At 43.6% G+C, this 230,686-nt stretch carries 220 protein-coding genes, 3 pseudogenes, 1 riboswitch and 1 other annotated feature (2 of these 225 cut by a window edge); of the genes and pseudogenes, 123 read left to right on the forward strand and 100 right to left on the reverse strand.

Annotated features, from left to right (window positions below):
* Both SNR28_RS14460 and cobO read right to left on the reverse strand, forming a co-directional pair.
* Nucleotides 1-13: the beginning of a hypothetical protein gene (locus SNR28_RS14460; RefSeq protein WP_375753341.1), read on the reverse strand. The gene continues 818 nt to the left of window position 1, outside the view; the window shows 13 of its 831 coding nt (coding positions 1-13); its start codon is at nt 11-13; the stop codon falls past the left edge of the window.
* 181 nt (nt 14-194) lie between these two features.
* Nucleotides 195-800, reverse strand: coding sequence for a cob(I)yrinic acid a,c-diamide adenosyltransferase (gene cobO, locus SNR28_RS14465; RefSeq protein ID WP_375753342.1), 606 nt, complete (start codon nt 798-800; stop codon nt 195-197).
* A 174-nt stretch (nt 801-974) separates the two neighbouring features.
* Between cobO and SNR28_RS14470 the strand changes: the two genes are divergently transcribed.
* Nucleotides 975-1,439: a low molecular weight protein-tyrosine-phosphatase gene (locus tag SNR28_RS14470; protein WP_375753343.1), complete on the forward strand. Its 465-nt coding sequence runs from the start codon at nt 975-977 to the stop codon at nt 1,437-1,439.
* Between the two features lie 76 nt (nt 1,440-1,515).
* Here the strand turns inward: SNR28_RS14470 and SNR28_RS14475 are convergent, their stop codons facing one another.
* The 7 genes from SNR28_RS14475 to SNR28_RS14505 all read right to left on the reverse strand — a co-directional run bounded on the left by SNR28_RS14475 (nt 1,516) and on the right by SNR28_RS14505 (nt 7,808).
* Nucleotides 1,516-3,075 (reverse strand): SulP family inorganic anion transporter, encoded by a 1,560-nt coding sequence (locus SNR28_RS14475; protein ID WP_375753344.1) that lies wholly within the window; start codon nt 3,073-3,075, stop codon nt 1,516-1,518.
* Nucleotides 3,076-3,291: 216 nt separating this feature from the next.
* Nucleotides 3,292-4,065 carry a heme ABC transporter ATP-binding protein gene (locus SNR28_RS14480; protein WP_375753345.1) on the reverse strand — a complete coding sequence of 258 codons (774 nt, stop codon included), beginning with the start codon at nt 4,063-4,065 and terminating at the stop codon, nt 3,292-3,294.
* On the reverse strand, nt 4,065-5,060 hold the full coding sequence (locus SNR28_RS14485) for a FecCD family ABC transporter permease (protein WP_375754087.1): 996 nt from the start codon (nt 5,058-5,060) through the stop codon (nt 4,065-4,067). The genes SNR28_RS14480 and SNR28_RS14485 overlap by 1 nt, the downstream gene beginning before the upstream one ends.
* A gap of 95 nt (nt 5,061-5,155) precedes the next feature.
* Nucleotides 5,156-6,001 (reverse strand): hemin ABC transporter substrate-binding protein, encoded by an 846-nt coding sequence (locus SNR28_RS14490; RefSeq protein ID WP_375753346.1) that lies wholly within the window; start codon nt 5,999-6,001, stop codon nt 5,156-5,158.
* The gene (locus tag SNR28_RS14495; protein WP_375753347.1) at nt 5,998-6,426 is read right to left on the reverse strand and encodes an ExbD/TolR family protein; all 429 of its coding nucleotides are present in this window, start codon (nt 6,424-6,426) and stop codon (nt 5,998-6,000) included. The genes SNR28_RS14490 and SNR28_RS14495 overlap by 4 nt, the downstream gene beginning before the upstream one ends.
* The gene (locus SNR28_RS14500; RefSeq protein WP_375753348.1) at nt 6,423-7,130 is read right to left on the reverse strand and encodes a MotA/TolQ/ExbB proton channel family protein; all 708 of its coding nucleotides are present in this window, start codon (nt 7,128-7,130) and stop codon (nt 6,423-6,425) included. Before SNR28_RS14500 ends, SNR28_RS14495 begins: the two co-directional genes overlap by 4 nt.
* A gap of 3 nt (nt 7,131-7,133) precedes the next feature.
* Nucleotides 7,134-7,808: a TonB family protein gene (locus SNR28_RS14505; RefSeq protein WP_375753349.1), complete on the reverse strand. Its 675-nt coding sequence runs from the start codon at nt 7,806-7,808 to the stop codon at nt 7,134-7,136.
* A gap of 305 nt (nt 7,809-8,113) precedes the next feature.
* On the opposite strand from SNR28_RS14505, the gene hutW reads away from it, so the two are divergent.
* The 5 genes from hutW to SNR28_RS14530 all read left to right on the forward strand — a co-directional run bounded on the left by hutW (nt 8,114) and on the right by SNR28_RS14530 (nt 14,629).
* Nucleotides 8,114-9,478, forward strand: coding sequence for a heme anaerobic degradation radical SAM methyltransferase ChuW/HutW (gene hutW, locus SNR28_RS14510; protein WP_375753351.1), 1,365 nt, complete (start codon nt 8,114-8,116; stop codon nt 9,476-9,478).
* 14 nt (nt 9,479-9,492) lie between these two features.
* On the forward strand, nt 9,493-10,014 hold the full coding sequence (gene hutX, locus SNR28_RS14515) for a heme utilization cystosolic carrier protein HutX (protein ID WP_375753352.1): 522 nt from the start codon (nt 9,493-9,495) through the stop codon (nt 10,012-10,014).
* The gene (hutZ, locus tag SNR28_RS14520; RefSeq protein ID WP_375753354.1) at nt 10,014-10,544 is read left to right on the forward strand and encodes a heme utilization protein HutZ; all 531 of its coding nucleotides are present in this window, start codon (nt 10,014-10,016) and stop codon (nt 10,542-10,544) included. Before hutX ends, hutZ begins: the two co-directional genes overlap by 1 nt.
* A gap of 83 nt (nt 10,545-10,627) precedes the next feature.
* Nucleotides 10,628-12,760, forward strand: a complete 2,133-nt coding sequence (locus SNR28_RS14525; protein ID WP_375754088.1) for a TonB-dependent hemoglobin/transferrin/lactoferrin family receptor — start codon at nt 10,628-10,630, stop codon at nt 12,758-12,760.
* Between the two features lie 75 nt (nt 12,761-12,835).
* Nucleotides 12,836-14,629 (forward strand): ABC transporter ATP-binding protein, encoded by a 1,794-nt coding sequence (locus SNR28_RS14530; RefSeq protein ID WP_375753355.1) that lies wholly within the window; start codon nt 12,836-12,838, stop codon nt 14,627-14,629.
* Between the two features lie 198 nt (nt 14,630-14,827).
* On the opposite strand, the gene rne is transcribed toward SNR28_RS14530, so the two are convergent.
* Nucleotides 14,828-17,773, reverse strand: a complete 2,946-nt coding sequence (gene rne, locus SNR28_RS14535) for a ribonuclease E (RefSeq protein ID WP_375753356.1) — start codon at nt 17,771-17,773, stop codon at nt 14,828-14,830.
* A gap of 639 nt (nt 17,774-18,412) precedes the next feature.
* Between rne and rluC the strand changes: the two genes are divergently transcribed.
* Entirely contained in the window at nt 18,413-19,360 is a 948-nt protein-coding gene (gene rluC / locus SNR28_RS14540; RefSeq protein ID WP_375754089.1) for a 23S rRNA pseudouridine(955/2504/2580) synthase RluC, read from the forward strand.
* 13 nt (nt 19,361-19,373) lie between these two features.
* Here the strand turns inward: rluC and SNR28_RS14545 are convergent, their stop codons facing one another.
* Nucleotides 19,374-19,955, reverse strand: a complete 582-nt coding sequence (locus tag SNR28_RS14545; RefSeq protein ID WP_375753358.1) for a Maf family protein — start codon at nt 19,953-19,955, stop codon at nt 19,374-19,376.
* Nucleotides 19,956-20,071: 116 nt separating this feature from the next.
* On the opposite strand from SNR28_RS14545, the gene yceD reads away from it, so the two are divergent.
* The 16 genes from yceD to SNR28_RS14625 all read left to right on the forward strand — a co-directional run bounded on the left by yceD (nt 20,072) and on the right by SNR28_RS14625 (nt 34,202).
* Nucleotides 20,072-20,596 carry a 23S rRNA accumulation protein YceD gene (gene yceD, locus SNR28_RS14550; protein ID WP_375753360.1) on the forward strand — a complete coding sequence of 175 codons (525 nt, stop codon included), beginning with the start codon at nt 20,072-20,074 and terminating at the stop codon, nt 20,594-20,596.
* 30 nt (nt 20,597-20,626) lie between these two features.
* On the forward strand, nt 20,627-20,797 hold the full coding sequence (gene rpmF, locus SNR28_RS14555; protein WP_375753362.1) for a 50S ribosomal protein L32: 171 nt from the start codon (nt 20,627-20,629) through the stop codon (nt 20,795-20,797).
* A 9-nt stretch (nt 20,798-20,806) separates the two neighbouring features.
* Nucleotides 20,807-21,832, forward strand: a complete 1,026-nt coding sequence (gene plsX, locus SNR28_RS14560) for a phosphate acyltransferase PlsX (RefSeq protein WP_375753364.1) — start codon at nt 20,807-20,809, stop codon at nt 21,830-21,832.
* 5 nt (nt 21,833-21,837) lie between these two features.
* The gene (locus SNR28_RS14565) at nt 21,838-22,818 is read left to right on the forward strand and encodes a beta-ketoacyl-ACP synthase III (RefSeq protein WP_375753366.1); all 981 of its coding nucleotides are present in this window, start codon (nt 21,838-21,840) and stop codon (nt 22,816-22,818) included.
* An 84-nt stretch (nt 22,819-22,902) separates the two neighbouring features.
* Nucleotides 22,903-23,826, forward strand: coding sequence for an ACP S-malonyltransferase (fabD, locus tag SNR28_RS14570; RefSeq protein ID WP_375753368.1), 924 nt, complete (start codon nt 22,903-22,905; stop codon nt 23,824-23,826).
* 15 nt (nt 23,827-23,841) lie between these two features.
* Nucleotides 23,842-24,576: a 3-oxoacyl-ACP reductase FabG gene (gene fabG, locus SNR28_RS14575; RefSeq protein ID WP_375753369.1), complete on the forward strand. Its 735-nt coding sequence runs from the start codon at nt 23,842-23,844 to the stop codon at nt 24,574-24,576.
* Nucleotides 24,577-24,741: 165 nt separating this feature from the next.
* Complete coding sequence (gene acpP / locus SNR28_RS14580) at nt 24,742-24,975, forward strand: acyl carrier protein (protein WP_004406112.1); 234 nt, start codon at nt 24,742-24,744, stop codon at nt 24,973-24,975.
* A 91-nt stretch (nt 24,976-25,066) separates the two neighbouring features.
* A complete protein-coding gene (gene fabF / locus SNR28_RS14585; protein WP_375753371.1) occupies nt 25,067-26,311 on the forward strand; it encodes a beta-ketoacyl-ACP synthase II in 1,245 nt (414 codons plus the stop codon).
* 377 nt (nt 26,312-26,688) lie between these two features.
* On the forward strand, nt 26,689-27,492 hold the full coding sequence (pabC, locus tag SNR28_RS14590; RefSeq protein ID WP_375753372.1) for an aminodeoxychorismate lyase: 804 nt from the start codon (nt 26,689-26,691) through the stop codon (nt 27,490-27,492).
* Nucleotides 27,489-28,508 carry an endolytic transglycosylase MltG gene (gene mltG / locus SNR28_RS14595; protein WP_375753373.1) on the forward strand — a complete coding sequence of 340 codons (1,020 nt, stop codon included), beginning with the start codon at nt 27,489-27,491 and terminating at the stop codon, nt 28,506-28,508. The genes pabC and mltG overlap by 4 nt, the downstream gene beginning before the upstream one ends.
* A complete protein-coding gene (gene tmk, locus SNR28_RS14600) occupies nt 28,505-29,149 on the forward strand; it encodes a dTMP kinase (protein WP_375753375.1) in 645 nt (214 codons plus the stop codon). Before mltG ends, tmk begins: the two co-directional genes overlap by 4 nt.
* A 9-nt stretch (nt 29,150-29,158) precedes the next feature.
* Nucleotides 29,159-30,124, forward strand: a complete 966-nt coding sequence (holB, locus tag SNR28_RS14605; RefSeq protein WP_375753377.1) for a DNA polymerase III subunit delta' — start codon at nt 29,159-29,161, stop codon at nt 30,122-30,124.
* The gene (locus SNR28_RS14610; RefSeq protein ID WP_375753379.1) at nt 30,115-30,882 is read left to right on the forward strand and encodes a TatD family hydrolase; all 768 of its coding nucleotides are present in this window, start codon (nt 30,115-30,117) and stop codon (nt 30,880-30,882) included. Before holB ends, SNR28_RS14610 begins: the two co-directional genes overlap by 10 nt.
* Before the next feature lie 454 nt (nt 30,883-31,336).
* Entirely contained in the window at nt 31,337-32,770 is a 1,434-nt protein-coding gene (ptsG, locus tag SNR28_RS14615) for a PTS glucose transporter subunit IIBC (RefSeq protein ID WP_375753380.1), read from the forward strand.
* A gap of 159 nt (nt 32,771-32,929) precedes the next feature.
* The gene (locus SNR28_RS14620; RefSeq protein ID WP_375753381.1) at nt 32,930-33,370 is read left to right on the forward strand and encodes a hypothetical protein; all 441 of its coding nucleotides are present in this window, start codon (nt 32,930-32,932) and stop codon (nt 33,368-33,370) included.
* Nucleotides 33,371-33,476: 106 nt separating this feature from the next.
* Nucleotides 33,477-34,202, forward strand: coding sequence for a hypothetical protein (locus SNR28_RS14625; protein WP_375753383.1), 726 nt, complete (start codon nt 33,477-33,479; stop codon nt 34,200-34,202).
* Nucleotides 34,203-34,280: 78 nt separating this feature from the next.
* Here SNR28_RS14625 and SNR28_RS14630 read toward each other — a convergent pair whose 3' ends face one another.
* From SNR28_RS14630 to SNR28_RS14640, 3 genes are all read right to left on the reverse strand, one after another.
* Nucleotides 34,281-34,376, reverse strand: coding sequence for a MetS family NSS transporter small subunit (locus SNR28_RS14630; protein ID WP_375753385.1), 96 nt, complete (start codon nt 34,374-34,376; stop codon nt 34,281-34,283).
* 2 nt (nt 34,377-34,378) lie between these two features.
* Nucleotides 34,379-35,848: a sodium-dependent transporter gene (locus SNR28_RS14635; RefSeq protein WP_375753386.1), complete on the reverse strand. Its 1,470-nt coding sequence runs from the start codon at nt 35,846-35,848 to the stop codon at nt 34,379-34,381.
* 490 nt (nt 35,849-36,338) lie between these two features.
* Nucleotides 36,339-36,929 carry an outer membrane beta-barrel protein gene (locus tag SNR28_RS14640; RefSeq protein ID WP_375753387.1) on the reverse strand — a complete coding sequence of 197 codons (591 nt, stop codon included), beginning with the start codon at nt 36,927-36,929 and terminating at the stop codon, nt 36,339-36,341.
* A 135-nt stretch (nt 36,930-37,064) separates the two neighbouring features.
* Here SNR28_RS14640 and SNR28_RS14645 point away from each other — a divergent pair, with 135 nt between their 5' ends.
* Both SNR28_RS14645 and SNR28_RS14650 read left to right on the forward strand, forming a co-directional pair.
* Entirely contained in the window at nt 37,065-37,154 is a 90-nt protein-coding gene (locus SNR28_RS14645) for a YnhF family membrane protein (protein ID WP_375753389.1), read from the forward strand.
* A gap of 12 nt (nt 37,155-37,166) precedes the next feature.
* Nucleotides 37,167-38,306: a patatin family protein gene (locus SNR28_RS14650; protein WP_375753390.1), complete on the forward strand. Its 1,140-nt coding sequence runs from the start codon at nt 37,167-37,169 to the stop codon at nt 38,304-38,306.
* A gap of 39 nt (nt 38,307-38,345) precedes the next feature.
* Here the strand turns inward: SNR28_RS14650 and pyk are convergent, their stop codons facing one another.
* A complete protein-coding gene (gene pyk, locus SNR28_RS14655; RefSeq protein ID WP_375753391.1) occupies nt 38,346-39,791 on the reverse strand; it encodes a pyruvate kinase in 1,446 nt (481 codons plus the stop codon).
* A 347-nt stretch (nt 39,792-40,138) separates the two neighbouring features.
* Between pyk and SNR28_RS14660 the strand changes: the two genes are divergently transcribed.
* Both SNR28_RS14660 and SNR28_RS14665 read left to right on the forward strand, forming a co-directional pair.
* Nucleotides 40,139-41,353 (forward strand): ROK family protein, encoded by a 1,215-nt coding sequence (locus SNR28_RS14660; protein WP_375753393.1) that lies wholly within the window; start codon nt 40,139-40,141, stop codon nt 41,351-41,353.
* 163 nt (nt 41,354-41,516) lie between these two features.
* Nucleotides 41,517-42,464, forward strand: a complete 948-nt coding sequence (locus tag SNR28_RS14665; RefSeq protein ID WP_375753395.1) for a chemotaxis protein CheV — start codon at nt 41,517-41,519, stop codon at nt 42,462-42,464.
* Between the two features lie 53 nt (nt 42,465-42,517).
* Here the strand turns inward: SNR28_RS14665 and SNR28_RS14670 are convergent, their stop codons facing one another.
* The 4 genes from SNR28_RS14670 to SNR28_RS14685 all read right to left on the reverse strand — a co-directional run bounded on the left by SNR28_RS14670 (nt 42,518) and on the right by SNR28_RS14685 (nt 48,771).
* Nucleotides 42,518-45,622 carry an error-prone DNA polymerase gene (locus SNR28_RS14670; RefSeq protein ID WP_375753396.1) on the reverse strand — a complete coding sequence of 1,035 codons (3,105 nt, stop codon included), beginning with the start codon at nt 45,620-45,622 and terminating at the stop codon, nt 42,518-42,520.
* A 136-nt stretch (nt 45,623-45,758) separates the two neighbouring features.
* Nucleotides 45,759-47,150: a DNA polymerase Y family protein gene (locus tag SNR28_RS14675; protein ID WP_375753398.1), complete on the reverse strand. Its 1,392-nt coding sequence runs from the start codon at nt 47,148-47,150 to the stop codon at nt 45,759-45,761.
* Entirely contained in the window at nt 47,150-47,833 is a 684-nt protein-coding gene (gene imuA / locus SNR28_RS14680) for a translesion DNA synthesis-associated protein ImuA (RefSeq protein ID WP_375753400.1), read from the reverse strand. Before imuA ends, SNR28_RS14675 begins: the two co-directional genes overlap by 1 nt.
* Before the next feature lie 197 nt (nt 47,834-48,030).
* The gene (locus SNR28_RS14685) at nt 48,031-48,771 is read right to left on the reverse strand and encodes a YciK family oxidoreductase (RefSeq protein WP_375754090.1); all 741 of its coding nucleotides are present in this window, start codon (nt 48,769-48,771) and stop codon (nt 48,031-48,033) included.
* A 123-nt stretch (nt 48,772-48,894) separates the two neighbouring features.
* On the opposite strand from SNR28_RS14685, the gene sohB reads away from it, so the two are divergent.
* The 7 genes from sohB (at nt 48,895) to pyrF (ending at nt 55,385) form a co-directional block, all read left to right on the forward strand.
* The gene (gene sohB / locus SNR28_RS14690; RefSeq protein ID WP_375753401.1) at nt 48,895-49,956 is read left to right on the forward strand and encodes a protease SohB; all 1,062 of its coding nucleotides are present in this window, start codon (nt 48,895-48,897) and stop codon (nt 49,954-49,956) included.
* Nucleotides 49,957-50,190: 234 nt separating this feature from the next.
* Nucleotides 50,191-50,871 (forward strand): (d)CMP kinase, encoded by a 681-nt coding sequence (gene cmk / locus SNR28_RS14695; RefSeq protein WP_375753402.1) that lies wholly within the window; start codon nt 50,191-50,193, stop codon nt 50,869-50,871.
* 98 nt (nt 50,872-50,969) lie between these two features.
* Complete coding sequence (gene rpsA, locus SNR28_RS14700) at nt 50,970-52,640, forward strand: 30S ribosomal protein S1 (RefSeq protein ID WP_375753404.1); 1,671 nt, start codon at nt 50,970-50,972, stop codon at nt 52,638-52,640.
* An 89-nt stretch (nt 52,641-52,729) separates the two neighbouring features.
* Nucleotides 52,730-53,014: an integration host factor subunit beta gene (ihfB, locus tag SNR28_RS14705; protein WP_277826563.1), complete on the forward strand. Its 285-nt coding sequence runs from the start codon at nt 52,730-52,732 to the stop codon at nt 53,012-53,014.
* A gap of 140 nt (nt 53,015-53,154) precedes the next feature.
* On the forward strand, nt 53,155-53,433 hold the full coding sequence (locus SNR28_RS14710; protein ID WP_375753405.1) for a LapA family protein: 279 nt from the start codon (nt 53,155-53,157) through the stop codon (nt 53,431-53,433).
* A 22-nt stretch (nt 53,434-53,455) separates the two neighbouring features.
* The gene (gene lapB / locus SNR28_RS14715; protein WP_375753406.1) at nt 53,456-54,625 is read left to right on the forward strand and encodes a lipopolysaccharide assembly protein LapB; all 1,170 of its coding nucleotides are present in this window, start codon (nt 53,456-53,458) and stop codon (nt 54,623-54,625) included.
* Between the two features lie 64 nt (nt 54,626-54,689).
* Nucleotides 54,690-55,385: an orotidine-5'-phosphate decarboxylase gene (gene pyrF, locus SNR28_RS14720; protein ID WP_375753407.1), complete on the forward strand. Its 696-nt coding sequence runs from the start codon at nt 54,690-54,692 to the stop codon at nt 55,383-55,385.
* Between the two features lie 58 nt (nt 55,386-55,443).
* Here pyrF and SNR28_RS14725 read toward each other — a convergent pair whose 3' ends face one another.
* Together SNR28_RS14725 and SNR28_RS14730 are read right to left on the reverse strand one after the other, a co-directional pair.
* Nucleotides 55,444-56,214, reverse strand: a complete 771-nt coding sequence (locus SNR28_RS14725; RefSeq protein ID WP_375753408.1) for a tRNA isopentenyl-2-thiomethyl-A-37 hydroxylase MiaE — start codon at nt 56,212-56,214, stop codon at nt 55,444-55,446.
* A gap of 72 nt (nt 56,215-56,286) precedes the next feature.
* Nucleotides 56,287-57,051: a DNA repair protein gene (locus SNR28_RS14730; protein ID WP_375753409.1), complete on the reverse strand. Its 765-nt coding sequence runs from the start codon at nt 57,049-57,051 to the stop codon at nt 56,287-56,289.
* Nucleotides 57,052-57,334: 283 nt separating this feature from the next.
* Between SNR28_RS14730 and cysB the strand changes: the two genes are divergently transcribed.
* The 7 genes from cysB (at nt 57,335) to SNR28_RS14765 (ending at nt 65,092) form a co-directional block, all read left to right on the forward strand.
* Entirely contained in the window at nt 57,335-58,309 is a 975-nt protein-coding gene (gene cysB / locus SNR28_RS14735) for an HTH-type transcriptional regulator CysB (protein WP_375753410.1), read from the forward strand.
* A 76-nt stretch (nt 58,310-58,385) separates the two neighbouring features.
* Nucleotides 58,386-58,784, forward strand: coding sequence for a hypothetical protein (locus SNR28_RS14740; protein ID WP_375753411.1), 399 nt, complete (start codon nt 58,386-58,388; stop codon nt 58,782-58,784).
* Nucleotides 58,785-58,921: 137 nt separating this feature from the next.
* Nucleotides 58,922-60,214: a site-specific integrase gene (locus tag SNR28_RS14745; protein ID WP_375753413.1), complete on the forward strand. Its 1,293-nt coding sequence runs from the start codon at nt 58,922-58,924 to the stop codon at nt 60,212-60,214.
* A 2-nt stretch (nt 60,215-60,216) separates the two neighbouring features.
* Complete coding sequence (locus tag SNR28_RS14750; protein WP_375753414.1) at nt 60,217-61,914, forward strand: hypothetical protein; 1,698 nt, start codon at nt 60,217-60,219, stop codon at nt 61,912-61,914.
* On the forward strand, nt 61,904-64,132 hold the full coding sequence (locus SNR28_RS14755) for a hypothetical protein (RefSeq protein WP_375753415.1): 2,229 nt from the start codon (nt 61,904-61,906) through the stop codon (nt 64,130-64,132). Before SNR28_RS14750 ends, SNR28_RS14755 begins: the two co-directional genes overlap by 11 nt.
* Nucleotides 64,129-64,539 (forward strand): hypothetical protein, encoded by a 411-nt coding sequence (locus SNR28_RS14760; RefSeq protein WP_375753416.1) that lies wholly within the window; start codon nt 64,129-64,131, stop codon nt 64,537-64,539. Before SNR28_RS14755 ends, SNR28_RS14760 begins: the two co-directional genes overlap by 4 nt.
* A gap of 1 nt (nt 64,540) precedes the next feature.
* Nucleotides 64,541-65,092, forward strand: a complete 552-nt coding sequence (locus SNR28_RS14765) for a hypothetical protein (RefSeq protein WP_375753418.1) — start codon at nt 64,541-64,543, stop codon at nt 65,090-65,092.
* On the opposite strand, the pseudogene SNR28_RS14770 reads toward SNR28_RS14765, so the two are convergent.
* The 3 genes and pseudogenes from SNR28_RS14770 to SNR28_RS14780 all read right to left on the reverse strand — a co-directional run.
* Nucleotides 65,089-65,214: pseudogene (locus tag SNR28_RS14770) on the reverse strand (IS3 family transposase); the annotation flags it as partial. The gene SNR28_RS14765 and the pseudogene SNR28_RS14770 overlap by 4 nt on opposite strands.
* 654 nt (nt 65,215-65,868) lie before the next feature.
* Nucleotides 65,869-67,254 carry a DEAD/DEAH box helicase gene (locus SNR28_RS14775; RefSeq protein ID WP_375753419.1) on the reverse strand — a complete coding sequence of 462 codons (1,386 nt, stop codon included), beginning with the start codon at nt 67,252-67,254 and terminating at the stop codon, nt 65,869-65,871.
* A complete protein-coding gene (locus tag SNR28_RS14780) occupies nt 67,248-67,694 on the reverse strand; it encodes a phage tail tape measure protein (protein WP_375753420.1) in 447 nt (148 codons plus the stop codon). The genes SNR28_RS14775 and SNR28_RS14780 overlap by 7 nt, the downstream gene beginning before the upstream one ends.
* Before the next feature lie 202 nt (nt 67,695-67,896).
* Between SNR28_RS14780 and SNR28_RS14785 the strand changes: the two genes are divergently transcribed.
* From SNR28_RS14785 to SNR28_RS14825, 9 genes are all read left to right on the forward strand, one after another.
* Nucleotides 67,897-68,220 carry a helix-turn-helix domain-containing protein gene (locus SNR28_RS14785; RefSeq protein WP_375753421.1) on the forward strand — a complete coding sequence of 108 codons (324 nt, stop codon included), beginning with the start codon at nt 67,897-67,899 and terminating at the stop codon, nt 68,218-68,220.
* A gap of 654 nt (nt 68,221-68,874) precedes the next feature.
* A complete protein-coding gene (locus tag SNR28_RS14790) occupies nt 68,875-69,255 on the forward strand; it encodes a hypothetical protein (RefSeq protein ID WP_375753422.1) in 381 nt (126 codons plus the stop codon).
* Between the two features lie 128 nt (nt 69,256-69,383).
* Nucleotides 69,384-70,718, forward strand: coding sequence for a TolC family protein (locus tag SNR28_RS14795; RefSeq protein ID WP_375754091.1), 1,335 nt, complete (start codon nt 69,384-69,386; stop codon nt 70,716-70,718).
* Nucleotides 70,715-72,418 carry an efflux RND transporter periplasmic adaptor subunit gene (locus SNR28_RS14800; RefSeq protein WP_375753424.1) on the forward strand — a complete coding sequence of 568 codons (1,704 nt, stop codon included), beginning with the start codon at nt 70,715-70,717 and terminating at the stop codon, nt 72,416-72,418. The genes SNR28_RS14795 and SNR28_RS14800 overlap by 4 nt, the downstream gene beginning before the upstream one ends.
* A complete protein-coding gene (locus tag SNR28_RS14805; protein WP_375753426.1) occupies nt 72,415-75,540 on the forward strand; it encodes an efflux RND transporter permease subunit in 3,126 nt (1,041 codons plus the stop codon). Before SNR28_RS14800 ends, SNR28_RS14805 begins: the two co-directional genes overlap by 4 nt.
* Nucleotides 75,541-75,599: 59 nt before the next feature.
* Complete coding sequence (locus tag SNR28_RS14810; protein WP_375753428.1) at nt 75,600-76,100, forward strand: cupredoxin family protein; 501 nt, start codon at nt 75,600-75,602, stop codon at nt 76,098-76,100.
* Nucleotides 76,101-76,154: 54 nt separating this feature from the next.
* Entirely contained in the window at nt 76,155-76,715 is a 561-nt protein-coding gene (locus SNR28_RS14815) for a hypothetical protein (RefSeq protein WP_375753430.1), read from the forward strand.
* Between the two features lie 44 nt (nt 76,716-76,759).
* Entirely contained in the window at nt 76,760-77,188 is a 429-nt protein-coding gene (locus SNR28_RS14820) for a DUF411 domain-containing protein (protein ID WP_375753432.1), read from the forward strand.
* Between the two features lie 162 nt (nt 77,189-77,350).
* A complete protein-coding gene (locus SNR28_RS14825; RefSeq protein WP_375753433.1) occupies nt 77,351-77,719 on the forward strand; it encodes a hypothetical protein in 369 nt (122 codons plus the stop codon).
* 154 nt (nt 77,720-77,873) lie between these two features.
* On the opposite strand, the gene SNR28_RS14830 is transcribed toward SNR28_RS14825, so the two are convergent.
* The 5 genes from SNR28_RS14830 to SNR28_RS14850 all read right to left on the reverse strand — a co-directional run bounded on the left by SNR28_RS14830 (nt 77,874) and on the right by SNR28_RS14850 (nt 81,407).
* Complete coding sequence (locus tag SNR28_RS14830; RefSeq protein ID WP_375754092.1) at nt 77,874-78,518, reverse strand: transglutaminase-like cysteine peptidase; 645 nt, start codon at nt 78,516-78,518, stop codon at nt 77,874-77,876.
* A gap of 61 nt (nt 78,519-78,579) precedes the next feature.
* The gene (locus tag SNR28_RS14835) at nt 78,580-79,920 is read right to left on the reverse strand and encodes a heavy metal sensor histidine kinase (protein ID WP_375753435.1); all 1,341 of its coding nucleotides are present in this window, start codon (nt 79,918-79,920) and stop codon (nt 78,580-78,582) included.
* Nucleotides 79,917-80,600 (reverse strand): heavy metal response regulator transcription factor, encoded by a 684-nt coding sequence (locus tag SNR28_RS14840; RefSeq protein WP_375753436.1) that lies wholly within the window; start codon nt 80,598-80,600, stop codon nt 79,917-79,919. The genes SNR28_RS14835 and SNR28_RS14840 overlap by 4 nt, the downstream gene beginning before the upstream one ends.
* A gap of 34 nt (nt 80,601-80,634) precedes the next feature.
* Nucleotides 80,635-80,970: a P-II family nitrogen regulator gene (locus tag SNR28_RS14845; protein ID WP_375753437.1), complete on the reverse strand. Its 336-nt coding sequence runs from the start codon at nt 80,968-80,970 to the stop codon at nt 80,635-80,637.
* A 56-nt stretch (nt 80,971-81,026) separates the two neighbouring features.
* The gene (locus SNR28_RS14850) at nt 81,027-81,407 is read right to left on the reverse strand and encodes a DUF3316 domain-containing protein (RefSeq protein ID WP_375753439.1); all 381 of its coding nucleotides are present in this window, start codon (nt 81,405-81,407) and stop codon (nt 81,027-81,029) included.
* Between the two features lie 188 nt (nt 81,408-81,595).
* Here SNR28_RS14850 and SNR28_RS14855 point away from each other — a divergent pair, with 188 nt between their 5' ends.
* Together SNR28_RS14855 and lamB are read left to right on the forward strand one after the other, a co-directional pair.
* Entirely contained in the window at nt 81,596-81,994 is a 399-nt protein-coding gene (locus SNR28_RS14855; RefSeq protein ID WP_375753440.1) for a DUF302 domain-containing protein, read from the forward strand.
* Nucleotides 81,995-82,614: 620 nt separating this feature from the next.
* Nucleotides 82,615-83,850, forward strand: a complete 1,236-nt coding sequence (lamB, locus tag SNR28_RS14860) for a maltoporin LamB (RefSeq protein ID WP_375753441.1) — start codon at nt 82,615-82,617, stop codon at nt 83,848-83,850.
* A 1,854-nt stretch (nt 83,851-85,704) separates the two neighbouring features.
* Here lamB and SNR28_RS14865 read toward each other — a convergent pair.
* The 17 genes from SNR28_RS14865 to SNR28_RS14945 all read right to left on the reverse strand — a co-directional run bounded on the left by SNR28_RS14865 (nt 85,705) and on the right by SNR28_RS14945 (nt 102,806).
* Nucleotides 85,705-86,082 (reverse strand): cation transporter, encoded by a 378-nt coding sequence (locus tag SNR28_RS14865; RefSeq protein WP_375753442.1) that lies wholly within the window; start codon nt 86,080-86,082, stop codon nt 85,705-85,707.
* Nucleotides 86,083-86,116: 34 nt separating this feature from the next.
* On the reverse strand, nt 86,117-86,761 hold the full coding sequence (locus SNR28_RS14870; RefSeq protein WP_375753443.1) for a methyltransferase family protein: 645 nt from the start codon (nt 86,759-86,761) through the stop codon (nt 86,117-86,119).
* A gap of 1 nt (nt 86,762) precedes the next feature.
* Nucleotides 86,763-87,020, reverse strand: coding sequence for a DUF2933 domain-containing protein (locus SNR28_RS14875; RefSeq protein ID WP_375753445.1), 258 nt, complete (start codon nt 87,018-87,020; stop codon nt 86,763-86,765).
* Nucleotides 87,017-87,382, reverse strand: coding sequence for a cupredoxin domain-containing protein (locus SNR28_RS14880; RefSeq protein WP_375753446.1), 366 nt, complete (start codon nt 87,380-87,382; stop codon nt 87,017-87,019). The genes SNR28_RS14875 and SNR28_RS14880 overlap by 4 nt, the downstream gene beginning before the upstream one ends.
* An 8-nt stretch (nt 87,383-87,390) precedes the next feature.
* The gene (locus SNR28_RS14885) at nt 87,391-89,670 is read right to left on the reverse strand and encodes a heavy metal translocating P-type ATPase (RefSeq protein WP_375753447.1); all 2,280 of its coding nucleotides are present in this window, start codon (nt 89,668-89,670) and stop codon (nt 87,391-87,393) included.
* Nucleotides 89,671-90,362: 692 nt separating this feature from the next.
* On the reverse strand, nt 90,363-91,724 hold the full coding sequence (locus tag SNR28_RS14890) for a hypothetical protein (protein WP_375753449.1): 1,362 nt from the start codon (nt 91,722-91,724) through the stop codon (nt 90,363-90,365).
* Between the two features lie 776 nt (nt 91,725-92,500).
* Nucleotides 92,501-93,184 carry a heavy metal response regulator transcription factor gene (locus SNR28_RS14895; protein WP_375753450.1) on the reverse strand — a complete coding sequence of 228 codons (684 nt, stop codon included), beginning with the start codon at nt 93,182-93,184 and terminating at the stop codon, nt 92,501-92,503.
* A 35-nt stretch (nt 93,185-93,219) separates the two neighbouring features.
* On the reverse strand, nt 93,220-93,555 hold the full coding sequence (locus SNR28_RS14900; RefSeq protein ID WP_375753452.1) for a P-II family nitrogen regulator: 336 nt from the start codon (nt 93,553-93,555) through the stop codon (nt 93,220-93,222).
* Nucleotides 93,556-93,616: 61 nt separating this feature from the next.
* A complete protein-coding gene (locus SNR28_RS14905; protein WP_375753453.1) occupies nt 93,617-93,997 on the reverse strand; it encodes a DUF3316 domain-containing protein in 381 nt (126 codons plus the stop codon).
* Nucleotides 93,998-94,703: 706 nt separating this feature from the next.
* Nucleotides 94,704-95,084, reverse strand: coding sequence for a DUF3316 domain-containing protein (locus SNR28_RS14910; RefSeq protein ID WP_375753454.1), 381 nt, complete (start codon nt 95,082-95,084; stop codon nt 94,704-94,706).
* A gap of 622 nt (nt 95,085-95,706) precedes the next feature.
* The gene (locus SNR28_RS14915) at nt 95,707-97,659 is read right to left on the reverse strand and encodes a methyl-accepting chemotaxis protein (RefSeq protein WP_375753456.1); all 1,953 of its coding nucleotides are present in this window, start codon (nt 97,657-97,659) and stop codon (nt 95,707-95,709) included.
* Between the two features lie 173 nt (nt 97,660-97,832).
* Nucleotides 97,833-98,114, reverse strand: a complete 282-nt coding sequence (locus SNR28_RS14920) for a hypothetical protein (RefSeq protein ID WP_375753457.1) — start codon at nt 98,112-98,114, stop codon at nt 97,833-97,835.
* Nucleotides 98,115-98,214: 100 nt separating this feature from the next.
* A complete protein-coding gene (locus SNR28_RS14925) occupies nt 98,215-98,541 on the reverse strand; it encodes a hypothetical protein (protein ID WP_375753459.1) in 327 nt (108 codons plus the stop codon).
* A gap of 176 nt (nt 98,542-98,717) precedes the next feature.
* Complete coding sequence (locus tag SNR28_RS14930; RefSeq protein WP_375753460.1) at nt 98,718-101,438, reverse strand: copper-translocating P-type ATPase; 2,721 nt, start codon at nt 101,436-101,438, stop codon at nt 98,718-98,720.
* Between the two features lie 2 nt (nt 101,439-101,440).
* On the reverse strand, nt 101,441-101,926 hold the full coding sequence (locus SNR28_RS14935; RefSeq protein ID WP_375753461.1) for a MerR family transcriptional regulator: 486 nt from the start codon (nt 101,924-101,926) through the stop codon (nt 101,441-101,443).
* A 329-nt stretch (nt 101,927-102,255) separates the two neighbouring features.
* Nucleotides 102,256-102,468, reverse strand: coding sequence for an SHOCT domain-containing protein (locus tag SNR28_RS14940; RefSeq protein WP_375753463.1), 213 nt, complete (start codon nt 102,466-102,468; stop codon nt 102,256-102,258).
* A gap of 14 nt (nt 102,469-102,482) precedes the next feature.
* On the reverse strand, nt 102,483-102,806 hold the full coding sequence (locus tag SNR28_RS14945; protein ID WP_375753465.1) for a hypothetical protein: 324 nt from the start codon (nt 102,804-102,806) through the stop codon (nt 102,483-102,485).
* Nucleotides 102,807-102,986: 180 nt separating this feature from the next.
* On the opposite strand from SNR28_RS14945, the gene SNR28_RS14950 reads away from it, so the two are divergent.
* The 3 genes from SNR28_RS14950 (at nt 102,987) to SNR28_RS14960 (ending at nt 105,714) form a co-directional block, all read left to right on the forward strand.
* On the forward strand, nt 102,987-103,712 hold the full coding sequence (locus tag SNR28_RS14950) for a response regulator (protein WP_375753466.1): 726 nt from the start codon (nt 102,987-102,989) through the stop codon (nt 103,710-103,712).
* Nucleotides 103,705-105,105, forward strand: a complete 1,401-nt coding sequence (locus SNR28_RS14955; RefSeq protein ID WP_375753468.1) for a sensor histidine kinase — start codon at nt 103,705-103,707, stop codon at nt 105,103-105,105. Before SNR28_RS14950 ends, SNR28_RS14955 begins: the two co-directional genes overlap by 8 nt.
* 279 nt (nt 105,106-105,384) lie before the next feature.
* Nucleotides 105,385-105,714, forward strand: a complete 330-nt coding sequence (locus SNR28_RS14960; protein ID WP_375753469.1) for a hypothetical protein — start codon at nt 105,385-105,387, stop codon at nt 105,712-105,714.
* 216 nt (nt 105,715-105,930) lie between these two features.
* Here the strand turns inward: SNR28_RS14960 and SNR28_RS14965 are convergent, their stop codons facing one another.
* Together SNR28_RS14965 and SNR28_RS14970 are read right to left on the reverse strand one after the other, a co-directional pair.
* Nucleotides 105,931-106,851, reverse strand: a complete 921-nt coding sequence (locus tag SNR28_RS14965; RefSeq protein WP_375753470.1) for an IS5 family transposase — start codon at nt 106,849-106,851, stop codon at nt 105,931-105,933.
* Between the two features lie 81 nt (nt 106,852-106,932).
* Nucleotides 106,933-107,546, reverse strand: a pseudogene (locus tag SNR28_RS14970) (IS110 family transposase); the annotation flags it as partial.
* A gap of 425 nt (nt 107,547-107,971) precedes the next feature.
* Here SNR28_RS14970 and SNR28_RS14975 point away from each other — a divergent pair.
* Nucleotides 107,972-108,778, forward strand: a pseudogene (locus SNR28_RS14975) (methyltransferase); the annotation flags it as partial.
* A 72-nt stretch (nt 108,779-108,850) separates the two neighbouring features.
* Here SNR28_RS14975 and ald read toward each other — a convergent pair.
* On the reverse strand, nt 108,851-109,975 hold the full coding sequence (gene ald, locus SNR28_RS14980) for an alanine dehydrogenase (protein WP_375753472.1): 1,125 nt from the start codon (nt 109,973-109,975) through the stop codon (nt 108,851-108,853).
* A 156-nt stretch (nt 109,976-110,131) separates the two neighbouring features.
* Here ald and lrp point away from each other — a divergent pair, with 156 nt between their 5' ends.
* The 6 genes from lrp (at nt 110,132) to SNR28_RS15010 (ending at nt 118,251) form a co-directional block, all read left to right on the forward strand.
* Nucleotides 110,132-110,626, forward strand: coding sequence for a leucine-responsive transcriptional regulator Lrp (gene lrp / locus SNR28_RS14985; protein WP_042474348.1), 495 nt, complete (start codon nt 110,132-110,134; stop codon nt 110,624-110,626).
* A 191-nt stretch (nt 110,627-110,817) separates the two neighbouring features.
* A complete protein-coding gene (locus tag SNR28_RS14990; protein ID WP_375754093.1) occupies nt 110,818-113,592 on the forward strand; it encodes a DNA translocase FtsK 4TM domain-containing protein in 2,775 nt (924 codons plus the stop codon).
* Nucleotides 113,593-113,652: 60 nt separating this feature from the next.
* Complete coding sequence (gene lolA / locus SNR28_RS14995; RefSeq protein ID WP_375753473.1) at nt 113,653-114,252, forward strand: outer membrane lipoprotein chaperone LolA; 600 nt, start codon at nt 113,653-113,655, stop codon at nt 114,250-114,252.
* Nucleotides 114,253-114,579: 327 nt separating this feature from the next.
* The gene (locus SNR28_RS15000; protein WP_375753474.1) at nt 114,580-115,929 is read left to right on the forward strand and encodes a replication-associated recombination protein A; all 1,350 of its coding nucleotides are present in this window, start codon (nt 114,580-114,582) and stop codon (nt 115,927-115,929) included.
* A 97-nt stretch (nt 115,930-116,026) separates the two neighbouring features.
* The gene (gene serS, locus SNR28_RS15005; RefSeq protein ID WP_375753475.1) at nt 116,027-117,334 is read left to right on the forward strand and encodes a serine--tRNA ligase; all 1,308 of its coding nucleotides are present in this window, start codon (nt 116,027-116,029) and stop codon (nt 117,332-117,334) included.
* A gap of 161 nt (nt 117,335-117,495) precedes the next feature.
* Nucleotides 117,496-118,251, forward strand: a complete 756-nt coding sequence (locus SNR28_RS15010) for a metalloregulator ArsR/SmtB family transcription factor (RefSeq protein WP_375754094.1) — start codon at nt 117,496-117,498, stop codon at nt 118,249-118,251.
* Nucleotides 118,252-118,367: 116 nt separating this feature from the next.
* Here SNR28_RS15010 and bioA read toward each other — a convergent pair whose 3' ends face one another.
* Nucleotides 118,368-119,657, reverse strand: a complete 1,290-nt coding sequence (bioA, locus tag SNR28_RS15015; RefSeq protein ID WP_375753476.1) for an adenosylmethionine--8-amino-7-oxononanoate transaminase — start codon at nt 119,655-119,657, stop codon at nt 118,368-118,370.
* A 124-nt stretch (nt 119,658-119,781) separates the two neighbouring features.
* Here bioA and bioB point away from each other — a divergent pair, with 124 nt between their 5' ends.
* The 4 genes from bioB to bioD are packed head-to-tail and all read left to right on the forward strand — an operon-like array spanning nt 119,782 to nt 123,444.
* Nucleotides 119,782-120,834: a biotin synthase BioB gene (bioB, locus tag SNR28_RS15020; RefSeq protein WP_375753477.1), complete on the forward strand. Its 1,053-nt coding sequence runs from the start codon at nt 119,782-119,784 to the stop codon at nt 120,832-120,834.
* A complete protein-coding gene (gene bioF / locus SNR28_RS15025; protein ID WP_375754095.1) occupies nt 120,821-121,972 on the forward strand; it encodes an 8-amino-7-oxononanoate synthase in 1,152 nt (383 codons plus the stop codon). Before bioB ends, bioF begins: the two co-directional genes overlap by 14 nt.
* A 6-nt stretch (nt 121,973-121,978) precedes the next feature.
* Nucleotides 121,979-122,764, forward strand: coding sequence for a malonyl-ACP O-methyltransferase BioC (bioC, locus tag SNR28_RS15030; RefSeq protein ID WP_375754096.1), 786 nt, complete (start codon nt 121,979-121,981; stop codon nt 122,762-122,764).
* Complete coding sequence (bioD, locus tag SNR28_RS15035; RefSeq protein WP_375753478.1) at nt 122,761-123,444, forward strand: dethiobiotin synthase; 684 nt, start codon at nt 122,761-122,763, stop codon at nt 123,442-123,444. The genes bioC and bioD overlap by 4 nt, the downstream gene beginning before the upstream one ends.
* A gap of 203 nt (nt 123,445-123,647) precedes the next feature.
* Here bioD and SNR28_RS15040 read toward each other — a convergent pair whose 3' ends face one another.
* On the reverse strand, nt 123,648-123,818 hold the full coding sequence (locus SNR28_RS15040; protein ID WP_375753479.1) for a hypothetical protein: 171 nt from the start codon (nt 123,816-123,818) through the stop codon (nt 123,648-123,650).
* A gap of 266 nt (nt 123,819-124,084) precedes the next feature.
* On the opposite strand from SNR28_RS15040, the gene htpX reads away from it, so the two are divergent.
* The 3 genes from htpX to SNR28_RS15055 all read left to right on the forward strand — a co-directional run bounded on the left by htpX (nt 124,085) and on the right by SNR28_RS15055 (nt 126,227).
* Nucleotides 124,085-124,948 (forward strand): protease HtpX, encoded by an 864-nt coding sequence (gene htpX / locus SNR28_RS15045; RefSeq protein ID WP_375753480.1) that lies wholly within the window; start codon nt 124,085-124,087, stop codon nt 124,946-124,948.
* Between the two features lie 181 nt (nt 124,949-125,129).
* On the forward strand, nt 125,130-125,513 hold the full coding sequence (locus SNR28_RS15050; RefSeq protein WP_375753481.1) for a nuclear transport factor 2 family protein: 384 nt from the start codon (nt 125,130-125,132) through the stop codon (nt 125,511-125,513).
* A 165-nt stretch (nt 125,514-125,678) separates the two neighbouring features.
* Nucleotides 125,679-126,227 carry a hypothetical protein gene (locus SNR28_RS15055; protein WP_375753482.1) on the forward strand — a complete coding sequence of 183 codons (549 nt, stop codon included), beginning with the start codon at nt 125,679-125,681 and terminating at the stop codon, nt 126,225-126,227.
* An 11-nt stretch (nt 126,228-126,238) separates the two neighbouring features.
* Here the strand turns inward: SNR28_RS15055 and rsmS are convergent, their stop codons facing one another.
* The 4 genes from rsmS to dinG are packed head-to-tail and all read right to left on the reverse strand — an operon-like array spanning nt 126,239 to nt 129,823.
* Complete coding sequence (gene rsmS, locus SNR28_RS15060; protein ID WP_375753483.1) at nt 126,239-126,403, reverse strand: pleiotropic regulatory protein RsmS; 165 nt, start codon at nt 126,401-126,403, stop codon at nt 126,239-126,241.
* Nucleotides 126,400-126,945, reverse strand: coding sequence for a primosomal replication protein (locus SNR28_RS15065; protein WP_375753484.1), 546 nt, complete (start codon nt 126,943-126,945; stop codon nt 126,400-126,402). Before SNR28_RS15065 ends, rsmS begins: the two co-directional genes overlap by 4 nt.
* Nucleotides 126,945-127,718: a TSUP family transporter gene (locus tag SNR28_RS15070; RefSeq protein ID WP_375753485.1), complete on the reverse strand. Its 774-nt coding sequence runs from the start codon at nt 127,716-127,718 to the stop codon at nt 126,945-126,947. The genes SNR28_RS15065 and SNR28_RS15070 overlap by 1 nt, the downstream gene beginning before the upstream one ends.
* Before the next feature lie 29 nt (nt 127,719-127,747).
* Complete coding sequence (gene dinG / locus SNR28_RS15075) at nt 127,748-129,823, reverse strand: ATP-dependent DNA helicase DinG (RefSeq protein WP_375753486.1); 2,076 nt, start codon at nt 129,821-129,823, stop codon at nt 127,748-127,750.
* Nucleotides 129,824-130,472: 649 nt separating this feature from the next.
* Between dinG and SNR28_RS15080 the strand changes: the two genes are divergently transcribed.
* From SNR28_RS15080 to SNR28_RS15090, 3 genes are all read left to right on the forward strand, one after another.
* On the forward strand, nt 130,473-131,420 hold the full coding sequence (locus SNR28_RS15080; protein ID WP_375753487.1) for a porin: 948 nt from the start codon (nt 130,473-130,475) through the stop codon (nt 131,418-131,420).
* 110 nt (nt 131,421-131,530) lie between these two features.
* Complete coding sequence (locus tag SNR28_RS15085; protein WP_375753488.1) at nt 131,531-132,178, forward strand: DUF2057 family protein; 648 nt, start codon at nt 131,531-131,533, stop codon at nt 132,176-132,178.
* 135 nt (nt 132,179-132,313) lie between these two features.
* Nucleotides 132,314-133,615, forward strand: coding sequence for an inosine/guanosine kinase (locus tag SNR28_RS15090; RefSeq protein WP_375753489.1), 1,302 nt, complete (start codon nt 132,314-132,316; stop codon nt 133,613-133,615).
* A gap of 94 nt (nt 133,616-133,709) precedes the next feature.
* Here the strand turns inward: SNR28_RS15090 and SNR28_RS15095 are convergent, their stop codons facing one another.
* Entirely contained in the window at nt 133,710-134,117 is a 408-nt protein-coding gene (locus tag SNR28_RS15095; protein WP_375753490.1) for an H-NS family nucleoid-associated regulatory protein, read from the reverse strand.
* Between the two features lie 389 nt (nt 134,118-134,506).
* Nucleotides 134,507-134,685, forward strand: a riboswitch (Lysine riboswitch).
* A 98-nt stretch (nt 134,686-134,783) separates the two neighbouring features.
* On the opposite strand from SNR28_RS15095, the gene SNR28_RS15100 reads away from it, so the two are divergent.
* The 11 genes from SNR28_RS15100 (at nt 134,784) to SNR28_RS15150 (ending at nt 144,857) form a co-directional block, all read left to right on the forward strand.
* A complete protein-coding gene (locus tag SNR28_RS15100; protein WP_375753491.1) occupies nt 134,784-136,370 on the forward strand; it encodes a Na+/H+ antiporter NhaC family protein in 1,587 nt (528 codons plus the stop codon).
* A gap of 170 nt (nt 136,371-136,540) precedes the next feature.
* Nucleotides 136,541-136,670: a sequence feature (His leader region), on the forward strand.
* A 52-nt stretch (nt 136,671-136,722) separates the two neighbouring features.
* A complete protein-coding gene (gene hisG / locus SNR28_RS15105) occupies nt 136,723-137,619 on the forward strand; it encodes an ATP phosphoribosyltransferase (protein WP_375753492.1) in 897 nt (298 codons plus the stop codon).
* Nucleotides 137,620-137,623: 4 nt separating this feature from the next.
* A complete protein-coding gene (gene hisD, locus SNR28_RS15110) occupies nt 137,624-138,931 on the forward strand; it encodes a histidinol dehydrogenase (protein WP_375753493.1) in 1,308 nt (435 codons plus the stop codon).
* A 5-nt stretch (nt 138,932-138,936) separates the two neighbouring features.
* On the forward strand, nt 138,937-139,977 hold the full coding sequence (gene hisC / locus SNR28_RS15115) for a histidinol-phosphate transaminase (RefSeq protein ID WP_375753494.1): 1,041 nt from the start codon (nt 138,937-138,939) through the stop codon (nt 139,975-139,977).
* 25 nt (nt 139,978-140,002) lie between these two features.
* Nucleotides 140,003-141,076: a bifunctional histidinol-phosphatase/imidazoleglycerol-phosphate dehydratase HisB gene (gene hisB, locus SNR28_RS15120; RefSeq protein ID WP_375753495.1), complete on the forward strand. Its 1,074-nt coding sequence runs from the start codon at nt 140,003-140,005 to the stop codon at nt 141,074-141,076.
* Nucleotides 141,077-141,694 (forward strand): imidazole glycerol phosphate synthase subunit HisH, encoded by a 618-nt coding sequence (hisH, locus tag SNR28_RS15125; RefSeq protein WP_375753496.1) that lies wholly within the window; start codon nt 141,077-141,079, stop codon nt 141,692-141,694.
* 141 nt (nt 141,695-141,835) lie between these two features.
* Complete coding sequence (hisA, locus tag SNR28_RS15130; RefSeq protein ID WP_375753497.1) at nt 141,836-142,573, forward strand: 1-(5-phosphoribosyl)-5-[(5-phosphoribosylamino)methylideneamino]imidazole-4-carboxamide isomerase; 738 nt, start codon at nt 141,836-141,838, stop codon at nt 142,571-142,573.
* Nucleotides 142,555-143,328: an imidazole glycerol phosphate synthase subunit HisF gene (gene hisF, locus SNR28_RS15135; protein WP_375753498.1), complete on the forward strand. Its 774-nt coding sequence runs from the start codon at nt 142,555-142,557 to the stop codon at nt 143,326-143,328. The genes hisA and hisF overlap by 19 nt, the downstream gene beginning before the upstream one ends.
* Complete coding sequence (gene hisIE, locus SNR28_RS15140) at nt 143,325-143,972, forward strand: bifunctional phosphoribosyl-AMP cyclohydrolase/phosphoribosyl-ATP diphosphatase HisIE (RefSeq protein WP_375753499.1); 648 nt, start codon at nt 143,325-143,327, stop codon at nt 143,970-143,972. Before hisF ends, hisIE begins: the two co-directional genes overlap by 4 nt.
* Nucleotides 143,973-144,142: 170 nt before the next feature.
* The gene (locus tag SNR28_RS15145) at nt 144,143-144,565 is read left to right on the forward strand and encodes a nucleotidyltransferase substrate binding protein (RefSeq protein WP_375753500.1); all 423 of its coding nucleotides are present in this window, start codon (nt 144,143-144,145) and stop codon (nt 144,563-144,565) included.
* Nucleotides 144,558-144,857, forward strand: coding sequence for a nucleotidyltransferase family protein (locus SNR28_RS15150; RefSeq protein WP_375753501.1), 300 nt, complete (start codon nt 144,558-144,560; stop codon nt 144,855-144,857). The genes SNR28_RS15145 and SNR28_RS15150 overlap by 8 nt, the downstream gene beginning before the upstream one ends.
* 56 nt (nt 144,858-144,913) lie before the next feature.
* On the opposite strand, the gene purB is transcribed toward SNR28_RS15150, so the two are convergent.
* The 3 genes from purB to mnmA are packed head-to-tail and all read right to left on the reverse strand — an operon-like array spanning nt 144,914 to nt 148,066.
* Nucleotides 144,914-146,284, reverse strand: coding sequence for an adenylosuccinate lyase (purB, locus tag SNR28_RS15155; RefSeq protein ID WP_375753502.1), 1,371 nt, complete (start codon nt 146,282-146,284; stop codon nt 144,914-144,916).
* A 37-nt stretch (nt 146,285-146,321) separates the two neighbouring features.
* Nucleotides 146,322-146,942 (reverse strand): high frequency lysogenization protein HflD, encoded by a 621-nt coding sequence (hflD, locus tag SNR28_RS15160; RefSeq protein ID WP_375753503.1) that lies wholly within the window; start codon nt 146,940-146,942, stop codon nt 146,322-146,324.
* 14 nt (nt 146,943-146,956) lie between these two features.
* Complete coding sequence (gene mnmA / locus SNR28_RS15165; RefSeq protein WP_375753504.1) at nt 146,957-148,066, reverse strand: tRNA 2-thiouridine(34) synthase MnmA; 1,110 nt, start codon at nt 148,064-148,066, stop codon at nt 146,957-146,959.
* A gap of 204 nt (nt 148,067-148,270) precedes the next feature.
* Here mnmA and SNR28_RS15170 point away from each other — a divergent pair, with 204 nt between their 5' ends.
* Complete coding sequence (locus tag SNR28_RS15170) at nt 148,271-148,540, forward strand: hypothetical protein (RefSeq protein ID WP_375753505.1); 270 nt, start codon at nt 148,271-148,273, stop codon at nt 148,538-148,540.
* Between the two features lie 36 nt (nt 148,541-148,576).
* Here the strand turns inward: SNR28_RS15170 and SNR28_RS15175 are convergent, their stop codons facing one another.
* The 4 genes from SNR28_RS15175 to SNR28_RS15190 form a co-directional block, all read right to left on the reverse strand.
* Nucleotides 148,577-149,086 (reverse strand): YchJ family metal-binding protein, encoded by a 510-nt coding sequence (locus tag SNR28_RS15175; RefSeq protein WP_375753506.1) that lies wholly within the window; start codon nt 149,084-149,086, stop codon nt 148,577-148,579.
* On the reverse strand, nt 149,079-150,287 hold the full coding sequence (locus tag SNR28_RS15180) for an EAL and HDOD domain-containing protein (protein ID WP_375753507.1): 1,209 nt from the start codon (nt 150,285-150,287) through the stop codon (nt 149,079-149,081). Before SNR28_RS15180 ends, SNR28_RS15175 begins: the two co-directional genes overlap by 8 nt.
* A gap of 90 nt (nt 150,288-150,377) precedes the next feature.
* Nucleotides 150,378-151,109 (reverse strand): UDP-2,3-diacylglucosamine diphosphatase, encoded by a 732-nt coding sequence (gene lpxH / locus SNR28_RS15185; RefSeq protein ID WP_375753508.1) that lies wholly within the window; start codon nt 151,107-151,109, stop codon nt 150,378-150,380.
* A 36-nt stretch (nt 151,110-151,145) separates the two neighbouring features.
* Nucleotides 151,146-151,640 (reverse strand): peptidylprolyl isomerase, encoded by a 495-nt coding sequence (locus SNR28_RS15190; protein ID WP_375753509.1) that lies wholly within the window; start codon nt 151,638-151,640, stop codon nt 151,146-151,148.
* Nucleotides 151,641-151,849: 209 nt separating this feature from the next.
* Here SNR28_RS15190 and cysS point away from each other — a divergent pair, with 209 nt between their 5' ends.
* Both cysS and SNR28_RS15200 read left to right on the forward strand, forming a co-directional pair.
* Nucleotides 151,850-153,232: a cysteine--tRNA ligase gene (cysS, locus tag SNR28_RS15195; protein WP_375753510.1), complete on the forward strand. Its 1,383-nt coding sequence runs from the start codon at nt 151,850-151,852 to the stop codon at nt 153,230-153,232.
* Nucleotides 153,233-153,341: 109 nt separating this feature from the next.
* Entirely contained in the window at nt 153,342-153,920 is a 579-nt protein-coding gene (locus SNR28_RS15200) for a thymidine kinase (RefSeq protein ID WP_375753511.1), read from the forward strand.
* Between the two features lie 142 nt (nt 153,921-154,062).
* On the opposite strand, the gene SNR28_RS15205 is transcribed toward SNR28_RS15200, so the two are convergent.
* The 6 genes from SNR28_RS15205 to SNR28_RS15230 all read right to left on the reverse strand — a co-directional run bounded on the left by SNR28_RS15205 (nt 154,063) and on the right by SNR28_RS15230 (nt 160,116).
* The gene (locus SNR28_RS15205) at nt 154,063-155,037 is read right to left on the reverse strand and encodes an alpha-L-glutamate ligase-like protein (protein ID WP_375753512.1); all 975 of its coding nucleotides are present in this window, start codon (nt 155,035-155,037) and stop codon (nt 154,063-154,065) included.
* Between the two features lie 4 nt (nt 155,038-155,041).
* Complete coding sequence (locus tag SNR28_RS15210) at nt 155,042-156,550, reverse strand: inactive transglutaminase family protein (RefSeq protein WP_375753513.1); 1,509 nt, start codon at nt 156,548-156,550, stop codon at nt 155,042-155,044.
* Nucleotides 156,551-156,558: 8 nt separating this feature from the next.
* Nucleotides 156,559-157,341 carry an ATP-dependent zinc protease gene (locus SNR28_RS15215; RefSeq protein WP_375753514.1) on the reverse strand — a complete coding sequence of 261 codons (783 nt, stop codon included), beginning with the start codon at nt 157,339-157,341 and terminating at the stop codon, nt 156,559-156,561.
* Nucleotides 157,342-157,467: 126 nt separating this feature from the next.
* The gene (gene cmoB / locus SNR28_RS15220; RefSeq protein ID WP_375753515.1) at nt 157,468-158,439 is read right to left on the reverse strand and encodes a tRNA 5-methoxyuridine(34)/uridine 5-oxyacetic acid(34) synthase CmoB; all 972 of its coding nucleotides are present in this window, start codon (nt 158,437-158,439) and stop codon (nt 157,468-157,470) included.
* 19 nt (nt 158,440-158,458) lie between these two features.
* The gene (gene cmoA, locus SNR28_RS15225) at nt 158,459-159,187 is read right to left on the reverse strand and encodes a carboxy-S-adenosyl-L-methionine synthase CmoA (RefSeq protein WP_375753516.1); all 729 of its coding nucleotides are present in this window, start codon (nt 159,185-159,187) and stop codon (nt 158,459-158,461) included.
* Nucleotides 159,188-159,249: 62 nt separating this feature from the next.
* Nucleotides 159,250-160,116 carry a DUF72 domain-containing protein gene (locus SNR28_RS15230; RefSeq protein WP_375753517.1) on the reverse strand — a complete coding sequence of 289 codons (867 nt, stop codon included), beginning with the start codon at nt 160,114-160,116 and terminating at the stop codon, nt 159,250-159,252.
* A 259-nt stretch (nt 160,117-160,375) separates the two neighbouring features.
* On the opposite strand from SNR28_RS15230, the gene aspS reads away from it, so the two are divergent.
* From aspS to nadA, 17 genes are all read left to right on the forward strand, one after another.
* Entirely contained in the window at nt 160,376-162,154 is a 1,779-nt protein-coding gene (gene aspS, locus SNR28_RS15235) for an aspartate--tRNA ligase (protein ID WP_375753518.1), read from the forward strand.
* A 129-nt stretch (nt 162,155-162,283) separates the two neighbouring features.
* Nucleotides 162,284-162,970, forward strand: a complete 687-nt coding sequence (locus SNR28_RS15240; RefSeq protein ID WP_375753519.1) for a hypothetical protein — start codon at nt 162,284-162,286, stop codon at nt 162,968-162,970.
* A gap of 39 nt (nt 162,971-163,009) precedes the next feature.
* Nucleotides 163,010-163,528: a crossover junction endodeoxyribonuclease RuvC gene (ruvC, locus tag SNR28_RS15245; protein ID WP_375753520.1), complete on the forward strand. Its 519-nt coding sequence runs from the start codon at nt 163,010-163,012 to the stop codon at nt 163,526-163,528.
* A 97-nt stretch (nt 163,529-163,625) separates the two neighbouring features.
* Nucleotides 163,626-164,252 (forward strand): Holliday junction branch migration protein RuvA, encoded by a 627-nt coding sequence (gene ruvA, locus SNR28_RS15250; RefSeq protein ID WP_375753521.1) that lies wholly within the window; start codon nt 163,626-163,628, stop codon nt 164,250-164,252.
* 26 nt (nt 164,253-164,278) lie between these two features.
* Nucleotides 164,279-165,289 (forward strand): Holliday junction branch migration DNA helicase RuvB, encoded by a 1,011-nt coding sequence (gene ruvB / locus SNR28_RS15255; RefSeq protein ID WP_375753522.1) that lies wholly within the window; start codon nt 164,279-164,281, stop codon nt 165,287-165,289.
* Between the two features lie 475 nt (nt 165,290-165,764).
* A complete protein-coding gene (gene cydA / locus SNR28_RS15260) occupies nt 165,765-167,357 on the forward strand; it encodes a cytochrome ubiquinol oxidase subunit I (protein ID WP_375753523.1) in 1,593 nt (530 codons plus the stop codon).
* Between the two features lie 15 nt (nt 167,358-167,372).
* The gene (gene cydB / locus SNR28_RS15265) at nt 167,373-168,509 is read left to right on the forward strand and encodes a cytochrome d ubiquinol oxidase subunit II (protein ID WP_375753524.1); all 1,137 of its coding nucleotides are present in this window, start codon (nt 167,373-167,375) and stop codon (nt 168,507-168,509) included.
* Nucleotides 168,510-168,521: 12 nt separating this feature from the next.
* On the forward strand, nt 168,522-168,629 hold the full coding sequence (cydX, locus tag SNR28_RS15270; RefSeq protein WP_000270284.1) for a cytochrome bd-I oxidase subunit CydX: 108 nt from the start codon (nt 168,522-168,524) through the stop codon (nt 168,627-168,629).
* A gap of 6 nt (nt 168,630-168,635) precedes the next feature.
* A complete protein-coding gene (gene ybgE, locus SNR28_RS15275) occupies nt 168,636-168,941 on the forward strand; it encodes a cyd operon protein YbgE (protein ID WP_375753525.1) in 306 nt (101 codons plus the stop codon).
* A gap of 137 nt (nt 168,942-169,078) precedes the next feature.
* On the forward strand, nt 169,079-169,501 hold the full coding sequence (gene ybgC, locus SNR28_RS15280; protein WP_375753526.1) for a tol-pal system-associated acyl-CoA thioesterase: 423 nt from the start codon (nt 169,079-169,081) through the stop codon (nt 169,499-169,501).
* On the forward strand, nt 169,491-170,174 hold the full coding sequence (gene tolQ / locus SNR28_RS15285) for a protein TolQ (protein ID WP_375753527.1): 684 nt from the start codon (nt 169,491-169,493) through the stop codon (nt 170,172-170,174). The genes ybgC and tolQ overlap by 11 nt, the downstream gene beginning before the upstream one ends.
* A gap of 2 nt (nt 170,175-170,176) precedes the next feature.
* Nucleotides 170,177-170,620, forward strand: coding sequence for a protein TolR (tolR, locus tag SNR28_RS15290; protein ID WP_375753528.1), 444 nt, complete (start codon nt 170,177-170,179; stop codon nt 170,618-170,620).
* A 12-nt stretch (nt 170,621-170,632) separates the two neighbouring features.
* The gene (tolA, locus tag SNR28_RS15295; RefSeq protein ID WP_375753529.1) at nt 170,633-171,709 is read left to right on the forward strand and encodes a cell envelope integrity protein TolA; all 1,077 of its coding nucleotides are present in this window, start codon (nt 170,633-170,635) and stop codon (nt 171,707-171,709) included.
* A gap of 15 nt (nt 171,710-171,724) precedes the next feature.
* Nucleotides 171,725-173,083 (forward strand): Tol-Pal system beta propeller repeat protein TolB, encoded by a 1,359-nt coding sequence (gene tolB, locus SNR28_RS15300; protein ID WP_375753530.1) that lies wholly within the window; start codon nt 171,725-171,727, stop codon nt 173,081-173,083.
* Nucleotides 173,084-173,118: 35 nt separating this feature from the next.
* Complete coding sequence (pal, locus tag SNR28_RS15305) at nt 173,119-173,661, forward strand: peptidoglycan-associated lipoprotein Pal (protein WP_375753531.1); 543 nt, start codon at nt 173,119-173,121, stop codon at nt 173,659-173,661.
* Between the two features lie 15 nt (nt 173,662-173,676).
* Entirely contained in the window at nt 173,677-174,459 is a 783-nt protein-coding gene (gene ybgF, locus SNR28_RS15310; protein ID WP_375753532.1) for a tol-pal system protein YbgF, read from the forward strand.
* A 199-nt stretch (nt 174,460-174,658) separates the two neighbouring features.
* The gene (gene nadA / locus SNR28_RS15315) at nt 174,659-175,723 is read left to right on the forward strand and encodes a quinolinate synthase NadA (RefSeq protein ID WP_375754097.1); all 1,065 of its coding nucleotides are present in this window, start codon (nt 174,659-174,661) and stop codon (nt 175,721-175,723) included.
* A gap of 76 nt (nt 175,724-175,799) precedes the next feature.
* Here nadA and SNR28_RS15320 read toward each other — a convergent pair whose 3' ends face one another.
* Nucleotides 175,800-176,369 carry a UPF0149 family protein gene (locus SNR28_RS15320; RefSeq protein ID WP_375753533.1) on the reverse strand — a complete coding sequence of 190 codons (570 nt, stop codon included), beginning with the start codon at nt 176,367-176,369 and terminating at the stop codon, nt 175,800-175,802.
* Nucleotides 176,370-176,662: 293 nt separating this feature from the next.
* Between SNR28_RS15320 and SNR28_RS15325 the strand changes: the two genes are divergently transcribed.
* The 3 genes from SNR28_RS15325 to SNR28_RS15335 all read left to right on the forward strand — a co-directional run bounded on the left by SNR28_RS15325 (nt 176,663) and on the right by SNR28_RS15335 (nt 179,595).
* Nucleotides 176,663-177,109, forward strand: coding sequence for an L-alanine exporter AlaE (locus SNR28_RS15325; RefSeq protein ID WP_375753534.1), 447 nt, complete (start codon nt 176,663-176,665; stop codon nt 177,107-177,109).
* Between the two features lie 359 nt (nt 177,110-177,468).
* Complete coding sequence (locus SNR28_RS15330) at nt 177,469-178,389, forward strand: helix-turn-helix domain-containing protein (RefSeq protein WP_375753535.1); 921 nt, start codon at nt 177,469-177,471, stop codon at nt 178,387-178,389.
* A gap of 186 nt (nt 178,390-178,575) precedes the next feature.
* Nucleotides 178,576-179,595 carry a porin gene (locus SNR28_RS15335; RefSeq protein ID WP_375753536.1) on the forward strand — a complete coding sequence of 340 codons (1,020 nt, stop codon included), beginning with the start codon at nt 178,576-178,578 and terminating at the stop codon, nt 179,593-179,595.
* Nucleotides 179,596-179,662: 67 nt separating this feature from the next.
* On the opposite strand, the gene SNR28_RS15340 is transcribed toward SNR28_RS15335, so the two are convergent.
* From SNR28_RS15340 to SNR28_RS15350, 3 genes are all read right to left on the reverse strand, one after another.
* A complete protein-coding gene (locus SNR28_RS15340; protein ID WP_375753537.1) occupies nt 179,663-180,463 on the reverse strand; it encodes a nucleotidyltransferase domain-containing protein in 801 nt (266 codons plus the stop codon).
* Nucleotides 180,464-180,641: 178 nt separating this feature from the next.
* Nucleotides 180,642-181,379: a DNA/RNA non-specific endonuclease gene (locus SNR28_RS15345; protein ID WP_375753538.1), complete on the reverse strand. Its 738-nt coding sequence runs from the start codon at nt 181,377-181,379 to the stop codon at nt 180,642-180,644.
* A gap of 95 nt (nt 181,380-181,474) precedes the next feature.
* Complete coding sequence (locus tag SNR28_RS15350) at nt 181,475-181,792, reverse strand: hypothetical protein (RefSeq protein WP_375753539.1); 318 nt, start codon at nt 181,790-181,792, stop codon at nt 181,475-181,477.
* Nucleotides 181,793-182,245: 453 nt separating this feature from the next.
* Here SNR28_RS15350 and SNR28_RS15355 point away from each other — a divergent pair, with 453 nt between their 5' ends.
* Complete coding sequence (locus SNR28_RS15355) at nt 182,246-183,463, forward strand: 4Fe-4S binding protein (RefSeq protein WP_375753540.1); 1,218 nt, start codon at nt 182,246-182,248, stop codon at nt 183,461-183,463.
* Here the strand turns inward: SNR28_RS15355 and SNR28_RS15360 are convergent.
* The 8 genes from SNR28_RS15360 to ppsA all read right to left on the reverse strand — a co-directional run bounded on the left by SNR28_RS15360 (nt 183,453) and on the right by ppsA (nt 191,003).
* Entirely contained in the window at nt 183,453-184,817 is a 1,365-nt protein-coding gene (locus SNR28_RS15360) for a sensor histidine kinase (protein WP_375753541.1), read from the reverse strand. The two genes, SNR28_RS15355 and SNR28_RS15360, sit on opposite strands and share 11 nt — an antisense overlap.
* Nucleotides 184,814-185,497: a response regulator transcription factor gene (locus SNR28_RS15365; protein ID WP_375753542.1), complete on the reverse strand. Its 684-nt coding sequence runs from the start codon at nt 185,495-185,497 to the stop codon at nt 184,814-184,816. Before SNR28_RS15365 ends, SNR28_RS15360 begins: the two co-directional genes overlap by 4 nt.
* Before the next feature lie 51 nt (nt 185,498-185,548).
* Nucleotides 185,549-186,160 (reverse strand): hypothetical protein, encoded by a 612-nt coding sequence (locus SNR28_RS15370; RefSeq protein ID WP_375753543.1) that lies wholly within the window; start codon nt 186,158-186,160, stop codon nt 185,549-185,551.
* Nucleotides 186,161-186,280: 120 nt separating this feature from the next.
* A complete protein-coding gene (locus SNR28_RS15375; protein ID WP_375753544.1) occupies nt 186,281-186,721 on the reverse strand; it encodes a DUF411 domain-containing protein in 441 nt (146 codons plus the stop codon).
* 25 nt (nt 186,722-186,746) lie between these two features.
* Nucleotides 186,747-187,301: a c-type cytochrome gene (locus tag SNR28_RS15380; protein ID WP_375753545.1), complete on the reverse strand. Its 555-nt coding sequence runs from the start codon at nt 187,299-187,301 to the stop codon at nt 186,747-186,749.
* Nucleotides 187,302-187,415: 114 nt separating this feature from the next.
* Nucleotides 187,416-187,811: a hypothetical protein gene (locus tag SNR28_RS15385; RefSeq protein ID WP_375753546.1), complete on the reverse strand. Its 396-nt coding sequence runs from the start codon at nt 187,809-187,811 to the stop codon at nt 187,416-187,418.
* Between the two features lie 168 nt (nt 187,812-187,979).
* Nucleotides 187,980-188,402 carry a universal stress protein gene (locus SNR28_RS15390; protein ID WP_375753547.1) on the reverse strand — a complete coding sequence of 141 codons (423 nt, stop codon included), beginning with the start codon at nt 188,400-188,402 and terminating at the stop codon, nt 187,980-187,982.
* A 240-nt stretch (nt 188,403-188,642) separates the two neighbouring features.
* Nucleotides 188,643-191,003, reverse strand: a complete 2,361-nt coding sequence (ppsA, locus tag SNR28_RS15395; protein WP_375753548.1) for a phosphoenolpyruvate synthase — start codon at nt 191,001-191,003, stop codon at nt 188,643-188,645.
* A 169-nt stretch (nt 191,004-191,172) separates the two neighbouring features.
* On the opposite strand from ppsA, the gene SNR28_RS15400 reads away from it, so the two are divergent.
* Nucleotides 191,173-192,006: a pyruvate, water dikinase regulatory protein gene (locus tag SNR28_RS15400; RefSeq protein ID WP_375753549.1), complete on the forward strand. Its 834-nt coding sequence runs from the start codon at nt 191,173-191,175 to the stop codon at nt 192,004-192,006.
* Here the strand turns inward: SNR28_RS15400 and SNR28_RS15405 are convergent.
* A complete protein-coding gene (locus SNR28_RS15405) occupies nt 192,003-192,893 on the reverse strand; it encodes an AraC family transcriptional regulator (protein WP_375753550.1) in 891 nt (296 codons plus the stop codon). The genes SNR28_RS15400 and SNR28_RS15405 overlap by 4 nt on opposite strands.
* A gap of 124 nt (nt 192,894-193,017) precedes the next feature.
* Between SNR28_RS15405 and SNR28_RS15410 the strand changes: the two genes are divergently transcribed.
* Nucleotides 193,018-193,236: a hypothetical protein gene (locus tag SNR28_RS15410; RefSeq protein ID WP_375753551.1), complete on the forward strand. Its 219-nt coding sequence runs from the start codon at nt 193,018-193,020 to the stop codon at nt 193,234-193,236.
* 97 nt (nt 193,237-193,333) lie between these two features.
* Here the strand turns inward: SNR28_RS15410 and SNR28_RS15415 are convergent, their stop codons facing one another.
* The 8 genes from SNR28_RS15415 to SNR28_RS15450 all read right to left on the reverse strand — a co-directional run bounded on the left by SNR28_RS15415 (nt 193,334) and on the right by SNR28_RS15450 (nt 203,744).
* Nucleotides 193,334-194,587, reverse strand: a complete 1,254-nt coding sequence (locus SNR28_RS15415; RefSeq protein ID WP_375753552.1) for an enolase C-terminal domain-like protein — start codon at nt 194,585-194,587, stop codon at nt 193,334-193,336.
* A 261-nt stretch (nt 194,588-194,848) separates the two neighbouring features.
* Complete coding sequence (locus tag SNR28_RS15420) at nt 194,849-197,041, reverse strand: hypothetical protein (protein ID WP_375753553.1); 2,193 nt, start codon at nt 197,039-197,041, stop codon at nt 194,849-194,851.
* The gene (locus SNR28_RS15425; protein WP_375753554.1) at nt 197,028-197,192 is read right to left on the reverse strand and encodes a hypothetical protein; all 165 of its coding nucleotides are present in this window, start codon (nt 197,190-197,192) and stop codon (nt 197,028-197,030) included. The genes SNR28_RS15420 and SNR28_RS15425 overlap by 14 nt, the downstream gene beginning before the upstream one ends.
* A gap of 414 nt (nt 197,193-197,606) precedes the next feature.
* On the reverse strand, nt 197,607-198,890 hold the full coding sequence (locus tag SNR28_RS15430) for a dicarboxylate/amino acid:cation symporter (RefSeq protein ID WP_375753555.1): 1,284 nt from the start codon (nt 198,888-198,890) through the stop codon (nt 197,607-197,609).
* A gap of 284 nt (nt 198,891-199,174) precedes the next feature.
* A complete protein-coding gene (locus SNR28_RS15435; RefSeq protein ID WP_375753556.1) occupies nt 199,175-200,587 on the reverse strand; it encodes a sigma-54-dependent transcriptional regulator in 1,413 nt (470 codons plus the stop codon).
* The gene (locus SNR28_RS15440) at nt 200,584-202,269 is read right to left on the reverse strand and encodes a transporter substrate-binding domain-containing protein (protein WP_375753557.1); all 1,686 of its coding nucleotides are present in this window, start codon (nt 202,267-202,269) and stop codon (nt 200,584-200,586) included. Before SNR28_RS15440 ends, SNR28_RS15435 begins: the two co-directional genes overlap by 4 nt.
* A 121-nt stretch (nt 202,270-202,390) precedes the next feature.
* A complete protein-coding gene (locus SNR28_RS15445; RefSeq protein WP_375753558.1) occupies nt 202,391-203,047 on the reverse strand; it encodes a DNA alkylation repair protein in 657 nt (218 codons plus the stop codon).
* A gap of 13 nt (nt 203,048-203,060) precedes the next feature.
* Nucleotides 203,061-203,744, reverse strand: coding sequence for a DUF3047 domain-containing protein (locus SNR28_RS15450; RefSeq protein WP_375753559.1), 684 nt, complete (start codon nt 203,742-203,744; stop codon nt 203,061-203,063).
* Nucleotides 203,745-204,226: 482 nt separating this feature from the next.
* Between SNR28_RS15450 and glpT the strand changes: the two genes are divergently transcribed.
* Nucleotides 204,227-205,591 (forward strand): glycerol-3-phosphate transporter, encoded by a 1,365-nt coding sequence (glpT, locus tag SNR28_RS15455; protein WP_375753560.1) that lies wholly within the window; start codon nt 204,227-204,229, stop codon nt 205,589-205,591.
* Nucleotides 205,592-205,678: 87 nt separating this feature from the next.
* Here the strand turns inward: glpT and SNR28_RS15460 are convergent, their stop codons facing one another.
* The 5 genes from SNR28_RS15460 to dctP all read right to left on the reverse strand — a co-directional run bounded on the left by SNR28_RS15460 (nt 205,679) and on the right by dctP (nt 211,169).
* Complete coding sequence (locus SNR28_RS15460) at nt 205,679-206,509, reverse strand: CPBP family intramembrane glutamic endopeptidase (RefSeq protein WP_375753561.1); 831 nt, start codon at nt 206,507-206,509, stop codon at nt 205,679-205,681.
* Nucleotides 206,509-207,900 carry an SLC13 family permease gene (locus SNR28_RS15465; protein ID WP_375753562.1) on the reverse strand — a complete coding sequence of 464 codons (1,392 nt, stop codon included), beginning with the start codon at nt 207,898-207,900 and terminating at the stop codon, nt 206,509-206,511. The genes SNR28_RS15460 and SNR28_RS15465 overlap by 1 nt, the downstream gene beginning before the upstream one ends.
* Nucleotides 207,901-208,043: 143 nt before the next feature.
* A complete protein-coding gene (locus SNR28_RS15470) occupies nt 208,044-209,453 on the reverse strand; it encodes a TRAP transporter large permease (RefSeq protein ID WP_375753563.1) in 1,410 nt (469 codons plus the stop codon).
* A gap of 10 nt (nt 209,454-209,463) precedes the next feature.
* The gene (locus SNR28_RS15475; RefSeq protein WP_375753564.1) at nt 209,464-210,078 is read right to left on the reverse strand and encodes a TRAP transporter small permease subunit; all 615 of its coding nucleotides are present in this window, start codon (nt 210,076-210,078) and stop codon (nt 209,464-209,466) included.
* An 83-nt stretch (nt 210,079-210,161) separates the two neighbouring features.
* A complete protein-coding gene (gene dctP, locus SNR28_RS15480) occupies nt 210,162-211,169 on the reverse strand; it encodes a TRAP transporter substrate-binding protein DctP (RefSeq protein WP_375753565.1) in 1,008 nt (335 codons plus the stop codon).
* 404 nt (nt 211,170-211,573) lie between these two features.
* Here dctP and SNR28_RS15485 point away from each other — a divergent pair, with 404 nt between their 5' ends.
* The 4 genes from SNR28_RS15485 to SNR28_RS15500 all read left to right on the forward strand — a co-directional run bounded on the left by SNR28_RS15485 (nt 211,574) and on the right by SNR28_RS15500 (nt 217,935).
* Nucleotides 211,574-213,439 carry an ATP-binding protein gene (locus SNR28_RS15485; protein WP_375753566.1) on the forward strand — a complete coding sequence of 622 codons (1,866 nt, stop codon included), beginning with the start codon at nt 211,574-211,576 and terminating at the stop codon, nt 213,437-213,439.
* Nucleotides 213,429-214,811: a sigma-54-dependent transcriptional regulator gene (locus SNR28_RS15490; protein ID WP_375753567.1), complete on the forward strand. Its 1,383-nt coding sequence runs from the start codon at nt 213,429-213,431 to the stop codon at nt 214,809-214,811. The genes SNR28_RS15485 and SNR28_RS15490 overlap by 11 nt, the downstream gene beginning before the upstream one ends.
* 119 nt (nt 214,812-214,930) lie before the next feature.
* Nucleotides 214,931-216,661, forward strand: coding sequence for an EAL domain-containing protein (locus SNR28_RS15495; RefSeq protein WP_375753568.1), 1,731 nt, complete (start codon nt 214,931-214,933; stop codon nt 216,659-216,661).
* A 125-nt stretch (nt 216,662-216,786) separates the two neighbouring features.
* Nucleotides 216,787-217,935 (forward strand): GGDEF domain-containing protein, encoded by a 1,149-nt coding sequence (locus SNR28_RS15500; RefSeq protein WP_375753569.1) that lies wholly within the window; start codon nt 216,787-216,789, stop codon nt 217,933-217,935.
* Here the strand turns inward: SNR28_RS15500 and SNR28_RS15505 are convergent, their stop codons facing one another.
* Both SNR28_RS15505 and SNR28_RS15510 read right to left on the reverse strand, forming a co-directional pair.
* On the reverse strand, nt 217,936-218,400 hold the full coding sequence (locus tag SNR28_RS15505) for a GNAT family N-acetyltransferase (protein ID WP_375754098.1): 465 nt from the start codon (nt 218,398-218,400) through the stop codon (nt 217,936-217,938).
* A 19-nt stretch (nt 218,401-218,419) separates the two neighbouring features.
* Nucleotides 218,420-219,334 (reverse strand): LysR family transcriptional regulator, encoded by a 915-nt coding sequence (locus SNR28_RS15510; RefSeq protein WP_375753570.1) that lies wholly within the window; start codon nt 219,332-219,334, stop codon nt 218,420-218,422.
* 112 nt (nt 219,335-219,446) lie between these two features.
* On the opposite strand from SNR28_RS15510, the gene SNR28_RS15515 reads away from it, so the two are divergent.
* From SNR28_RS15515 to SNR28_RS15550, 8 genes are all read left to right on the forward strand, one after another.
* On the forward strand, nt 219,447-219,905 hold the full coding sequence (locus tag SNR28_RS15515; RefSeq protein ID WP_375753571.1) for a DMT family transporter: 459 nt from the start codon (nt 219,447-219,449) through the stop codon (nt 219,903-219,905).
* A gap of 3 nt (nt 219,906-219,908) precedes the next feature.
* A complete protein-coding gene (locus SNR28_RS15520; protein WP_375753572.1) occupies nt 219,909-220,349 on the forward strand; it encodes a DMT family transporter in 441 nt (146 codons plus the stop codon).
* A 560-nt stretch (nt 220,350-220,909) separates the two neighbouring features.
* Nucleotides 220,910-221,638 (forward strand): (Fe-S)-binding protein, encoded by a 729-nt coding sequence (locus SNR28_RS15525; RefSeq protein ID WP_375753573.1) that lies wholly within the window; start codon nt 220,910-220,912, stop codon nt 221,636-221,638.
* A 1-nt stretch (nt 221,639) separates the two neighbouring features.
* Nucleotides 221,640-223,064, forward strand: a complete 1,425-nt coding sequence (locus tag SNR28_RS15530; protein WP_375753574.1) for a LutB/LldF family L-lactate oxidation iron-sulfur protein — start codon at nt 221,640-221,642, stop codon at nt 223,062-223,064.
* 2 nt (nt 223,065-223,066) lie between these two features.
* Complete coding sequence (locus SNR28_RS15535; protein ID WP_375753575.1) at nt 223,067-223,831, forward strand: lactate utilization protein C; 765 nt, start codon at nt 223,067-223,069, stop codon at nt 223,829-223,831.
* A gap of 18 nt (nt 223,832-223,849) precedes the next feature.
* The gene (locus SNR28_RS15540) at nt 223,850-224,755 is read left to right on the forward strand and encodes a LysR family transcriptional regulator (protein ID WP_375753576.1); all 906 of its coding nucleotides are present in this window, start codon (nt 223,850-223,852) and stop codon (nt 224,753-224,755) included.
* Nucleotides 224,756-224,897: 142 nt separating this feature from the next.
* Nucleotides 224,898-225,143, forward strand: a complete 246-nt coding sequence (hipB, locus tag SNR28_RS15545) for a type II toxin-antitoxin system antitoxin HipB (protein WP_375753577.1) — start codon at nt 224,898-224,900, stop codon at nt 225,141-225,143.
* Nucleotides 225,143-226,456, forward strand: coding sequence for a type II toxin-antitoxin system HipA family toxin (locus SNR28_RS15550; RefSeq protein ID WP_375753578.1), 1,314 nt, complete (start codon nt 225,143-225,145; stop codon nt 226,454-226,456). The genes hipB and SNR28_RS15550 overlap by 1 nt, the downstream gene beginning before the upstream one ends.
* A gap of 70 nt (nt 226,457-226,526) precedes the next feature.
* Here the strand turns inward: SNR28_RS15550 and SNR28_RS15555 are convergent, their stop codons facing one another.
* From SNR28_RS15555 to SNR28_RS15565, 3 genes are all read right to left on the reverse strand, one after another.
* The gene (locus SNR28_RS15555) at nt 226,527-227,927 is read right to left on the reverse strand and encodes a DUF1501 domain-containing protein (protein ID WP_375753579.1); all 1,401 of its coding nucleotides are present in this window, start codon (nt 227,925-227,927) and stop codon (nt 226,527-226,529) included.
* Nucleotides 227,928-227,931: 4 nt separating this feature from the next.
* A complete protein-coding gene (locus SNR28_RS15560; RefSeq protein WP_375753580.1) occupies nt 227,932-229,809 on the reverse strand; it encodes a DUF1800 family protein in 1,878 nt (625 codons plus the stop codon).
* A 122-nt stretch (nt 229,810-229,931) separates the two neighbouring features.
* Nucleotides 229,932-230,192, reverse strand: coding sequence for a hypothetical protein (locus SNR28_RS15565; protein WP_375753581.1), 261 nt, complete (start codon nt 230,190-230,192; stop codon nt 229,932-229,934).
* A gap of 238 nt (nt 230,193-230,430) precedes the next feature.
* Between SNR28_RS15565 and SNR28_RS15570 the strand changes: the two genes are divergently transcribed.
* Nucleotides 230,431-230,686, forward strand: the 5' end (the start) of a protein-coding gene (locus tag SNR28_RS15570; protein ID WP_375753582.1) for a CFI-box-CTERM domain-containing protein. It continues 809 nt past the right edge of the window; 256 of the gene's 1,065 nt are visible here — the first part of the coding sequence; its start codon is at nt 230,431-230,433; its stop codon lies off the right edge, out of view.

The raw sequence follows: 230,686 nt of genomic DNA on the forward strand, positions 1-230,686 counted from the left end.
TTGGTCTCTTCATTCTCATTATTTCTGGTAAAAATCAGGATGGAGAGACTAGTACTTTAGAATCCTCTAATTGTTAGCTTTAGGTGATTTTTTAGAATATATAGATTTTTATCTAAATCTCAGGCTATTAAAAAAGCATCGCCCCAAAGATAAGTGGACGATGCTTTTTAGGGTGTTTGATTCGTAAATTATTCCTACCAATCAATGCCTTTTCTTGCTTTTAAACCAGATTCAAAGGCGTGTTTTACATTCTTCACCTCTGAAACAGTATCAGCAAGATCGGTGATTGAACGGTGTGCACCACGACCTGTGATAATAACGGATTGCTCTGCAGGTCGATTCTGTAACGCTTCCAACACCTCGTCTAACTCAATGTATCCATAGCTCACCATGTAAGTGAGTTCATCAAAAAGCACAACCTCAATAGAATCGTCTTTGAGCATTCTTTGGCACTCTTTCCAGACTTCCTGCGCGGCAGCGGTATCTTTTGCTCGGTCCTGAGTTTCCCATGTAAAACCCGTTGCCATGACCTGAAACTCAACACCCAGTTTCTCAAGCAGATTCTTCTCACCGTTATCCCAGGTACCTTTAATAAACTGGGCAACGGCACACTTTTGGCCGTGACCAACTGCCCGGGTAATCATTCCAAATCCAGCGGTAGACTTTCCTTTACCGTTACCTGTGATAACAAGGAGTAACCCTCGCTCTTCTTGAGCGCTTTCTACCTTTTTATCGACTTTTTCTTTCACTTTCTGTTGACGAGCTTTATGTCTGTCATCATTTTTATCCGTTGCTGTCATTGTGTTAGCTCCATGTACTCAAGACCAAGTCTGTTTTTCTCATAATAGTTTAAATATGCTGAAGTAAAAACCATTTAATAATTATGGGGTTGAATAGGTTATTAGATTTGTCTTGCCCAACAAACAACGTCTTCCTATTATTAAGTTAACCACTTACTTCATGGTGTTATTTTCATGACTGACCAGATTAAAGCGAAGATTTTGATAGTCTGCATGGGCAATATCTGTCGATCGCCAACAGGTGAGGCAGTGTTGCGATCAACCGCTGAACGGATGAACATTCCTGTAGAGGTGGACTCTGCGGGTACGATCGATTTTCACACAGGCGATGCGCCGGATCCTAGAGCTCGTATGGCCGCAGAAAAACGAGGTTACTCTTTTGAAGGCATAAGAGCTCGTCAGGTTAAGGAACGGGACTTTGAGTATTTCGACCTGATATTGGCAGCAGACAGAGACAATCTGGATAAGCTTAGAGCTATGTGTCCGGTCGATCATGTGCATAAAGTGAAGTTGTTCTTAGGACGATATCATCCGGATTATGAAGAGATTCCAGATCCCTATTATGGTGGAGATGAAGGGTTTGAGTTGGTGTTGGATTTAGTTGAAGTGGCCAGCGAAGGTTTACTCAGAAAACTATAGTTCGCTATTCATAGTTCATATAAACGATAAAGGCTCTGCATTTGCAGAGCCTTTACTTATACGCGATTAAGAAAACTTAACCTGCAAGTACGTCAGTTGCGACTTTGTAGCTTGGGTCTTCTTTCACGTTGATTTCTACCAGGCTACCTGCTTTTTCAAGTAGCGTACGGCAATCTGGGCTCAGGTGGCGCAGGTGCAGAGTTTTCCCTTGAGCCGCATAACGCTCAGCCAGAGTCTCAATAGCTTCAATTGCAGAGTGGTCTGCTACGCGAGAGTTCGCGAAGTCTACGATAACATCCTGAGGGTCGTTTGGCGCATCAAACAGTTCAAGGAAGTTTGCTGCTGAACCAAAGAAGATAGGGCCATTAATCTTGTACTCTTTTGAGCCTTCTGCATTCAACTGGCTGCTTGCGTAGATGTGCTTAGCGTGTTGCCATGCAAACATCAGTGCTGATGCGATGACACCAACAACTACAGCGACAGCAAGGTCTGTCATCACAGTGACAACCGTTACCAGTACGATAACGAAAAAGTCTTGTTTTGGTACACGACGAGCCAGCTTAAAGGTTGCCCATTCGAATGTGCCGATAACTACCATGAACATAACGCCAACCAGTGCAGCCAGTGGGATCATTTCGATCAGGCTTGATGCGAACAGGATAAAGAATAGCAGCGCCAGCGCGGCTACAATGCCAGAAAGACGACCACGACCACCAGAGTTCACGTTGATCATCGACTGACCAATCATCGCACAACCACCCATTGCACCGAATACTGAACAGCTCAGGTTCGCGAAACCCTGACCAACACATTCACGGTTAGCTTGTCCGCGCGTATTTGTCATTTCATCAACAACAGTCAGAGTAAGAAGTGATTCGATTAGACCTACTGCAGCAAGGATGACTGCGTATGGAAGAATAATCTGAAGTGTTTCCAGGCTTAGCGGTACTGCAGGTAGTGCAAACGTAGGTAGGTTACCAGCTAACGTTGCCGCTTCGTCACCGGACATGGTACGAAGGAAGTCAACGACAGTACGAGTTTCCAAACCAAGTAGCTGAACTAAAAGTGTTACTGATACGATCGCAACAAGCGATGAAGGTACAGCTGTAGTGAACTTTGGAAGAAAATGAATGATTGCCATAGTCAGCAGGATTAGGCCACCCATGATAGCCATCTGATCCATTGGTAGCCAGGTTAGCACACCATTAATATCCGGAGCTTTGAACTGACCTAGCTGAGCAAGGAAGATAACAATAGCCAGACCATTCACAAATCCGATCATTACCGGGTGTGGCACCATACGAATGAACTTACCAAGTTTGAAGATACCAGCACTTACCTGAAGGATACCTGCTAGCATAACTGCAGCGAATAGGTATTGGACACCATGTTCCATCACAAGGCTAACCATCACAACAGCCATTGCACCTGTTGCACCAGAGATCATTCCTGGGCGACCACCAAAGATAGAGGTGATAAGGCCAACGATAAATGCTGCATATAGGCCAACCATTGGATCAACACCGGCTACAAAGGCAAAAGCAACTGCTTCAGGTACCAATGCTAGCGCAACGGTTAGACCGGATAGAATATCATTCTTGGCAGAATGATTAGAAAACTTAGGAAATTCAAACATTTCGGCTCATTAATTTACAAATAAAACGGGTATCCAATCTCTGTTTTCGTAAAGCCAAAAAGGGAATTAACAGGGCGCTTAAAAAACAATTGTGATCGGAAGCTCAGTAACGAGGCGCATGCTACAGAAAAGTGTGACTGAGTTCAATAATAAGCCGTTTTATTCGAGGCGAGAATTAAAAGAAGAAGGGCAGAAATTGAACTGCCCCTTATTGGATTAGCTCAAAATTACAGGATGAGATTCGCTTGGGTGCTTGATCACTTGAACTGACCACTTATACACCTGGTTAATGGTTTTTTCGGTGAGTGTCTCCCATGGAGTGCCATCTGCAACAAGTTTTCCTTCGTTCAGTATCAACACTCTATCTGCGTACTGAGCTGCCAGGTTCAGATCGTGGATTACTGCTATCACTGATGCGCCAGATTGCGTCAGTTGCTTTGCCAGAGCCAGAGTTCGATGCTGGTGGGACAGATCAAGAGCGGATGTTGGTTCGTCCAGAAGCAGTATTTTGTTTTCTCCGCTCTGCTCTATCTGTGTGAGCACTCTTGATAAATGAACTCGCTGCTTCTCACCACCGGAAAGGGTGGGGTATGACCTCTCTGCCAAATGTTCGATATCATTTGCTTGCATATACTTATCGGCGATCTTGCTAATATCAGAGTGCGAGGCATTCAAGGTTAATCCACCAAGCTCAACCACTTCTCTAACGGTAAAGTTGAAGCTTAGAGAGCTGGACTGCGGTAAGACGCCAAGGTGTTTCGCAATACTCTCAGGTTTCCATGATTCAGAAGGTTGACCAAAGTAATCGACAGCCCCATTTACCTTCCACTCTTTGGTTATCATTTTAAGTAGGCTACTTTTACCAGCACCATTCGGGCCAAGGAGTATCGCTAACTCACCCGCTTTGAACTCGACAGAGACATCGTCAAGAATGACCTTGTTACCCAGTGTTAGGTTCAGGTTTCTTAAAGAAATACTTGGAGGTGTCATTACAATCTCCCTCTCTGTTTTATCAGTAGCCAGATAAAGAATGGTGAACCAATAAGAGCGGTGACAATACCGACAGGCATATCCAACGGAGCGACAACTGTTCGGGCTATCATATCTGCTACCAGTAAAAGCAGAGCGCCGATGATCATTGAAAGAGGTAATAAGGTTCGGTGATTTGGACCACTTATCATACGTCCAAGGTGAGGGACAATCAGTCCAATAAATCCAATGATTCCTGCCAGAGAAACCGTGACACCAACCCCTGCGGCCGTTAGTAAAATCAACCTTCTTTTAAGAGACTGGACATTAATGCCCATATGTTTTGCTTCAGGCTCTCCCAATAACAGGGCGTTTAGTTTGTTGGCATCCCGGTAGAACAAAACAAAGAGAATGGTCAGGCAAACAAAAGCCATCAGAATACCTTGCCAATCACTGCCGGCTAATGAACCCATTGTCCAGAGTGAAAGATCGCGTAGTGCCTGATCGTCAGCGAAGTAATTCATTAACCCAAGACCTGCCCCGGACAGTGCGCCAATGGCAACACCGGCCAACAGCATCATGGAAACGGATGTCCCGGTTTCGGTAGTACCAAGTTTGTACACCAAAATGGTTGTGATGGTGCCCCCAAGAAAAGCGAACAGTGGAACCGTACCAAACAGAAGAAGTACTGGGTATTGCTGAGCCAGGTTGCCAAAAAGTACGATTGCTAATGCTGCTCCTAACGATGCACCAGCGGAAACACCGATGATGCCAGGATCAGCCAGAGGGTTTCTGAACAGGCCTTGCATAACTGCACCACATAGCGCCAAAATTGCACCAACCGCCACAGCAAGCAGTGTACGAGGCAACCGCACTTGCTGGATAATCAACTCGACATGCGGAGCTAATCCCTTATCTGAATAAAACAAATTTGGAATAACAGCTGTAAAGCTGTCTTTAAGTGATATGTCCATCGGCCCGATAGCGACTGAAGTAATGATCGCCAGATAAAGCATAGTAAGGCCAAAAGGTATCAGGAGTTTTACTGATACCCTTCCGGTCTTTTTAAAGTGAGTTGGTTTTGATTCCATTATTTTTGTTTTATACCCAATCAGTTAGCACTGAACTCTTCTGAAAATCTCTTATTTAGTGTGCCGGATAGCTTAATGCTTTCTAATCCAAATCCACCGATTAATGCGGTGCCCGGAACAGGAATGATTCGGCCATTATGACCTGCTGGCGTTTCCATTAGAAGAGGGTACTTCTCTAAAACGCCTTCCTTACCTCCCATTGCATCCCATGTTCTTTGTGCAATAAGCAGGTATTCAGGTTTCATTTCAAGGATAGACTCAACCGAGATAGCTTTGTACGAACTAAACTGTTTATGGGCAGGGTTGTTTCCGCCAGCCAGCTCAATGATTTTGTCTATCGAAGTCTCTGAACCTGCGACACTCATCGGTCTGCCACTATTGATTAGTAGGAACATAACACTAGGAGAAGAAGCCAGTTTTTGACTGTTTAGGCGGTCAATATCCTTTTTCGCTTTAGTTTTTATCTGTTCTGCTTTGTCTTCTGTGTTTGTTATCTTTGCCACTTTATCGATTCGCGCATACAGATCTTCTATATCGTCGCCCGACGAGGTTACTACCACATCAACTTCGCTATTTTTGAGTACAGAAAGAGTCGTATCGGGCCCCATTTCATCTGACCCAATTAAAACTGATGGTTCCAATGCTAACAGACCTTCCGGAGAAAGCTGACGGTGATAACCAACCAAGGGAATATCATCATTTGCAACGTAAGCACGGCTGGTACTGTCTGCTGCGACAAGTTGGTCTCTGGCACCTAAAGCGTAGATGAGCTCTGTGACACTAGAACCTGCGCTGATAATTCGTTCGGCAGCTTGAGCAGAGAAAGCGGAAAATATAAGTGATATTAATAGTGTCGTTTTTTTCATGAAGTGCTGTCTTCCATAATGATGTTAGTAGCGTTGATATTGTTGCTCTGTAAGAAGGCCAGGAGTTTGAGCATTGATTCCACGTTAGCCTCTTTATCTGCAGCAATAACGAGTATTTTCTTAGGGGAGGCCTTTACTTGTTCTAGCAGGGCAGATGAAAACTTGTCCCAGTTAGTAAAGGTGTTTCCTTCGATAGACCAATGAGGTTCGGTCGCCAGAATACCTACACTGATCACTGCTTTTTCTGGAGTAGATAAAACATCGCTCTCTTTAGTTTGAGGGATTTGAATATCCATGGTTTTCACACTGATGTTGGTGGTGAGCAGCAGAAAAACCATGACGATAAAAATCAAATCCAGAAGAGGAGTCAGATCCGGCATGATTGAGCCAGAGGAGCGACGAGCGCTTTGGCCGGAACGGATCATATCGCAGTTGCCTCTGAGCCATTGTCACAAACACCACTCGGTGCGCGTTTGCATTTCACCTGAGAAGGTTTGCTGTCAAAAGTGATACCTTCTAGATATAAGTTGCAGTGATTGAGTGCATGTTCAATTTTGCCGATAGAGCGGTCTGCCCAAATTTGCAAAATATGGGAACCAGAGATTGCGGGCAGGGCGATTATCAGTCCTGCCGCGGTAGTGGACATTGCAAGGCCAAGACCACTTGCGAGGTCTGATGGTGCAATAGCACCAGAAGTATGAGCCAGACCTTTAAACATTTCGATCAAGCCAAGTACCGTTCCCAACAATCCAACCAATGGGCTAATAACGCCAATAATGGTAAGAAACCTTAGTCCCGAGCTATATTGTTGACGCTTTTTTTCAAGCCATACGCTGACGGTGTCTTCTCTAAGGCTTTTTTCAAAATGGCGATGATTCAACAGCATGGTAACCCCTTGTGCCAGGGTGTTTTTTTGGCGGCTTTGTCGTTGAAGTAACTCATCAAACGCCTGTTTATTGTTTAGGTCGATACTATAGAGGTGGCTGATAAGCTTCCGGCTATTGGTCTTGGTATTGATTAGCAGATAGAAGCAGCGCTCTAAAATGATCAACATTGCCAAAAGCGACATGGTAGTAAGCGGCCAGGTCATAATGCCCAACTGAGAATGGATCACCGAAAAAGTTTGCATGTTTTAATCCAGTTTGAAATTTACAGGTATTCGTACTCGGTGACTCACAGTGTGGCCACCTTCTGTATAGGAATTGAATTTCCATTTGGCTACAGAGGCCAAAGCGGTTTTGTCCAACATTTCATGCCCTGATGAAGTGTGGATAATCTGTCGTGTCTGAAGTCCTGACTCATCTATCCAGACCTCTATAATTACCTTGCCTTCATATCCGCGTTTTTTTGCCATTCTTGGGTAGCGAATAGGAGTAGGTTTTGCTGTAAAGCTCGGCTTTTTGAGCAGCTTTGGCTGACTTGATTTTGCTTGCGCTACTTCAGGTTGTGTTGCCTTTTTTTGTGTTGTTTGTTGGGAAGTTGCCTGAACGACTTTTTCTTCGGTTTTTTTTTCGGTGGTTGTCTTAGGCTTTACCTTTGGTGGCTGTTTCATTTTTACCTGTTCCGGCTGCTTCGGTGCGCCTTGTTCAACGGGTTTTTTAGCTAGAGTATTTGTGGCTTTTTCTTTTTTGACCAACTTTTTAGGTGCTGGCTTTTTGATTGTTTTCTTAACTGGTTTTGGTGTTGCTTGCGGTTCTGGTTGAACTTCAGGTTGTGGTTTGGCCGTTTTTACCTGTTCGGGTTTTTTAGATGTTTTTTCTTTCTTAACAGGCTCAGGTTTAGAGGCCGAAACAAATTGAATATTCACGGATGACCCCGATCGTTCCGTACTGATACTAAGTGGTTTTTGCGCAGGCATAGCCGACACTACAAAGCCATGTAGTGCGATGGAAATGGCTGCAAATATGGTGTATCGCGTCGCGTTCAATGCCGTACCTCAAACTTTGATAAGAGACAGTTAATTCGTGTTTCTGTTTTTACTTTTTGCGGAATTTAGCATGAAAGATAATGCGAATACAAATGATAATGCATATCATTTGACATTAAATGTAATAAATGAGTAAACTCTCAAAACCTTAAATCATGGGGCCTGCAGAGCTATTGTTAACATTAATGAAAAATAAGCTAAATATAGATTGGAGTGATACGTCTGTGGTTGGTGTCTCTACACCGGATCCACTTCGGTACGCTTTTGACAGGAAAGGTTCGGCACATGCTGGGGGTATGAGTAGGCCGTTAGCAGCAGAAAACACGCAAGATGCTCTGTATGCCGTTTTAGGTGATAGTAATATCAATAGGGGGCCGAGATGTCTCTATGTACACATACCTTTTTGCCGTGTCAGATGTACTTATTGTAACTTTTTTCAGAATGCTTCAAGCAGCTCACTTATTGATGATTACTTTTCTGCTTTGATGGATGAAATTGAGTGGAAGTCCAAATTTAAATGGTCACAAGCAGCACCATTTCAGGCGGTTTATATTGGCGGAGGTACCCCGACCGATCTCTCTGCCACTCAGTTGAGAATATTGGGACAAAAATTAAGAGAGGCTTTCCCGCTAACGCCAGATTGTGAGATTACTCTGGAAGGTCGATTAAATCGTTTTGATGATGAGAAATTTGAAGGTGCTCTTGAAGGAGGGTTCAATCGCTTTTCATTTGGTGTTCAAAGTTTTGATACGAAAGTTCGCCGTGCAGCTAAACGTCTTGATGACAGAGAATATGTACAGGAAAGACTTTCGCGCCTTGTCAGCTATAACGCTGCTCCTATTGTTCTCGATCTGTTGTTTGGACTTCCGTACCAGACGCTTGAGGTATGGGAGGACGATTTGCAATGTTATCTGGAGTCAGGTGCTGACGGTGTGGACTTGTATCAGCTTATCGAGATGAAAGGTCTTCCGATGGAAACCATGGTCGAGCAGGGTAGATTACCTATGCCAGCGGACACGCAGATGAAGGCAGCCATGTATGAAATGGGCGTTAAGTTTATGGATACACACTTTCAGAGAAGGTTAAGTGTGAACCATTGGGCTTCAGGTAATAGAGAACGAAGTATTTATAACTCTTTAGCTAAAACCACAGCGGAGGTGTTGCCATTAGGCTCTGGAGCGGGTGGCAACGTCGGTGGTTTGCAGATGATGCACCATAGAAAGCTAGATACCTATATAGAATCAATCAAAAAGAGAGAGTTTCCCGTTGGGATGGTATTCAAGAGTGCGGCTTCTAAAGAGAGTAGCGCGGCTATTAAATGGAGTTTTGATAAGGGTGTTATTTCTAAGCGATATTTCCAACACAAGCTGGGCTACGACCTATTTTCAATCGCTATCCCCTTGTTTAAAGCCTGGCAGAAAAATGGGCTTGTCGAACTAGAACCGGACTATGCCAGCCTTACTTTAGCTGGTCAGTTCTGGGCGGTGAATCTTGCCCAGATTTTAATAAGACTAATTGAAGAACATAAAGAAAATATGCAAGCAGCATAAGGAGAAAATAAAGAATGTACTCAACTCGTTCTTTTGAAGAAACAGCAAAACTAGTAGAGAACTTTGTCGCTGGTGACCCGAATCAGGCACTTTCTGAAATGGCAAAGACGTTGGAAATGACTGAAGGTGAAGTGACGTTAGCATTACCAGAAACTATGGTTAAAAGAGTAGCTGGTGAAAATACTGAATCAATATTAACGCTACTTCCTGACTGGGGAAAGGTAACTACAATTATTAACTCATTTGGTTCGATTTTCGAAGCTAAGGCGCCATTCCCAAAAGGTAAGAACGCAAGAGGTTACTACAATCTCATGGGTGGAAAAGAGGGTGAACTTCATGGCCACCTAAAATTAGATTTGATTTCAGATATCGCATTTGTCAGTAAGCCATTTATGGGAATGGAAAGCTACTACATAGGTTTTTACGACAGTCGTGGTGGTTGTGTGTTTAAGGTTTACTTGGGAAGAGATAAAAAACGCCAGCTTTTGCCTGAACAGGTGGCGCGATTTAACGAATTAAAAGGATCTTTAGTTTGATGGATACTAAACAAGAAAGACTACAAAACCGTATTGGTCCAGAAGTGGCGGAGTTCAGAGAAACTCAGAAGACACTACAGCTGGCCACTATTACACCTTCTGGTGTTCCGCATGTCAGTTATAGTCCATTTGTTTACTTACCGGATGGCTACTACATATTGGTGAGCGATATTGCTCAGCATGGTCAGAATTTACATAACAACAAAAACATCTCAATTATGATGATTGAAGATGAACAAGATGCAAAAAGCATCTATGCACGGAAGAGATTGAGCTTTGACGCTCAGGCAAATCATATCGAAAGGGAGTCAGAGGTTTGGACCAATGCGGTTAAAGCCCTTGAAGGACGTTTTGGTGAGATTGTCAGCAATTTGAGTAATCTGGGAGATTTCAATCTATATCGCTTGGTCCCTGAACAAGGACGCTTTGTTAAAGGTTTTGGTAAAGCGTTTGAAGTGTCAGGTAGCGATATGGTTGATTTCGTACACCTGAATGAAGGCCATAAGAGCATTAATAAACAGGCCTCTTAAATAAACTCTATGTAATGCACATGCAACAGCAGGTGGCTTAGCTATCTGCTGAGGGCTTTGTGCGCCTAAAAAATGGAAAAATGATGTTTAAAGTAACAAAACTCGCAGCAGCAATAGGTGCTGCAATGGTACTTCCAGCAGTGGTTCAGGCGGAAGAATCTTATACTTTTGATGAAGTGGTTGTCTCTTCCACACGCTCTCAAAAAACCATAGAAGACACTGCAGCTTCGGTTCAGGTAGTGACCGATCAGGAGCTTGAAGAAAACCTTGCTCAGAATGTTAGTGATGTATTTGATTACATGCCAGGAGTGACCGTTCAAAGTGACTCAAGGCAAGGTATTCAGGGAATCAACATTCGAGGCATGGAAGGGAACCGAATTAAAATACTGGTAGACGGTGTTTCACAGCCAAATCAATTTGAAAACAATTACTCCTTTATTAATTCAGGCCGTGTGGATCTAGATGTTGATATGCTGAAATCAGTTGAGGTGGTGAAAGGTGCAGCCTCATCACTTCAGGGTAGTGATGCTGTCGGTGGGATTGTCGCGTTTCAAACCAAAGATCCGGCAGACTTTATCAAAGACGGTAAGACCTTTGGTGGTCATGTTAAGCTGGGTTACTCGTCTGCAGATAACTCTTTCAAAGAGTCCGTCGCCATTGCAAACCGTGTAGGAAAGTTAGAGACCTTGGTAGCCTATACGCGTCAGGATGGAGAGGAAGTAGATAATTTTGGTGAGCAATACGATCAGGATAGCTCAGCAGATAACATACTTGTGAAATTGCAGTATCAGGCGAATGAAGATCACCGTATTGAGTTTACGGGTGAGTACGTTACAAAAAACGTAGAGTCAGATCTGACAAACAGCCCGTCAAACTCTAGTAACTCTTATAATCCTTACCTGGGTGATGATACATCTGATAAAACTCGCCTGGGGATTAAGCATATCTGGTTTGCTGATACCACAGCGTTCGATACCTTGACCTGGCAGTTTGACTATCTTGCTAAGGAAGAAAACGGCATTACAAACCGCACAAAAATGTCTAACGGAAATGTTCAGAAGAAAGATTATATCTACGAAGATAAGGGCTATCAGGCTGACATTCAGCTCGAAAAGAATCTGACTATTGGTTCTGCTGATCACTTTATTGTGTATGGTGCATCTTTCTCTGCAAAGGATATCGAAAACGTCAACAAAGAGTACAACTCTGTCGGTAGCGACACTGTGGTGTTCTATATGCCGGACGCTTCAGAGCAGAGATACGGTGCGTTTGTTCAGGATGAAATAAGCTTTGGTCGCTGGATCGTTACCCCCGGCCTGAGATTTGACTCATATAAAACTGATCCTGGAAATCAGATCCCTTCAGGAAATACAGGTGGTTTCGATAAGGATTCATACTCTAAGTACTCAGACTCTGCGGTCACTGGTCGCTTGGGTACAATGTATGCAATCAATAACGAACACAAGATATTTGGACAGATCAGTCAGGGCTTCAGAGCACCTGATTTCCAGGAACTGTTCTACTCCTTTTCAAACCCTGGACACGGTTATACTTCAGTACCTAACGCGGATTTGAAAGCTGAAGAAAGTATTTCTTATGAACTTGGCTGGCGCCACAACACCGATACTTCATCAACGGAACTGGCGGTTTTCTATAGCGACTACGATAACTTTATTGATCGAGTTGGTAAGAGAAACTCTAATACAGGTCTTCTTGAGTACTCGTACCAAAACGTTGATGAGGCTGTTATTAAAGGTATTGAACTTGCCAACACCTATTACTGGGACAATATCGCAGAGGGTTTGAGTTCCAGAGTGGCGGCTGCTTACACCGAAGGTGAAGATGGTGATAACAAACCTCTTAACTCAGTGAATCCATGGAATGCTGTATTTGGTGTTTCTTACGATGCTCCCGTTGGGAACTGGGGTACATCGCTGAAAGTGGCTTATACCGCAGCTAAGAAAGAGAGCGATATTACACCGAGCCAGGATTTTTCAGGCAATGACAACCCGGTGTTTGCACCTGATAGCTCAACGGTTGTGGACTTGACGGCTTACTATATTCCGATGGAAGACCTGACATTGCGTGCAGGTGTCTTCAACCTGACGGATGAAGAGTACTACAACTGGAATGACGTAAGAAGCCTGCAAAAAGAAGATAAATTCTATACTCAGGCAGGACGAAATTTCGCAATTACCGCGAAATATGAGTTTTAATTAAATCAATTGATTAATTGATAAATGCGCCATAGCCTACTATTAGGTTATGGCGTTTATTTATGTGAGATATATGTGAACAACGATCAAATAAAAATAAATAAGAGTTGGCTTCTAAGGGAGGCCAAAAAACATAAAAGCAAACTGATTTTCGCGAATACAATCGCGGTCTTAGCGGCTGTTATAGCCGTACCCATTCCCTTACTTATGCCAGTGCTGGTGGATGAGGTGTTGTTAGGACAACCTGCTGGTGGTTTGGATATTCTTGGGCAATTACTCCCAGAGAGTTTACATACCAATCATGGCTATATTGGTTTGGTCCTGTTTTTGGTCATCTTCATGCGCCTTGCCAGTCAGGCATTAAATATATTGCAGACTCGGCAATTTACTCTGGTTTCTAAAACACTCACTTGTTTTCTTCGTAAACAGTTACTGGATAAGCTGGGAAGAATCAGTATGCGCCAATATGAAGAGCGCGGGAGTGGGGGATTAACATCTCATCTTGTTACCGACATTGAAACCATCGACAGTTTTATTGGCTCAACACTGAGCAAGTTCGTTGTCAGCTTGTTAAGTACTGTTGGTGTTGCGTTGGTTCTGTTTTGGCTCGATTGGCGTTTAGCCTTGTTTATTATCCTTTTAAACCCAGTCATTATTTATTTGTCCAGAAAAATGGGGCAGAAGGTAAAAGTACTTAAAAAGCATGAAAACCAGTCTTTTGAGCGTTTTCAGCAAAGATTGGTAGAGACTTTAGACGGGTTGTATCAGTTACGTGCCTCTAACCGGGAGCAAGAGTACTTAAAGCGACTTAAAAATGATGCTGACGCAATTAGAAAGGATGCTGATAGCTATGCATGGCAGTCAGATGCAGCGAATCGTCTCTCTTTTTCTCTGTTTCTTGTTGGCTTCGAAATTTTCCGAGCCGTTGCCATGGTAATGGTTCTTTGGGGCGATCTGACGGTAGGGCAGATAATCGCGGTATTCGGTTACCTGTGGTTTATGCTTGGTCCTATTCAGGAGCTGTTAAGTATTCAATATGCTTGGTTTAGTGCATCTGCTGCAATGACCCGTCTGAATAATATTTTGGCACTGGAAGAAGAGTACAGGCCAGTAGCTAAGGTTAATCCTTTCAATCAGGACGCTGCGATTGATGTCAGCTTTAGGGATGTTTCCTTTTCATATGACGATGAAAAACAGGTACTGGAAAACCTGAACCTGGAAATCCCGAAAGGCAAAAGAGTTGCACTGGTAGGCGCCTCCGGTGGAGGTAAGTCCACACTAATTCAGATATTGCTAGGTATTTACCAGAAGAACAGTGGCGATATCTTTATTAACGGCCACCCAATTGAACAGGTGAGTTATGAAGCGTTAAGAAAGCGGATGGCAGTGGTGCTTCAGCAGCCAATGATTTTTAACGACACATTGAGGCAGAACCTGACCTTAGGGGACGAAATTGATGATGTTCGATTGTGGCATGCTCTTGAAGTTGCTCAGCTCAAAACTTTTGTAGAAGAGCAACCGTCAGGTTTAGAAACAGAGCTAGGCAGGCAGGGCATCCGATTGTCTGGTGGTCAGCGACAAAGACTGGCAATAGCTAGAATGGTTTTGGCAAACCCTGAGCTGGTTATATTGGATGAGGCGACCTCAGCTTTGGATACATCAACAGAAGCGGCATTGCACTCGGCACTTACAGAGTTCTTAAAAGACAGAACAACCTTGATTGTGGCTCACCGTTTATCCGCAGTTAAACAAGCTGATCTGATTTATGTTCTTGAAGATGGCAAGGTGATTCAGACTGGGCAGCACCATGAGTTAGTCAATGCTCCAGGTTTGTATCAGACATTGTATGGGACTTTACAGGCAGGGTGATTGTACGCAAAGGCTAACAGGATATGGTTCCACAAACCGCTGAACACATCCCTGTTCGCTTAAACAAGGGCATCCATGCCCTTGTATGTTTGTTCCACCATAGCCAGTTAACCTTTAGGTGCAGTAAAAACAATAATATGAAGATAAAAAAGAGGCTGCCAAATGGCAGCCTCTTCATTTTTAGCTATTACGCTAGATTTAGTAACCTTCAGGTTTAGTCATTGCTGACGATGCCTGATTGGTTGCCACCTGGCTACCAGCACCTTTTGGCTGGTAACGCTCTTCTTTGAACGGAGCAGCAATAATCTCAATCTCTTTAGTTTCCTGTGGACCAGGAGCCTTAGACATTGGTGCAGATACCTGAGCAGTGTAAAGCTTCTTCTCAACGATTTCAGCTTTCACTGGCTCTACAGATTCAGCAACAACTTCTTCAGTAGCCACTTTCTCCGCTAGAAGTGCTTCGGTTGTTTCTGTAACTGCAGGTTCTGTTTCCTGAACGGTTGGTTTCTCAGTTACCGCCGGAGTTTCTACCACAGGTGCTTCTACAACATCCGCTACGACTGGAGCTTCGCTGATCACAGGTTCTACAACTGGCGCTGGTTCGACAACCGGATGGCTGATGATTACCTTACCCATCGCCATTTCAGGACAAGCGAACCCACCTAGTGCTACCGTTTCAACAACCTCTTTCTTGTTGCGACGTTCTTTGCGTTTTGGCTTCAGATCGTATCGTGGCATTACTTTACCCATTGCCATCTCAGGAGAGGCAACACCACCTTTACGTAGGCGGAACGGGTTAGGTCTGCGGTCACGACCGCGACGGCGGCGCTGACCATTCGCTCTCAAATGACGAGGTGAACGGCGGTTACGACGTTGCTTGCCTTCTTCGCGCTCTTCATTCTGCTGAGGTGCATTTTGCTTAGGCTTGTCTGCTTCAGATTTTGCAACCTTAGTTTCAACAGCTTTAGCTTCTACAGCAGCTTCTTGAGTCGCTACAGCCTGCTCAGTCGCTGCCTGATCTTTCACACGCACTTGCTTTTTCAGCTGGCGACGCTGGCGACGTTGTTTAACTTGAGCTGTTTTTTCTTCAGCACCTTTATCTGTGCTTGCTTCAGCAGCGAGTTTTTTGCCTTGCTCAGCAACTTTAGAAGGTTTTGTCTTCTTGTCTTGCTTAGGCTTACGGTTTTGCTGTTCTTTACGGCTGTCCGCTTTTTCCGCCTGCTGAGCTTCTTCACCCTTAGCCGGGCGACGCTTGCGTTTGTTTTGATCGCGGTTATCACGATTTCCACTGCGGCGACGGTTGTTTCTGTCGCGACGATTGCGGTTGTTATTGCGATCTTTCTTCTCTTGTTCTTGCTTCTGCTTTTCTTCCTCTTCTTTCTTCTTAGCTTCTGCATCAGAAGAGCCAAACAGGAAGCTGCCAAGAGCTTTAAATAGTCGACCAATTACGCCAGGTTTATTCTCTGTCTCTTCTGCTTTCTTTTCAGGCGCCGCAGCTGGCTGAGGAGCCGGTGCAGGAGTAGGAGCAGATTGAGCAGGAGCAGCAAAGCCTTTCAGTGCAGGCTCTTCAATCTTCTTAGGCTTAATATCAACTTCAGAAGGGTCTTTTTCTTCCGCTTCTTTCATTGCTTCCAGCTTCTTAGGAAGCAGGTAAGAAAGCAGATCCTGCTGTTCACCTTCACGAACACGGATAACCTCAAAGTGCGGTGTTTCCATGTCTGAGTTTGGAACAATAATGATCTTCACATCTTGATGCTTCTCGATGTGGTTTATCGAGCGACGTTTCTCGTTGAGTAGATATGAAGCGATAGCAACAGGAACAATGGCCAGTATCTGAGCACTATTTTCTTTTAGCGCTTCTTCTTCAATCAGACGAAGAACAGAAAGAGCCAGTGATTCGTTGTCACGTACAACACCAGTACCTGAACAGCGAGGACAGATATGGTGGCTTGCTTCTGCAAGAGACGGGCTTAGACGCTGACGCGACATTTCTAGCAGACCAAAGCGAGAAATACGACCAATCTGTACACGAGCACGATCCATTCGGACTGCTTCACGTAGACGGTTTTCAACTTCACGCTGGTGACGAACTGGTGTCATATCGATGAAGTCGATGACAACTAGACCGCCTAAATCACGAAGACGTAACTGACGAGCGATCTCATCTGCTGCTTCAAGGTTAGTATTCAGAGCGGTTTCTTCGATATCGCCACCCTTAGTTGCACGGGCTGAGTTGATATCGATAGAGGTCAGTGCTTCTGTTGGGTCGATAACGATAGAACCACCAGAAGGCAGGCGAACTTCGCGTTGGAAGGCGGATTCGATCTGACTTTCAATCTGGTAGTGACTGAACAATGGCACCTCACCATCGTACTTCTTAACTCGGTTAATGAAGTCTGGTCGAACAAGCTGAATATGCTGGCGAGCACGCTCGAAAATGGTGTTGCTGTCGATAAGGATTTCACCGATATCACGACGCAAGTAGTCGCGAATAGCACGAACAATTACGTTACTTTCCTGATGAATCAGGAAAGGTGCCGGGTTCGCTTCAGAAGCTTCTTTGATAGCATTCCAGTGGTTCAGAAGTACGTTTAAGTCCCACTCCAGCTCTTCTGCACTTTTGCCTACACCTGCAGTACGAACAATTAGACCCATACCCTGAGGTAGTTCCAGAGTGCTAAGTGCTGCTTTAAGTTGTGTACGCTCATCACCTTCAATACGACGGGAAATACCGCCAGCTCGAGGGTTGTTTGGCATTAGAACAAGATAACTACCGGCAAGAGAGATGAAGGTGGTGAGTGCAGCACCTTTGCTGCCACGTTCTTCTTTCTCTACCTGTACAATCACTTCCTGACCTTCAGTCAGAACTTCTTTGATACTAGGACGACCTTGGTAGGTATAACCTTCTGGGAAGTAATCGCGGGCAATTTCTTTGAGAGGGAGGAAACCGTGTCTTTCTGCGCCATAATCAACAAATGCTGCCTCAAGACTTGGTTCGATACGGGTGATACGGCCCTTATAAATATTGGCCTTCTTTGATTCATGACCCGGACTTTCGATATCAAGATCGAAAAGTCGCTGGCCGTCAACCAAAGCGACACGCAACTCTTCTTTTTGAGTTGCGTTAATTAACATTCTTTTCATTGTAGAAATTCTCGTTGTCTTTTCTTTATTTCAGCTGACTTGTCGCTTTGCTTCGATACTGATGGTGTCAGATCCCATGGTTTACAAGTGCAACCTCTCGGCTGGAAGGGATGCTCGGGGACACTCCAGTCATCAGATATACATTACAGTCTTGATACCTGATCCACGTCTCGGGTGGTAGTTAACTCAACATCAGTGAACGATGAGTAGAACGACAAGTACACCTCATCCCGAATGTCTTACGCCGCTGCTGCATCCGCAAAAATGAAGTAGTCTACTCATTTAGCATTATTTTTATGCTCTGGAATGGTGGAAAAGTGTAAAATATAACCTATCCGTCCATTACAAACGTGAACTATAGCAGTGTGAAGAAATCACGGCAATCTGCTTTGTTATAAACAGGGAAAAAAATTGAACTCGCTCTATTTGGAAAGATTTTATTTTATTGAAAAATAAGAAAAATGTGATGAGTGGTTTATTTTTGTCCAAATTGAATTCCGTAATTTATACACAGGTGGCCTCTGTTGAGGAAATTACAACTTAAGTTTCCCTTTCGGTCGGATATTTTTTAGAATGTCGCGCTTGGCGAAAAATGCCAAGGTATTTCCCGGATCACACAGAGTTTCTGAGCCAGAGCGAATGAACGAGATAAAAACTAAAGTCCAGTTTGTAGATATTGACGAAGATATGGCTGGTCAACGTATTGATAATTTTTTACGTAATCAGCTTAAAAATGTCCCCAAAAGCCTGATTTACAGAATTATTCGTAAAGGTGAGGTTCGGGTAAACAAAAAGCGCATCAAGGCGGAATATAAGCTTCGGGCAGGTGATCTTGTACGAGTACCACCAGTGAAACTCGAAGAAACAGCAAATACTGATGTACCTAATACTAAGCTAAACAAAGTCGCAGAACTAGAGCATTGCATCATCTATGAAGATGAACACATGCTAATTCTGAATAAACCTTCGGGTACTGCGGTTCATGGTGGTAGCGGGTTGTCTTTTGGTGCTATAGAGGCGCTTCGGGCACTAAGACCACAAGCGAGGTTTTTAGAGCTGGTTCATCGTATAGACAGAGATACATCCGGAATTTTGTTGGTAGCAAAAAAGCGATCAGCGCTTAGACACCTGCAGGCTCAGTTCAGAGAAAAGACAGTTCAGAAATACTACTTTGCTCTGGTAATGGGGGAGTGGAAGAATAGCTGTCAGGTGGTGAATGCACCGCTATTAAAAAATGAAGTGAATAGCATTGTTCGAGTTAATCCAAATGGTAAAGCATCGGAAACCCGATTCAAGATTCTAGAAAAATTCCGGGATGCAACTCTTGTTCAAGCCAGCCCGATTACAGGAAGAACACACCAGATTCGTGTTCATACCCAGTATACCGGCCATCCGATTGCTTGGGATGACCGATATGGTGACAGACGCTTTGACGCGTATACGGGGAAGTTTGGTTTAAACCGACTATTCCTGCATGCAGCGAACATTAAGTTTACCCACCCGGCGACAGAGAAGTTGATGGAGGTCTCTGCACCTATGGGTAAACAGTTAGAGAAGGTGTTAGAAGGATTAAGAAAGCAAGGATAAGAGATGAGACCTGTTAAATAACATCCAAGCCTTCCTTCGCCAACATGTCAATTAAACATATCAGGGGAAGACCAATAAGCGTATTTGGGTCTTTCCCTTCAAGTTTCTTAAATAGTGCAATACCAAGTCCTTCACTTTTAAAACTGCCTGCACAGTTTAAAGGTTGCTCACGATCTATATAGTTTTCAATTTGTGCTCGGGAGAGCTCGCGGAAATGCACAGTAAAGGTATCCAGTTCCACCAGTTCTTTACCTGTTTGAGTGTTGTATAGCGCGATCCCCGTATAGAAAACAATTTTCTTCCCGCTGGCACTAACGAGTTGTTTAATCGCTTTCTCTCGGGTTTTGGGTTTGCCTACTATTTCTCCATCAATAACACACACTTGATCGGAACCGATTATTAACGCGTCTTCACGAGTTGAGCAGCTTTTTGCTTTGCCTATAGCCAGCCGCTTGACCAACAATTCTGGTGATTCTCCTTTTATTGGCGTTTCATCAAAGTTCGGGGCTGTAGTGGTAAAATTAACACCTAACTTGTCCAGAATAGACTTTCTGAAAGGAGACGTTGACGCGAGAATAAGGTTTGGATTTGACATAGAAAAGTACTGCTTTAGGAAACTTAGTCCCCATATTACTGCGAGTAGAAAAAAAGCGTAAGTTTTTTGCCTTTTCCTTTGACTCGAAGTGAATAGAAGGCTAATATTCGCGCCCTATGCAAAAGGTAAAAATACCGCGAACGGTTGATCCAGCAAAGGCAGCTCAGAAGCGACTTGATTATAATGGTATTATTCAAGTTAGTCTGTTGAAGCGTGTAGCTGCATCGGTCGAAGGCGTAAAACGCGACGCAGAAGTCTCATTGTCATTTGAGCTTGATGAACAACGATTGGTCGTTATCTCTGGTAAAGCTAACGTCGAAGTCGATTTAGAGTGTCAGCGTTGTAACGAGATTTTCGCACATGAGTGCGAAGTTCAATTCACATATACTCCTTATTATAGTGAGAAGAGTGAAGAGGACGCACCGGAAGAGTACGATTTGGTAGATCTGAACGAGTACGGTGAAGTCGATCTCATACAACTAGTTGAAGACGAGTTCATTCTTGGATTACCTCAAGTAGCAATGCATGATGAAGCGGATTGTAGCGTTGATTCGAGTAACTTGGTGTTTGGTGACCTTCCAGAAGAAGTTGTGGAAGAGAAACCGAATCCGTTTGAAGTTTTAAAAAACTTAAAGCGATAAGCCTTTAAGAACAACATAGGAGTAGGGTCCATGGCCGTACAAAAGAGTAAAAAGTCACGCTCAATGCGTGGTATGCGTCGTTCACACGATGCACTAACTTCAGCTGCACTTTCTGTAGACGCAACTTCAGGTGAAACTCACCTGCGTCACAACATGACTGCTGACGGTTACTACCGTGGCAAAAAGGTAATCAACAAGTAAGGTTGCCTTTTGCAAAATATTACCGTTGCACTTGATGCAATGGGCGGGGATTTCGGTCCTCGCGTCACAGTGCCTGCCGCCGTGCAGGCATTGTCGCATTTCCCAGAGCTAAAAGTGATTCTTGTTGGTGATCAAAGTGAGATCACCGTCCAATTAGCACATCTAAAAGTTTTACCTAACGAGCGCTTATCTATTCAACATAGCGATCGTGTTATCTCTAATTCCGAAAAACCTTCTCTTGCTTTAAGAAACAGTGCGGGCAGTTCCATGCGTCAGGCGATCGATTCCGTTGCTTGTGGTGAAGCAGATGCTTGCCTGAGTGGTGGTAATACCGGTGCTTTGATGGCTTTGTCTCGCTTTAGGCTGAAGCTACTGCCGGGTATTGAAAGACCAGCGCTTGTTTCTGCTCTTCCAACAGCACAAAAGAATAAAACCTGGATGCTGGATCTTGGTGCGAATGTGTCGGTAGATGCGGACACTTTGTTCCAATTTGCAGTGATGGGGTGCGCTTTAGCACAAGAGCACTTGAATAGAGCTCCCAGGGTCGCCATCTTGAATGTTGGTGAAGAAGATATTAAAGGCAATGATTTAGTTAAGCGCTGCGCAGAAATGCTGAGTAAGACTAAATCTGTCAATTTCATCGGTTATATTGAAGGTGATCAGTTACTTCATGACGCAGCAGATGTGGTTGTGTGTGACGGCTTTGTAGGCAACGTTTGTCTGAAAACCTGTGAAGGTGTTGCGCATCTATTTATCGCAAAGTTAAAAGAACACATGATGGCATCGAGCTTAAAAGGTTGGATCGCAAGAAAATTGTTTTCAGAACTGTTTAATGAGTTAAAAACACTGAACCCCGACCAGTATAACGGCGCAAGTTTGTTAGGATTGCGCGGCATCGTGATAAAAAGTCATGGAAGCGCTGATATACCTGCTATTATCAATGCAATAGGTGAGGCGGTACACGAGGTCAAAAGACAGGTACCCAGCCAAATAAGCGATCGTTTAGAAGCGGTCTTACTCGAGAGGCATTATTAGTCTTCATGTTTAGCAAAATTCTAGGTACAGGCAGCTACCTGCCATCTCATGTGCGTTCAAACGCAGAACTAGAGAAAATGGTAGATACAAGTGATGAGTGGATCGTTACCAGAACAGGTATAAAAGAGCGCCGTATCACTGCAGAAAATGAAACTGTTGCAGATATGGCGACAGAGGCGGCTAAAAACGCTATCGATATGGCGGGAGTAGATAAAAACGATATCGATATGATTATCGTTGCAACCACCAGTGGTTCTCATGCATTCCCATCGGCAGCATGTCAGGTCCAGGCAAACCTTGGTATAAAACATTGTCCAGCTTTTGATATGGCTGCAGCGTGTTCTGGTTTTGTGTATGCACTTTCAGTCGCGGATCAATATATCAAAACCGGACACTGCAAAAATATCTTAGTAATCGGTTCTGATGCTCTGTCTAAAACTTGTGATCCGAATGACCGTTCAACCATCATTTTGTTCGGTGATGCTGCGGGTGCAGTAGTAGTTGGAGCAAGTGAAGAGCCAGGTATTCTATCAACGACCATCAATGCCGATGGCCGCTTTGGTGATCTTCTGAGCCTGAAATACCCTAATCGCCGTGAAGAGATCACGGGCGACTGGGAACACAAAGATGACATCAATAACTGGTTACATATGGCTGGTAATGAAGTATTCAAAGTTGCTGTAACTCAGTTATCACGTCTTGTTAAAGAGACGCTTAAAGAAAATGGTATGGATAAATCAGAGCTAGACTGGCTTGTTCCACATCAGGCGAACCTGAGAATCATTTCTGCTACAGCTAAGAAGCTCTCTATGTCGATGGATCAGGTCGTTGTCACTCTTGACCGTCATGGCAATACTTCAGCAGCGACAGTGCCTACTGCACTGGATGAAGCAGTCCGTGATGGCCGAATCAAGCGCGGTCAGACGTTACTTCTTGAGGCCTTTGGTGGAGGGTTCACCTGGGGCTCAGCGCTGGTTAAATTCTAATTAAAATCAAATAAATGGGTGGCGATAGCCATCCGTTTTCATTTCACATAAATTTATGTTGAGTTGCTTAAAGGAAAAATAACTATGAGCAAGTTTGCTATCGTATTTCCGGGTCAAGGCTCTCAGGCAGTTGGGATGCTGGCTGAGCTTGGCGAACAAAATGAAGTTGTAAAGAACACATTTTCTGAAGCGTCAGACGCATTAGGCTACGATCTATGGTCTCTAGTCCAAGATGGTCCTGCTGAAGATCTTAACCAGACATTTCGTACTCAGCCTGCACTGCTTGCATCTTCAGTTGCTATCTGGCGTGTATGGCAGGAGCTTGGCCTAGAACAGCCAGAGTGCTTAGCTGGTCACAGCCTTGGTGAGTATTCTGCGCTGGTTTGTGCAGGTGTTATCGATTTTAAAGACGCTATCAAGCTTGTAGAGCTTCGTGGCAAGGCGATGCAAGAAGCAGTACCAGCGGGTGTTGGTGCTATGTACGCGATTATTGGCCTTGCTGATGATGCTATCAAACAAGCATGTGAAGAAGCAGCTCAAGGCGAAGTTGTATCTCCAGTAAACTTTAACTCTCCCGGTCAGGTTGTTATCGCAGGTAACAAAGCGGCGGTTGAGCGCGCAGGTGCGCTATGTAAAGAAGCAGGCGCAAAGCGTGCACTACCACTGCCAGTATCTGTTCCTTCTCACTGTGCACTGATGAAGCCTGCTGCTGAGAAACTTGAAGCCGCATTGAACGATATTGAGTTCAAAGCACCAGTACTACCAGTAATCAACAATGTTGATGTTGTTGCTGAGACTGATCCTGCGAAAATTAAAGATGCTCTAGTTCGTCAACTATACAGCCCTGTTCGCTGGACTGAGGGCGTTCAGAAAATGAATGAAGACGGAGTTGAGAAACTTCTTGAGTTTGGTCCTGGTAAGGTCCTGACTGGTCTGACAAAACGTATTGTAAAAACACTTAGCGCAGCAGCGGTTAACGACGTTGCTTCCCTTGATGCTGCTAAGTAAGCTGAGGTAAAAACAATGACTCTAGAAGGCAAGATTGCGCTTGTTACAGGTGCAAGCCGTGGAATTGGCCGCTCAATCGCGGAACTTTTGGTTGAACGTGGTGCCACAGTAATTGGTACTGCTACAAGCGAAAATGGTGCTGCTGCAATCAGTGAATATCTTGGCGAAAATGGCAAAGGTATGGCGCTGAATGTGACTGAGCCAGAATCGATTGAATCGGTACTTAAGGCAATTAACACAGAATTTGGTGGTATCGATATTCTGGTGAATAATGCTGGTATCACACGTGATAACCTGTTGATGCGTATGAAAGATGACGAATGGACAGATATCATGGATACTAACCTTACGTCTATCTTCCGCCTTTCTAAGGCTGTATTGCGTGGAATGATGAAAAAACGTAATGGACGTATCATTAATGTTGGTTCAGTTGTTGGTACTATGGGCAACGCTGGACAAACTAACTACGCTGCAGCGAAAGCGGGTGTAATTGGTTTTACTAAGTCTATGGCACGTGAAGTCGCTTCACGTGGGGTAACTGTAAACACGGTTGCACCTGGTTTTATTGAAACTGACATGACAAAAGCGCTGAACGATGAGCAACGTGCTGCTACACTATCTCAAGTGCCTGCAGGTCGTTTAGGCGATCCTCGTGAAATTGCATCAGCAGTGGCATTTTTGGCATCTCCGGATGCGGCATATATCACTGGTGAAACACTTCACGTGAATGGTGGAATGTACATGATTTAAGTTTTGTGCGAAATTTGCGCATGATTTAAGTCAAAAATGTATGTAATTTCGGTTAAATTCGTAAAAATTGTGGTTTGACCAGCACGGTCACTCTTGCAACTTTGAAAAGTTTGAATAAACTACGGAAAACATCGCATTGAGCGAATCTGTAAAGGAAAAGAAAAAATGAGCAACATCGAAGAACGCGTAAAGAAAATCATTGTTGAACAACTAGGTGTAGACGAAGCAGAAGTTAAAAACGAAGCTTCATTTGTTGACGATCTAGGTGCTGATTCTCTAGACACTGTTGAGCTAGTAATGGCTCTAGAAGAGGAATTCGATACTGAGATTCCTGATGAAGAAGCTGAGAAAATCACTACTGTTCAAGCTGCAATCGACTACGTAAACAGCGCTCAGTAATATTCTCTTCCAGGCGGTCACCTTGACCGCCTGAGTTTTTCTTAATATCTTGTATTCCTCTCATTGTAAATCAATCCCGGAGAATAATATCGTGTCCAAGCGTCGCGTCGTTGTCACTGGCATGGGTATGTTGTCGCCGGTAGGCAACACAGTTGAATCTTCATGGAAAGCCCTGCTAGAAGGTCAAAGTGGTATCGTAGATATCGAGCACTTTGATACATCTGAATTTACTACTCGTTTCGCAGGTCTGGTTAAAGACTTTAATTGCGAAGAGTATATGTCTAAAAAAGATGCTCGTAAGATGGATCTATTCATCCAGTACGGCATCGCGGCTGGTGTTCAGGCACTAAATGACTCCGGCCTAGAGGTAACAGAAGAAAACGCAGCCCGTGTAGGTGTTGCTATCGGTTCTGGTATCGGTGGTCTTGACCTGATTGAAAAAGGTCATACTGCATTGACAACCAAAGGCCCTCGTAAGGTTAGCCCATTCTTTGTTCCATCAACCATTGTTAATATGATTGCTGGTAACCTATCAATTATGAAAGGCTTACGCGGTCCGAACATCGCAATTTCTACGGCTTGTACTACTGGCCTGCACAACATTGGTCATGCGGCACGTATGATTGCATACGGTGATGCGGAGGCGATGGTAGCGGGTGGTGCTGAGAAAGCATCTACACCACTTGGTATGGCTGGTTTCGGTGCAGCTAAGGCACTTTCTACTCGTAACGATGAACCTCAGAAGGCATCTCGTCCTTGGGATAAAGACCGTGATGGTTTTGTTCTTGGGGATGGTGCTGGTGTGATGGTACTAGAAGAGTACGAACATGCTAAAGCTCGTGGCGCTAAAATTTACTGTGAGCTGGTTGGCTTTGGCATGAGTGGTGACGCTTACCACATGACGGCTCCAAGCTCTGATGGCTCTGGCGGCGCTCTTGCAATGGAAGCTGCTATGCGTGATGCTGGTATTACTGGCGAGCAAGTTGGTTATGTGAATGCACACGGTACTTCTACACCTGCTGGTGATGTTGCTGAGCTGAAAGGCATTAAGCGCGCACTTGGTGAGGAAGGCTCTAAGCAAGTACTAGTTTCTTCAACTAAGTCTATGACAGGCCACCTATTGGGTGCTGCAGGCTCTGTAGAAGCAATCATCACGGCAATGTCTCTGGTTGACCAGATTGTTCCACCGACAATCAACCTGGATAACCCGGATGAAGGTTGTGATATGGACCTGGTTCCAAATACTGCCCGTAAAGTTGAGAACATGGAGTATGCTCTTTGTAACTCATTTGGCTTTGGTGGTACGAACGGTTCATTGATCTTCAAGAAGATTTGATGATTAAGATTGGAATCGGTTTCCGACTCTAATAAACTTGTTTTAAAGCGGCTTGATGCGTAGCATTGAGCCGTTTTTATTTTGTTTGGCAGTTGAAGCTATTTGCCGAATGTACTCGATTCCATCGAGCCGCTTTTACCTCACTACTGAGTTTGAATTAAGTTGATGCGAATAGCATGCTCATTACATCGAGCACACACGACAAACAGCGACTAAATAGGTCGCACTGAATTAAGAGGATGTCAGGCTGTTGCGTAGTAAAACCTATTTTTCATGGAAGAAAAATTGGAGCCTACATGGATGTACTTGCGGCGTTTTTACGTAGTAACAACCTGATGTCCTTAGCCCCGTGACGTTAGGAAAGGAAAAGACAAAAGATGATTTTGGTTAATGGAAAGCCGAAAGACTCAGTATCAATAACAGATCGTTCTTTTCAGTACGGTGACGGTTGCTTTACCACCATGCTTACGGTGGATGGTAAGATACAGAACTGGAGCTTGCATATTGAGCGAATGGAAGCTTGTTTGAATCTGCTCAGAATAGCTTTGCCTGACTGGAAGGAAGTAGGAAGCTGGTTGAGTGAAATTGTTTTGTCTGAAGGCAAGGCAGGGCTTAAGCTCCATATTTCCAGGGGAGAGGGTGGCAGAGGATACAGTTCAGTAGGTGCTGAGGCTCCTATAGTGACGGTGAGTGCTTTCTCGTTTCCCGGGCATTACCTGACTTGGCAAACAAGTGGTGTTGAACTGGGAGTCTGCAAACGTAGGCTAGGCCACACTCCAATGCTGGCCGGTCACAAGCACAACAATCGGCTTGAACAAGTATTGCTTAAGGCAGAAGCTGATGAGCTTGGTGTTGCCGATGCGGTGGTTCTTGATCTCAATGGCAATGTGGTTGAAACCACAATGGCGAATCTGTTTTGGGTAAAAGACAAAACACTCTATACACCTAGCATGGATAACTGTGGCGTTGCTGGCACCATACGCAGGTTGATTATTGAAGAAGCTCAGGCGAATGGTATTGAAACAGTCGTCGGAGCGTTTGGACTGGAGCATCTGAATGATGCTGAAGAAGTCTTTATGACAAACTCCATTTTAGGTGTTGCTCCGGTTATAAAAATTAGCGATAAGGTCTTTCCAATAGGGCCAATAACACGACGTTTTCAGGAGAGTCAGAGTTCGTGATTAAGAAGTTAGTATTTCTGGTAATTGTTGCGGCAGCCATCGCTGCGGGCGGTGTTTTTTATGGGATGGGGCAGGTTAACAAGTACCTTGAACAACCATTAGAGCTCGAAGAACCATCAATCATTACCATTAAGAGTGGAACCAGCTTTCAGGGAGTATTGAAGCAGCTAGAAGCAAATGGCTGGATTGTACCAAGTGATTTCTCCCGCTTTGTTCGCAGAGTGAAACCAGAAGTCGTTAAAGTTAAGGCGGGTACGTTCCAGCTTCAGCCGGATATGACACTGACCAGTGCGCTTTTATTTCTGGGTAAAGGCAAAGAGCACCAGTTTGCTATCACCTTTGTAGAAGGCAGTCGCTTTAGTGAGTGGCGCGAGATACTGAAAGAGTCTGATTCACTCGTTCATACTATCGATGAACTTTCTGAGAAAGAGATAGCAAAAAAACTGGGTATAGAGCGTGAGAAACTGGAAGGCTTGTTCCTCGCTGAAACGTATCACTACACCGCTGGCACTTCTGATCTTGATATCCTTAAACGCGCTCATAACAAGCTGGCGTCAGTGTTAAATTCTGCGTGGGAACAGCGTCAGGAAAAACTGCCTTTAAAAAATGAATACGAAGCTCTTATTCTTGCTTCTATCATCGAAAAAGAGACAGCAGTAGAGTCTGAGAGAAAGCAGGTTTCTTCTGTGTTTGTGAACCGTCTGAACCGTCGTATGCGACTCCAGACAGACCCTACAGTTATTTATGGTATGGGAGACAAATACAAAGGTAATATCAGGAAAAAAGATCTTCAGACACCGACACCCTATAACACATACACCATTAACGGTTTGCCACCAACACCGATTGCGATGGCAGGAGAAGCATCTATTGAAGCTGCAGTTAACCCGGACGAAACGAAGTATCTCTATTTTGTGGCCAGTGGCAAAGGCGGACATGTTTTCTCGAAAACATTAACAGAGCATAACCGGGCAGTGAGAGCCTATCTGAAACAACTAAGAAAAAACAAATTATGAGCAACGCAAAATTTATAGTAGTAGAAGGGCTTGAGGGCGCGGGCAAAAGTACCGCTATCGCGGCTGTAGAAGCGACCTTGAACAAACATGGTATTGAGGATATCGCGAAAACTCGTGAGCCGGGCGGGACTGTATTAGCTGAAAAGATGCGTGCTCTAATCAAGGAAGAACATGAAGGTGAAGAGCTAAAAGACATTAGCGAGCTACTGCTCCTTTATGCGGCGCGTGCTCAGTTAGTTGAGAATGTAATCAAACCAGCGCTTGAGAAAGAGCAATGGGTCGTTGGTGACAGACACGATATGTCATCTCAGGCGTATCAGGGCGGTGGCCGTCAGCTTGACCGTGATGTGATGGAGACGCTTAAGACAGTCACTCTGGGTGGATTTAAACCCGATCTCACTTTGTATCTCGATATTGATCCTAAGCAAGGCTTAGAAAGAGCAAGGGGCCGAGGCGAGCTCGATCGTATCGAAAAGATGGATATCAGCTTTTTTGAACGTACCCGCGAGAGATATCTTGAGTTAGCAAATAGCGACAGTTCTGTCATCACAGTGAATGCTGGGCAGTCTATTGAGAATGTGACTGCTGATATCGTAAAAGCGCTTGAAGGCTGGCTAAGCACTCAATCAAATGAAATCTAATAGAGACACATGACAGAAATTTATCCCTGGCTTTTGCCAGTGTGGAACAAATGGCAAACACTTTTAGCTTCAGATAGAGCGCCATCTGCCATGCTCTGCTCTTCAGCGCAGGGTATGGGAATCTCTGATTTGGTGCGAGTTTATACCAGAGCATTGGTATGTACAGAATCAGAGACAGAGCCCTGTGGTTTTTGCCACTCGTGCGCGTTGAGTGAATCAGACCATCACCCGGATATTCATTGGATTAGACCCGAGTCGAAAGGGAAAAATATCACGGTTGACCAGATCCGGTTGTGCAACCGCTGGGCTATGGAATCTTCACAACTTGGAGGTAAGCGAGTCATCGTTATACAGCCTGCTGAATCGATGAATGAGTCTGCTTCTAATGCACTGCTAAAGACACTGGAAGCCCCCCCGGAAAACTGTGTGTTCTTATTGCTTTCAAACAATCGGAATAAGCTACTGGCTACGATTATTAGCCGCTGTCAGATTTGGGATATTGCCGAGCCAGATATTGATGTAACTTACGACTGGCTAAAATCTAACTGTGATCAGCCAGTATCTTACAATGGAATACGGTTAAGCAGAGGCGCCCCTCTTGAAGCTCTGTCATTTTTTAAAGAGGGCGACAGTGACAAATATTTCGAGTTGGAAAAGTGTTTCACCGAAGAGATAGTCAAGCCTATTCCCGATACTCAAAAGCTTTTTAGATGTGTTAAAGATGCCCCCGGAAAGAGCTTATTCTGGTTGGCTCTAATGTTATCTGATATCCAGAAAGTTCACTTTGGAGTGGTGGAGACTGGGTTGTGCACCGCGAGCTCAACACTTGCTAACCATATTGATTATCAGAGTGCATATGATTTTAGTATTAAGCTAAACCGCCTCAGGGAGCAGCTGGCTACCTATACTGGTCTGAATACTGAGCTATTATTTACAAACTGGGTACTAGAACTGAACGAGGAAATATGTTCGTAGATTCTCACTGTCATCTCGACAAACTTGATTATGATGAACTACATCAAGACATTTCAGATGTAATAAAAAAAGCGAACGATGCAAAGGTGACAGAGATATTGTCTGTTGGTGTCACTTTGGACGCATTTCCAGCAATGATAGAGATGATCTCTCCATTTGAGAACGTTTATGCATCATGCGGTGTTCATCCGCTTGATGTTGAGAGCCCTTTTGCATTGGACGAACTCCATCATTTTGCTAAAAATCCAAAGGTAGTCGCTATTGGAGAGACTGGTCTGGACTTTCATTACAAGCCTGAAACGGCAGATCTGCAAAGGTTACGTTTTGAACAGCAGGTTTCTTTGGCTGTTGATGTTAACAAGCCGCTCATTATTCACACCCGTGAGGCGAGGGAAGATACTCTCGCTATTCTGCGAAATGGTCACGCTGAAAAGTGTGGTGGTGTGATTCATTGCTTTACTGAAGACATGGCGTTTGCAGAAAGTGCAATGGATCTCGGCTTTTACATTTCTATTTCGGGTATTGTTACTTTTCGACAGGCAACAGAGTTGAAAGAAGTGGTTAAGGCATTACCTCTGGATCGCTTATTGATCGAGACGGACTCTCCTTACCTTGCTCCCGTTCCCCACCGAGGAAAACAGAACCAGCCTGCTTATGTGGTTGAAGTGGCCAGTTATATTGCTCAGCTCAAAGGTGTATCTTTGACCGAGGTTGCAGAAACAACCAGCAAAAACTTCAGAGATCTATTTATAAAGTAGGAAGTTTTAAGTAGAAGAAAGAGAGCTACGGCTCTCTTTTTTTGTGTCTCAAAATGTAGATAACTAAAAATGTTGACAATTTTTTGAGATGTTGTGGGCAAGGTTTGCATTTGTTTTTTGAAAGATTAGTACAAAAAGTAACCAGAGGCTGTTCCGTTAATTCGAAATGGCTTCTATGAGGATTTAATGTAACTAACTAATAAAAAGAGAGATATTCTTAATTCTCTACAACTTTTAGTTAGAAAACCAAAATGAGGTCCGTTTGATTTTGGAAATAAATTTCAATTATTGCTGCTTTTGTCTGTCTTTGGCTAAGGTTTATGGCGTTTTCCGGTTCTGAGTGAAAGTGGTTAGATTTGATTGGAGTACTAGTATTAAGGCTACTAGGGGGCGGTTATCACCCCGAAGCGAAATTATTTCAGAACTGCTAATCACTTTATCAGGAGATTGAAATATGTTTAAAAACCTATTTGCTGAACTACAGAAGGTCGGTAAGGCATTAATGCTTCCAGTCTCGGTTCTGCCGGTTGCTGGTATTTTACTCGGAGTAGGTGCTGCTAACTTCAGCTGGTTACCAGATATAGTTTCCAACATTATGGCTCAGGCTGGTGGTTCCGTTTTTGGTCAAATGCCGGTGCTTTTTGCTGTAGGTGTTGCCCTTGGATTTACCAACAATGATGGTGTCGCTGGTCTGGCTGCTATCGTAGGTTACGGTATTATGGCTGCGACCTTAGGTGTAATGGCAGGTATCATGGGGGTAGACAAGATAGATACTGGTGTTTTGGGTGGTATTCTTGTTGGTAGTATTGCTGCATGGGCCTTTAATCGTTTCTTCCGAATTCAGCTACCTGACTATCTCGGATTCTTTGCAGGTAAAAGAGCAGTCCCAATTATTACCGGTTTTCTGGCGATTGCATTAGGTTTGGTACTGTCTATTGTATGGCCTCCAATCGGCTCTGGTATAGAGTCATTCTCGCATTGGGCTGCCAACCAAAATCCACAAGTTGCATTTGGTATCTATGGCATCGTAGAACGAGCATTGATTCCATTTGGTCTTCATCATATCTGGAACGTACCATTCTTCTTTGAGGCAGGTAGTTGTGTCAATGCGGCAGGTGAAGCTCGAACCGGTATACTAAACTGCTATCTTGAAGCGGATGCGGTATCTCGTGAAGCGGGTAACGGTTTTGGTCAGTTGGCGGGAGCATATATGTTCAAGATGTGGGGATTGCCTGCTGCTGCTATTGCGATTGCACATTCAGCTAAACCAGAAAACCGAGCGAAAATTATGGGTGTTATGGTTTCGGCTGCTTTGACTTCATTCCTGACTGGTATTACCGAACCTATCGAATTTTCATTCTTGTTTGTTGCACCAGTGCTTTATGCGATTCATGCGCTTCTTGCCGGTTCTGCATTCGTGCTTACTAACACGCTTGGTATGGTCCACGGTACATCGTTTTCACATGGTTTAATCGACTTTATCGTTCTCTCTGGTAACTCTCAGAAGATAATGATGTTTATAGTCTGTGGGCTTGTTTATGCCGCCATTTACTACACCATCTTCCGTACCGTTATCAAAGCGATGGATTTGAAAACACCTGGGCGTGAAGATGAATCAGATGACGCAGGCCCCGTTGCCAGTGAAAATGAAATGGCAGGAGAACTTGTCGCCGCATTTGGTGGTAAAGCAAACATCACTGGCCTTGATGCGTGTATTACCCGATTGCGTGTCGCAGTGGCAGATACGGATGCTGTGGATCAGGAGCGTCTAAAAAAACTTGGTGCTGCGGGTGTCGTTGTTGTTGCGGGCGGTGTACAGGCTATTTTTGGTACTAAGTCTGATAACCTCAAGACCGATATGGATGAGTGGATCAAGACGCACGGTTAATATTATCCAGTCATAATTAATTATGACGACTTCATAAACTAAGCCCCATATCGTATGGGGCTTATGTCATTTTTCTGTTTGTTTTTTCCTCGTATGTTGAATTTCTTTGTCGAAACTTAATACTAGAAACAATTATTCTAGAGGTACTATGAGGGCGCGATGTATAAGCGTATTTTATCTATTGGTTTGTTTGCGGTAAGCGTTTCTGGAGCAGCTTATAGCCAAGAGAATGCAGAGTCTTTGCAGAATGTGAAGTTTGGTTTTGGTGTTGATCCGGGCTTTAGTGTTTTGCTTCAGTTCGACGACAAGATCAACCTGGCGATTGGTAACGATGGCTTGACAGCGGATTATCTTTTAAAAAGCGGCTCGTTTGATGACCCTGATGTACCTTTTACCTGGTATGTTGGTGCTGGTGGCCGACTTGGTTGGGGGGACGACAAAAGGGAATATGGAGCTCGATTACCACTAGGGTTGGATTGGGATTTTGCGAGCAATTGGAATGGTTATGCGCAGATACATCCTGAGCTCGAATATAATGATAAGAAGAATGACCTGGAGCTGGGCTTAGGTGCTGCTGTCGGTATTAGGTATTCTTTTTAACGGGACTATTGAATAAAAGCAGGATAAATCGCTGCTATTTTAAACAAGTATCTTCAAGCTGAGTTATGCTTATTATATGTTGCTAATATAACAATAAGATGGCTGTATGTTTTATCGATACATTCTCAGCTTGCTTCTATACCTGTTTTCAACACTTCTTTACGCCGGTGAGAAGCTAACATTTTCTTATCCTGAGACGGCTGGTCCGGCTGAATCTGCGAAACTTATCATCCGCGAGGCATACAGCCGGATAGGAATAGAAATAGACACCATTGGATACCCGGGGCTTCGTGGACTTTATTACTCGAACAAAGGTGAGACTGATGGCGAGTTATTTCGTGCACCAGGCTTAAGTAAAAACTACCCTAATCTGGTCATGGTCAACGTACCGCTCAGACGTGGTTATCTCTATTTTTATGTAAAAAAAGGCAGAGAGTTTTCAGTCGATAATGGTTGGTTGAGCATCCCGGAAGGTTATTTGCTTGGTTATCGGAGAGGCGTGAAAGTAGCTGAGAGGGCTGTTAAGAAGTACAACTTGTATTCCCATGATGTCAAAGATTACGAACACTTACTCTTACAGTTGGAAGCAGGACATGTGGATGTTATATACATGGGAATTAACGTCGCAGAAAGAATAATGAACCAGCATGAGATAACAGACCTTGTGCGCTTGGAGCCTCCGGTATATATCTCTGAGGTTTATCACTATTTACATAAGAGGCATGTGGATCTGATTCCTAGAATAGAAAGTGAGTTGCACCAAATGAAAGAAAAGGGTGAATTGGATATCCTGAACAAAAAGGGAAACAAAATTATCCGTGCTGCTAAATAGTAAGCAAAAGAGTTTTTGGCAGAGGAAAAAGCAAAAACGCTGGCATATTCGCCAGCGTTTTTCTTAAAGGTATAACGATTACTGCTTGTCCATTGCACGCTTAATGCAAACCGCAGCACCGCCCCAGGTTACACCCAGGCCAATAATCATCATGATGATTGCACCGAAAGTCATAATTATGCCTCCACTTTCTGTTGTGGCTTGCTCATTACATTAACCACGATACCAATACCAAGTAGGATACCCATTAGAGCCCACCCTAGTCTCATGTCATAACCACCGTAACCTTCCTGAAGTAGGTGAAGGAGCTTCTGACCAACGATGATTGCAAGCATGATTGGTGTGATAAAGCGTAGACAAACTTCAAACCAGCCACCGATAGAGAAATCAGAGTACTTGTTCACGTATTCACGTACATCAGCTAGCTTAACAAACCAAGCCATAAGCACGATCTCAATCAAACAACTGCCCAGAATACCTACGTTGTTCACGAAGTGGTCTACTAGGTCTAGTAGCAGCAGGCCGCCATCTGTAGCAAATGCCATAGAAATAGCAAAGCCAATACCACACACGATAGTTGCCGCTTTCTTACGAGACCAGTTTAGTTTGTCGATGATCGCTGAAGTTACTGCCTCGATGATAGAGATCTGAGAACTTAGACCAGCAACAACCAGTGCAAGGAAGAATAGAGGACCAAGAATGTATGGAGCCGGAAGCAGGTTAATTGCCGCAGGTAGCGTTACAAACGCAAGACCAACACCAGCACTTACTACTTCTGTTAGCGGTTTACCTTGCTCTGCAGCCATGTAACCAAGCACAGAGAAGATCATGATACCAGCCATGATAGAGAAACCACAGTTGATCAATACCGTCATAAATGCGTTGTTATTGATATCCGATTTCTCAGGCAGGTAGCTTGAGTAAGCCAGCATGATTGCGAAACCGATACTTAGGGTAAAGAAGATTTGGCCGTAAGCTGCTGCCCATACGTTAAAGTCGAAGATCTTGCTGAAATCTGGCTGGAAAAGGTAGTTAACACCATCAATTGCACCAGGTAGCATGATCATGCGGATAATCAGCGCGAGTACCATGATAAATAGTACAGGCATCATTATCTTAGCGGCACGCTCGATACCTGCTTTAACACCGCCAGCGATAGCTGCGTAAGTGATACCCCATGCGATTAGCATTGCACCAGCGATCTTCCACTGCATACCACCAAGGTTGGTTGGTGAGTTGTCACCTAAACCCAGATACTCACTAAAGAAGAATGCGTTGGTGTCTGTACCCCATTCCTGAGTAAATGACATACCGAAGTATGAAATTGCCCAGCCAATTACAGCTACATAGTACACAGCGATAGTTGCTGCGACACCGATTTGGAACCAACCAAGCCACTCATATTTCGCATTAATACGACCCAAAGTGATTGGTGCTGAACCACGGTTACGTTGACCCATAGAAAATTCCAGGATCATAAATGGAATACCTGCGGTGAGCATGGCAAAAAGGTAAGGAATCAAAAATGCGCCACCACCGTTCTCGTACGCCATATATGGAAAACGCCAGATGTTTCCAAGGCCGATTGCAGATCCAACTGCGGCAAGAATAAATCCTGCGCGGGATCCCCATTGTTCTCGCTTCATAACTACTCCTTTACGGCAATTCTCTGAGACATGAAGCATTTACTCTACTCATGGAACGCTATTCTGTAAGTTTCCAACATAATCAAGCGTCAAAGACACTGTTACTTGGGTTCTTCTTGGAAATAACCTGTACAAAGTAGTTTTTAATTCCGAATGGAGGAGTAAAACTCAGAGTATTATTCTAATATTTGCAATGTGTGTTTGCGGAAACTGAAAGATTCAGCTGCGCGTGCCATGAAGGTTACAATTTAACTTAGACCAAAGCAATAGAAAGTATTTGTTAAAAAAATATTATTTGTACGTAAGTAATGTGTTGAATTGGTCAATAAAAAGTGATTTAAATTGCATTTAAGGTTTAAATTAGTTGATTAATCTTATTGATTTTTTATTGGCAGAGATTATATCTATTTGCTTTTTCAGCGTGTATGACTGAAAAATGTTCAAAAAACATAATTTTATTACAGGATTGGTGTCGCCATATGGTGAAAACTTAGAATTTTATAACCAGACCCATATTGGATTGCACCTGACCTAACCAGTCACTTTCAAATTTTATTAGGCATTTATTACTGTTTGTCGTATCAGGCGAAGTGCACACGGAATAGGTTTTGCTATCTGTAAGGATACCTAACCAGCGAAGCTGAGCTTGTAGCGCAAGGGTTTCACTGAATTTATATTCCAGGCCACCAAATACGGATGTCGAAAATTCGTATTCAGATTTCGTCCAGCTTGCATCCAAATAAGTGGTCCCAAGGCTCACTCCCAAATAAGGGAACAGTTTATCTGTAGTGGTGGTGTAATAGACAGCACTCTGAAAGTGGAAGTGTCGCGTCATTATTTTTAAAGGCTGGTTTTCTACATTTGTATCTTGTTGAGAATAGAATAACCCTAACCGCCCTTGGTCAACATTAGTTGTTAAACTCAAGTTATAATTTGCAGAAGACTCAATGTTAAAATGCTCACTGTTTTCGTTTTCGATTTTTCCGCCTGCGGTGTAACCGGCGCTCGGAGATAAGAACATTGCTGATTGAGCAATAGTGCTGGTAGTAATTAGTAGTATGATTAATAACAATTTATTCATTAATAAATCCGGCCTTTATCAATATCCCATACTATAATTGTGACTATAACTACATATTCAGAAAGGTTTGTTGCTGAGTTCTTGAGGGTGTCTCACACATCTGTTATTAAAATGTTAACCAAGGAGGAGCTCTTTATGGATCAAGACTTAAACTACGCTTTAGTCATTGTTGTTGCAGCCTTTGCAGTGATCATCGGATTAGGTGTCATTGCGATAGGTGCTTAAATTGAGGTAGGGATGTCCAATCGGGGCGTAGTCAGTGGCACCGAAACCCTAATCGATACCTCCAGATACACAAAATATCTGGAGGGTAGGACAGCGCTTGTTGCCCAAGGTGGTGGTCAGAGATCGATCTTTACCGCTGGGGTGCTCGATTCTTTTATCCTCTCCAACTTTGACCCTTTCGATATATTCTACGGCACCTCTGCCGGAGCATTAAATATTTGTGCATTCCTATGTCGCCAAAATGGTTTGGGCAAATCCTTTATTCTGGACTTAACAACGGACGATAACTTCTTCCACCTATTTAGCTATATAAGAAGAAAGCAGGGGCTTAATCTTGAATGGGCGCTTGAACGAATCTGCGATTACCCCTATAAACTTGATTTAGATATGGGAAGGCGTTCGCTGGGTGATCGAATCGCGTTAGCGTCACTTACGGATGCTAAACATCTAAATGATCACTATTTACCAATCTTAGATGATAATTGGTATGACGTTATGAGGGCGACATGTGCAATACCAGGAATCTATTCTGATGAAATCACCATTAACGGGTTCAACTACGTCGATGGAGGAGTATCCGCTGCGATTCCTGTTCAGGAAGCGTGGAGAAATGCCGCCAGAAATATTGTGGTGATTCGCACCGAATCTCTTGATGAGGAGAGTGAAGAAGAAGAGCCGGTCAGGCATAACGTATGGTATCGAGAACCTGTCATCACGATGCAGGAACGTTGGCAGAGTGTTTTTGAAGAATGGAAGAGTGAATGGAGTGGATTCTGGCAAGATCAGCTGAGTCGTTCAAAAGAGGCTAAACCCCATAAAAAACACCTCAATATGCTGAATGGTGGGCGTTGGTTATTTGGTGCGGAGGACATTTATCGTTTGAGTCATCTTTTTGGTGACAAATTTGACTCCGGAATTGCAGACTTGATGATGGTTCATTATCAGACATACTCTTTAACTCAAGAGTTCTTGCGCTATCCGCCAGATGACTGCTTTATCGTACAGATCACTCCTCATGAACCTTTGAGATCCTCGCCGCTACTCAGTAAAAAAGAAGATTTGCTTCATGATTATGAGTCAGGCCTGATGGCAGGGTATAACTATATTGAAAGTTATGTCGATGCTAAAAATCAGATTTGGAGAAACAAATAATCAGCCCCTTGTTTCTATAAAGGGGCTGATTCTATAAAGCTATTCTACAGTTAGAATCCTCATACAGTTTGTTGAACCTACAATATCCATAACATCACCTTGTGTGATGATTACACTATCTCCGGAGTCCAGTAACCCCTGTTCTTTTAACGTGTTCAGCGCGGAGTGGGCTGAAGGCAGTCCAGCATCAGCACTACTATCAAAGTAAACTGGTGTAACACCTCGGTATAGCGCAGATCGATTCAAGGTACTTTCATTTCGGGAAAGCGCAAAAATGGGCAGACCAGAACTCAATCGCGACATCATCAGAGGCGTTCGACCGGACTCTGTTAGGCTTACAACGCCCTTTATGCCATCCATATGGTTCGCTGAATACATGGTGGCCATTGCGATGGTTTCTTCCGGGGAGACAAAACGTCGTGTCATCCGGTGACTTGAGAAGTTAATTGAAGCCATTTTCTCTGCACCCAAACACACTTCTGCCATCGACTTAACCGTTTCTAGTGGATATTGGCCAGCCGCAGTTTCCCCTGAAAGCATCACGGCATCAGTGCCATCAAGCACGGCATTGGCGACATCCATTACTTCTGCGCGAGTTGGCATCGGTGCTGTCATCATAGACTCCATCATTTGAGTCGCGGTAATTACAGTCCGGTTCAGACTGCGTGCACTTCGAATCAGCTGCTTCTGAACGGCTATAAGTTCCGGGTCCCCAATCTCTACCCCAAGGTCGCCTCGTGCGACCATAATGACGTCTGAAGCCATAATGATATCGTCAATGCTTTCTTGATTATCGACTGTCTCTGCACGTTCTACCTTCGCAACAAGTTTTGCCTGAAGTCCCGCGTCTCTTGCCAGACGACGGGCATATTTCATGTCTTCTCCGTTTCTTGGAAACGAAACGGCAAGGTAATCGACTTTGATATCAGCGGCAGTAAGAATATCTTGCTTGTCTTTTTCTGTTAAGGCAGCCGCAGAAAGTCCTCCTCCTTTCTTGTTTATCCCTTTATTGTTGGACAAGGGCCCACCGATCGTCACATTGGTATGAACCTTATTACCTTCAACAGATACCACTTTGAGTTGTACGCGACCATCATCAAGAAGCAATGTATCTCCGATAGAAACATCATGTGGTAACTCTTTATAATCCAAGCCGACACCTTGCTGATCACCTTCCCCCGCAGCTAAATCGCTGTCCAGAGTAAATCGGTCACCTACTGCAAGTTGAACCTTGTCTTCTTTAAACGTTGATACACGTATTTTAGGCCCCTGTAGATCTCCGAGGATAGCAATGTGACGGTTATACTTTGCGGCTATTTCTCTAACTTGTTTTGCTCGTCTTATATGGTCTTCCGCACTTCCGTGCGAAAAGTTCATTCTTACGACATTTGCACCTGCTTTAATGATTGCTTCAAGGTTATCTCCCTTGTCAGTAGAAGGGCCAAGAGTTGTTACGATCTTTGTTCGTCTGAGTCTTTTGCTCATGAGATACTCCACTTCCTTTAGGCTGTTTTCGACCTCAAAAAGCAGTTCCCGGCTTGTTTATAAGCTCTGAAGTTTGCACTTGAGGTTCTTTAGGTATGTACCTATGAGTATATGACTAGATGGTTTATTTTGTGTTCTTATTGATGCTTTTATATGTAAGAAGTTTAAAAACTTATTAATGAAGCTCATAAAAAGAAACAAATATGCATAAACAAGACGGATATTCTGATATTTTACTCTGAATTGTGTTTAGTCCGTGATGCTTGTCACGGCAATATAGCAAGTGACTTCACAATTAGTTCGCAAAGTAAAAAAATTAGTCGGTTCATACTGTTTTGGAGTAAAAGATGTATTTGGCTCAACCCGGCCATATTGACCATATCAAACAGGTTAATGCTGGTCGCGTATATAAATTGATCGATCTGTATGGTCCTATATCCAGGATAGATCTATCAAAAATAAGTGAGCTTGCTCCTGCCAGCATAACTAAGATTACCCGCGAGCTCATTGAAGCAAATCTGGTTCATGAAACCGTCGTTCAAGAGGCGACCAGTCGTGGCCGTCCGGCAGTAGGATTGCAAACTGACAATGAAAGGTGGCAGTTCCTTTCTCTTCGTTTAGGTCGTGGTTATCTTTCGATTGCGTTACACAATCTTGGTGGTGATGTACTGGTTGATACAAAGATTGATGTACACGAAGATGATCAGGATGACTTGTTAGCCCGACTTTTACATGAGATAGACGAGTTTTTCCAAACCTATGCGGATCAGTTAGAGAAAGTGACCAGTATCGCGGTGACTATACCAGGCTTGGTGGATCCCTCTTCTGGTATGGTGCTCCAGATGCCGCACTACAATGTAAAAAATATGCCTCTCGGCGCAGCTATTTTTGAGGCTACCGGTCTTCCTGTCTTCATGGCAAATGATACTCACGCGTGGGCGCTTGCTGAAAAGCTTTTTGGTAACTCGCAGAAAAACGATAATTCGGTTCTTTTTTCTATTCACCATGGTTTAGTTGCCGGTATTATTCTTGACGGTCATTTACTGCAGGGAAGAAACGGGAATATAGGTGAGCTTGGCCATATCCAAATTGTTCCCGGTGGTGAGCTTTGCGACTGCGGTAACAGAGGTTGTCTGGATACTGTGGCTAGTTCTAAAGCAGTTAGGGAAGAGGTAGAGCGTCGTTTAGCCTCAGGAGAGTCTTCTTCACTCTCTTCTCAGAGCGTTACCATTGAAAATGTGTGTAGTGCCGCAGCTGAAGGCGACCCTTTAGCGGTTGAGGTTATTGAGAAACTAGGACACTACTTAGGTTCCGCAATTTCGATTGTAATTAACCTGTTTAACCCTGAAATTGTATTGATCGGTGGTGTTATCAATCAGGCGAAATCGGTGTTGTATCCTGCAATTAAAGCCAGTATCAAACAACAATGTTTACCTATCTACTATGAAGACTTAGAAATCGTTGAGAGTCGTTTCTACAAGCAAGCTACGATGCCGGGTGCTGCGTTAGTTAAACAGGCGATGTACGATGGTCAGCTTCTGATGAAAGTGGTTGAAGGATAGCTTCTCAATATATATTGTCTTTTCTGATATCCGCCTTATAAATGGTTATGAACTATAGTAGATATTGAGGAAAAGCATTATAGTGAAGCGCGCTAGTAACGAGGCAGGGTTATCGTAGCAATTGACGATAGCAAATTAGTTTATCAGTTTAGTGAGAAGTAGTATGTCTGGAGTTTTAAGTACGGTCGATCAAAGAACAAATCTGGTAGGTGAGAACCGTCTGGAGCTGTTGCTGTTTAAACTTAACAGTCGACAGTTATTTGCGATAAACGTATTTAAAGTAAAAGAAGTACTCAAAGTACCAACATTAACGAAAATGCCGGGTTCCCACCATCATGTAACCGGTGTTGCTTCGTTACGAGGAGAGTCGGTTCCAGTTATTGACCTTCGCGCGGCCATAGGTTTTCCTCCTGTCAGGGGTGAAGTAGAAGAAGAAAACCTGATCATTACCGAATATAACCGTTCGATTCAGGGATTCCGTGTAGGGAAGGTCCTGAATATCGTTAATACAGCGTGGACAGAGATCGAACCACCCCCAAAAACAGCCGGTCGTTCCAATTACCTTACGGCGATTACTCAGATAGAGCATGATGGAACGAATCAAATTGTCGAGATTATTGACGTCGAAAAAGTACTGGCTCAAATCGTAGATTACGATGTTTCTATTTCTGATGAGGTACTCGACACCAATCTTGTTGATCATATGGCAGGCAGAAATGTCCTGATTGCGGATGATTCTTCAACTGCTCGCGGTCAGATTCGTGGAACTTTAGAGCAGTTAGGCCTGAATATCATCGAATGTGGTGACGGTAAACAAGCTCACGATTTATTAAAAAGCTGGGCAGATGAGGGCAAAGACATCTATCAGGAAATCATGATGTTGATTACCGATGCAGAAATGCCTGAGATGGATGGTTATCGACTCACTTATGAAATCCGCAATGACGCTCGTATGAAAGATCTGTTTATTACCCTAAACACTTCGCTGAGTGGCAGCTTTAACGAAGCAATGGTTGAGAAAGTAGGCTGTAATCGGTTTATCTCGAAATTCCAGCCCGATTTGCTTGTAGATGTGGTGCAGGAGAGAATGCGTCAGATCCTTGGGCAATAGTGTTTAGCTGATTAGTTCATAATGAGAGGGTGGCGTAGCCACCCTTTTTGGTATTAGTGAAAATCTCGGGATTTGGTCGCCAGTTCACTTAGTTTATCGGTCATATCTATTAGCTTCCCTGCAATAACATGAATCACCTGCCCATCATGCTCAATCACACCTTTTACCTTGAGTATCTTTGATGAGATATAAGCCTGCTTCTGCGCTCTTGCCGTACCAGACCAAACAACCACATTGACATTCCCTGTGTCATCTTCCAGAGTGAAAAAAGTAACACCAGCTGCCGTTCCCGGTGATTGTCTTCCTGTTACAACACCGACAACAGTAACCAGAGATTTATGAGGTTTCCTGAGGAGATCTTTTTGTCGGGTGAAGTTACCCAACTGACCTGCCTGATCCAATAATGTGACAGGATGAGTTTGTAAAGAGAGTCCTGTTGAAGCGTAATCTTCAACCAGTGTGTCATAGTCATTGACCTGATGCTGGTAGTTACTGTTTGAAGCCTGGTATTTCTCAAACAGTGGCAGATCATTAATTGAATCCATCAAATCCCACCGTGCAGAGTATCGGTCTCCCGAGAGCTCTTTTAGTGCATTAGCAGAGGCGAGGGCTTCAATATCACCTTGAGTCAAACCGCTCCTTTTTATTTGAGATATATGACTATATAAAGCTTTTTTACGACTAAGTAGTAACTGTTTTGCTCCTTGCGTTGATAAGCTTTTGACGATTCGGAGCCCAAGCCGAATCGCGTACCGACTCTTATCGGAAGCGGAGGAGGGCAGCCTTACAATTTTGTGGTCATATTCAGAGTAGTTGACGGAGACAGGGAGAATTTCAATATTATGCCTTCTGGCATCCTGAATAAGTTGAGAGGCGCTATAAAAACCCATAGGCAAACTATTTAAAATGGATGTGTAAAACACTTCCGGATAATAATATTTAAGCCAGGCAGAGCAGTAAGCTAATACGGCAAACGAAGCAGAGTGACTCTCAGGGAATCCATACTCACCAAAACCACAGATTTGGTCAAAAATACGTTCAGCAAATTCAAGTTCATAGCCACGCTCCAGCATGCCATCAATCAATTTAGATTTGAATTTAAAGACATTGCCGTGCTTCTTCCATGCTGCCATTGCTCGCCTTAACTGATCAGCTTCTCCTCCTGAAAACCCAGCAGCCACCATTGCTAGTTTGATAACCTGTTCCTGAAAGATGGGTACACCAAGGGTTCTTTTCAGAACCTGCTCGACTTCTTTAGACGGGTAGCTCTCTTCTTCGACCTTATCTCGTCTTTTTAGATAAGGGTGAACCATATCTCCCTGAATAGGACCGGGACGAACAATTGCAATTTGAATAACCAGATCATAATAGTTAGCAGGCCTCAGGCGAGGCAACATACTCATCTGTGCTCGGGACTCAATTTGGAACACCCCAATGGTATCGGCTTTCTGAATCATGCTGTAAACATTTGGGTCGTCTTGCATTCGGGTGATATCAGCAATAGTGAGCTTTCGATGTTCATGCTTTTCAATCAGTTGGAAACATTTGCGTATTGCACTCAACATGCCTAATGCAAGGACATCAACTTTCATCAGTTTTAGTGTTTCTAGATCATCCTTGTCCCATTGAATGACGGTTCTGTCCGGCATGGAGGCATTTTCAACGGGCACCAGTTCATATAAAGGCCCGGCAGAAATAACAAAGCCACCAACATGCTGGGATAGGTGTCTTGGAAAGCCCATGATATCGTTGACTAACTGAATAAACTGCTCACCTTTTAATGAATCAGGGTTTAGTCCCAGCTCTGTTATCTGAGCCTGCCAGCCAAGAGAGCTATCCCGTCGGTTAATATTCTTAATAAAGTAATCAAGCTGAGATTCTGAGATTCCAAGAGCTTTGCCTACATCCCTTACCGCACTTTTAAAGCGATAGCTAATGACGGTTGCAGCGATAGCTGCCCGTTCCCGACCATATTTTTTGTAGATGTACTGGATGACTTCTTCTCTTCGCTCATGCTCAAAGTCAACATCAATATCAGGCGGCTCATCTCGCTCTTTGCTGATAAAACGTTCAAATAAGACGGATATTTGTCTTGGGTCGACAGAAGTGATTCCAAGGCAGTAGCAAACAACGGAGTTTGCAGCAGAGCCTCGTCCCTGATAAAGGATTCCCTGATTTTTAGCAAAAACAACCAGATCATGAATAGTCAGGAAATAGAACGGATAATCGACCTCTTCAATAAGGTCCAACTCTTTATCTATTGTTTGCTGAATTTCCTCGGTTATGCCTTCCGGAAATCGCTCTTGTTTCCCTTGCTCTACGAGCTCCCTTAAATATCCCATCGGTGTTTTACCATCCGGAACCAGCTCTGCTGGGTACTGGTACATAATTTCGTCCAGTTCAAACAGACAAAGATCGGCAATATGATGGCTCTCTTGTAGCCATTCCTTGCGAAATACCTTGTTAAGTTTCTCTCGGGGACGCAAGCTACGCTCGGTATTAGTTATCAGGTGTTTTTTAGCATTCGATACAGAAGTGTTTAATTGAATAGCTGTTAGTGTGTGTTGTAGTGGCAGTCGGGTTGCTGAGTGCATAAGCACACCACCACAAGCGGTAACGGGCAGATGAAACTGATGGGCAAGTATTTCACAGTGTCGTGTATAGCTCTTATCGTCATTTCCCAGGTGTCGTTGAGCACCAATCCACAGTCGGTCTTTGTGGTGTTTTGAAAGCCAGTCTCCCCATTGATAGTCAGCGTGCTTATGGCAGGGTAGCCATAGCACAAAGCAGTGTTGAAGAGACATAAGATCCCATTCAGAAAGATTGTACTCTCCTTTGTCTGCTCTTCTTCTTGCGTTGGTGATAACGCGGCAGAGCTCTTTGTATGCTTCTATGTTTGGGCAAAGTAATACGATTTGGCACTCAGAGTTTAGCCAGAACATACTGCCAATAATTAGTTTGATTTTTAGTTCGTGTTCTTTCTGGGCTGAGTAAGCTCGTACTACCCCTGCCACAGAGCACTCATCGGTAATTGCAATAGCAGAGTAGCGCAGGAAATCGGCCTGCAAAATTAACTCCTCAGGATGCGAAGCACCTGTGAGGAAGGTGAAATTGCTTTGACAGAAGAGTTCTGCGTATTGGGTTTGTGTATCTTTCATATCCTGTGAAAGCTATAAGGAGGAACCCATTACTCAGGACGCCGTGAATCCATCCATGGAGGCTTGGACGCAGCATCCATGCTGCGAACACCTGATTAACGGGTCTCCCCCTTACTGCTTAGCCCTTTCTAAATAACTAACTAAAAATGCCATGAATAAACCACTGCTTGTGTCTGTTTCTGAATATCCAAAGCCAACGACCAGTGTCTGTACGGGCAACGAAGTAATCCCGGATAATTTCTCCTGCGTCCCACCACCCGGTAGCCAGCCTTTCCGGGCCTTGCATAATAGAGACCTTTTCTTGTAGTGGTTCTGGTTTGGGAAGCAAAAAGCTAGGTCTGATTCGATGTGTTTTGTCCCCCTTGGATTCCGAGCTCAGAGGAGGGCAGAGCAGAGTGGTTTTTTCCGGACGGGGATCGTCGGTTAATGCAATACTATTGACTGCTTCTGAACCCAGTTTCGCCTGAAGAAGCGATATGAGCTCAAGTGCTGATCGGTTACCGCTTTGGCCATCAAAAATATCACTATGATCCGGTTGCAGCTGTTCGACTCTGTTAGCTTCAAGTGTTAAGCCGATGACAGGGGCTTCTAGCTGAATAGACTCCAGAGTCAGTTGACTGAGTCGCTGCCACTTGTTTGCAAGGTAATCCCCCTGAGCGGAACTGAAGGTGACAGTTTGGCTGGCTTTGTCGCGAAGGTGCAGATGCAAAGTAAGTTCATAGGCAACCTTATCTCTTATCTTTAAGAAGGACTCCAGTAAGACAAAGAGCTTATACAGAGGCTTTTCCAACCATTGTATATTTTCTATTTCATAAAGCAGCTCCAGATAACGCTTAAAAGATTCCGGAGGGTAGTAAAATTCAACAGGGTGCTTAAAACGACCGGTAAGGCGGCCAACATAGTTGACTAAATTAATATCGAACCGTTTGGCTACCTCAGAAATATCCAACTCCAACAGTTCGTTAAGTGTTCTTATTCCAACCCGATTCAGCTTTTCTATCGTTTTATTATCGAGATCTGTTGCTGCCAGAGGGTAAGTTCTTAACTGTTTTTCTAACAAGGCTTTATGGTCTGAAATTTTGCACCAATGCGCCTGAGCCATTAAACGTGCAGCCAAAGGTGAGTATGCTGAAGCGTAGTGGTACTCTAACCCGAGTCTATTTAAGTGCTTTTTCAATTCACTCCAGTAACTCTCCAGCCCGTCATACAAAGTCAGCATGTTACTTGCTTTCAGCAATAACCCTGATGGTGGAAAAAGAGCAATATCGGAAGTCAGAAGATAGAGCCAGTGTGCTATCTCTTTAAGCTTATCTTCTTCGATTTCTGGATTATAAGGATGAACTTGAAGGTTATGGCAGAGTGATGCTGCACTACCCAATCCCATGCCTAAACGCACACCTTGTTTTTCTGCTTCAGCATTAACCTGAACGATAGTGACTTTATCAATAATACATACGGGGCTTTCCGTAATATCTGAAAACAAGGTATCGAGCTGTAACTTAGGAAAGTGCAGATAAAGCCAGAGCATTAGGCGTGGCCCTTTTTAAGCTCAGGAAAGGCAAATACAGGTTGGTTTTCCGCTGGCTTTGTTAATGAAGGCCAGAGCTTTGACATATCTATCTGAAAAGTAGAGTTTAGCCAGCCACCTTTACGTTTGGTAACTGACACTTCCAGCCCTTGCTCTATCGCCTTAAGTGTCATGCTGAGAGAGATAGGCAGTGTTACCTGAATTTTCTGCTCTGTTCTGAAAAAAAAGTGCAGACAATTACCCGTCTCGCTAGCGACCTGTAATCTTCTTGCCTGATGAACTTCTAATGATGGATGCCATAAACAAACACTTCCGCAAGCACCACTTTTCAGGCTCTGCTCTGCTGCCCATAGCGCTTCTTTATCACCCTTAGGATGAATCATAATGACCCGGTTTAAGTCTATTTTTTGTTGCTCAAGGTACTCTGCGCAAAGGTAAGCCGGAGGGTTGATGAAAACGGATAATTTGCTCTGGCTATTTTCTCTTATATAAGGTGTAAGTAGACGTAGCTCGCCAATGCCCGTTTCTGACAACAGCTCAACCACACCATGTTTTGGAAAACCGCCTTGTAACTGACGGTCCATCTCTTTGTAACCGGACGAGGTCATCTCAGTTGTAGGCTTCTGTTCAGAGCCTTTCCAAAGTAGTTTCCGGTTATCGATAAGATCAGTAAGTACATTCATAATAAAACACCTGTATATATGTACAGTATATTTAATTATAAAGAAGGATCAAGGAGGATCAGAGAGAAAGGTTGGAAATCATTAACGGGAGTGTAGAAAGTGCGAAGGCAAGAGTTCTTGAAGGAGCGGTTTAAGTCCGGTATATGTTCCCACGAGGGGCCGTGGGAACAATGGGGAAGTTTGGTGAAGAGGCTGTGTTACTTAGGCTGAGCGTCAATACACTGGCCGTTTACATCTTTACCCTCTGGTGCCATCAGGTGAAGGTAGAGTGGCATGATATCCAGAGGTGTCTTTAGCAGGCTTGAATCTTCAGCCGGATAAGCTTTAGCACGCATTCCTGTACGAGTGCCACCTGGATTAATCGCATTGACTTTAATATTGCTATTACTCAACTCATCTGCAAGAACTTGCATCATACCTTCAGTAGCAAATTTAGAAATAGAATAGGTTCCCCAGAACGCTCGGCCAGAATGACCTACCGTAGAAGTAGTGAATACAATTCGGGCATCGTCTGCTTTATGAAGAACAGGCAGTAACGACTGGGTCATCAGGAATTGTGCCTTTACGTTAACCTGCATCACATCATCAAAGGTGTCTTCACCGATTTGATCAAATGGGCTGATCACACCCAAAAGGCCGGCGTTGTGCAGAACGCCATCAAGCTTGCCAAACTGCTGCTCAATGGTTTCTGCCATATCAATGTAGTTCTGCTTAGTCGCGCCTTTCATATCCAGAGGGATAATTGCTGGTTGAGCATAGCCAGCGGCTTCAATTTCATCGTAAGTTTTTTCGAGTTTTTTTACTGTGCGGCCCAGAAGAATAACCGTTGCGCCATACTCAGCGTAACTCAGAGCGGCTTGTTTACCAATGCCATCGCCTGCACCGGTAACCAGAATAACTTTGTCCTTTAATGCGTCTTTTGCTACAGAATATTCCACTTTCTCTATCTCTATTTTTATAAATTGTTGCAGGTACTTACTCATCTTTCCGTTGGAAAGAGAAACAAGCCCTTGTATCATTAAGGAATAATTACACAAATCTAATGTACTGAGGAAGCCAGATTGGAATTTTTATTAGATTATGGCCTGTTTTTAGCCAAGATCGTGACCTTTGTAGTGGCGATCGTAGCGGTATTGGTAGTAGCAAAAAGTGTATCAGGTAAGCCTGGTGGTGCAAAAGGTGAGTTAGAGATAACAAACCTGACTGAGCAGCATAAAAACACTGTGGAAGTGATGGAGCATCATCTTCACGATGGCACTTTTATCAAAGAGCGTGACAAGGTAGAAAAGAAAGCGGCGAAAGAGAAAGCAAAATCCCGTAGCAAAGAAGTGAAGAAGGCTGCGAAAGAAGGTGAGTTGGAAACAACTCGTGAACCACATCTGTTTGTTCTCGACTTTAATGGCAGTATTGATGCAAAAGAAGTGGTTTCTCTTCGTGAAGAGGTAACTGCTATTCTTTCTGTTGCAAGAGAAGGCGATGAAGTACTGCTTCGCCTGGAATCTGGCGGTGGTATGGTTCATGGGTATGGTTTGGCATCTTCTCAATTGGACAGGCTTAAAGCAGCGAACTTACCTCTGACTATTTCAGTTGATAAAGTTGCAGCAAGTGGCGGTTATATGATGGCATGTATTGCAGATAAAATTGTCTCAGCGCCATTTGCTATTGTTGGCTCTATTGGTGTTATTGCTCAGCTTCCTAACTTCAATAAACTGCTTAAGAAGCACGATATTGAATTTGAACAGCTTACTGCTGGTGAATATAAGCGTACGCTGACTATGTTTGGTGAGAACACAGATAAAGCTCGTGAGAAGTTTAAAGAAGAGCTTGAGGAGACTCATGTTCTGTTCAAAGACTTTATTCGTGAGCGTCGTCCTGAACTGGATCTGGAAAAAGTGGCAACGGGTGAGCACTGGTTTGGCACTACAGCAAAAGAACTTGGGCTGGTGGATGAAATCAGTACTTCTGACGACTTAGTGGTTGCAGCCTGCAAGGATAAAACTGTGCTTTCCATTCATTATGTACAGAAGAAAAAAATGTCAGACAGACTGGCGAAAATTGGCGGCGATGCAGCTGATAACCTCCTTATGAAGTGGATACAAAGAGGCCAGAGACCTATTGTTTAGGTTTAAGGTTACAGAACGAGCTTTGCTCTACAGGTAACAAGGTTAAGAATAAAAGCGCGAGTTGTTGAACTCGCGCTTTTGTTTCACTATCTGGTATAACCTGTAATCATAAATAATCCCTATTTTCTCCTCGCTCCTGACTTCAATTCCTCCTATAATATGCCGCCGTTAAAGTGAGCATTTCCTTTTCACATACATTTTATTAGCTTGCTACGAACAAAGTTGGAGAAACAAATGTCCTCAAATACACCGGTTATTACCGTTGATGGACCTAGTGGTGCTGGTAAAGGCACCTTATGCATGTTGTTGGCAGAAAAATTAGGCTTTCACTTGTTGGATTCAGGTGCGATTTACCGCGTACTGGCTCTTGCTGCTATTCACCATGGTGTTGATACTGAATCTGAAGAGGCATTAGTACCTCTGGCAACACATCTGGATGTTCAGTTTATTGCTGAAGGTGACCTGGTTAAGGTTATTCTGGAAGGCGAAGATGTTTCCGGTGAATTACGTAAAGAAGAAACGGGAATGGCGGCTTCTAAAGTCGCTGCTTTACCTAGAGTAAGAGAAGCACTACTGCGCAGACAGCGTGCTTTTGCGACGGAACCAGGCCTGGTTGCTGATGGCCGTGATATGGGTACAGTGGTATTTCCATCAGCAGAAGCTAAAATATTCTTAGATGCAAGTGCGGAAGAGCGTGCAAATAGACGTATGAAGCAGTTGCAAGACAAGGGGTTAAGTGTTAAATTTGACCACCTTTTGAGCGAGATCCAAGAACGCGATGACCGTGATCGTAACCGAGCGGTTGCACCTTTACGTCCTGCGGATGACGCTTTAGTGCTTGATTCTACATCACTTTCTATCGATAAAGTGGTAGAAGAAGCGCTTAAATTTATCGAATCTAAATTGTCTCAATAAGAGGCAATAGGAGGTCGGTCGCATGGAAGATGACTGGCTAATTTATCAACCCCACGCGGTAGGATGCCCGTGGAAGTTTAATATTGAAGATCAAATTAATGACTGAATCTTTCGCTCAACTCTTTGAAGAGTCTCTAAACGAACTAGAATTCCGCCAAGGTACTATTGTTAAAGGTACTGTAGTAGCAATCGAGAACGGTTTCGTTCTTGTTGATGCTGGCCTTAAGTCTGAGTCTGCTATCCCAGCAGAGCAATTCAAGAACGCTGCTGGCGAACTTGAAGTAGAAGTTGGTTCTGAAATCGACGTTGCTCTTGACGCTGTAGAAGATGGCTTTGGTGAAACTCAGCTTTCTCGTGAGAAAGCTAAGCGCCACGAAGCTTGGATCGTTCTTGAGAAAGCATACGAAGAAGCTGAAACTGTTGTTGGTATCATCAACGGTAAAGTTAAAGGTGGTTTCACTGTAGAACTAAACGGTATCCGTGCGTTCCTACCTGGTTCACTAGTAGATGTTCGCCCAATCCGCGACACTGCTCACCTAGAGAACAAAGAGCTAGAGTTCAAAGTAATTAAGCTAGATCAGAAGCGCAACAACGTTGTTGTTTCTCGCCGTGCTGTTATCGAATCTGAAAACAGTGTTGAGCGTGACGAGCTTCTTGAAACTCTACAAGAAGGCAGCGAAGTTAAAGGTATCGTTAAGAACCTTACTGACTACGGTGCATTCGTAGACCTAGGCGGTGTTGACGGCCTACTACACATCACTGATATGGCTTGGAAGCGTGTTAAGCACCCATCTGAGATCGTAAACGTAGGTGATGAGATCCTAGTTAAAGTTCTTAAGTTCGATCGTGAGCGTACTCGCGTATCACTAGGTCTTAAGCAGCTAGGTGAAGATCCATGGGTAGCAATCGCTAAGCGTTACCCAGAAGGTCACAAGCTAACTGGTCGTGTAACTAACCTAACTGACTACGGCTGCTTCGTTGAAATCGAAGAAGGCGTTGAAGGTCTAGTACACGTTTCAGAAATGGATTGGACGAACAAGAACATCCACCCATCTAAAGTGGTTAACGTTGGCGACGAAGCTGAAGTTATGGTTCTTGAAATCGACGAAGAACGTCGTCGTATCTCTCTAGGTCTGAAGCAGTGTAAAGCTAACCCATGGCAGTCTTTCGCTGAAGCTCAGGCTAAAGGCGATAAAGTAACTGGTAAGATCAAGTCTATCACTGACTTTGGTATCTTCATCGGTCTTGAAGGCGGCATCGACGGTCTTGTACACCTATCTGACATCTCTTGGAACGTTCCAGGTGAAGAAGCAGTACGTGAATACAAGAAAGGCGACGAGATCTCAGCAGTTGTTCTTGCAGTAGACGCAGAGCGTGAGCGTATTTCTCTTGGCGTTAAGCAAATGGAGAACGACCCGTTCAACGCATTTGTTGCTGACAACAAGAAAGGTGCTCTAGTTAACGGTACTGTAACTGCAGTTGACGCAAAAGGTGCTACAATTGAAATTGTAGAGGGCGTTGAAGGTTACATCCGTGCTTCTGAAGTATCACGTGACCGTGTTGAAGATGCATCTCTAATCCTAAGTGCTGGTGACAGCGTTGAAGCGAAGTTCACAGGTGTTGACCGTAAGAACCGCGTAATCAACCTATCTATCAAAGCTAAGGATGAAGCTGAAGAGCAAGAAGCAATGGCTTCACTGAACAAGTCTGACGAAGGCGCGTTCGGTAATGCTATGGCTGACGCATTCAAGGCTGCTAAAGGCGAGTAATCGTTCTGAGGGAGCCTAAAGGCTCCCTTTTTTCGATAATAACCTTTATGATACCCAGAGCGTTGGGACAACACAGTAATGAGGGATATATGACTAAATCTGAACTAATTGAAAGACTCTGTGCTGAACAAACTCATCTTTCTGCTAAAGAAATTGAGGATGCCGTTAAGGACATTCTAGAGCATATGGCTTCTACCTTAGAAAGCGGTGACAGAATTGAAATTCGTGGTTTTGGCAGCTTCTCATTGCATTACCGTGAGCCTCGTGTAGGGCGTAACCCTAAAACTGGTGAGAAGGTTGAACTAGAAGGTAAATACGTACCTCACTTCAAACCTGGTAAAGAATTACGTGAACGCGTAGATATTTACAGTTAACCTCATTGGTTAGAGTTATAAAAAAGCGGCATATCTCCATATGCCGCTTTTTTATATCATGAAATCGAAGATTAGCGTGGTTTGTAAAGGCGAATTGCTGCATAATCAGAGGTCAGCGAAGACCCTGGGAGTAATGAACTATGAAAATTATAAAAATCATTCTTGTTATCGCACTATTCTTAGTGGCACTAGCATTAGGTGCACAAAATCAAGAAGTTGTAACTTTTAATTACCTGTTGGCAAAAGGTGATTTCCACTTGTCTACCCTACTGGGTATTGTATTTGTTTCAGGATTTGCACTGGCATGGGTTATCTTTGGTAGCATGCAACTCAAATCTCAACTAACGATCAAAAAGCTAAATCGCCAGCTTAAGAAACACTCTTCTATTACTACACCTGCTGTAGAGAACAAAGCTTAGTTGTACAAGGTTTTATATATAGATGCTTGAGCTACTCTTCTTGTTGTTACCCATTGCAGCCGCTTATGGCTGGTACATGGGTAATCGCAGTGCGCGACAAGATAAGCAGGAGCAATCTCATCAGATATCCCGTCAGTACGTGACGGGCCTTAACCTCTTGCTCTCAGATCAGTCTGATAAAGCGGTAGATCACTTTATCGAACTGCTTCAGGTTGATAATGAGACGATCGACACCCATTTGGCATTGGGTAATTTGTTTCGATCCCGAGGAGAAGTGGATAGAGCCATCCGCATTCACCAAAACCTAATTTCCCGCTCGGGCTTAACCATTGATCAAAAGAACATTGCTCTACAGCAGTTAGCGAAAGACTATATGGTGTCGGGCTTTCTTGACCGAGCCGAAAAGATTTTTGAGCAACTCGTGGATGAGCCTTCTCACAAAGAGGCAGCTCTCACTCAACTGGTTGCTATTTATCAGCAGACTCGGGAATGGAGCAAAGCTATCTACTATGGCAATGCTTTAGTGAAGCTCGGACGCAAACGTATGCGAGCCAATATTGCTCATTTCTGGTGTGAAATGGCGATGCAAGAGCAGAGCGAGCAAAATGTCCCAAAAGCTATTCAGTATTTCAAGCGAGCACTGTCCGAAGATCCGAAATGTGTACGTGCCAGCATCTCATTAGGTAAGCTTTATCTTGAGAATGAAGATTACAAACGCACGATAAAGTATATGGAAATGGTGCTGGATCAGGATATTGATTTCGTTGCTGAAGTTCTTCCAACAATTGCAGAATGTTATCACCATCTTGGACAGGAACAAGAACTGGTAGAGTTCCTGAGAGCTTGTATCGCGAAAGATGCAGGTGTATCGGCAGAACTCATGTTGGCGCAAATGGTGGCACATCATGATGGTACTGCATCCGCTCAAACATTGTTAACGCGGCAACTCTTGAAAAACCCAACAATGAAAGGTTTCCACCGATTGATGGATTACCATTTGGCGGAAGCGGAAGAGGGCAGAGCGAAAGAGAGTCTGACGACGCTTCAGGCGTTGGTTGGAGAACAGATTAAAATCAAGCCCCATCACCGCTGTAGAAAATGTGGTTTTTCAACCCACTCACTCTACTGGCACTGCCCGTCCTGTAAAGGGTGGGGAACCATTAAGCCTATTCGAGGCCTGGATGGTGAATAATAAATAGCTAACATTTTAACCTCCTGAATTCAGGAGGTTTTTTTAAGTAAAATTAGGAGAGAAAATGCTGGATCAAAAAGTAATAGTTGCACTGGATTATGATAATCAAGCGGATGCGCTTGCGTTTGTTGACCGAATCGATCCTGCTTCTTGTCGCCTGAAAGTGGGTAAAGAGATGTTTACCTTGTTTGGTCCTGAGTTTGTGAAAGAGTTGCATAAACGTGGTTTCTCAGTATTTCTGGACCTGAAGTTTCACGATATTCCAAACACCTGCTCAAAAGCAGTGCGAGCTGCGGCTGAACTGGGTGTGTGGATGGTGAATGTACATGCTAGTGGTGGTGAGAAGATGATGCGTGCTTCTCGTGAGATTCTGGAACCGTATGGCAAAGATCGCCCACAACTGATTGGTGTAACAGTTCTGACGAGCATGGAGCAGAATGATCTTGCTGGAATTGGCCTTGATATGGCACCTCAGAAGCAGGTAATGCGTCTTGCTAGCCTGACGAAGAACAGTGGACTTGATGGCGTGGTATGTTCAGCTCAAGAGTCTTCAATGCTAAAGGCTGAGTTGGGTAAAGAGTTTAAGCTGGTTACTCCCGGTATTCGTCCGGCAGGCAGTGCAGTGGGTGATCAAAAACGCATTATGACACCTGTTGATGCCATTAGTGCAGGATCTGACTATCTGGTAATTGGGCGTCCTATTACTCAGGCTGCAGAACCGGCAGTTGTTCTGGCTGAGATTAATAAAACCCTAGCTTAGATAGCTACATTAAACTCGCTCCCATGCTTTGCGTGGGAGCGAGAGATATCGCCGTAGATTAGGCAGGTATCCCACTATGAAACTTAAAGTCACTATCAGGGGACGAAATAAGTTCCGCTTCTACTTTCCCAAGGTAAGCGACTCGTTCAGAAATATCTTTTCCAGCAATTTGTTCTGCCAATTCCAGGTAGTCTTGATAGTGCCTTGCTTCTGAACGAAGCAAAGAGACATAAAACTTAGCGATATCTTCATCCATATGAGGAGCAAGTTTAGCAAAACGTTCACATGAGCGAGCTTCGATATAAGCACCAATAATAAGCTTATCAATGAGTGCATCAGGCTCATAAGTCTTCATTTGGCTTATCATACCCTTAGCATAGCGGCCAGCGGTTATGTTTTCATATGGAATGCCCCTGGTATCCATAATTTCTAATACCTGATAGAAGTGGTGTAGCTCTTCTTTTATCAGCAGTACCATTTTATCGATTAAATCCTGACTATAAGGGGAATCAGATTTAGCCATAATGGATTTTGATATATTGCTTTTTCCTTTTAATGTCTCCAGCGAACCTGTCTGACGGTAAGCAAAATCTTCATAAGGCTTAAACCACTCTAGAAGTGTATTTGCACTTTCCGGTTCAACTACATATTTACGAATTAAATACATAGCGGATTGCCCTGCTTTTAATTCGCACATTAAATGATCGATTAAAATTATGGTTAGATTTTCTGGTTTTTTGGCTGTTTCAACCCATTCATCTGGAGTAGGACATTGTAAAAACAGATTTATAGGTTCGAGTAGGCTTTCAAATTCGGAAGGTATATTCATGCTGATTACTTTATTTTTATACAAAAAGGGCCGCAAGAAGCGACCCAAATAATTGATTGAGCAATATAAGGTTTACCACTTTTTCTTTTCGCCGAAAAGTGCTTCCATATCGTTGTTACGTTCTTTCTCTTCCATAGCCAGAAGATCATCTGCATTTTTGTCTTTCTTATTCTGATCTAGCTTATCGAGCATCTCCTGAAGCTTTTCACGAGCTTGGTTTGAATAAGCATCATTCTTTGGAGCAAGGGCATCAAGACCTTTTTTCAGAAGCTGACGAGCGGTACCAACCTGGTTGCGCATAACCGCTTCGTTAGAGCGTTTAATCACGTTTTCAATATTGATTCGGATCTGAATGGTTTCTAAGCGGGCATTTTCAGTAACGTACGATTGCGTATTAAAGCGACCTTTGTTGTGTTCACTACGGATAGTGTCACGCAGTCGTTTAACCAGTTTCAGCATGATGATGGCTTGCTTGTCACTGGTCGGTACTTTAAAAGAAGTACTTTCACCGCCACTATAATTATCTTTTAGTTGCTGAACCTGATTTTTCATATTTTCTTTACGCTGTGCTAGTTGGCGGTTTTTCGGATCCAGTTCGCACATCGCATCTAAAGCATCAAGAATACGTTGGTTCAGACATACTAGTAGCTCCTGACTAAAAGGCAGGTGGTGAGCATTACCAATCAAATCTTCCGTTGCATCGATAATTGCAATATAACGGGCTGACTCCTGCTTTTTAGCAGATTCAACTTTGGTACGATATTGCAGCGCCACGTTATAGCCAATTACCAGAACGAGGAGTACAGCAACAAGAATTATAATTAAACCAATATTCATAAATTTACATCTAAAAAAGTGTTGATAATTGGGCTGTTCGATAGAATACACGAATCTTCAAGCCAGCACATTATTATCTTTATTATCATTGCTGAAATTCGTATTGGTAACGAAAAACGCAGAATGGTTATGAATTCTGCGGGATTGATTACAAAATTGCCACAGAAAAGAAATCATCCACCAAATAATTCAAAGACTTTTTGCTTTTTACTACCAATTTGTAAGCAATAGCGTTATAACTATTCATTATATGTCTAGGCTGAAATGGAATACAGGTCAGAAAATGAAATTGCAGCAGTTGAAGTACATCGTTGAAGTCGTCAATCACAATCTAAATGTTTCGGCTACAGCAGAAAGTCTTTATACATCCCAACCGGGGATTAGTAAGCAAGTTCGATTACTGGAAGATGAACTGGGTATTCAGATTTTTGAACGAAGTGGCAAACATCTGACTCAAGTAACCACTGCAGGTGAAGACATTGTTCGTATTTCCCGAGAAATTCTATCACGAGTTGAAAGTATCAAAGCTGTAGCAGGAGAGCATACCCACCCAGAAATGGGCAGCCTGAATATCTCCACAACCCATACTCAGGCTCGTTACGCCTTACCTGAAGTGATTAAGGGTTTCACAGCAAGATATCCAAAGGTTTCGCTGCATATGCATCAGGGAACGCCGACGCAAATGTCCGAGGCTATTGCTAAAGGCACGGCGAATTTCGCTATAGCAACAGAAGCTCTGCACCTGTATCAGGATGCGATTATGCTCCCATGCTACCACTGGAATCGTTCTATTGTCGTAACACAGGATCACCCTCTGGCGAAGAAGCGTGACATTACCATTGAAGATTTGGCAGCGTACTCACTGGTTACCTATGTGTTTGGCTTTACAGGACGTTCAGAGTTAGACACGGCATTTAACGCTGCAGGCTTAACGCCAAGAATCGTATTTACTGCAACGGATGCTGACGTGATTAAAACTTATGTTCGTATGGGCATTGGCGTGGGTGTTATTGCCAGTATGGCAATTGATAAGCAACAAGATACGGATTTGGTGGTCATTGATGCGAGCCACATCTTCGGGTCGAGTACAACCAGTATTGGTTTCCGCCGCGGTACATTCCTTCGAACCTACATGTTCGACTTTATGGAACGATTTGCTCCGCATTTAACCCGACCTGTAGTAGAGCAGGCGATTTCTTTGCGTAATAACGCTGAAATTGAAGAGATGTTTAAAGATATCGAGCTCCCTGTTCGATAAAGCTGATGCCCTCAGATTAAATACTTCCTTTATATAAACCTTCTCCTTAGAATGAGCCTCAAACTAAGGGGAAGGCATGCAATCCAGATTCTCAACACTCAACACTCTGTTATTAAACCATCAGGAATATTGGCGAATCGAGCCTTTTAAGCTCAGTGCAGGTTCTGATATGCCATGGCACATTTCTAACCCTCAGCTGACAGAGTGGCTGGATACACTTTCCTTTGAAGATATTGCTCATTACAAGGCAAACACTTGCAATCTGGTCGAAGAAATCTCACAACATTTGCCAGCGACAAGAGATATGCATAGTTTGATTGCTTTACCGGAGGAGTCCGCAGAGCTGAAGTTGGCGAGAGGGTTAGATACTGGTATTCCAGGCAGGAAACTCACTCAAATAACCTCAATGGGGGCTTGTTCGCTGGAACATCATGTAGGCAATGAGTGGCTTGAATGGTGTTCTGGAGTATTCTGAATATTTTTTGTAAACCCATTTGTTTTGACGTTAAGTCGCCATTTTTATTGATTTTTTTCTGCTTTTTGCATGGACATAATTTCTTCGAGTGCTATTCTTTTTATTATTTTTGAAAAGAAAATTGTAAAGGCAGTTGCATGGCGAAGCCGCAGACAGAGCAAAGTGAGACTTTCGTCTATATCGGAAAGGACGCACGAAATGGTAATAGACCTTTCGTTGAAATTTGCACACCTAATCACATCCCCGTAAGTCCTTGGGTCAGCACCTATATTTCTATAGGCTTGTCTGGGAGTGCATTTAACACAAAGTTGGCTTACGTCCGTCAACTTAAATTTGCACTAGATCACTTTGCCAAGCATGGAATTGTTATTGAAAAGCGCGTTGCTTCAGGGCAGTTTTTCAGCTTAGCAGAGCTGAATCGTTACCGCTCTGCTTGTCTATTCAAGACGACAACAAAATATAGCAATATCATTTCTATAACACCTCATAGCGACAAAACAATCGAGAACGCAATGCACTCAGGGTTTGTTGCTGAGTCAACAGTTAAAAATTCTACTGCTCGTAAAAAGATAGACCGCTTAATTGAATTCATTGAATTTCTCTTCACCTATATGCACGCAGACAAGATTGTTCCAGCAGATGCACAGCAAAGGTATAACTTCACAAAGACCCATTTAAAAGGATTGACTAGAGATTTGAAAGACTACAATCAAGAATGCGTCAGCGAAGGAGAGTCAGCAATTCCAACGCATGCTTTTCTCCGATTGTTAGATATTATCAAACCAGAATCCCCAGATAATCCGTTTAAGAAGTCAAGGTTTAGGAACTATCTTATTGTTCAGTTATACATCGAGACAGGTAATCGCCGTGGAGACCATGCTGGTCTAAAGATCGAAGATATAAGATTTTATGGGGAAGGAAACGAAATTGAAATCGTACGTCGCTCAGATGATCCAACAGATACACGCAAATACATCCCATCTACTAAAACACAGAGCCACCTTTCTCATGTTCCAAGGGACTTATTGCGTAAAGTAAAGAAATACATTGATGAAGAACGTGGAAGCTATACAGCATCCAAAGACCATTCGTTTGTTTTTGTCAGTGAAAACAATACGAAAGGCACAGCAGGTCAACCGCTGTCGCTTTCATCAATAGACAAGATTTTTGAGACACTGTCCCTAGCAATTGGATTTAAAATTCATTGCCACTTACTGCGGCATAAGTTTAATGAGGTGCTAGATGATATAGCCACTGAAAATAAATTAACAGGCGAAGAGCTAGATAAAATGAGAAAGTACTTAATGGGTTGGTCTAGAGAGTCAAAAATGGTTGAAGTGTACAACCGTTACAAAATATATCAAAAATCTATCGCACTAAGTATTGAAAGACAGGAACAGATGAACCGCAACGGTAATGAAAGAAACTAAATATGGCAGCTAACTTCGAACAGGAAACATTAGCCAAATGGAAGAGTGAGTATGGCGAAGAAGCTCATTATCTTTCTAAAGATAATTTTCCATTTAATTGCTTTGATCCTATATGGACGCTTAACGCTGCGGGACCTAAAGGCACAACAGCAGATATCTCGTGTATTTTTGATAGTCAACTGACTAGTGAGGAGCAAAAAGAGTTGATATTTGCTCTTGCAAGATTAGCTAGCGAAAGCGCAGCAAGAAGTATGGACAATTACTTAAGAGCGATTAAATCTCTACTTATTCTTGAGGTTAAGGATTTAAGTGGGCATACGCTAAAAGGTGTATACCCTTTGCTTACAGATTTCACAAAAAAATCTTTTAAAACCATTCTGAATCAACTCGCTGAAACAAATGAAGAATACTATGCGACTGTCAATGATTGGTGGTATGAACAAAATAAGAATATCAAGAAAAGCTTTAACCCATATTGCATTGAAACTGGAGCACTTAGTGAGTTTGAGCAACAGTCATTAGAAGTGTTATTGAAAAAACGGGTTGAAATGGAGTTGAGTCATGCCGAAGATCTGTTTGATAAATGGAAATCAAGAGAGTACACCCAAGCACACCCATTAGCCCATTTGCATAAAACGATGGCGGCTAGACTTAATTACGCATTGGTGCGTAGAGGCGCTAACCTACAACAGTTGAAGTGGAACGATATTCAACCTGTCGGAGCAGAATTTATAAACGAAGATGGTGTTGTAGACGATAATATAAATGCTCTGAAGTTTTCTGATGAGAATGAACTGCAAGTACGAATATGGAAAGCCAAAACAGGGGCTGCTTATCGCAAACATGTGGAAAAGTATCCTAGACGACTAACTGCATCTAACTCTCTTGAGGTTCTCAGGTACTATCAAATCTATCGGAGTTATCTAGCGAATCGCCTCAATATTTTAAAAATAGAGGTTAGTGAAGAAGAGTTAGATAAGCTTATGTCACGCTCTCCTGTATTTTTTTCCAGAAGACTATTCATAGCAACGTTTGAAAATAAAGCAGAGTTATTTTCCTCCATCACACCTAACGGAGAAGGCTTCCATCAAGGCGGTAAGGATATGTACCAGGCCATAAGGCGCGGATATATGAAGCTAGGAATCAACAGTGACCGCTTACCTACCATCAACGTCAGCAATAACCGAGTTAGGCATACGGTTGGAACACGAGCGGCAATACAAGGACATCCCCTAGTCGTAATTGCAGATATGCTAGGAAATACCACAAGGTCTGCAAAGGATTACGTCGATCTAAGCGATGAGCAACGCGCCAATATAGATATAAAGTTTATTGGAAATAACCAACTAATAAAAATGTTTTCCTCAACAGTGCCCGACCTGAAGAAAGATCCGCGCTTCACAATTTGTGATGGATACCATAACGAAGCGGGGCAAAGCAAAAGCCTGGAAACATGCAATTCCTGCGATGAAATAAAGCGTCCGTTAGCGTGCTATGGCTGTGATAATTTTAGACCACTTGTTGATGGTGACCATGAGAACATCCTAGCCGACGCAAACCGCCTGTACGAGAGCCGAAAAAAACAAGGAACCCCTGAGCACACGTTGTCAAAGTTGCGCTATCAAATCAGATGGGTAGAGATAGCAATCATTCTTTGCAATGAGCATAAAATAAAAAAGGTAGAGAGTAATGTTGAATAGATATCGAAACGCAGCCTTAAAGCTTATTGAAGATAGAAAGCGAATACCTTTAGTCAACATCACTAATAAAAATGGTCAAGCAGCGAGCTGGAACGACGACTGGTGGAAGGTATTGAAATCTGATGGAAGTTCAATGTGTACCCCCCTTCATCGCATGTTGGAGCCTGGCCAATACTCAACAAAAGAACGTGCCCAAAATCTTGCTTTTCCAGATGAATATAGGCAGTTGATAATGTGCTGGATTTTAGAACTTCGCAATACAAGCAATAGTAATATTTACCATTCTGCAACGGCAATAAGGCAATTTTTAGGTAAAGTAGATTTGTTCGCTCTTTCACAGCAATCGCTGAATCAAGTAATAGAGAATAATAAAGGAAAGAGATGGGTTGCCCTAATACCCAAACTCCTCACTTGGTTATCATCACACAACATCGTTCCTTCGTCATTGAAAGGAAAAAATTGCACTACAGCAGGTCGAGATTCTCCCGACTATATCAAAGAAAAAGCAGCAAGCAAGATGCCCGATGAGAGAGCGCTATATGCATTTTGCGCAATCAAAAATGAGGTAATCCCAAGTGAAGCACCAAAAGCTACATATCTACCAGACCTATCTCAAGCACTAGTCGTTTCGAGTTGCGTCTTAGGCTTAAGTTCTCCACAAAGAGCAGCAATGGAACAATTCGTATTACCTAAATGTGAACTACAGTCTAAGACAGTCAAGAAAGAGGGTGAGAAGCGTAAAGTCTATTGGATAGACTGGCTAGGCTCGAAAGGATTTAAGGCTAACAGAAAGCATTTCTTCCAAGCAGCCGCCGAGCCAGTATGTGAAGTTCTAAACTTTTGGAATGAAGCCGGTGAACCAGCTCGTATCTTATGTCGCTTTTACGAGAACCCTAATGCACCCCTTAAAAAGTTATTGGGTAACTACAAACCTTTGAAGGTTGGGCAGTATAACCTGAATAAACCGATTAACAACATGTTCGTTTTGGGAGACCTCTTAGGCTTTTATAGCCAAGATAAAATGGTCACTATACACCCAGAAAATGTACATGAGAATAAGCCAAAAACACGAATAGCTATTAAAAATTTAACTTTAAATACTCGGCTTAGCTTCGGGGTCAATAGCCACTTAATTGGCGTGAATGGTGATAACAAGAATTTCAAAAAGCTCATGACCGTAGCTGAATTCCAAGAGTTATGGATAAAACACATTAAGAAAAATGTGCCTACATTTCCTTATCGCCTTGAAGGCGATAACCGTGTCCGATTGAGTGATGCTCTATTTATTGGGACTGGAGCGCAACTAACTTACAAAAAAGGCTATTACGACTTAGCCAAAAGCTTCTATGCGATTGAAACAGCAAATATGCCTAAGTATGTAAGGTCGCGCCTTAGCTCTTCCAGACACTTTAATATATTCAAACAACATGGCTTTGCCGACGATATCCGTTTAACACCTTACCAACTTAGGCATTGGGGCAATACGATGATGCAAAAATCTGACCTCTCTGATGTGGTGATTGCATTGGTTTCAGGCCGAAGAAATGCTAATCAAAATGCTGTTTATGACCATGAAACAGACGAAGAAAAAGTCACTAAGGTTCACCGCCTGTTTAGCGATGAGTTATCAGATGAAGAAATGAAAAACCAAATCCGCGTCATGGGCCATGAAGAATATAAACGAGTCACTGGTAAAGCGGCTACGATTATGCCTACAGGTGCTTGTACGCAGGAGCTATCGACTAGCCCGTGTATCTATCTTAACGACTTTGAAACACACTGCGCCCTTTGTTCATCGAGCTGCCACTTTGCACATGACTCTGAGGCAATCTCACTACTAAAGCATGACTTGTTAGTGCAGAAAACGCGACTAAACAGCGTCAAAGGAAATAGTCACTTACGAATTGATGTTCGGCTACAAAGTTGGTTCCTAAACCACCACAAAAGAACTAGTTACCTTGAGCAACTTATAGCACTAATGGAGCGTGAAGACTTAAAAATCGGCGTGGCAATTAAGTTTGTAAGTAATAAGAACGTTTTTACTTTAACCGATTTGCAATCGCGCACCGTAACTCATATGAAGGTGAGCCTTCCGAACTCTAAAGCTGCGTTAGACGGTATTCTGGAAAGCACTCAGCCCGAATCAACTAAAAGCGAGAACGCTGTTGAATTGACTAATTTACTATCATCTTTTGGAGTGGAGGTAACTGACCTATGACCTCTACAAAATACAAAAACAAAGCCCTTGAGCACAACCAAATAAATAAGATCAAAGTACTCATTAGAAGTTGGAACCACAAGCTTACTTGGGAAAAATTAATTGCATCCATTAATACCGATTTAGGAATAGAAATATCACGACAAGCGCTCAGTTCTTATGACGGTATTAAAAAAGAGTATAAGAACAGAAAGAACGTCCTTCGAGGTGCACCACTCAATCTAACTAGCAGCGCATCTAAGAGTGAAGTTGAATTACAAAAAAGGATAGAAAGGCTAGAGGCTGAGATAGAAGTAAAAAATGAGTGCATCGAAAAGCAGTTAGCGATGATTAAGGATATGCTCGCCAATGCACAAGAAATCCCTAATTACAACATTAACGACCTTGTTAGGCCAAGGAATGATTAATATGGAAGTCGCTGCAATCATAGAAGAGTTTAATGCGTGGAAAGACTCTGTTGCAGGTCGAAACGGACGATGCGCTATTGTCGATGACTGGCTTAAGCGTAGAAAGCTTAAACGTACAGCTATTGCCAATGTGATTGGTGTAGCTCCTGATACTTTTGAGCTGCTATGTTACCTAGACGAACCCACGAAAGACTATGATGAGTTTGCAAAGCTTTTGCGTCAACGAGAAGTGATCTCTAAAGACACAAATATATCTCGCTTTCATTGCATGGTTGAAAACTTCAAGGGTGAAGGCGGATCATACTCTAAAGCACATAGTTGGGTTAACGGGTCTAAACTTATCCGTAAGAAAATTATCGAACACTTTGGGATTGGCAAAAAAGCGATTACAGGTAAGCGTCCAGAGGATCCAGAGCTTGCGCGCATGTTCAACCGCTTTGAAAATGAACTTCGCAAACCTGAACAAGCAATATTGCCACCTATTGATGGTGACAGCAAAGCAAAGTCTGAGGATAAAAATCCTGTGAAATTTGAATCGAGACCGTCTCACTAGACGCTATTTATCTCTCTATCATATTGTTTTTCATACTCTACAGGCGATAGCCGATTATTGGAACCATGCCTGCTTTTTACTTTGTAGAACATCTCGATATATTCGAAGATACCCGAGCGGGCATTTTGACCTGACCCCGAGAACTAATACAGCACTCCCTTAGTAATGTCTATTAAAATCCCGTTGTTTGATTCTGTTCTTGTGGGGAATAATTTTGAAATGGTGTTACTAAACCTAAGACCAGAAAAGATGAATGGATACTGGCTACTTTACAGAGAGTTGGCTATAAAAAGACCTGTATTGCGCTCGCCAACAAAACCGTACGAACAGCCTGGGCTCTATTAAAACATAGCGCGAAGTATCAACCTGAATTTCTGACGGCTTAACAGCTAAAAATATTCTACGAAGATTAAAAATCTAAAAGGTAAGACCAACCAACTGGGAACCTGTTAAGAACCGAAGCCTTAAAGGCTATCGTACTGTTGAGGACAGTAGGTGCGGATACACCAAAGATCATAGGATAGCTTCCTTTAAAAAGATCGAATATACGTACGCATCTTAATTTATAGTAAATTTGTCTTTGTAAAATAGTGGATTCCTTATAGGTTCTTAGGAGGGCGGCACCTGGCAACAGGTGTCGCCTATCCGACAGAGGTGTAGTGTCAAAGCGGAAGGAGAACAAAAGTGAAAGGAGAACGTTTTGTCATCTAACTCGCTATCCGGTGACAGCAAGTTAGCTACAGTCTGGTCTTTCGTTCTGTTGCACAGGATTCAGCTCAGGTTACAAATGCTGCAATAACCCTTTCCTTGAACTGCCCTAAATTCAGTTCATTTAAGCTGGGTGGCAGGTTAGGAGCTATGCCTTGTCTGTCTGATGGTGATATCCCTTGCCAAAGCACTCTGGGTTTACTTTCCGTTTGTCTATCTGGCTTGTTCATTGACTTGTTCTGGTTCCCTAAAGGCTCGGGTGCTAATGACGAGCTCCGTTCTCCGGCTTTAATAAATAGGCATGAGTCCGGTATGTCTTTTTCTATCTCTTCAGCAAATGAAACCAAGTTTTCTTCTGCAAAGGTATACAACCATGCTTCCTGATTCTGAGCATCGTTAACCCGTAGCACTCTACCCAAGACTTGTCGGAAATAGAGCTCCGTCTTTATAGAACTGAGATGGCAACAGACTTGTAGACGTGGGATATCAGTCCCTTCACTAATCATACCGACACTAATGATCCATTGGGTTTGTCCAACTCGAAATTGTTCAATGGTTCCCAAAGGATTGTCGTGATGATAAGTCACTATTTGTGTAGTTTGGTGAAAAACTTCAGATAAAAGGGTTTGTATCTCAATAGCATGGCTAACAGATGCTGCAACCACAACACCTCCCGCATTGGGGTTCTCAGTTCTTATGCTTTCAAGTTTCTGGCACCCCAGCCCCAGCAGGTAAAGCATAGCTTCTTTGTTGTACAGGATGCTTTGATAAGATGTCGACGTCTGCTTAAGAAGCTCAAGGATTGAAGAAAAGCTTTTAGATTTTCCACCCTCTGAAATGGAAAGGTGCTCGTTATCGACTAACGCAATTTTCGGAGCTCGGCAAACTCGGTCTTCGATTGCCTGCTTAAGGCTATATTGATAATCACACTGGATGTACCCGTCTGGCCCAGAGTATTCTGCCAGGGTGATCGGCATGAAATCAGAGCGCCAGGGAGTGCCGGATAAGCCTAATGTAAACTTGGCTATGCCCTGTATGCGAGTCAATATCTGTTCACCCCAGACATTCGCATTGTGCACTTCATCGCCCGAGCAATGGTGTATTTCATCAAAGACAACCAGAACGCGATACTTTTTTATCGTATCCCAGAAACTATTTGGTAGATATTTGATCGATTGATAGGTGAAAGATGCCCCCAGTGCACCGAGCCCACCATTAAAAGAGCAGTCTAACTTCCACGAAAATGTTCCTTGTATACCTTGAGCAATAGTAAGAGAAGGGGAAAAACAAAGAACTAAATCGATTTCATCAGCTTGGAGAAGCTTTTTGGCGACCTCAGCCGCCATTACTGTTTTGCCCGCCCCAGGTGTAGCCTGAACCTGGAAGTGACGCTTTCCGGCTAAAAAGTTTTCAACAGCGAGGGACACGCTTTCAGCTTGCCAGTTCCTTAGCATGACGACTCCAAGCGTTGTATTAGGCTGATGGCGTGGTTTAGAGCATTGACTTTAGCCAAATATATAACAGATTGTTCTTGTGACTCCTCCGACTTAGCGAGCAGCTCTGTTTTAATGTCTGGTAGTCGTTTGGCAAGATGTCGATACTCATCGACTTCTGTCAATGCTATCTTCAGTTCAGCTTCAAAACGTAACTTTTCTTGCATAAGGTCATTTAATTTATTTTTCTCGGAGGTATCGGTAACCGCTATCACATCTGCAGTGGTCGTTCGGATGTTGGAAGAAAATTCAGTAGCATGAAATAACTCGGTTTTGTGGTAGGTCGTTTTTCTACCTTTACCTTTAGTGATAACCAAACCGAGTGTTTTTAGCTTCAGCATGTGCCTGTAAATGAACTTTCTCGCGTCACTTGCGCTAGTAAAATCTCTTGAGGATTTCATTAGCTCGTTTCTAAATCCAGGTATGGTTAAACCATCTAAATTCTTATCTATCAATAAGATGTAAATTTTATTATTAAGGTATGACTTACCACTCATCGCCATTTTAACTCGTTACAAAAAAACTAAGGATTGCTTAGTATACAGAAATAGGTAAAACTAAGAAAATCTTAGTTATGTAGAGGCTAATGATTATGAAAGATAAGTGTCGTCCAATAACCCAATCCCATTGCGGCTTAAAGAAGCACGAAAAAAAGCAAACATCTCCCAAAAAGAGCTTGGGATACGCATAGGCATGGATGAAAGCTCTGCGAGCCCGCGAATGAATCAATATGAAAAAGGCAAGCATACACCAGATGTGCAGACTCTTAAGCTGATAGCAAAGGAACTAGGGGTGCCTCTGAGCTACTTTTTTTGTGAGGATGATACTTCAGCCAAGTTGGTCGTTGCTATTTCGAAGTTGTCAGATGAGCAGCGCGATACTCTGCTAGAGTATCTCGATGGCCTTTTGCCGAAAGAACAGCAATAGCGAGGCTATAATACATTGGCGGTTTGAGTTTGTCCCAATTGAATCAATGATATCTTCGAGTATTGTGGATTGAAATAAGATGAATTAGTCTGGTCTCTACCTGTCGGATACCAAATTACTATGCAACATAATCGTACAGGTTCGCCTACCTTGTTAATGCCCCTTCGTGAGCCAGCGAGTTTTTCAATCGATGTATAGCATAACCGGCTTTCCATACTTTATTAAGCTTAAGCTACTGGACGGATTGAGCACACATACAACAAACATTGGAGCTTCTTTTGTTCTCTTTTCGTTTAAATGCGTTTACCACCGCGCACCTGCGCTTGAGTTCTAATAAATAATTTAACGGTATATCATTAGCTTGTGCCGTTTTATAGAGCTTAGATAGTTTTGCTTTGTATCTTCGACTGATATACCGCATAACCACTCCTATGTTTCTCATTGTTAAATAATAAAAAAATCAAGACCTTAAGTGAATTTATCTAAGAAAATACCGCAACTCTAATCTTGAAGATGAGTTTTTTCACAGTTGTATTACCAAGTAAAGTATTTGAATAAGCAGGCGTCAAAGCAAATTATTGGTAGCAATATCTTCTTGACATAATATCTGCCTTAATAGATATTTACCGTGTTTTCAGAATTTAAGAGTTTGTGATGCGACAAAAAATGCACACAATTTGGGTAACAGTACTGACGTTAGCGGCTATCATGCTCTCTAGCGTAGTAAGTAGTGCCCCTCTTATGCCTTTGCAAATGCTCGCTGACACTCAAATGAGTATGTCGACGAGTGAAGGTGACTCGCATTGCGCTTCGTCTCTTGACAATGTATCGAGCGAACAGCAAGAGTGTTGTGATGGAGACAGCATGACCTCCGAACATCAATGTTGTTACAGCAGTTGTGTTGGTAACTATTCTGTCATTACAACTCCGGTTTACGAGTTGTCACAAACCTCGGTTCTCATTCTTATCTCAAAAGAGTCCATAAATCGAGCCAGCTCTATCGCCAGCGCTCTGTTTCGCCCACCCATCGCTTAAATTCCATCGGATGACCTAAGGTCATCATTTTCGTTTCACGCGGTTTTTCCGTGTGACTTGTTCTATTTGCAAACTATTGGTTTCGGCTAACTGTTTGCATCAGTAAACGATTGGAATTCAAAGTGAACATTAAACCAATTGCGTTAGCACTGGCATTGAATGCCGTGCTGGCACCTTCCTATGCCAGTGAAGGTCAATTTACTCTAAGTAACATTATTGAGCTCGCGGTGGCCCGCGATCAGGGACTCGTTCAGCTCAACTCACAAGCCTTATCGCTCAAGGAAACCGGTGTTGCCAGCGCAACCTTGATGGACCCAAAGGTTAAATTTGGTGTAGGTGGCCTACCTGTCGACAGTTTTCAGTTCGATGACGATGCCATGACCAATATTTCTGTTGGGCTGTCTCAACAGTTCAGCCGTGGCGCAACGCTCGATTTATCCAAGAAACAATACGAACAGCAGGCTCAGGTTATCAATTATCAGGCCGAGCTGCGAAAACTTGATATCGCAAAAAGCATTACGCAACTGTGGATAGAGCTTAGATATCTGGTCCGGGCAAATGAGCTTACCGAAGAAATGCGTGAACTCATGCTGGAAATGACCCAGTTCATAGAGACCAACTACTCCCTCGGCAAAAGTGAAACGCAAGACTTGCTTTATGCAGAGCTTCAGGTTAGTCAACTCGACGAAAAGCTCCAGAAAAACCGACAAATGCAACAACGTGTTCGTGCACAACTCTCTGAGTGGGTAGAAGCCGAATATGTTCGTCAGATAGATGTGAGTACTGCTAAAAGCACTCAATGGAGCTCCCTCGTCGAACTGGACAAAACACTGCAGTCAGGTGGCACGGAATTTTACGATTTGCTGGTTTCCCACCCGAAAGTCAAAGCCGCAGAACAAAATATTCAACGTAAAGAAACTCAAGTGTCTATCGCTGAGCAATCTTACACGCCTCAATTCGGAGTTGAAGTGGCGTATGCCTACAGACAGGCGAACGGAATGAATGGTCAGCCAGCATCGGATTTAGTCAGCGCTTATCTGACCATGGACATTCCCCTGTTCACCGACAAAAAACAAGACCGAAAATACGCAGCGGCTCAACATCAGGTTGGCGCAGCTAAGTCTCAAAAAGATCTCCTTCTGGTTCAGATGAATGCCAGAGTCAACACCTTGATTTCCGAGAAACATAATCTGGAAGAGCGGATTCAGCGCTACCAAAAAGTACTGGTCAAGCAAGCGAAAGAGCGCACTCAGGCCACCGAACGTGGATACGAAAACAATACGGTTCAGTTTAGTGACGTGATAACGGCAGTCAGAGATGAACTCATGATCGCCAAAGAAGAGGCGCGGCTAGTGGCCGATCTAAACAACACCCAAAATGAACTTGCCTATGTGCTTAACCAATATGACCAGAATATCACCGAACTAAGCGCAAACTACCAACTAGAGGAGAATAATCAATGAAATCACTACCTGCAGCCACACTGGCGCTTCTCATCGGTGGCGTTTTAGGTTTTACCGGAAATCAATATTTATTGGGCGGACATGAGATGTCGTCAGACTCTATGTCCGATTCAGGAGAAAAAGAGCCACTTTATTGGGTTGCACCGATGGATCCTAACTATCGCAGAGATGCTCCGGGCAAATCTCCGATGGGGATGGACCTAATCCCGGTTTATGAAGAAGAGTCCGGAGGCAGTGCAAAGAAAGGCACGGTTAAGATTGACCCGGCAGTAGAAAATAACCTTGGGGTTAAAACCGCCAGCGCCTCCTTAAACAAATTAGCACCGCAGATTGATACCGTGGGATACATCAATTTTGATGAAAGTCGTTTGTGGCAAACCAACAGCCGGGTGAGTGGTTGGGTGGAAACACTGAATGTAGATGCGGTTGGAGAGAAGGTATCTAAAGGTGATGTGCTTTTTACCCTCTACTCCCCTGAGCTGGTGAAAGCGCAAGAAGAGTTGCTCAATGCCTACCGCTCTGGCCGCAAAGGGCTGGTTAACGGAGCAAGAGAACGCCTGGTTGCCCTGGGATTAGATAAAAGCCAGATTAACCAGATTGTAAAACGAGGACGTGCGAGCCAGAACGTTGCCATAAAAGCCCCGGCTGATGGGGTGATTGCTCAGCTGAATATTCGTGAAGGGGGCTATATTTCTCCGGCTCAAACGGTTATCAGTGCGGGGCCGCTGGATGAAGTGTGGATAGATGTCGAAGTGTTTGAGCGTCAGTCTCATTGGGTCGATGTGGGCAGCAATGCCACTATGGTTTTGAGCGCCTTTCCGGGAAGTAGCTGGAAAGGGGAAGTTGATTTTATTTATCCCATTCTAGATGCGAAAACACGAACCCTGCGAGTGCGTTTAAAGTTTGCAAACGAAGATGGCGCCCTTAAGCCAAACATGTTCGCCAGCGTGGTACTTCAGGCAGAATCTGAAGCACCAGTACTGACTATCCCAAGAGAATCGGTCATTCGCTCTGGAGGCATGACCCGAGTGGTATTGTCTGAAGGCGAGGGTAAATACCGCTCTGCACGAATCGAGGTCGGCAGAGAAGCGGGAGATGTCATTGAGGTGATCGCTGGACTCTCTGAAGGGGATAAGGTCGTGACCTCTGCTCAGTTTATGCTCGACTCTGAATCCAGTCAGAGCGCAGATCTTGCCCGAATCAATGGGGTAGAAGCCGATAACCCGAGTGTCTGGGCAAAAGGACAGATTACCGACATGATGGCCGGACATCGCATGGCGACGATTAATCACCAACCTGTCGAAGAGTGGCAATGGCCAGGTATGGTCATGAACTTTACCTTTGCTGAGGGGTTAGATATCGAAACGGTTCAGTCGGGCCAGTCTATCGAATTTGAAATCCAGAAAACCGACTCTGGTCAATATGAAATTCTGGACTTTACCGTCGGTGATTCTGTTGTTGCGAACGAGCTATGGGTCACTGGTGAGATAAGCATGCTTATGGCAGATTTCGGTATGCTGACCGTCAGTCATGAGCCCGTCGCGGAATGGAGCTGGGATGCGGGAGAGATGAACTTCTCAGTGGATGAGGCCGTTGACTTGTCCCCCTTTTCCGAAGGGCAACAGGTTCGTTTTCTAATCAACAAATCCGGCAAAGAGCCAAAACTTATCACGCTTGAGTCGGCAGGAGGTAAACAATGATCCCTGCCATTATCAGATGGTCTCTGAACAATCGATTTGTTGTTCTGGTGTTTACTTTGTTTTTGGTGTTTGCCGGGCTATTTAGTGTTAAAAACACGCCGGTTGATGCACTGCCGGATCTCTCGGATGTTCAGGTCATCATCAAGACAAGTTATCCAGGGCAAGCACCACAAGTTGTTGAAGATCAAGTGACCTATCCGCTGACAACAGCCATGCTGGCCGTACCGGGTGCAGAGACGGTTCGTGGTTACTCCTTCTTTGGAGATTCCTATGTTTACATCATCTTCAATGATGATACAGACATGTACTGGGCCCGCTCCAGAGTACTGGAGTATCTAAGCCAGGTCGCACCGAACCTTCCTGCCAATGCGAAACCGACACTTGGGCCAGATGCCACGGGTGTAGGCTGGGTATACAGCTATGTGCTTCAGGACAAAACGGGGCAGCATGACTTGGCCGAGCTTCGTAGCTATCAGGATTGGTTTTTAAAGTATGAACTGCAAACCGTCGATGGGGTGTCTGAAGTGGCGACCGTTGGCGGCATGGTTAAGCAATACCAGATACAAATTGATCCTGCCAGATTGCGCGCTTACGACCTGACGCTACAGCAAGTTAATAACGCGATTAAGATGGGTAACCAGGAGACAGGTGCATCGGTAATCGAAGTCGCTGAAGCGGAACATATGGTGCGAACAACGGGTTACTTGTCCGGTATTGAAGATATCAAAGCACTCCCACTCAAGGTAACAGAGAAAGGTACACCACTGCTATTGGGCGATATTGCCGACATCAACTTGGGGCCACAGATGCGTCGAGGTATCTCCGAGTTTAACGGTGAAGGGGAAGCGGTCGGCGGTGTTATCGTGATGCGTTTTGGTGAAAATGCCAGTGCGGTCATTGACAATGTAAAGTTAAAGCTAGCTGAGCTGCAATCCAGCCTGCCTGAAGGGGTTGAGATTGTTGCTACTTATGACCGTTCAACACTGATCAATAAAGCGGTCGAAAACCTGTGGGAGAAGCTGGCGGAAGAGTTTATCGTGGTTGCGATTGTATGCGCGCTCTTCCTGTTCCATATCCGTTCATCGTTAGTCATTGCGCTCAGCTTGCCTGTGGGTATTTTGTCTGCCTTTATCGTCATGCATTGGCAGGGCATCAACGCCAACATCATGTCACTTGGTGGTATCGCTATCGCCATTGGCGCCATGGTTGACGGGGCTATCGTGATGATCGAAAACGTGCATAAGCATATTGAACGAACCCCGCTAACGGACAAAAACCGATGGCAGGTAATTGGTAAAGCGGCTGAGGAAGTGGGGGCTCCGCTGTTCTTCTCGCTGCTTATCATTACGCTGAGCTTTGTTCCGGTATTCGCGCTCGAAGGGCAAGAAGGCAAAATGTTCTCGCCACTGGCATTTACCAAGACCTATGCCATGGCCGCGGCCGCTGGCTTGTCTATCACTCTGGTGCCCGTCTTGATGGGCTATCTGGTTCGGGGGAAAATTCTACCTGAGCACAAGAACCCGGTGAACCGACTTCTTATCGCTTTGTACAAACCCGTGCTCAATGTCAGCCTGAAATACCCTAAGAGCATGGTACTTATTGCGCTTGCCCTGATGTTATCGGCGTACGTCCCTATCACTAAGATGGGTAGCGAGTTTATCCCTCCTCTGGACGAAGGAGACCTGATGTATATGCCAACAACCTATCCCGGCATCTCCATCGGTAAGGCTCGTGAGCTCTTACAGCAGACCAACAAGCTTATTAAAACCGTACCAGAGGTGAAAACAGTATGGGGCAAAGTTGGACGGGCAGAAAGTGCGACAGATCCGGCTCCGCTGACCATGGTTGAGACGGTTATTCAGCTAAAGCCGAAAGAGGAGTGGCGTGAGGGCGTCACAACGGATTCTCTACGACAGGAGTTTGACAGCCTTATCCAGTTCCCTGGTCTAACCAATGCTTTTGTAATGCCAATCAAAACTCGTATCGATATGTTGTCGACAGGTATCAAAACACCTATCGGAATAAAAATCGCCGGTTCAGATCTCAAGGTCATTGAAAAAATTGGGGCAGAGCTGGAGCCGATTCTCAATAACATCGAGGGTACGGCCTCAGTTTATGCTGAGCGTGTCGCCGGTGGCCGATATGTGACCATTGATATCAAACGCAGACAGGCCGCTCGTTATGGCCTGAGTATCAAACAGATCCAGCAGGTTATCTCAACCGCGATAGGTGGTATGAACGTAGGCGAAACCACCGAAGGTCTGGAGCGTTATCCGATTAATGTTCGCTACCCTCAGGCATACCGAGACTCCATTGAAAAACTGCAAAGCCTTCCACTGGTGACACCAAGCGGTGCACGCATCGCGCTCGCGGATGTGGCGGAAGTCCGTTTTGAAGATGGTCCTCCGATGATTAAAACCGAAAATGCACGCCCTAACGGGTGGGTGTTTGTCGATATTGCCGGGCGAGATCTTGGTTCATACGTCGCTGAAGCAAGGCAAGCGGTATCCGAGCAACTGGCTTTGCCAGCTGGTTATTCCCTTGCCTGGTCTGGGCAATACGAATATATGGAGCGAGCAAAAGCGCGGCTTAGCATCGTCACACCCGTGACCATTGCCATCATCATGTTGCTTTTGTATTTCAGCTTCAGACGCGTTGGCGAAGTCATGATCATCATGTTCACTCTGCCTCTGGCGATGGTGGGCGGGCTCTGGTTGATGCACTACCTGAACTACAACTTCTCTATTGCGGTCGGCGTGGGCTTTATCGCCCTATCTGGTGTGGCGGTAGAGATAGGCGTCATCATGCTGGTTTATCTCAATCAGGCATGGCACCACCGAAAACTTGATTTGATGGAAGATAAGAAACCGCTTACGACCCAAGACTTAAAAGAGTCGATTGTCGAAGGAGCTGGTCTGCGCGTTCGTCCCATCATGATGACGGTTCTTACGGTCATTATCGGTTTAATCCCAATTATGCAGGGCTCCGGAACAGGTTCTGAAGTAATGCAACGTATCGCAGCACCCATGATTGGGGGAATGGCTTCAGCCATCGTACTCACCCTGCTGGTTCTTCCAGCCATCTTTAAGCTCTGGAAACAGCGCGAAGTTAACAAGCAATAACGAACAACATGCGCCTGATCGCAGGCGCTTATTTAACGAACACAACACTGAGGTTTATTATGAAAAAGACACTGATCACTCTGGCACTGGTAGCACTTTCTGGTACGGCAATGGCGGATGAGAAACACAACCATTCTGACATGAACAATATGAAAATGGACCACTCTGGGATGTCGATGGAAGGCATGTCTGATGTGGGTATGCCTGCAATGGGATCAAAACCGAATAAAGTGGTTCATGTCCTTTTGTCCGATGACATGAAAATCCGTTTTAAGAAAGAGGTAAAAATTGAATCCAATGATGTGGTTCAGTTTGTAGTGATGAACACCGGGAAAATTGACCATGAGTTCTCAATTGGCAGTGCTGCTGAGCAATTAAAGCATCGTGAGATGATGAAAACCATGGGTAGTCATGCGCACGACAGCGGCAGTACGGTAACGGTTAAACCGGGTAAAGCGAAACAACTGCTATGGCACTTTCATGGTGACAAGAATGTCGAGTTCTCATGCAATATTCCTGGGCATGCGGAAGCGGGAATGGTTAAGAGCGTTACACTTTAATGATGTCTGGCTCCAAAGTGACGCTTTGGAGCCCAATTGAAAGGTAACAAACTTATGCTCTGTATAAAAAAAGCCATTGTCAGTATGACCCTACTGGTAATAACAACTTCCGTAACAGCAAAAACGTCTCAAGCCTTCATCGATGGTGAGCAGCTATTTAGAACCGCTGGAGGATATGGTTGCTCAACATGTCATGGCATGTTTGCTCAAGGAGGAGGGAATATTGGTGGGAACATTCGAGGTAAAACGCTGGAAGACCTTAATGTCAGGCTTGACAACGAGCCCACTATGAAACTACTGAGCAACGCATTAACAACAGATGACAGAAGAGTCCTTGCCTATTATTTGAAAGCTTTGGGTCAGCTTCCTCTTGTAGAATGGACAATTGATGATAAAGCAACGGATGTTGAGATATCGATAAATCAGGGAACTCTCAGCCAACTAGTGATATTCAATAAGCGGCTTGAACCTGTATCTCTATCAATTGCGCCTATTTCTGGTGCAAAAGACATTACCATTAACCCCTACGAAACTAAGGCGTATGAATGGAAGCCTGAGTCAGGTGTTATTGAGTTAAACCATAAACAGAGCAAAATTAACATTCATGTTCAGTGAGTTGAAACTTGCAAAGTAAAGGGTAACAACCTATGAAATATTTGATGAAAGCGTTAACATTATCTGCAGTGACACTCAGCTTTTCTGTGTTTGCTAAGCCCACCATCGAACTTTACAAATCACCAACATGCGGGTGTTGTAAAGAGTGGGCTGCCATCATGGAGAAAAAAGGGTACGAGGTGAATGTCCACCACAGGCGTGACTGGACGTCGGTAAAGCGTAAGTTTGGTATGCCTGAGCAACTGAAGTCCTGCCACACTGCCGTCATTGACGGGTACATGATTGAAGGACATGTGCCAGAAGCCGATGTTGCAAGGCTACTTAAAGAGCGTCCAGACAACATTTCTGGGCTGTCAGCTCCGGGGATGCCACAGCATTCACCAGGTATGGCGGCACCGGGGCAACCGTACAAGGACTTCAATGTCGTGGCCTTCGAACAATCCGGGAAGATGAAGCTTTATAATAAGTATTAACCTAATCCGATAATAGAGAGATGCTCCCCTCTCTATTACTCGCAATGTAACACGATCCAGGGAGGAGAAGTGAGGCAGACCATATTCCCCAAACGCAATCATGAACCTTATTACATCTTTGGTTACTCCTTTTTCATACATTTCTTTTGGGAAATGTGGCAAATGCCACTATTTGAGTTCTCGGAATCGTCTGATTTACTGGCAATGAACTGGATGTGCACTCAGGCTTCATTAGGCGATGGAGTCATCGCGGTATTGGCTTACTATTTTGTATGCTTTGTAAAAAAAGGGCCGTGGCTCTCAAGTGCCGCGACTATAAGGGATATGATTTTGTTTTTAGTTCCTGGAATTGTACTTACCATCGTTATGGAATATCTCAATACGCTTATTTTGTTTCGCTGGGCCTACGGCTCTTTAATGCCAGTAATTCCTGGGTTAAATATTGGTTTAGCACCATTTATGCAATGGTTAATCATCCCTCCTTTCGTTTATTTGGCTTGTAAAAAAAAGCTGAGCAATCGCTCAGCCTAAACGGATAACAAATTAACATGAAAAATTACTTTGCAGTGGATTGCTCCCCTGGGCTTTAACCTGGAGAACAGTTGTTATTATAAATGGTCAAACCTGAGTTTTGTCTGACCAGAATATGACAATGCTGTCATTAACAGCTTTCGCGACAAATACTTTATAGGTCATAGCTGCGGATTGGTTTTTTTAGTGTTAGTGAATCCCGGCGAGTGCGCACATCATTCCATAAGCTAAGACGAGAAGAATTACCCGACAGTTTTCCTCTGCCTTTTTCTTTCATAAGCCAAAGGTGACGGCCATTAAAGCTATAGATAGGGAGCAGATCTTGACGAACCGTTGCCAATTTGATTTCGGGGTCAATATTGTCCAGGATAAGAGGAATGGCATCGGGCGTTGGATAATAGGCCAGAACCATATGAAATTGACTTAGACTTAAGGCTTTGACGTACACCAATCTAAGCTTTGTATCAGAGATCCCCAGTTCTAATACCGAAAAGTACTTAGCGATTGTAAAGTCTTCACAATCTCCGGCATTGCTCCCTAAAAACTCTAAAGGTGTTGCCCAATAGTCCACCTTACCCCACAAATCAATGTCATCGACAAAATTCAATTGGTTAAAGAAAGTGTTGACTTCGCTTAGTTGCTGCTCTTCAGGAAGGCTATTAAGATTGACGAGTAATTGGCGCCAAGTTTCGACCCTTTTCCCCGCTCTGTGCCCATATAATATAGACACAGAATCCCCCCATTCCTGCTCTTGCAAGTTAAGTGCACCAGAGGCAAAAGGTAGGGCAAACATAACCATTAGTGCGATCTGTTTTCTCAAGTTCATAATCAACACATGAGATAAACCAAGGTACTAGATGTTAGGTGCCTTGCTTATCAAACACTAAGGTGAATTCTGTTTTTTGATTTGAAGAAACGACCGAAATACTCCCTCCATGTGCTTGAACAATGGACTTGGCTATTGGTAACCCAAGTCCCGCACCTATACTCTGGCTATGTTGTCTTGACTTGTCTGCTCGGTAAAACCGCTCGAAGATAAAGGGCAAAGACTGCTCGGGGATGGTTTCCCCATGATTCGCGATGTTGACAATATTGAAGTTCTCATTCTCTAAAATCTTAATAGTGACAACGGAATCCCTATCACAATGTCGGAGTGCATTTGAAATTATGTTCCCAATGGCTCGCTGCAACATGACTTTATCTCCAAACTGAGTTGCACAGCCTTCTAAGGTCAAGCTCACTCCCTTCTCATCGGCTATGAAATCATAGAACTCCATCAGTGAGCTTATAAGCTCTTCAAGTTTCAACGCTTCCTTATTGCTATGGAGCAATTGGTTTTCTGATTTAGCGAGATATAGGGTATCTCGAATCGTTTTATTCAATCGTTCGAGCTCTTCAATGTTTGAACCCAGCACATCTTGATATTCTCCTACACTCCTACTTGAAGCGAGTACGACTTGGGTTTGAGTCATAATGTTCGTCAGTGGCGTGCGCAGCTCGTGGGCAATGTCTGATGAGAACTCACTGAGACGATTAAACCCGGTTTGTAAACGATCAAGCATTTTGTTTTGTGCTTCTACAAGTTCAGAAAGCTCCAATGGCAATCCTGTACTTGGGATGCGTATATCCAGGTTTTTTGAGCTCACTTTACTAAGATACTGCTGTAATACCTGCAAAGGTTCTAAACCTTTCCTGACTGTGAATACGGCATAGATACCAGAAACGGCACTGGTGAGCATGAACGTCCAAAACAATACGACATTAAACCGATTTGAGAAGCTCGTATGATGGTCGATGTTTAGGCCAACAATCGCTGCGTAATAGAGAGGATGGTCTAGTTTGAATTGGAAAGCGCGGTAATCTTTTCCTTCTACCGACCATTCAAGGGATGCATCGTTACGTAATTTATCAGGAAGCGGTACCGCGGAGTTGGTGAAATCCAAAATACCGTCTTTCTCTCGCAACCAAATGTACGTGTTATGCTCATTTAGACTTAACTCTTTATCTGAACCCAGAATCTCAGGTTGAGAAAACAATGTAATGAACGTGTTATGGGCAAGTTGATAGTCCTGTTCATAAAAGTGATGTTTGACTGAGTACTGAACGATAAGAGCAAAAGAGGCCAACACCACAAATGATGAACCAAAATACATCGCAATGAGCCTTTTTGCCATAGAGTAATCAGAGAGCTTGAGTTTCATTCCGATAAATCATCCAGTTTATACCCCATACCACGGACGGTATGGATAAGTTTCACCTCATAAGGTTTATCTATTTTTGCTCGCAATCTTTTTACTGCCGCATCAATCACATTCGTATCACTATCAAAGTTCATGTCCCAAACCATCGAAGCAATCAGTGAACGAGACAAGACTTCTCCCCGTTTTCTTAAAAACAGTTCCAGCAAAGAGAACTCTTTAGCGGTAACGGAAATGGTATCACTTCCGCGTTGCACAATCCGCTTTAACAGATCAATCGATAAATCTGAAACGACGAGCGTGGTTTCTTTGCTTGAGGTACCGCCCTGTTGTCGTAAGACATTTTTTACTCTGGCTAGAAGCTCTACAAAGGCAAAGGGTTTAACAACGTAGTCATTGGCACCCAACTCTAACCCTTTGACTCGGTCTTCTACCTGATCTTTCGCCGACAGCATAATGATCGGAGTGTCCAACTGACTGCTTCTCATCGTTTGTAGAACTTGCCAGCCGTTTAGTTTAGGTAGCATGATATCGAGAATGATAAGGTCATAATGATTACTGGTTGCCATATAAAGGCCATCTACACCATCCGATGAAAGGTCAACAATGTATCCTGACTCGGTAAATCCTTTCTTGAGGTAGCTTCCAGTTTTAGGTTCATCTTCAATAATCAATAACTTCATGTAACACCAGTAAATATTCGTTTATTACGACATATTACCCTATGCGATTATACTCTGGATCATTTATTTGCATTTTGGTATTGACACTGAATAATTGGGAAACAGGCACAACAGCGATAACGCCTTCGTCTTCTCCCGACAAATGCAACTCTTCAAGAAGCCGGTCAATGAGATGAGTAACATGATGTTGACCGATATAAATATCGAGTTGGCAATATGTGCTTAGATAATGATTATCTATCATATTGGCGAACTCACCTCTACCTTGTACCTGAAAGACCGTAAATCGTTTAATGCCTTCGCTTCTCAACAAATCTTCGACAATGGTCAACTGTGACTCTTGAAATAAAGCTGAAATTTTACAAATCATATCCACACCTCCATCAGCACTATGGCTCAACAAGAGCCTCAGCTAAAACAGGGACGTTAGTTATTTCTCTCCCTCTCAGCATAATGATAGCTGACTTCAACCACTCCTTTATAAGAAAGTTGTCCTTGTGTGTTCATCAACTCGATCACGGTGACGTATCCATCATCGTTCAGATGAACTTTGCGCTTATCGACATCCAATCCCTGGATCTTAAGTTTCTTGCTGAGCATCACAGGTGAATCCATAGACAATTGACGTAACTGGGTCAGCCCAAGCTGGAAGGCTTCACTTTTTGTTTGGACGGTTTTTGTCTCAAAGGTTCTTGTGCCATATCGTTCTACCTGACTACCCGACGTAGGCACGTATTGGCCTGCTAAGGTGTACGCACTTAAAATCGTAAGGGTTGTTGCTACCAGAGTCTTTTTGAGCAGTTTCATTGATATTTCCTTGTTCTTTTATATTTTCAGTTAGTCTTATTTTACTCTCTGGTAGATGACGAATTCCCACCGTATAAATGACATTTTTGTCATCTAAAACGGTAAAAAGAGAATTTTAGGAACAGCATTAAAATTCCGTCTACAATTGCTTTAGTGACATAGTCAATACAAAGGTAAGGATAAAGCATATGTATGGATTTTCAGTAAAGTACAAAGGAAGTTACGATGAAGCCATTGAAAGGGTGACTGATGAGCTTTCTCAAGAAGGTTTTGGGGTTCTTACGCAAATTGATGTTAAGGCGACTCTGAAAAAGAAACTAGACATAGATAAACGACCCTACATTATATTAGGGGCATGTAATCCCACCTTTGCCAATCAAGCTTTAACCCTTGAGCCAGATATCGGGCTACTCCTACCTTGCAATGTCGTGATTCGCGAGGAAGAGGACCGTTCCATCACGGTCTCTTTCATGGATCCAGCGGCGGTATTGAATCTGGTTGAGCACAAAGACATTCACTCGGTTGCAAGTGAGGTTAGAACGAAGCTCTTGAGAGTTAAAGACAGAGTTAGTCGCGAGTTAAAGTGATGCGTTATGAGTTACGCGATAAAAGCCTGTGAACACCACTTAAATGACAGCCGAGTCTAAAGCTTGCCTAAATCAATGTAGCTACCCCCAACCCAGAATATTCTATTGTTAAGTTAGTCCCGCAGGTGCGTAACGTCACTTTATTCATCTCATAATGGTAGAGTATCGTGATTGGGTGAATGATTTTAATCATTGAGCGAAGAGGCCAGTAGCTATGCCTGCACGCTGTATTGAATCATCTTGACCGGGGCTCATACTACTTTAACAGCCCCGTAAACTGCCCCGACATTTTCTGATTGAAATGCTTTGTCTTTTCTTAGTAAACATCGTCAACTGAGCCAAAAATGACACCCACCTTTCTGTCAGCTTAGTTCATCACAGCATGCCATTGTGGCGTCATTCAGTATTCAAAACACACAGGAAAAACCGCTCAGTTAGAAACAAAACGTACAAGTGGTTGTACCGCGACGGTTGTATTTTTGTCTTTCTGCAAGATACCTCTCTTTTTTGGTTACATGTGTCTCACATTACATTTTTGTCATCCATAAGACAGCTTTGTGTCATTTCCCACCGTTTAGCCTACGAGCAACCAGGTAAATCCAAACAATAAGGTGTTAACAATGAAAATAAGCAAAACCATATTAGCAGTGTCCATCTTCAGTGCGTTTAGTGCGTTCGCAGATACTGGCTCCGATATATCCTACTTTGGGTATATTCGAAGCGGTGTTGGCATGAGCTCCAACAACGGCCAGGATGTTCAGTTTTATAAAAACCAATTAGGTCGCTTGGGAAATGAAAATGACACTTACGGTGAGTGGGGTGTCAAAAATGAAGTTTACAATGAAAATGGGATTTCTTTTGACGTCGAGTCAATGGTAGCGATTTATACCGATGGCTCCACTGGTTGGGAAACCAGTGAAGACGATGACTTCACTGTTGTGTTACCTCAAATTAACGTGCAAGCGAAAGGGGTATTGAAGTCCGCGCCAGAAGCGACGGTGTGGGGTGGGAAGCGCTATTACCAAAGGCATAATGTTGACCTGGCTGACTTTTATTACTGGAACATATCAGGTGCTGGCGGAGGCATAGAAGGGATTGAGACAGACTCTGGGACTGTTTCGGTTGCCTGGATAAGAACCGATCGTGATAAAGTCGAAGATACTGGCAATAACAGTGGTGCCTTAAACGTCAACGTACTTGACGCGCGTCTTGCAAACATACCTCTGTGGGATAATGCTTCATTAGAGGTGGGGGGCAACTATGCAATAGCGAATGAAAGTAGTAGCTATGAAGGTAGTGTTGAAAACGGGGTTCTCTTGAACTTCGAGCTTACTCAGAATTTAAGTATTGGTAACAATAAGACGGTGTTCCAGTTTGGTACCGAAGGGTATGGTAAAACCATAGCGGAATATGGTGATGGCTCATGGTATGGTGCAGAAGCAGAAAAAGGGGCGGCAGCATATCGGATCATCAACTGGGGTGTTATCAGAGTAGCAGAACAATGGGAAATGGGGCACCAACTCGTCTGGTCATCTTCCACTGATGATATTGAGGCGGGACAGAAAGAAGATATCTCTTACTTCTCATCGGTTATACGTCCTGTGTATAAATGGGATGAGAACATGAAAACGCTATTTGAACTAGGCTATTTTAACAAAAACGCAGGTGATGGAACCAAGGAAGCAGGAAGCAAAGTCACGATTGCTCAGGCTTGGACCGCTGGTGAAAGTTACTGGGCGAGACCTGAAATCCGTTTTTATGGCAGTTATTTCAATGACTTTGAAGATACAGATAAACTGGGTGCGGGTAAAGACAGTGAGTTTAACCTAGGTGTGCAGGCTGAAGTATGGTGGTAAGAATGCCATAAGTCAGTTTTATTAATGTTGCGCTCCCAAGCCATGCATGCAAAACACGTGGCCTGGGAGCGTCAGTAAGTAAGGATCACCTCAAGCCACAGTGGTGTTATCTTCGGATGTAAAACGCGTTTTAGTATCAAGCCAGCTCATTTGGAAGCTTCCATCATCCTATTCATCCCAATCATGGCGGTTCCCTTTGTACTACGCGCAGAATGCGAAAACTGAGGTGCAGACTTGACATACCTTTTTAAGGGCGCTGGATAAACACACGCTGCATGATAGAGAATAGGAACACATTCGGTACTATTTTCATTGGGACATATCTCAAATGCCGCTTAAACCTGTTGATTTCAGATAAACCAATCTTCATCGTCCAATGCAACACTTACAGCACCATTCCTATCGTTTATCTGAACAACTTTCAGTTCATCGTGTTCAACCCGACAGAGAGAATGCGGTTTTTGCTAATATCAGCCAAAAACCATATGCCCTCAATTATTGGCCCGGCAATTCTAGTCCATTGATTTTTATCTTAGTATCCTAAAAAGGCTTTAATTGCAGCATCGTAGTATCGACTGACTTCCCCCAATCAAAGAAGTGTTTCGCACTCTAAGGTGTGTGTAAGTGCTGTTCGAGCGCAGTGACAAAACTGTTCCCTGGTTGCCGTTGTTAGACGGCCGCAACGGTTTACGTACGTATTTCACATGAAAACAATGGCTCATTGTTACTTCATCTATACTGGCCGACCTCATTCTCCCAAAAGGCCGAGACGAGAAGAATTCAGTTCTGATTCACAAAGTGAAAGGTCAATCACACGATAATTCTAACTAGGGTTAACGCTTAAAACACACACTGAACTCAATGTGGTCAAAGGCGCTACTAGACTCGTACTAACCCAATAACTCATCGCGACACAAACGTTTTCTTTACCCCCTTCTAAACTTTGACGGCTGAACAAGTATATGACAAAAATGTCATATATTAGTCAGGTCAAGTTCAGACTCCACCTTTATACTGTAAGGGTTTTCATAGCTTACACTGGCAGAATAAGGGCATATGAAGACACCTAATGTGATTTTTTTCATATTAATTCCATGATGTTTTAAGCTGAGCTCGCTGCTCAGCTTTTTTTTTGTTACGTAAAGCTATAGAGATGACTCATCTTGCCTATATCAATAAATGGCTTTGAGAATGTTTCGTGAGCACCGGTTATCGGAATCGCTAGATAATGTGATTACTTTTAACCTGAGTTGACAGGGTGGAACTGATAACGATCAAGGTGATATGGGTGAAGACTATCTACCTTTTTACTAGTGCATGACAAAAATGTCATACACTAGTCAGGTCAAGTTCAGACACCACCTTTATACTGTAAGGGTTTTCATTGCTTACACTGGCAGAGCAAGGGCGTATGAAAACACCTAATGTAACTGTTTTTTTCATATTAATTCTATGATGTTTTAAGCTGAGCTTGATGCTCAGCTTTTTTTTTGTTTGGTAACACTACAGAGTTGACAAAATACCATCGGATAACAAACATGAGGGCAGATATGCGCTGCGATTCCCCCTTTTGCTGAAACCTCATTTATCACATAAAGATCTTTGCTGTCTTATTAATGCGTTTGTAGTGGCTTTGAAATAGAACTAGAAACACCATTAGATATTGGGTTATATGTCTATCTTGGGTGCCATGGGTAGAACGACTCGTTTTTATAATCAAAGGAATGGGCATTGGCAATCTGGCTAACGTAACACGACCCATTCAGATCTTCGATCGTAAATAATTCATCGCATCATCAAGAACAATTTCGGCTTATTTACAACCGGTGGTTAAACTGAAGTTACAACAAGGCTTCATTTTCTGCGAGTACGCTTCGTCATACTTCTTGGAGCCTGATGACAACTCCATGGAGTATGTTTTGCATTTTCCATTACGTTCTGATCGACAAACTTGTAATAGCTTTCTTTGGTATGGCTCCACCAGTCATCATGAATGTCTGCTCCGTATTTACGGATGATGGCCTCAATATCTTCCAAAGAGAGACGGGTAGCATCGTAAGCTAGGTGTATTGCTCCTTCTTTTTCATCAAATGAGACTTCATCCAACCCGAACAAATGGTCGATTTCATTGACCATGGCCTGTTGATCTTCAGTGTTGATTTGACTCAAGCGTAAGTTGCGGCTCACTAGATTGACCTCGTTTACGCTGACTCTGTGCTTCTTACTTCCCATACGTCCATCCTGTTTTTCATCAACGACTTTCTGGCTATTTCTCTTGGTGGCTGTGTATCTTGGGGATCCAGCCAGGTGTACGTTTCCGATAGCTTGCGTATTGAATACCGAACTCAATTTCTGCCAGTTGCTCCTCTTTAATTGCCAGTCGTCGGTACACTATGACTAATATTGGAAACAGAATTAGTGTGGGTATAGTGGGCCACTGTAATAAAAAACCAAACATAACTATCATAAAGGCCAAATATTGAGGGTGACGACAGCGAGCATACCATCCTGTGGTCGCCAAATTCCCAGACTTTTGTGCCTGGAATAAAACATTCCAAGCTGAAGAGAGTATGATGAAACCCACGACTATCAATAAACTACTCATGAGATGAAGAGGGTCCCAATGCGGATCTCCTTCCAACCCTAACAAGGTATGAAGTAAATGCCCGTTGTTGTGATCAAAAAAATCCACACCAGGGTATTGCTCACTAAGCCAACCAGATAAGAAGTAAATGCTTAACGGAAATCCATACATTTCAGTAAACAATGCGACAACAAAAGCAGAAAAAACACCTAAACTTCGCCAATCCAATGCCGATTTTGGCTTGATAAAACTAAACGCAAAAAAGATAAATATGGCGGAATTGAGCAATACCAGTGACCATAAACCATAAGAGGCACCTGTCTCCATGTTAGTCTCCTTTTTCGTTCTGGTTGTCATTGTGCTCAAGGGAACGAGGTGTCGAGCTCTCATCTTGCACTTGATGGTGACGACCATGATTGTTATGCATAAAGAAATGGATCAAAGGGCAAAGCAGCAAAATCAAATAAGGCAAAAATGGGAACAGATGTTCACTGTGTTCCATGACCAAAAAATATGAGACAAATATTATTAGAGCCACCGCGGCCCAGCCCGTTGGGGTCAACCAAAACGGAGTTCTCTGTTTCATCTTTCACCCCGTACTACTTTAACGACACCACGATACATTTGCATTTGACAGTGAAATTCATACTCACCGACCTCAAGAGCAGGAAGATACATATTGTGAATCTTATTAACAGGCAAATTTTCAGATAACTCTAAGTCTGGGAACAGAACAATTTCCGAGCATGGAGATCGGTCATGCCTGATAAAACTTAAGGTGAAAGGCTTACCTGCCTCTATGGTGATGTGAGCGGGTAGATAGATGCCATCTTTGACTTCAATAGAACGCTGATCTTTTTCTAGTTTTTGTTTTGGTTCTTCGTACAACCAAAACCACCAAATGATCAACCCTATAAATAGCATACCAAGTAAGTTTACTATTATCATGCTGCCTCCTAACGATCAGCCTTAAACCAGCGTAGTCGGTTTGCGTTGCTCACGACGGTCAGAGAAGAGAGTGCCATCGCGGCTCCTGCTACAACAGGACTGAGTAACATGCCAAAAACAGGATACAATATACCTGCAGCCACAGGGATCCCGGCTGCGTTATAAATAAAAGCACCAAATAGATTTTGTTTGATATTGCGTAATGTCACTTTACTCACTGCGATAGCATCAGCCAGTCCGTGCAGTGACCCACGCATCAAAGTAATATCGGCACTTTCTATCGCTACGTCAGTGCCGGTTCCAATGGCAAAGCCAACATTCGCTGAGGCTAGAGCGGGAGCATCGTTGATCCCATCACCGGTCATGCCGACAACTTCTCCGGACATCTGTAATGCTTGTACTTTTTCCGCTTTGTCTTGTGGCAACACCTCTGCATAAAATTCATCTACCCCCACTTGACTAGCAACGGCTGCAGCGGTGTCTCTGTTGTCTCCCGTTAACATCACGACTTTGATGCCATTCGACTTTAACCTGGCGATGGCCTCAATAGAGTCCGCTTTTATAGGGTCAGCCACTGCAATGAGGGCGGCTAGCTGCCCATCGATTGCGAAATACATTGGAGTTTTTGCCTCTTTTGCATAACCCTGAGCCATCTCAATAGCGCCATCGACCTTCACGCCTCGTTCGCGCATTAATTTTTCGTTACCAAATAACAGGGCCTGATTGGCGCAACGCCCTTGTACTCCCTTCCCTGATAGAGCGTTAAACTCAGTCACTTCGAGCAGTTCAAGTGACCGTGATTTTGCACTTTCTACGATGGCCTGTGCTAATGGATGTTCGGAGTGGGACTCAATGCTAGCAGCAAGCTGCAATATGCTTAGCTTATCCGTTGCATGAATTAGGGTAACGTCCGTAACCGTTGGTGCTCCTTCGGTTATGGTGCCGGTTTTATCTAAGATCATTGCTGTGACTTTAGAGGCGGTTTGTAGTGCTTCACCATTTCGGATAAGCACCCCCACTTCCGCTGCTTTACCAACACCAACCATGACGGACATTGGCGTGGCTAATCCGAGTGCGCATGGACAAGCAATGATAAGAACGGTTGTCGCAGCGACAATGGCAAAGGCCACACTAGGTTGAGGACCAAAGTTAAACCACAATAACCCACTCACAACGGAAATGATCATAACCACAGGGACAAAGTAAGCGGAAATGACATCGGCTAAGCGGCCAATCGGCGGTTTTGAGTTTTGTGCTCTTTTCACCATCCCAATGATGTGTGCTAACGCTGTGTCTTTTCCTACACGGGTGGTCTGAAAGACAATGGAGCCCGTTTTATTGATGGTACCCGCGACAACTTCATCCCCTTTTCTTTTTTCAACTGGAATGGGTTCACCCGTTAGCATTGACTCATCAACAATGGTTTGACCCGATGTAACCGTCCCATCTACGGGAATCCGCTCTCCTGGTCGCACTTTGATTTGCTCACCAAGCTGCACTTGATCGATTGATATACTGACTTCTTCCCCATCTCGAATCACCACCGCAGTTTTAGCTTGCAAGCCTATCAAACGCTTGATAGCTTCGGATGTCTTCCCCCGCGCTTTGACTTCTAAAGCCAAGCCAAGATTAATAAGACCAATGATCATGGCAGTCGCTTCAAAGTAAACATGGCGAGCCAATTGAGGGATGATATCTGGCAAAAACACCACAAACATAGAATAAATCCAGGCAGTCCCCGTTCCCAGAGCAATTAACGTATCCATATTGGCTGAATGATTTCTTAAACTGTTCCAGGCACCAATATAAAAATGTTTACCAGAGAGAGACATGACCGCTAGTGTAGCGAGGCCTACACTGCCCCATGCCAATTGTTCGTTAAATCCAGACACCGTCATTTCACCAACAATCAAGCTGTAAATCATTAAAGGTATGCCTAAGGCTAACGCTACCCAAGTATCACGAATTAATGTTTGATAGTAGAGCCATTCCGCTTTTTCCTTTTCCGCTAATGCCTCGTCGTCACTTTTAGATTGAGAGACAACAGCGTGGTAGCCCGTTTGTTCAATCACTTTGATTAAGGCATTGGCGTCGACATTGCCGGTAACGAGTACAGCGCGTTCTGCGAAATTCATTTGCGCTTGATTGACGCCATCAACGGAAGCCAGAGCCGTTTCAATTTTCGTGACACAACTGGCGCAGCTCGCTCCTTCTATTAAGAGTGTCTGTTCCATTTCTTTATGAGGATATCGGGCAGTCAATTGTTTGGGGGAATTTACTGAAATCATCCTGAACTCCAATAGCTGTTGTCGTGGTTCGGATACATTAGCTCTTACTGTGGCCGTGTCTTTACCCAACCTCCAGGAACGTAGGGCTGGGGCGTAACTCTTTGTTAAATCATATATATCAGGTTCGATAAGGTGTGTTTTTACTGGAATTTGGCCACACATTTCATTGTGAACATTGTCGATAATTTTAGACAACAGTGGCCCTAATAGAACGTAGCACTACTTTCGACTTCGTTTCCCCATACAACACCTTCGCAAAGCTTGATTTTTCGGGTTCTGATACAAGTCATGGCACTCCCATTAAACAACGGTGGAGATTTCAAGCTTATTTTCACGACTTACTGACAGACTATATCAGTGTCACACTTTCAAAAGCCTGACAACTGTATGACGATTGCGTCATTATTGTAGAATGGCTGATACCGAAAGCAACACATCATGAAGTAGGGGGCCAGGTATCAAAGATTTGCAAGACACGCAGGTTTCTCGATATGCATAGTTGCTGCAACCAACAAACTACTGAGTACCAAGCGTTGTACAGGTTGGGAGCCATCTCAACTAAACTACGTAGAAATATCCAACGTACGAGCAAAGCAACTTATCTAGAGGGGCGAGTCATTAAATTTAACTGTATAACGGCCAAGTTTTCACCAAGCCGTTATTAATCATATTGACGGTATTTAATGACTTACTTAAAAACTGACATTGAGCATAGCCACGACCTTGTAGGTATCTTCTGCATCATCTTGATAAAAATCACCCATAAATCCATATGAACCACGTAAGCTTAAATCGTAGATATCAGCAAATTTTTTACCAATCTGTGCGGCAAGCTCGGTACCAAGGCTTGAACCGTTGGCTTTTGAGGCACTTGCAGGGGCATCATCTGCCACACTGAAGTATCCAGCACCATACTTAAGGTAGTAGTCATCATCGAGTTTTTGATCTCCAGAAATTGTCAATCCCAATAATCCATACCCCTGGTAAGCCGCATCATACACCGCTTTCCCCCCTTGGGAACCGTTGTTGTAATAGTAGTCAGTTCCGAAGATCATTAAGTTATCGCTATTAAGCTCCCAACCAGACTGATTGGCGGCAAAACGATCGGTGCCACTGCTACTGTCATCTGCTGGAATATAGATACCGTGGATCTTGATGCTACCGTCTATCCAATGTTTTTTGGCGTAAAGGTTAAGCATGAAAGTGTCACCATCTGTAGCGCCGGAATCCACACCAGACGCTTTTTTATAGAGAAGTGAACCACTGTAAGCAATATCGTTATAAGAAAGGTCAATATAAGAGCCAAGATATAGCTCATCGGTTCTCGCGGCAGTACCATTAATCGCATCTTCATTTCGGTTTCTAATCATAGATCCAGTAAAACCGTAAGTAAGATTTGTATTCGGGGCTAACTCACCATTCAGCACATAAAAATCGACATCATCTGATGAATCTCTCTCTCCTTCTTCCCATTTGAACCAACCGCCACTCAAGGTAACAGAGTCTAAAGTGCCCAGAAAAGAGACGCCATTCATATCGTCATCCGTGACAAAGCTCTCATACTTCCCAAAGCCATAACCCTGGATACCGGTCCGTACTTTCAGCTCTGTGTTTGGCACTCTAAAGTCGACGTATGCATTCTTTGTTTCAATACCGACGCCATCTGAACTGAGTTTACCGCCCGACCCAGCCACAGTTTTACTGCCTGTTTCACCGAATGGAGCATCGTACTCGCCATACCACACCACGGTCACATTTTCATGAAGGTCGCTGGTGACCTTCATACGCAAACGCTGGTCAACCCAAGTACTACTATTATCGTCGGCCTCATCCAGGCTTTCTGCTGTACTTTGCAAACGATAATAACCATTAAGTCTAATCGCTGAGTTATCTTTTTTTGACGCATCCACTTTCAACGCATCAACCTCTGCCGTCAATTGATCTATCTCCCCCATCAAGTCTCCGATGGATGGTGAAGCGACATCGGCGAATGCCGGGTTTGTCATTAGTACCACTGCAAAAGGAGCAGCTACATTTTTAAGTTTTTTACGCATTGACGCAATCTCCTTGAAGATTCAAAATGCACCGACAACCTATTGATTGCCTAATGATTTTGATTTTCCTACCCTCCTATAAAAGAAGGGACCTTTTAATTGCATACCTGTACGAAATGTTTGAGAATGGGCGACAAAATACACATCATCAATATCTGTTGATGACATCGAACCATTGATCGATTATTAAGATACTTGTATGCAAATTCATGCCATCAATTACTGCTAGAAGTCGACTCAGGTTGATCAGCAATAACTCCGTCAGCTCTTTCATTGATAGCAATAAGTTTTTTATAATTTCGAACAATAACGGTTTTTTTCTGTCGCACTCATGACTCCAAAATGACATATTTGTCATTTTGTTTCTGGATTAGGATATAACTGAGGTGTTAATAGGTTGGAGGGAAAATAATATCGTATGGGTATCTACAAGGGCATACTATAAAGCGTGATATATACGTATTTAGACTATAATGAAGTATTCTAATATCATTAAATTGCATTTTTTAAAGTGGTAAAACCGATAATGAACTTTTTATTAGGTTCAGCAATATTGTTTATTGTATGCATGATGCCAATGAGGAAATAAACCCTAATACAGCGGACTTCATCGATTTAATCCTCAATCATTCACTCATTTACAAACAAGTTTCGTCTCGTGGTGACCGGATAAATATCCCAGTCGCGTTTCACTTGGTATTGTCATTAAAGAAAGATGCCATGAAACACCACAGGTGGGGGAGCACTATATACGCGCTTTATACACGCTTTTGGTTTCACTCGGGTGAATCATCACATTTGTACCCCATACCACGTACCGTATGAATTAATTTTACTTCATAGGGCTTATCAATTTTCGCTCGTAGCCGCTTTACCGCCACATCAATGACATTAGTGTCACTATCAAAGTTCATATCCCAAATCATAGAGGCTATTAGGGACCGCGATAATACTTCACCGCGCTTACGTAAAAACAACTCCAGTAAAGAAAACTCTTTGGCGGTTAAGGTAATGCTATCACCCTCTCTTCGTACGGAGCGCTTTAATAAATCCATCGACAAATCTGCAATGGTTAGTGTTGCTTCGGTGGTTGTGACCTCACTTTGATGCCTCAACGCATTTTTAACTCGAGCAAGCAGTTCAGCAAATGCAAAGGGTTTAACAACATAGTCATTTGCACCTAACTCCAAACCCTTCACTCTATCCTCTACCTGATCTTTAGCGGACAAGATGATAATGGGTGTTCTTAGTTGACTGCTGCGCATGGTTTGCAGCACCTGCCAGCCATTCAGTTTTGGCAGCATAATATCCAATATAATTAAGTCATAGTCATTACTTGTTGCCTGATATAGCCCATCAACCCCATCCGTGGTCAAATCAACTGTATATCCTGACTCCGTAAACCCCTTTTTTAAATAACTACCTGTCTTATGTTCGTCTTCAACAATTAATAATTTCATTTTATCTTGCTTTTTAAGTGTGGGTTAAGCGTGGTTTATTTTAAGTTATTAAAATTAAGGTTAGGAACGCTGGAGTGGCTGTTGGCATTGAAAAAGCATTGAACAGGGATCACGGAAATTATCCCTTCATTTTCTCCCGTAAAATTGAGCTCTTCCAATAACATCTCTACAATGGACTGAACATAATTATCCCCAATAAATATATCTAACTGACAGTACGACTCCATATAGTGATGGTCAATCATTCTGGAAAACTCACCTTTGCCTTGTATTCGGAAAGTGGTAAAGCGTAATACGCCTTCCTTTGATAACATGGGTTCAATTTGCATAAGCTGTTGCTCACGAAAAATGGCTGAAACTTTATTTATCATACTTGTTCCTTTTTAACTTGCTTCTCCCCAAGGAATAATTTCGGGGAGAAGCTTTGGCGTATTAATGATCTGTATCTCGCTCAGAGTAGTGATAGGTAACATTTATCTGACCTTTGTATAGCACTTGACCATCAGCATTCATGAACTCCTGCACTGTCACGTTACCATCTTCATTCAAGTGAATACGGTCAGGTCCATACTCTGCATTGACTGCTGATAACACATGACGCAATTTTGAAGGTGAAATTGTCGCAAGTTCGGACAGTTTCGCTAAACCTAACTGATAGGCTTCTTGTTTAGACTCTACTACAGCAGTGTGTAACGTTCGTGTACCGAATCTTTCTTCCAAATTACCAGTTGTATCAACAAACTGATTAGCAAGCGCATTTGCACTCAGTAAGGTTAAGGTTGTGGTCAAAAGAGTAGTTTTTATAAGTTTCATTGCTCGTTCCTTTTGTTGGCTGTTGTTTGTAATGCAGAGTTATCATAGCGTTTCAATAGTGACGAGGTGTCGTCCAAAACATTACATTTTTGTCATATTTATCGTTGGAATAATGGTCAGGCGAGTTTGTTTGGCAAGCTTTATCTCCGCGCTGAGCAGGCGATTTGCTCCTGTTCTCAGACACGTTGAGCAAAGACCTTAGATCTTCTATTCTCACGGATAATCGTCTTGTATGGATGGGCTTGTTGTCTGCATGAAAGAACGTCATGAGTGCGAAATACTTCAGTACCCGGGGTTAATTTGGCAAGTCAGACAAACGTTACCAAAGCCCTTCAGGCTCATAGTGTTCGTCATTGCCACTTCGCTATTGAGCCGGGGGCGTGACAGCGATACCCGTTTCGCTAATGATATTTGGTGAATAGTGATTTGTTACCAACATACCAAAGTCACAGGTGCCTAAGTGGTGCTCAAAGACAAACGTAGCATGATATCTTGTACGACTGTAGGCAGGGGACTCGGCAGGATCTCGCTAAAGGAGTCTTTGGGGGCTCCCTGACTTTTTACTCGAATATATTTTACGCAGAAAAAAGCGCCCATTTATACGTGGGCGCTTACCATATCGTGCCAGTCAATCTATTAGAGCTTAACGTTCAATACTCTTCTTTTCGAGCGCGTCTCCCAGATAGTGTGTTCACAGCGGGTTCTATTAATGATCTGTATCTCTCTCCGAGTAGTGATAGCTGACGTTTACCAGACCTTTATAAAGGAGCTGACCCTCAGCGTTCATGAATTCCTGCACCGTCACGTAACCGTCTTCATTCAGGTGAATACGACCAGGGCCTGTTTCTGCTCTGGTAGCATTGAGCTTTATGCGTAGCTCTGATGGGGAGCTTTTAGTCAGTTCAGACAGTTTGGTCAACCCTAGCTGGTACGCCTGTGGCTTAGAGTCGACAACTGCGGTTTGTATGGTTCGTGTACCGAATCTTTCTTCCAAATTACCAGTTGTATCAACAAACTGATTAGCAAGCACATTTGCACTTAGTAAAGTTAGGCCGGTCGTCACAAGAGCAGTTTTCATTAATTTCATTGGTGTTTCCTTCTGTTGGCTTGTTGTTCGTAATGTAGTGTAAGCATACCGTTTCAATCGTGACGGTATCTCGCCAGGCACATGACAATTTGGTCATTATTGAACTGCTGCAAAATTGAGGGTGAACAACACACGCTTTAGAGGGCGATGTCAGTGATTTGGATTGTTGCATAGCCAGTTGAAAAACAAGAAAACGGAACTCGCTTAAAACACACCAAATAGTAATCGTTGGACCAAATATCGTTCAGCTGACCTATCGAGTTGGTTTTTTTCAGTCTGCAGCATGAAGAGGTGCTGTCTTCTGATGAAATGATGGGAAAGCATACGGCTTGTTTGGAATTTGAGGCAGAGCACGCAAGAGAGTTTGCACGATAAATAAAGCAATCTTGGTAAGAAAGCGAACTCTGTACTTTCGAGCTATACAGCAAGCCATCAGATAAGTGGGCACTTGTGGCACTAACCAATACAGCGAGCAAAATTTTTCTAACGGGTACAGAGAATACCGTCGGTTCTTCACTCAGTGACAACCGACGTTCGCGTTACTCTGACTGTTGCACGGAATGCTTTATTGGGCATCAGATAAGATGCCCAATATAGACGCTTCCCTAATCTATGTAAAAAGCTAAACCTTAAACTGATTGATAAGTTTGCTCAGATTCTCGGACAATCGGTCAATATCGGTACTCAGCGAGTTAATTTCCACAATGGTGGCCGTATTGACGCGTGCAATCTCTCGAACCGATTCAATATTTTCACTGATGCTTTCTGCAACAGAACTTTGCTGGCCCGATGCGCTGGCTATTTGTGAGTTCATGTCAGAAATCACCAAAACTGAATCTTCAATCGCGCCTAATGCTTGACCTGTTGTACCGATTTGGTCAACGCTAGATAGGGTTTGCTCTTTACCACTGTTCATCGCCAGAACCGTCTCTTGTATACCATTTTGAAGTTTTTCAATAATGGTATGTATCTGAGCTATTGACTCCTGAGTTCTTTGTGCCAGATTGCGCACTTCATCAGCGACCACAGCAAAACCTCGCCCTTGTTCACCTGCTCGTGCTGCTTCAATAGCCGCATTTAGGGCTAGAAGATTGGTCTGGTCGGCCACTTCGCGAATAACATTGAGTATATCTCCAATATCATTAGAATCAGACTCCACGACAGCCAGTTTGTCCGCAGAGTTAATGACACTTTCTGCCAGAAGGTTGATGGTACGTACGGTCTCTTTTGCAAGACTATTCCCTTCGCTTGCCTTTTGTCTGGCTTCTTCCGCTGCTTGCTCTGCATTGAGTGTATTTTGAGCCACGTCTTTAACCGTCGCTGTCATTTCTGCCATAGCCGTCGCTACCGATTCTGTTTCTTGCTCTTGTGTCTGAATACTGTCCGAGGATTTTTCTGTCAGACGAATCATCTCTGATGAGGCTAGGTTGAGTTCTTTACCAGCTTGTGTGATGGTACCGACCATTTCCCGGAGTTTTAATGCGGTCAAACTGATTGCCCCCAATAAAGCCCCTATCTCATCTTTTCGAGTGTTGTCGAATTGGTCAAATGTTACCGATAAATCGCCATGGGAGAGCTTTTGGGCAGCCTCTATCGCTTCCAAAACAGGTTTGGTAATGGAGGTGGTTATCTTGTAGGCTAGGACACCACTGGTTACAACAGCCGCTATAGCGATGATAATGCTGAACTGGATACTTTGATCGGTCGCCGACTTAAGCTCAAGTTCTGTCGCCTTTTTGTTCTCGTTCGCACTTGATTGAATTCTCATGGCGTCTTTTTCGATCTCGGCTTCCGCCCCCTTCAACTGAACCTCGACCAACTCTTTACGTACAATTTCAACCTGTTGGATCATCTCCATTGCATCCAGATAAGCTTTATGTGAACCGTGGTACTGCATAAGCAACGTATGTAACGAGCTATCCGTTAATAGCGCTTCTAACTCCATTACCTCACGCTGTAGCGCCTGCATGTTTTCTAGTGCAATACCATAGTTCTCTTCACTGCTAGAATGTAGAAACTTCATCACGTAAAGGCGGGTAGAGAGAAGTTTTTCTTGTACATGAGAAGCGTGATAAGCTGACTTGACGTCACCGGCATCGTAGGTTTTTTTTGCTAGCAAGTTCATCGTACTAAGCATTTTCTCACCATTTGGCTCTAATGACTCGAGTAATATCTTACTTCGCTTTGTTGTCAACTGGACCACTTCTGAAAAGATGGCATCATAGTGAGAGAGTTGTTTTGAAATGTGCTCAAGCACCTGTGCATTGTTGGAATCAAAAGAAGAAAGGTGGCCCTTCAACGCCTGTTCCAGCTCAGAGATATGTTGGTTATAGTTCTGAAGCTCAGCATCGCTGTTTGATAACAAGTACGTCTGTGCTTTTTCTCTGACTTCAAATAACTTGTTTCGAATATGGTAACTGAACTCTAATGTGTTGCTCTGGCGACTGTAAGATTCAATCCCTGTATTCGCGTTACTCAAAGCAAAGATATTAATTAACATCACCATGGACAAAAACACCATCAGTATGGCAAAGCCCAGGCCTATTTTTTGACCGAGTTTTAAGTTATTCAACATATTCATTCATCCGAAGTACACTGCTTGACTGTGTTGGTTATATATTAATTCAATGGGTTAGCTAATGATCTACGTCATTCATCAAATCGGTTCTCATGACAAAGACAACAAGCCGGTCATAAGACTCGAGCTTGCTAATACGCGGGCAAGGTTTTTAAGTGAAATGGCAACAATTAGCTTTCCGTTTTCTCCATATTTCCCATCATGTTAGCACAACCATTCTCAGACATCATTTGGTGCATATCTGCCATCATGGCATGCATCTGTGTCATCATTTGTTGGTGGCTCTGCATGTTCTGCATCATCGTCCCCTGCGAGGAAGCGTTTGTATCGCTGGTCGCATTGTGGTGTTGATTGTGTGAGCGCTCTTCAAGATATTCATTGGCCTGCTCATTGGCAAATAGCGGAGCAGAAATAAAGCTGCCTAACAGTAGAGTGGTGAGTAGAGTTTTCATTTTTTGTTCCTTTACTTTTTTGAATAGTGCTTTTTAGTAAGGGTTATCAAGCGCCAAAGAAAATCATAACTCAGTATTATTTTCTTTGGCATTATAAGGTTCAGGCGTTAAACCGGCTGGTGTCACCAGATTTAGGCTCAATCATTTTTACTTCTATTTTCTCTTGCGCATTCTCTTGTGAGTTAGTTTGTTCTTGCTTACTGTCTGACATCATGAATTTCATCATCACGCCATGCATCACCAGGCACAATATCAAAGGAAGAAGCGCCGTTGCGAGTAGAGGGAAGCTAAACGTGCTCATCGTTGACGAGAGCGTCAGAAACGGGATGCCGACCATCAACAGAACACATAAAAGCATCATCAAACCATGGGCTTTATGGTGACCCTGCCCCGAATGGCAACTCTTTTTTTTGTGGTTAGTGTTCATCTCTTTCTCCAGTTCACATGTTTACTTAACTACGATAAATAGTAACCTGCGATACCTGTCAGCAACCCGATAGTAATGATGACAATTTAGTCATCTTCCGTTTATTTACCCCAAAACCACCAGATAATAAGTAAAATCGCTGTGATACCTATAAAATTGACCAACATACTGACCTCCTATTGGTTTGATTTTGGTTGACTGGGCGCATACAAACGTAAGCGATTGGCATTGGTGACAACAGTCACTGACGATAAAGACATGGCTGCCCCAGCAATGATTGGGCTAAGAAGCCAACCGGTAAAAGGAAATAATAATCCTGCGGCAACAGGGATCCCTAAGCTGTTATACAAAAAAGCGCCCCATAAGTTTTGTTTGATGTTTTTCATGGTCGCACTACTAATACCTATTACATCGGAAATCCCATGAAGGGAGCTTCGCATCAAGGTGATATCTGCACTTTCAATCGCCACATCGGTACCGCTGCCAATGGCAAAACCAACATCGGATTGAGCCAGCGCAGGAGCGTCATTGATACCGTCACCAACCATCCCAACAACTTTCCCTTTACTTTGAAGCGCTTTAATCCAACGAAGTTTGTCTTCGGGCATCAGTTCTGCGTAGAACTCATCGATGCCTGCAAGACTGGCTATCGCTCTTGCCGTAGTCTCATTATCTCCGGTTAGCATAACCACATGGATACCTTGCTCATGAAAACGCTGGATGGCACTTTGAGCATCCATACGTATTGGATCACTAATACCAAATAAGGCCTGCACTTTATTCTCTACCGCAAAGTAAACCACGGTATTGGCATCTTGCTCCCACTGAACCGCATCTTTGTCTACGCTTTGTGTTTTCAGACCATACTGTTGCATCAGCGTTTTATTACCCAACAACAACCTTTTCCCTTCGTACAGGGCTGTCACCCCCATACCGGTTAGAGATTGAAACTCGGAAACCTTGACCTCATTGTCAGGTGATGATTTGTGTGTCAGGGCATAATTGGACAGTGCCTGAGCTAACGGATGATTCGATCCTCTTTCCAAGGCTTCAACCAGTGATAGAATATCCTCACCTTCTGACAGAGTAAGAAAGTTGGTGACTTTAGGTTTGCCTTGAGTGATGGTGCCGGTTTTGTCCAATACAATCACATCGAGTTCACTTGCCCTTTGAAGGGCTTCACCATTTCGGATCAGTCCACCCACTTCAGCGGCCTTACCGACACCTATCATAGTTGAGATTGGCGTAGCCAAACCGAGTGCGCATGGACATGCAATAATAAGCACTGACGTAGCCGCGACCACCATATATACCAATGTAGGCTGAGGCCCAAAGTTGTACCAGGCCAAGGCGGTGACAATAGACAAAATCATCACTGTTGGTACAAAAACGGCAGACACTTTATCGGCTAAGTGACTGATTGGTGGTTTGGAGTTCTGCGCATTCGAGACCATATTGATAATTTGTGCCAGAACGGTATCACTACCTACGTTTTTGGCCTCAAAGACAAAGCTGCCTTGATCGTTGATAGTACCTGCAGATACCTTGCTGCCCAGTTGTTTTTCGACTGGGATGGGTTCACCGGTCAACATTGATTCATCTATGGTGGTTCGGCCCTCAATAAGTACCCCGTCAACCGGAATTTTTTCACCCGCTCTGACCCGAATTTTGTCCCCCACAATCACCTGTTCTATTGGTAAAGAAATCTCGATTCCATCTCGAATCACAGCGGCAGTTTTTACTCTCAGATCAAGAAGTCTTTTTATGGCCTGAGACGTTCTTCCTCTGGCTTTCAGTTCAAGCGCTTGACCTAAATTGATAAGACCTATGATCATCGCGGTAGCTTCAAAATAAAGGTGTCTGGCACTTTCCGGTAACCACTGAGGACCAATAACGACAACCATTGAATACAACCAAGCAGTACCTGTTCCCAGTGCAATAAGGGTGTCCATGTTGGCGTTTCGGTTCATAAACGCCTTCCAGGCACCCGTAAAAAAGTGTTTACCCGCTTGTAGCAATATTAAAAAAGTGAGTAGACCAATGCCCAACCAAACCATTTGTTCTGACGTCGTATTCACGTTCATAGGGCCTCCGAATAGGCCATAGCCCATCAATGGCACACCTAACCCAAGACCGACAATACTCTGCCTAATTTTTACCTGGTACTCCTTAGCTTCTCGTTCTGTTTTAGCATCATCTGCTGCCTCTTCATCTACAATTTCGCTGGCATCGTACCCAACTGCCTGAATCGCTTGAATAAGTGAGGAGGCAGTTTGAGACGACCGAACCAATGCGGTACGATTTGCAAAGTTAATATCAACGGAATCAATACCGGGTAGCGATGCGAGTGCGCCTTCAATCGTATTCACGCAACTGGCACACGTCACCCCGATCAATGCCAGATTAACCGTATTTAAATCGGGTACCAGGCTTTTTTGATTGTTGGCTTCATCAGATTCAGCAAAAACCTCTATCGGCTCTTTTGGATTCTTTACTTGGTGATACCCTAGTTTGCACAGAATATTTTCGATTTCCGAACCATCAAGATAACTCGTTGTGGCGAGCTTTTGAGTCTGAACATCAACGGATACGTTGGCATTCACATCTACCTCTTTAATGGCATTTACTATTTTTTGCACACAGCGTTGACATGAAACGTTGGCAACAGACGTTTCATATTGCTGAGTAGATAGCAACGATGCGGAGTATCCAATACTGGAGATGATGTTAATCACTTTTTCTGGTGTCAGTGTCGAGATCACGTCAGCTTTTAGTTTGCTGTCATTAACGACTAGAGAGACATCAGGATCACTTTCCCTTAAAGCGGAAACCATCTTTGCTACACATTTGCCACAATTGACACCTGATAACGCGAGAGAAAACGGTTGTGCATTCATGGTTACTTCTCCTTAGACTCAGTAAGTGGGTGTCTTTCAGACCAATCCTCAATCAGGCAACAGATGGCTTTTCCATTGGGAATCATATCTGGTTCGTTTGTCCATTCGGCGTAGGTTTCCTCCATGAGCTCAAGGTGTTTTTCATACTCTTGAATTTTTTGCTTGGTCTCAGAAATCTTATCGCTCAACATCTGCCTTACTTTGGGACAAGGTGTTTTTCCTTGTTGGGAGTATTCAATGATCTCCTCAATCTGGCTAAGACTAAAACCAATGTTTCGTGCATGGGTAATAAAACGCAATCTATCTACAGCGCTTTGTTGATAAACCTTATACCCATTGTTAGGATCTTTTTCCGCAGAAAGTAGTCCCTTTCGGGTATAAAAGCGGACCGTTTCAGCCGTAACCCCGACTGACCTGGCAATTTCAGTAGTTAACATCTCTAACTCTCCTGATGACACCGAAGTAATGTATCCAAGTAACTTATTCATTGACCAATATCTAGATCTAGCCAAATATGAAAGCGATTAAGAAGATAACGGCAAACATGATCAGCGTTACCTTTAGCAGTAGTTTGGGGTTGTTGCTTCCCCCGTTTGGCGCTTTGTTACAACAACTCATGGTGTGCTCCCTAGTGGTATTGGTGTTTAACTTAATCCTAAAACCTATGTGTAGCACACAGGTCAAGTTTTTTTTCGCATGAGCACACAAAAAGTGAAATAGGGGTGATGAGCAGACTGCTACTGCGGAAAGAGCGTCGTTTGAAGGGAGACATAAAAATAGAGCCATTTGTGCTTGGTGACAAATGGCTCTGAATTATCTATAGGTTTTGCTTGATGTTATCCAACTCCTCACGGGTGATCTCTCCTTTGGCATAACGTTTTTTCGCAATCTCCAACGGGGTTTCTCTTTGCACTAGTGAAGTACCCTTCGGAGAGAATAGTAACCAAAGCACAAACCCTATAATCACGATCCATAACAGCATCATAGACATGTGTCCTATACCAAAACCAAAGTCATAATATCCATGCATATTGACCTCACAAACTACTCAGAAGCCGGGACTTGTTCGTTGTTAAAGCGATTTCCCTGACACCCAAATCCCCCTTTCTGGTTTGCATAGTCTTCACCGTGCACCTGCTTCATCCACTCTCTCATGGCTTCTGGGTCGTCATGCATACTTTGCATCCAGGCTTGCATAGCCTCAGGGTCTCCTCTAAGCTCAAGCATAGCTTGATATTGAGGGCTGTCTGTATTCATCATTGCATGCATAAATCCAGGCCCGTTTTTTCCTCCACCCATATGTGCAAATACGCTTGCAGAAATAGCGAGAGCGGTGGTGGCGGCTAGTATTTTAGTGAATGTTTTCATGATTTATCCCTCGGTTGTCTTCTTCACCTTTATTACAGCAACTTTTACATTCGAATGTGTGTCGCAAATCTATTTGTTTCTGACAAATGATGGCAAAGCCTCAGATTGACACACTTTGTCACACATTCGCTAACAAACTGGTTATATTGAATAATGTATGGAGAACGTAGAGGACTCTTTATGGATCAGACCTATAAAGTATTGGTGGTTGATGACCACGCTGAGATTAGAGAACTACTAAAACGCTTTTTGACGCCTCATGGCTTTCATGTTGTCACAGCTGAAGGTGGTGAAAGCATGGAAAAAGCTATGCGTCAGCAGTCGTTTGATCTCATCATCCTCGATCTGATGTTACCCGGCAAAGATGGTGTGACTTTGTGCCGAGAAGTTCGCATGACATCAAATACCCCTATCATTATGCTGACCGCTCTGGGAGAAGAGATTGACCGAATTATTGGCCTTGAAGTTGGGGCGGATGATTATCTCGCTAAGCCCTTCAACCCAAGAGAGTTGCTCGCTCGCATTAAGTCTGTTTTGAGGCGGCATTTCGCTATTCCAGGTGTCAATGAGCAGACCTCAACTACTCACTCTAATTACACATTTGCTGGTTGGACGCTAAACACAACCACAAGAGAGTTACTTGATAGTCGTGGTGTTTTAATTTCTTTAACATCGACGGAATTTGAGTTGCTCGTGGCTTTTTTGACTCATCCTAATGTTGTGTTGTCTAGAGAGGGCTTGTTAAAACTGGTTCAGGGCAGAGGGGCCGATGTTTACGACAGAGCGATTGATACATTAATTAGCAGACTACGACGCAAAGTCGAGGAAAACCCCAAAGAGCCAAAACTCATCAAGACTATTTGGGGAGGTGGTTATCAGCTTAGTTGTGAGGTAAATCATGATTAAGTGGGTTCGCAGCCTTAGCCTGATACATCAAATTGGCGCTATTGTATTACTTGGCTTTATCACCAGCTTTTATCTCTCGCTTAATTTGCTCTCTTCTGAGAGTACAAGAACACTGAACCTGCTCTCTTCTTCGTCTGCTGTGCAAAGGGTGACGACAATGATTGAGCTATTAAGCCAAACACCCGAATCTCTTCATCCATCAGTATTAGAGGCAAGCAGTAGCTCAGATTTAGCGCTGTCCATAACAACGCAGCCTCATGTAAAAGCAACAGAAAACTTGTCAAAAGAAACCAATCAGCTCATCGCAAGCTTTAAAGCCAAGGGAATAGAAAACGTAAACCTATTGCTCGTTGAGAGAGCACGCCCCCTTGCGGATATGCATGACATGCACAATGCGATGATGTCGGGGATGTCTATGCAGGAACGTCGGGCGCTACGAATGAGATATCTCGCCACCGTTGATGGTTCAGTTCAACTGCCAAATGGTAAGTGGCTGAACTTCTCGTCAGGCATTCGAGAAGACGTCACTCACTGGTCCACTTCTGTTATTTTTGCTTTAAGCATGGTGATGTTAGTTACGATAACTCTGGCCATATTCATCATTTACCGCGCTCTCAAACCTATTCAAACATTGCGTGAAGCCGCGTCTGAGTTTGCTATTAGCCGTAAGGTCATTCCGGTTGAGGCCAAAGGTCCAAAAGACCTAGTCCCAACAATAGAAGCATTTAATAAGATGCAGATCGATATTTCTGAATTTATTCAAGAGCGTACACGACTGATTGCGGCTATCTCTCATGATTTGAGAACACCTTTAACCAGTCTAAGGCTTAGGTTGGAGTTTGCAGAGGAAAGTGAAGATAAAAGGCAAATGCTCAACTCAATTTCCACCATGGAAAAAATGTTAAAGGCCACCATGAGCTTTGCGAAAAACGACTGTGATATTGAAGAAAGGCAACAAACCAATATTGATAGCTTATTACAGACCATCGTGGACGAATACAGCGATAGGTCGGTAATAATTAAATATCGAGGCGCAGGCAGCTTAACGGAAAATGTTCCACCTATAACTATTCGAAGAATGATTGAAAACCTAGTGAACAATGCAATCCAGTATGGTGGTGATTCTTGCGAGATTTCATTAAGTGCAACCAAGCATCCAAACGATATCGAGTTCACTGTTTCCGATACAGGTGTCGGTATTGATAGCACCAAACTAGACGAAGTAATCAAACCCTTTACCCGTCTTGATTCTGCAAGAAGTACAGATAGCTCCAATGTTGGCTTAGGTCTTTCAATCACAAAAGCATTGGCCAACAATTATGGTGGTAATCTAATTTTACGCAGCAATAAACCTCATGGTTTGACGTGTTCATTTACGATTGCCATTTGTTAATGCATTTTCGGTTTTTAGTGGCTTGAAATATTGCTAGTTGGTTGAGTCATACATAAATCTCTGATAAGCGTACCCGCACTCTTTAGCTGCTGCATCCCCCCTTTAACTAACTATTGATTATACATTTTTTTGAACAATGCGTTCAAAAATGCCATAAGCATAGTGCAATTATTCTATAGGCTGAGAAATTGTCGTGAATGATATTCCCTTTACATATCTTTACGTTACCGGACGCATGGAAACGTATAATTATATTGAACGATGATAAAGGAGGAAGTTATGAAACGCTTAGTCGCACCGTTAATATTAAGTTGTTTAGCGGTCTCACTTTATGTTGATGCCGCAGGTCGAAACAATGGCCGAATGAGTATGGCGCAGCTCCCAACATTTGCTGAGATAGATGTTAATCAAGATGCAGTCCTGACACCGGAGGAGTTTGACGCATTTCAGAAAGCTCGCCAAGAGTCACGTAAATCTGAAGGACGTTTATTGAGAAACTCTAGTTACAGTGAAGGAATGTTCGAGCGCATCGATATCGATGATAACGGCTTCATTGAACAAGATGAATTCTTATCTCATCGTGGTAGATTGAAGGGTTCTAATATTTAAAACAGAGTATAGAGAGGCTGACAAGCCTCTCTTACTATAAACAGAAACAACTACATATTAATAGCAATTTTTGTTAAGGAGTGCAGCTCACGATATTCCTAAAAAGCGTTTCCACTTACGTACATTCATCCTACTTAAACGCATAAAGCTGTAGCCTAGTTGGGCTTTGTTGCTTAATTCGGTGAGAAGACATGGTAGCCCCATGTTGATCAGTTCTTAAACAACATACTGAGTTTCAGGCATACCAAGCCCTGTGAGCTTGTTCAGCGCTTTGATCATAGCGTAAGTTTCGCCAACCTGAGCATTGTAATTTCTTAAGCTTAATTTCCCACCTAGCAGCTGTTTTACTCGGTACATTGCGGTCTCTGATAGAGAGCGCTTATGATAGCCATACCGCTTTTTCCACTTCTTGTTGGAGCCGTAGAGCTTCTGGCAACCTACCGCTAAGTTACGTGGATGCCCTTGTTCCCAGAAGGCAGTTCCTTCTCTTGGCGGTATGAGCGGAACCGCTCGCTTTATCCGTATGGCATCATGGCAATTCCTTGTGTCATAAGCGCCATCACCTGATATCTCAATGATTTTACGACGTGTCTGCTTGAGTAAGTTGGGGAGCACTTCGGCATCGGTTACGTTAGATAAGCTCAGCTCTGCTGCGACTATTTCGTGGGTGCTTGTATCTACTGCGATATGCAGCTTACGCCAGACTCTGCGCTTCCCATCAGTTCCATGCTTCTTGACCTTCCATTCACCTTCGCCATAAACCTTGAGGCCAGTGGCATCAATTGCCAGGTGTTGTATCGCACCTCTGGTTTTGGTTTTAAATGAAACCTCAACTTCCTTAGTTCGGCGGCTTATACAGGTGTAGTGCGGGCAAACAAGCGGGATATTAGCCAGCTTAAATACTGAGTCTAGAAAACCTTGCAGCGCTCTCAATGGCATAGAGAAAACGCGTTTCACCATCAGTGCGGTAGTAATGGCTAAGTCGCTGAATCGGCGAGGCCTACCACGCTTGCCTTGTTTGTTTTGTTTCCACTCGGCTATCGCTTCCTCATCAATCCAAAAGGTCAGAGAACCACGGTTGATTAAGGCTTTATTGTACTGCTTCCAGTTAGTTGTTTTGTAACGAGGTTTAGGCATGAGGCTACGACGATTGATGGGTGTAGCCAGATCAGATCGTAGCTTCTTGATTTAGTTCCATCGATTTAAGCAACAAAGCCGATTAAGAGTTTTAATCTTCTTATCTTGTTCTTTAATCTTCTCATTGAGGTGATTGTAATGATCAAGTTGTTCTCGTCGCTCAAAAACAAGTAACGGAGGGACTGATTGCCCAGCGTCAGCAAGCTACTGGAACAGCCGTTTGATATTTGCATGATCGCGAGGAAAGCTGAAACCAAACTCAACATGAATTGAAGAAATTCGGTTCATCACAGCTGTTCTTTCCCTGATATAGCCAGTTCGAATTCGACGAATCACACATCCTAATTGCGCTTGCTCAGACTTAGGTGTTACAAACCTCATTTTAGGTCTTTCACTGCTTCGGCTATGGCGTCGGTGTCAATGAAGTCATTTTTGTGGCTTTTAACATAAGGCTCAACGTATCGAGGTGGAATTAGCTTTACCGTATGATCAAATTCTTGGCAACGTCTAGCTAGCGAGTTTGAACCACAACAAGCTTCCATTGCTATAGTTACAGGTTCATGTGCAGAGATAAATTGAAATAGTTAAGCCCTGGAGAACTTATGCTGATAAAGCTCTTTACCAGAATGGTCGTGACCGACTACGTGAAAAGTAGAGTTACCAAGATCGATACCGATTGTTTTGATAGCTGACATGATGGCACCTCCCGAAGTTCAGCGAATATGCTGAGTGTAGTGAAGTGTAGGTTCGGGGCGTACCATCTAATTAACGTGTTAAGACAGTGGATAATCAACTGTTCTAATCAATAGTGGATGACCAAGTGTAATCAAGATAATCACTATGATACTTTAATATTCGGTTGTACGGTGATTCGAACTTGGTAGTAGCCATTCGGATGAATCGTTATTTCTGAAAATCATGCAAACTTTTCAATTATTTTGTGTATTTTTGTAAAGGCAAATTGTAGTTATTTGAGGGTGATATGACTAATTAAGGGTTACCTTTACGTTTTGGGTGCGTTTTGTAAACCCGTATCGATAAAGTATTCTACAAGGTGTGTTATTGTTGCTGCCTTAAATGCCCATCCCCCCTTTTTTTAATTGCACTTTTTTCTAGATAAGCTGGAAAAGGCTATCTAGGACGAATTCTGGCATCAGAGTCGAATGAAAAGGTAACGAGTCTGGAATGGCAGCGAGAACTCTGTATTGCTGGCCAGAAAGAAGCGGATGCGCTTAGTCTTCCTATGCAATTTGTTCAGGGAGATGCCTTTTCTGATGATGCAAAGCGTTTGTTTAAACCAAACCAGCATGCGGTTGCACTGCATGCCTGTGGTGACCTTCATGTTCAGCTCATCAAGAACGCGACAGAGAATAAGCTCAAAGGAGTTACTTTCTCTCCCTGCTGTTACCATTTAATTCAGAACGATTGTTATCAACCTTTGTCTGAGCTGGCTAAAGGTTCGGATTTAAGATTTAGTAAACAAGAGCTCAGAATCCCTCTTCAAGAAACGGTAACAGGTGGTGAGAGGGTAAGAAAACATCGTCAACTGGAAATGAGTTGTCGCCTTGGACTCGATTTATTATTGCGGGAAGTGTTAGGGCAAAAAGAGTACATAACTGTTCCGAGCATCAAGAAATCGGAGCTGAACAAAGGGTTTGAGTATTTTTGTCGATGGGCAGCAGAGAAAAAAGCATTCTCATTGCCTGAAGTGGATTTTGATTACTGGTTTCAACAAGGTGAAGAGCGTTTCTGGAAAATGGAAAGGATTAGTCTGGTTCAGCAAGTTTTCAGGCGTTCGCTAGAACTATGGCTGGTTTTGGACAGAGCTTTATATCTGGAAGAGCAGGGGTATCAGGTTTCTTTGTCTACTTTTTGCGAGAGGGAAGTAACCCCAAGGAATGTTTTGATTCACGCTGCTAGGCGATAGGGTAGTAGTTAGAGTATAAAAAAGCGCGAAAGGTTTCGACTATCGCGCTTTTTTGTCTTTTATTAGCCTACACTAGTTAAACATCGCTATTGCAGTTTCTGGCTCTACATACTCAAGGTCAAAGCTTTCTGCAACTTCTTTACAGGTCACCTTACCATGAATAACATTCAGGCCATCCAGGAAGCCTTTATCTTCAAGTAGTGCTTCTCTGTATCCTTTGTTAGCAAGTTTTACTATATAAGGCAGAGTCGCATTGTTAAGCGCGTACGTTGATGTTCTTGCTACAGCACCAGGCATGTTAGCAACACAGTAGTGAACCACATCGTCAACGATATAAGTAGGGTCTGCATGAGTTGTTGCATGGGAAGTTTCAAAACAACCGCCCTGATCGATAGCAACGTCAACAACTGCGGCACCGCGTTTCATATTTTTAATGTGCTCTTTTGTGACCAGTTTTGGAGCGGCCGCACCAGGGATAAGAACGGCACCAACCACAAGGTCGGCTTCAAGCACATGCTTTTCAAGCGCATCTTCAGTTGAGAAAACCACTTTAGCACGTCCCTGGAACTCTTCGTCCAGTTCTCGCAGGGTATTGATATTACGATCTAAAATGGTGACATCAGCTCTCATACCAACGGCCATTCTCGCAGCGTTGGAGCCAACGACACCACCGCCAATTACCACAACTTTAGCTGGTTCGACTCCCGGAACGCCACCTAGAAGAAGACCACGTCCACCATGGGATTTCTCTAAAGTTTGAGCTCCTGCTTGAATAGACATTCGTCCTGCGACTTCAGACATTGGTGCTAATAGTGGAAGATGACCCATATTATCTGTTACAGTCTCATATGCTATACAGATGGCTTTACTCTTGATAAGCTCATCTGTCTGTGGAAAATCTGGTGCGAGGTGTAAATAGGTGAACAATATTTGCCCTTCACGGAGCATTGCCCGCTCAACAGATTGAGGTTCTTTAACCTTTACAATCATTTCTGCTTTTGCAAATACGTCGGAAGCAGTAGGAAGAATGGATGCACCTACAGCGACGTAATCGTCGTCTGAAAAGCCAATGCCTGCCCCTGCATTGGTTTCTACAAAGACTTGGTGTCCATGGGAGGTAAGTTCTCTCACGCTGGCTGGAATCATACCAACACGATACTCGTGATTCTTGATTTCTTTTGGAACGCCAATGATCATCCTGACTCCTTAATCATTATTGGTTGTATTAACTGTGTGTAGGGTGTTTTATTAGAGTTAATAGCTAGTATATAAAGCAAAAAGAAAAATTTGATGCTGAATATTAATAAATTGTAGTATATATTTTTGCAAGGAAGTATTAAGGTGGAATAAAAAATGGCAGACAACTACAAAAAACCGTCTAAGGAACTCGATCGAATAGATCGGAATATTTTAAACGAACTGCAGAAAGACGGACGAATTTCGAATGTTGAACTGTCTAAGCGTGTAGGTCTTTCGCCTACGCCTTGCTTGGAACGTGTTCGCCGTCTGGAGCGTCAGGGATACATTACGGGTTATACTGCATTGTTAAATCCGCAATATCTTGATGCGTCGTTACTTGTGTTCGTGGAAATTACGCTAAACCGTGGTGCACCCGATGTATTTGAACAGTTTAACACTGCGGTTCAAAAGCTGGATGATATTCAGGAATGTCATCTTGTTTCAGGAGACTTTGACTACCTTCTGAAAACACGCGTATCTGATATGAGTGCATACCGTAAACTGCTTGGTGACACACTGTTGCGTTTGCCTGGTGTTAACGACACCCGTACCTATGTGGTAATGGAAGAAGTTAAACAGACAAACCAGCTGGTTATCAAAACAAGATAGCGGTGATTTAAGTCAGAACCCTGTCAATAGTGGAGTGAGTTGAGCATTCTTCTGTTGTGAATAAACTGGGTTTTGGCTTAAATAGGGGTAAATCGAGCGGCTTATGCCGCTCGGAATGTTTCTGTACTCATTCCATTGCTGAGTTTGTTTAAGTCGGCAATGGAATTAGTATTACAATGCCAGAAAGTGATATGTTCAGAGAGAACAAAGAAAAAATTAAAACCATTCTTAAAACCTCAGAAGCTCAAAACAACGATCGCCTAAATGGATTCCATAGGTTGAGAGAATTTGGCTTTATTTTTGGTGTCCTGTTATCACTCTTCCTTTCTATTGCGCTCTACAGTTTTAATCCAGCTGACCCGTCATGGTCACAAACCTCCTGGGGTGTAGAAGTACAAAATGCAGGTGGTACCTTTGGTGCATGGCTGGCAGACACTCTATTTTTCACCTTTGGGCTTTTGGCTTTCATCTTACCCGCGGTACTTGTGGTGTTTAGCTACGGTTTGTTCCGAAACAGAACAGAAGATGACCCTCTCGATTTGATGCTCTGGGGGACACGTCTCCTTGGTTTAGTGATCATGATTCTCGCTAGCTGTGGTTTAGCGGATATTAACTTTGACGATATCTGGTATTTCTCATCCGGAGGCATTGTCGGTGACGTCCTCACCAGTTTTACTCTTCCAACTCTAAATATTCTAGGAACGACACTGGTACTTCTTTTCTTGTGGGGTGCCAGCCTGACGTTGCTCACGGGTATCTCCTGGCTCACGATTGTGGAATGGCTAGGAAATAGCGCGATTACTGTTTTTGCGTCAATGGTCAACAAGGTTCGTGGTAGTAAAGAAGAGAAGCTGGAAGCAAACACTGATTATGTTGAATATTCTGAAGAGGATGAGCCTGAGTATCACTTTGAGAAGAAGATTGTTGAAGCGCCTGTTCAAAAAGAAGAACTCGTATCGAGATACAACATTCATATTCCACCTGCCGCGATGGAAACTGAAATATCGAATACCGATATGCAGGCAGAGCAGGAAGCCTTTATTGTTGACGGTGAAGAACTGATTGAGGAGATGGAGCCGAGTGTGAAGCTTCATTCAACAATCGAGGAGCTGGAAACAGTTGCGACTACACATCATGAGCCAGTAATATCAGAAGAAGTCTACTCCCAAGAACCGGTATTTGAAGTTGAACCTGAAGAGAATCAGCCTATATTCTCAATGGAAACGCTCGACGAAATTTATGAGGAAGATAACCCGATAAATGCGACTGAGCCTGAGATAGACAATATTGAGGCTACTCCTGCAGGTATTGTTGAAGAACAAGCTTCCGAATTAGACGAGCCGCTTGTTTCTGCTAAAGAGCAAGACCCGGATGTAGAAGCATTCCAGAATATTGTGCAGGAAGCTCAGAAAAATATGGCTGCTCAGGACAACCCATTTCTGATGAAGAAAGACGAAGTGCTTCCTGTCCCAACATCACCAATGCCAACTCTTGAGCTGCTTTACCATCCAGAAAAGCGTGAAAATCATATCGACAGAGCGGCACTGGAAGAAATTGCTCGTCTGGTTGAATCGAAACTGGCGGATTACAAGATTACGGCTCAGGTTGTAGGCATATTCCCTGGCCCGGTTATTACACGATTTGAACTGGATTTAGCACCGGGTGTAAAAGTAAGTCGTATCTCAAGCCTTTCTATGGATTTAGCCCGCTCGCTATCGGCAATGGCAGTGCGCGTGGTGGAAGTGATTCCGGGTAAACCTTATGTCGGTCTTGAGTTGCCAAATATGAGCCGCCAGACAGTATTCTTCTCAGATGTTGTCGGAAGCAAGCAGTTCCAGGAGGCGAAGTCACCAACAACGGTTGTTATGGGGCAAGATATTGCTGGTGAAGCGGTGATTGCTGATATCGCTAAGATGCCTCACGTATTGGTAGCGGGTACTACAGGTTCAGGTAAGTCTGTGGGTGTGAATGTGATGATCCTGAGTATGCTGTACAAAGCAAAACCGGAAGATCTTCGCTTTATCATGATTGACCCTAAGATGCTTGAGCTATCAATCTATGAAGGTATTCCGCATCTTCTGGCCGAAGTGGTTACAGACATGAAGGATGCTTCTAATGCATTGCGTTGGTGTGTTGGTGAGATGGAGCGTCGTTATAAGCTGATGTCTGCGTTGGGTGTACGTAACGTTAAAGGCTTTAACGAGAAGCTGAAGATGGCTGCAGATGCAGGACACCCTATTCACGACCCGCTATGGCAACCGGGCGACAGTATGGATCAGGAACCGCCATTGCTTGAGAAACTGCCATACATTGTTGTTGTTGTTGATGAATTTGCTGACCTGATGATGGTGGTTGGTAAGAAAGTCGAAGAGCTGATTGCACGTTTGGCGCAAAAAGCGCGAGCTGCAGGTATTCACCTGATTCTGGCGACTCAGCGTCCATCTGTAGATGTTATCACAGGCTTGATTAAAGCGAACATTCCGACACGTGTCGCGTTTACGGTATCTACGAAAACCGATTCACGTACGATCCTGGATCAGGGTGGTGCTGAGTCACTGCTTGGTATGGGCGACATGCTTTACCTTCCCCCGGGTTCAAGTCACACCATCCGTGTGCATGGTGCTTTTGCTTCTGACGATGATGTTCATGCGGTTGTCAATGACTGGAAGGCTCGTGGTAAACCACAGTATATCGATGAGATAACCAGTGGTGATCAAAGTCCGGAAACACTGCTACCGGGTGAGACAATGGAAAGCGATGAAGATGTCGATCCGCTATTCGATCAGGTTGTTGAGCACGTGGTTGAAACTCGCCGTGGTTCGGTCTCTGGTGTTCAGAGACGATTCAAAATTGGTTATAACCGAGCAGCGCGAATTGTTGAGCAATTGGAAGCGCAAGGTATCGTAAGTGCTCCGGGTCATAATGGTAACCGTGAAGTTTTAGCGCCAGCGCCGATTAAGGACTAGCGGAACTTGGACTAAAGATACGGGTCTAGTAAAGAGTCCCTGTTGTTAAAGAGAATTTAAATGAAAAAACTATTACTTGTCTTGCTGTCAGTCAGCTTTTCTGTATTTGCTACGCCTCAGGAAGAGTTGAGTGCACGTCTCGCACAGACAGATGGCTTTAGTGCAAACTTTTCTCAGAAGGTTATCAGCCCGGATAATGAGCTGATAATGGAAGGAGAGGGCTCTGTAGAGATAGCAAGACCGAGTTTGTTCCGTTGGACAACGGTTATGCCAGATGAAAATGTGTTGGTCTCTGATGGTAAAACCCTTTGGTACTACAGCCCATTTGTAGAGCAGGTAACGATTTACTGGCAGGAACAGGCAACGGCGCAAACACCTTTTGTGCTTCTTACCCGCAATCGAGCGAGTGACTGGGACAACTATCATGTAACTCAGGAAGGGAATAAGTTTACTCTGACGCCAACCGCGACAGATTCGACTCAAGGGCAGTTTCTGGTTGAGATTGATGAAGGTGGTGTGGTGAAAGGGTTTACGGTTATCGAGCAAGATGGCCAGCAGGGACAGTTTGTGTTCGATGATTTTAGTGCAAAGGTTCCTGCTTCTGAGCGATTTACTTTTATTGTACCTGAAGGTGTAGAGGTAGACGATCAACGCAATTAGTAGTGCTATTGAGTTGCTAAACTGATTTTCAGGAACAACCGGGTATACCCTGCTCCACGAACCGCTTATTGAAATACTGCTGGGTGAAGAAAGTTATAGTGTAATCGCATGTTCAATACGCAGGGCATACACGGTCATTCCACCCGCATTTTAATGTATAGAAACATTTCACCTCGTTCCCACGGTCCCCGTGGGAATGCATATCAGATTAAAAACTACTGAACCACAACAGGGTATGCATTCCAATGCTAGAACATTGGAACGAGAAGTTTAAATAATTTAATCTTGTTCTCACGACCTTTATGGGAACGTAAACAAGGACAAATTGTGTCAAATTACACCTTAGACTTCGCTTCTGATGATGATTTCCGCCCTCTGGCAGCTCGTATGAGACCAGAGACCGTTGAACAATACATTGGACAGCAACATATCCTTGGAGAGGGCAAACCACTTCGTAGAGCGTTAGAAGCAGGGCAAATCCACTCCATGATTCTTTGGGGGCCTCCTGGGACCGGGAAAACTACGCTGGCAGAAGTGGCTGCGAATTATGCCAACGCGGAAGTGGAACGTGTATCTGCGGTAACATCCGGTGTGAAAGACATTCGTGCTGCGATAGAGAAAGCTCGGGAGAATAAGCTAGCCGGAAGGCGGACAATCTTGTTTGTGGACGAAGTCCATCGCTTTAATAAGAGCCAGCAGGACGCTTTCCTTCCGCATATTGAAGACGGCACGGTAACGTTTATCGGCGCAACGACAGAAAACCCCTCTTTTGAACTCAATAATGCTCTCTTGTCCCGGGCTCGTGTTTATAAGCTTACCTCACTAAATAATCAGGATATTCTTCAGGTTATCAACCAGGCTGTCTCCGACGAAGAGAGAGGGCTTGGTAACACAAAAGCGCACTTTGCTGATAATGCGCTCGATCGGTTGGCTGAACTCGTGAATGGTGATGCCAGGATGTCTCTGAATTATCTTGAATTGCTTTATGATATGGCAGAAGAGGACGCTGATGGAGCCAAGCAAATCACTCTTCCGTTGCTTGCCGAAGTCGCTGGAGAAAAGGTCTCTCGCTTCGATAATAAAGGGGATATTTGGTACGACCTAATTTCTGCTGTCCACAAATCTATTCGGGGCTCGGATCCTGATGCTGCTCTTTATTGGTCTGCGAGAATGATAACCGCAGGGTGCGATCCGCTTTATATTGCCCGAAGATTATTAGCCATTGCTTCAGAAGATGTAGGCAATGCCGACCCAAGGGCGATGCAAGTCGCCTTGTCTGCGTGGGATTGCTTCACCAGAATAGGGCCTGCTGAAGGAGAAAGGGCTATTGCTCAGGCGGTTGTGTATCTTGCTTGTGCTCCGAAAAGTAACGCAGTTTATACCGCGTGGAAGCAGGCGTTAACGGATGCAAGAGAGCAACCTGAGTACGAAGTGCCTCACCATTTGAGAAATGCACCAACCAGCCTGATGAAGGATATGGGTTATGGCGCTGAGTATCGATATGCCCATGATGAGCCGGGAGCCTATGCTGCCGGTGAGAATTATTTTCCACCAGAGATGGATCAAACCCGTTACTATTTTCCAACAAATAGGGGCTTAGAGACAAAAATAGGCGAAAAGTTGGATTATCTTGCCTCATTGGATGCAAAAAGCCTGCAAAAGCGCTATGAAAAGTAGCGCTTTTTGTTTATCTTTACTCGGTTAAACGTATATCTATAAACATGCTCAAAGATTGAGCATGTTTTTTCTCAACTAAAAAGGCATAGGATTAGCAATGCTGGATTCTAAATTACTTCGTACAGAGCTGGAAGAAACAGCTGAAAAACTGGCACGTCGCGGCTATAAGCTGGACGTAGAGACAATTCGTCAACTTGAAGAGACTCGTAAGTCCATTCAGGTAGAAGTTGAAAATTTACAATCCTCGCGTAACTCCATCTCCAAGCAGATTGGTCAGAAAATGGCTGCTGGTGATAAAGAAGGTGCTGAAGAGATCAAAAAGCAGATCGGTAACCTTGGTAGTGAACTCGATAGTAAGAAAGTTCAGCTTTCTGAAGTACAGTTTAAACTGGAAGATATCGCACTATCGGTACCAAACCTGCCAGATGATTCTGTGCCAGTTGGTAAGGATGAAGACGAAAACGTTGAAGTTCTTAAGTGGGGTACACCTAAGTCTTACGACTTTGACGTAAAAGATCATGTCGATCTTGGTGAAATGGGTGATGGTCTTGATTTCGCCAGTGCAACTAAGATTACTGGTGCTCGTTTTATCGTAATGAAAGGCCAGTTTGCTCGTCTTCATCGTGCAATCGCTCAGTTTATGCTGGATCTGCACACCGATGAGCACGGTTATGCAGAGATGTATGTACCTTACCTTGTAAACGCAGACAGCCTGTACGGTACTGGTCAGTTACCTAAGTTCGGTGAAGATCTGTTCCATACAGAGCCTCTAACAGAAAAGGTAAACGACGAGGAGCCTCGTAAGCTTTCTTTGATCCCAACGGCAGAAGTACCGCTGACTAACCTTGTTCGCGATACTATCTCTGATGAGGCTGAACTGCCTATTAAGATGACTGCACATACGCCTTGCTTCCGTTCAGAAGCGGGTTCTTACGGCCGTGACACTCGTGGTCTTATCCGTATGCACCAGTTCGATAAAGTTGAACTTGTTCAGATTACTCGTCCGGAAGATTCAATGAATGCTCTGGAAGAGTTGACGGGCCACGCAGAGAAAGTTCTTCAGTTGCTTGACCTACCATACCGTAAAGTTGTTCTTTGCACAGGTGATATGGGCTTCGGTTCTCGTAAGACTTATGACCTTGAAGTGTGGGTTCCAGCTCAGGAAACTTACCGTGAAATCTCATCTTGTTCAAACATGTGGGACTTCCAGGCACGTCGTATGCAGGCTCGTTTCCGTCGTAAGGGAGAGAAGAAGCCTGAGCTAGTACATACACTGAATGGTTCTGGCCTTGCGGTTGGTCGTACTATGGTTGCGATTCTTGAGAACTACCAGCAAGAAGATGGCCGTATTGAGATTCCTGAAGTACTTCGTAAGTACATGGGCGGTCAGACTCACATCGGCTGATAAGTACGACAGATAAAAAATAATAAGACCTGACAATTAATGTTGGGTCTTTTTTTATTTGTAAGGTCTTAAGTTGTATTGGCATAAATGTGATTTTGTGGCGTATACAGATTGCCTTAGCTGATATATAAAACGACAAGTAAAAAGCAACAACAGAATAAATTATGAAGAAGATTTTATTTCTATGTACAGGTAATTCGGCCCGATCTCAGTTAGCGGAAGCTCTATTTAACCATATGGCTGTAGGTGAGTTGAAAGCGGTGAGTGCAGGAACCAGTCCGAGCGAGGTGGATCCTCGAGCAATTCAGGTTCTGACTGAGCAAGGTATTGATGTTAGCTCACTTGAAAGCAAGTCGACCCAGGATTTTATCGGTCAGGAGTTCGATTTTGTAATTACGCTCTGTGAAAATGCGAAAGATGAATGTGGTGAGTTTGATACACAAGGTGACCAGATTCATTGGGGATTTGCAGATCCTAAAGATACTGATGGAATAGAGGCTTTTAAAGAAGTCTATAAGGGTTTGGAAGATAGAATTTCTCTGTTTTTGCTGCTTAATGGTCAAGAAGCTAAGGGCGTCTACGCTCCAACGGCCTTGTTTAAGGTGATGAGCGACCCACTGCGTCTCAAGATTGTGATGTTGCTGGAGGACGAGCGAGTATTGAGTGTTTCTGATCTTACTGAAGCACTGGGAGAAAGCCAACCGAAGGTGTCCCGACATTTGGCGCTACTGCGAGACAGTGGTTTCTTGCAGGATGAACGTGATGGTCTGTGGATTTTTTATCGTCTGTCTGATCATCTTCCACTTTGGATTAGGCACACGTTGCAAACGGTTCGAAATGGTAATCCGGGGATCATCAATCAAGAGAAACACCAGCTTAAACTTGCGGATCGTAAAAGGCGTTATAGAGGTCGCTAGAGCATCAGGCTGATATTGAACGAAAACTCGCATGAAGTCATCCATGACGCTCCGATGTGCCATCCATGGCACAAAGGGTTTTCTTATCAACACCAGCCCGATGCCCCGTGATGTTGTTATGATGGGGAAGGCACAAAACATTCCGGATCAGACAATGCTGCAGTTACTGCTTCGACTAACTTTCTGACTTCTTCTTTGGTGCTGATAAATGGTGGCATCATATAGATAAGCTTGCCGAATGGGCGGATCCATACTCCTTTCTCAACAAACAATGACTGAATCTTCTCCATATTAACCGGGGTTTTGGTTTCTACTACACCTATAGCACCTAACCAGCGAACATCTTCAACTAAATCAAACTCTTTCAAGGGTGGGAGCGTTTCAGCAAACAGTGACTCGATATTTTTTGTTTGCTCTTTCCAGTTACCTTCTTCGATAAGTTCCATACTTGCTGTTGCGACGGCACACGCTAATGGGTTAGCCATAAATGTAGGGCCGTGCATAAAGCATCCGGCTTCACCACCACAGACAGTATCTGCTACGTTCTTTGTCGTTAAAGCGGCAGAAAGGGTCATATAGCCACCCGTTATTGCCTTTCCGACACATAGAATGTCTGGTTGGATATCCGCGTGTTCGCAGGCAAACAACTTTCCTGTACGTCCAAACCCCGTTGCTATCTCATCCAGAATAAGCAGCACTCCATACTGATCACAAAGCGCTCTTACTTGTTTGAGAAACTCTGGGTGATAGATACGCATTCCCCCCGCACCCTGCACGATTGGCTCCAGGATGACAGCGGCAACCTCTTTGCTATGTGCCTTGAGTTTGCCTTCAAAATCGCTGATATCTTCCGGGTTCCATTCGTCCCAGAATCCGGTTTTTGGTGAATCAGCAAAGATATGCTCAGGAAGAAAACCTTTGTAAAGGCTATGCATAGAGTTATCTGGATCGGTGACTGACATTGCAGCGAATGTATCACCATGGTAGCCGTCTCTTAATGTAAGAAACTTAGGACGTGATTCTCCTTTTGCATGCCAATACTGCAACGCCATTTTCAGGCTAACTTCAACAGCAACGGATCCCGAGTCTGCCAAAAATACATGTTCAAGATTGTCCGGTGCCAGTTTTAGTAATTTTTTGCATAGGTTAATTGCGGGTTCATGGGTAATACCTCCGAACATTACATGAGACACCTTATCGATTTGCTGGTGAGCAGCCTGATTGAGATGAGGATGGTTGTACCCATGTATTGTTGACCACCAGGAAGACATACCATCAATAAGCTTTTCTCCACTTTCAAGCTCCAGATACACTCCCTGAGCACTTTTCACCGGGTAGCAAGTTAATGGGCTTAATGTAGATGTATACGGGTGCCAAATGTGTTGACGATCAAATTTCAGGTCCATAAATTTTAATTCTGGTTAATTATTGGTCAATTGTAAACTTAACTGCATTTAGTTTTGTTGACAGTCTAACTTCTGTAAGTAGACTAGCCAAGCATTAACATTATAAAAAACGCAGGATATACACGTGGAAGTTCGTCATAACTGGTCAGTGCAGGAAGTTCGTGCGCTGATGGAAAAGCCTTTTATGGATTTGCTGTTTGAAGCTCAGCAGGTTCATCGCCAATATCAACAGCACAACTATGTACAGGTAAGCACACTTCTATCAATCAAAACAGGTGCTTGTCCTGAAGATTGTAAATATTGTCCTCAGAGCGCCCGTTACACGACAGATGTAGAAAGAGAGCGCCTGATGGAAGTAGAGCGCGTTCTTGATGCCGCAGAAAAAGCAAAAAATGCGGGCTCGACTCGATTCTGCATGGGGGCTGCGTGGAAGAACCCGAAAGAGAGAGATATGCCGCATTTGATCAGTATGATCAAAGGTGTCAAAGATAAAGGGTTAGAGACTTGTATGACTCTAGGTATGCTGACTCCGGATCAGGCAAACGAGTTGGCAGACGCGGGGTTGGACTACTACAACCACAACCTTGATACCTCTCCGGAATTTTACGGAAAAATCATTACTACTCGTACTTATCAAGATCGCCTGGATACACTGTCGCATGTGCGTGATGCTGGCATGAAGATCTGTTCTGGTGGAATTATTGGAATGGGTGAAAGTGTGAATGATCGTGCAGGTCTATTTGTTGAGCTTGCGAACCTTCCTGTTCATCCTGAAAGTGTGCCAATCAATATGCTTGTTAAAGTGAAAGGTACGCCACTTGAAGATGCAGAAGATGTGGACCCATTCGATTTCATTCGTCTAATTGCCATTGCACGCATAATGATGCCAAAGTCAGCGGTTCGTCTTTCTGCTGGTCGTGAAAATATGAACGAGCAGATGCAGACACTTTGCTTTATGGCTGGTGCCAACTCAGTTTTCTATGGTTGCAAGCTTCTTACCACACCTAACCCGGATGAAGATGCCGATATGCAATTATTCAAGAAGTTAGGTATCAACAGTGTGGAAATGAGTCAGAAGCCAGATGTCGTTCATGAAACGGAACTTCTTGAACAGGTGGCAGAGCGGGTTGCTGCTCGCCCGACAGAAGACGACTTGTTCTACGATGCCAGTGTTTAACACTCGTATTGAAAATGCTCTGACGTTGAGACGTCAAAGTGGATTGACCCGCAGCGTAAATGTCTTTGCAGGCGCTAACCAGGCTTTATTTAGCAAAGATAATCAGGGGTACATAAATTTCTCCAGCAATGATTACCTTGGGTTAGCGGCTGACAGTGAAGTCGTGGCTAACTGGCAGCGAGGGCTTGATATTTATGGTGCGGGTAGTGGTGCTTCCCCGCTTGTCACGGGGCAATCTCATGCTCATTTGGGGCTAGAAGAAACACTGTGTGACTGGTTAGGATATGAACGAGCGGTTTTGTTTGTTTCTGGTTTTAGTGCTAACCAGGCGGTGTTGTTTTCGTTACTGAACAAATCAGACTTACTACTTCAGGATCGACTTAATCACGCGTCACTTATGGAAGCGGGAAGCTTATCTCCGGCAACGATGAAGCGCTTTCGTCACAATGATGTCTCGCACCTTGAAAGGTTGTTAACACGGAGCGATTCATCACTAGTAGTGACTGAAGGTGTTTTTAGTATGGATGGCGATAAAGCTCCGCTTAAAGCAATAAGTGAAGTGACTGAAGCAACTGACAACTGGTTAATGGTTGACGATGCACATGGTATTGGTGTTCTTGGAGAAGACGGAAGCGGCAGCTGCGCTCTGGCTGGAATAAAACCAAATCTGCTGATTGTGACTTTTGGAAAGGCATTTGGTCTTTCCGGTGCTGCGGTTATGTGTGATGAAAGCACAGGAGATTATCTGACTCAGTTTGCAAAGCATCATGTTTACTCAACGGCTATGCCGCCTTCACAAGCTCATTCCTTAGCATCGACGGCAAAAATGATTCAGCAACAGCGCTGGCGTAGAGAGAAGCTAACAGAGTTACAAGGAATCTATAACGATGCTTTAGGTGACGTAGATGGTTTTGTACAAACAGACACCCCAATCAAACCGTTTATTTGTGGTGAAACAGATGTTGCATTGTCTCTGGCTGAAAATCTAAGAAATAAGGGTTTTTGGGTGACGGCAATCAGGCCGCCAACTGTGCCAAAAGGTAGTGCCAGGCTGAGAATTACGTTAACGGCGATGCACTCAGCTGAGCATGTAAAACAGCTCTGTCAGGAAATTCGTTATGCATCTATTGAGAAGTAAAGGGTACTGAACGTGTTAGATAACAAGCGCAAAGAAGCGATTGCAGAAGCATTCGGGAAGGCCGCGACAAATTATGACAAACATGCTGAGTTTCAAAGGCAGGTTGGGCATGAGTTACTCTCGATGATGCCTGAAACACTGGAAGGTAAACGTGTTCTGGATATCGGCTGTGGGACGGGGTACTTTTCAGAGCTATTGGCCGACAAAGGTGCCAAAGTCACTGCGGCAGACATTTCTGTCGAAATGCTAGAGCAAGCAGAAACCCGATGCGGAAGTAAAGTTGAGTTCTACCAACAAGCCGATGCTGAAAACCTACCTTTTGAATCAGAACAGTTTGATTATGTTTTCTCAAGCTTAGCTCTTCAATGGTGTGAAGACATTTCAGAACCGTTGAAAGAGTTAAAGCGAGTTACTAAACCGGGTGGTCAGATATATTTTACGACTTTACTGGACGGCTCATTGTTTGAGCTAAAGCAGGCATGGGCCAAAATTGATACACATCAACACGTGAATGATTTTCTCACTGAGAAGAATATAAAAATTGCGTTAGCGCAATCTGAAGCTCCAAAGCATCATCTAGACTTACGGACAATCAAAGTGTGGTACTCATCTGCACTTCAGTTAATGCGTGACTTAAAGGGCATTGGCGCTACGCACATTAACGATAGGGCTCAAGGGTTGGTCAAGAAACAAGTTCTGATCAATGTTGAGGGTGAGTACGGTAAGTATCGAAGTGAGTCAGGATTATTGCCTGCCACTTATGAAGTATGTTTAGGGGCTATTAATCTATGATTAAAGCATTTTTTATTGCCGGAACTGATACAGAAGTCGGTAAAACAGTCGTATCAAAAGCGATTCTTCAGGCTCTTGGCGCTCGAGGGCTGGAAACTATTGGCTACAAACCAGTTGCTGCAGGCTGTAAAGAGACTGAAGAAGGTATGAGAAATTCAGATGCTCTGCATCTTCAGGACGCATCAACTATGAAAGTGCCTTATGAGGATGTTAATCCTTATGCACTTGCTAAACCTTGCTCTCCTCATATCGCAGCACGTGAAGAAAATGTCACAGTAGAGTATTCCGTTCTGAGTGAAAAACTGGCTCACCATAAAGAGTGCGCGGATGTTGTGCTTGTAGAAGGTGCTGGCGGTTGGCGTGTACCTGTTTCAGACACAGATTGTCTTTCAACCTGGGTGAAACAAGAAAAGCTACCAGTAGTTCTGGTTGTAGGTATCAAACTTGGTTGCCTTAGCCACGCAATGCTTTCTGTAGAAGCTATCCAAAACGACGGTCTTGAGATTGTTGGCTGGGCGGCAAACCGCATTAACCCGGGCACAGAACACTACGCGGATATCATCAAAATGCTGGAAGAAAAAATTCCAGCGCCTAAGTTAGGTGAGATCCCTTACGTACCAAGTGTGAAAAGGCGTGATATCGGTAAATATATGGATGTTTCACCGATCATTGAAGGTTAAGTAACATACTGGTTAGATAAGTAAGGGGGTTGCCAAATGGCAACCCTCTTTGTATCTACTTAATTGTCTACGGCAGAACTTAGCAGGATTGCCGTGTGTGCTCAGCGGAATGAACATGCTATTCGTAGAAACGTTTTTCAGCAGCAGTGAGTAAAAAGCGGTTCATGTAGTCGAGTACATTCGGTGAGCCTGGTGAACCAGCGCTATTTATCCGAAGATAGCCCCATAAACGCCTGCTGAGTATCAACAATCTTCTTATGGATGGATTGTTCATCGCTAATACCAAGTTGAACCTTCGCTTCATCCTCAGTAATCCCCAAATGACAGCACAACAGATCAATTGCCATTTGATAGTTGCTTCCGTTCTCAACCATAACTTAATTCCTTTGATAACGTGTAACTCGAAACACATGCATTTTGCATGATCTGAATGCTACTATCAGAAAGCTTTTCCTCAATAAGACCTTAGTCTAACTGAGCGAATGGTTAGACCAGTCGTGCTTTACCGTATCATTGACAATTTGTCACAAATTGTGACTTAACCTTGTATTAAAAATTTACGACACTATCTATATAAGTAACAGCGTACCAATTAACTCAACTAGAATCGTACGCGAGTAGATAATTAACGGAGAAAAACATGAAACGTGTAATGCTGTATCTGGCTACAAACTTAGCGGTTGTATTTGTACTAAGCATTGTGCTTAACATCGTATACGCCACAACAGGAATGCAGCCCGGCAGCTTAAATGGCTTATTGATCATGGCAGCGGTATTTGGGTTTGGTGGTTCATTTATTTCATTACTGATGTCAAAGAAAATGGCGCTACGTTCTGTTGGCGGTCAGGTTATTGATAGTCCGCGAAATGAGACCGAACACTGGTTGCTGGAAACGGTGAAGTTCCAGTCACAAAAAGCAGGCATTGGTATGCCTACCGTAGCAATTTACGATTCACCGGACATCAACGCCTTTGCGACAGGTGCTAAAAGAGATGATTCGCTTGTGGCGGTTTCTACTGGTCTGCTACGTAATATGACCCGAGATGAGGCTGAAGCTGTGCTAGCTCACGAGGTAAGTCACATTTCTAATGGAGACATGGTAACCATGACGTTACTCCAAGGTGTTGTGAACACCTTCGTCATATTCTTATCGCGTTTTGTGGCAAACATCCTTGCTTCTGGTGACAGAGAGGAAGGGCAGGGTACAAACATGCTGGCCTACTTTGCTATTTCGATGTTCCTCGAAGTGGTGCTAGGGTTCTTAGCAAGTTTTATCACAATGTGGTACAGCCGACGCAGAGAGTATTTTGCAGATGCAGGCGCCGCGAGCCTTGTTGGTAAGCATAAGATGATTGCAGCACTAGAACGTCTGAAGATGAGCCACGAGCCGCAATTAGAGGGTTCTATGATGGCCTTTGGTATCAATGGCAAAAGTTCATTGATGCAACTGCTAATGAGCCACCCACCGCTTGATAAGCGCATCGATGCGTTGCGCAGTAGATAAGCTCGTTATCTGATACTCATGCAATAGAAAAGCCTGATTTTCATCAGGTTTTTCTATTCCTGTCGAAATAGTAAACTAACTTACGCGATTCTCGAAAGTTGTACAAAATATTAATTGTATAACTATAAAAAGTGCACTAAATTTTGTATCTGTGTTGTATGGGTTTGTATGCGGTATGATTGTGGATGTAGTATCAAGTGTGGGTGTCGAAGAGGTTGCAAGATTATTTAGGCACCTAAATGCTACAAACCTTTCTAAGATTTGTGAAATCTATCATAAGGATGTTGAGTTTAGTGACTCAACAATTCAGTTAGAAGGTATAGCAGAACTGTATAACCATTTTGAAAACTTATACAAAAAAGTTCAAACCTACTCATTCCATGTTTCATACTTTCAGCAAAAAAGCAGTGTTGGTTTTTTGATTTGGGAAGTTACCATCGCTCATGAAAAAATAAACAATGGCAATGAAACCTCGGTGCAAGGCTGCTCCCATTTGGAATTTTTCGAAGGGAAAGTGTTGTATCAACGAAACTACTTTGATCCTAGAACATTGATTTTTACCTAGCGGATAGTACCTATTCCAAGGGGCTAGTTTTTGCCCGCTGTTGTAGGTGACTGACTAGCGCCTCTTCATTCCTCTTTCTTAAACTTAATTCTAGCTTCTTAATCTGCTGGTGCGCTTTTTGCATTTTAAATTGTGTTCGTTCATACGTAACAGGTGGAGAGTGCAATGAAATGGATAACCGTGTTGATGGCTTATTTTGCTATATCTGCAAGTGCGATTGCTTCATCTCCTAACTGGCAAGACGATTCAAAGTGGGAAAGCTGGCCGACTGTGGGAGAATCGAGTTTAAGCTGGTTGTTTTTCAAGCTCTTTAACTCAGAACTAAAGAGCCCGACTGGAGAGTATGAGGAGTCCACTGATATAACCCCTCATCCAATGGCGTTATCTATCATTTATCATAGAGATATATCTAAAGAGCAGCTTATTCAGGCTACTCAGGAACAGTGGGCGTATCTTGGTTATAACAAAACTTTACAGGAAGAGTGGATTCTTGAGCTGCAAGAAATCTATACCAGCGTCCAAAAGGGAGAACGTTTGGTTTACATTACGGATGGTGAGACAGGAGAAATGCATTCTTATCGTGAAAGCCAGGCTCCGGTAAAGCTGGGTGAGATTCGAAGTGAATCTCTCAATGATGCTTTTTTGTCCATCTGGTTATCACCAGGAACGGAGTATCCCAGACATCGTGCAAAGCTAATTGGAAACCAAAAATAAAGAGCTTCGTATTAAGATGCGTCGACTTTGCTCTGTAAATCTTGTTTAACAATATCAATAGCTTCTAACGCTATCTTAGGATCGATTTCGTTGGATTCGAGCAGATATATTAGGTCCACAGCCAGTTTAATCTCTTCAGGTGCATTATCTAAAGCGTTACTTTTTTTGTCGGTCATTGATTCTTCTCCCGGCGAACAATCTGTTTTTCTATCTTTTGTGTGGCTTCAGCGCAACGTTCCAATCTTTTTTCTGCTGTTATAAGTGCTTTTAATGCTTGCTGTCTCATATTGGGTGGAACCTGGTTCAGTTCTTTTTCTTTCTGCCTGACGAGCTCTTTCAACCGACGCTCCCATTCCTGGTGTTGCGCCAGATCCTGATAAAGTAGATTGATTGGCCTTTTGAAATGGCTCCCGTGCCTGATCTCGTTATTACGAATAGTTTGAGTCGACAATTCTTTTTGAATGGCTGTTATCTGAGCAAGGAGCTTCTCAGTCAAATACTCAGCTTGAACCGTTGTTAAACAGTCATCTTCATTTTCTTGTACAAGAGTGTCGAGTAGGTGGCGTGTTTCTTCTACACATGGAGTGAGAAGTCTGGAATCGGTTGAGAATAGCCATTCATCAAACAGGGGCTGATAGTGTTTACCCCTTGTTTGATCTATCTGCTCTGCCTTTTTGAGCAGGTTATCAAGCAGATATTTGAGTTGGCTAACATTCATTAAACAAACCATGCCTCATAAGCAAGCTTGACGGCAAGCACACTTACTACCGTAATAAACACAGGGCGGATAAACTTTGCCCCAAATCTAATGGCAGAGTGAGCTCCTACATAGGCACCAAGCATCAGACAAACGCCCATCGTCAGGCCAAGAACCCAGTTTATATGCCCCAAAACAGCGAAAGTAACCAGAGAAGTAAAGTTACTGGTAAAGTTCATCGCTTTCGACAAACCGGATGCTAGTAGGATGTTCAGGCGATAAATTGCCATACTGCTCACTGTCCAGAAAGCGCCTGTTCCCGGACCAGCAACACCATCGTAAAAACCAAGCGTGAAACCTTGTAACCACTGAATCTTTATTAGCTTTTTGCTTGGCTCTGGTAGCACATGTTTATTGGTATCTGGCGTTTTATGCCAGATAGTATAAATAGCGGTAGCCAAAATAATAAGAGGAAGTGCTTTTTCCAGCCAGTCAGTGCTGATTGCATCAACGACCAGTGTGCCTGTTGTGGCTCCGATCAGTGTTGCAATAAAAGCATGGCCCCAAAACTGAGGGTTGAACAACTTTTTTCGATAGAAAGTTACCGCAGCCGTAGATGAGGCAAATGTAGCGGCAAGCTTGTTGGTACCAAGGGCTATATGAGGGGGTAAACCGATAGACAATAGCGCCGGAACCGTTAGCATGCCACCCCCTCCGGCAACGGCATCGATAAATCCAGCTAAAAAAGCAACTAGCGCCAAAACAACCAGCATTGCTGGCTCTAACATTTCCATAAATACTCTTATTTTAAGTTCGGCTTTTATTAATATTCTATATTGCGCCTAAAAGGTGGAAGCGAGTCTAAAAGAGACTTTCCGTAGCGTTTTGAAATCAAGCGACGATCAAGAATCACGACTCTACCAGAATCCTCTTCTTTACGCAGTAACCGGCCAACGGATTGTATTAATTTTTTACTGGCTTCCGGAACTGCTATTTGAAGAAAAGGGTTTCCCCCTCTTTTTTCTATATATTCGGAATGTGCCTGTTCTACCGGTGAAGTTGGTACCGCGAATGGGATTTTTGTAATAATCAGGTTTTCTAATAAAGCTCCGGGTAAGTCTAACCCTTCAGAGAAACTCCCTGTACCAAAAAGCACACTAGTTTTGCCACATTGGATCAGTGTTTTATGTTTTTTTAGAATTTCTGAGCGCGAAGACTCACCCTGAACCTGTAGCGTCCAGCCTTTTTTTATAAAACTCGACTCTAACGATTTCGCTACTTGGTTCATTTGCCAGTACGATGCGAATAAAACCAGATTTGCTTTATCTTTTTCTATCAGTTTAGGAAGCTTATCAGCAAGGTAGTCTGTGAATTCTGGTGCTTGTGGCTCAAAATCGGTGGTTGGCAAGTACAGCTCTGCATTTTGTTGATATTCAAAAGGCGATGCCAGAGCCAGAAATTGGGTACCATTCTCCTCTTTCTGGCTCACGCCCACCTGATTACAAAAAAAGTTAAAAGAGTTAAGTGCTCTGATGGTTGCCGAAGTGAGAACTGCACCAATACATCGACTCCATAGCTTTTGATCGAGCTGCCAGCCAATTTCCAGAGGGGATACGTTTACAATAAAGTCACCCTCTCGATCTGGGTGTAACTCTAACCACCTTGCCAGCGGAGCACCTTTTTCTCGAGTTGGTTCGGCCATTAGTACCCAAACCTTTGCCAGGTTCTCTAAACGCTGAAGGTAAAAGCCTGCCTCGGCCATTGCAGGTTCTGCCATTTTTGCTGACAACTCACCATCTTTTACTCTTTCTGCTATTAAGTCGATTATTTTTGCTAGTGCCTGATTGGCTTTTGAGGCCAGCGATTTAAGCTCTTTTGACTCGTTTTCTAGCCAAGAGGGGAGTTCTCCATGTTCAAACCGATAGACATTCTCTTCAAAACTGGATGGGGTGAACTGTCTTGCTAGCTGAGTTAAACCGGGAATAAGTTGCTGTATGTTATCCTGGAGTTCGTTTCTGAATCGGTTTACTCGTTTGTCATCGGCTAAAGAAGTAAACTTAGAAGATGACTGGTTTAACTTTTCTAACCAACTAGCGGCACCTTTAAGGCTCGCTGCCGCTGAAGAGTGGTCGCGTGCGACTTTCGGAAGGTGGTGAGCTTCGTCAAATACATAGATAGTATTTTCTGGTTCTGACAGAATGATCCCGCCTCCAAGGTCAATATCCGCCATAACCAGGCTATGGTTAGCGATAACGACATCATTTCTATCCAGCTCGGAACGTGCTTTCTGGAAAGGACAACTACGGTGTGCAGGCAGACTGTTATTGCAGCTGTGTTTGTCACTCACAATAAGTTGCCATATTTCATCTTTAATTGGTTTTGGCCATGAGTCACGATCACCATCCCACTTCCCCTGAGCTAAAGAGCGATACATGGTTTCTATTAACTCGATATCTTTCTTCTTAGGTTTCGTATCAAAAATAGCAAGTTGTCCACCATCTGCTCCGCATGCAACGGCCAGCTTTTCAGCGCAACAGTATCTTTGACGTCCTTTCGCCAATATAAAAGAGAAGTCCAGATCTGTGATTCGTCTAAATAGAGGCAGGTCTTTATTTAATAACTGCTCCTGCAAAGCGACAGTTGCGGTGGAGATAACCACTTTTCGATTGTTGAGTACCGCAACTGGAATTGCCGCCATTAAATAAGAGAGAGATTTTCCAATTCCGGTTCCTGCTTCGGCCACCATCATACGGTTTGATTTGTGATATTCCCCAGAGAGCGTTTTAGCTATCTCTGCAACAAGGTAGTTCTGAGCTCTTCGCGGCCTAAAATTGTCCAGTTGATATTGGAGGTTTTGATAACTGGCTTTTATTGATTTTTGAACATTTGGGTTAATCATCGGTTTGGCTGCACACGTTATCACTGGTTTAGGTGGGCGCGAATCATAGCATAAGAGTGTGAGCCCGCTCTATGGATAAATAGCGAATGGAACCTATGCTGCGCATACGTTTGGTGAATGAATTGTTACGCTATCTATTACTTTAACAAGCTATTTTCCTTGACTATTTGTTGCATCTACTGAGTGTTTTATAGCCAAAGCGATTTTGTTTTTAATCAAAAATTGATGAGTGTCACAAAAAAATACTGAACCTTACGGAACTATCATAAATACATGCTCAAACATACCTTAAATACTATGTAAAAAAATATAAACGATATTATATGCTGCTTATTTGTCTGATAACTGAAATAAATGGGTTATTATTCTGCAAAAAGTGATGTGTTTTTTATTTAAATTTGATGAATGTTTTATTATAGAGATCACATTTATCAAGAGCTGTATTATTTAAGTGTATGTATTTTATGGTTTTTTATTTTTTTGTTTATAAAAATTTATCCGTTTGACATGCGGCTCAATCTTTTGCAATCTAACTCCGCAATTTAATGGCGATAACGATTTTGCACAAAGAGGTAAAACGTTGTCATCAAAAACTAAAAAGGGAACCGGGCAAGGACCTCCCAATCTTAAGAAAAGGCAGTGGATTATTATGAAAAAGACTCTAATCGCTCTATCTGTACTAGTTGCAGCAGGCGCAGCAAACGCAAGTATCAACATCTATACAGCTGACGGCGTTACTGTTGATATGAAAGGCGACATGGAAGTAGTTTACAAGAAGAACGATGCTAAAGACGCTTCTCCTAAGCAGGAAATCCAGGATGCAGACCTTGGTTTTGACGTACGTTACGCTATAAACGAAGACATTTCTGGTGGTGCTTACTGGGAATTCCAGGGTGACTCTAAAAACTCTGACGGCGTAAACACTTCTGATTCTTCTACAGTGAGCATGGGTGATGTTTACTTCGCACTTTACTCTAAGAGCATGGGTACTCTTAAAGTTGGTGATACTTGTACTCTAGGTGATGATCTAGGTATTGGTGCTGACTACCAGTTCGGTCTAAACAAAGTTTTTGATTCTTCTGCTGCTTTCTGTGCTGACGAAGTAATCAAGTACACTCTAGACAAAGGCGCGTACTACGGTGGTATCGCTTACCGTGACAACCAGCACGGTTCTGGTGCAGAAATGACTGACATGCGTGTAGGTGTTCGTTTTGCTGACATCGACGCTCTAGTATACTACGGTGACGTTGCACGTACTGACGACGATATCCTAGCATTCGAAGTTATCTACAGCGGTGTTGACGCTCTTACTCTTGAAGCTGGTTACTACGACGCTAATGGTAAGCTAGCTACTGATGGTGGTAAAACTTGGGCTCTTGGTGCTGAATACGCAATCAACAGCAAAGTATCTGTAGCAGCAGGTTACTCTGACACAGATCCTGCTAACAGCGCTACAAAAGACGTTACTAAGTACTTTGTAAACGTTGACTACAAACTAGCACCTGGTACTAAGCTATACGCTGAAATCGGTGAAGAAGATGATGGCGCAGCAGACGTAGAACTAGGTTACGCTGCTGGTGTTAAAGTTGAATTCTAATTTAAGTTAATAAACTTATTTTAAATTCACAAAAGCCACCTGAAAAGGTGGCTTTTTGATTTTTTGGAAAGATAATTCTACTACCTGATATAAGCTATTAAAGGAAATTTATGAAATCAGTATTTATTGCAACTCTGGGAGTGCTATTTTCTAGCTCTTTGTTTGCTGCGGAACTTATACCGGGCAAGAACATTAGATTGCTTTATTTGAATGAAACGGAGGTGGATTCGTCTACTTCACCAGTTGCCTTACCTGATGGCTTTAATCAGATAGTTCTTCGAGCAAGTGCTACTCTGGGTAGTGGTAAAGAGAGAAGCGTTTTTGATTCTGCACCATTTATGATGATGTTTGAAGCAACAGGTAAAGACGTCGAAATAGTTGCTCCTAAAATGTACGAGTACGAAAGTGCAAAAAGACATTTTGAAGGTATACCTGATATGAAGTTGATGTCTGGTGGCAAAGAAATCCCGTTTACCTATGAAAAAGTCAATAAAAGAGAAGGGTTGTTACCATATCGCGATCTTGATGAGTTGGTCATTGAGTACAACAACCAAAACAATATCTATTTTGGTGATGAAGCAAATATTGCAGGTACGGCTACCTTAGCAGGCTCGACAGCAGTTGCCTCTCAGAAATCACAAGGTAACAAGACTAATGTCTCATCAACATTAAACATAAACCAGCTTAAAGCATGGTATCTAAAAGCATCCAAAGCAGAACGCAAAGAATTTAAAAAATGGATGATTGACCAAGACTAATCATCTATATGCGCCTTATCTCAAAGATGGGGCGCTTTCATTTCAAGCAACCGTTTGCTATTGCCTCTCTTATTGCTGTCACTATCAAGCCAAGCTAAAATTAACGTTTTACTCATTACTCTGTAGAACGTTCCCATGAAATTTCCAGGCCAACGCAAGTCCAAACATTATTTCCCTGTCCACGCTCGTGATCCATTGATCAGTCAAGCTTCAACGAAAACTATGAAACGTACCCATGTGATTGGTATCGATCAGACGCTTGTTGATATTGAAGCGAGAGTTTCACAAGAATTTATTGAGAAGTTTGCTTTAAGCAAAGGACATTCTCTGGTTATTGACGATGAGACAGCAGAAAAACTATATCAAGAACTTAAGGAAAACGACCTCATTACTGATGAGTTTGCTGGTGGCACAATAGGGAACACGCTACACAACTACTCAGTATTAGCGGACGATCGTTCGACACTACTTGGTGTAATGAGTAAAGACATAGAGATCGGCAGTTATGGCTATCGTTATCTGTGTAATACCTCTAGTCGTATGGATTTGAATCATCTTCAAGGTGTTGATGGGGCGATAGGGCGCTGCTTTGCGTTAATCAGTGATGATGGTGAGCGTACTTTCGCGATCAGTGAAGGTCAAATGAATCAACTGGTACCCGAAAGCATTCCTGAAAGCATATTTAAAAATGCATCAGCGCTGGTATTAACAGCATACCTTGTTCGTTGCAAAGAGGGCGATCCAATGCCTGAGGCGACAATGAAAGCCATTGAATACGCAAAGGCGAACGATGTCCCGGTAGTATTAACACTTGGTACGAAATTCGTTATACAAGACGACCCTAAATATTGGCAAGACTTCCTGAGAGATCACGTAAGCGTTGTTGCCATGAATGAAGATGAGGCTCATGCATTAACAGGTGAAGAAGACCCGCTTCTTGCGTCTGACAAAGCCTTAGAGTGGGTAGATTTAGTTTTGTGTACTTCAGGTCCGGTTGGCTTGTTTATGGCTGGTTATACAGAGGAGAAAGCGAAGCGCACGACATCTTTACCTCTATTACCCGGAGCCATCGCCGAATTTAACCAGTTTGAATTTAGCCGCCCAGCATCTAAATCGTTATGTGAAAACCCAATTAAGGTTTATTCACATATTGCTCCATATATGGGTGGACCAGAGAAAATTAAAAATACTAATGGCGCAGGGGATGCTGCGCTGTCTGCTTTATTGCACGACATGTCTGCGAATAAATATCATAAAGAGAATGTCCCTAACTCAAGTAAACACCAATATCCGTACTTAACTTATTCCTCATTCTCCCAGGTTTGTAAGTACGCAAACAGAGCGAGTTACGAAGTTCTGGTCCAGCATTCTCCTAGACTTTCCAGAGGCTTACCAGAAAAAGAAGATAGTCTGGAAGAAGCATACTGGGAAAGATAATTTAACCTTATCATTAAATATATTAATAACTGTTAACATATAAAAAAAAGAGCCCCATTATGGGGCTCAAGTTTTTATAAAGAGCTTAAATATATTAGATTAGGAAATCATCCATTGATTTACCCTGGTCAAGTTGGCTCTGGATAGCAGAAGGTGTACGACCCTGACCAGTCCAAGTTTTTTCCTCACCAGTTACATCTACATATTTATATTTTGCAGGACGAGGCTCGCGTTTTTTACGGGTTTTAGTTTTAGTTTCACCAGAAAGAGCTGCTATTAAATCTTCAACATCAATTCCGTCCTGAGCAATCATCTGTGCATATTCAGATAGTTTTGCTTCACGTTCAGCAAGAGCTGCTTTTTCTTCTTCTGCTGCTGAGCGACGCTCGTCAACAACAGTCGTTAGTTTATCTAAGGCTTCTTCTAACTGCTCTAAAGTTAATTCGCGAGCGTATGCGCGAAGGCTACGAATATTGAGCAGAGTTTTGGTAAGTTCTGACATGATTTATCCCATCTAGTTCTTATTAAACGCAGCAATAATAACAGCGCGTTAAAATATTAACAATTAAATTCAGTGCTATTCAAAGAAATTATAATATAGAGTCTCGAATAAAAATAGTCGAAAGTGTTGTTATGTTACAAAAACTAGCTTAACAATAATTTATATTTTTTTATTTAACTCGATGAATACCGTGTAATTTGAATAATTAGGTCGAATCAATAACGCGAATTTGAGAACTCACTCGAATGAGTGACACCTGCGAATCCTTGTTCTTCATTGCGTGCCAGATCGAATTTAATCTTGCAAATAACAATAGAATCAGTAGAATTTCCCATACCTAATTCAGTTTATCTCCTAATTGAACTAAAAACAGACAGTTTGAGGGGGGATGCTGAGGTAGAGGCGCAATAATTATCAGTAACTTCTGTTGGGGTGATACCAATGAACAGAAGAGAAAGGGGTTATTGCCGAAGTGGACTTGCTCATCAAGGCAGTTTGCTGGGGATGTATTGAATAAGTGCATCACTGCCATAGTATATGTTGTTAACTATGGAGCGCTACTGTAGGGTTGGGTGAAGTGTTCGCTTCCCTTTCGCTTGTTCAACATTAGTCGTTTATAACGACTTTTCTGCAGTAGATCTCTAACCAAATTGGTTTAAGAAGATCATGATTTTAGTCGATTTTGCATTATCTCCCGTTTCTGTTTTACCACCGCTCATTGCACTAACTTTAGCAATAATAACGAGACAAGTATTACTATCGCTAGGTGTGGGTATTGTTCTTGGTGGATTACTATTAACAGACTTTTCTTTAATTAATTCTACTTCTTATATTGGAAACATCGTCAAAGGTGTATTTATTGAAGATGGTGGGATTAATTCGTGGAACATGAGCATCGTCGCATTCCTTTTATTGCTTGGAATGATGACGGCACTTCTCACTCTATCTGGTGGTACCCGTGCATTTGCGTTATGGGCACAACAGAGAGTTAAGAGTAAGCGAGGCTCTAAATTACTTGCAGCTTTCCTTGGGGTATTTATCTTTATTGATGATTATTTCAACAGTTTAGCTGTGGGTGCGATATCTCGCCCGGTAACCGATCGATATAATGTTTCCAGAGCAAAGCTTGCTTATATTCTGGACTCAACCGCTGCTCCTATGTGTGTATTGATGCCAGCATCTAGCTGGGGTGCTTATATAATGACCATCATAAGTGGTATTTTAGTAACGCACGGAATGACCGAGTATTCACCTATTGGTGCCTACTTAAGCCTTATTCCAATGAACTTTTATGCAGTATTTGCGCTGTTGATGGTATTTGCCGTCGCATGGTTCCAGTTAGATATAGGCCCAATGAGAGCGCACGAAGCAAAGGCCGCTAAATTATCTCAGCAAGAAGAATCAGAATCTCCGAGTGAGTTAAGTGAAGACTTAAATATTACAGAAAGCGAGAATGGTAAAGTTTCGGATCTTATTTTACCGATTGTCGCACTAATTATTGCAACTGTTGTATTTATGTTATCAACTGGTGGCAGTGCATTAGAAGAAGCCGGAAAAGAATTCTCTGTACTTGGTGCTTTTGAAAATACCGATGTAGGTACCTCTTTAGTATATGGTGGCCTAATTGGTTTGATGGTTTCTTTGTTCACTGTATTTAAGCAAAAGCTTCCAGTAAGTGATATATCCAAAACGTTATGGATTGGTGCTAAATCTATGTTTGGCGCTATTTTAATTCTTGTATTTGCATGGTCTATTGGTTCAGTAATTGGCGATATGAAGACGGGCGCTTATTTATCATCCCTTGTTCAGGGGAATATAGATATTCACTGGCTGCCAGTTATTCTGTTCTTGTTATCTGGTTTAATGGCGTTTGCAACGGGTACTTCCTGGGGTACTTTCGGAATCATGCTTCCAATCGCAGGGGATATGGCGGGCGCAACGGATGTTGCCATGATGCTACCAATGTTAGGTGCGGTTTTAGCGGGTTCAGTTTTTGGTGACCATTGCTCTCCTATCTCTGATACCACGATTCTCTCTTCGACAGGTGCTCGTTGTAACCATATAGACCACGTTGCGACTCAGCTTCCTTATGCATTGTCTGTCGCATTTATATCGTGCATTGGTTATGTCCTGCTAGGAATGACTGGTTCGGTATTCGTGTCGTTTACAGCAACGTTTATCGCATTTTTGGCTGTTTGCTTTGGTCTGGCTATGATTTCAAGGTCGAAATCTTCAAAGCTACAGAGTGCATAACAATTTGAATATTTAGTCAAATTAGTAGGGGAGACTTCGGTCTCCCTTTTTTATTGAAAATTAATATGAAAAAACACCAAATTTTCTGTTGAAAAATGTGAACAGCTTCGTTAGTGTGGTTAGCAAGAAAACGGAGCTAATAAACTTATGCGTAATTTTGTAATGAACATTCATCATCACCATCATCCTGAGTAGTCTTTCGGGAGATGTACGCATACCCGGGGGACAATCTCCCGGTGGTTAAGTCAGAAACATCAGATTTAGACCCTCGGGAGATAAAACTTCCGGGGGTTTTTTAGTATTTAACACAACAAAATTATTAAACAGACAGAATTTATTACAGGGATATAGCATGCCAACACAACGATTAAGAATTGCCATTCAGAAAAAAGGACGCCTTAGCAAAGAGTGTCAGAACCTACTAAAAAAATGTGGTGTTAAATTTAACCTGATGGGTGAGCGTCTTGTTGTTCACTCAGAAAATATGCCGATTGATCTTCTGCTTGTTCGTGATGACGATATCCCAGGCCTTGTAATGGATGGTGTGGTAGATCTTGGCTTTATCGGTGAAAACGAACTGGAAGAAGTTCGTCTGGATCGTATCGCGTTAAACGAACCTAGTGAATTTGTTGCTCTGCGCCGTTTGGACTTTGGTGGCTGCCGTCTTTCTATCGCAATTGATAAAGATGAAGAGTACACAGGTCCTCAGGATCTGGCTGGAAAGCGTATTGCGACAACTTACCCACACCTACTAAAAGCTTACATGGAAGAGCAGGGTGTTGATTTCAGTACTTGTCTGCTTCAGGGCTCTGTAGAAGTTGCTCCACGTGCTGGTCTTGCAGACGCTATTGCCGATTTGGTTTCTACTGGTGCAACGCTTGAAGCGAATGGCCTTAAAGAAGCTGAAGTGATTTTCCGTTCTAAAGCAACGCTTATCCAGCGAGCAGGAGAGTTTACCGAAGATAAAATAGCTCTGATCAATAAACTTCTGACTCGTATGCAGGGCGTTATTCAGGCTAAAGAATCTAAGTACATTATGCTTCACGCACCAACGGATAAGCTGGAAGAAATCAAGAGACTACTTCCGGGTGCAGAAGATCCAACCGTACTGCCACTTTCTGAAGAAAAGAATCGTGTAGCGGTTCACCTGGTAAGCACTGAAAACCTGTTCTGGGAAGAGATGGAGCAGCTAAAAGAGTTGGGTGCAAGCTCAATACTGGTACTACCGATTGAGAAGATGATGGGGTAACACCATGAAGACAGTTGTCTGGCAATCATTGAGTGAAGAGCAGCAAGATTCTGTTCTTGAGCGCCCTGCGATTACTGAAGGCGCAAATATCACTGCCGCAGTTGAAGAGGTAATCAAAAAAGTTCGCTCAGAAGGTGACGAAGCACTATTGGAACTAACAGAAAAGTTTGACGGCATTCGACCGGAATCTATTCGTGTATCTGAAGAAGAGATCGAAGCGGCATCTCAACGTTTGACGGATGAGATGAAGCAGGCACTAGAGCAGGCTTATACCAATATCTCTGTTTTCCACAAAGCGCAAAAACCTCAGCCACTGAGCGTAGAAACTCAGCCGGGCGTGGTTTGTGAGCAGGTGACACGACCAATCAATAAAGTTGGGCTTTATATCCCCGGAGGTAGCGCACCACTTCCTTCAACTGTACTGATGCTTGGTGTGCCTGCTCAAATCGCAGGCTGTCGTAAAGTAGTACTTTGTTCGCCGCCGCCAATTGCAGACGAGATTCTGTATGTGGCTAAGCTTTGTAAAATTGACGAAGTTTATAATGTTGGTGGTGGTCAGGCTGTTGCTGCTATGGCTTACGGCACAGAAACCGTTGCCAAGGTAGACAAAATCTTTGGCCCGGGTAACGCCTATGTAACCGAAGCTAAGCGTCAGGTGAGCAACGATTTCCGTGGTGCGGCGATTGATATGCCAGCGGGGCCTTCAGAAGTACTGGTCATTGCAGATAAAAATGCAAACCCTGAGTTTATTGCTGCGGATCTGCTAAGTCAGGCAGAACACGGGCCGGACTCTCAGGTTGTGCTGGTTACGCCATCTCCGGTCATTGCAGATCAGGTTGCAGACGCAGTTCAGAAACAGCTTAAAGAGCTTTCCCGTGCTTCTATTGCTGAGCAGGCTTTAGGTTCAAGCGTAATTATTATTGCTGAGTCTATTCCTCAGTGTGTGTCTATCTCAAACTTCTACGGGCCAGAGCACCTTATTGTACAGACACGAAACGCACGTGAACTACTGCCTGTTCTGGATAACGCAGGTTCTATCTTCCTTGGTGACTGGTCTCCTGAATCAGCAGGGGATTATGCATCGGGAACCAACCACGTTCTTCCGACTTATGGTTACACTCGCACGTACTCAAGTCTGGGACTTGCGGACTTCTCTAAGAGAATGACGGTTCAGGAGCTTTCTGCTGACGGTATTCTTGGCCTTGCTCCAACAGTTGTTACTATGGCTGAAGCAGAAGGTCTGGATGCACACAAACGTGCTGTAACGATCCGTGTAGAAGCTCTGAATAAAGAACAGCAAAAAGGAGAATAAGGCGAATGGAGAAACTTGCAAGGAAACAGGTTCAACAGCTTACGCCTTATCTTTCGGCTCGTCGTATTGGTGGTAGTGGTGATATTTGGCTAAATGCCAATGAGTCACCCTATGACAATGAATACAAAACCAGTTTTGACCGTCTGAATCGCTACAGTGAGTGCCAGCCACCTGAGCTTATCAATGCTTATGCTGCTTATGCGGGTGTTAAAGCAGAGCAAACGCTGACTTCCCGTGGTGCCGATGAGGGTATTGAGCTGTTAATTCGTGCTTTTTGTGAGCCGGGTGAAGATTCGATTCTATATTGCCCCCCTACTTATGGCATGTACTCAATCAGTGCTGAGACTATCGGTGTGGAGCGTAAAACCGTTCCTTTAACCGCTGACTGGCAACTTGACCTGGAAGGGATTAAAGCAAACTTAGATTCGGTAAAGTTGGTTTTTGTTTGCAGTCCTAATAACCCAACGGGCAATATTGTAAATCGCGAAGCTATTATCTCTCTGCTTGAGATGACAAAAGACAGAGCTATTGTGGTAATGGATGAAGCCTATATCGACTTCTGTCCTGAAGCTTCAACTGTAGATTTGTTAGACAAGTATGAGAATTTGGCGATTCTTAGAACACTATCAAAGGCTTTTGCTCTGGCAGGTCTGCGTTGTGGCTTTACCTTAGCGAATGAGTCTCTTATCAATGTTTTGCTGAAGGTAATTGCACCTTACCCAGTACCAGTTCCTGTGGCGGATATCGCTACTCAGGCGCTTTCAGATTCTGGTTTAGCCCGTGCCAAAGAGCAGATTTCTGTTCTGAATGAGAATAAAGTCTACCTCGAAGCAGAACTCTCTAAACTCGAAGGTGTAACGGTTTATCCCGGTAACGGTAACTATTCACTGATTAGATTCCCTGAAGGTGACATGCTGTTTAAAGCCGCATGGGATAATGGGATTATACTTCGTAATTCACCAATTGAAGATTGCGTACGTATCAGTATTGGTAACCGTGAAGAGTGTGAGAAGACAGTTGCATTTATAAAGGAAACACTGGAGTAATCGCCACATTGTTAAGGAAGTAATAGTGAGCAAACAACAAAAAATTCTATTTATCGACCGTGATGGCACCTTAATTGTTGAGCCACCGGTGGATTTTCAGGTCGACAGACTGGATAAACTAAAGCTGGAACCTTTTGTGATTCCATCTTTATTAGCGCTTCAGGATGCAGGTTACCGCCTTGTGATGGTAACTAATCAAGATGGCTTGGGTACAGATAGCTATCCTCAGGAAGATTTCGACGCTCCTCATAATATGATGATGGAGATTTTTGAATCTCAAGGCGTGAAGTTTGATGATGTGCTTATTTGCCCTCATTTTGATGACGACAACTGCTCTTGCCGCAAGCCGAAACTAGGCCTGGTAAAAGAGTATCTTCAAAATGGTAAGGTAGACTTTAAAACCTCAGCGGTTATTGGGGATAGAGAAACGGATCTTCAGCTTGCTGAAAACATGGCGATTCGCGGTATTCAATACAACCCTGAAACTATGGGGTGGCGCGAGATCCTGCGCGACCTGACGGTAAAAGAGCGCACTGCTAAAGTTGTTCGTAAAACCAAAGAGACAGATATCTCTATCGAAGTAAATTTGGATCGTCAGGGTGGAAACGAGATCTCAACTGGACTTGGCTTTTATGACCATATGCTGGATCAAATTGCGACGCATGGCGGTTTCCAGATGAAGGCGAAAGTCGAAGGTGATTTGCATATCGACGATCACCACACGGTAGAAGATACCGCTCTGGCGCTAGGTCAGGCACTTCGTGAAGCTTTGGGTGATAAGCGTGGTATCGGTCGCTTTGGCTTTTCGCTTCCGATGGATGAGTGTCTGGCGCAATGTGCTCTGGACCTTTCTGGCCGTGCTTATCTGGTATTTGATGCTAAGTTTAGCCGCGAAACAGTGGGTGATTACTCTACCGAAATGACAGAGCACTTCTTCAAATCTCTGTCAGATACGATGCTGTGTACGCTTCATATCTCATCCAGTGGCGACAATGACCACCACATCATAGAAAGTATCTTTAAAGCCTTTGGCCGTACGCTTCGTCAGGCGATCAAAGTGGAAGGTAATGAGATGCCAAGCAGTAAGGGAGTGCTGTAAATGAGTCAGACTCAGAAGGTCGTTATTATTGATACAGGCTGTGCCAATGTATCTTCTGTAAAGTTCGCAATCCAGAGGCTGGGCTATGAAGTCACCATTTCTAAGGATCCTGAAGTGGTTCTTGCTGCAGATAAGCTGTTTTTGCCGGGAGTAGGGACAGCAAGTGAAGCGATGAACAACCTGGAAGAGCGCAACTTGATTGAGCTGGTGAAGAAGGTTGAAAAACCGCTTCTTGGTATCTGCCTTGGTATGCAGCTGCTTGGTAAGCTCTCTCAGGAAAAAGGTTCTAAAGCGAATGATATCGTAGAGTGTCTTGGCTTGTGTGATGGTGAAGTAAAACTGATGGATACGGGTGATCTTCCTCTACCTCACATGGGTTGGAACACAGTTACTGCGAAAGCTGGCAGCCCTCTATTTAAAGGTATTGAAGAGGGCGAGTACTTCTACTTTGTACACAGCTTTGCTATGCCAGCCGGGGATTACACTATTGCATCCTGTGATTACGGAAATCCGTTCTCAGCTGCGATTCAAAGTGGAAACTACTACGGTGTTCAGTTCCACCCGGAACGTTCGAGCAAAGCAGGCTCTAAGCTAATTCAGAACTTTTTAGAGCTCTAATAGAGCTCGTTCCCATGCTCCGCGTGGGAATGCATACGGTACCTAAATTAAATAAGTATCGTGCAATAGAGCAGAATCAAAATACGCATTCCCACGCAGGAGCGTGGGAACGAGGGAATAGCGAGACACAAAGGAATTAAAATGATTATTCCAGCATTAGATTTAATTGAAGGACAGGTGGTTCGCCTTTATCAGGGCGATTACGGTCAGGTTACAGAGTATAAAGTTGATCCGGCTGAGCAGTTTAACCTGTACCACAAAGCCGGAGCAGATTGGTTACACCTTGTTGATCTTACCGGTGCGAAAGATACATCAGCGCGTCAACTTGATTTGATAGCGAAACTTTTGGCAAGCACTCCGGCAAACATCCAGATCGGTGGTGGTGTTCGTACCGAGCAGGACGTAAAAGATCTGCTTGATGCAGGTGCTCAACGTGTGGTTGTGGGCTCTACTGCGGTAAAAGATCCAGAGCTGGTAAAAGGCTGGATGGAAAAATACGGTGCAGAAAAAATCGTTCTGGCATTGGATATCAATATTGATAAGTTTGGCAATCGTCGTGTGGCAGTTTCAGGCTGGCAGGAAGATTCAGGTGTTTCTATCGAAGAACTAATCGAAAACTACCTGACTGTTGGACTGACTCACGTGTTATGTACAGATATTTCTCGTGACGGCACACTTGCCGGTTCAAACGTAGAACTCTATATCGACCTGTGTAATACCTATCCTCAGATTCAGTTCCAGTCATCCGGTGGTATCGGCAAACTGGAAGATATCGAGGCGCTGAAAGGTACGGGTGTGTCCGGTGTTATTGTTGGCCGTGCTCTACTGGATGGTAAGTTCACAGCAGAGGAGGCATTCGAATGCTGGCAAAGCGAATAATTCCGTGTCTTGATGTCCGTGACGGGCAGGTAGTAAAAGGCGTTCAGTTTCGTAATCACGAAATCATCGGTGATATTGTTCCTCTCGCGCAGCGCTATGCCGAAGAGGGTGCTGATGAACTGGTGTTTTACGATATCACGGCCTCTTCAGATGGTCGTGTCGTTGATAAAAGCTGGGTAGCCCGCGTAGCGGAAGTCATTGATATTCCTTTCTGTGTGGCTGGTGGTATCAAGTCAGCAGAAGATGCAGCGCGTATACTTGAATTTGGTGCGGATAAAGTTTCCATCAACTCTCCGGCACTGGCAAATTCAGAGCTTATTACTGACCTTGCAGATAAGTTTGGTGTTCAATGTATCGTTGTGGGTATCGACTCCTACTACGACAAAGAGACGGGTAAATATCAGGTATACCAGTTTACCGGTGATGAAGAGCGCACTAAAGCAACCAAATGGGAAACCCGAGATTGGGTTCAGGAAGTCCAGAAACGTGGTGCTGGTGAAATAGTGTTGAACATGATGAACCAGGATGGCGTTCGTAATGGATACGATTTAGAACAGCTAAACATGGTTCGCGAAGTCTGCCACGTTCCATTAATTGCTTCAGGAGGGGCGGGTGCTATGGAGCATTTTGCTGAAGCCTACAAAAAAGCGGATGTTGATGGCGCATTGGCAGCATCCGTTTTCCACAAGCAAGTCATTAACATTGGTGAGCTAAAACAGTATTTGAAATCAGAAGGCGTGGAGATCCGTATATGAGCCTGACAGAGAGCTTTAAAGCTCAGGATATCGAAAGCATTATTGAGCGTATCAACTGGGAAAAGGTTGATGGTCTGGTTCCTGTGATTGTTCAGGATTTTCAGTCTAGCCAGGTTCTGATGATGGGATACATGAATCAGGATGCATTGAAGAAAACCGCTGAAACCGAGCAGGTGACATTCTTCTCTCGTACCAAAGAGCGCCTATGGACGAAAGGCGAAACTTCCGGAAACGTCCTTCAGCTGAAAAATATCGCGCTTGATTGTGACGAAGATACACTACTGGTTAAAGTAGACCCAATTGGCCCAACGTGTCATACAGGCACTACAACCTGTTTTGATGCGGATAAACAGGAAGAGTCTCAGCTTGTATGGTTAAGCCAGTTAGAAGCGCTTCTGGCAGCTCGTAAGGATGCTGATCCAGATTCATCTTACACAGCAAGTTTGTATGCTCGCGGCACTAAGCGTATTTCTCAGAAAGTAGGTGAAGAGGGCGTCGAAGTAGCCCTTGCCGCAACTTCTGGCGACAAAGCTGAGCTTGTATGTGAGTCAGCAGACCTGATTTACCACTTACTGGTTCTACTTCAGGATCAGGGCTTATCGCTGAATGATGTGATTAATAAGCTGAAAGAAAGACATAAATAGGGTTACAGGCAACAGGTTATAGGACGGACTTCGTCCTACAGATAACAGAATAATAAAGCGATCAGGGTTATGCTCTGATCGCTTTTTCTTTGTTACAAACCGTGATAGTCATGCTTTCTTATGTCACAATTACCCTTGTTGTCCCGAATCCTATTAAGGCATTGATTACAGTGAAAATCGATACTACATTTCTCGACCGTTGTATTAAGACATTGACGGAAGCTCAAAAACTATTGGAGTCTTCTGAGGCAGAGTCCATCCAATACGAGATGTATCGGTCTGCTTGCGTGAAAGAGTTTGAAATTATTCTAGAACAATCAGGCAAATTGCTGAAAAAGGCATTAGCACCTTATATGCACAGTACAAGAGCGGTAAACAAGCTTTTCTTTAAGGACCTGTTTCGTCATGCTGCGCAATATGAACTTATTTCATTAGAAGAGGCAGAGCGCTGGTTAGAATATCGGGACAATCGTAATCATCTGGCACATGACCACGGAGTTGATTTTGCAGAAAAGACGTTATCTTTACTGCCTATGTTTATTGAAGATGTGAGAGCTCTGGAACTTGTGTTGAGGGATCATGAATATGATTGATCTTAGGGATAAGGATCGTCAGGCGATTGAACAACTCGCAAGAAAGTTTTTGGTAAAAGGCACAGAACTTAAGGCTTACGGGAGTAGAGTTAAAGGATCATCACAGCCTGCATCAGACCTGGATTTGATGATGTTTACCCCTGAGGGTGAGATGAACAACTTGATCGACTTTCAACAAGCCTTAAAAGAATCAAACATACCTATCTTCGTTCAGGTTTTTGACTGGAACGTTATGCCGGAAAACTTTAAACAGAATTTTCTGAAAAGGAATGAAAGCTTACTAGTGGTTTGAATTAGTGACAAAAATGCGAGCACATAGCTCGCATTTTTTATAGCACTAAGAAGCGATTACTGCTTATCAGTCAGCTCGATTGCCTGACCAATGTAGTTAGCTGGCGTCATCTCTTTCAGACGAGCTTTCTCTTCTTCTGGAAGTTCAAGACCGTCGATAAAGTTACGCATTGCTTCACCGTCTATGCGCTTACCACGAGTCAGCTCTTTTAGCTTCTCATATGGCTTTTCGATGCCGTAGCGGCGCATTACAGTCTGTACTGGCTCTGCAAGTACTTCCCAGTTTTGGTCAAGTTCTGCAAGTAGAGCTTCACGGTTTACTTCCAGCTTGCTGATACCTTTCAGAGTTGAAGTGTACGCAATGATCGCGTAGCCAGCACCTACACCAAGGTTACGAAGTACTGTTGAATCTGTCAGGTCGCGCTGCCAGCGAGAGATAGGCAGTTTCTGAGCCAGGTGACCAAATACTGCGTTTGCAAGACCAAGGTTACCTTCCGAGTTTTCAAAGTCGATTGGGTTAACTTTGTGTGGCATTGTAGAAGAACCGATCTCACCAGCGATTGTCTTCTGCTTAAAGTGACCAAGAGCGATGTAGCCCCATACGTCACGGTCGAAATCAATCAGGATAGTGTTGAAGCGTGCAATAGCGTCAAACAGTTCTGCAATGTAATCGTGCGGCTCAATCTGAGTTGTGTATGGGTTCCAAGCTACACCCAGAGATTCTGTGATGAACTCTTCGCTGAACTTGTGCCAGTCCAGTTCAGGGTATGCAGAAAGGTGAGCGTTGTAGTTACCTACAGCACCGTTGATTTTCGCCAGAATTTCAACGTTTTCGATCTGCTTGTACTGACGTTCCATACGGTATGCAACGTTCGCCATCTCTTTACCCATGGTTGATGGAGAAGCTGGCTGACCGTGTGTACGTGAAAGAAGTGGAATGTCACGATACTCAACTGCAAGAGCACGGATAGCATCGATGATGTTTTTGATTTCAGGAAGAATAACAGTATCACGCGCTTCTTTTAGCATCAGAGCATGAGAAGTGTTGTTGATATCTTCAGAGGTACAAGCGAAGTGGATGAACTCGTTTACAGCGTGAAGTTCAGGAACGTCTGCTACTTTCTCTTTCAGGAAGTACTCAACCGCTTTTACATCGTGGTTGGTTGTACGCTCAATCTCTTTAATACGTGCTGCATCTGCTTCACTGAAGTTTGCAGCCAGTTCGTCAAGGAACTTGTTTGCTTCTGCGCTGAAAGCGGGTACTTCTTTAATAGCATCCGTTGCAGAAAGCTTCTGTAGCCAACGGATTTCAACGATAGCTCGGTACTTTAGGAGGCCATACTCACTAAAGATGCTGCGTAACGCAATCGTTTTACTTCCGTAGCGGCCGTCTACCGGTGAAACAGCAGTCAATGCTGACAGTTCCATGATGTGTCTCCTGAATAAAATTTACTAAGTGGTGGGGTTATGCAATTCTTGCCAAAAGAATTTGTGCTTGCTCGACCATTTTTTTGCGACCAAACACCATATGGCGGCGCTTACCACCAACCTGACGCCAAAGTACGGCACAACGAATACCGCAAAGCAGTAATGCGCGAACTTTTTGCTGGTTGGAGGTTTGCTGTAAAACTGAAGGGGTGCCGGTTACCTGAATTCTTGGTCCGATAGGACTAATAACGTCCAGATAAACGCTGGCAATGTTGGATAACATCTGGTCATCCAAAAGCTCAAAGTGATCAGCCTGACGTTCAATCATTTGCAGTCGGTCTCCCAACTGCGCCATAGCTTCACGCTTTTCGTTTAGTTTGCGTTCCAGAGCCATCAGGCTAATTAGGTAACGGGTTACTTCGCTACCTGCTGGCGTGCTATCAATGCCCTTAACTAAGGTTTCCAAACCAATTTTTAGGTTTGTCTCGTGACCAAACACATCTAAAGTGCTTGAAGGGCTTAGATTGATAATCGATTTTAGACAAGTTTCATACGCGTCAGAATCACAATAACCGTCTTTTGCAACCTGTTGAACCAAAGCAACAGCCTGACACATTCCTGCGAAAGCGATAGTACGGTCATAAAGTGAATTTGCCACGTAGAAACTCCTTGTTAGATTCTTTCTTCAATAATGCCGCCACCAAGGCAAACATCATCTTTATAAAATACTGCTGACTGGCCCGGTGTCACTGCTACCTGAGGCTCGTCAAAGATAACTTTGATATTCTGATCATCAACAGGGATGATTGTACATGGAATATCCTGTTGGCGGTATCGGGTTTTTACCGTACAGCTTAGTGGTTCTTTAATTGGTTCTCTGTCCACCCAGTGAAGCTGCGATGCTAGCAGGCCTTTAGATTTCAGAAGAGGATGATCCGCACCCTGAACCGCAATAAGCACATTACGCTTTAGATCTTTATCTGCTACATACCACGGTTCTTCATTGCCGCCGCCACCTTTTTGGCCGCCAATATGAAGGCCTTTACGCTGACCAAGAGTATGGTACATCAGGCCCATATGCTCACCGATAACCTTGCCTTCCGGTGTTTCAATTTTACCCGGTTGTGCAGGGAGGTAGCGAGAAAGAAAATCTGTAAATTTGCGCTCACCGATAAAACAGATGCCGGTAGAATCTTTCTTCTTAGCGGTGATCAGATCTTGTTCCTCGGCAATACGGCGTACTTCAGGTTTTTCAAGTTCACCGACAGGGAACAGGCTGCGAGCAATCTGATCTGAGTCCAGAGTATATAGGAAGTAGCTTTGATCTTTGTTACCATCAAGGCCGCGTAGCATCTGAGGCTTTTCACCATTTTCAGGGAAAGTGCGACGAACATAATGGCCCATCGCAATATAGTCTGCGTCCAGTACATCATCAGCAAAGTCCAGAAATGCTTTAAACTTGATCTCTTTGTTGCAAAGAATATCAGGGTTGGGCGTACGGCCAGCTTTGTATTCTGCAAGGAAGTACTCGAAAACGTTGTCCCAGTACTCTGCTGCAAAGTTAATGGTGTGCAGATGAATGCCTAGCTTGTCACAAACAGCCTGTGCATCTCGCAGATCGTCCGCAGCTGTACAGTATTCCTCGTTGTCATCCTCTTCCCAGTTCTTCATGAACAGGCCCTCTACCTGATACCCCTGTTGCTGCAGAAGGTAGGCAGATACAGATGAATCAACACCACCGGACATACCGACAATGACTTTCTTTTGGCTATTTTCAGACATTGGCTAACACCACTATAAATACACGGGCGGTGATTCTATCAGAAAGATTCGTAAGGATACAGTTTAGAGACATTGTTCACAGTTTTGATTTTGGGAAACTCGGCTGTCGCCACGCAAAATACTCGCATTTTTGCCTTTTTCTGTCATAGTTGCGCAAAGATTTAGAGATTTGGTTGCGCAAGGATTTTATAGGATTAGCAAATAATGACTGAGAGCTCAGAATATATTGATGAAGCGATGCTTCTAGAAGTGATCGAAAACCAATTGGAAGATGGTAAACCTTTGAAAGCCAAAGAGACCCTGATGCGACTCACGATGACAGGTACTTCTCGTGAGGATGCTATCGCAATGATGGCATGTGCAGTGTCGATAGAAATTTTTGATGTAATGAAAAACCAGCAACCGTTTAACGAAAAACGTTACGCTGAACATTTAGATATGTTACCAGATATTAGCTTTATGGATGGCGAGTAACGTTTATCAAAAGTGCAGGGCGCTGAGCCCTGCATTTTAGCCACAACATTTTTTGAATTTCTTACCGCTGCCACACGGGCATGGATCGTTACGACCCACTTTCTCTGATTTTTCGGTGCTGTTCGATGGAAGAACGTTTGCTGGTATTTGTTCTTCGGGAAATACACCGTCGACATAGAACCAAAGGTCATTTTCTTTTAAAAAACGAGACTTTTCGTGCATACAGTGCTCGACACCGTCTTCTAATAAGAAGGCTTTAAACTCAACAAACCCTTCATCGCCATCTGGTTGTTTGGCAGAAACGACTTCCAGTCTTTGCCACTCTAGATTGATGGATTCCTGAATACCTTCGCGTTCGTTTTCAGCATGGCAAGAAGAGTGATAAGTGTTAACAACAAAATCGACTAATTTTAAAACATGCGCACTGTAACGTGCGCGCATTAATTGCTCAGGATAAATCGCGGCTTTGTGATCGTTGTGTACTGGTTTGCAACAAAAAGCGTACTCTTTGTTGCTGCCACATGGACATAAGTTTTGTTTAAGCACTAAAAAGTTCCTCTGCCCACTCACTTGATTCTACATAGCACTGTTGTATGTCTTCCGGGCTGAGATTTGTCTCGTTCAGCAGCAACTCAACTTCAGACCAGTTTGCGTGCTCGTAGGCGACAGACAAAGAGAGAATCGTACCTAAGATGCCTTGCCTGGTAAGTAGTGCCTGTTTTATTTCTTCATCAAGTGGTATGGAGTCGATAATCACATCCAGCGGTTGATCAAGTAGTGAATCGAGCAAAGAAAACATGCCAACCAAGAAAGCCTGGCTTCTATCCAAGCGTTTATCATGCGCATGTAGCATCAACTCGCAGCGCCTCGCTCGTTGGATAGACAAGCTGTACAACGCATCAGGCTTGTTTTCCTGTCCAGTTGCAATCGCGACAAGTGCAATAAACTTACGCAACCTTTCTTGGCCTAAATATACTAAAGCCTGGTGGAAAGAGCTGATTTGTGAAGTGATATTTGCTGACGAGTTGACGTATCTAAGTAACTTATAAGAAAGCGATACATCCTGCGATACTATGCGGTCTACCGCTTCGTAATTTATGTCGTCAGCAGCCACTTCTTTACAAAGCTGAACAACGGTTAAGAATGAAGGTTGGATTGCTTTTTGCTGGATGATTTCTGGTTTGCTGAAGAAATACCCCTGAAAGTATTTAAAACCTACAGAAAGTGCTTGTTGAAATTCTTCGTAAGTTTCTACTTTTTCAGCAAGAAATTCGATATGGGTGCCTTTTAGTCGCTGGATAAATTTAGCGGCCTTTTCAATAGAGACTATTCTGATATCAAACTTGATTAAGGCGATATAAGGAAGAAACCTCTTCCATTCTGGGCTAGGAACAAAGTCATCAAGCGCTATCTTGTATCCTTTGGCGTGCAGTGCCTTTATTGCTTCTAGTAACTCATCCGTAGGTTCACAATCTTCCAGTATCTCAACAACGATGTTTTTCTTTGGGAACAGAGCAGGGACCTGATTAATCAGGCTGGTATATGGAAAATTAACAAAACCTAGCTTCCCACCGATTGATGTGTTGTGAGCACTAAGGAACTGATCTGAGAGTAGTCGGCTAGTCGCCAACTCCGGTTCAACTTCCGGGAAGGTGTTCTTGGGGCCATCCCGAAATAGCAACTCGTATGCAACAGTGTTTTTATCAGCATCGAGGATCGGTTGACGAGCGACATAAGAATATTTCATGTGTTCTTACTGTACTTCCCTTAGTAAAACATATAACACTAAACTCTAATGGTACGATGAATTAGTGAAAAAATCATGAGTTGATATAGTTTAATTATCGGTTGTTAGTTTTTGAAAATCTCTGACTTCCAACCTTTTTTCATCCTTGGTTACTACTAATACTGAACCTTGTTTGTACCAGTCACCAAGAACAATTCTGGTCTTGTTAGCAAAATTGTGAACTGCGGGACGATGTGTGTGACCGTGAATCATCATGTTACTGCTATGAAGCGCCAAGATTCGTTCAACTTCGGCTTGGTTAACGTCCATGATTTCAAGTGATTTCTCTTTTTTCTCTTCGCCAATATCCGATTGAACTTTGGAGACAATTTTTTTCTTAACGAAAAGTGGAAGTCGGTTATATACCCATTGTAACCATGGCTGGTGTACTTTTTCGCGGTAAGCCAGGTACTTGTGATCATCTATACATAGGGTATCACCGTGAAGGATCAAGGTTTTTTCACCATATAGGTCGATAACACTGACTTCATCCAGAATAGTCATTCCGGTTTCTTTACCAAAACGTTTTCCAACAAGAAAATCGCGATTACCCTGGATAAAATAACAAGGTACACCTTTACTCGTCAGTGATTTAAAAGCCTGCTTAATTTTTTGATTAAATGGATTGTTGTCGTCATCACCAACCCAGAACTCAAAAAGATCACCAAGAACATACAGAGCATCAGCGTGTATGGCTTCGTTTTCCATAAATGCCATAAAGCAATGAGTGATATCAGGTTGGGAAGGGGTGAGGTGGAGATCAGATATAAAAAGTGTCGTCATAATGGAATAAGGGAAGCTTGCGCTTCCCTATATATCTTACTCTTCGATAGTTGTTCCAGTGATAACCACTTCTTCTAGTGGTACATCCTGGTGCATACCCATAGTGCCAGTACTAACACCCTTGATCTTGTTAACGATCTCCATGCCTTCTACAACTTCAGCGAATACACAGTAACCCCAACCATCAAGACTTTCTGATTTAAAGTCCAGGAATGTGTTGTTGTTTACGTTGATAAAGAATTGAGAGCTTGCAGAATGCGGTTCCATTGTGCGAGCCATCGCTAATGTACCGACTTTGTTGCTCAGGCCATTGTTCGCTTCGTTTTTGATTGGTGCACGAGTCGCCTTCTCTTTCAGGCCAGAAGTCATACCGCCACCCTGGATCATGAAACCGTCAATAACACGGTGGAACAGAGTGTTGTCGTAAAAACCATCTTTACAGTACTGTAGGAAGTTCGCGCTAGTTTCTGGTGCTTTCTCTTCGTTTAGCTGAACTTTGATGTCGCCAAAGTTGGTATGAAGGACGATCATGATTAATTCCTTTCGATTTATTCAGGTTGTAATGCGAGTTCATTAGAACTCCGATGAACCTAGTCTAGCTGAACATTGCTTACAATCAAACCTTAGCTGTATTTCAGGTACTTAATTGAACAATTTAAGAGCAGAATTGGAGTGACTTAAAGCAGATGGAATTGTTATACTCTCGCTCTGATTTTATTAATTAAGTCCAGATAGAGATCATGCTGAAAATATATAACACACTCACACGAAAGAAAGAGGAATTTAAACCCATTACTGCCGGTAAAGTCGGTATGTATGTCTGTGGAGTGACTATTTACGATCTCTGTCATATCGGTCACGGTCGTACGTTCGTTTCTTTTGATGTGGTTTCACGTTACCTGCGTTACCTGGGTTACGATCTTAATTTCGTTCGTAACATTACAGATATCGATGACAAAATCATCAAACGTGCTGCTGAGAATGGTGAAAGCTGTGATTCTCTGACTGAGCGCCTTATTCAGGACATGTATCAAGACTTTGATTCCCTGAACATGAAGCGTCCGGATGTCGAACCTCGTGCAACGCACTACATCAAAGAGATTGTTGAGCTGGTTGAACGTTTGATTGAGCGCGGATTTGCTTATGTTGCCGATAACGGTGACGTGATGTTTGAAGTAAGCAAGTACGATGAGTACGGTCGTCTTTCTAAGCAAGATCTTGAGCAACTTCAGGCCGGTGCTCGTGTTGATGTAGAAAGCGCGAAGAAAAGCCCACTTGATTTCGTACTATGGAAAATGTCTAAACCGGGTGAGCCTACTTGGGAATCGCCATGGGGCCCGGGTCGTCCTGGCTGGCACATTGAATGTTCGGCAATGAACTCTGCGATCCTTGGTAACCACTTTGATATCCATGGCGGTGGTTCGGATCTTCAGTTCCCTCACCACGAGAATGAGATCGCTCAGTCATGCTGTGCTCACGATACCCAGTATGTAAATACCTGGATGCACAGTGGCATGGTAATGGTTGACAAAGAGAAGATGTCTAAATCTCTCGGTAACTTCTTTACTATTCGTGATGTGCTTCAGCACTATGACGCGGAAACCGTTCGTTACTTCCTGATGTCCGGTCATTACCGTAGTCAGCTAAACTACAGTGAAGAGAACCTGAATCAGGCCAGAGCGTCACTAGAGCGTCTGTATACGGCTCTTCGTGGCTTAGATATGTCTGCTGAGCCAGCGGGTGGCGAAGCTTATGTTCAGCGCTTTACCGATGCAATGAACGATGACTTCAACACACCTGAAGCGTATTCAGTACTATTCGATATGACACGCGAGATCAACCGCCTGAAGAATGAAGATGTAGTAACAGCTTCTAAGTTAGGTGCGCTGATGCGTGAGCTTGCTGATGTGATTGGTATTCTTTATCAAGATCCTGAAGCATTTCTGAAAGGTGATGCAGGCAATGATGATGAAGTGGCTGAAATTGAAGCACTGATCAAGCTAAGAAACGATTCTCGTGCAGCAAAAGATTGGGCAAATGCAGATATGGCTCGTGACAAGCTGAACGAAATGGGTATCGTTTTGGAAGACGGACCGGAAGGTACGACTTGGAGAAGAGGCTAACCTTCTCTTTTCATTGAATTTCATACGCCCTGAGATATTTCTCGGGGCTATTTTTTATTTAAGACGAAAGAATATCGTCAACGATTTGATACAAGCAGAGGACCGCCCAGTGGCTCAGATGTACTTCTACTATTCCGCAATGAATGCGGGTAAATCTACCACCCTTTTGCAATCTTCGTTCAATTATCAGGAACGAGGCATGAATCCGGTAATTTTTACTGCTGCGCTGGATGACAGATACGGTGTAGGAAAAGTAAGCTCTCGAATTGGTTTGCAGTCAGATGCTCATCTATTTCGACCAGATACAGATCTTTATCAGGCAGTAGAGAAGCTGTACAAAGAAGAGAAGCTTCATTGTGTACTTGTTGATGAGTGTCAGTTTTTGTCGAGAGAGCAGGTTTATCAACTAACTGAGGTGGTGGATAAGCTGAACGTTCCGGTACTGTGTTATGGGCTTCGTACAGATTTTCTTGGCGAGTTGTTTGAGGGAAGTAAATATCTGCTTTCGTGGGCGGATAAGTTAATTGAGCTTAAGACAATTTGTCACTGCGGTCGTAAGGCGAATATGGTAATTCGTACTGATGAACACGGTAATCCGATTGCGGAAGGTGATCAGGTGGCGATTGGTGGGAATGACCGATATGTGTCTGTATGTCGTCAGCACTATAAAGAGGCGTTGGGGAAGTAGGGTAGTCGGCTTACCGGATATACTCTACTCCATAAACCGCTCAGGTTAGTTGAATGAGTTGATGTAACCTTCAGTGGTTCGCATGTTTATTCCGTAGAGTACACCCGGAAAGCCTCTCTAGAACCTTCCGGGTGTTAAAGAATTACACCCCAGTACCAAACTGTTTCGCTGAGTAAGCTACTCGCTCTTCGGGTCTTGGGTAGTCTATTGGCGGCAGGTCTTCCAGGTTTAAGTTTTCGATATGCTGAAGACGAGGAAGGATGCCGCAGCCATTTGCTATCTGGATTGCCAGACCTGGGCGGGCGTTAAGCTCCAGTACCATTGGGCCTTCTTCTTTATCCAGAACCATGTCTGTACCCATATAGCCAAGTCCAGTCATTTCCCACGCGCTAGAAGCCAGCGTTAATAGCTTCTCCCAATGCGGTACCTGAAGAGTGCTCAAGTCCTTTCCGGTGTCAGGGTGATGTGTCACTGGCTGGTCGAACTGAACCGCTCGAACGGCTTTTCCAGTCGCGATATCTATCCCTACCCCCACAGCACCCTGGTGTAGGTTTGCTTTTCCGTCGGATGCAGCAGTTGAAAGACGCATCATGGCCATCACAGGGTAGCCTTTGAAGACGATAATGCGTACGTCAGGCACGCCTTCATAGCTAAAGCCTTCAAAGCAATCATCGAACTTGATCAGGTTTTCGACGACGGCAACATCATTTTTGCCACCCAGAGAAAACAGGCCAGCAAGTGTATTACTGATATGGCGTTCGACATCTGCTTCGTTGATAGTTGCGCCTGAAGGTTTAGTGTAAACACCATCTTTGTGAGAGACGATAACCAGAATACCTTTACCACCACTTCCCTGAGCGGGTTTTATTACAAAACCCGGCCAGTTTTTTACCATCTTGTGAACGGTTTTCACAGTAGACTGTGTACTAATCACGCCAATTAAGGCGGGTGTTGTTGCTCCTGCTTTTTCTGCGATGATTTTAGTCTTTAACTTATCATCTACCAGAGGGTACTTTTTTCGGTCGTTGTAACGGCCGATATAGCTATGGTTCCTCTGGTTCATCCCCATTATGCCTTTATCACGAAGTTTAAAAGGGGAGGTTAGTTTTCCAAGCATAGGCTTAGTCCTCCGATAATGGCTGGAAGCGTCTTAGTTCTGTCAGGCGGTAACCTGTGTAGTTACCCAGAGCCAGAATTGCGGCCAGAACCAGAAGTTGAACACCGATAAAGTTGAATGTCAGGTGCTGAATAAACGGGTTAGTCATTGCCAGGTAAACAATAACCGCAGTGAGTAGAGAACCACCGCCCTGAATCAGCACTTCTTTCGCCCCTTCTTCTTCCCAAAGAATCGACATACGTTCGATTGTCCAGGAGAGGATGATCATAGGGAAGAAGGTGATACTCAGACCTTCCGTTAGACCAACACGGAAAGCAACAACAGTAAACACAGAAATAATGAGTATTACAGTAATGATTACTGCGGATATCCGGGCAACTAACAAAAGATTTAGCTTTGTTAAGTAGCCACGAATGACCAGGCCGGTTCCCACAATAAGTAAGAAGCCAACAATACCCGTAACTAGCTGAGTCTGTACGAAAGCTACTGCGATAAGAACCGGCATAAAGGTACCGGAAGTCTTAAGCCCCACGATGATCCTCAGGAATACAACGATAAGAGCACCAATAGGAATCAGCATGATGGTCTTGAACATAGATTGCTCTTCGAGTGGCAAGCTATGTATCGAGAAGTTTATCAGGTTGTCTGCTTCAATTTTCGCGCTTGTTGCGGACTTAGGGGACACTTCCTGAGCAATCATTGAGAAGTGTACCTGACTATTTTTGCCGCCAATGACATCTAGCAGAGAAACATTGGATTCGTCCCAAACAAGTACATGGTTAGGCTGCCCTTGAGCACCCGATTCTGGGTCGAACAAGATCCAGTTTTTGCCATCCCAGACCTGAACCATTTGGGTGATGCTCTGGCGTCGACGACCGTCTTCTAGGAAGATGACACCAACAATCTTATTATGGATATCAGAATAAGAAAGAATGCGAGAGGTGGTTTTAGCCTTTGAATCTTCACCAAGAAGTAGGGATGCATTCTGACTATCCGAGTCATTTAACGCTTTAATCAGCTCACGAGTGAAGGTGATGTTGTCCGCAGAGCGTTGAGTGGCTTTATCGATAATTGCCTGTGCTGCTGCTTCTTGTGGGCCGTCAAGTGTTGGCTTCAAAATTGGATTGTCAGATGGCGGAATTGGTTTAACATCCGCACGTTCATCTTCTAAAAACTGGGTTTTGTAGTAGATGGTTTGAGCGCCATTTGCGTGGCGTACAGACCACTCAGCACGTCGACCAATATCAGTTTCAAGGTAAGCAACGCCGTAACCTGGTGACGATGAAGATTCTTCAATGAGAGTATAACCTTGCTGTGTGCTTGGTGCGGCCAACGACACCTTTGCAGGTTCACCAATGCCGCTAAATTCGATTCTGGCTTCTATATCCCACACCTGACGTTTTTCACCAGGTGTCCACGGTACACCGTAATTATCATGTCGGGTAATACACAGAGAGATACCTGCAACGACTAATAATCCGATCAGTAGGTAGAAAGGAACTCTTGAAATCATAATTTTCCCTAACTTTGATTATTTTTATCTGACGTAGAAAGAAGGAAACGTTTACTGACATCGACAACCGCTATGTCTTTAATAAACTCTCTTCCCAATAAGATAGAGTGGCTCATATGAGAGCGATCTGCCAATGTAAATTGTGATTTTTCATGGATATTTCCAATCTTGACCCACAATTCTATTACTGGACGTTTTTCTAACTTATTTTCTGATGATACTTGTCGAATGTTTACGTATCTTTGAACAGGTGCTTCTATCCAGTCTTGCTCTCCCTTCGGGGCGCTCGGTTCATTTAGGTGGAATCGCACCCAGGTTTTGCCTTCGCGTTCAAACTCCTGAAGATCGATAGCGTTCAGTGAAGAGGTTTTTGCGCCAGTGTCAATGCGTGCATCAAACGACTTATCTAACGAATCTATTGTGACGGATTCTATTGCACCAAGTACAATTAATTCGTCCGAAACTGTTGTCTGACTCAAAGAAGAAACGTTTTTATTTTCAGCTGGTTGTGCTTTTTTCTGGCTTTGACCCGAAGCTTTGGCGTTGTCTTGTTCTATCTTTTGCTCGAGATAAACCATCTCTTGTTTTAAGGCGACAACTTCATCTTCGAGGCTTTCGATATAGTCAGACTGATTGCTAACTGCAAGGTTTATTATTGAAAGCTTTTGATTGAGATTGGTTTCAGACTGCTGGATTGCGTCAATCGTGTCCTTACTGTACTTCTCTCCATTTGTGAGTGTGCATCCTGACAGCAGCGACAGGACCACAAGTGAAAGAACGGTCGTTTTCATTGACTACCTTATTTTGGCTAAAAAATTGAGACCCGGTGGGAGTTTAGCCTACAAAGAAGGGTGCGAGAAGCACCCTATTGTTAGCATTAAGTCAGAGAATCGAATTTGATTATATAGTCAGCAGATTTATGGGTTTCTTGCGACTAATATTGCTCTTCTTGGTGCAGGATAACCTTCGACAGTCTTTGTCGGGTCTTCTTTATCAAGATAATCAGGTAGTGAGTTATGCGTCATCCAGGTGGTTGTTCTCTGTTCACCTGTAGTCGTCACGTTCTCATCGACGATTCTGACATCCTCAAATCCGGTTTTCTCTAGCCAGACTTTTAATGCTTTTGCTGATGGGAAGAAGTACACGTTTCTCATCTGAGCATAACGATCAACAGGGACAAGTACTGCGTTCTCATCACCTTCGATTACCAAAGTCTCCAGAATGAGTTCACCACCAGATACGAGTTGGTTTTTCAATTGAATCAGATGGTCTAGCGGTGACCTACGATGATATAAGACGCCCATGCTGAACACGGTGTCAAAAGCTTTAAGTTCTGGCAGTTGCTCAATACCGAGAGGAAGCAAGTGAGCTCGCTGATCATTGCCCATCAGTTTACGAATCGCTTCAAACTGAACGAGGAAAAGGTGGGATGGGTCGATACCAACACACAAGCGTGCGCCTTCTCCTAACATTCTCCACATGTGGTAACCGTTGCCACAGCCGACATCAAGTACTGAGCGATCTTTTAAGGGAGAAATATGTGGCAACACACGATCCCATTTCCAATCGGAACGCCATTCAGTATCGATATGGATACCGTGCATTTCGTATGGGCCTTTACGCCAAGGGTGGAAGGTTTTAAGTAGGTTTTCCAGTTTCTTTAGTTCACCGTTAGGAAGCGGTTCGTTGTTTGAAACCGATACAGATGCTTTAAGATCAATATGGTCTGGTGTTCCATCTGGGATCTTTTTAAGGGCTTTTAACCAGCGCTCGAAATCACCATGTTCCGCATTTTGCCAGTCGGTAAGTTGTTGCGGAAGAATGTTTAGCCAGGGCTGGAGAACCGTGTCCTGAGCAATAAGTTTGTAGAAATCTGAAAAATTAAACATTATTAAAATCTTTAGTCGCTTATTTAATTGCGTACATTGAGCCAAAGTTAAAGCACTGGAACCAAACTTCAACACTACTGAATCCGATCTCAGAGAGACGTTTTTTATGCATTGGAACAGAGTCAGGAATCAACACGTTTTCGATAGCGCTTCGTTTTTGACTGATTTCCAGTTCGCTGTAGCCATTTGCTCGTTTAAAATCGTGGTGAAGGTCTATCAGCAACTCATTAGAGCGCTCATCTTCGAAGATGTATTTTTCTGACAAGATCAAAATGCCGCCAGGACGCAAACCCATGTATATTTTCTCAAGTAGCGCATGGCGATCTTCAGGAGATAGAAATTGCAGAGTAAAGTTCAGCACGACCATGCTGGCATTCTCAATGTCGACATCTCGAATATCTGCTTCAACGACATTCACGGGTGTATCAGAGCGATAAGCGTTGACATGCAACTTACACCTTTCCACCATCGCTTTAGAGTTGTCGATAGAGTATATGGTGCATCCTTCCTGCTTAATATTACGTCGGATAGAAAGGGTAGATGCCCCTAGAGAACAACCCAGATCGTAGATATTGCTGTTTGGCTTTACAAAACGCTCAGCAAGCATTCCGATTGCCGACACTATGTTACTGTAGCCTGGAACCGAACGCTGAATCATATCCGGAAACACTTCAACTACATTTTCATCAAACGAGAAGTTACCAATATTATCGATTGGAGATGAGAATATATCGTCTCTGTTGTTCATATCAGGGTATCCGCCACTAAAAATTGGGGGCGTATTTTATGAGATTCGGCGGGTTATGTCACTTAAAACATATCTAGCTGTTGCTGATCTGAGTTCGCAGGAAAATCCGGGAGCTTTGGAAGAGGGCATTGTGTCTGCAACTGTCTATGCAAGGCTAAAGCGAGTTCCGGGGCTTCTATATTGTCTGGAGTATGAATCATCAGATAAGGTTGCTTTCCTTCTGCTACCCATAGAGGTAACTTTTTCAACCATGGAGTAAAAAATGCGTTGTTCTCTTCTAGGTCTGGATGACCGATAAAACGAATCATAGGGTTGTGAGCGGTTGCAATAGCGTGTACTGGTACTTTAGGTTTCTTTTTATGAGCGTCTATAACGGCTTCGCTAGTCGGAGCCGCGGAAAATACTGGCCGGCTATCCATGATAATCCTGTTGATCTCTTTCTCTATTAACCAGTGGTTAAACGCTTTTTCATTCTCGTCCTTGGCAAAAAATCCTTGATGGCGCACCTCGACGCCTAGTTTTACCTCTTTAGGCATCATTTCACAAAATGTAATTAGTGCAGAAAGGTGCTCTGGTGAGAAGGATGCGGGTAACTGGATAGTCCATTGCCCAATTTTGCTAAACAAAGGCTCCATAACAGACAGAAACTCATGAAGGAGCCCCTGACAATTTCGTAACTGATTTTGGTGAGTAATTGAGGAGGGAAGTTTGAACGTGAACTTAAAATCTTCAGGTGTCGACCGATTCCATGCATCTACCGTCTGGCTGGAGGGCGTCGCATAGAACGTGGTGTTACCCTCTACAGTATTAAAAACAGCTGCGTATTTCTCCAACCTCTCTGCGGGCTTGGTTCCTTTTCCATAGAAGGAGTTGAGCCAATGGTTGTGAGACCAAAGCGTTAATCCAAGCCGAATTGGGACGGTGTCCATTGCAGTTCCTTTCTAAAGCCCTATTACTAATAACTCTACAAAACTCTCTCTTAAATTACTAAGAGAGAATTTTACATAAACGTTATAAATTGATTGTTTTCTGGTCGATTTAAAGAAAGAGGTCATTTTTTATAAGAAAAAGTATCAGCAAAGGTCGATTTTAAACGACTTTCCGAGTATAAATGTGGGTTCGAACGCAGATAGGAAAAAGGTCCGTCTGCACTGGCATTAATTGAATTAAGAGATTGGGAATTTCATTATGCGTACCCAGTATTGTGGTCACCTGAACAAGTCCCTTGTTGGACAAACTGTTGAACTGTGCGGTTGGGTAAACCGTCGCCGCGATTTAGGCGGTCTTATTTTCGTTGATATGCGAGATCGCGAAGGTATCGTTCAGGTAGTTGTTGACCCGGATATGAAGGACGTTTTTGAAGTCGCCAACCAACTTAGAAACGAATTCTGCATCAAGTTTACAGGTGAAGTTCGTGCTCGCCCGGAAAGCCAGATCAACAAAGATATGGCAACTGGTGAAGTTGAAGTGCTGGCAACTGGCCTGGAAATCATCAACAAATCTGATGTGCTTCCACTGGATTTCAACCAGAATAACACGGAAGAGCAGCGTCTGAAGTATCGCTACATCGATCTTCGTCGCCCGGAAATGAGCAATAACATCAAGCTACGTGCAAAAGCATCTAGCTTTGTTCGTCGCTTTCTGGACGGTAACGATTTCCTGGATATTGAAACCCCAGTTCTGACAAAAGCAACGCCAGAAGGTGCTCGTGACTACCTTGTACCGTCTCGTGTTCATAAAGGTAGTTTCTACGCACTTCCTCAGTCGCCACAGCTATTTAAACAGTTGCTGATGATGTCTGGTTTTGACCGTTACTACCAGATTGTTAAGTGTTTCCGTGACGAGGACCTTCGCGCTGACCGTCAGCCTGAATTTACTCAGATCGATATCGAAACTTCATTCATGTCTGCGGATCAGGTTCGTGAAGTGACTGAGCGCATGATTCGTGAAATGTGGCAGGAACTGCTGAACGTAGACCTTGGTCAGTTTCCGGTGATGCCATTTGAAGAAGCGATTCGTCGTTTCGGTAGCGATAAGCCCGATCTACGTAACCCGCTAGAGCTGGTGGACGTGGCTGATCTGGTGAAAGACGTTGAGTTTAAAGTATTCTCTGGTCCAGCTAACGATGAAAAAGGTCGCGTAGCTGTACTTTGTGTACCGGGTGGCGCAAAACTGACTCGTAAGCAGATTGACGAGTATGGCAAGTACGTAGGTATCTACGGTGCGAAAGGTCTGGCGTGGATGAAGGTGAACGACATCGATGCAGGCATGGAAGGCATTCAGTCTCCGGTTGCTAAGTTCCTCAGCGAAGACGTTATCAAAGGACTTCTTGAGCGCACTGGTGCTAAGTCTGGTGACATCATCCTGTTTGGTGCAGACAAAGCGAATACCGTTGCAGAAGCGATGGGCGCACTTCGCCTTAAAGTGGGTATCGATCTTGAGCTTACTGATACTTCTGCGTGGAAACCACTTTGGGTTGTTGATTTCCCAATGTTCGAAGAAGATGATGAGGGTAACTTGCACGCGATGCACCACCCATTCACTTCTCCATTAGGTGTAACCGCTGCGGAGCTAAAAGAGAACCCTGCATCAGCAAACTCTAACGCTTACGATATGGTTATTAACGGCTACGAAGTGGGTGGTGGTTCTGTTCGTATCCATAACGCAGAGATGCAATCAGCAGTATTTGATATTCTGGGTATCGAAGAAGATGAGCAGCAGAAGAAATTTGGCTTCCTGCTTGATGCTCTGAAGTTTGGTACGCCACCGCATGCTGGTTTGGCATTCGGTCTCGACCGTCTGGTTATGCTGCTATGTGGTACGGAAAATATCCGTGACGTGATTGCATTCCCTAAAACAACAGCAGCAGCGTGTCTGATGACAGATGCGCCAAGCCTTGCAAATCCAGCAGCGCTTGAAGAGCTTGCAATTGCAGTGACAACTGCGAAAGAGAAAGACGCTGAGTAAAATTGCAAATGCATTGATAAAAAGCCGGGGCAAGCCCCGGCTTTTTGTGTCTGCGATTTGATAAATCGTATGGATTCCTTCAACCTAGATGATTCGTCAAGAGTATCATTAAGGTGAAAGGACATACTGATGCGTATTCTGTTTGTTGCGCTTTTAGGCTTATCGCTATTGGGGTGTGCAAGTGAAGATTCTCGCCCCTTCAATATTAAGAACCTTGCTAAATCCGATGTTGATTTGGTGACAGAGATTCACCTTGAGCAACTAAGAACTCTAACTGAACAACTAATCATCAAGCTTTATAAACGGAACCCCAGAGAGTTGAAAAAAAACTCTGGGATGACAATCGATGCCAGAGTCGCTCAGTTGATGACGGTAAACCGTCCAGAGAAGGGTTTCATTGAGCTCGGATATATGGATGGAGTGGATGTCTTGCCTCTCGCGTTTTCAAAAGAGTTCAAAGGGGACAGGGTCTTCGCTTTGATGTCTGGTATCACTGGTATGTTAAGCGCGTCGTATGAAAACAAGCTTGAGTTTTATCTGATAGACGATATTGATGAGCAGAAACTTTATAACAGCGCACGTAATCTAGAGAAGATTGCGTGGCAATTAAACAACTCAAAATATGACGATGGCACTTTGTTGTTGCTGACAAACGGTTATGACAAAAATGGCGTGGCGAACTTTAGTTACGAAAGAATATTAGGCCAGTTGATCATCATTCAGGATACGATGGCGACAATAATCGCAGATAGTAATAACCGAACAATTAATAAAGTAGTACACAGTGTCGCGTCTTTGACGTTTTTCCCAATTTAATGATGCTATTTACTTAAGCGCATTTAGACAGGACATTTCATGATAATTCTAGGTATAGACCCGGGTTCACGAATTACCGGATACGGGGTTATACGACAGGAGGGAAGACACCTCCATTATTTAGGCAGCGGTTGTATCCGTACCTCAGAAGACGCTTTACCGGGCAGATTGAAACAGATATATGCAGGAGTAAGTGAGATTATTACTCAGTTTCAGCCAGATGCTTTCGCCATTGAACAGGTGTTTATGGCGCGAAATGCAGACTCTGCGCTTAAACTCGGACAGGCTAGGGGAAGTGCTATCGTTGCGGCTGTGAATGCGGAGCTGCCGGTTTATGAGTATGCAGCAAGGTTAATCAAACAGGCAGTCGTGGGCACAGGTGGCGCAGATAAAGCGCAGGTGCAACATATGGTGATGAGTATGCTTAAATTGCCGGCAAAACCACAGGCCGATGCAGCAGATGCGCTTGGTGTCGCGATATGTCATGCAAATACAAATAAAACCCTGATTGCGTTGGCGGGCAAAGCAACTTCTGCGAAAAAAGGCCGGTATCGCTAGCCGATTCTATATCACTTATCTTTTTACTGGATAAATAGCCAGTAATTTATTACTATCTTCCAAATTCTAAGTACACATTACCCAAAGGAACACATCTGTGATTGGACGTCTTCGCGGAACGCTTATTGAAAAACAACCACCAGAACTGCTTATTGAGGTAGCTGGAATCGGTTATGAAGTACAGATGCCAATGAGCTGCTTCTATGAGTTGCCTGAGATTGGACAAGAAGCCGTTGTCTATACTCACTTTGTCGTCAGAGAAGATGCGCAGCTACTATACGGTTTTAATACGGTAAAAGAACGTGCACTTTTTAGAGAAGTGATTAAGGCTAATGGTGTTGGTCCTAAACTTGGTTTGGCAATTCTGTCAGGCATGACTGCGGCACAGTTTGTTGGTTGTGTTGAACGTGAAGATATCTCTACTCTGATTAAACTCCCGGGTGTTGGTAAGAAAACCGCAGAAAGACTAGTTGTGGAGATGAAAGACCGTTTGAAAGGGTGGGGCGCTGGAGACTTGTTCACACCAGCGACTGACGCGGCTCCAATGGATAGTATTTCTGGAAGTGAGAGCTCAACACCTACAAATGCTGTAGACGAAGCTGTTAGCGCTCTGATTGCTCTTGGCTATAAGCCTCAGCAAGCTTCGAAAGTGGTTTCTCAGGTGGCATCAGAAGATATGACGAGTGAGACTCTGATTCGCGAAGCCCTTAAATCCATGGTTTAAGAACCCTGAATATTAAAGAGTAGATTATGATTGAAGCCGATCGCCTGATAGCACCAGATAATCCGACCTTTAGAGATGAAGATGTTATTGATAGGGCTATACGTCCAAAAAAGCTCGCGGATTATCAGGGGCAAGACCATGTTCGCGATCAGATGGAGATTTTCATTAAAGCAGCTCAGCAGCGAAGTGAAGCGCTAGATCATCTCCTGATATTTGGACCTCCCGGTCTTGGTAAAACCACGCTTGCGAATATTGTCGCTAACGAGATGGAAGTCAATATCAGAACTACTTCCGGTCCGGTGTTAGAAAAAGCAGGGGATTTGGCGGCATTGCTGACGAATCTGGAAGAGAATGATGTTCTGTTTATTGACGAGATTCACCGCTTAAGCCCTATGGTTGAAGAGGTGTTATATCCGGCAATGGAAGACTACCAATTGGACATCATGATTGGTGAAGGCCCTGCGGCACGCTCAATTAAAATAGATTTGCCACCCTTTACGCTGATTGGTGCAACGACAAGAGCGGGCTCTTTAACCTCGCCACTACGAGACAGATTTGGTATTGTCCAGCGGCTTGAATATTACAAAGTTTCTGATCTACAAAACATCGTTCAAAGAAGTGCAGATTGTTTGAACCTTTCAATGGAACCGGCTGGTGCAATGGAAGTGGCAAGACGAGCAAGAGGCACGCCGCGTATTGCTAATCGACTACTAAGACGAGTTCGTGACTACGCGGAAGTAAAAGGCGATGGGCATATCTGTGGTGACATCGCGGATAAAGCACTGGATATGTTAGATGTGGATAGCCAGGGCTTTGACTATATGGATAGAAAACTTCTGTTAGCAATCATGGAAAAATTTGGTGGTGGTCCTGTGGGACTGGATAACCTCGCAGCAGCGATTGGTGAAGAAAAAGACACCATTGAAGATGTTTTGGAACCTTATCTTATCCAACAAGGATACCTTCAAAGAACACCAAGAGGTCGAATAGCGACCAATCGTGCCTATCTTCACTTCGGTCTTGATACATCTGAGTAACATTTGAAGTGGCCAAAGCGGGCTTTTTCTCCTGCTTTGGCTGATTTTGTTTGGGACATTTGCTCTAGAAGTGACATGTATAAGATCACATTTTAATCAATCGATAATCTAATCAATTATTTTTTCCTCCCCTCATAAACTTGTTATTAAACGGCTGTTTAAAACGATAAATCCCCATAAACTCTATGGTTTGAGTTGATCTGGATCAGTTTTGTCTTCTATGTGCTACAAATTGGTTCGATTGTTTGATTTAAATCAAGGCGAATTTTATTCATAAAAATTTTGAAAGAAGAATGCTTTGGGAGTAGTATTAGCTCTAGCTATATTAGTAGTGTCTTAACAAAAAAATAACCATTGAGACACAATATGTTAACAACGAGATTTTGCCCTTATGGGTTGAGTCTTGTTGTGATTTTTTAAGCCCAAATGGATGCAAGAGCATCAGTGTCATTCAGCCGACACAAAAGGAGTTACAATGATAGATATAGATGTAGTCGATCTATCGCGGTTGCAGTTCGCGCTCACAGCGATGTATCACTTTTTATTTGTTCCTCTGACTTTAGGTATGGCGTTTCTTCTGGCCATAATGGAGTCTCTCTATGTTATGACGGACAAGCAAATCTACAAGGACATGACTAAGTTCTGGGGTAAGCTTTTCGGTATTAACTTCGCACTCGGTGTTGCCACCGGTCTTACCATGGAGTTCCAGTTTGGTACTAACTGGTCTTACTATTCCCACTACGTAGGTGATATATTCGGCGCCCCTCTTGCTATCGAAGCACTAGTTGCATTTTTCCTCGAATCCACCTTTGTTGGTCTTTTCTTCTTTGGCTGGGAGCGTTTATCCAAGCGTCAGCACCTTGCTGTTACCTGGTTGGTTGCTCTTGGTTCTAACTTCTCTGCACTTTGGATTCTGGTCGCGAACGGCTGGATGCAAAACCCAGTAGGTTCTGAGTTTAACTTTGAATCTATGCGCATGGAGATGGTGAGCTTCTCTGAACTGGTATTAAACCCAGTAGCTCAGGTGAAATTTGTTCATACGGTAGCTTCTGGTTACACAACAGGAGCAATGTTCATTCTTGGTATCAGCGCATGGTATCTGCTTAAGGGACGTGATGTCGCTTTCGCTCGCCGTTCTTTTGCAATCGCTGCTTCTTTTGGTATGGCCTCTATCCTGTCAGTTATTATCCTTGGTGACGAATCTGGTTATGAGCTTGGTGACGTGCAGAAAGTAAAACTTGCAGCGATTGAAGCTGAGTGGCATACAGAGCCTGCACCAGCCGCGTTTACGTTGTTTGGCCTGCCAAATCAAGAAACGATGCATACTGATTACGCAATTAAGATCCCTTACGTAATGGGTATTATCGCCACTCGCTCTATAACAGAAGAAGTGACGGGTATCGCTGATCTTAAAGTAGAGCACGAAGAGCGTATTCGTAACGGTATGTATGCCTACGAGCTATTGGAAAAACTTCGTGCTGGTGATAAGTCTGAAGCCAACATACAGGCATTTGACGAAGTGAAGAATGACCTGGGTTATGGTTTGCTTCTGAAGCGTTACACAGAAAACGTAGTGGATGCGACGGAAGATCAGATTCAATCTGCGGTCGATGACTCTATCCCAACTGTGTGGCCACTATTCTGGTCATTCCGTATCATGGTTGCATGTGGCTTTATTATGCTGTTTGTATTCGGTGCTGCGTTTTTTCAGACTTGTCGACAAAAGATCGGTCAGAAAAAGTGGGTTTTGAAAGCGGCACTATTTAGCATCCCTCTACCGTGGATAGCTATTGAAGCCGGGTGGTTTGTCGCTGAATATGGTCGACAGCCATGGGCCGTTGGTGAAATTCTTCCTGTAGATGTGGCCGCTTCTGCGCTATCTGCTGGTCAAATCTGGATGTCCCTGGCAGCAATTCTTGCTCTCTATACTGTGTTCCTTATTGCAGAAGTTTACCTGATGGTGAAGTTTGCACGTAAAGGACCAAGCAGCCTTAAAACAGGCCGCTATCACTTTGAACAAAATGGCAGCTCTGCACAAGATGCAGTAAACCGCCAAGTAGAAGCGTAAGTAGGGAGAAGAGCTATGTTTGATTACGAAGTCTTACGACTTGTTTGGTGGGTACTAATCGGCGTTTTGCTAATTGGTTTCGCCATTGCTGATGGTTTTGATATGGGTGTAGGTGCCCTTGTTCCAATCATTGGTAAAACGGATAACGAGCGTCGTGTAATGATCAACTCGATTGCACCTCACTGGGATGGTAACCAGGTATGGTTAATCACCGCTGGTGGTGCTCTGTTCGCAGCCTGGCCTCTTGTTTACGCAACATCATTTTCAGGATTCTATCTGGCAATGATTGTTACGTTAGCTGCTCTATGGCTACGTCCTATCGGTTTGGATTACCGCTCCAAGATTGAAGATCCTAAATGGCGTAACAACTGGGACATCGCTATTAGCATCAGCGGCTTTGTTCCTCCAGTCATTTTTGGTGTGGCTTTTGGTAACCTTCTTCAAGGCGTACCTTTTACATTAAGCGATTTCATGATGCCAACTTATCATGGTTCGTTCTTTGGTTTGCTAAACCCATTTGCATTGGTATGTGGCGTGGTAAGCCTTGGAATGTTCATTATGATGGGTACAACCTGGCTACAAATGAAAACAACAGATGAGGTATATGATCGTGCTCGCGGCTTTTCAGTTATCTCTTCACTAGTTGTTGCTGGTCTGTTTGTTCTTGCCGGTATCTGGATTCAGTTTATCGATGGTTACGCTATCAAGAGTGAAATTGATACAATGGCGGCATCTAACCCGTTAAACAAAGAAGTAGTGCGTGAAGCAGGTGCGTGGATGGCTAACTTCAGCAAGTACCCACTAATGTGGATTGCACCTATTTTGGGTGTGGCTATGCCTCTGCTTACCGTTGTAGCAACCAAGTTTGAGAAGAATGGCTTTGCGTTCTTATTCTCTAGTCTTGCTGCGGCAGGCATTATTCTGACTGCAGGATTCACGATGTTCCCGTTTGTGATGCCTTCAGATCTTAACCCTAGCCACAGTCTGACAATGTGGGATTCAACTTCAAGTGAGTTGACACTACAGATTATGACTGCGGTAGCAGCGATTTTCGTGCCGATCATTCTTTGCTACACATCTTGGTCTTACTACAAGATGTTTGGTCGCCTGGATGAAAGCTTCATCGAAGAAAACAAGAATTCACTGTACTAAGGAGTTGTTAATATGTGGTATTTCGCATGGATTTTAGGTGTTCTTTTAGCCTGTGCATTCGGCATTATTAATGCTCTATGGCTAGAACATTCAGAGATGATGGACAAAGATAGCGAGTAACGTTATATGAGTAACTTAGCAACAAAAATTGCTGAGATACACCGTCCTGTAGAAAGAGCCCTTTTCAGGGCTCTTTCCATATTGATGGTGGTGATGCATGCGGGTTTGCTTTTATGGGAACCAACGCTGTATGCCCAAGAGATCGGCGGATTTAATACCGTCATTGGGCCTCTAATGATATGGGCTCTTTGCAGTGGAGTGATATTTGGCGTAGGGTTCACACCGATCAACTGGTATTGGCGTATTTTGTTTAGCCCTTATGTTCCTCTAGTGGTTCTTAGCTACCTCACTGTTCTCTATTTATTCGTTTAATAAATATCCAAATAGGAGTGGTTAAATGGTAATTACTCCTGTTTTCCTCAAAAATTTTCAATGTTTTCGTACTTTTGCCACAGTCATCATGTATAGTTGACCACTATTATTGACTGAAATCTTTTTGGTATTACATTGTGCAGGAAGTGACGACTTCTCCATTCGAATGGCCTGTTACCGTCTATTACGAAGATACGGATGCAGGGGGTGTTGTTTATCACTCGAACTACCTCAAGTTCTTTGAAAGAGCGCGTACTGAACTTTTACGCTCAGTTGGTGTTTCTCAAAATATTTTATTAGAACAAAATATCGGCTTTGTTGTCAGACACATGGATATTGATTTTCTTCAAGGTGCGAAGCTTGATGAGAATTTGACGGTGTTAACAACAATCAATGAGTTAAAAAAAGCATCACTCACTTTTTGTCAGAAGATCGTCAATCTTGAAGGGCGTACGTTGTGCAAAGCGTCTGTTAAGGTAGCATGCGTCAATAGCCAAAAGATGAAACCACAAGCTATACCAGTCTCGATTATTGCGGAGTTGACCAACAGTGACAGCTGATATTTCAATTTTAGATCTTTTTTTACAAGCAAGTTTACTCGTTAAAATTGTAATGCTTATTTTGCTTGGCATGTCAGTTGTCTCCTGGGCAATGATTATTAAGCGTAGCCAGGTACTCACAGCAGCAATAAAAGACAGCAATGCATTCGAAGATAAATTCTGGTCAACTCAGGATTTGTCCAAACTCTATCAAGATGTAAAAAAGCGTAAAGATGATATTTCTGGTTCTGAGGAGATTTTCTACTCAGGATTTACTGAGTTTGCTCGTTTAAGAAGAACAGCCGGTTCTTCTGCTGAATCTGTGATGGATGGGACAGGTCGCGCGATGCGTGTCGCTGTTGCACGTGAAGTAGAAGAGCTAGAAACAAACCTGCCATTCCTCGCGACGGTTGGTTCTATCAGCCCTTATATCGGATTGTTTGGTACCGTATGGGGTATCATGCACGCCTTTATCGCTTTAGGTGAAGTTAAACAGGCGACGCTTGCAATGGTCGCACCAGGTATAGCAGAAGCGCTTGTCGCGACAGCGATGGGCCTGTTTGCTGCGATTCCTGCTGTAATGGCGTATAACCGTTTGAGTAACCGTGTAGGTAAGTTAGAACACGCTTACGCCACCTTCTCTGAAGAGTTTCACAGTATTCTTCATCGCCAGGCGATGAGTGAGAAGGATTAATCATGGCGGGTTACCAACCTAAAAAACGTAAAATGACAGCGGAGATTAACGTCGTACCATATATCGACGTTATGCTCGTGCTGCTTATTATCTTTATGGTTACCTCTCCATTTGTTACGCAGGGAGTTGAAGTAGAACTCCCTCAGACATCGACAGCAAAACCAGCATCAGAGCTAGCTGGTGACAGTGACGCGAGTTTTATCATTGTCGAGATAGACGGTGACGGAGATTTAGGCCTGAGTGTTAATGACGAAGAAGTCAGACGCGGCATGTCACTGGAAGATATTATTGTTCGGGTCAAAGCCGAGCTGTCTATTGCACCTGATTCACCGGTCGCTGTTGGTGGTGATGCATCAACGCCATATGCGGAAGTTGTGTTGGTGCTGGATGAACTTAGCCGAGCAGGGATACCTAAAGTCGGACTTCTAACAGAACTCAGGGAATAGCTTTAGCCGTAAATGAAAAGCGATAAGAACTACACAAAAGAGATATTGATATCTCTTTTCCTCCATCTTTTGCTCGTCGTAGCGTTGATTTGGGGAACCGATTTTACCATGTCGAAACCAAAGCCAAGCGGGAATTTGGTTCAGGCAGTGGTTATTGATCCTGACGCCGTGAGAAAACAGGCTCAGGAGATCAGAAAAAATCGTCAGGCTGCTGCGAAGGCAGAGCAAGATCGTCTGGATAAACTTCGTAAACAAAGTGAGCAGCTAGAAAAAAACCGCAAAGCGGAAGAAGCTCGAATTCGCAAGCTAAAAGAAGACAAAGCAAAAGCAGATAAAGCGGCTCGTGAAGCTGAGAAAAAGCGCAAAGCTGAACAAGAAAAAGTGAAGCAAGAGCAAGCCCGGGTTAAAAAAGAACAAGAGCGTCTGAAAGCAGAACAAGCTTTGGCAGCTAAAGCAGAAGCTGAACGTAAGAAAAAGCAAGAAGCGATAAAACGTGCCGAGGAAGAGCGTCAAGCGAAACAGGCAGCTGTTGAAAAGGCTGAAGCAGAACGTGTAGCAAAAGAAAAAGCTGCGAAAGAAGCAGAAGAGAAAGCTCGAATTGAACGCCAAAAAGCGGAAAAAGCCGAGCAAGAAAGAATTGCGAAAGAGAAAGCTGCCGCAGAAGCGGCTGAAAAAGCACGAATTGAAAATGAAAGGCTTGAAAGGCTAGAGCGTGAACGTAAAGAGCAAGAAGCTGCTTTAGTTGATATTTTCTCCGGATTACAGGAAGAAGCTGCCCAAAATAGTTCAGCTGCTGCTCGTCATGCTGCTTCCGAAGCTGACAGGTATGGTGCAATATACAAACAGTTGATTCAACAGAACCTTCTTACAGAAGCTTCTTATCTGGGAAAAACTTGTAAAGTGAACCTTAGGTTACTACCGACAGGAACGGATATGATGCTCAATGATGTGAAAATCGTGGAAGGTGATCAACGTTTATGTTCGGCTACCAAAAGAGCGATAGCTCAAGTGGGAAGTTTTCCGCTTCCAAAAGAGAAAGACGTAATTGAAAAAGTTAGAAACATCATTCTGACTGTAGCACCAGAATAGTAAAAGGATCGAGTTGTGATAAAACGACTTTTAACAAGTATTGTTATTTTATTTTTCGGGATGGTGAGTGTTGCCAACGCAGCGCTGGAACTGGTTATCACTGAAGGTATAGATTCAGCAAGGCCTATAGCAATTGTACCGTTCAAATGGCAGGGTACAGAGCCGCTTCCTCAGGATATTTCATCAGTGATTGCTTCTGATCTTCAACGTAGTGGTAAGTTCAGTCCGGTCAAAGTAAACCAGATGCCACAGACGCCATATAGTGATGCTGAAGTGGATTATAACGACTGGGTACGGTTAGGTGTTGATGCACTTCTCACGGGAACCGTTACTAAAAATGCAGATGGAACATACAACATCAACTATCAGCTTATCGATGTTGTAAGAGGGCAGTTAACGGGTGGACGAAGCGAAGGCTTAGATCCTGCAACAGGTGAGCTGGTTGTCACCAAAGATCATATCCACTTCCACAAGAACAAGAACAACCTGAAAGCAAAAGATATGCGTCGCTACGCGCACCGCATTTCAAATCTTGTTTATGAACAGCTTGTTGGTGAAAAAGGCGCGTTCCTGACCCGTATCGCCTACGTTGTTGTGAATGACGACGCGAAATATCCATACCAGCTTCGTGTTGCTGATTACGATGGATATAACGAGCGTATGGTACTTCGCTCGAAGCAACCTCTAATGTCTCCAGCATGGTCTCCAGATGGTAAGCAGCTTGCTTACGTAAGTTTTGAGAATGGCCAGTCAGAAATCTTCCTGATGAACATCTACACAGGCAAACGTGAAAAACTGACGTCATTCCCTCGTCACAATGGTGCGCCAAGATTTTCGCCAGATGGCAGCAAGTTAGCACTGGTTCTGTCTAAAACTGGTAGCCTTCAGGTCTATATACTCGACCTGAACACGCGCCGTCTGAAACAAATAACTCGCGGAAGATCAAATAATACGGAACCATTTTGGTATCCTAATGGACAATCTTTGATATTTACCTCGGATCGGGGTGGTAAACCGCAGATTTATCAAGTAAATTTGGAGGACGGTTCAACAAACCGTCTGACATGGCAAGGTAGCCAGAATTTGGGTGGACAGATTACCCCTGATGGACGCTTCATGGTTATGGTGAATCGTACCAACTCAGGCTTCAATCTGGCTAAACAGGATCTGGAAACAGGAGCTGTTCAAGTGTTAACTAAAACACTACTGGATGAGTCTCCGAGTATCGCCCCAAATGGTGGCATGGTCATTTATAGCTCGATGTATAGAAAGAAAAACGTACTTTCGATGGTGTCTATAGATGGGCGATTTAAAGCTAGATTACCGGCAACAAATGGGCGTGTTAGAGCTCCCGCCTGGTCTCCGTTTTTGTAGCAACTAAGTTTTGATAAAGTAAAGGAAGAAATAAGATGCAACTTAATAAGGTTCTGAAAGGGCTTCTAATTGCGCTACCAGTTCTAGCAGTTACTGCTTGTAGTTCTAGCGACGAAGCTACAGATGCTTCATCTCAAACAACTACTAATCAGCAGCAAGCTGGTGACACAAACAACACAGATACGTCAGTAGTTACACCAATGGACGCTGACTCTCAGCTAACTGAGCAAGAGCTAAAAGAAAAGCAACTTCGTGAAACTCAGACAGTTTACTTTGCGTTCGATAACTCTACTATCTCTGGTGACTACGAAGAAATGCTTGCTGCACACGCTGCATTCCTAAGCAAAGATGCTTCAATCAAAGTTAAAGTAGAAGGTCACGCAGATGAGCGTGGTACTCCTGAGTACAACATCGCACTAGGCGAGCGTCGTGCAATGGCTGTATCTAAGTACCTTCAGGCACTAGGTGTTCAGGCAGATCAAATCGACGTAGTTAGCTACGGTGAAGAGAAGCCTCTAGTTCTTGGTCAAACTGAAGAAGCTTACGCGAAAAACCGTCGCGCGGTTATCGTGTACTAATCGAGGACACACCTCATGTTCAGTAACTTAAAGCGAGCTGTTTCGCTTGTGTTACTGGCAAGTGCAGCGGGAAGTACTCTCGCTGCACCAGCTCCAGTATCAAATGTAAACGAAAGCACCTCTACTACTGCTTCCACACCAGCCTCTCCTGAAACTGATGTTCAACGCCTTGAGCGTCTGCTGAATAACCGCAATCGTACTCAAATACAAATGCAGCAACAGATGGATGATATGGCGGCTGAGATGAGTGAACTTCGTGGTATGGTGGAAAGAAACAGCTACGAAATTAAAAAACTTCTGGATCGACAGAGAGAACTCTTTCTGGAACTCGATCGTGTTCGAAGTCAGGCTCAAACCGCTTCACAGTTACCAGCAGATGCGGCTTCAGAGAGCGATGGCACTGAGAGTACAGGAACATTCTCAAACAATGCCAACGAAAGAAAAGACTACGAGTCTGCTGTTGACCTAATCCTGACCAAAAAAGATTACTCTGGTGCTCTGGAGGCTCTTAATAAGTTCCAGGAGACTTATCCAGATTCGGTTTATTCTCCTAATGCGAATTACTGGCTCGGACAACTCTACTTTGCTAAGAAACAGGACAAAGAAGCGACAAAACATTTCGCATCGGTTGTCTCCTTTAAAGATTCTGGTAAAAGAGCGGACGCATTGGTTAAGCTTGGTGACATTGCAATCCGAAATAATAAGCCGGATGTAGCAAATAAATACTACCAGCAGGCTATTGATGAATACCCTGGTAGCGCTTCAGCGAAAACCGCTAAATCGAAACTGGTAAATTAATCAGTCAGTCGTTCAGAAGAATAATCACACCCAAAGGTCACCATTTTCAGGTGGCCTTTTTCGTACTTGTTCCTATACTCAAGGTCGCTTGAGTATATGTTAATGCTCTTTAGACTTATGTATAGCCTTTTGATAGTGGAACTAAAAACACTATCGGGTGTACAATGCGCGGATTACAGGAAATTGCGTGAGCAGAGCAATGAGCCACATATTAGATATTATTGAAAATACCGTATACCCATTTCCTCCGAAACCCGTTCCACTGACGGAAGAGCAAAAGCAAACTCATGTAGCAAACATCAAGAGATTGCTCAAAGAGCGAGATGCGGTTTTGATAGCCCACTACTATACTGACCCGGAAATTCAGGCGCTTGCTGAAGCTACCGGAGGTTTTGTTGGTGACTCACTTGAGATGGCTAAATTTGGTAATCGTCATCCAGCGAGTACTCTTATCATTGCTGGTGTGAGATTTATGGGTGAATCTGCCAAGATTCTTACACCGGAAAAAACGATTCTGATGCCAAACCTGGAAGCAGAATGTTCACTAGACCTCGGATGTCCGGCTGATAAGTTTACAGAGTTTTGCGATCAGCACCCTGATCACAATGTCGTTGTTTATGCTAACACCTCTGCAGCGGTTAAAGCCCGTGCAGACTGGGTTGTAACTTCGAGTATCGCATTAGAGATCGTTGAGCATCTCGACTCCGAAGATAAGCCAATTATTTGGGGACCAGATCGTCATTTAGGCTCATACATTAAAAACAAAACTGGTGCAGATATGATTCTGTGGCAAGGCGAATGTGTGGTTCACGATGAGTTTTCTTCTAAAGCGTTGAAGGATATGAAAGCCATCTATCCGGAAGCTGCAATTCTGGTTCATCCTGAATCCCCGGCGAGCGTTGTGGAATTAGCAGACGCTGTCGGCTCGACAAGTCAATTGATTAAGGCAGCGAAAGAGCTTCCGAATAAGCAGCTGATTGTTGCGACAGATAAAGGCATCTTCTTTAAGATGCAACAGTTGGTTCCAGAGAAAGAGTTAATGGAAGCACCAACAGCTGGTAATGGTGCAACATGTCGTAGCTGCGCACATTGCCCATGGATGGCGATGAACGGTTTGGCTGCAATTGAGAGTGCACTTACCGGAAACAGTGAAGAACATGAAATTTTTGTCGATGAAGAGATTCGAGTAAAGTCTTTGATTCCACTGAATCGTATGCTTGATTTTGCAGAGAAGTTGCAGATGGAAGTGAAAGGCAACGCATAATAGGACGTTGTTTTTAAAAAATGGAAAGGGGCCTGACTCTATACTCAATTCCTGGCCCCTTCATTTTGTCTGGTGTTTAAGCTTCTTCAGCTAACACCGCACCTCGCTGTGTCAGGCCACACAACATAACAGGGACAGCGTTAAAGATTTCTTCAAACTGATCTAACCCATCTACACCTTGTTCCTGCAATGTACTTAGTGCAGTTTCAGGATCGTACAGCATACTAAGTGATAACAATACACCACCTAAAAGGGCGTTGTCTTCGCTCTGCTCTGGCATGAGTGTTTCCCAGTCATCTCGGGCAAGCTGATACCCTTGTAAAACCCCTTCCAGAAACTCTCTGGTTTTATTCGTGACGATGTCTTCATCATCGAGCATGCAGCCTTCAGGCCACTGCCAGTTGCCGTCGAGAAGTGCGGGCCTTGCTTCATTCCATATTTCTACAACTAGGTTAGCGTAAAGCTCTAATTGTTCTCCATCAGCGAATGGAGAAACTTCTTCACCTCCCCATAGGAACGGTAGCCATTCTGCTGGGTCTAAAACAATTGGTGCGCAGGCCATTGCGGTAACAAACCCAGTTGTTTGAGCCTGACTTAGTAACTTACCTTCCAGCTCTGGTAATTGAAGTAATTCTTGTAGTGTCACGATATGTCCTTGATTGGAATGATTGCAATATCGTAGCAATTAAACGCGTGTGGCTAAACCCAGAACCGCTGTTTATGGCGATTTGATTTGACGATTGAGAAGGGGGTAGAGATTGTGACTAATTTTCATTCAAAAACCGGTGTAATATTCATAAAAAAAGTTTAAAAATAGAATATAAAACCATTATAAATGTGTTTAAATAGCGCGAAAAGCTGGCTTGATTAGATAAGTCCAGTGTATGATTTGGTAATGTGTTTAATATTATAGTTGATTATTCTGGGTTGAGGCGTTAGATGAAAGTGCGTGCTCCTTTGAGCTTTAGGAACATTGCAGCAGATACTTTTGCAATGGTTGTATTCTGCTTTATTTCAGGGATGGCAATTGAAATTTTTATTTCTGGAATGAGCTTTGAGAAATCGCTCGCTTCCAGATTGGTGTCAATCCCTGTCAACATAGCCATTGCCATGCCTTACGGTTTATACCGTGATTGGATTCTAAAGCAAGGTGGCAAGTTCTCAGGTGGTATGATGATGAAGAACTTGTCTGATCTTTTTGCTTTTGTCACTTTTCAGTCACCCGTTTACGCAGGCATTCTATTGTCTGTAGGGGCAACGACAGAACAAATAATCTCCGCTGTATCAGTAAATGCTGCACTTTCTTGTGGGATGGGCGTACTTTATGGGTACTTTCTTGATAGCTGTCGGAAAATGTTCCGTGTTCCCGGCTATCAGCGAGCTTAAGGTTCTTTAAGCTCAAGAATAACAATAACGTCATACGGCTAGTGTGATCGCCCCCGGCAGCAAATGCTTTCGGGGGTTTTTGCATTTTGTAGCCAAGAAAAAAATCGATGCTAAAGACAGACTATTGACTCTCTTTTATTATGTTCGCTATAGACTGTTTTGTTACAGCTATTCTGATTTATATATGTTCGTATTTTTAGGAGGGATTTCCCTCCTTTTTTTTATAAAATTCTTTAAATAACCTGACAGATCTCTCCTGTAGAAGAAGTACTCTCGCGAGCTAATTTATCCTCCAAACTGATAATTAAAAATCCGTATATAAATCTGCTTTGCCATCTAAATATCAATAAGGTGTTTGTATGAGTGTGTTTTCTGAACAATTAAAGTATCTTCGAAAAAAAAATAAACTTACCCAAAAAGAGTGCAGTCAGTTTTTGTCTGATAGTCGAGAAGAATTATTAAATGTCGACTATGTCAGCATCAGTCGTTGGGAAAAGGAGAGTGTTAGACCTTCTCTAAAAAAACAGATAATGATCATTCGTTTACTTGGTGGTGATGTCGAAGCTTTATTAGCTGAAAACTTTCAGGATAGTAAACATCAGCAAGTGATTGAGCGCTGGGCGGCAAAAAAATATGACACTATAAATCTTATGCTCGCGTTTCAGAAAGGGCCGACAAGTACACATGAATGCACACTAGAACAAGCTAAAGATGAGTCTGATGCCGCTTTTGTTGTTGAGCGAATGAAGCGAGCCAATGAAATACTTGAGCTTTCCGAATCAAACCATAACAGCCTATATGGTGACTATCTATTAAACGAATACCGTGCGATTAGTTTTTGCAGGGATGAACAGGGTCTAATAGGTTACAGCATCGATCTTAAGTTTGATAAGGATCTTTTACCTGCCATCCTTAAACGTGTTGATCCTGACCATATCCCCGCTACTGCCATAGACAAAACGAAAAAGCTGATTTTATATAGCTACGCCCGTATGTTTGTTCATAGCTCTGCCTTCAAAAAACTCACCCAAAACTATATCCAGAAAATAATTGATACACCATCTATTCAAAAAGCCGTTGTTCGGGTGATGGATCAGGATCTATATAAATTATTAAGTCAGCTTGGATTTGAAGTCTTAACGACTTATAACAACAGTCCAGTAAAACTTATTGAGATTGGAAACAAAAAATATTCGACAGTGTTACTTGGAATTAATATCGAAGAATTACTATCAAGTATGAATGTTCTGGGATATATCTTTTGCCCTAATAGTAAGTGAGAATAATAACCTTATTATATTTGTGAGCATTGTTCAAAATATTCAGCCAGTAGCTTGTTATTTGAACATATTTAGCATTTTCAATCTTATCTGTTTTCAAATGCTATTTTTGTCTGTTCCTTAGAAAGTAATAATCGAAGTCAAGGGGTTAACCCCGTTGCTAATTAATACAAATAAGGAGTTGGCATGAAACTTAACAAGTCCGTACTTACAGTAGCTGTCCTATCTACACTATCTTGTAGCGCGATGGCTGCAACTATCTATGCAACTGAAGATACAACACTTAAGCTAGGTGGTCGTGTAGAAGGTCGTGGTTACTTTGCTCACGATGAGTACGATGACAAGAGCCGAGTAAGTATTAACATTGAAGGTGAAACAAAGGTTTCTGACAACGCTTCATTCTACGGCCGTTACGAGAACGAAATCGGTGGTGCAGACGCTGCTGGTAGCAGTGCAGAAGACAGCATGGAAACTCGTTACATGCAGACAGGTTTCAAAACAAATCTTGGTAACTTCTACTACGGTCGTCACGACAACGCAACAACGTTCATGACAGACTGGACTGACCTAGCAGAAGTAAACAGTGGCATCGTGAACGAACATGATGCACTTACTGCTGACCGTTCTGAAGGTAACCTTCGTTACGAACTGAAAAAAGGCGGTCTGACAATGAACCTTGGCGCTGTAAACAACGAAGTTGTTGAAGGTTTTGCAGCATCTGTAGGTTTTGAGCTAGATAGTGGTTTTGGTATTGCTGCAGCTTATACAGACAGTAAGCAAGACAACTACGGCGAGAACGGCGATGATTTCGCTGGCGTGAACGCAAACAACCGCACTGGTATGGTAGCAACCAAGTTCGATATCGGTAACCTATATATGGCTGCGATGTACGAACAGGGTTCAACAGACTTCGATAGCAAGTCTTCTGATTACATTGGTATGGATGCGTACATTGGTCTTAACTTCGCAGATACAGGCTACTCGCATCACAACATTAACGTAACGTATAACTACTTCGAACACGACGATCGTAAGTTTAGTCATATGGACGTTGAAAACATTGGTCTTGAGTATGGTTACCATATCAAGAACGCAACTATCTACGCATCTTACACATTCAATGTGCTAGAAGACAGCGATTACCTGCTTGATGCGAAAGCAGATACAGAAGACGCTGTAATGGTTGGTGTTAAGTACAACTTCTAATTCTGTTAGTTGACTAATCACGATAGAGCCACCCTTATTTAGGGTGGCTTTTCGCGTAATAGTGAATTTATTTAGAAAGGCTTGCCACTAAGTTTTTTAGCTCTTCGCTAGCTTGTTTTGTTAAAGCGGGTAACTCAACGCTGTTACTTGGTGAAACAGACATGATTTGTTCCATTCTTTGCTCGAAGTTTACAGGAAGAGCTGGGCAGAGTTTCTTAGCCGTAGAAACCAGACGCTTTTCCCCCGGATGGGGAACTTTATTAAGCGCGAAGAGAATATCAAAGTAGCTTGCGAGATATTCAGTAAGGCGATGTTGAACGCTGACGTAATCATCGCGTTTGACCGCTTTGCTTATTTGCTTAGGATAATTTGGCGCAGAGTCGGTAAGCAGAGGAAGGTTTTTTCTTACGATTGAAAGAGTTAGCTCTTCGCTGTATTCAACCTGATATTTTTTCTGCAAACCTTTCAGTTCACCATTGCGGTCGAATATGATGTTTGAATTAAGTAAGTTAGCCCAGAAGCAAGTACTGTATCCGGTGGAGCCCTGATGTTGAAATACTACACGTTCCAGTTCAGAGTCTAGCCATGCCATATCGCGGTAAATTAGCTCAATTTCAGTTCCTGATTTCAGTACTCCGTCATCTTCGTCTTCCCAAAACTGATTGTTCACTTCCATCTCAGAACAGTGCTTTTCAGTAATTGCTTCTCTTACTTTGACGGGAATAGATTCATTGATGTAGACGTAGACATCGTAGTCCGACATCGAATCGTTCATATTGATGCTGTGGGAACCTGCTAATGCAATTGCCTGAACCTGCTCAAGCTCTGACAATTCCTGTATCAGCGACATAAGGTATTTGTCGTCCATCTCACTTCCTTTCGTTATTTGATGGAAGGATAAGCTAGTAAAATTGACTCTCACCAAACGAGTAAGGTTTCACAATTCCAGGAATTAAATTTTATGTGTATGTAAGGAAGTGGGTGTTTTGTGAATAGATTCACCTAATGTGCAGAGATTATTGCTGAACATTAGGATTGAATTATTGTTATTGGCAGCCAAGTTTGTTTTTTAGCGTCCCCCCAGCCGGGAGTTTAGGAAGCTCGAATGAAATCTTTTTCTGAATATCGTCAAGCCCAACAATTTTCGAACAACTATCTTCACCGCGTTTCACTTTCTGATTCATGACGAAACCCACCGCATTTTTGCCATCGTAAACTACTTTAAAATAGCCGGATGGTACGGCGTGTGCTTCATCTGCTTTTGGCAGCTTTGGCATATCTTGTTCAAACAATGGACCAGTGATGACGTACAGCGGTGTATCATAAGAAGCCGCATTTCTTACTTTCTCTTCCAATACCTTCCATGGTCCCTGGTTCAGATCTTTATCCTGCGGGGTGATATTGCTCAGATAGTTCGCTTCATACCAGAAGCGTGATCCGGCAAATGAAGCTAGCGGTGCTTGGTGGCCTCTGTCTGCTTCCAACGCTGTTGAGTTCGCCCCGCTGTAATCGGATTTCTCCAGTGTTTCATTTTCATCTAACAATGGGTCGGATTTCCATGTACGACCAGGAGATGCTCCATAGTTGATGGGGTTGACCTCATAAGCGACCCAGTCCGCGAACTTTGTGCCGGGGTTATTTGACAGGGCGTAGATATGAGTAAAAACCAGATCATTATTGTCGGGATTGGAAGGGCATCCTTGCGGACAATGTACAGACAAAGTTGCAGCGCTCGATGGTAGAGCGAAAACACTAAGCAAGCCAAGAATAACGGGGAGTTTCATGATGATCCTTTTCCTTTAAATCAAAAGGTTATTCGTGTTTATGGAACACAATACCAATACTACTAGAGTAGGAAAGAAATCACACTTTGTAATATTTATTTTTTCTTCCACTTTTCCAGACATTGAATGCTCTGCTCAATATCTGAAATAAGCTTTGTTAGCTCAGTGGCGAAACTAAGATCTTCTTGTTGCCCCAGTTTTTCTATCTTTAATAACTTCCTATAGAGGTGCCTGAACCCTGCCATTGAAACGCTGCTTTTAATACGATGAATATTGCCAAGTGTATCTTCTGGAATATAGGGACCACAACCTAGTTTAACGAGTTCACGTTGCATAGTCTCAGTATATACATCCGCAATAAATAAGCGCATTTCTTCGGGTACATCGTTCAAATATTCTATATATCTATTCATTTTACGTCCGAACTATACATGTCGCTTGATAATATTATTTTGTTGAATTAAATCTATACCTATCAACTGAAATTTTATTATTTATTCGATAAGAACAAGAATTTATATTAGTACATTTTTAAAAGTATGCATATTAGCAAGCTTATATATTGCTTTGCTGTCAATAAAGTAAGAATTGTGCTGAATGAGTGGATAAAATATGAACGGGTGTATAAATTCCAGCACAAAGCTATGGAGCTCTGAACTGAGATATAAAGCATAGGAATAAATTGACTTAAGTCAATTTACTCAATTCGGTGTGACAAATATCCCAATAGCTTAAACATAACGTGAGCTATTGAGTAAAATACGTCTTTAAAGGTATATCAATAACTATGACTTATCTTTATATTAAGGCCTCAGTAATAACTCTGAAAATTATCTTTCTAATCGCTTGTTGTGTAGAGCCGTATTATGTCCCTTGTAGAATCCGTTGTATTGATGTCAGGTTTGTTATTCTGTCTAAGCCTTCTCTATTGGAGTAAGCAGAAATGGGGGCTTTTGCTATCCGCGTTATTACTGCTTACGGCAATGGTTGTCTCAGCATCATGGCCCCTTATGGTGGCGGCGGCTGTAGGTTTAGTTGGGGTAACTTTTGTCAATCGCATTCAGCCAGAACTGGCAAGAGGGGAGGTGAGGGAAAACAACCTTCGCGATTGGGTACAGCACTTAATGGCTCTCTCTATCTTGCTGGTCGGTATTCAATACGTCGTTTACTATAGCTTTTTGTCAAATGGTGTCGTCAGCGGTCTATCTAGACCTGACGTACTCGATGCATTTTTGCCAATTGCTGCCGGACTTGAGATTAGAGCCATTCTCACGTTAAACCTTTGGGACGACAATCATCCGGCAGCCGCAGTAATGATGGTTTCTGTATTGCTAAGCGGATTGGTTTGTAAGCGTGCTTTTTGTGGGTGGATATGTCCAATCGGATACGCTGGAACTTACCTGTACAATTTCAGAAAGCGTTTTATTAAGGGAGAAGGTGTACCGCCATCCTGGTTAGACTGGCCCCTTCGAATGCTAAAGTATCTGCTGCTTGCCGGACTGTTGTTTATCATCATTAAAGGAATTCCAACGTTAGCGCTGCCTAAATACTTAGATGGTGTCTACATGAAGGTCGCTGACCTGAAAACCGGATTATTCTTTATCAGCCCTGGCTTTATAGGTGGATTGTGTCTCTTAGCGGTCTTGTTGATGGCGTTGTGGCAGGACAGGGCATTTTGTCGATATCTTTGTCCTTATGGAGCGGCTTTGGGAATTCTCAGCTTCGCCAGTCCATTTAAGGTTCGACGTAAAACGGCGTACTGTTTGAATGAATCAAAAGGTATGAACTGTGATAAGTGTACCCGGGCCTGTCCAGCCAGAATTCAGGTCCACACCATAGAAACAGTGAGAACTGACGAGTGTCAGGCCTGTATGAGATGCGTAAGCGCGTGCCCTAAAAAAGAAGCACTGGATATAAGTACCAGTGGAGGCAAGAAACTGTCTGCGCGTGGTATGTTAATCGTTCTGTTGTTACTTATGTTTGGGCTACCTTTAGCAGCCCATGTATTCGGGTTCTGGCATAGCCAGATTGCGGACGAAACTCGCATGGAGTTAATGAAGTACCTGCATCAGATTAATCACTAATGCTATGAGAAGGGAAGTAAAGAGAGATCTTTAAGCCTTGTTTCCCTCTTAGTACATGATCATTTAGGGTAAGCCTGCCAGACATTTTTTTGGTTGCGGCTAGCACCAGACTCAATCCAAGGCCGTTACCTTTAGTGTGGCGGCTTTTATCACTTCGGTAGAATTTTTCACAAAGCTTATTGAGCTCTTCTTCTCCAACGCCACCACTTTGATCAGCGAAATGTAGCTGAACGCCATCAACAGTTTGCTCAGACCATATCTCTATTTCACCACCATCAGGATTAAACTTGCATGAGTTATCGAGCAAGTTACAGAAAACTTGAAAAATAAGTTCCCGATTGGCTCGGAACTGATGTGTTGCGGGGACGTTTGTAATGAGTTTTATTCGCTTGTCTTCGGTGACGGGCAGATAGAGATCGGTAACATCTTCCACAACCTCAGCCACGTTAACGGTTTCTAGCGCAATATGTTCACCATTTGACTCGAGACGGCTAATTCTGAGTAGCAGGTTGAAGGTGTTGAGAAGCTTCTGAACCATAGACTCAATTTCATCCAGTTCAGGATGCTCAGAAGCTAAAGCCTGAATTCGTTGGTATACCGACGTTAATGGTGTTCGGAGATCATGCGCGATGTTGTTCGACTGTTGGCGGGTTTTCTCTGTTGATACCTCCAGGCTTTCCAACATCATATTGAGTTCGCTGATAGTGACAGCTAAAGGCCCGTGCAGATCTTTGTCTGGAATGCGCAGTTTTAGATCGCTTTTCTTTCTGATATTTGAGCTGGCTTCGTTGATATCGGTAAGCCTGAATTTAATGCTCCGAATCATATAGCTTGCCGCTAAAAAGCCAATGATCAGGATGCCTATGATCGAATACATGAGCCAGTTGATAAAACCTGTCTGACTTTCAAAGTAGTTCTGATCTATGGTGACTTCGACTCTTTGCCAATCATCACCAATAGGAAGGTAGGTCTCTGTTCCTATGTACTCATAGTTTTCTTCAGGGTTATCGGATTCGTGACTTTCAAAAGAGAACTCTAATGAATGTTGCTCGTCACCATGTTCAATAAACCTCTCCAGTTCCTCATACTCTTCTGCACTAATAATTTCCCTGAACTGATACTTAAAGATACTTTCGTGCTCATTTTGAATCTCATTGCGGATAAAGTAGGCGTCTTCTTCTTCCCATGTCTGTTCAATGTAACTGACTTCCGCTTCGAGTAATGGCAGTGCGCTATTTTCAATTGCCCATAATCTGAATGTTTCCCGCGTGAAAAACAGTAATACGACGCCCAGTAAAACCAAGGCACCGTATAGAATCAGAAATCGACGAAAGGGGTCCTTGAACCATTTCATTTTCGAACCTCAAGAACATAACCCGCGCCACGAACGGTGTGCAGCAGCGGTTTCTCTCCCTCAAGATCGATTTTTTTCCTGAGTCTGCTGATATGTACATCAATGACATTGGTTTGCGGATCGAAATGGTGATTCCATACTTTCTCAAGCAGCATGGTGCGGGTAAGAACCCGACCACAGTTTTCCAAGAAGTAATTCAGAATCTGAAACTCGCGGGTGTTCAATACGATCTCATGGCTGCTTCGATAAGCTTTTCGCGACATAAGGTCGAGCCTGAGAGTATCCAGTTCCAACATGTGTTCGTTTTGTTCCGTCGAATGTGATGGTCTGCGGGCAAGAATTTCGATGCGAGCCAAAAGTTCAGTATACGCGTAAGGTTTGATCAAATAGTCGTCGCCGCCACTGCGAAGCCCTTTCACTCGCTCCTCAACCGAGTCCAAAGCACTGAGTACCAATACAGGCGTCTGCTTGCCAGAGGCCCTGAGTGCGCTAATCATCTGTAACCCATCCATCTCAGGCATCATTCGGTCGCAAATGATAACGTCATATTCTGCTTGCAACGCACATATCAAACCAAGTTTACCGTTTTCGGCTACATCGGTTTGATGCCCGGATTGTTCCAGACTCTGGCTCAGGAAACGGGACTGTTCCAGATTGTCTTCAACTAACAGCACTTTCATTTTGAACTTAGCTCCGGGCTTTTCGGGTTATTATCTATTTATTTGAGTATATTATGATCGATGTTCTGCTTCGTCATCTATGTCGGTATCGGAGTGACCAAAATGCATACTCTCATCACCAAAAAAGACACTGAAGTCGTCATAGTGTTCGCCAAAAATATCCATTTCTTTAAGGTCCATTTTTTCTGAATCGAGGACCTGAAGGGTATTTGCATCAATCATCAGCAAGGTAGAAGAGGAATCGTTAGCTTGATTTTGTAACTCCACGATATAGACCACCCCAATCTCTGGGATAAACTGCTTATGTGCAGCAATAATACGTCCCTTATGAGTATTGTTTACCGAACTAAGAATGTCCTGAAGTCCGTACTTACCCTTGAGTAAAGCTTTGCCTAGATCTTTTCCGGACTTTCCATCAAGAATAACTGGCTTGATAACATCTTGTTTCTCAGGAGTCAGCATATACAGCTTCGTGCCATCCTCTTTCTCGACCAGTTCGATAGAGTCAAAAGCCGCAGAACTCGATTTTTGTGCCTGCTTTAATGCTTGCGAAGCGCTCATTAAGCCTTTAGTTGAATGTTCTCCACTTTGACGCTCTTCTGCAAACGTATTGAACGTAACCAGACTGGTGATAACAAGGGTAAGTGTAGTGATCTTTTTCATAATCGTGTTCCTTTGAGTAGGTGAAGTGGTTGTCTACGGGAACAAGATTAAGGAGGGAGGTTTACCAGCTTCTAAACGGAAGATTAAAAATATTTAATCTTCCGTTTTCTTCAACGCTGTTTAGTACTTTTTATACAGGCTTAGCTGACCTTCTTTATCAAAAGCGATGACGTTGAAGTCTTTGTATTCCTGGCCTGGGGCCGCCATGCCTGGTGAGTGCTGTGGCATTCCAGGTGCCGCCAGACCAGAAATGTTGTCCGGTCGGTCTTTCAACAGTCGGGCAATATCTTCCTCAGGAACATGGCCTTCTACCATATATCCATCAATGACAGCGGTATGGCACGACATCAGCTGGTTTGGCATACCGAACTCTTCTTTGATATTGCTCCAGTCACGTTTGTGATGGATGTTCACCTTGTAACCCTTGTCTTCCATAATTTCGGCCCATTCGGTACAACAGCCACAGGTAGGTGATTTATATAGTTCGATGGTTGGCTTAGCAAAGGTCGAGAAAGAAAGAGCGGCCGTTGACAGCGCAAATATATGTAGTAGTTTTTTCATTTTAAATTCCTCTCGCGTGACAAACTTATTTCACGCTGATATTGATTGTGTTTTGCTGGTGGGCGAGTTGAAAATCTCCTTTACTCGCCAACCAATCAAATGCTTTGGTTTCGTATGGCTGAATGGTGATTGTCTTTTCTGGTGCTATTCCAGTAAGCACCAGTGAGACGGGCTCTAGTTTCTTATTGAAGATAACCAGTTGGCTGTTCGTTCCCGACTTTAACGATATGTTCGTTTCGTTAGCTTTGTCTTCAATTGTCCATTCGATAAGTGTTAGCTTACCCATTTCAGTAAGGTAGAACGCAAGATCTTCCCGGTTTTCAGCCGATAAAGCGGCGCTTAGCAGCTGCATTGTAGGTTCGTTGTCGAGTCGGGCATTAATATCAGAGAGCGTTGCGCCTCTGATATTTCCTCCTACGTTGCCCCCACCTTGAGCAAACATGCCATGACATGTTGAACAGCCATAGCCTCCTGCAGTCCGAAAAAGGTGTTCACCTTGTTGATACTGATTCGTTTCTCCGGCTGATGCCAAGGTGCTCACTAGGGTGAAGCTTATGGCAAATAGTTGCTTCAATATCACTTTTATCTCCAATCCAAATCTTAGATATATTTTTGAATTACATGCAAGTATGACGAAATACACGGTTTACCGTGCACAGTTAAATTGACATTTTGTAATCTGATTGAAATTCAGTTAAGTGATGGGAGGCCGGTAGGGCGAGCTGGTCAATGAGCTGATATTTGAAAAAGCATCTCTCACGATTAACAGCAGACTAGAAGACTGCAGCGGTAAGATGAGTGACTGAGAGAGGACGCTATAATTAATGAAGTTAGATACAGGGCAGCATTTGTGCTCAGAGATGGAACCATCTGAATCACAACATTCGTCCATCAGCGTATCGCTGGAGTGTTGCTCTGAAACAGACATCAGATGTTGGCACAAAGCCTCATCATGATTATTTGCTGACATCATCATGTTGGTTGATGAGTCTAATAAAGGTATGGAAGGAGCAGCAAAAGAAACACTTGAAAGCAACATCGCTATCAAAGTGATTGCAGTAACCCATATTGAGGTTAGTTTCTTATGCATGTACAACTCTATAAAACATCAGATCGTATTAAATATCTATTAGGGGGGAAGTGCTGTCAAGCAAGGCAGTGTGAAAGGTTGATGTTACCTCTCCTTGGAACAAAAATAAGCCGCATATCTACCCTGTATGAAGATATACGGCTTGCTAGTAGCTCGTTTAACTTGTGGTTACTCCATAATAGGGTGCACAAGTATATCGATAGAGCTTGTATTGATGAGCTGACGCGAAGTCGAGATGATGTGACTCCAGAAATCATGGTGGTGTCCACAAAGTAACAAGTCAGCTTCGTACTTCTCGATCACCTCAGGAAGTCGGTTAGCGATGTTTCCCGAACCGGCCAACGCATATTTCACCGGAACGTCTGATGCTTTAATAAAACGCTCAAAGAAATGATTGGTTTTATCCGGCACATTGGCTCGACTTTCTTCATCGTTCAGATCAAAGAGTTCGTGATAGATTTCCCCATGAGTGTCATCGATATATATCAGGGAGAGTTCGGCATCGAATTTTTTAGCCAATGCAACGCCTTTGCTGATGAGCGAATCACTCTCTTCGGAAAGCTCTACTGCAACTAAAATGTGTTTATACATAACTGCAACTTCCTCATATAGTTATTTACATAAAAAGCATAGCACCAGAGTTGGGGTGATTTTGTACACCTATTCGCATTTTTTAAATCTTGTGCAAAAACAGAGTTTTGTTCGGCGAAAACTTTGATAAAGGTTGCAGTTTGTAGTGAAGTAATTGAAGGGGCTTTAGAAAGAAATTACCCCGGAAATGACAATTGCAGTTCCGGGGTAAGTATTAAGAATTCTCACTCAAGTGAGTAATTAACTACCGAGTTTTAGCCAGGTATCGACAACCGTATCTGGGTTGAGGGAAATAGAGCTGATCCCTTCTTCCATAAGCCACTGAGCAAGGTCATCGTGGTCGGATGGCCCCTGACCACAAATACCGACGTACTTGCCCTGCTTGGTACAGGCTTCGATTGCCATATGCAAAACAGCTTTAACCGCTGCGTTTCTCTCATCGAAGATATGGGCAACATCACCAGAATCCCTGTCCAGGCCGAGCATTAGCTGCGTCATGTCATTAGAACCGATTGAGAAGCCATCAAAGTATCTAAGGAAGTCTTCCGCCAGGATGGCATTCGACGGGATTTCACACATCATAATAATACGCAGGCCTTCCTGACCGCGGCTCAATCCGTACTTAGAAAGAAGATCAATGACCGAGCTCGCTTCGCTTGGTGTACGTACGAATGGGATCATAATCTCAACGTTCTTAAGCCCCATTTCGTTGCGAACACGTTTGATCGCCTGAGTTTCCAGTTCAAAGCAATCTTCGAAAGACTCAGAGATATAACGTGATGCACCACGGAAACCTAGCATAGGGTTTTCTTCGTGCGGTTCGTAACCCGGACCACCAATCAGATTGCCATATTCATTGGACTTAAAGTCTGACATACGAACAATGACACGCTTCGGCCAGAATGCAGCACCGATAGTGGCTATTCCTTCTGTAAGTTTACTTACGTAGAAATCTACTGGGTCGCTATAGCCGCGCATCTTAGTACGAATCTCGGCTTTGACTTCCTCAGATTGTTCGTCAAAGTTAAGCAGAGCTTTAGGGTGAACACCGATCATCTTGTTGATGATGAATTCAAGGCGGGCAAGTCCAACCCCTTCGTTTGGCAGTTGTGCAAAGTTAAATGCGCGATCAGGGTTACCCACGTTCATCATGATTTTGGTTGGTAGCACTGGCAACTCATCTACGGCAGAGCGGTTTACCTCGAACGGGATATCTCCCTCATAAACGTGTCCGGTTTCCCCTTCAGAACAAGAGACAGTCACAATTTGTCCGTCTTTGATGGTGTCTGTTGCATGTCCACAACCAACAATCGCCGGGATGCCCAGTTCACGTGCGATGATCGCTGCGTGACAAGTACGCCCACCACGGTTGGTAACAATAGCGGCTGCTTTCTTCATTACCGGTTCCCAATCTGGGTCGGTCATATCGGTGACCAGAACGTCTCCTTCCTGAACAAGCGACATTTCGTCTAAAGAAGCGACTAATCTGGCTTTACCGGTACCAATCTTCTGTCCGATTGCACGGCCTTCGATCAGAACCTGACTCTTATCGCCTAACTGGTATCTTTCGATAACCTTGGTGTCTTCCTGAGACTGAACCGTTTCCGGACGGGCCTGCACAATGTAGAGTTTTCCATCAATACCATCTTTCGCCCATTCGATGTCCATCGGACGTTGGTAATGACGTTCAATAATCAACGCTTGTTTTGCCAGCTCTTCCAGTTCGTCGTTGGTGAGTGAAAACTGATTTCTCTCCTCATCGCTGGTATCAATGATTTGTACCTGTTTGCCGACTTCCGTCTCGTCCGAATAGATCATTTTGGTCAGCTTAGAACCAAAGGTTTTCTTGATGACGGCATGATTGCCAGCCTCAAGCATTGGTTTATGAACATAAAATTCATCAGGGTTAACCGCCCCTTGAACAACCATTTCACCTAGTCCCCATGAAGAGGTGATGAATACCGCATTATCAAAACCTGTTTCCGTATCGATACTGAACATGACACCCGAGGCCGCAATATCTGAACGAATCATTCGCTGGATGCCTACCGACAGTGCGATACCTTCATGATCAAATCCCTGGTGGACTCGATAAGAGATAGCGCGGTCATTAAACAGCGATGCAAATACGTGTTTAGTTGCTTCCAGAACAGCATCAATGCCTTTCACATTCAGGAAGGTTTCCTGCTGCCCTGCGAACGAAGCATCCGGAAGGTCTTCAGCTGTTGCTGATGAGCGTACAGCCACGGACATCTCAGGGTTTCCATCAGTCAGTGCCTGATAGTTTTGTCGGATATTCTGTTCTAGTTCGATAGGGAAGGGGGCATCCAGAATCCACTGCCTGATAGTGGCACCGGCTTTCTGTAGGGCTTTTACATCATCAACATCCAGTGCTTTTAAGATGTCATAAATTCTCTGATTCAAACCTTCATATTCCAGGAACTGATGGAATGCGAAAGCTGTTGTTGCGAATCCGTTCGGGACTGTTACACCTGCATTAGCGAGATTTGACACCATCTCACCAAGCGAAGCGTTTTTACCGCCGACTTTATCTACATCTTCCATGTTTAGCGTATTGAGCCAGAGGGTATGGTCTTGCATGGTTTTCTCCACGTCATACATTAGGGGACTTTAAAAAATGGTTAAACAATCAGCGACAAATTAAAACGTGCAAACATCCCAACTTGATACTAGCCTGATTGAGTAGCCTGTTATTATCGTTATCATTACGCACATCGTACTCAAATAAATTTTAAATAATAAACAAATTATGCAATCCAATATTCAAACTCGTGACGTATTCTACGTTTCTGATGGAACAGCCATTACATGTGAAACATTAGGGCATGCAGTTATTGCACAGTTCTCATTTTTGCCAGTTGAGAGAACATTTCCATTTGTAGAATCCGATGAAAAATTGTATGAGCTCATCCGGGAGATAGAAAAGTCCTATCAGAAACAGGGAGTTCCACCGCTTGTTTTCTTTTCAATGGTACTGCCAGATATCAAATCAGAACTCCTGAAATGTGAAGCACATTTTTATGATGTTCTGGCTCCTTTGATTAACGCAATGCAGACCGATTTGCAGTTAGAAGCGAAGCCAAAGCTGCATCGTTCCCACAGCGTAAATAAAAATGCCGAAAGCTATTTTGATAGAATTGCGGCAGTGGAATATACGCTTGCACACGATGATGGTATTTCACTTAGAGATCTTGATAAGGCGGATCTTATCTTACTGGGTGTCTCTCGAAGCGGTAAAACGCCCACCAGTGTTTACATGGCCATGCAGTTTGGCTTAAGAGTTGTGAACTATCCTTTCATCGAGGAAGATCTTAAGAGATTGCGGTTGTTACCTGAGCTGGAAATGAACAGGCATAAATTGTTTGGGTTAACCATTAAAGTTGAAAGGTTAACTGAGGTGCGCAGTCATCGATTGGCTGAAAGTGAATATGCTAGTGAGAATCAATGTACTAATGAGGTGAACCTCGTAGAAGCTTTCTTCAGGCGCGAAGCGATCCCTTATCTGGATACTTCGGAACTTTCGGTTGAAGAGATCTCTACCCGAATATTGGAACGTACTGGCATCAACCGAAATATGTTCTAAATGCCTTCTCTGTAATGCTTGGGCGCAACAGAGAAGTATTTATTAAACTGGTTTGAAAACTCATACTGAGAAGCGTAACCGAGCTTTGTTGAGATCTCTGAAATACGTAGGTTTGTTGCTCTTAGTAAGCGACAAGCCTCATTCATTCTTTTTCGGATTAAATACTCTCTTGGAGAAACACCAAGGTGCTTTTTAAACGTCTTGCGAAATTTTTCGTAACCCCAACCTTTGTCTTTGCAATACTCTTTCAAATCAAACCGGGTGGGGTAGAGCCGTTCAAAATTTTCTAGGCTCTCCTTTATCATGGCATCAGGAATAATATCTTCGTCCTGTCTGGTGAATAGTGTCCTTAGAATGTTCAGATAGCTGAGGTAGGCATCGAACACCTGCTCTTCTGTACCGGTTTGGAGTTCCTCCATAAAAGACTTAATGCTTGCGATAACAGGTTCTGCGACCTCTCTCTGATAGACAGGAATCGATTTGTCGACCAGTAATAGGGAGCAGAGGTGCTCATAGAGTTCTTCATTGCAATCAAGATAGTATTCCTTCCAGCCAGTGCCTTCGGTTATATAAGTCGTGTGCTTTATTTGAGGAAGTCGTTGAAATATCGAGCCAGATCTGAGTGGATATGAGTTTCCATCTTTATCTATGTATTCTCCTTCTCCATGCACAACATAAACCACAGAATAAAAAGGGAAACGACCGTCAATATGGACGTTTCCAGTACCATTCTCTTCAATATATCCGCTTCCGATCCAGTTTTTAGATTGGCCTAGAGTTCTGGAATAATTTAGCGCAGAAGCACTATTTTCATGCTCCATAGGGAACAAGTTTTGAGCGCAAATAGACTCTTTTTCCAAGTATTTGTGCTGATTGTTCTCAACCATTTAAACCATCCGTCATATGAAAATCAAAATACCAATGAGCATATCTATTTTACCAAATGTGGCATTTAGTATTGTGATGGTCCTTGTAAAATAGGTCCTGTAGTCATGGTTAGGGGGAGGCGATATGAACCATTTAATTGAAAAACCTTGGGAGTTTTCTGACGAAGGTAAAACCACTCAGCATATGGGTGAGCGCCATAGTCTAGGATTCAAAGTTAGATTAATGCACGCAGTTATCAAAGGTAACGCTGGTGCCCACAGGTTGTATTCATCTATGGAAGAACGTGGACTGGATACGCTACTACTTATTGTCCCTTGTCTGATAGCTCTTCCATTTCTATAAAAACTGAGTTCCGGTTCTGGTAATACGCGCGGTCCTTTTGGCGTAGTACCAGGCCATTTCTTTACCCGATTTCAATTCTGTGTATCAACAAGATTATCTAAGGACGCGAAGCAGTGCCATCCGGTGTTCGGGCGTTTGTCCAGGAAGGAATACCACCTTCGATGGGATATTTTTTAGCTAGCTCTTCGTTTAGCTCAATACCCAAGCCCGGTTTATCGCTTAAATAGGCATAGCCTTGCTCTATTTCTGGACATCCAGGGAAGACTTCTTGTAATGCCTCATTCATTGGTGTGTATTCCTGAATGCCGAAGTTTGGAGTGCTCATATCAAGGTGCATGTTGGCTGCAACTCCGACTGGAGAAATATCACCAGGGCCGTGCCATGCCGTTCGTACCCCACATAGTTCACTCATAACAGCCAGTTTTTTAGCTGGCGTGATTCCACCAATCATGCTGGTATGGCAGCGAATGAAATCAATTTCATTGTTGATGATCAGAGACTTATAGTCATTGACAGTGGTAAACAGCTCTCCCATAGCGATAGGCGTTGAAGTTTGTTGTCTGAACATTTTCAACCAATCTTTGTTTTCTGGAGCAACCGGATCCTCTAAATAGAACAACTGGTACTCCTCAACATTTTTGGCCAGTTGCAGAGCGTTAATGGGAGTGACTCGCTCGTGAACGTCGTGAATAAATTCAATACCAAAACCAAGCTTATTTCTTAGATGATCAAATAATCTGGGAACCGCCTGTGCGTATGCCTCTGGATCAAAATATATTCCAGGCGTTTTGATTCGTGGAGAACGTTTAGGCTGAATGTTCTTTGCCCGACTAAGCTTGTTTGCTATTAGCTTTAGATCTTCAGTCCCTGCACCACCGTACATGCCCATCTGACACCGAACATATTGGTATCCATCTTCGATTGCCGCGCGGATACTATCTTCTACAGCAACTTCGTCTTCGCCATCCGTATGGCGATATAGAGAAATTCCGTCTCGACACTTACCTCCGAGCAGATCGTATACAGGCATTCCTGCCATTTTTCCTTTGATATCCCATAGCGCAATATCCACACCAGACAAAGCGTTGTTGATGATCGGTCCGTTACGCCAGTAACCGCTGACCATGGCTGATTGCCAGATATCTTCGATGCGCGAGGGATCTTTTCCAATTAGGAATGGCTTTAGATACTCGTCCACTGCAGTTTTAACAGCAGCAATTCGTTGAGTAAAGGTTGCGCACCCAAGCCCATATAGTTCCGGTTCATTTGTTTCAATTTTTACAACTGCTAAATCGATGCCGCCAGGTGCGGTAAGAATTGTTTTTACGTCAGTGATTTTTAAGTTGTTCATTAGATCTCCACTGCACATTGCTATATTGACTAGCCAAAGTCTCTAATATTATGCCAATGGCTAGTTGATACAGTGATAGCTGTCATGCATTGAAAATCAAACTGTTAGGTATGCAAAATTATGAGTTTTGAAGCGGAGTATGTAAGGCGGGAAGCTTAGTTGGATAGGCACACTCAGGTATAGCGTTCAAGATCCAGTAATATAAACAAAAAGCCACTGCTACCCTGGTAGGTGACAGTGGCTTTATTGTTTGCTTATGAGTTACTGAGTTACACCAGCGATAACCGATGGGTCTCCAGATACTGTAGGCATGGTACCTATGTCAGCGCTTCCCGTTACTCCTGTTGGTACTGCTACCGCAGGGTCAGAGATAACCAGGCTGCCACATTGTCCAGCTGCTGTCTGCATTGTCTGTTCTACATCAATTGCTTTGATAACATATTGGTTTGAGTTACCAAGTAGAACACCATCGGCAAGAGAGAAGGCAGGGCGATATTGACCACCATTGTTGGAACTAGGGATACCCCAGAAATCACCGTTACCACCATAATTGATCATGTATGTCTGACCATCATACGCACCCGCACTACCGCTTCGGTCATTCGCATTTGAGTGTTGGTAAACCAACTGAAGTGGTTTCTCGAAACTGGCAATATTGTTCGAACCATCTCTTACGGTTGATAGCTGGTTCCATGATTGAACACCCGTTTCCCAGACATAAAACTCTGAAACAACACTTGGGTCATAAATTTCATAGCTGTTACTTACCGTGCCCAGAATCATAGGTCCACTGCGTACACCCCAGCTGTGTGGTGTCGAGTTGATATTGTTTTGAGTTAGTGAAGCATCATAGCGAACAGGTTCGCTACTTGTAGCGCTCACAAGTGTTAACGCATTACCACCTGTTGTAGCAAAAGTGAAGGTAAATGGACCAGCTGTCGTTTCAAATGGGCTGTTTGAACCACTGTAGTTAGTTAGATCAGCCAGTTGAAGCGTACCGATTGGGCAGTTGTCATAACAGGTCAGCGTCACTGAACCCGATTGAAGCAGTTCGCCCGTGCCTGTTTCACTACCGTTAATGAACGACTGCTCGTAGTAGGTTAATGCAGCCTGTCCATCAAGGTATTTAACCTCACCACCTAGCTGCTCAGAATACATGTACAAAGATTCGTTAGCGGCCAAAACGATTTGTGTTGGTGTTTGTGAAGTAATTTGAGGTCCGTTACTACCCCACGCGAGTTTACCTGTCTTGTAGAAGCCATCACTGCCAACGGAATCGTCAGCCGCAGTCAGGTAATTGACTACCCACTGGTCGTAGTTACTATCTGCAAAAATAGCACTATCCCAGTATGAGAATTGAACACCCCGTGCGTTTGCCAGATTCAGGCTCTTCACCGTATTTTTAATCAATCTACCCGGTGCGTTGATATAAGTGTAATTGGTTTCTACACCACCATCATTTTTAACAACCGTGTCACCATTTGAAAGCGCACCTTCGGATTCAGTCCAAACACCCCAGTAACCAATGTGTCCGTAGGCATCATAATTACCGTCAGAGTTGCTGTCGTACTTAATTGGGAATCCACTATTAATTTGTACTTTTGCACCAGTCGTCGCATTAAATAAGTCGTAGCGATGTACGAAACTATCGTAACTGGTACGGCTCAAACATTGTCCGGTGTTGTTACCAGATTTATACGGTAGGTCTGAAAAACCACTATTCACGCTTTGCACAAGTACATGGGTAGAGTTGTAAGCTAGAGCGTAGGAAGTTTGTCCACTGCCACTGCGGTTTACACCGGTTAGCGCTATGCCGCTGGAGCGATCGCTCGACATAATCACACTTGCGCTTTGCTCATATGTGTTGCCACCGTGAGAAGAAGATTCATACATGGTGAACCCGATAGAACCGGGTACGGTATTAACAGTTTTAACCTCACCACCACCACGCTGGTTATTAGCAGTGAAATTATCAAAGAAGTCAAAATTAAACTGGAACTCGCCAAAAGGATTGTCTGTTGTTACACCACCGGTTATCTCTGCTTTGAATTTGATAGCTTGTTCATCACTTCCTGAACCCATCTCGGGTAACCAGAAATGCGCATTTAATGGTGAGAAGTCATCTTGACGCGTTACATTGGCTATTGCCTTCATATAACTTGGTGCATTTGTTGCGCCTGAAGATTGGCCACCTGAACCATCTTGTTCGTCGTCAAAACAGGCAGACTCATCCGCTAACACAGAGTAAGCTCCCTGGTTAACAAACTCAGTGCTGTTGAACTGTTCTGTGAAGCATAAAATGCTATTCACCAGTTCGATGGGCTCAAGTGCGGCATTCCAGATATGAGAGTTAGTTTTTGCGTTGCTGTAATCTGTGCCAGGGTCATTATAAGCCGCAATGGCTAATGTCGGAGTAAGTAGCGCTATAGCGATAGAGATTTTATTCAGTTTCATTGGTTACCACCTCCAATTGCTGAGGTAAAACTAACGACGAAGTGGAGACTGGTGACGAACTGTTACTTGTCTCTCCATCGCCACCACCACAAGCGATCAAACCGGAGGCAAGTATCAACACAACAAATGTGTTTATTGCGGTTTTAATCATAACGACTCCTATACAACAGGCTGAACCTTTTAAAAAAGGAAAAATATTAAAGTACATGGTCAGAATATAAGCATATTCTGATGGTCTCTATTATTTTATTGGTATAAGTGTTAGTAATAAGATCGCAAACACAAATTCATGAAATAAATGAGTTGTTGAGCTCATAGATAAAGTGATCGGGCTGGCATGCTGAGTCTACATGTCTGACGAGAGTAAATATTCTAAAATTCTCATTCCTGGTCAGTTGCTTATGGTAAGTTGTTGAGTTTTTGATTTAGGTGGATGAGAGGCCAATGTTGACTGTGGTTCGTGACGAAATGCACAGGAGGTTGCAGTAATATGGTAATAATGAGCTATAAAAAAAAGCAGACACCTTAAAGATGTCTGCTTCCTGAATTGAAAAGAAACGAACGATTAAGCTGTTTCAGTCTGAGGTACAGTTGTCTCTGACTCGTAGATAGTTTCATCCAACTCGTTTTCGCTCTTAGCGATAAGCAGAGATACCATCATATCGCCACAAACGTTAACGGTTGTACGTGCCATATCCAGAATACGGTCGATACCAGCAACGATAGCCAGACCTTCGATTGGAAGACCAACAGTAGTCAGTACTAGTGAAAGCATGATCAGACCAGCACCTGGGACACCAGCAGTACCAATAGAAGCAAGAGTCGATGTCATGATGATCAGCATGTAATCAGCCATAGTCAGATCAATGCCGAATGCCTGAGCAATAAACAGCGCACAAACACCCTGGTAAAGAGCAGTACCATCCATGTTGATGGTTGCACCTAGAGGCAGTACAAAGCTTGATACACCTTTGGATACGCCTAGCTCTTCGCGAGATGCTTTGATAGTTGCAGGTAGAGTACCTGAGCTACTTGTCGTTGTGAATGCAACTGCCGCTGGGTTAGTCAGAGCTTTCAGGTAGCGAGCAGGGCTCAGCTTGCCAACAAACTTAACGATGCCAGAGTAGAACACAAGTACGTGTAGCAGACAGCCAAGGTAAGCAACAGCGATTACTTTGAATAGAGGAAGAAGGATATCCAGACCGTATTTGCCTGAAACCCATGCCATTAGACCGAATACACCGTATGGAGCAAGCTTCATAACAAGCTCAGTAAGCTTGTACATTGCTTCAGCAAGGCTTTCGAATACAGCAATAGCTGGTTTAGCTTTCTCGCCGATAAGGTTTAGAGAAATACCAAGACCGATTGCGAAAACGATAATTTGAAGGATGTTACCTGCAGCTAATGCACCAACTGGGTTTTTAGGGATAATGTTTAATAAAGTTTGTACCAGTGGTGGAGCTTCTTTGCCTGTTGCGCCTGCGTCCTGAGCGACCATGTTCAGGCCTTCACCAGGAGTAAGGATTGCAGCCAAAGCAAGACCAATTGTGATAGCAACAGCGGTTGTGCCCATGTACAAAACAATGGCTTTACCACCGATTCGGCCCATTTTGGCTGAATCTTGCATTGAGGTTACGCCCACGATAAGCGAACAGAAGATTAGAGGTACGATCAACATCTTGATTGCGTTGATGAATAGTGTACCAATTGGTTTAAGCATCTCCGCTTCTGGTCCCATGATGATACCAACGATCATACCGAGAACCATTGCGATTACGATTTTTTTCCACAATTCCAATTTGCTCCAAAAGCCACCGCTTGCCTGTGGTGACGTATCCTTTGCACTCATATGTCATTTCCTTGTATTGATAACGAGTTCCTATGCATCACTATTAAAAAGTGAATGCGACAGGCTGTATCACTGCAATGAAAGTGCCACTTTGGTTATTGCTGATAACTGGCTGATTTAATGAGGTTTATGGTTTTTATGGATTTAATAAAGGGTCATAACTAAAGTTATAACCCTGAAGGCGTGGTATTGACTGTGTAAATATATCAAGAGCTTATATTGATATAATGAAAGTTATAATATAACTAAAGTTATAGGGGTTTATTATGCATAATTTGCATCAGTTAGGCGTTTTTTGCATTCTTTAGGCGTTTGCTCAGAGCTGGCTGAGAAATACCCAGCATTCGTGCCGCAAGTGATTGATTGCCTTCTGAACGTTCCAGAGCTTCTGCCACCAGCAATTCACTCATTTTCTGAAGAGTTGGTAAAGGTTTGGCTGGATCAAACAAATTTTCGTCACCTTCCAATGCTGGTGGCTCAAAGTGACTTTTTTCTATTACCCTGCGGAACACATCCATCGAGAGAGTATGACTTTTGTGTTGGCTAATCGCATCGTAAACCAGTGCCTGAAGTTCTCTAATGTTTCCCGGAAAATGGTACGTAGAGAGTAGCACGGGAAGTTGTTTCGGGTAGGCCGGTAAGGGTTTACCCATCTCCTCGGTCGCCTTTTTCATGAAATGCTCAAACAGCAGAGGAATGTCACCTTTTCTTTCTCTTAGGGGCGGGATGTCAATCTGGTGTGTGCATAAACGGAAGTAAAGATCTTTACGGAAGCTACCTTCTTCCACCTTTTTACTTAAGTTATTGTGTGTTGCTGCAACGATTCTTGCTCTGCTTCGTTTTGGTTTATCGCTGCCGAGAGGGTAGTAGTCACCCTCCTGGAGAAGGCGTAAAAGTTTGGTTTGTGACGCGTGGCTAAGATCGCCGATTTCATCTAGAAACAAAGTGCCGTCTGCCGCGGCCTCGACCATACCAAGCCTTTTTTTATCTGCCCCGGTAAAGGCTCCACGGGCGTGACCGAACAAAGTGTCCGCAAAAACTGAGTCATCAATACCAGCCACGTTAACACTAACTAAGTCGCCTTTACGCCCGCTGAGTTTGTGGACAGCTCTTGCTATATGTTCTTTACCAACACCACTTTCACCTGTGATCATCACGGCTTGTCTACTACCAGAGATAGACTCAAGATACTGAAAGATTGATCGTAATTTCTTATCTTCGGTAATGATTTCCTGGAAAACCTCAGGATGTTCAATAGTGTCAGAGAGGAAACGCTGACGCATAGCCTGATGTTCTTTACGCATCTCCTGCATTGAGATAGCACGCTTGATGCCTTCAATCAGGCTATTCTCATCGGTTGTTTTTACAAAGTAGTCATAAGCACCGAGCCGGATACAATCTACAGCGGTTTCAATCTGGTTCATGCCGCTAATAATAATGACGCCCACACCAGGGTGCGTCTCCATAATCTGTTTTAGCAGCTCTTCTCCCGATAGGTTAGGCATGTTCAGGTCGAGCAATACCAGCTCAATTTCAGGATGCTTTTCTATCAGAGACATCGCTTCCTGACTATTACTGGTACTAAACAAGTTATTGATACCCCCACGTCTTTCAAGAGCCAACGAAAGGCTTCTGATAAAGGCGGGTTCGTCATCGACTAATAAAATGCCAAATCCGGGGTATAGGGTTTTCTTCATGTTACGTTATGTTCCTGATTGCTCGGCTCAGTAATTGGGATATGCAGTCGGACTATTGTGCCCTTGGAAGGCTGGGATTCAAAATGAAAATGTCCACCGTGTTCTTCAACAATGGTTGAGGATATTGAGAGGCCCAGCCCGGTCCCCCCTTGTTTTCGTTTAGTGGTAAAAAATGGGTCGGACAATCTGGCTAAATGATCCTTTTCGATTCCACAACCTGTGTCGGTGACAATCATTTCTACTTGGTTCTTTTCGTGTCTATGGCGAATTTTGATAGCAATTGTCTGAGATTTCGAATCCAGAGCCTGACAAGCGTTCACTATCAGGTTAATAACAACTTGCTGGAGCCTTTGGGCGTTACCCTTGAATAGTGGTAAAGAGTCAGCGTACTCAATGGTAAAATGATCGGTAGAAGAACGAATGGTTCTGTCGGTAAGTCGGATTGCCGCTGCAATCACCAAATTCATATCGACCATTTCAGATAACTCTTGTGGCTCTTGACGGGCAAAGTCTCTAAGGTCGTTGACGATTCTTCGAATATGATGAGTTCCTTCTAACATTTCCCCCATCATAGCGGGTAGCTCTGATCTCATGCGGCTGTAGCTCAAACCCGCGATTTCAAAATCACCATGAGTTTGATAATGCTCTTCAAGAATTTCTTCTATATCCTCAAATGATTCGTTTAAAACAGGTAAGTTGAGAAGAAGAAGGCTGGTCGGGTTGTTGATTTCATGCGCAACGCCTGACACCAAAATTCCCAGCGACGCCATTTTATCAGCCTGAATCAGTTGCTGTTGCTGCATCTCTAAATCTTTGGTTCTGCGGGCCACTTCGTTAGCCAGGCTTCGGTTCCAGACGATAACCGCGCCAAAAATAGCTGAAAAAACGATAGAAGTACTGACAATGAAGATAGAAATGTTTTCCCAATCGACACCATCGGATGTGTAGGTGCCAAACCACTTGTTGTAGATTTCCTGTTGTTTCCCGGTGTTTTTTAAAATGGCCAGACCTTCGTTAAACTGCGCGAGAAGCTCTTCATTACCTTTTAACACACCATAGCCATATCGCTGAGAATCAAACAACTGGCTGACCGGTTCTATATTTGAAAGAGAGAACTCTTCACCAAGGTAAAGTCCTGGTAGGTTAGCAACAAGAGCGTAGTCATACTTTCCCGATGCAAGGGTTCTTAGTGCAGAAGCATGAGTATCGACATATATAAACTGTGCTGTGATTCTCGCGTTGGCGAGTTGTTCGGCTCCGATACCACCACGCTGAACAACTATCGATTTTCCTTCCAGTTCTGAGATATCTTCAACCGCTGGAGCTCCTCCTTTTCTGGAAAACAATGAGTGGTGAATCAGAGAGTGGGGTGGAGAAAAGTCGATATATTTGCTTCTGACTTGTGAGTGGGAAATTCCCTGCAATATATTAATTCGACCTTCTTCAAGGTTGATCTTCATGATATCCCAGCTGTCTAAGACTATTTCTACATCCAATCCCATGACATCGGCAATCGCCAAAGTGAGTTCAGTGTTGTAACCATCCGGTTCACCTTTTTCGTTCACAAACTCGTAGGGTGGGAAGTTGTGGTCACCGCCAACCAAAATGGTGTCTGCATGTACATGAAAGGCACTGAGAGATATAAAAAATAAGGCGGAGAGATGAAGACGTAGTGTACTCATATAACTAAGGTTAGTTCCCTGAAAATGCTGGCTCTTCGCATTCTCTTGAATGCGTATACAGTGTCCTGAAAGTAAGAACCTACCGAACAATGCGAAGGCTGTCCAGTAATCCCTTAGATGGCTACAAATACTTGCTCCCTTCACGAATACTCAGGTTTGATAACCCGGCGCGGTTATCGCTGATAAACTGACGGACCCAGTCTGGATTGGTTTTGCTGTAGCTCCTTAAGCTCCATCCAATGGCTTTGTTAATAAAAAATTCGGTTTGGTTAAGGTTGTTTACAAGAATTTTTTCCAGCAACTCGACGTTGGTTTTATCTTTGCGCAGGAGTTGGTGGTCGATGGCGATTCGCCTTAGCCAGATATTTTCATCGGTGCTCCAGTTAAACATAAGCTCATCTATCTTATTGTCGCTTAACCCGATATCACCAATCAGCTTGTCGAGTACATCGATACTGTCCCACCATGATTTATTGAGTGCCAGGCTTTTTAATTTGGGTACGTGCTCGATGGTTAAGTATCGTTTTTTCTTTATTAGATAGTCGAACGCTACATACTGATATTCACGTTCTGGTTTGTCCCAACATTGCTCCACAAAGTCCCAGTCTATTTCCTTTTCGTTTTTTCTGTTTGCAAAGAAGGGCTTGCAGATATCACGTCGGTTAGGAGTAGGAATGCCCAGAAAAGGGAACAGGTTTTTCATATAGGCACTCATTTGTAGTGCCTTCTCTGGGTTAGTCGCTTCGGTGAGCTGGCTAAATAATGTATCTATATCCATCTGAGTTATCGTTTCACTGTTCAGAAAAAATAATGTCACCGTAGTAGGATAGGGCTTCTTGTTTTCCGTTATCGGTGTCTGTCATGATCGCTATCATATCAATGTAGCGATATGCTTTTTGATTCTCTTCATCACTTCCTTTATCACCAAACAACTCGATGAAGTCATTATAAACATTGCGCTTCTCATCATACCATTGGTTGAGGTTTGACTCTGTTCCACGGATGGCAATCATCTGAGCCTTATCGCCAGCATAAGCGTTCGGCCATTGTGATTCTTTTGGTTGATTGGAGGACCAGACGTAATTTATTGCCTTTGTTTGCCAGATAAACCAGCCATTCTTTTTAACAACATATATTCTCGCCACATAGTCGTCACCTTCTTTACTGTGCTCGTCCAGATTTAGCATGCGACTCTTAGTAAGCCATGACCAACTCATATAAGGCGTGCTTAGGAGATCGATCTTTTGCTCTATTGCCAATCCAGATGCACTGCTGTCACTGTGCGCTTTTAAGACAAAGCGATTGTCCAACTCAGTGATTTGATAGCGGGTGTTGCCCAAAAAAGATTTCTCTTCCCAGCTTGAAAGCTCGCCAGAAGAGAACCTGGTTAAATTGATGTCCTGATTAGTCGCACTGACAACATTGGTCGATATTAAAAGGCAGAGGTACAAGTAAGCCATCCTCACAAAGAACATAACAATCCTCCATTTCAGCGCATAGAAAGAATTATAGGATAAATTCAAGGCAAGTAATGATAAGAAAAAGATTAAATTTCAGCCAGTTATTCGATTCTAGATAGGGAATGCCTTAACGTTAACCTAATGTGTTGTTTTTAATAATTGCACATAAACATAAATATCAACATATACGAGTTTTCCAATGAGTTGAGCTGTTCGTTTCTGTGCCACCATTTAACTGCGATTCTAGGTATGTCGAGTTATGAATGAATCGCTTTCATAAAAATGAAATAAATCTGTAACGCTTTTTGTGCTGTCAAAACTATTAATTATGCCTAATATTGTTGATATGTGATCAAAATTCAGGATTTTATAATTCAATTCCATTTTTTCGATAACTCCTACACCGATCCCGTTTTATTGTTTTAAAACGCTCATAATGCGCTCGTTCGAACATTTTGTTTGGATGTTTAATATATAATCAAAATAATAGGTCGACTATGTATAGTATTTTTAAGCCTAAAGCGCATATAGCTAGGTTACCCGATGACAAAATAGATCCAACGTATACACGTATGAGATGGCAGCTGTTCCTAGGCATCTTCTTTGGCTACGCTGGATATTACCTTGTTCGCAAAAACTTCAGTTTAGCGATGCCTTTTTTAATCGAACAAGGTTTTACCCGCGGACAACTGGGGGTTGCTCTCTCTGCTGTTTCCATTGCCTATGGTTTGTCTAAGTTCCTTATGGGTAGCGTCTCTGACCGCTCTGATCCTCGGTATTTCCTCAGCTTCGGCTTATTAGCCTCGGCAGGTATTATGTTCTGTTTTGGCTTTATGCCATGGGCAACCGGAAGTGTGGCAGCGATGTTTATCCTGCTGTTCCTTAATGGTTGGTTCCAGGGTATGGGGTGGCCAGCTTGTGGGCGTACCATGGTTCACTGGTGGTCTCGTAAAGAGCGTGGGGGATTGGTTTCAGTCTGGAACGTTGCCCACAACATCGGTGGCGGTCTTATCGGTCCAATGTTCATCCTTGGTCTTTGGCTATTCAATGATGACTGGCACACCGCTTTCTATGTGCCTGCTTTCTTCGCAACACTAGTCGCTATCTTTATCTGGATCACTCTGCGTGATACTCCTCAATCTGTAGGTCTTCCACCAATTGAAGAGTACAAAGATGATTACCCGGATGACTATGATGAGTCGAATGAAAAGGAAATGACAGCGAAGGAGATCTTCTTCAAGTACGTGTTCAGCAATAAGCTGTTGTGGTCTATCGCAATTGCAAACGCATTTGTGTATCTGATCCGTTACGGTGTGCTTGACTGGGCTCCAACTTATCTGTCGGAAGCAAAAGACTTCTCTGTCGATAAGTCTTCCTGGGCGTACTTCCTGTATGAGTGGGCAGGTATTCCGGGCACTCTACTGTGTGGTTATATTTCTGATAAATGGTTTAAAGGTCGTCGTGCACCAGCAGGCATTCTGTTTATGGTGCTTGTAGGTATCGCAGTTCTTGTTTACTGGTTCAACCCAGCAGGTAACCCAGGTATCGATATGGCTGCATTGGTTGCTATCGGCTTCCTAATTTATGGTCCGGTAATGCTGATTGGTCTATACGCTCTTGAGCTGGCTCCTAAGAAAGCGGCTGGTACAGCAGCAGGTCTGACAGGTCTGTTTGGTTACCTTGGTGGTGCCGTGGCTGCAAACGCAGTGCTCGGTTACACCGTTGACCATTTTGGCTGGGATGGCGGATTCATCTTATTAACATCGTCAGTGGCTATTTCAATCCTGTGTCTGCTATATGCATACATCGGTGAGAAACGTCATCATGAAGAAAAACTAAAAGAGGCGGAAGCAATCGCCTGATAAACCGCTTAAAGATGATTCCTTCGATCATCGACGAGTATGTATTCAAAAGCTACTGGTTCGCTGGTAGCTTTTTTTGTGCACGCTCTAAATAGGCATCGGATAAGTAAAAAAGATCAGGTGCGACAAGTTGAATCCAAAGTGGGTCAATATTGCCCAATGAAGCCGACCGCTAAAATGATAAACCAGTCCATAGCCCAGCCCTGCTAAGGTTGCGAATGCCATAAAGACAGTCCCGCCAGCAAAGTGTGCAATGCCAAACAGCACAGAAGTTATCAGAATGGCGAATACTGGTTTAGTGCGTTCTGAAAGATTGCGTTGAATGTAACCTCTGAAAAACGCTTCTTCTGCTGTACAGGTAAACAATAGGTTTAGCGCGGCCCACAATGGTAGCCATTCCGGTACGGAAAAGTCCAGCTTCATCAGGCCAAGAGGGAGAGTGGCGTACTGTAATCCTGCCAGAGCAAACAAGATGATCAACACATATAAGATCGCGCTTTTCTTCACATGTAGAAGACTTTTAAGGCTCGGGCCAAGCAACAACAAAGCAAAGAAGATATGGACTTTGTCAGCATTTAAGTAGAAATCAAAAGGTACCGCATTCGGAGAACTTTGGGCTGATGTAATCAGTAGATAGTTGTTGATACCTGGTGCTTTGTGAGCTGCAAGTAGGATACAGACAACAATAAATACAATGTGAAGGACGACTGAAAAACGGTGCCGCTTTACTTTTTCAATTCCAAAGGCAGATAGGTATAAGGCACCTAATACTGCCATTCCTTCCAACTCATAAACTCCTGAAAAATAGCCACAAACCAGTGCGGCTATTGTCAGTATGGAAGTTAACAGAGAAAGCTGGAACGCCGATAATGCAGCGATGCCCAGTAAAACAAAAGTAAGGTAGCCCGTTGTATCCACTAAATCGCTCCTAGAATCCACCACCAGATATAATCAAGAGGGAACAAAACCAATATCGTAATGGCTGTCAGGGGCAAAGTCACTTTCACCAGTTTACTAAGCGGCTCTCCCGAGAGCTGCATTGCAACAATCAATGGTGCCACCTGATAAGGGAATATTACGGTAGAGAAACCCAATACCTGCGTCATTAGTACTGTAGTTGTTGAAAATCCGGTTGCCTGAGCAAAATCAGCGGCTAATGGGGAAAGCACCGCAGGAACACCAGGAATAGTTGTGATCAAGCCAGTAACGACCGAGGTAATGGACAGAGCCATAAAACCTAGGAAAGAGCCAGAAGAGGACGAAGGTAAAAGTTGGGCGAATGCTTCTCCCATATAGCTTCCGATACCCGATTCGTTAACCAGCATACCCAGCCCAAGCGCTGAAGAGACAAATATAACAGTACCGAAATCGACGGAGCCGTTAAAAGATTTAGGAGGAATCACTCCTACCTTTGGCAGAAGAAGAATGATTGCGGTAGCCAAACCTACCCAGGCTGGGTTAACACCATGTATCGTATCTGTCACCCAAAAGAGAAGGGTAATACCCAGCAGTATGCTGACTTTCTTTTGCTGCTTAGGGTCGAACTCTTTTTCTTCACTTGTAGATACTCGTTCCGAGTCTGATGATATTTCTGCAGGGAAGATCTTCAATACAAGAGTAATGATCAGTAGTGATTTAAGAACACCAAGGACCGGGAAGTGTAGGAGCAGATATTCTGTATAACTAAACTGGATGTCATACAGGGTTTCACTTGCGCCAGCAAGAATCATATTAGGAATGTTTGCAGGTAATACCGCAAAGCTTGGCATGTTACAAGCCAGCGCCAGAGCTACCGCGATACCAATTCTTCCATTACTCCCTTTGCCAAAGCCAACTTGATCAGCAAGCGCCATTCCTATGGGTAGCAGTACCACCGCTCTTCCCACAGAAGAGGGCATAACAAAACCAAGTAGCGCCGCACTGATCACCAATCCGCCAATCAGTTTCGTATAACTTCCCGTTACGTGAGGGGAGATAATTGAAGCAAGTTTTTTACCCAGCCCCGTTGCAGAGATGGCGGAACCAATCACAAAGCCCGAAATGATTAGCCAGACCGCAGTGGAACCAAACCCGGAGAACAGCAGTGTGGGATCAATCAACTTGAAAATCGTTGCCAGAGCGAAGAAGAGTAACCCAACCAGAAACGGAGGGATAACGCTGGTGCTCCAGAACACAAGTGTTATCAATACAACCGCAGCACTGTGTGAGAAGTTAACTGGTTGAGAATCGACAGGTGAGAGTGCCAACAAAGCCGCTATTAATACTGCTGCAACGGGTGCGATGCTTTTTATGTTGAGCTTAAATTCCATTTAAGTTTATCCAGATATTTATAATTTAGGTAACTCTAATATAAAGAAAGGATCTTTAACAGGAATTAATCGTAATAAATACAGCAGTTTTTAGAAGGACAAGGACTGAGGGCGGAGATTTGGTTGCCCTCAGTCCGTTGGTTTTAGGCGTATCCTATTAAGTTAGGTAACCAGAGAACGATGCCTGGGAATGCGATAAGTACCGCAATGGTAACAACGTCAGCGACAAAGAAAGGTATACAACCACGGAACACATCCTGAACCGAACACTCCGGTCTTACACCTGCTACCACAAAGCAGTTCAGACCAATTGGAGGGGTAATAAGACAAAGTTCTGCCATCTTCACCACGATGATACCGAACCATATCGCACATCCAATTCCTGATACACCAAATGCAGAATCCGCTGCTGCGACATCAGCGCCACCATTAAGAGCAATGATTGCCGGGTAAACCACCGGCAAGGTCAGCAACAGCATACCAATCGCATCCATAAACATGCCAAGGACTGCATAGGCACAAAGAATAAGCAGTAGCGTTAGCATGGGGCTCTGTTCAAGGCTTACGATCCAATCGGAAAACGCGCTAGGAAGATCGGCAAATCCAAGGAAGCGAACGTAAATTAGTACACCCCAGATAATGGCAAAGATCATTGCAGACAGTTTAGCTGTCTCCATCAAGGAGCTTTTTATCTCTTTCCAGCGACTACCATGATAGAGCGCAACGGCCAGAATAACCGTGGCACCTAACGACCCTGCTTCAGTTGGTGTACCCACACCACCATAAATACAGATCATGATTATCGACACAACGAAGAAGATAGGCATGGCTCCGGGTAGTGATTCGAATCGCTGCTTCCAGGTGTAACCTTTCACAGGAGGGCCGAAGTTCTTGCGCGTCATTGCAAGGAAAACAACAAGGCCACCATAGATCAATGCAGAGACAAAACCGGGAAGAAATCCGGCCATAAGTAATGCACCAACATCTTGCTCAACGATGATGGCGTAGATCACCAGAATTGCAGAAGGAGGAATTAGCGAGGCAAGCGTTCCCCCAGCTGCGACTACACCCGCTGCGAAACGTTTGTCATAGCCCAGCTTTAGCATTTCAGGAACAGCAATACGGGCGAAAACCGCTGAGGTAGCAACGGATGCACCGGATACTGCGGCAAAACCAGCGGTAGAGAATACGGTTGCAACCCCCATTCCACCTGGGAGCCAGCCTACCCAGCGTTTTGCTGCTTCAAATAAGGCTTTAGTAAGACCAGCATGATAAGCAAGGAAGCCTATAAGAATAAAGGTTGGGATCAGTGATAGCGCGAGAGAAGAGACTTTAGAGTGTGGAATGGTGCCTGCCATTTTAAGCGCGACTAAGAATCCGCGTTCAAAACCAAGTTTCGCTGTAAATATCCAAAGCAGTCCCAGAAAACCCGCGATAGCAGCGGCAAAGGCAACGCGTACCCCCAGAATAACAAATACCAACATTGCGCCTGATACCCAAAGGCCAATCTCAATGTTGTCCATGTTTGCCATGGTTTCTAATAGTTCTGACAAAATGATTCTCCTATTCGTCGTGACCGCTAACGGTTTCGGCTTCTTTGGCTGCTACTTCAGCAGCAGACTCGATAAGCGGAACGGCAACAGGTTTTTCGCCACCTTCACGCAATGCTCTCAGGTAGCCCCAAATCTGTAGTATCAGGCGAAGTGCCAAAACAGAAAGCGCAACGGGAACGACGAGTTTCGCAGGCCAGGTCGGTAGGTTGATATCCAGTGAAGAGTCACCAATCGTATAGGCGCGTAAAAAATGCAGGTACGATCCGTAAATAAGAATCAGCGTAATCACCAGCATTAATGAGGTAGTAACCAGCTCGGTGAACCAGAGAGAGCGCCTGTGTAGCAGTCCTACGAAAATATCCATACGGATATGGCTGCCCATTCTTTGGGTATAAGCGATGCCGAGGAATGCGATAAATGCCATTGCCTGCTCAACCCAGTCAACGTAGCCGCTGATAGGAGCAGAAAAGAGCCAACGTCCCAGAACGTTCACAGTCGCAAGAAGAACCAGAGCGAAGATGGCAAGGCCACCCGCCAGATTCAACACAGATTCAACGCGGAAGAACCAGCGATCAGCCCGGCTAAGGGTGGATTTGTCTTCCAGTACTGAGGCAGCTGCAGACATTACAGCCTCCTTTTATTATAAGTAGAACAACAGATGTCTGAAGGGGCCGCCAATTTCTGGCGGCCATGCATCAGCTTAAAAGCTTACTTCTCAGCAAACAGCTTTTGGGTGTAATCGAAAAGCGTCTGAGAATCGAACTTACCTTTGTACTTTGCAATCCACTCTTGACGAACAGACTCAGAAAGCTCGCTCAGTTTAGCGGTTTGATCTGAGTTGAAGGTCACCATAGCAAGTCCCTGGTCTTTAACCGCAGTGTCATACTTGGCCGTGGTGTTTTGCTCATAGTTTTGAACGTAGAAGTCCAGAGCCTCATCGACAGAACCAAGCAGCGCTTCACGATGTGCTGGTTTTAGCATTTCTAATGCTTCTGTGTTGACCACAACAGGACAGTTAGCAGAACCGAGGTTCAGGTTAGTGGTTGCCCAGCTACCCACTTTGTATGAGTTAGTAGCAAGGTGTGCGTGAGGTGCAAAAGAAGCAGCGTCGATGACACCAGAGTCCATGGACTGGCGAACTTCAGAGAAAGGTACACCGGTTTTTACTGCGCCAAGTTTACCAAGCACACCCATGATGCCACCTGGTCCACGTACGCGAAGGCCATCAAAATCTTCCAGTGACTTCAGCTCATCACCTTTACTTACGATGTTGTACTGAGGCAGTGGTGTCGGCATCAGCAGTGTCGCATTCCAGCGAGCCAGATCTTTTTTCACGATAGGGTGCTTAAATACTTCGGAATAGATCTCACTAACACGAGCAAGGGATACATCCTGAGAGAACGGAAGCTCGGTAACCGTGATAGTTGGGTTTTTATCTGAGTGATAGAAAGAGCAGAATTGGGCCATTTCAAAAGCACCAAACGAGATACCATCCAGATTCTCACGTGATTTGGACAGGCCTCCGTAGGAGATATTTAGTTTAAACTCACCATTGGTTTTCGCTTCGACTAACTCAGCAAGTTTCTCAACATTCTCTGTAAAGGCGCGTCGTTTACCCCATAGAGATACGTTCCACTCGGTGGCTGCTTGCGCTTCTGCCGCCATGAAACCGGTTAATGCGAGAGTGGTAATCACTGATGTTTTTATCGCTTTCATACTTTCATCCTTGTTTATTGTTATCTGCTCAATCGTTTGTAGGGTAGTGAGCATCAATCGTTCGACAGCTATACAGCAAAGGTCTTGCCAGTTTTTACAATTTATTTACTTTTGTTTTAATTTATTGATATGTAATAGGTATTTTTACGTTCTGCCTGGTTTGAATGTAGAAATAGTGTAAATATGAAAATTAATGAGCCAAATTTGGCTTATTCCAATGCTTCAAATTTATCATGATGAGCCATTTTTGGCTTACTAACGAAGGGTGTGGTGCATTAAATATGTGGCAACGCATTGTGCTGTTTAGGATGAAGACATTTTTAATGTCAGTGGCTTATATCTTGCTAATTCAGCTATGGCCCTAAGGTTAAACAAGCAAAACAAAAATATACTGGAGAGACAGGATGTCACAAAGCAGTTCAAGGAAAGCATACAGCTCTATTCTGATCGCTTCCTTGCTGATTGGATTTGTTCTGAGTGCTGTGTTGTTTAAAACGACAGAAAGTGCGCACTATGAAGAGTTAGATAAAGTGGGTGAAGAACGCCTCAACCTTTATGCTTCGACCATTGAGGCGGAATACCAGCGATTCGAATATCTGCCATTTATCGTTGCAAATGACCATCAGGTATTAGAACTCATCGATTCGACCGAAAACTCACCTCTAACTGAGCAAGTGAACCGAAAACTCGAAAGCTGGCGAGCAGAATCAAAAGCAGATGCGCTCTATTTAATGGATAACAAGGGTGTTGTTATCGCCAGTAGCAACTGGGATAAGTCCGGCAGTTTTATGGGGCACGATTACCACTTCAGACCCTATTTTATTGATGCCATTGAAGGACATAGCGGGCGTTTTTTTGCTGTCGGTGTAACGACAGGAAGGCCCGGCCTCTTCCTTTCCAGGCCTGTCTATAAAGATGAAACCATTCAGGGAGTTGCGGTTCTTAAAGTAGATATGTCTTCTCTGGAAACCAATTGGAACTTAGGGGGTGAACAGGTATGGGTGAGTGACAGCGAAGATGTCATCTTCTTAGCCAGTAATCCACAATGGCGCTATCGCAGTCTGTCCATCTTGTCACCAGAAGTAGTGAATCAACTGGAAGAAGCCAAAAAGTACAGCCATCATCGGATTGAGCCATTGGCATTTAAAGACCTTCCGTTGTCGCCACAAGGAAAGAGAGTGATTCAACTCTCTGCCGAGGAAACGCGCTCAGGCAATAATGCAGTTGGTCCATCCTACTTACTTCATAAACGAGATATAACAGAACTAGGCTGGAGCCTTTATTACCTGAGTGATTTAAAAGGATTAGAAGAGCGAAAAACTGGGGCAATGTTAATTTCGGCATTAGCAACCGCATTGCTGGCAGTGGTCGGTATGTTTGTTTTAAGTCGATTTCGACACCAACAACAGCTTGAATGGCGGGTAGAAAAACGTACTGCCGCGCTTAATCAAAGTAACACCCAACTTAAACTCGAAGTTGAAGAGCGAGTGCGTACAGAAAAAGCCCTGCGTCAGACTCATGAAGAGTTGATTCAAGCAGAGAAGTTGGGTGCTCTGGGGCATATTTCTGCTGAGCTGGTTCATGAGATCAGTCAACCACTTCAGGCAACACTCACCTTTATTGCCAGCACTAAACTGCTTATCGAAAGGCAGCAGTACGAACTGGCGCAGGAAAACCTTCAGGAAATCGACAAACTATTGCATCGGGTATCGGGCATCGTAACCCACCTTAAAACCTTCTCAAGCAAATCCCGGGGCGTATTAAGTACAGTTGAGCTACAGCGCGTGATCGATAATGCGCTTCTGGTGATGAACGCAAGAATAGAGAAGTCGGGTGTAGAGTTGATTTGGACTCCATCAAAGGCACCAATTTCAGTCAAAGCGGATGAGATTAAACTTGAGCAGGTGCTTATCAATCTTATCCGTAATGCGTTAGATGCTATCCAGATATCTGACAGCTCTGGCCGTGGAAAGGTAGAGATCTCGTTAACAGCAGAAAACCACAAAGCGATTATTGAGATTCATGATAATGGCTGTGGTATTAATTCAGAGCACTTACCTAAACTGTTTGAACCTTTCTTTACGACTAAATCAGCCGGAGAGGGCATGGGGCTTGGTCTGTCAGTCTCTTACGGCATCGTGGAAGAGTTTGGTGGTCGCCTGGAAGCGTTCGCAGAATCGGAAAAAGGCACAACTTTCAGAGTCACATTAGCTCAATCCAGCCCTCAACCTCGTTCGTTATCTATAACGGAGTCTGTATATGAACAATAAAGATAAGACTAACCCACTTAAAGTTATCCTTGTTGATGATGAAGATGCGATTCGTAAGGCAACTAAGCAGTGGCTAAACCTGGCTGGAATGGAAGTGGAGGATTTTCCAAGAGCAAAAACGGCGTTGGCTTCAATCGCAGCCAACGATAATTGCGTAGTGGTTTCCGATATAAGAATGCCAGAGATGGATGGAATGATGTTCGCTCAGGAAGTGCAGCGTATCGACCCAGACATACCTGTGCTCCTGGTCACGGCTCACGGTGATGTCAGAATGGCGGTAGAGGCGATGCGAAACGGGGTTTATGACTTTATCGAAAAGCCCGTTGAGCCAGATTTACTGGTAGACAGAATACAACGGGCCGGAGAAAAAAGAAGGCTGGTTTTGGAGAACAGAAACCTGCAACGCTTGTTAAGCCAAAAACCTTCATTAGAGAGTCGAATGATAGGTCAGTCGAAGGTGATGAATGAACTAAGGCAACAGGTTTTGATGCTAGGGCAAACGCCAGTGGATACGGTGATAAATGGTTCAACCGGTACGGGTAAAGAGTTGATTGCCCGCTGCCTGCATGATTTCAGTATACGAAGTGAAAAGCCTTTTGTTGCAGTGAACTGTGGTGCGATCCCGGAAAACCTGTTTGAAAGTGAGTTATTTGGTCATGAAAAAGGCTCTTTTACAGGTGCTGAAAGCCAGCGTATTGGCAAGATTGAACACGCACAGGGTGGGACTCTGTTTCTGGATGAAATAGAGAGCATGCCGCTTAACTTTCAGATAAAACTGCTACGGGTATTACAAGAGCGAAAGCTAGAAAGAGTCGGATCTAACAAAGAGATCCCGCTAGACCTATGGGTTATTGCTGCAACAAAAGTTAATTTAGCGCAGGCGTCAGCTGCTGGCGAGTTCAGAGAAGATCTTTATTACCGTTTTAATGTTGTGGAACTGCACCTACCAGATTTGGCCGGCAGGCGTGAAGATGTGCCTCTGTTGTTTGAATATTTTGCCCGTAAAGCCGCTATTCAATATGAGCGAGAGTACGAAGATCTGAATGAGCAGGATGTCGCGCGATTAATTGATAATCCCTGGCCAGGGAACGTTCGCCAGTTAAAAAATGTCGCAGAGCGTTACGTGCTGGGAATGAACAGCTCAAGCTCCATTGGCGCTATTCTGGGGCATGATGAACACGATATTGTTTCACCAACAACGTATAACCTATCGGAACGAGTACAAAGCTTTGAAAAGCAACTTATAATCCAATCGCTAAAACGACACAAAGGTAATGCACTCGCGGTGATGGACGAATTAGAGCTGCCGAGACGAACGCTCAACAATAAGATGAAGCTCTATGAAATTCAGCGTCGGGATTACGTAGAGTGAGTTTCCAAGTGCACAAATTTGAGAGAGACGTGAAGTAATGATCGTAATAGCATCGCGATCTTTCTAAACAGGCTATAGTTCTAAATAGAAAAAAAACAAAAAATTACTATAGGTTGGCTATGGCACCAGATATCACACGTGCTGTCACATCACTATTAAAAGATGATTCCGACGAGAATCGCTTTTTGCAGCTGATTGACGCACTGCCGAAAATTTCAGTCCAGGGGTATGATAAAAACCGTAATGTTATCTACTGGAACAAGTCGAGCACAGAACTTTATGGCTACGAGAAAGAAGAAGCCATAGGCAGAAAGCTTGAAGATCTGATCATCCCTGAAGAGATGCGAGAACATGTCATCATGTTCCACAAAGACTGGGTAGAAAAAGGAATCCCAATTCCCTCATCGGAACTTATACTCAAACGTAAGGACGGGAGTCCCATCCCGGTTTTTTCTTCTCATGTTATGTTGAAGCAAGGTACCGACTCACCAGAGATGTTCTGTGTTGATGTCGATTTGCGTGAACAATACGAAGCTCGTGAAAAACTGAGAACCACAGCTACAACGGACTCGCTAACGTCCCTTCCTAACAGATTGTGTCTTGAAGAAGAGTTAACCAAAAGGGTGAGCGAAGCGAGTCGCTTTAATCATAAGCTGGCAATTTTGTTTATCGACCTTGATATGTTTAAAGAGGTAAATGACACATTAGGCCATACATGGGGGGATAAACTTCTCACATCGGTTGCGAAGCGTATGAGAACCTCACTCAGGGAGTACGACTTCCTGGCAAGGTTTGGAGGCGATGAATTTGTTCTTGTTATCCCTCGCATTGAGAGTGCCGAAGAAGCCAGAATTATTGCCAATAAGCTAATTGGCTCTTTTAGTTCCAGTTTCTCATTGGGGGATGAGAATCTGTTTATTACCACCAGTATCGGAATATGCCTATATCCTGAAGACGGAACCAAACCGGAAGAGTTGTTAAAAAACGCAGATACCGCGATGTACCATGCAAAAGAAACCGGCAGAAATCGTTATCATTTTTTTACCACCTCACTGAGCGATGAGATACGACTGCAAAGGGATATTTCCGCACACTTGCATGAATCTCTAGAGAAAGACGAGTTCGAACTGGTTTACCAGCCTCAATACGACATGGCCAACAGGGAAATTACCGCTTGTGAAGCATTGCTAAGATGGACACCGGAAATTAAAGAGCGTTCTGTAACACCCGATATATTCATTCCTATTGCTGAGCGATCTGATTTAATCGTCAAACTAGGAGATTGGGTAATTGAGAAAGCGTGTGCTCAACAGAAGGAATGGAAGAAAGCAGGTATTAATACTCGTATTGACATCAATGTATCCGGGAAACAACTGGAACAAACGGATTTTTTTGCCTCTCTTAATGCTTGTCGGGAGCGCTACGGTTTATCTCCGGAAGAGCTGGGTATTGAACTTACCGAACATACGCTGATTAAATCAAATAACCGGATGCTCGATGAGTTGAGAAAGCAAAGAGCCAAGGGCATGGAGATATCAATAGACGATTTTGGTACGGGTTATTCTTCTCTGAATTACTTAAAACTCTTTCCAATAACTAAGTTGAAAATCGACAGAACTTTTATTGCGGATGCACCCGAAAACGATCTTGATGGTGCACTTCTGGAAGCCATTGTTAACGTAGGCCATAAACTTAAGCTGAATATCGTTGTAGAAGGTGTGGAGTCTGAACTTCAGGCGCAGTTTTGCAAGAACCTGAATATCGACTTAGCGCAAGGGTACTGGTATTGCAGACCACTATCCGTTGAGAACGTGACTTCGCTGCTAAGCTCTGATAAGACTAGAGACTAGTTTCAGCATCGTTTTGAACGGGAGCCTATTTAAATGAGTAATTGCTCATTTATTGATCTTGGTTGCATATTATATTAGGCGAAAACAATACACTGGAAGTCGGGTGTACCTAAGTTTGAGATTGTATGTGCCGACCTATCAGAGCTTTGCAAACCTATGTAGATAACCTTGTTTCCAGAAGTAAGACTTCGGACGTGCAGTCCGAACTACGACTACATCACTATATTTGGTTAGTGTTTATCGCTATCCCGTTAAGTGTAATATTTGCAATAAAGAATATTTGGGTTGGTAATGTCGAAATCGCCGGGATATTAATGGTGTTTCTAAGCTGCCTTGCGGGTAGCCTAGCACTCATCCCCAGAATTCATATAATCGAATGGATATATCACGCAAACAACTTCGTTTTCATTTTGATGGTGACGTTAGTCTCGGTATGGGGGGCAAAAAGCGAAGGGCAAATTTTATGGAGTTACACCTATCCATTATTAAGCGTTTATCTTTTTGGACATCGATATGGTCTCCGTTGGAGCCTGTTCCTGCTAGGGGTCATTCTAACTAGCCTTACCTTTTCTGATTCGCTAACACAAACTTACTCTTATGATTTCAAAGCAAGATACGCAATTTCCTATCTTTGTATTTTGATGATCACTACCTGGCTTGAATATGGCCGTAGTCGATATATCCGCGAATCAACAGAGCAAAAACAAATACTGGAGCAAGAGAGAAACGCACTTAGATTGGAGATAGAGAAGCGCGAAAAGCTAGAAAAAGAGCTAGAGAACCTTGCCAGTATTGATGACCTTACCGAGCTATATAACCGTCGGTTCTTCTGGCTAAAGGCGAATGACGAAATTAAACATGTTCAAAGCCTGAACAGTACAGTGACTATGGCTATTCTGGATATTGACCGATTTAAACGGCTCAATGATAAGTATGGTCATCCGGCCGGAGACGATGTTCTCCGAGCTTTAGGAGCACATTGTAAACAGCATTTGCGCAGCTCAGATATCGTGGGAAGGATTGGTGGTGAAGAGTTTGCAATTATGCTCCCCTTTACAAGCATAAAGGACGCAAAGCCCATCATCGAGAGGTTTCATCAGCAAATTAGCCAGTATCACTTTTCTTTTCAGGGGGAAGTGGCTGAAGTCACGGTGAGTATTGGAATGTGTGAGCTGAGTGCCGAGGTCGATAGTGTAGATCGCCTCTATGCTCTGGCCGATCAGGCGCTTTATGAAGCGAAGGAAAATGGCCGAAATCGGATTGTATGTAAGTAATTATCTGAGTTTGAGTGCTAATCTCAACATATCTATATGCTGTAAGCCATGTTCGTATATTGGCTCTTCGTAGTGTTCAATAAAGAAGTTTTTTCGAACACCTTCAACCCGAAACCCCAAACGTTGATAATACGTAAGTTGGTAACCAAACGTACCAGTCCCTAATTCTACGGTTTTATATCCATATTTCTTTAGCTGCTCAATGACGTGTTTGAGTAGCGCAGTACCAATTCCTTTTCCCTGAAATTCAGGCCAGACAGCGATATTGAAGATTTCTGTATGATCCGTTTCTTCAGAATCTGTTGCTTGGGAATGAGTAACACAAGCACCAACCAGTTGTTCATTTTCAAAAGCGGCAAAACACAACGAGCGTTCTAGGTAGCTCTGAATACAGGTTTTTGAGGGATCAGCTTCAAGCAAAAGAGCGATAGGAAGATCGGTTGGTTTAACTTCTTTGAAATGTATATCAGTCATTGGAACCCCCTTAATCGTTCTCGTCCCAGTATCCGGATTTGTCACCCAGTTTATCTTTCATGAAGTTGATGAACACTTTCACTTTTTCCGGTAAGTGCTTTCTCTCTGGATAGACAGCATATATCGCATGTTCAGGTAAGTCGTACCCATCTAGCACAGTAACAAGTTTACCGCTGGACAGGTACTCAGCAACAATGAAGGTTGGCATTTGGCAGATACCAAGGCCATCCAACAATACCTGTGCAATAGCATCACTGTTATTTACAATGAAGTTGCCCCTTGGTTCAATCTTAATCTTCTGTTTTTCTTGATAAAAAGTCCATTCAACTCCAGCTTGGAAAAGACTGTAGTAAATACAGTTATGATTTGAGAGATCCGCAGGCGTCTCAGGTCTTCCGTTCTGTTCAATATATTGGGGGGAAGCACAAACAACACTTTTGCAGTCGACAAGTTTTCGGGCAACTAAAGAGGAGTCTTGTAATTCACCTATCCTCAGGCCAACATCGAATCCACCTTCAACCATATTGACCACTTTGTCGTCCATACTGAGGATGACTTTTATGTCGGGATAGTTTTCCAGAAACTCTTTAATGAATGGAACAAGGTGCAACCTAGAGAAAGTCATCGGTGCATTAATTTTGAGTGTGCCTTTTGGCTTCCCCTGAAAGTGAGAAAGAGCAGAGAAACCATCTTCAGCCAAAGCGACAGAGTTCCGTGCATAATCAGAAAACCGTTCTCCGGCTTCAGTCAAAGATAACTTTCTTGTAGTGCGACTAAATAATCGCACTCCCAAGTTATCTTCCAACACAGATATGCGTTTACTCACCGCAGATTTGGTCATTCCCAGTTGTTGTGCAGCAGCAGAAAAACTCCCGCATTCAATGACCGCAACAAAAACAGGAATAGCAGAAAAATTGTCTCTCATTGTCAACTTTTGTTCATCTATAGGTTTATTAATCAAAGATTATCATTATTTAGTTGTTCAATTAAAGTGTAGTCAGAATTAAAAAGGAGCCAGAAAGAAGAAAGGAGAAACAATGAAACATCAAACTTGGTATTCGATGCTCGCACTTGTTGGAGGAGGGCTACTTTCTCTAATGATCTATTTAAATAGTCAGTTGGCCTCTCACACTTCAGCGCTTAACTCGTCATGGATAGCTCACGGAGTAGGCGCAGTCACTGCGTGGTGCTTGCTTTCTGTAATTGGAAGGACTAACAAGCAAGCAGAAGACAAAACAGAGAAAGTACCCAAGCTATTTTATCTCGGAGGTTTGCCTGGTGCGTTTACCGTTATTCTTGCGTCGACAACCGTCAATAGCAGCATTGGGCTATCCGGAACGCTGGCTCTGGCTATCGTAGGCCAGATTATGTGCTCTATGTTGTGCGAGTATTTTGGTTTGTTTAGGTTGAAGCAAAGAGCTTTTTCTTTGAGTGACTTTATGCCCGTAGTTCTGGTTGCAGCAGGGGCAACACTCATTATTTTTAGCAGGAGTTAAGTTATGTGGATGTACATTTTATTGGCACTATTAAACGGCTTTTGTATTGCCATAGCCCGTATTCTTAATGGGCAACTGAGCGTAAGCAGAGGGCCCTTTAGTGCCTCATTTATTAACCATGTTGGGGGATTCCTATTTCTGACTCTGGTCATGCTATACCTGCTAAGCCCACCTCTGTTATCTGGAGGGAGTGTGGTTATGTATGGAGGAGGGGTTATTGGTGCGCTCTATGTCGCGATTAATAGTCTGGTAATGACTCGGTTAGGCTCTACAAACACCATCATTTTGGTGATCAGTGGCCAGATGTTGGTAAGCTTGCTTCTAGATTCTCCCACAAATAATGATGGTGAGATGCTGCTTAAACTATCCGGGGTTATGCTTATTGTGGCGGGAATAGCACTTAAAGAGCTGATGCCTCGATTTAGATCTCATAAAGTCGTATAAAGTTTATGTCAGGTTAATAAATATATTTCATTTTTAATATAAATATTAATAGCGACCTGTTTATTTCAATAAATCGATATTTCTACTTCATATTTTCATCAATGATTCGCACTTTAGGGTAAGAAAACGACCGACAGTTATACATGTAGGACCTACCTTCAGTATCCGATAGTGATTCAATCAGAGAATTATTGTTTCCAAAAGTAATGTAATTGTTCATCGGAATATTCTGGTTTGAATGTAACTTATTGATTTTGATTGTTAATTTGATTGTTCTACTTTTTTGGTAGATAGATCTCAATCACATTATTTTTGAAGGGTTATTCCGACTAAGACTTTATAGGGATAGCGATTGAGTACTTTATCGCTAAAATATAGTTATCAGTTGGAAACAATTAAATAAAAATCAACTGAGAGTAATTTATTAACTTTAACGGAAGCAATATTAATTTATCTGTGTTTGACCAGATAAATTTAAATAATGTCATTTTTACCTCTTCAGCAGCCACGAATGTCTTTCTGCTGAGTTTTAAGAAAATGACGAAGATTGGAGCAAAATAATGAAGGTAAACCTTTTTGCAACCTGCCTGGGGGATATGGTCAAAGCTGATGTAGCAAAAAAGACCGTACTACTGCTTGAGCAGCTAAATTGTGAAGTCATTTTTCCTGAGCGGCAGGGTTGTTGCGGCCAGCCGTCTTTAAACAGTGGTTATACTGATGGCAGCAAAGCTGCGATGAAAAGCCTAATTTCCTCTTTCGAAATCAACGATTATCCAATCGTAAGCCCAGCGGGTTCTTGCGCAGCTTCAATTAAGCGATACCCGGAATTTCTGGCAGATGAGCCAGCGTGGGCAGCGAGAGCACAAAAGATTGCTGATCGCCTTTTTGAACTGACTCAGTTTATTGTCGGCACGCTTGGTGTGACGGATTTAGGCGCTAAGCTTAATGGTCGTGCGGTTTACCACCCTTCATGTAGTCTTATTCGCAAACTAGGTGTTCGAGAAGAACCTCTGGCGTTGCTCGACAATGTTGAAGGTTTAGAAATGCTACCAATCGCTAACCAGGAAACCTGTTGTGGTTTTGGTGGTACCTTCTCCGTCAAAATGTCTGAAATTTCTGGTGAGATGGTGAAAGAGAAAGTTAAGCATATCTCTGCGGTTGAACCAGATTATTTGATTGGTGCCGATATCAGTTGCCTGATTAATATTGGTGGGCGCATCAGCCGTGAAGGCAAGCCTGTCAAGGTAATGCATATCGTAGATGTTCTGCTATCTGGCGGGGAGAAATAATATGTCGATGAAAACAAGCAGCGTTAATTTCCGCGACAGAATTAACGTCCAGATGAAAGACGATTTTATGCGTCAGTCGGTAGCAAACGCGCAAGAGCGTATGTTTACCAATCGCCAGATTGCGGCAGATAAGCTTGGCAACTGGGAAGAGTGGCGCGATATGGGCATGGATATCCGCAACCATGTTTTGGAGAATCTGGATTACTACCTCAAACAGCTGAGTGACAACGTAGCAAAAAATGGCGGTCATGTTTTCTTTGCTCAAACTGCAGAAGAAGCCACCGATTATATCGAGAAGATTGTTCAGCAGAAAGACGCTAAAAAGGTCGTGAAATCTAAGTCCATGGTGACAGAAGAGATCGACTTAAACCGCGTTATCCAGCGTAATAACTGTGAAGTGGTGGAAACTGACCTTGGTGAATATATCCTGCAGGTTGATGACTGCGATCCACCTTCTCACATTGTTGTTCCAGCTCTGCACAAAAACCGTACTCAGATTCGCGATGTTTTCCGCGATAAGATTGGGTATGAAGGAGAAGACGATCCTGAAGAGATGACACGTTACGTACGTGATTACATTCGTCATGACTTCCTTGAAGCGGACATCGGTATTACAGGTTGTAACTTTGCTGTTGCAGAATCCGGAACTATCAGCCTGGTGACTAACGAAGGCAACGCACGTCTTGCGACTAGCCTGCCTAAAACGCATATCGCTGTTATGGGTATGGAGCGAATCGTTCCAACTTTTGAAGAGTTGGATATCGTTATCAGCCTGTTGTGCCGTAGTGCTGTTGGTTTACCGTTGACAGGATATGTCACCGCATTAACAGGGCCGCGAGAAGAAGGCCACTGCGATGGCCCTGAAGAGTTCCATCTTGTAATTGTCGATAATGGTCGCTCTGACATTCTTGGATCCGAATTTAAAGATATTCTACGTTGTGTACGCTGTGCAGCTTGTGTGAATACTTGTCCTGCTTATCGACATATTGGTGGTCAGTCATACGGTTCCATCTATTCTGGGCCTATTGGTGCAGTGCTGTCCCCACTTCTTGGTGGTTACGACGATTTCAAAGACCTGCCTTATGCGTGTAGCTTGTGCCGTGCCTGCCACGATGTGTGCCCGGTGAAGATCCCGCTTTCTGACTTGCTTCTAAAACATCGTGAAAAGATGGCAGAGCAGTCGATTACCCCTGCGGTTGAACGTATGACGGTAAGTGCCTTTAACGTTATTAATGCCCGTCCAGTGCTTTGGGATACCACGGTAAAAGTGGGTGCAAAAGTTGCGGGAAGCCTGATTAAAAACGGTCGCATGCCTATCAATCTGGGCGCGACAAAAGAGTGGACAGAAGCCCGAGATCTGCCAGAACCAGATGGTGAATCATTCCGTAGCTGGTTTAAGAAGCATCAAAAGAGTAAGGAGTCATAATTATGTCGAATCAACCGTTAAATATGGCTGCTGAAAGAGTTCAAAAGCGAGATGACTTTCTGGCCAATATCACGCAAAAGCTGGGAAGGAATAGCATTCCTGAGAACGTGGAGCGCCCTGCACTAAGACACACTTGTCATCATGAAGTGATGGCTGATCTATCACAAGATGAGCTGAAACAAGCATTGATTGATTATACGCAGACTACGTTGGCCTCTCAGGCAGTGGTGACAACACAGGAAAATCTGTCAGCCACACTGCGTGAGGTATGCGAAGCATACTGTTTGGCTAGTGACAATAGCTCTGAGAAATTGCCGGATGTGATGTTCTCTTCCGACGCACGCTTAAAGGTGATGCTTGATGATGGTCAGCTGGAGTCTGACCACTATCAGACTAGTTACTGGGACTCAATGATTGGGTATCAGGAAAATATCGATATTGCTGAACGTGCAAAGGTAGGTGTGGTATACGCTGAGCAAGCACTGGCAGAGTCCGGAACCATGGTGTTATACAGCCAGCCGAATCAGGGTAGGGCGGTTAGCCTTCTTCCTGAAGCATCGGTATTTGTTGTAGCCAAAAGCACGCTGGTAGCGCGTCTGACTCAGGCTACCGCTAAGCTGCACCAAAAAGCTGCGGCTGGTGAGCGTATGCCATCATGCGTTAACTTTATCTCTGGTCCAAGCTCAACGGCAGATATTGAGCTTATTAAAGTGGTTGGAGTTCACGGTCCGGTCTACGCTACTTATATTATTATTGATGATATGTAGAAAAGTTGAGTTGTATCTATGCCCGATATTGATGATCTGGTGTTGTTTACCCAGGTAATAGAAAATGGTTCGTTCAGTAAGGTTGCAGAGCTGAACGATATCAATAAATCCGTCGTGAGTAAGCGTGTCAGCAAGCTGGAAAACAAGCTTGGTGTTCAGCTAATCTATCGCTCCACACGAAACCTCTCACCGACTGAGGCGGGAGAAGTGCTATACAATCGGGCTAAAGATATCAACGAGATAGCTGCTGCTGCGTTTAACGCTATTGACGGCTACAACGAAGCGTTATCCGGACACATACGTATGTCGGTTCCGACCATCTCTGGTGATTTGTTACTGGCAGAAGCAGTTTCTGATTTCTGTCAGGAGCATCCGGGGCTGACGATTGATATGTCATTGGATAACCGCTTTGTCGACCTGATTAAAGACAACTACGATCTGGTTATTCGAACAGGTTACCTGGAAGATTCCAGCCTGATAGCGCGCTATATTTTTAACTCCCGCTGGCTGATTTGTGCTTCACCAGAGTACGTTGCCAAACACGGAGCACCGCAAAAACCGAAAGATCTGCTTAGACACAATTGCTTAGGCTATACCCACGAAAGCACGGGTACCTTCGACTGGCAGTTCAAGCGCAACAGCGACATTTTCACTCTGCGAGTAAACGGAAACTTCAGCTCGGATAACTCTGCTGCCCTTCGAAAAGCGGCCTTGAGCGGCAATGGTCTGGCCTACCTGCCAACTTGTCTAGTTTGTGAAGATATCCAGGCAGGTAGACTGGTAGAAGTATTAGCCGGACACGTTGGTAAAGAGATAGGTATCTATGCTGTCTATCCATATACACGCCAGCCATCAAAACGAATTCAGATGCTAATTGAGCACATTCGCGACCGTTACCTGTCCATGAGTGAGTATTTCGGGTAGTTTATCCCCTATAGGGGATAAAGCACCCAATATCCCCTATAGGGGATAAACTACCCAATATCCCCTATAGGGGATAAAATCTTGCTTATCCCCTATAGGGGATATAAACTCCTTTATACCCACTAGAGGATAGAGGTGTTTCATGGTGCTTTATAATCCACTTCAATTAGCAAGCCAACTTAAGCTAATCAGAAATAAAAACAATCTAACGCAAGCACAGTTAGCGAACAAAATAGGCATTAAGCAAGCCACGCTCTCAAACTTCGAGACCAATCCTGATACAACACAATTAAAAACATTCTTTAAGATCATACAGGCTCTTGAACTACAACTAGATATTCAGGAGAGAAAGGTCTCTCAGGGGATGAGTAACGAGGAAGACTGGTGATGGAATCGTTAATTGCCTATATGAACGGTGAGAAGGTGGGAACCTTCATTAAACTGCCGGATGGCGCGCATCAGTTTCAATATGATACGAGTTGGATTGAAGGCACCAGGGGCAGACCTCTTTCCTTATCTTTGCCCTTGCAGTATCAAAAGCATACATCGAGCAAAGTCATAAACTATTTTGACAACTTGCTACCTGATTTGAATGAAATCAGAGACAGAATTGTAGCAAGGTATAACGCTGATTCCAGACAAGCATTTGACTTGCTAAAACAAGTAGGCAAAGACAGTGTTGGTGCTATTTCGCTTTACGCTCCTGATGAAAAGATCTATCCAGATGAGCTGAGTTACGAAGTGTTAGATGAGCAACGCCTGGAAAAAATACTGCTGGCCTATAAATCTCGTATTCCATTAGGGATGCTGGAAGAGGAAGATGACTTTCGTATATCTGTGGCAGGAGCCCAGGAAAAAACAGCGTTACTGAAAGTTGATAACCAGTGGTGCATTCCTAAAAGCTCCACACCGACAACGCATATTATCAAATTGCCGATTGGTGAGATCAAGCAGCCGAACGCGACACTGGATATGAGGAATAGCGTCGAAAATGAATATCTTTGTATTCAGCTAGCTCGGGAGTTGGGTTTTGAAGTCCCTAATGTCGAGATTATATCTTGCGGCAATATTAAAGCGATCGCGGTAGAGAGGTTTGATAGAAGGTGGATTAGGGACAAGACTTGGTTATTGAGGCTTCCACAAGAGGACATGTGTCAGGCCTTTGGTAAGCCTTCAGCTATAAAGTATGAGAGTGATGGCGGGATCGGTATAACGGACATAATGGATTTGCTCCTTGGTTCAAGCAATGCATTAGAAGACCGATACAACTTTATGAGATTTCAGGTATTTCAATGGATTATTGGTGCCACAGATGGACATGCTAAGAACTTCTCTATTTTTATCGAACCAAGAGGAAGTTATCGGTTAACACCTTTTTACGACATTCAATCTGCCTATCCAATACTGGGAGGTCGTGGCCTAAACATACGTTCTCTGAAGTTAGCGATGGGATTAAAAGCAACAAAAGGTAAGAAGTATCAGCTTGATAAAATATACTCTCGTCACTTTATCGATACGGCTAAACAAGTGGGATTCCCGATAGAGAGTATGAATGAAATCATAGATGAGTTTATCGATACGCTTCCCAAGGCAATAGACACAGTTAGCTCCAAGTTACCCGATGATTTTCCGGTTGATGTGTCTGATGCCATTTCCGAAAATGCCAAAAAAATGGTACATCGTTTGTCATTAGGCCGGTAAAGAAAGAGCGAGAACATGCCCACAAGTGTTTGAACTTTGTGCTCAAATAAGTGTGGGCCTTAATTTCTAATCAGGTTCTGATAAAACCTAACGGAAGATCCGTTCTGTTTTGGTAGTCATAGAAGTTAGTCAGATTAGGAAGCATACTCCCGAGATCACTTCGCTTAATGCCAAACCACATTAAGAGCTCAGCGTACATTTCGTCGGTTGAAGTGGTTGGTATCAATACACCGTTTCCTATGTCCAGCGGATTAGCGTTACCGAGCTCTAAAGATGGGTATTTTCCGAATATTTGCCCACCATTAATGTCTTTACCCATTACGATGGCATTACCACCCCAGCCATGATCAGAGCCGTTGCCATTTGAGGTTAACGTTCGGCCAAAATCAGAACCAACGACGGTCACTACATCATCCGCAATGCCAAGCTCATCTAAAGCGCTTTGGAATGAGCCCAAAGCATTATCAAGTACCTTTAGCATGTTCGCATGAGTTTTTAATAACTCGCTATGGTGATCCCAACCAATATAGCGGATGAAAAAAGTCTGCTTTTCGCTGCCCAGTCTGGATTTAGCCGCTATAGACTTGGCGACCATTTCAAGCTGTTTGCTTAACGGGGTATTTTCAAACGATGTATTGATATGAACACCAGACAAAGCTGACGAGAATTTCTCATGTTGTTGCTGAGCATACTTCACGCTGTTGGTATAGGTATCCAGAAAAGCATCGTTGTGAACTTTCGCCAGTAAGGAATCGAAACCATCCAATAATTGCTCATTCAAAGCTCGTGTGGTTGGATTCGTGCTGTCTTTGGCTTTAAGTCCGACACTACCTTTTTCTGTTACCACGTATTCTCTGCTGGATACTCCGCTTTGAAGTATGTTGCTTCCGGCCAGAGAGATGTTCATCGGAATATCTTGAGGTAACTGATTAGGCTGCATCTTATCTGCGACTTTACCGAATAAGCCCGTGTTTGTTCTTACACCCGGATTTGCAGTCTGCCAGTGTTTAAACTGATCAGAATGAGACATAAGCCCAAGTGGAACGGGCTTACTTCCAGCCTTGAATTCATCTCTGGTTATTGGCGTTACCATAGGGCCGACATTCGCCACAAAGGATAAGCTCTTTTCATTGAACAGTCGCTGCATGTTCGTCAGACTTGGGTGGAGACCATGCGCCGTGCTATTAAGTTGTAGCAAGCTGTCTTTAGCCAGTGCCAGATTATTTCTTGAATTACTGTAGATTTGATGTCCTGCAGTACTTGTTGGAACGAGCGTGTTATATGCGTCATTCCCACCATCCAACATGATAAACACCATCGCCTTTGAACCAGCCCCGTCGGGGTCTGAGTTTTTGGGTGTCTGCTTGTTAGAAGAGTCGCTTTTACAACCCGCAAGCATCAAACTGGTTCCTATCATTGCCATTCCAGATGCTTTGACAAACTCGCGACGTGTTAAGTTGTTACCTTTCATTTTGTTAGCTCCACTTTCCTAGCACAGTAAATTGCGGAGATACCGCGATCATGAATACCACAGTCTGAACAATCCAGTTGTGATGTGTTGCATTGGTGACATCGTAGTTTTGGATTGCGTCAAGTATGGCTTGCTCGTTACTGCTGTTTACCTGCCCGGTTAAGATCAGAGAGACACGTTGAATCAACGTTGAGTGATCGCTTTTGTTTGCGGCCAGAGCCAATTCTGCAGAGAAGTCGAATGCCAGCTTGTCATTGCTTTTTGCCAATAATCGGTCTGCATCGAGCTCAGGGACGGTTGAACTGGTACCAAGTTCAGTGGTGACTAATGGCAAAGCATCGCCAAACAACCAGTCGTACAACATGTTCGCATAACTTATTGAAGTATGTGCATCCACAAGTTCGAACTCAGGGGCAACTTTGTCATCTCGTTCAATTTCACCATGGGGAGCGAAGTTTGGTTTATAAAAGTTAAATACTGTTGGCGAAGAGAGCGGATGGTGGTGAAGTGCTTCTTTTATGTCAGAGCCAATTAACCAAAGACGATTAGACGTATTTTTCGCTTTAAACGCTTTTAAGAGTTGAGTGACTCGTAACGTTGGAGATTTTAGCTTCTCAATATTGCCGTTGATATGGGCGCCATCGGTAATAGTCACTTTGTTGGTCAATGGGTACTCAAGAATGGTACGAACTGTTTCTTTCAGGTTACCCTGGTTGCCAAACGCGGTTGCTACTGCCTGAACATACTCAGGCGTTGGGTTCGATGTGACCAACTGCTGTATAAGCTTGGTTGCGATAAAAGGCGCAGTACTACTGTGAGCCACTAACTGTCCAACAACATTTTGGATCTCTGCCGTCGCACTTTGGTTGGCAGCCAGAGTGATGCCCACATTGGGGAGTGTTTTTGCACCTTGATCATGAAAACTATCTTCAGTGACCATCGGAGACACCATGTTGACATACGGAACCATCTTGTAGATTTTTGGAATTGAATCGTCCAGAACGATTGGTCTACCGTTTTGTACAGAAAAATCAAATCGATCTGCTCCCGAGCCGAGCGCCACAGGCCACTCATAACGGTAGCTCTGAGATTTTATGCCAGTAAAAACTCGCGCCAGTTGCTGAATATCGTCGTTATCGTATGTCGGAATATCTTTCCCATTTCCATCTTTTTTCCTGCTTCCATCGAGATTGAGTTGATACAGACCGATAGTGAACAGTTGTAGGATTTCACGGGCATAGTTTTCGTCGGGATGAATGTTTTCTGCCGGGACTTCTTTGCGGTTGTTGATATGTGTCAGATATACACCCATACACGGATGAAGTGACACTTCCGTCAATAAATCTTTGTAGCTGCCCAGAGCATGCTTATAGAGAAGATCGTAGTAGCTTGCCATTCCTTCAGCATTGTTTTCCAGAATGGAGTTGTCGGAGATGACCAGAATTTCACTAAGAGCTTGTGCAACCCGGTGACGCACCATACTCGTACTGTCTCCTTCAATCGTGGTGATTTTTTGTGTTTCAGTGATCGGGTCGGTCGTGGTGTCGGATAAGCCTGAGTTGTGACAAAGGGTTCGGTGCCACCAGGCCATTCGGAAATAGTAGTTGTAAGGCAGAGAGGGGTTATTTCCATTGCCATTGATATTAGATTCAGAGAACTTCTGGACGAATAGATTTCGGAACCCTTTATTACCTGAAGCTCCGCGCCAGATATCATGTGTTTTCTTATAAAATGAATCGTCAGCGACAACTGTGTGGTTAAGCTGAGTATTGAGCCAGTTGCCGACACCAGTGGTAGCTACCTGACGAATAGTATCGAAATCCGCACCTAACGTCGCTTGCATAAGAAAGCGAGAGATGTCTTCATCAACCGAGTTAAACATAGATACACCTTGAATAGACTAGGGTGGGCGACCTTTGATTTTTGGTCACTCACCCAGATTGCTTGAACAGGTGAAATTCTATGTCTGTGAAGGTTACCTTTTCGTTAGCGCTTGGGTTATCTCTACTGCATCGTACTCAGATAAAAGTAAAAGAATGCAGCCGCCAACCATGCAGAGACGATAATCCAGTACAATATTGGATTATCGTCTCTTTCAATTCTTTCAACGAAGTACGCTTCTCTGTGTCTGATGTTCTGGCTAGCCCAGAAGAGACAAAAAATACCCCATACCAGCACCAAATCGAAGATGAGTGCGACTAAGGCTAATATGAGTGCAGCAATGGTTTTCCATCTAGTTCGCAAAACTTCCAGTAGGTTCTTCATAGATAAGTTCCAAAAGTAGTACCGTGATTCTTTATAGTATGAATAAAGAGTGCAGTAAGGTAAAAATATCAGAGGAATAAAGTCATCACGATGGGGAGAGGTCACAGTAAACGTAGAGAGGCATTACGAAATCTTCGAGTCGTGAGTTGTGCATCATTTAACCAATTCAAAGAAAAGGAAAATACCGCTAGACTATTCAGATAAGTCTGACAGATTTGATGTACAAGGAAGTCTAACAATGACAATAAATAACAACAGACGAAGGTTAGTTGCTGCCGTTTCTGCTGGAGCAATGTTATTGCCGTTTTCCCGCACTGCTCTCGCCAGTTCTGAAGATGAGTTACCAGCTTGTCGGGCAGGGGAGTTCATTAAAAATGGTTGGTATGCGGAGTGGAATACACTTTACATCGAAGTGTCCGACACCAAAGATGCAAAGTTTAAAAAGCACACCAAAGATCCTCTTAAAATCAGACCTAAATCCCAGTATCAAACCA

Origin of the sequence: Vibrio iocasae (genome assembly GCF_042245395.1) — a bacterium.
GTDB classification, from domain to species: domain Bacteria; phylum Pseudomonadota; class Gammaproteobacteria; order Enterobacterales; family Vibrionaceae; genus Vibrio; species Vibrio iocasae.

Excerpts from the sequence above, each read along its gene's own strand:
- ptsG (WP_375753380.1), top strand. The coding sequence starts at position 31,337 with ATGTTTAAAAACCTATTTGCTGAACTACAGAAGGTCGGTAAGGCATTA.
- SNR28_RS15400 (WP_375753549.1), top strand. The coding sequence starts at position 191,173 with ATGCAATCCAATATTCAAACTCGTGACGTATTCTACGTTTCTGATGGA.
- SNR28_RS14885 (WP_375753447.1), bottom strand. The coding sequence starts at position 89,670 with ATGATTTCAGTAAATTCCCCCAAACAATTGACTGCCCGATATCCTCAT.
- cmk (WP_375753402.1), top strand. The coding sequence starts at position 50,191 with ATGTCCTCAAATACACCGGTTATTACCGTTGATGGACCTAGTGGTGCT.
- SNR28_RS14760 (WP_375753416.1), top strand. The coding sequence starts at position 64,129 with ATGACCTCTACAAAATACAAAAACAAAGCCCTTGAGCACAACCAAATA.
- SNR28_RS14670 (WP_375753396.1), bottom strand. The coding sequence starts at position 45,622 with ATGAAAGATACACAAACCCAATACGCAGAACTCTTCTGTCAAAGCAAT.
- SNR28_RS14675 (WP_375753398.1), bottom strand. The coding sequence starts at position 47,150 with ATGCTCTGGCTTTATCTGCACTTTCCTAAGTTACAGCTCGATACCTTG.
- SNR28_RS15420 (WP_375753553.1), bottom strand. The coding sequence starts at position 197,041 with ATGAAACTGAATAAAATCTCTATCGCTATAGCGCTACTTACTCCGACA.
- SNR28_RS15500 (WP_375753569.1), top strand. The coding sequence starts at position 216,787 with ATGTGCCGACCTATCAGAGCTTTGCAAACCTATGTAGATAACCTTGTT.
- cobO (WP_375753342.1), bottom strand. The coding sequence starts at position 800 with ATGACAGCAACGGATAAAAATGATGACAGACATAAAGCTCGTCAACAG.
- pyk (WP_375753391.1), bottom strand. The coding sequence starts at position 39,791 with ATGAGCAAAAGACTCAGACGAACAAAGATCGTAACAACTCTTGGCCCT.
- SNR28_RS14965 (WP_375753470.1), bottom strand. The coding sequence starts at position 106,851 with ATGCCTAAACCTCGTTACAAAACAACTAACTGGAAGCAGTACAATAAA.
- SNR28_RS14495 (WP_375753347.1), bottom strand. The coding sequence starts at position 6,426 with ATGATCCGTTCCGGCCAAAGCGCTCGTCGCTCCTCTGGCTCAATCATG.
- SNR28_RS14865 (WP_375753442.1), bottom strand. The coding sequence starts at position 86,082 with ATGGGAAGTAAGAAGCACAGAGTCAGCGTAAACGAGGTCAATCTAGTG.
- pyrF (WP_375753407.1), top strand. The coding sequence starts at position 54,690 with ATGCTGGATCAAAAAGTAATAGTTGCACTGGATTATGATAATCAAGCG.
- SNR28_RS14850 (WP_375753439.1), bottom strand. The coding sequence starts at position 81,407 with ATGAAACTGCTCAAAAAGACTCTGGTAGCAACAACCCTTACGATTTTA.
- rsmS (WP_375753483.1), bottom strand. The coding sequence starts at position 126,403 with ATGACCGACAAAAAAAGTAACGCTTTAGATAATGCACCTGAAGAGATT.
- SNR28_RS15150 (WP_375753501.1), top strand. The coding sequence starts at position 144,558 with ATGATTGATCTTAGGGATAAGGATCGTCAGGCGATTGAACAACTCGCA.
- lrp (WP_042474348.1), top strand. The coding sequence starts at position 110,132 with ATGGCAGACAACTACAAAAAACCGTCTAAGGAACTCGATCGAATAGAT.
- SNR28_RS14710 (WP_375753405.1), top strand. The coding sequence starts at position 53,155 with ATGAAAATTATAAAAATCATTCTTGTTATCGCACTATTCTTAGTGGCA.
- lamB (WP_375753441.1), top strand. The coding sequence starts at position 82,615 with ATGAAAATAAGCAAAACCATATTAGCAGTGTCCATCTTCAGTGCGTTT.
- SNR28_RS15365 (WP_375753542.1), bottom strand. The coding sequence starts at position 185,497 with ATGAAAGTGCTGTTAGTTGAAGACAATCTGGAACAGTCCCGTTTCCTG.
- SNR28_RS14775 (WP_375753419.1), bottom strand. The coding sequence starts at position 67,254 with ATGCTAAGGAACTGGCAAGCTGAAAGCGTGTCCCTCGCTGTTGAAAAC.
- SNR28_RS14610 (WP_375753379.1), top strand. The coding sequence starts at position 30,115 with ATGTTCGTAGATTCTCACTGTCATCTCGACAAACTTGATTATGATGAA.
- SNR28_RS15070 (WP_375753485.1), bottom strand. The coding sequence starts at position 127,718 with ATGGAAATGTTAGAGCCAGCAATGCTGGTTGTTTTGGCGCTAGTTGCT.
- SNR28_RS15430 (WP_375753555.1), bottom strand. The coding sequence starts at position 198,890 with ATGAGTGCAAAGGATACGTCACCACAGGCAAGCGGTGGCTTTTGGAGC.
- SNR28_RS15090 (WP_375753489.1), top strand. The coding sequence starts at position 132,314 with ATGAAATTTCCAGGCCAACGCAAGTCCAAACATTATTTCCCTGTCCAC.
- cmoA (WP_375753516.1), bottom strand. The coding sequence starts at position 159,187 with ATGAACAACAGAGACGATATATTCTCATCTCCAATCGATAATATTGGT.
- SNR28_RS14565 (WP_375753366.1), top strand. The coding sequence starts at position 21,838 with ATGTTTAGCAAAATTCTAGGTACAGGCAGCTACCTGCCATCTCATGTG.
- SNR28_RS15385 (WP_375753546.1), bottom strand. The coding sequence starts at position 187,811 with ATGCATAAGAAACTAACCTCAATATGGGTTACTGCAATCACTTTGATA.
- lapB (WP_375753406.1), top strand. The coding sequence starts at position 53,456 with ATGCTTGAGCTACTCTTCTTGTTGTTACCCATTGCAGCCGCTTATGGC.
- SNR28_RS14835 (WP_375753435.1), bottom strand. The coding sequence starts at position 79,920 with ATGAAACTCAAGCTCTCTGATTACTCTATGGCAAAAAGGCTCATTGCG.
- hisG (WP_375753492.1), top strand. The coding sequence starts at position 136,723 with ATGCCAACACAACGATTAAGAATTGCCATTCAGAAAAAAGGACGCCTT.
- SNR28_RS14485 (WP_375754087.1), bottom strand. The coding sequence starts at position 5,060 with ATGCTTTATCTGGCGATCATTACTTCAGTCGCTATCGGGCCGATGGAC.
- SNR28_RS14800 (WP_375753424.1), top strand. The coding sequence starts at position 70,715 with ATGAAATCACTACCTGCAGCCACACTGGCGCTTCTCATCGGTGGCGTT.
- SNR28_RS15410 (WP_375753551.1), top strand. The coding sequence starts at position 193,018 with ATGAACCATTTAATTGAAAAACCTTGGGAGTTTTCTGACGAAGGTAAA.
- ruvC (WP_375753520.1), top strand. The coding sequence starts at position 163,010 with ATGATAATTCTAGGTATAGACCCGGGTTCACGAATTACCGGATACGGG.
- SNR28_RS14640 (WP_375753387.1), bottom strand. The coding sequence starts at position 36,929 with ATGAATAAATTGTTATTAATCATACTACTAATTACTACCAGCACTATT.
- cysB (WP_375753410.1), top strand. The coding sequence starts at position 57,335 with ATGAAATTGCAGCAGTTGAAGTACATCGTTGAAGTCGTCAATCACAAT.
- SNR28_RS14810 (WP_375753428.1), top strand. The coding sequence starts at position 75,600 with ATGAAAAAGACACTGATCACTCTGGCACTGGTAGCACTTTCTGGTACG.
- hutX (WP_375753352.1), top strand. The coding sequence starts at position 9,493 with ATGTACTCAACTCGTTCTTTTGAAGAAACAGCAAAACTAGTAGAGAAC.
- SNR28_RS15335 (WP_375753536.1), top strand. The coding sequence starts at position 178,576 with ATGAAACTTAACAAGTCCGTACTTACAGTAGCTGTCCTATCTACACTA.
- SNR28_RS15530 (WP_375753574.1), top strand. The coding sequence starts at position 221,640 with ATGTCGATGAAAACAAGCAGCGTTAATTTCCGCGACAGAATTAACGTC.
- SNR28_RS14830 (WP_375754092.1), bottom strand. The coding sequence starts at position 78,518 with ATGGTTATGTTTGCCCTACCTTTTGCCTCTGGTGCACTTAACTTGCAA.
- SNR28_RS15415 (WP_375753552.1), bottom strand. The coding sequence starts at position 194,587 with ATGAACAACTTAAAAATCACTGACGTAAAAACAATTCTTACCGCACCT.
- SNR28_RS15040 (WP_375753479.1), bottom strand. The coding sequence starts at position 123,818 with ATGGTTGAGAACGGAAGCAACTATCAAATGGCAATTGATCTGTTGTGC.
- SNR28_RS15450 (WP_375753559.1), bottom strand. The coding sequence starts at position 203,744 with ATGTTCTTTGTGAGGATGGCTTACTTGTACCTCTGCCTTTTAATATCG.
- SNR28_RS15445 (WP_375753558.1), bottom strand. The coding sequence starts at position 203,047 with ATGGATATAGATACATTATTTAGCCAGCTCACCGAAGCGACTAACCCA.
- SNR28_RS15345 (WP_375753538.1), bottom strand. The coding sequence starts at position 181,379 with ATGAAACTCCCCGTTATTCTTGGCTTGCTTAGTGTTTTCGCTCTACCA.
- SNR28_RS15550 (WP_375753578.1), top strand. The coding sequence starts at position 225,143 with ATGGAATCGTTAATTGCCTATATGAACGGTGAGAAGGTGGGAACCTTC.
- hisC (WP_375753494.1), top strand. The coding sequence starts at position 138,937 with ATGGAGAAACTTGCAAGGAAACAGGTTCAACAGCTTACGCCTTATCTT.
- acpP (WP_004406112.1), top strand. The coding sequence starts at position 24,742 with ATGAGCAACATCGAAGAACGCGTAAAGAAAATCATTGTTGAACAACTA.
- SNR28_RS15485 (WP_375753566.1), top strand. The coding sequence starts at position 211,574 with ATGTCACAAAGCAGTTCAAGGAAAGCATACAGCTCTATTCTGATCGCT.
- SNR28_RS14500 (WP_375753348.1), bottom strand. The coding sequence starts at position 7,130 with ATGCAAACTTTTTCGGTGATCCATTCTCAGTTGGGCATTATGACCTGG.
- SNR28_RS15085 (WP_375753488.1), top strand. The coding sequence starts at position 131,531 with ATGAAATCAGTATTTATTGCAACTCTGGGAGTGCTATTTTCTAGCTCT.
- SNR28_RS14660 (WP_375753393.1), top strand. The coding sequence starts at position 40,139 with ATGTATTTGGCTCAACCCGGCCATATTGACCATATCAAACAGGTTAAT.
- ruvB (WP_375753522.1), top strand. The coding sequence starts at position 164,279 with ATGATTGAAGCCGATCGCCTGATAGCACCAGATAATCCGACCTTTAGA.
- cysS (WP_375753510.1), top strand. The coding sequence starts at position 151,850 with ATGCTGAAAATATATAACACACTCACACGAAAGAAAGAGGAATTTAAA.
- dctP (WP_375753565.1), bottom strand. The coding sequence starts at position 211,169 with ATGAAAGCGATAAAAACATCAGTGATTACCACTCTCGCATTAACCGGT.
- ybgF (WP_375753532.1), top strand. The coding sequence starts at position 173,677 with ATGTTCAGTAACTTAAAGCGAGCTGTTTCGCTTGTGTTACTGGCAAGT.
- SNR28_RS14880 (WP_375753446.1), bottom strand. The coding sequence starts at position 87,382 with ATGATAATAGTAAACTTACTTGGTATGCTATTTATAGGGTTGATCATT.
- imuA (WP_375753400.1), bottom strand. The coding sequence starts at position 47,833 with ATGAATGTACTTACTGATCTTATCGATAACCGGAAACTACTTTGGAAA.
- SNR28_RS15440 (WP_375753557.1), bottom strand. The coding sequence starts at position 202,269 with ATGAGTACACTACGTCTTCATCTCTCCGCCTTATTTTTTATATCTCTC.
- SNR28_RS14935 (WP_375753461.1), bottom strand. The coding sequence starts at position 101,926 with ATGAATAAGTTACTTGGATACATTACTTCGGTGTCATCAGGAGAGTTA.
- htpX (WP_375753480.1), top strand. The coding sequence starts at position 124,085 with ATGAAACGTGTAATGCTGTATCTGGCTACAAACTTAGCGGTTGTATTT.
- tmk (WP_375753375.1), top strand. The coding sequence starts at position 28,505 with ATGAGCAACGCAAAATTTATAGTAGTAGAAGGGCTTGAGGGCGCGGGC.
- SNR28_RS14545 (WP_375753358.1), bottom strand. The coding sequence starts at position 19,955 with ATGTCAAATCCAAACCTTATTCTCGCGTCAACGTCTCCTTTCAGAAAG.
- SNR28_RS15520 (WP_375753572.1), top strand. The coding sequence starts at position 219,909 with ATGTGGATGTACATTTTATTGGCACTATTAAACGGCTTTTGTATTGCC.
- SNR28_RS14820 (WP_375753432.1), top strand. The coding sequence starts at position 76,760 with ATGAAAGCGTTAACATTATCTGCAGTGACACTCAGCTTTTCTGTGTTT.
- SNR28_RS14945 (WP_375753465.1), bottom strand. The coding sequence starts at position 102,806 with ATGAAAACATTCACTAAAATACTAGCCGCCACCACCGCTCTCGCTATT.
- SNR28_RS14630 (WP_375753385.1), bottom strand. The coding sequence starts at position 34,376 with ATGACTTTCGGTGCAATCATCATGATGATTATTGGCCTGGGTGTAACC.
- ybgE (WP_375753525.1), top strand. The coding sequence starts at position 168,636 with ATGAGTAACTTAGCAACAAAAATTGCTGAGATACACCGTCCTGTAGAA.
- dinG (WP_375753486.1), bottom strand. The coding sequence starts at position 129,823 with ATGATTAACCCAAATGTTCAAAAATCAATAAAAGCCAGTTATCAAAAC.
- fabG (WP_375753369.1), top strand. The coding sequence starts at position 23,842 with ATGACTCTAGAAGGCAAGATTGCGCTTGTTACAGGTGCAAGCCGTGGA.
- pabC (WP_375753372.1), top strand. The coding sequence starts at position 26,689 with ATGATTTTGGTTAATGGAAAGCCGAAAGACTCAGTATCAATAACAGAT.
- SNR28_RS15370 (WP_375753543.1), bottom strand. The coding sequence starts at position 186,160 with ATGAAAAAGATCACTACACTTACCCTTGTTATCACCAGTCTGGTTACG.
- SNR28_RS14805 (WP_375753426.1), top strand. The coding sequence starts at position 72,415 with ATGATCCCTGCCATTATCAGATGGTCTCTGAACAATCGATTTGTTGTT.
- SNR28_RS15435 (WP_375753556.1), bottom strand. The coding sequence starts at position 200,587 with ATGAAGAAAACCCTATACCCCGGATTTGGCATTTTATTAGTCGATGAC.
- SNR28_RS15170 (WP_375753505.1), top strand. The coding sequence starts at position 148,271 with ATGACTGAGAGCTCAGAATATATTGATGAAGCGATGCTTCTAGAAGTG.
- SNR28_RS15560 (WP_375753580.1), bottom strand. The coding sequence starts at position 229,809 with ATGTTTAACTCGGTTGATGAAGACATCTCTCGCTTTCTTATGCAAGCG.
- SNR28_RS14960 (WP_375753469.1), top strand. The coding sequence starts at position 105,385 with ATGAAACGCTTAGTCGCACCGTTAATATTAAGTTGTTTAGCGGTCTCA.
- rpsA (WP_375753404.1), top strand. The coding sequence starts at position 50,970 with ATGACTGAATCTTTCGCTCAACTCTTTGAAGAGTCTCTAAACGAACTA.
- SNR28_RS15210 (WP_375753513.1), bottom strand. The coding sequence starts at position 156,550 with ATGATTTCAAGAGTTCCTTTCTACCTACTGATCGGATTATTAGTCGTT.
- SNR28_RS14740 (WP_375753411.1), top strand. The coding sequence starts at position 58,386 with ATGCAATCCAGATTCTCAACACTCAACACTCTGTTATTAAACCATCAG.
- SNR28_RS14525 (WP_375754088.1), top strand. The coding sequence starts at position 10,628 with ATGTTTAAAGTAACAAAACTCGCAGCAGCAATAGGTGCTGCAATGGTA.
- SNR28_RS15540 (WP_375753576.1), top strand. The coding sequence starts at position 223,850 with ATGCCCGATATTGATGATCTGGTGTTGTTTACCCAGGTAATAGAAAAT.
- hutW (WP_375753351.1), top strand. The coding sequence starts at position 8,114 with ATGAAAAATAAGCTAAATATAGATTGGAGTGATACGTCTGTGGTTGGT.
- SNR28_RS14745 (WP_375753413.1), top strand. The coding sequence starts at position 58,922 with ATGGCGAAGCCGCAGACAGAGCAAAGTGAGACTTTCGTCTATATCGGA.
- hisD (WP_375753493.1), top strand. The coding sequence starts at position 137,624 with ATGAAGACAGTTGTCTGGCAATCATTGAGTGAAGAGCAGCAAGATTCT.
- SNR28_RS14635 (WP_375753386.1), bottom strand. The coding sequence starts at position 35,848 with ATGAAGCGAGAACAATGGGGATCCCGCGCAGGATTTATTCTTGCCGCA.
- ihfB (WP_277826563.1), top strand. The coding sequence starts at position 52,730 with ATGACTAAATCTGAACTAATTGAAAGACTCTGTGCTGAACAAACTCAT.
- SNR28_RS15360 (WP_375753541.1), bottom strand. The coding sequence starts at position 184,817 with ATGAAATGGTTCAAGGACCCCTTTCGTCGATTTCTGATTCTATACGGT.
- SNR28_RS15215 (WP_375753514.1), bottom strand. The coding sequence starts at position 157,341 with ATGAAAACGACCGTTCTTTCACTTGTGGTCCTGTCGCTGCTGTCAGGA.
- SNR28_RS14930 (WP_375753460.1), bottom strand. The coding sequence starts at position 101,438 with ATGAATGCACAACCGTTTTCTCTCGCGTTATCAGGTGTCAATTGTGGC.
- ald (WP_375753472.1), bottom strand. The coding sequence starts at position 109,975 with ATGATCATTGGCGTTCCAAAAGAAATCAAGAATCACGAGTATCGTGTT.
- SNR28_RS14895 (WP_375753450.1), bottom strand. The coding sequence starts at position 93,184 with ATGAAATTATTAATTGTTGAAGACGAACATAAGACAGGTAGTTATTTA.
- SNR28_RS14905 (WP_375753453.1), bottom strand. The coding sequence starts at position 93,997 with ATGAAACTTATAAAAACTACTCTTTTGACCACAACCTTAACCTTACTG.
- SNR28_RS14855 (WP_375753440.1), top strand. The coding sequence starts at position 81,596 with ATGTATGGATTTTCAGTAAAGTACAAAGGAAGTTACGATGAAGCCATT.
- serS (WP_375753475.1), top strand. The coding sequence starts at position 116,027 with ATGCTGGATTCTAAATTACTTCGTACAGAGCTGGAAGAAACAGCTGAA.
- SNR28_RS14620 (WP_375753381.1), top strand. The coding sequence starts at position 32,930 with ATGTATAAGCGTATTTTATCTATTGGTTTGTTTGCGGTAAGCGTTTCT.
- SNR28_RS15325 (WP_375753534.1), top strand. The coding sequence starts at position 176,663 with ATGAAAGTGCGTGCTCCTTTGAGCTTTAGGAACATTGCAGCAGATACT.
- SNR28_RS15190 (WP_375753509.1), bottom strand. The coding sequence starts at position 151,640 with ATGATCGTCCTTCATACCAACTTTGGCGACATCAAAGTTCAGCTAAAC.
- SNR28_RS14755 (WP_375753415.1), top strand. The coding sequence starts at position 61,904 with ATGTTGAATAGATATCGAAACGCAGCCTTAAAGCTTATTGAAGATAGA.
- SNR28_RS14875 (WP_375753445.1), bottom strand. The coding sequence starts at position 87,020 with ATGAAACAGAGAACTCCGTTTTGGTTGACCCCAACGGGCTGGGCCGCG.
- SNR28_RS14870 (WP_375753443.1), bottom strand. The coding sequence starts at position 86,761 with ATGGAGACAGGTGCCTCTTATGGTTTATGGTCACTGGTATTGCTCAAT.
- SNR28_RS14650 (WP_375753390.1), top strand. The coding sequence starts at position 37,167 with ATGTCCAATCGGGGCGTAGTCAGTGGCACCGAAACCCTAATCGATACC.
- fabD (WP_375753368.1), top strand. The coding sequence starts at position 22,903 with ATGAGCAAGTTTGCTATCGTATTTCCGGGTCAAGGCTCTCAGGCAGTT.
- hisA (WP_375753497.1), top strand. The coding sequence starts at position 141,836 with ATGATTATTCCAGCATTAGATTTAATTGAAGGACAGGTGGTTCGCCTT.
- aspS (WP_375753518.1), top strand. The coding sequence starts at position 160,376 with ATGCGTACCCAGTATTGTGGTCACCTGAACAAGTCCCTTGTTGGACAA.
- glpT (WP_375753560.1), top strand. The coding sequence starts at position 204,227 with ATGTATAGTATTTTTAAGCCTAAAGCGCATATAGCTAGGTTACCCGAT.
- SNR28_RS14925 (WP_375753459.1), bottom strand. The coding sequence starts at position 98,541 with ATGAACACTAACCACAAAAAAAAGAGTTGCCATTCGGGGCAGGGTCAC.
- SNR28_RS14645 (WP_375753389.1), top strand. The coding sequence starts at position 37,065 with ATGGATCAAGACTTAAACTACGCTTTAGTCATTGTTGTTGCAGCCTTT.
- SNR28_RS14765 (WP_375753418.1), top strand. The coding sequence starts at position 64,541 with ATGGAAGTCGCTGCAATCATAGAAGAGTTTAATGCGTGGAAAGACTCT.
- SNR28_RS14725 (WP_375753408.1), bottom strand. The coding sequence starts at position 56,214 with ATGAATATACCTTCCGAATTTGAAAGCCTACTCGAACCTATAAATCTG.
- holB (WP_375753377.1), top strand. The coding sequence starts at position 29,159 with ATGACAGAAATTTATCCCTGGCTTTTGCCAGTGTGGAACAAATGGCAA.
- nadA (WP_375754097.1), top strand. The coding sequence starts at position 174,659 with ATGAGCCACATATTAGATATTATTGAAAATACCGTATACCCATTTCCT.
- SNR28_RS15095 (WP_375753490.1), bottom strand. The coding sequence starts at position 134,117 with ATGTCAGAACTTACCAAAACTCTGCTCAATATTCGTAGCCTTCGCGCA.
- SNR28_RS14665 (WP_375753395.1), top strand. The coding sequence starts at position 41,517 with ATGTCTGGAGTTTTAAGTACGGTCGATCAAAGAACAAATCTGGTAGGT.
- SNR28_RS14890 (WP_375753449.1), bottom strand. The coding sequence starts at position 91,724 with ATGCGTAAAAAACTTAAAAATGTAGCTGCTCCTTTTGCAGTGGTACTA.
- SNR28_RS15230 (WP_375753517.1), bottom strand. The coding sequence starts at position 160,116 with ATGGACACCGTCCCAATTCGGCTTGGATTAACGCTTTGGTCTCACAAC.
- SNR28_RS14825 (WP_375753433.1), top strand. The coding sequence starts at position 77,351 with ATGCCACTATTTGAGTTCTCGGAATCGTCTGATTTACTGGCAATGAAC.
- SNR28_RS14950 (WP_375753466.1), top strand. The coding sequence starts at position 102,987 with ATGGATCAGACCTATAAAGTATTGGTGGTTGATGACCACGCTGAGATT.
- mnmA (WP_375753504.1), bottom strand. The coding sequence starts at position 148,066 with ATGTCTGAAAATAGCCAAAAGAAAGTCATTGTCGGTATGTCCGGTGGT.
- SNR28_RS15205 (WP_375753512.1), bottom strand. The coding sequence starts at position 155,037 with ATGCTTGGAAAACTAACCTCCCCTTTTAAACTTCGTGATAAAGGCATA.
- SNR28_RS15405 (WP_375753550.1), bottom strand. The coding sequence starts at position 192,893 with ATGGTTGAGAACAATCAGCACAAATACTTGGAAAAAGAGTCTATTTGC.
- SNR28_RS15465 (WP_375753562.1), bottom strand. The coding sequence starts at position 207,900 with ATGGAATTTAAGCTCAACATAAAAAGCATCGCACCCGTTGCAGCAGTA.
- lpxH (WP_375753508.1), bottom strand. The coding sequence starts at position 151,109 with ATGACGACACTTTTTATATCTGATCTCCACCTCACCCCTTCCCAACCT.
- rpmF (WP_375753362.1), top strand. The coding sequence starts at position 20,627 with ATGGCCGTACAAAAGAGTAAAAAGTCACGCTCAATGCGTGGTATGCGT.
- SNR28_RS15065 (WP_375753484.1), bottom strand. The coding sequence starts at position 126,945 with ATGAATGTTAGCCAACTCAAATATCTGCTTGATAACCTGCTCAAAAAG.
- SNR28_RS15390 (WP_375753547.1), bottom strand. The coding sequence starts at position 188,402 with ATGTATAAACACATTTTAGTTGCAGTAGAGCTTTCCGAAGAGAGTGAT.
- bioD (WP_375753478.1), top strand. The coding sequence starts at position 122,761 with ATGATTAAAGCATTTTTTATTGCCGGAACTGATACAGAAGTCGGTAAA.
- hipB (WP_375753577.1), top strand. The coding sequence starts at position 224,898 with ATGGTGCTTTATAATCCACTTCAATTAGCAAGCCAACTTAAGCTAATC.
- rne (WP_375753356.1), bottom strand. The coding sequence starts at position 17,773 with ATGAAAAGAATGTTAATTAACGCAACTCAAAAAGAAGAGTTGCGTGTC.
- SNR28_RS14490 (WP_375753346.1), bottom strand. The coding sequence starts at position 6,001 with ATGAAAAAAACGACACTATTAATATCACTTATATTTTCCGCTTTCTCT.
- bioF (WP_375754095.1), top strand. The coding sequence starts at position 120,821 with ATGCCAGTGTTTAACACTCGTATTGAAAATGCTCTGACGTTGAGACGT.
- SNR28_RS14780 (WP_375753420.1), bottom strand. The coding sequence starts at position 67,694 with ATGAAATCCTCAAGAGATTTTACTAGCGCAAGTGACGCGAGAAAGTTC.
- SNR28_RS14920 (WP_375753457.1), bottom strand. The coding sequence starts at position 98,114 with ATGAAAACTCTACTCACCACTCTACTGTTAGGCAGCTTTATTTCTGCT.
- SNR28_RS15240 (WP_375753519.1), top strand. The coding sequence starts at position 162,284 with ATGCGTATTCTGTTTGTTGCGCTTTTAGGCTTATCGCTATTGGGGTGT.
- hisH (WP_375753496.1), top strand. The coding sequence starts at position 141,077 with ATGAGTCAGACTCAGAAGGTCGTTATTATTGATACAGGCTGTGCCAAT.
- SNR28_RS15475 (WP_375753564.1), bottom strand. The coding sequence starts at position 210,078 with ATGTCTGCAGCTGCCTCAGTACTGGAAGACAAATCCACCCTTAGCCGG.
- SNR28_RS15375 (WP_375753544.1), bottom strand. The coding sequence starts at position 186,721 with ATGAAAAAACTACTACATATATTTGCGCTGTCAACGGCCGCTCTTTCT.
- SNR28_RS14625 (WP_375753383.1), top strand. The coding sequence starts at position 33,477 with ATGTTTTATCGATACATTCTCAGCTTGCTTCTATACCTGTTTTCAACA.
- SNR28_RS15100 (WP_375753491.1), top strand. The coding sequence starts at position 134,784 with ATGATTTTAGTCGATTTTGCATTATCTCCCGTTTCTGTTTTACCACCG.
- tolA (WP_375753529.1), top strand. The coding sequence starts at position 170,633 with ATGAAAAGCGATAAGAACTACACAAAAGAGATATTGATATCTCTTTTC.
- SNR28_RS15515 (WP_375753571.1), top strand. The coding sequence starts at position 219,447 with ATGAAACATCAAACTTGGTATTCGATGCTCGCACTTGTTGGAGGAGGG.
- SNR28_RS15080 (WP_375753487.1), top strand. The coding sequence starts at position 130,473 with ATGAAAAAGACTCTAATCGCTCTATCTGTACTAGTTGCAGCAGGCGCA.
- purB (WP_375753502.1), bottom strand. The coding sequence starts at position 146,284 with ATGGAACTGTCAGCATTGACTGCTGTTTCACCGGTAGACGGCCGCTAC.
- SNR28_RS15490 (WP_375753567.1), top strand. The coding sequence starts at position 213,429 with ATGAACAATAAAGATAAGACTAACCCACTTAAAGTTATCCTTGTTGAT.
- SNR28_RS14480 (WP_375753345.1), bottom strand. The coding sequence starts at position 4,065 with ATGACACCTCCAAGTATTTCTTTAAGAAACCTGAACCTAACACTGGGT.
- SNR28_RS14840 (WP_375753436.1), bottom strand. The coding sequence starts at position 80,600 with ATGAAGTTATTGATTATTGAAGATGAACCTAAAACTGGAAGCTACCTC.
- SNR28_RS15355 (WP_375753540.1), top strand. The coding sequence starts at position 182,246 with ATGTCCCTTGTAGAATCCGTTGTATTGATGTCAGGTTTGTTATTCTGT.
- SNR28_RS15510 (WP_375753570.1), bottom strand. The coding sequence starts at position 219,334 with ATGAGAGACAATTTTTCTGCTATTCCTGTTTTTGTTGCGGTCATTGAA.
- SNR28_RS15350 (WP_375753539.1), bottom strand. The coding sequence starts at position 181,792 with ATGAATAGATATATAGAATATTTGAACGATGTACCCGAAGAAATGCGC.
- SNR28_RS15535 (WP_375753575.1), top strand. The coding sequence starts at position 223,067 with ATGTCGAATCAACCGTTAAATATGGCTGCTGAAAGAGTTCAAAAGCGA.
- SNR28_RS15555 (WP_375753579.1), bottom strand. The coding sequence starts at position 227,927 with ATGAAAGGTAACAACTTAACACGTCGCGAGTTTGTCAAAGCATCTGGA.
- cmoB (WP_375753515.1), bottom strand. The coding sequence starts at position 158,439 with ATGTTTAATTTTTCAGATTTCTACAAACTTATTGCTCAGGACACGGTT.
- rluC (WP_375754089.1), top strand. The coding sequence starts at position 18,413 with ATGAACGAGATAAAAACTAAAGTCCAGTTTGTAGATATTGACGAAGAT.
- bioA (WP_375753476.1), bottom strand. The coding sequence starts at position 119,657 with ATGGACCTGAAATTTGATCGTCAACACATTTGGCACCCGTATACATCT.
- SNR28_RS14990 (WP_375754093.1), top strand. The coding sequence starts at position 110,818 with ATGTTCAGAGAGAACAAAGAAAAAATTAAAACCATTCTTAAAACCTCA.
- yceD (WP_375753360.1), top strand. The coding sequence starts at position 20,072 with ATGCAAAAGGTAAAAATACCGCGAACGGTTGATCCAGCAAAGGCAGCT.
- SNR28_RS14750 (WP_375753414.1), top strand. The coding sequence starts at position 60,217 with ATGGCAGCTAACTTCGAACAGGAAACATTAGCCAAATGGAAGAGTGAG.
- SNR28_RS15330 (WP_375753535.1), top strand. The coding sequence starts at position 177,469 with ATGAGTGTGTTTTCTGAACAATTAAAGTATCTTCGAAAAAAAAATAAA.
- ppsA (WP_375753548.1), bottom strand. The coding sequence starts at position 191,003 with ATGCAAGACCATACCCTCTGGCTCAATACGCTAAACATGGAAGATGTA.
- cydA (WP_375753523.1), top strand. The coding sequence starts at position 165,765 with ATGATAGATATAGATGTAGTCGATCTATCGCGGTTGCAGTTCGCGCTC.
- SNR28_RS14955 (WP_375753468.1), top strand. The coding sequence starts at position 103,705 with ATGATTAAGTGGGTTCGCAGCCTTAGCCTGATACATCAAATTGGCGCT.
- SNR28_RS15055 (WP_375753482.1), top strand. The coding sequence starts at position 125,679 with ATGAAATGGATAACCGTGTTGATGGCTTATTTTGCTATATCTGCAAGT.
- hutZ (WP_375753354.1), top strand. The coding sequence starts at position 10,014 with ATGGATACTAAACAAGAAAGACTACAAAACCGTATTGGTCCAGAAGTG.
- SNR28_RS15180 (WP_375753507.1), bottom strand. The coding sequence starts at position 150,287 with ATGAAATATTCTTATGTCGCTCGTCAACCGATCCTCGATGCTGATAAA.
- SNR28_RS15425 (WP_375753554.1), bottom strand. The coding sequence starts at position 197,192 with ATGATTAAAACCGCAATAAACACATTTGTTGTGTTGATACTTGCCTCC.
- SNR28_RS14790 (WP_375753422.1), top strand. The coding sequence starts at position 68,875 with ATGCGACAAAAAATGCACACAATTTGGGTAACAGTACTGACGTTAGCG.
- SNR28_RS14470 (WP_375753343.1), top strand. The coding sequence starts at position 975 with ATGACTGACCAGATTAAAGCGAAGATTTTGATAGTCTGCATGGGCAAT.
- SNR28_RS15565 (WP_375753581.1), bottom strand. The coding sequence starts at position 230,192 with ATGAAGAACCTACTGGAAGTTTTGCGAACTAGATGGAAAACCATTGCT.
- SNR28_RS15525 (WP_375753573.1), top strand. The coding sequence starts at position 220,910 with ATGAAGGTAAACCTTTTTGCAACCTGCCTGGGGGATATGGTCAAAGCT.
- SNR28_RS14915 (WP_375753456.1), bottom strand. The coding sequence starts at position 97,659 with ATGTTGAATAACTTAAAACTCGGTCAAAAAATAGGCCTGGGCTTTGCC.
- lolA (WP_375753473.1), top strand. The coding sequence starts at position 113,653 with ATGAAAAAACTATTACTTGTCTTGCTGTCAGTCAGCTTTTCTGTATTT.
- cydB (WP_375753524.1), top strand. The coding sequence starts at position 167,373 with ATGTTTGATTACGAAGTCTTACGACTTGTTTGGTGGGTACTAATCGGC.
- cydX (WP_000270284.1), top strand. The coding sequence starts at position 168,522 with ATGTGGTATTTCGCATGGATTTTAGGTGTTCTTTTAGCCTGTGCATTC.
- SNR28_RS14900 (WP_375753452.1), bottom strand. The coding sequence starts at position 93,555 with ATGATAAATAAAGTTTCAGCCATTTTTCGTGAGCAACAGCTTATGCAA.
- SNR28_RS15495 (WP_375753568.1), top strand. The coding sequence starts at position 214,931 with ATGGCACCAGATATCACACGTGCTGTCACATCACTATTAAAAGATGAT.
- SNR28_RS14730 (WP_375753409.1), bottom strand. The coding sequence starts at position 57,051 with ATGAATATTGGTTTAATTATAATTCTTGTTGCTGTACTCCTCGTTCTG.
- tolR (WP_375753528.1), top strand. The coding sequence starts at position 170,177 with ATGGCGGGTTACCAACCTAAAAAACGTAAAATGACAGCGGAGATTAAC.
- pal (WP_375753531.1), top strand. The coding sequence starts at position 173,119 with ATGCAACTTAATAAGGTTCTGAAAGGGCTTCTAATTGCGCTACCAGTT.
- SNR28_RS14475 (WP_375753344.1), bottom strand. The coding sequence starts at position 3,075 with ATGTTTGAATTTCCTAAGTTTTCTAATCATTCTGCCAAGAATGATATT.
- SNR28_RS15340 (WP_375753537.1), bottom strand. The coding sequence starts at position 180,463 with ATGGACGACAAATACCTTATGTCGCTGATACAGGAATTGTCAGAGCTT.
- SNR28_RS14815 (WP_375753430.1), top strand. The coding sequence starts at position 76,155 with ATGCTCTGTATAAAAAAAGCCATTGTCAGTATGACCCTACTGGTAATA.
- SNR28_RS14910 (WP_375753454.1), bottom strand. The coding sequence starts at position 95,084 with ATGAAATTAATGAAAACTGCTCTTGTGACGACCGGCCTAACTTTACTA.
- hisIE (WP_375753499.1), top strand. The coding sequence starts at position 143,325 with ATGAGCCTGACAGAGAGCTTTAAAGCTCAGGATATCGAAAGCATTATT.
- hisF (WP_375753498.1), top strand. The coding sequence starts at position 142,555 with ATGCTGGCAAAGCGAATAATTCCGTGTCTTGATGTCCGTGACGGGCAG.
- SNR28_RS14845 (WP_375753437.1), bottom strand. The coding sequence starts at position 80,970 with ATGATTTGTAAAATTTCAGCTTTATTTCAAGAGTCACAGTTGACCATT.
- SNR28_RS14940 (WP_375753463.1), bottom strand. The coding sequence starts at position 102,468 with ATGCATGGATATTATGACTTTGGTTTTGGTATAGGACACATGTCTATG.